The organism is Rhodovulum kholense, assembly GCF_003053725.1.
In the GTDB taxonomy this organism is placed as follows: Bacteria; Pseudomonadota; Alphaproteobacteria; order Rhodobacterales; family Rhodobacteraceae; genus Rhodovulum; species Rhodovulum kholense.
On record NZ_QAYC01000007.1, the window covers coordinates 57,236 to 226,305 of the forward strand.

The 169,070-nt window shown below is 68.2% G+C and carries 154 protein-coding genes and 1 tRNA gene (1 of these 155 cut by a window edge); 83 read left to right on the forward strand and 72 right to left on the reverse strand.

The features are described 5' to 3' along the window. The 3 genes in view from C8N38_RS21895 to C8N38_RS10725 are tightly spaced (at most 1 nt apart) and all read right to left on the reverse strand, a layout consistent with a single transcriptional unit that may run on beyond the window. Window positions 1-710 carry the 5' portion of a phosphopentomutase gene (locus tag C8N38_RS21895; protein ID WP_108027174.1) on the reverse strand. 502 nt of this gene lie to the left of the window's left edge, so only the first 710 of its 1,212 coding nucleotides appear in the window; its start codon is at window positions 708-710; the stop codon falls past the left edge of the window. Further along, window positions 707-2,017, reverse strand: coding sequence for a thymidine phosphorylase (locus C8N38_RS10720; protein ID WP_108027175.1), 1,311 nt, complete (start codon window positions 2,015-2,017; stop codon window positions 707-709). Before C8N38_RS10720 ends, C8N38_RS21895 begins: the two co-directional genes overlap by 4 nt. Window position 2,018: 1 nt before the next feature. After that, window positions 2,019-2,408 (reverse strand): cytidine deaminase, encoded by a 390-nt coding sequence (locus tag C8N38_RS10725; RefSeq protein ID WP_108027176.1) that lies wholly within the window; start codon window positions 2,406-2,408, stop codon window positions 2,019-2,021. A gap of 190 nt (window positions 2,409-2,598) precedes the next feature. Between C8N38_RS10725 and prpE the strand changes: the two genes are divergently transcribed. The 3 genes from prpE to C8N38_RS10740 all read left to right on the forward strand — a co-directional run bounded on the left by prpE (window position 2,599) and on the right by C8N38_RS10740 (window position 7,713). After that, on the forward strand, window positions 2,599-4,494 hold the full coding sequence (gene prpE, locus C8N38_RS10730) for a propionate-CoA ligase PrpE (RefSeq protein ID WP_108027177.1): 1,896 nt from the start codon (window positions 2,599-2,601) through the stop codon (window positions 4,492-4,494). 286 nt (window positions 4,495-4,780) lie between these two features. Next, a complete protein-coding gene (locus tag C8N38_RS10735; protein WP_158272338.1) occupies window positions 4,781-6,298 on the forward strand; it encodes a hybrid sensor histidine kinase/response regulator in 1,518 nt (505 codons plus the stop codon). After that, on the forward strand, window positions 6,295-7,713 hold the full coding sequence (locus C8N38_RS10740) for a sigma-54-dependent transcriptional regulator (RefSeq protein ID WP_108027179.1): 1,419 nt from the start codon (window positions 6,295-6,297) through the stop codon (window positions 7,711-7,713). Before C8N38_RS10735 ends, C8N38_RS10740 begins: the two co-directional genes overlap by 4 nt. 62 nt (window positions 7,714-7,775) lie before the next feature. Here C8N38_RS10740 and C8N38_RS10745 read toward each other — a convergent pair whose 3' ends face one another. Next, a complete protein-coding gene (locus C8N38_RS10745; RefSeq protein ID WP_108027180.1) occupies window positions 7,776-8,543 on the reverse strand; it encodes an NAD kinase in 768 nt (255 codons plus the stop codon). 173 nt (window positions 8,544-8,716) lie between these two features. Between C8N38_RS10745 and glyA the strand changes: the two genes are divergently transcribed. Then, window positions 8,717-10,012, forward strand: coding sequence for a serine hydroxymethyltransferase (glyA, locus tag C8N38_RS10750; RefSeq protein WP_108027181.1), 1,296 nt, complete (start codon window positions 8,717-8,719; stop codon window positions 10,010-10,012). Window positions 10,013-10,430: 418 nt separating this feature from the next. Here glyA and hisG read toward each other — a convergent pair whose 3' ends face one another. The 3 genes from hisG to hisS are packed head-to-tail and all read right to left on the reverse strand — an operon-like array spanning window position 10,431 to window position 13,825. Further along, entirely contained in the window at window positions 10,431-11,129 is a 699-nt protein-coding gene (gene hisG, locus C8N38_RS10755; protein WP_108027182.1) for an ATP phosphoribosyltransferase, read from the reverse strand. Next, entirely contained in the window at window positions 11,126-12,232 is a 1,107-nt protein-coding gene (locus C8N38_RS10760; RefSeq protein WP_108027183.1) for an ATP phosphoribosyltransferase regulatory subunit, read from the reverse strand. Before C8N38_RS10760 ends, hisG begins: the two co-directional genes overlap by 4 nt. Before the next feature lie 3 nt (window positions 12,233-12,235). Further along, entirely contained in the window at window positions 12,236-13,825 is a 1,590-nt protein-coding gene (gene hisS, locus C8N38_RS10765; protein ID WP_108027184.1) for a histidine--tRNA ligase, read from the reverse strand. A gap of 85 nt (window positions 13,826-13,910) precedes the next feature. Between hisS and C8N38_RS10770 the strand changes: the two genes are divergently transcribed. Next, window positions 13,911-14,111 (forward strand): hypothetical protein, encoded by a 201-nt coding sequence (locus C8N38_RS10770; RefSeq protein ID WP_108027185.1) that lies wholly within the window; start codon window positions 13,911-13,913, stop codon window positions 14,109-14,111. 219 nt (window positions 14,112-14,330) lie between these two features. Here the strand turns inward: C8N38_RS10770 and dnaE are convergent, their stop codons facing one another. Further along, a complete protein-coding gene (gene dnaE, locus C8N38_RS10775) occupies window positions 14,331-17,831 on the reverse strand; it encodes a DNA polymerase III subunit alpha (protein ID WP_108027186.1) in 3,501 nt (1,166 codons plus the stop codon). 38 nt (window positions 17,832-17,869) lie between these two features. Next, window positions 17,870-18,232 carry a VOC family protein gene (locus tag C8N38_RS10780; protein WP_108027187.1) on the reverse strand — a complete coding sequence of 121 codons (363 nt, stop codon included), beginning with the start codon at window positions 18,230-18,232 and terminating at the stop codon, window positions 17,870-17,872. A 276-nt stretch (window positions 18,233-18,508) separates the two neighbouring features. Here C8N38_RS10780 and xdhA point away from each other — a divergent pair, with 276 nt between their 5' ends. The 11 genes from xdhA (at window position 18,509) to C8N38_RS10835 (ending at window position 31,152) form a co-directional block, all read left to right on the forward strand. Further along, window positions 18,509-19,921: a xanthine dehydrogenase small subunit gene (gene xdhA / locus C8N38_RS10785; protein WP_108027188.1), complete on the forward strand. Its 1,413-nt coding sequence runs from the start codon at window positions 18,509-18,511 to the stop codon at window positions 19,919-19,921. After that, window positions 19,918-22,269, forward strand: coding sequence for a xanthine dehydrogenase molybdopterin binding subunit (gene xdhB / locus C8N38_RS10790; protein ID WP_108027189.1), 2,352 nt, complete (start codon window positions 19,918-19,920; stop codon window positions 22,267-22,269). The genes xdhA and xdhB overlap by 4 nt, the downstream gene beginning before the upstream one ends. Further along, window positions 22,266-23,213 carry a xanthine dehydrogenase accessory protein XdhC gene (xdhC, locus tag C8N38_RS10795; RefSeq protein WP_108027190.1) on the forward strand — a complete coding sequence of 316 codons (948 nt, stop codon included), beginning with the start codon at window positions 22,266-22,268 and terminating at the stop codon, window positions 23,211-23,213. The genes xdhB and xdhC overlap by 4 nt, the downstream gene beginning before the upstream one ends. Beyond that, a complete protein-coding gene (locus C8N38_RS10800; RefSeq protein ID WP_108027191.1) occupies window positions 23,210-24,730 on the forward strand; it encodes an ABC transporter ATP-binding protein in 1,521 nt (506 codons plus the stop codon). Before xdhC ends, C8N38_RS10800 begins: the two co-directional genes overlap by 4 nt. Window positions 24,731-24,742: 12 nt before the next feature. Continuing rightward, window positions 24,743-25,828: an ABC transporter permease gene (locus C8N38_RS10805; RefSeq protein WP_108027192.1), complete on the forward strand. Its 1,086-nt coding sequence runs from the start codon at window positions 24,743-24,745 to the stop codon at window positions 25,826-25,828. Beyond that, a complete protein-coding gene (locus tag C8N38_RS10810) occupies window positions 25,828-26,760 on the forward strand; it encodes an ABC transporter permease (RefSeq protein ID WP_108027193.1) in 933 nt (310 codons plus the stop codon). The genes C8N38_RS10805 and C8N38_RS10810 overlap by 1 nt, the downstream gene beginning before the upstream one ends. A 61-nt stretch (window positions 26,761-26,821) precedes the next feature. Next, window positions 26,822-27,895 (forward strand): BMP family ABC transporter substrate-binding protein, encoded by a 1,074-nt coding sequence (locus C8N38_RS10815; RefSeq protein WP_108027194.1) that lies wholly within the window; start codon window positions 26,822-26,824, stop codon window positions 27,893-27,895. Between the two features lie 540 nt (window positions 27,896-28,435). Further along, entirely contained in the window at window positions 28,436-29,515 is a 1,080-nt protein-coding gene (locus C8N38_RS10820; protein WP_108027195.1) for an NAD(P)/FAD-dependent oxidoreductase, read from the forward strand. Beyond that, window positions 29,515-30,174, forward strand: a complete 660-nt coding sequence (locus tag C8N38_RS10825; protein ID WP_108027196.1) for a DUF938 domain-containing protein — start codon at window positions 29,515-29,517, stop codon at window positions 30,172-30,174. Before C8N38_RS10820 ends, C8N38_RS10825 begins: the two co-directional genes overlap by 1 nt. Before the next feature lie 74 nt (window positions 30,175-30,248). Continuing rightward, window positions 30,249-30,605 carry a carboxymuconolactone decarboxylase family protein gene (locus C8N38_RS10830; protein WP_108027197.1) on the forward strand — a complete coding sequence of 119 codons (357 nt, stop codon included), beginning with the start codon at window positions 30,249-30,251 and terminating at the stop codon, window positions 30,603-30,605. Between the two features lie 103 nt (window positions 30,606-30,708). Next, window positions 30,709-31,152, forward strand: coding sequence for an EF-hand domain-containing protein (locus tag C8N38_RS10835; RefSeq protein WP_158272339.1), 444 nt, complete (start codon window positions 30,709-30,711; stop codon window positions 31,150-31,152). Window positions 31,153-31,173: 21 nt separating this feature from the next. Here the strand turns inward: C8N38_RS10835 and C8N38_RS10840 are convergent, their stop codons facing one another. The 4 genes from C8N38_RS10840 to C8N38_RS10855 all read right to left on the reverse strand — a co-directional run bounded on the left by C8N38_RS10840 (window position 31,174) and on the right by C8N38_RS10855 (window position 37,692). After that, window positions 31,174-33,663 (reverse strand): GcvT family protein, encoded by a 2,490-nt coding sequence (locus tag C8N38_RS10840; protein ID WP_108027199.1) that lies wholly within the window; start codon window positions 33,661-33,663, stop codon window positions 31,174-31,176. A gap of 112 nt (window positions 33,664-33,775) precedes the next feature. Then, a complete protein-coding gene (locus C8N38_RS10845) occupies window positions 33,776-35,245 on the reverse strand; it encodes an ArnT family glycosyltransferase (RefSeq protein WP_158272340.1) in 1,470 nt (489 codons plus the stop codon). Continuing rightward, a complete protein-coding gene (locus tag C8N38_RS10850; protein ID WP_108027201.1) occupies window positions 35,242-36,696 on the reverse strand; it encodes a glycosyltransferase family 39 protein in 1,455 nt (484 codons plus the stop codon). Before C8N38_RS10850 ends, C8N38_RS10845 begins: the two co-directional genes overlap by 4 nt. Window positions 36,697-36,705: 9 nt before the next feature. Next, a complete protein-coding gene (locus tag C8N38_RS10855; RefSeq protein ID WP_108027202.1) occupies window positions 36,706-37,692 on the reverse strand; it encodes a 2-hydroxyacid dehydrogenase in 987 nt (328 codons plus the stop codon). Between the two features lie 96 nt (window positions 37,693-37,788). On the opposite strand from C8N38_RS10855, the gene C8N38_RS10860 reads away from it, so the two are divergent. After that, a complete protein-coding gene (locus C8N38_RS10860) occupies window positions 37,789-38,310 on the forward strand; it encodes an SH3 domain-containing protein (protein ID WP_108027203.1) in 522 nt (173 codons plus the stop codon). Between the two features lie 60 nt (window positions 38,311-38,370). Continuing rightward, a complete protein-coding gene (locus tag C8N38_RS10865; protein ID WP_108027204.1) occupies window positions 38,371-39,243 on the forward strand; it encodes a cation diffusion facilitator family transporter in 873 nt (290 codons plus the stop codon). A 16-nt stretch (window positions 39,244-39,259) separates the two neighbouring features. Here C8N38_RS10865 and C8N38_RS10870 read toward each other — a convergent pair whose 3' ends face one another. The 5 genes from C8N38_RS10870 to C8N38_RS10890 all read right to left on the reverse strand — a co-directional run bounded on the left by C8N38_RS10870 (window position 39,260) and on the right by C8N38_RS10890 (window position 43,745). After that, window positions 39,260-40,303 (reverse strand): HesA/MoeB/ThiF family protein, encoded by a 1,044-nt coding sequence (locus C8N38_RS10870; RefSeq protein WP_108027205.1) that lies wholly within the window; start codon window positions 40,301-40,303, stop codon window positions 39,260-39,262. Continuing rightward, entirely contained in the window at window positions 40,303-40,770 is a 468-nt protein-coding gene (gene dut, locus C8N38_RS10875; protein WP_108027206.1) for a dUTP diphosphatase, read from the reverse strand. Before dut ends, C8N38_RS10870 begins: the two co-directional genes overlap by 1 nt. After that, entirely contained in the window at window positions 40,767-41,963 is a 1,197-nt protein-coding gene (gene coaBC / locus C8N38_RS10880; RefSeq protein WP_108027207.1) for a bifunctional phosphopantothenoylcysteine decarboxylase/phosphopantothenate--cysteine ligase CoaBC, read from the reverse strand. The genes dut and coaBC overlap by 4 nt, the downstream gene beginning before the upstream one ends. An 88-nt stretch (window positions 41,964-42,051) precedes the next feature. Continuing rightward, the gene (locus tag C8N38_RS10885) at window positions 42,052-42,870 is read right to left on the reverse strand and encodes a ChaN family lipoprotein (protein ID WP_425440037.1); all 819 of its coding nucleotides are present in this window, start codon (window positions 42,868-42,870) and stop codon (window positions 42,052-42,054) included. Next, window positions 42,867-43,745, reverse strand: coding sequence for an RNA polymerase factor sigma-32 (locus tag C8N38_RS10890; protein WP_108027208.1), 879 nt, complete (start codon window positions 43,743-43,745; stop codon window positions 42,867-42,869). The genes C8N38_RS10885 and C8N38_RS10890 overlap by 4 nt, the downstream gene beginning before the upstream one ends. A gap of 219 nt (window positions 43,746-43,964) precedes the next feature. Between C8N38_RS10890 and C8N38_RS10895 the strand changes: the two genes are divergently transcribed. The 3 genes from C8N38_RS10895 (at window position 43,965) to C8N38_RS10905 (ending at window position 46,968) form a co-directional block, all read left to right on the forward strand. Continuing rightward, on the forward strand, window positions 43,965-44,852 hold the full coding sequence (locus tag C8N38_RS10895; RefSeq protein ID WP_108027209.1) for a glutathione S-transferase: 888 nt from the start codon (window positions 43,965-43,967) through the stop codon (window positions 44,850-44,852). A 31-nt stretch (window positions 44,853-44,883) separates the two neighbouring features. Next, on the forward strand, window positions 44,884-46,395 hold the full coding sequence (locus tag C8N38_RS10900) for a YifB family Mg chelatase-like AAA ATPase (RefSeq protein WP_108027210.1): 1,512 nt from the start codon (window positions 44,884-44,886) through the stop codon (window positions 46,393-46,395). Between the two features lie 120 nt (window positions 46,396-46,515). Next, the gene (locus C8N38_RS10905; protein WP_108027211.1) at window positions 46,516-46,968 is read left to right on the forward strand and encodes a hypothetical protein; all 453 of its coding nucleotides are present in this window, start codon (window positions 46,516-46,518) and stop codon (window positions 46,966-46,968) included. 19 nt (window positions 46,969-46,987) lie between these two features. Here C8N38_RS10905 and gshB read toward each other — a convergent pair whose 3' ends face one another. The 3 genes from gshB to rsmI all read right to left on the reverse strand — a co-directional run bounded on the left by gshB (window position 46,988) and on the right by rsmI (window position 49,259). After that, on the reverse strand, window positions 46,988-47,929 hold the full coding sequence (gshB, locus tag C8N38_RS10910) for a glutathione synthase (RefSeq protein ID WP_108027212.1): 942 nt from the start codon (window positions 47,927-47,929) through the stop codon (window positions 46,988-46,990). Between the two features lie 99 nt (window positions 47,930-48,028). Continuing rightward, complete coding sequence (locus C8N38_RS10915) at window positions 48,029-48,382, reverse strand: YraN family protein (RefSeq protein WP_108027213.1); 354 nt, start codon at window positions 48,380-48,382, stop codon at window positions 48,029-48,031. A 16-nt stretch (window positions 48,383-48,398) separates the two neighbouring features. Next, complete coding sequence (rsmI, locus tag C8N38_RS10920) at window positions 48,399-49,259, reverse strand: 16S rRNA (cytidine(1402)-2'-O)-methyltransferase (protein ID WP_245895676.1); 861 nt, start codon at window positions 49,257-49,259, stop codon at window positions 48,399-48,401. Between the two features lie 85 nt (window positions 49,260-49,344). Here rsmI and C8N38_RS10925 point away from each other — a divergent pair, with 85 nt between their 5' ends. Genes C8N38_RS10925 through murJ form a run of 3 tightly spaced genes read left to right on the forward strand, consistent with a single transcriptional unit; the run spans window position 49,345 to window position 54,861 of the window. Then, entirely contained in the window at window positions 49,345-50,541 is a 1,197-nt protein-coding gene (locus C8N38_RS10925) for a penicillin-binding protein activator (protein ID WP_108027215.1), read from the forward strand. Then, complete coding sequence (locus C8N38_RS10930) at window positions 50,501-53,317, forward strand: [protein-PII] uridylyltransferase (RefSeq protein ID WP_108027216.1); 2,817 nt, start codon at window positions 50,501-50,503, stop codon at window positions 53,315-53,317. The genes C8N38_RS10925 and C8N38_RS10930 overlap by 41 nt, the downstream gene beginning before the upstream one ends. Continuing rightward, a complete protein-coding gene (gene murJ, locus C8N38_RS10935) occupies window positions 53,317-54,861 on the forward strand; it encodes a murein biosynthesis integral membrane protein MurJ (protein ID WP_108027217.1) in 1,545 nt (514 codons plus the stop codon). The genes C8N38_RS10930 and murJ overlap by 1 nt, the downstream gene beginning before the upstream one ends. Here murJ and C8N38_RS10940 read toward each other — a convergent pair. Next, window positions 54,852-55,538 carry a rhomboid family intramembrane serine protease gene (locus C8N38_RS10940; RefSeq protein WP_108027218.1) on the reverse strand — a complete coding sequence of 229 codons (687 nt, stop codon included), beginning with the start codon at window positions 55,536-55,538 and terminating at the stop codon, window positions 54,852-54,854. The genes murJ and C8N38_RS10940 overlap by 10 nt on opposite strands. A gap of 79 nt (window positions 55,539-55,617) precedes the next feature. Between C8N38_RS10940 and trpS the strand changes: the two genes are divergently transcribed. From trpS to C8N38_RS11005, 13 genes are all read left to right on the forward strand, one after another. After that, window positions 55,618-56,640 (forward strand): tryptophan--tRNA ligase, encoded by a 1,023-nt coding sequence (gene trpS, locus C8N38_RS10945; protein WP_108027219.1) that lies wholly within the window; start codon window positions 55,618-55,620, stop codon window positions 56,638-56,640. A 92-nt stretch (window positions 56,641-56,732) separates the two neighbouring features. After that, window positions 56,733-57,254 (forward strand): VOC family protein, encoded by a 522-nt coding sequence (locus tag C8N38_RS10950; protein ID WP_108027220.1) that lies wholly within the window; start codon window positions 56,733-56,735, stop codon window positions 57,252-57,254. Window positions 57,255-57,527: 273 nt separating this feature from the next. Continuing rightward, window positions 57,528-58,391 carry a branched-chain amino acid aminotransferase gene (locus C8N38_RS10955; RefSeq protein WP_108027221.1) on the forward strand — a complete coding sequence of 288 codons (864 nt, stop codon included), beginning with the start codon at window positions 57,528-57,530 and terminating at the stop codon, window positions 58,389-58,391. Window positions 58,392-58,547: 156 nt separating this feature from the next. Next, the gene (locus C8N38_RS10960; RefSeq protein ID WP_075786663.1) at window positions 58,548-59,003 is read left to right on the forward strand and encodes a universal stress protein; all 456 of its coding nucleotides are present in this window, start codon (window positions 58,548-58,550) and stop codon (window positions 59,001-59,003) included. A 112-nt stretch (window positions 59,004-59,115) separates the two neighbouring features. Further along, complete coding sequence (locus tag C8N38_RS10965) at window positions 59,116-59,682, forward strand: NifU family protein (protein WP_108027222.1); 567 nt, start codon at window positions 59,116-59,118, stop codon at window positions 59,680-59,682. Next, window positions 59,682-60,365: a tRNA (adenosine(37)-N6)-threonylcarbamoyltransferase complex dimerization subunit type 1 TsaB gene (gene tsaB / locus C8N38_RS10970; protein WP_108027223.1), complete on the forward strand. Its 684-nt coding sequence runs from the start codon at window positions 59,682-59,684 to the stop codon at window positions 60,363-60,365. The genes C8N38_RS10965 and tsaB overlap by 1 nt, the downstream gene beginning before the upstream one ends. After that, window positions 60,365-60,808: a GNAT family N-acetyltransferase gene (locus C8N38_RS10975; protein ID WP_108027224.1), complete on the forward strand. Its 444-nt coding sequence runs from the start codon at window positions 60,365-60,367 to the stop codon at window positions 60,806-60,808. Before tsaB ends, C8N38_RS10975 begins: the two co-directional genes overlap by 1 nt. Before the next feature lie 111 nt (window positions 60,809-60,919). Beyond that, window positions 60,920-61,909 carry a BMP family lipoprotein gene (locus C8N38_RS10980; protein ID WP_108027225.1) on the forward strand — a complete coding sequence of 330 codons (990 nt, stop codon included), beginning with the start codon at window positions 60,920-60,922 and terminating at the stop codon, window positions 61,907-61,909. 5 nt (window positions 61,910-61,914) lie between these two features. Further along, window positions 61,915-63,480, forward strand: a complete 1,566-nt coding sequence (locus C8N38_RS10985) for an ABC transporter ATP-binding protein (protein ID WP_108027226.1) — start codon at window positions 61,915-61,917, stop codon at window positions 63,478-63,480. A 1-nt stretch (window position 63,481) separates the two neighbouring features. Continuing rightward, window positions 63,482-64,576 (forward strand): ABC transporter permease, encoded by a 1,095-nt coding sequence (locus C8N38_RS10990; RefSeq protein ID WP_108027227.1) that lies wholly within the window; start codon window positions 63,482-63,484, stop codon window positions 64,574-64,576. After that, window positions 64,576-65,541 carry an ABC transporter permease gene (locus tag C8N38_RS10995; RefSeq protein ID WP_108027228.1) on the forward strand — a complete coding sequence of 322 codons (966 nt, stop codon included), beginning with the start codon at window positions 64,576-64,578 and terminating at the stop codon, window positions 65,539-65,541. The genes C8N38_RS10990 and C8N38_RS10995 overlap by 1 nt, the downstream gene beginning before the upstream one ends. A 63-nt stretch (window positions 65,542-65,604) precedes the next feature. Beyond that, window positions 65,605-66,516, forward strand: coding sequence for a sulfite exporter TauE/SafE family protein (locus tag C8N38_RS11000; protein ID WP_108027229.1), 912 nt, complete (start codon window positions 65,605-65,607; stop codon window positions 66,514-66,516). After that, entirely contained in the window at window positions 66,516-67,274 is a 759-nt protein-coding gene (locus tag C8N38_RS11005) for a TIGR02186 family protein (protein WP_108027230.1), read from the forward strand. Before C8N38_RS11000 ends, C8N38_RS11005 begins: the two co-directional genes overlap by 1 nt. Here the strand turns inward: C8N38_RS11005 and C8N38_RS11010 are convergent, their stop codons facing one another. From C8N38_RS11010 to C8N38_RS11035, 6 genes are all read right to left on the reverse strand, one after another. Beyond that, complete coding sequence (locus C8N38_RS11010; RefSeq protein ID WP_108027231.1) at window positions 67,275-68,009, reverse strand: SDR family oxidoreductase; 735 nt, start codon at window positions 68,007-68,009, stop codon at window positions 67,275-67,277. Continuing rightward, on the reverse strand, window positions 68,006-69,538 hold the full coding sequence (locus C8N38_RS11015) for an ATP-dependent DNA helicase (RefSeq protein WP_108027232.1): 1,533 nt from the start codon (window positions 69,536-69,538) through the stop codon (window positions 68,006-68,008). The genes C8N38_RS11010 and C8N38_RS11015 overlap by 4 nt, the downstream gene beginning before the upstream one ends. 41 nt (window positions 69,539-69,579) lie before the next feature. Continuing rightward, window positions 69,580-70,221, reverse strand: coding sequence for an acyl-homoserine-lactone synthase (locus C8N38_RS11020; protein ID WP_108027233.1), 642 nt, complete (start codon window positions 70,219-70,221; stop codon window positions 69,580-69,582). 127 nt (window positions 70,222-70,348) lie between these two features. Beyond that, entirely contained in the window at window positions 70,349-71,062 is a 714-nt protein-coding gene (locus C8N38_RS11025) for a helix-turn-helix transcriptional regulator (protein ID WP_108027320.1), read from the reverse strand. 430 nt (window positions 71,063-71,492) lie between these two features. Next, a complete protein-coding gene (gene ccrA, locus C8N38_RS11030) occupies window positions 71,493-72,785 on the reverse strand; it encodes a crotonyl-CoA carboxylase/reductase (RefSeq protein ID WP_108027234.1) in 1,293 nt (430 codons plus the stop codon). 125 nt (window positions 72,786-72,910) lie between these two features. After that, window positions 72,911-73,207, reverse strand: coding sequence for a hypothetical protein (locus tag C8N38_RS11035; RefSeq protein WP_245895680.1), 297 nt, complete (start codon window positions 73,205-73,207; stop codon window positions 72,911-72,913). Between the two features lie 263 nt (window positions 73,208-73,470). Here C8N38_RS11035 and C8N38_RS11040 point away from each other — a divergent pair, with 263 nt between their 5' ends. Further along, on the forward strand, window positions 73,471-75,450 hold the full coding sequence (locus C8N38_RS11040; RefSeq protein ID WP_108027235.1) for a protein meaA: 1,980 nt from the start codon (window positions 73,471-73,473) through the stop codon (window positions 75,448-75,450). Window positions 75,451-75,492: 42 nt separating this feature from the next. Further along, a complete protein-coding gene (gene deoD, locus C8N38_RS11045) occupies window positions 75,493-76,197 on the forward strand; it encodes a purine-nucleoside phosphorylase (RefSeq protein WP_108027236.1) in 705 nt (234 codons plus the stop codon). Between the two features lie 59 nt (window positions 76,198-76,256). On the opposite strand, the gene C8N38_RS11050 is transcribed toward deoD, so the two are convergent. The 11 genes from C8N38_RS11050 to C8N38_RS11095 form a co-directional block, all read right to left on the reverse strand. Further along, complete coding sequence (locus C8N38_RS11050; protein WP_245895682.1) at window positions 76,257-77,126, reverse strand: urea carboxylase-associated family protein; 870 nt, start codon at window positions 77,124-77,126, stop codon at window positions 76,257-76,259. Continuing rightward, complete coding sequence (locus C8N38_RS11055; RefSeq protein WP_108027238.1) at window positions 77,123-78,316, reverse strand: hypothetical protein; 1,194 nt, start codon at window positions 78,314-78,316, stop codon at window positions 77,123-77,125. The genes C8N38_RS11050 and C8N38_RS11055 overlap by 4 nt, the downstream gene beginning before the upstream one ends. Window positions 78,317-78,326: 10 nt before the next feature. After that, window positions 78,327-79,106: a succinate dehydrogenase iron-sulfur subunit gene (locus C8N38_RS11060; RefSeq protein WP_108027239.1), complete on the reverse strand. Its 780-nt coding sequence runs from the start codon at window positions 79,104-79,106 to the stop codon at window positions 78,327-78,329. A 173-nt stretch (window positions 79,107-79,279) separates the two neighbouring features. After that, window positions 79,280-81,085: a succinate dehydrogenase flavoprotein subunit gene (sdhA, locus tag C8N38_RS11065; RefSeq protein WP_108027240.1), complete on the reverse strand. Its 1,806-nt coding sequence runs from the start codon at window positions 81,083-81,085 to the stop codon at window positions 79,280-79,282. Between the two features lie 21 nt (window positions 81,086-81,106). Beyond that, window positions 81,107-81,478, reverse strand: a complete 372-nt coding sequence (gene sdhD, locus C8N38_RS11070; RefSeq protein ID WP_108027241.1) for a succinate dehydrogenase, hydrophobic membrane anchor protein — start codon at window positions 81,476-81,478, stop codon at window positions 81,107-81,109. A 14-nt stretch (window positions 81,479-81,492) separates the two neighbouring features. Beyond that, on the reverse strand, window positions 81,493-81,885 hold the full coding sequence (gene sdhC / locus C8N38_RS11075) for a succinate dehydrogenase, cytochrome b556 subunit (protein WP_108027242.1): 393 nt from the start codon (window positions 81,883-81,885) through the stop codon (window positions 81,493-81,495). Window positions 81,886-82,033: 148 nt separating this feature from the next. Then, window positions 82,034-82,558, reverse strand: a complete 525-nt coding sequence (locus tag C8N38_RS21120; protein ID WP_146176257.1) for a hypothetical protein — start codon at window positions 82,556-82,558, stop codon at window positions 82,034-82,036. 80 nt (window positions 82,559-82,638) lie between these two features. Continuing rightward, the gene (locus tag C8N38_RS11080) at window positions 82,639-83,673 is read right to left on the reverse strand and encodes a MaoC family dehydratase (RefSeq protein WP_108027243.1); all 1,035 of its coding nucleotides are present in this window, start codon (window positions 83,671-83,673) and stop codon (window positions 82,639-82,641) included. Window positions 83,674-83,676: 3 nt separating this feature from the next. Then, window positions 83,677-83,880 carry a DUF1737 domain-containing protein gene (locus tag C8N38_RS11085; RefSeq protein WP_108027244.1) on the reverse strand — a complete coding sequence of 68 codons (204 nt, stop codon included), beginning with the start codon at window positions 83,878-83,880 and terminating at the stop codon, window positions 83,677-83,679. Then, window positions 83,880-84,446: an NnrU family protein gene (locus C8N38_RS11090; protein WP_108027245.1), complete on the reverse strand. Its 567-nt coding sequence runs from the start codon at window positions 84,444-84,446 to the stop codon at window positions 83,880-83,882. The genes C8N38_RS11085 and C8N38_RS11090 overlap by 1 nt, the downstream gene beginning before the upstream one ends. Continuing rightward, window positions 84,446-85,303: an HpcH/HpaI aldolase/citrate lyase family protein gene (locus C8N38_RS11095; protein WP_108027246.1), complete on the reverse strand. Its 858-nt coding sequence runs from the start codon at window positions 85,301-85,303 to the stop codon at window positions 84,446-84,448. The genes C8N38_RS11090 and C8N38_RS11095 overlap by 1 nt, the downstream gene beginning before the upstream one ends. Window positions 85,304-85,496: 193 nt before the next feature. Here C8N38_RS11095 and C8N38_RS11100 point away from each other — a divergent pair, with 193 nt between their 5' ends. Continuing rightward, window positions 85,497-85,862 carry a hypothetical protein gene (locus tag C8N38_RS11100; RefSeq protein WP_108027247.1) on the forward strand — a complete coding sequence of 122 codons (366 nt, stop codon included), beginning with the start codon at window positions 85,497-85,499 and terminating at the stop codon, window positions 85,860-85,862. A 10-nt stretch (window positions 85,863-85,872) separates the two neighbouring features. Here the strand turns inward: C8N38_RS11100 and C8N38_RS11105 are convergent, their stop codons facing one another. Further along, window positions 85,873-86,628 (reverse strand): sulfite exporter TauE/SafE family protein, encoded by a 756-nt coding sequence (locus tag C8N38_RS11105; RefSeq protein WP_425440038.1) that lies wholly within the window; start codon window positions 86,626-86,628, stop codon window positions 85,873-85,875. A gap of 189 nt (window positions 86,629-86,817) precedes the next feature. On the opposite strand from C8N38_RS11105, the gene mdh reads away from it, so the two are divergent. The 5 genes from mdh (at window position 86,818) to C8N38_RS11130 (ending at window position 94,191) form a co-directional block, all read left to right on the forward strand. After that, window positions 86,818-87,780 carry a malate dehydrogenase gene (gene mdh / locus C8N38_RS11110; RefSeq protein ID WP_108027249.1) on the forward strand — a complete coding sequence of 321 codons (963 nt, stop codon included), beginning with the start codon at window positions 86,818-86,820 and terminating at the stop codon, window positions 87,778-87,780. Then, window positions 87,764-88,633 (forward strand): putative nucleotide-diphospho-sugar transferase, encoded by an 870-nt coding sequence (locus tag C8N38_RS11115; protein ID WP_108027250.1) that lies wholly within the window; start codon window positions 87,764-87,766, stop codon window positions 88,631-88,633. The genes mdh and C8N38_RS11115 overlap by 17 nt, the downstream gene beginning before the upstream one ends. Before the next feature lie 317 nt (window positions 88,634-88,950). Beyond that, complete coding sequence (locus C8N38_RS11120) at window positions 88,951-89,646, forward strand: pirin family protein (protein WP_108027251.1); 696 nt, start codon at window positions 88,951-88,953, stop codon at window positions 89,644-89,646. Between the two features lie 148 nt (window positions 89,647-89,794). Then, entirely contained in the window at window positions 89,795-92,602 is a 2,808-nt protein-coding gene (locus C8N38_RS11125; RefSeq protein ID WP_108027252.1) for a methyl-accepting chemotaxis protein, read from the forward strand. Then, window positions 92,599-94,191 (forward strand): chemotaxis protein CheW, encoded by a 1,593-nt coding sequence (locus tag C8N38_RS11130; RefSeq protein ID WP_108027253.1) that lies wholly within the window; start codon window positions 92,599-92,601, stop codon window positions 94,189-94,191. The genes C8N38_RS11125 and C8N38_RS11130 overlap by 4 nt, the downstream gene beginning before the upstream one ends. A 24-nt stretch (window positions 94,192-94,215) precedes the next feature. Here the strand turns inward: C8N38_RS11130 and C8N38_RS11135 are convergent, their stop codons facing one another. The 13 genes from C8N38_RS11135 to C8N38_RS11190 form a co-directional block, all read right to left on the reverse strand. Next, on the reverse strand, window positions 94,216-97,293 hold the full coding sequence (locus C8N38_RS11135) for an AAA family ATPase (RefSeq protein WP_108027254.1): 3,078 nt from the start codon (window positions 97,291-97,293) through the stop codon (window positions 94,216-94,218). Beyond that, on the reverse strand, window positions 97,290-98,432 hold the full coding sequence (locus C8N38_RS11140; RefSeq protein WP_108027255.1) for an exonuclease SbcCD subunit D: 1,143 nt from the start codon (window positions 98,430-98,432) through the stop codon (window positions 97,290-97,292). Before C8N38_RS11140 ends, C8N38_RS11135 begins: the two co-directional genes overlap by 4 nt. Before the next feature lie 72 nt (window positions 98,433-98,504). Next, a complete protein-coding gene (locus tag C8N38_RS21400; RefSeq protein WP_158272341.1) occupies window positions 98,505-98,681 on the reverse strand; it encodes a hypothetical protein in 177 nt (58 codons plus the stop codon). A gap of 81 nt (window positions 98,682-98,762) precedes the next feature. Next, complete coding sequence (locus tag C8N38_RS11145) at window positions 98,763-99,680, reverse strand: CehA/McbA family metallohydrolase (RefSeq protein WP_108027256.1); 918 nt, start codon at window positions 99,678-99,680, stop codon at window positions 98,763-98,765. Beyond that, the gene (locus C8N38_RS11150) at window positions 99,677-100,480 is read right to left on the reverse strand and encodes an ABC transporter permease (protein WP_108027257.1); all 804 of its coding nucleotides are present in this window, start codon (window positions 100,478-100,480) and stop codon (window positions 99,677-99,679) included. The genes C8N38_RS11145 and C8N38_RS11150 overlap by 4 nt, the downstream gene beginning before the upstream one ends. Then, window positions 100,477-101,526, reverse strand: a complete 1,050-nt coding sequence (locus tag C8N38_RS11155; RefSeq protein WP_108027258.1) for an ABC transporter permease — start codon at window positions 101,524-101,526, stop codon at window positions 100,477-100,479. Before C8N38_RS11155 ends, C8N38_RS11150 begins: the two co-directional genes overlap by 4 nt. Continuing rightward, window positions 101,513-102,616, reverse strand: coding sequence for an ABC transporter ATP-binding protein (locus C8N38_RS11160; RefSeq protein WP_425440039.1), 1,104 nt, complete (start codon window positions 102,614-102,616; stop codon window positions 101,513-101,515). Before C8N38_RS11160 ends, C8N38_RS11155 begins: the two co-directional genes overlap by 14 nt. A 60-nt stretch (window positions 102,617-102,676) precedes the next feature. Further along, window positions 102,677-103,807, reverse strand: coding sequence for an extracellular solute-binding protein (locus C8N38_RS11165; protein ID WP_181498024.1), 1,131 nt, complete (start codon window positions 103,805-103,807; stop codon window positions 102,677-102,679). Window positions 103,808-104,005: 198 nt separating this feature from the next. Further along, window positions 104,006-104,401, reverse strand: coding sequence for a hypothetical protein (locus C8N38_RS11170; RefSeq protein WP_108027259.1), 396 nt, complete (start codon window positions 104,399-104,401; stop codon window positions 104,006-104,008). A gap of 17 nt (window positions 104,402-104,418) precedes the next feature. Further along, on the reverse strand, window positions 104,419-104,751 hold the full coding sequence (locus C8N38_RS11175; RefSeq protein ID WP_108027260.1) for a hypothetical protein: 333 nt from the start codon (window positions 104,749-104,751) through the stop codon (window positions 104,419-104,421). Next, window positions 104,748-105,308, reverse strand: coding sequence for an RNA polymerase sigma factor (locus C8N38_RS11180; protein WP_108027261.1), 561 nt, complete (start codon window positions 105,306-105,308; stop codon window positions 104,748-104,750). The genes C8N38_RS11175 and C8N38_RS11180 overlap by 4 nt, the downstream gene beginning before the upstream one ends. A gap of 56 nt (window positions 105,309-105,364) precedes the next feature. After that, complete coding sequence (locus C8N38_RS11185) at window positions 105,365-105,670, reverse strand: hypothetical protein (protein ID WP_108027262.1); 306 nt, start codon at window positions 105,668-105,670, stop codon at window positions 105,365-105,367. Window positions 105,671-105,699: 29 nt separating this feature from the next. Then, on the reverse strand, window positions 105,700-106,089 hold the full coding sequence (locus C8N38_RS11190) for a hypothetical protein (RefSeq protein WP_108027263.1): 390 nt from the start codon (window positions 106,087-106,089) through the stop codon (window positions 105,700-105,702). Window positions 106,090-106,304: 215 nt separating this feature from the next. Here C8N38_RS11190 and C8N38_RS11195 point away from each other — a divergent pair, with 215 nt between their 5' ends. Continuing rightward, complete coding sequence (locus C8N38_RS11195; RefSeq protein WP_108027264.1) at window positions 106,305-107,525, forward strand: lytic murein transglycosylase; 1,221 nt, start codon at window positions 106,305-106,307, stop codon at window positions 107,523-107,525. A 68-nt stretch (window positions 107,526-107,593) separates the two neighbouring features. Here the strand turns inward: C8N38_RS11195 and C8N38_RS11200 are convergent, their stop codons facing one another. Genes C8N38_RS11200 through C8N38_RS11215 form a run of 4 tightly spaced genes read right to left on the reverse strand, consistent with a single transcriptional unit; the run spans window position 107,594 to window position 110,506 of the window. Then, entirely contained in the window at window positions 107,594-107,851 is a 258-nt protein-coding gene (locus C8N38_RS11200) for a hypothetical protein (protein WP_108027265.1), read from the reverse strand. Between the two features lie 16 nt (window positions 107,852-107,867). Beyond that, window positions 107,868-108,323 carry a cupredoxin domain-containing protein gene (locus C8N38_RS11205; protein WP_425440040.1) on the reverse strand — a complete coding sequence of 152 codons (456 nt, stop codon included), beginning with the start codon at window positions 108,321-108,323 and terminating at the stop codon, window positions 107,868-107,870. A 33-nt stretch (window positions 108,324-108,356) separates the two neighbouring features. Beyond that, a complete protein-coding gene (locus C8N38_RS11210; protein WP_108027266.1) occupies window positions 108,357-109,331 on the reverse strand; it encodes a YVTN family beta-propeller repeat protein in 975 nt (324 codons plus the stop codon). Window positions 109,332-109,339: 8 nt separating this feature from the next. Then, a complete protein-coding gene (locus C8N38_RS11215; protein ID WP_245895683.1) occupies window positions 109,340-110,506 on the reverse strand; it encodes an ABC transporter substrate-binding protein in 1,167 nt (388 codons plus the stop codon). Window positions 110,507-110,742: 236 nt separating this feature from the next. Here C8N38_RS11215 and C8N38_RS11220 point away from each other — a divergent pair, with 236 nt between their 5' ends. From C8N38_RS11220 to C8N38_RS22140, 5 genes are all read left to right on the forward strand, one after another. Continuing rightward, window positions 110,743-112,146, forward strand: a complete 1,404-nt coding sequence (locus tag C8N38_RS11220; protein WP_108027268.1) for an ATP-binding protein — start codon at window positions 110,743-110,745, stop codon at window positions 112,144-112,146. Beyond that, window positions 112,143-112,769, forward strand: coding sequence for a response regulator (locus C8N38_RS11225; RefSeq protein WP_108027269.1), 627 nt, complete (start codon window positions 112,143-112,145; stop codon window positions 112,767-112,769). The genes C8N38_RS11220 and C8N38_RS11225 overlap by 4 nt, the downstream gene beginning before the upstream one ends. Before the next feature lie 73 nt (window positions 112,770-112,842). Beyond that, window positions 112,843-114,042 (forward strand): chromate efflux transporter, encoded by a 1,200-nt coding sequence (gene chrA / locus C8N38_RS11230; protein WP_108027270.1) that lies wholly within the window; start codon window positions 112,843-112,845, stop codon window positions 114,040-114,042. 78 nt (window positions 114,043-114,120) lie between these two features. Beyond that, a complete protein-coding gene (locus tag C8N38_RS11235; protein WP_108027271.1) occupies window positions 114,121-115,263 on the forward strand; it encodes an aminotransferase class V-fold PLP-dependent enzyme in 1,143 nt (380 codons plus the stop codon). A gap of 267 nt (window positions 115,264-115,530) precedes the next feature. After that, window positions 115,531-116,760, forward strand: a complete 1,230-nt coding sequence (locus C8N38_RS22140) for a PAS domain-containing protein (RefSeq protein ID WP_108027272.1) — start codon at window positions 115,531-115,533, stop codon at window positions 116,758-116,760. 9 nt (window positions 116,761-116,769) lie between these two features. On the opposite strand, the gene C8N38_RS11245 is transcribed toward C8N38_RS22140, so the two are convergent. Further along, on the reverse strand, window positions 116,770-118,944 hold the full coding sequence (locus tag C8N38_RS11245; RefSeq protein WP_108027273.1) for a malate synthase G: 2,175 nt from the start codon (window positions 118,942-118,944) through the stop codon (window positions 116,770-116,772). Window positions 118,945-119,292: 348 nt separating this feature from the next. Between C8N38_RS11245 and C8N38_RS11250 the strand changes: the two genes are divergently transcribed. Beyond that, the gene (locus C8N38_RS11250) at window positions 119,293-120,507 is read left to right on the forward strand and encodes a CaiB/BaiF CoA transferase family protein (RefSeq protein WP_108027274.1); all 1,215 of its coding nucleotides are present in this window, start codon (window positions 119,293-119,295) and stop codon (window positions 120,505-120,507) included. Window positions 120,508-120,548: 41 nt separating this feature from the next. Here the strand turns inward: C8N38_RS11250 and C8N38_RS11255 are convergent, their stop codons facing one another. From C8N38_RS11255 to C8N38_RS11275, 5 genes are all read right to left on the reverse strand, one after another. Continuing rightward, window positions 120,549-122,951: a plasma-membrane proton-efflux P-type ATPase gene (locus tag C8N38_RS11255; protein ID WP_108027275.1), complete on the reverse strand. Its 2,403-nt coding sequence runs from the start codon at window positions 122,949-122,951 to the stop codon at window positions 120,549-120,551. Next, window positions 122,951-124,063 carry an alpha/beta fold hydrolase gene (locus tag C8N38_RS11260; RefSeq protein ID WP_108027276.1) on the reverse strand — a complete coding sequence of 371 codons (1,113 nt, stop codon included), beginning with the start codon at window positions 124,061-124,063 and terminating at the stop codon, window positions 122,951-122,953. Before C8N38_RS11260 ends, C8N38_RS11255 begins: the two co-directional genes overlap by 1 nt. Before the next feature lie 252 nt (window positions 124,064-124,315). Continuing rightward, window positions 124,316-124,474 carry a hemin uptake protein HemP gene (hemP, locus tag C8N38_RS11265; protein WP_075786720.1) on the reverse strand — a complete coding sequence of 53 codons (159 nt, stop codon included), beginning with the start codon at window positions 124,472-124,474 and terminating at the stop codon, window positions 124,316-124,318. A gap of 491 nt (window positions 124,475-124,965) precedes the next feature. Continuing rightward, the gene (gene pssA, locus C8N38_RS11270; protein ID WP_245895685.1) at window positions 124,966-125,721 is read right to left on the reverse strand and encodes a CDP-diacylglycerol--serine O-phosphatidyltransferase; all 756 of its coding nucleotides are present in this window, start codon (window positions 125,719-125,721) and stop codon (window positions 124,966-124,968) included. 15 nt (window positions 125,722-125,736) lie between these two features. Then, a complete protein-coding gene (locus tag C8N38_RS11275; RefSeq protein ID WP_108027277.1) occupies window positions 125,737-126,405 on the reverse strand; it encodes a phosphatidylserine decarboxylase in 669 nt (222 codons plus the stop codon). A 1,029-nt stretch (window positions 126,406-127,434) separates the two neighbouring features. On the opposite strand from C8N38_RS11275, the gene C8N38_RS21125 reads away from it, so the two are divergent. The 7 genes from C8N38_RS21125 (at window position 127,435) to C8N38_RS11305 (ending at window position 134,896) form a co-directional block, all read left to right on the forward strand. Next, window positions 127,435-127,878, forward strand: a complete 444-nt coding sequence (locus C8N38_RS21125; protein WP_146176258.1) for a hypothetical protein — start codon at window positions 127,435-127,437, stop codon at window positions 127,876-127,878. A gap of 354 nt (window positions 127,879-128,232) precedes the next feature. Beyond that, window positions 128,233-129,009, forward strand: a complete 777-nt coding sequence (locus C8N38_RS11280) for a FadR/GntR family transcriptional regulator (RefSeq protein ID WP_108027278.1) — start codon at window positions 128,233-128,235, stop codon at window positions 129,007-129,009. Window positions 129,010-129,197: 188 nt separating this feature from the next. Beyond that, a complete protein-coding gene (locus tag C8N38_RS11285) occupies window positions 129,198-130,334 on the forward strand; it encodes a sugar ABC transporter substrate-binding protein (RefSeq protein WP_108027279.1) in 1,137 nt (378 codons plus the stop codon). A 95-nt stretch (window positions 130,335-130,429) separates the two neighbouring features. Continuing rightward, window positions 130,430-131,965 carry a sugar ABC transporter ATP-binding protein gene (locus C8N38_RS11290; RefSeq protein WP_108027280.1) on the forward strand — a complete coding sequence of 512 codons (1,536 nt, stop codon included), beginning with the start codon at window positions 130,430-130,432 and terminating at the stop codon, window positions 131,963-131,965. Further along, entirely contained in the window at window positions 131,962-133,011 is a 1,050-nt protein-coding gene (locus C8N38_RS11295; RefSeq protein WP_108027281.1) for an ABC transporter permease, read from the forward strand. Before C8N38_RS11290 ends, C8N38_RS11295 begins: the two co-directional genes overlap by 4 nt. Before the next feature lie 13 nt (window positions 133,012-133,024). Further along, window positions 133,025-133,978, forward strand: a complete 954-nt coding sequence (locus C8N38_RS11300) for an ABC transporter permease (RefSeq protein WP_245895687.1) — start codon at window positions 133,025-133,027, stop codon at window positions 133,976-133,978. Window positions 133,979-133,984: 6 nt separating this feature from the next. Next, window positions 133,985-134,896 (forward strand): SMP-30/gluconolactonase/LRE family protein, encoded by a 912-nt coding sequence (locus tag C8N38_RS11305; protein ID WP_108027283.1) that lies wholly within the window; start codon window positions 133,985-133,987, stop codon window positions 134,894-134,896. Between the two features lie 12 nt (window positions 134,897-134,908). On the opposite strand, the gene C8N38_RS11310 is transcribed toward C8N38_RS11305, so the two are convergent. Next, on the reverse strand, window positions 134,909-137,635 hold the full coding sequence (locus tag C8N38_RS11310) for a DUF2339 domain-containing protein (protein ID WP_108027284.1): 2,727 nt from the start codon (window positions 137,633-137,635) through the stop codon (window positions 134,909-134,911). A gap of 153 nt (window positions 137,636-137,788) precedes the next feature. Here C8N38_RS11310 and C8N38_RS11315 point away from each other — a divergent pair, with 153 nt between their 5' ends. Both C8N38_RS11315 and C8N38_RS11320 read left to right on the forward strand, forming a co-directional pair. After that, entirely contained in the window at window positions 137,789-140,161 is a 2,373-nt protein-coding gene (locus tag C8N38_RS11315) for a Tex family protein (protein ID WP_108027285.1), read from the forward strand. Between the two features lie 250 nt (window positions 140,162-140,411). Further along, on the forward strand, window positions 140,412-141,497 hold the full coding sequence (locus C8N38_RS11320; protein ID WP_146176259.1) for a hypothetical protein: 1,086 nt from the start codon (window positions 140,412-140,414) through the stop codon (window positions 141,495-141,497). A 57-nt stretch (window positions 141,498-141,554) separates the two neighbouring features. On the opposite strand, the gene C8N38_RS11325 is transcribed toward C8N38_RS11320, so the two are convergent. Together C8N38_RS11325 and C8N38_RS11330 are read right to left on the reverse strand one after the other, a co-directional pair. After that, window positions 141,555-141,932: a hypothetical protein gene (locus C8N38_RS11325; protein WP_108027287.1), complete on the reverse strand. Its 378-nt coding sequence runs from the start codon at window positions 141,930-141,932 to the stop codon at window positions 141,555-141,557. Between the two features lie 296 nt (window positions 141,933-142,228). Next, window positions 142,229-142,429: a CsbD family protein gene (locus C8N38_RS11330; protein WP_108027288.1), complete on the reverse strand. Its 201-nt coding sequence runs from the start codon at window positions 142,427-142,429 to the stop codon at window positions 142,229-142,231. 151 nt (window positions 142,430-142,580) lie between these two features. On the opposite strand from C8N38_RS11330, the gene C8N38_RS11335 reads away from it, so the two are divergent. Continuing rightward, window positions 142,581-143,648 carry an AI-2E family transporter gene (locus tag C8N38_RS11335; protein WP_108027289.1) on the forward strand — a complete coding sequence of 356 codons (1,068 nt, stop codon included), beginning with the start codon at window positions 142,581-142,583 and terminating at the stop codon, window positions 143,646-143,648. 156 nt (window positions 143,649-143,804) lie between these two features. Here the strand turns inward: C8N38_RS11335 and C8N38_RS11340 are convergent, their stop codons facing one another. Further along, window positions 143,805-145,400, reverse strand: a complete 1,596-nt coding sequence (locus C8N38_RS11340) for a phospholipase D family protein (protein WP_108027290.1) — start codon at window positions 145,398-145,400, stop codon at window positions 143,805-143,807. Between the two features lie 31 nt (window positions 145,401-145,431). Next, window positions 145,432-145,617: a PLDc N-terminal domain-containing protein gene (locus C8N38_RS11345; RefSeq protein WP_075786729.1), complete on the reverse strand. Its 186-nt coding sequence runs from the start codon at window positions 145,615-145,617 to the stop codon at window positions 145,432-145,434. Between the two features lie 350 nt (window positions 145,618-145,967). Here C8N38_RS11345 and C8N38_RS11350 point away from each other — a divergent pair, with 350 nt between their 5' ends. From C8N38_RS11350 to C8N38_RS11360, 3 genes are all read left to right on the forward strand, one after another. Next, window positions 145,968-146,819, forward strand: a complete 852-nt coding sequence (locus tag C8N38_RS11350) for a PRC-barrel domain-containing protein (protein WP_108027291.1) — start codon at window positions 145,968-145,970, stop codon at window positions 146,817-146,819. A 165-nt stretch (window positions 146,820-146,984) separates the two neighbouring features. Further along, entirely contained in the window at window positions 146,985-147,527 is a 543-nt protein-coding gene (locus C8N38_RS11355; RefSeq protein WP_108027292.1) for a hypothetical protein, read from the forward strand. A 96-nt stretch (window positions 147,528-147,623) separates the two neighbouring features. Beyond that, entirely contained in the window at window positions 147,624-148,544 is a 921-nt protein-coding gene (locus tag C8N38_RS11360; RefSeq protein WP_108027293.1) for a DMT family transporter, read from the forward strand. Here the strand turns inward: C8N38_RS11360 and C8N38_RS11365 are convergent. Further along, the gene (locus tag C8N38_RS11365) at window positions 148,510-149,193 is read right to left on the reverse strand and encodes a thiamine diphosphokinase (RefSeq protein WP_108027294.1); all 684 of its coding nucleotides are present in this window, start codon (window positions 149,191-149,193) and stop codon (window positions 148,510-148,512) included. The genes C8N38_RS11360 and C8N38_RS11365 overlap by 35 nt on opposite strands. Window positions 149,194-149,334: 141 nt before the next feature. Between C8N38_RS11365 and C8N38_RS21660 the strand changes: the two genes are divergently transcribed. Then, window positions 149,335-151,038 carry a hypothetical protein gene (locus C8N38_RS21660; RefSeq protein ID WP_215731128.1) on the forward strand — a complete coding sequence of 568 codons (1,704 nt, stop codon included), beginning with the start codon at window positions 149,335-149,337 and terminating at the stop codon, window positions 151,036-151,038. Between the two features lie 16 nt (window positions 151,039-151,054). Here the strand turns inward: C8N38_RS21660 and C8N38_RS11375 are convergent, their stop codons facing one another. Continuing rightward, the gene (locus tag C8N38_RS11375; protein ID WP_108027295.1) at window positions 151,055-151,315 is read right to left on the reverse strand and encodes a DUF2842 domain-containing protein; all 261 of its coding nucleotides are present in this window, start codon (window positions 151,313-151,315) and stop codon (window positions 151,055-151,057) included. Next, on the reverse strand, window positions 151,315-152,607 hold the full coding sequence (locus C8N38_RS11380) for an adenylosuccinate synthase (RefSeq protein ID WP_108027296.1): 1,293 nt from the start codon (window positions 152,605-152,607) through the stop codon (window positions 151,315-151,317). Before C8N38_RS11380 ends, C8N38_RS11375 begins: the two co-directional genes overlap by 1 nt. 150 nt (window positions 152,608-152,757) lie before the next feature. Here C8N38_RS11380 and C8N38_RS11385 point away from each other — a divergent pair, with 150 nt between their 5' ends. From C8N38_RS11385 to C8N38_RS11455, 15 genes are all read left to right on the forward strand, one after another. Continuing rightward, complete coding sequence (locus C8N38_RS11385; protein ID WP_108027297.1) at window positions 152,758-153,156, forward strand: DUF6524 family protein; 399 nt, start codon at window positions 152,758-152,760, stop codon at window positions 153,154-153,156. A 153-nt stretch (window positions 153,157-153,309) separates the two neighbouring features. Beyond that, entirely contained in the window at window positions 153,310-153,735 is a 426-nt protein-coding gene (locus C8N38_RS11390; protein ID WP_108027298.1) for a DUF6524 family protein, read from the forward strand. 63 nt (window positions 153,736-153,798) lie between these two features. Continuing rightward, a complete protein-coding gene (gene secG, locus C8N38_RS11395; protein ID WP_108027299.1) occupies window positions 153,799-154,173 on the forward strand; it encodes a preprotein translocase subunit SecG in 375 nt (124 codons plus the stop codon). A gap of 221 nt (window positions 154,174-154,394) precedes the next feature. After that, on the forward strand, window positions 154,395-156,038 hold the full coding sequence (locus C8N38_RS11400; protein ID WP_108027300.1) for a CTP synthase: 1,644 nt from the start codon (window positions 154,395-154,397) through the stop codon (window positions 156,036-156,038). Between the two features lie 25 nt (window positions 156,039-156,063). Next, on the forward strand, window positions 156,064-156,855 hold the full coding sequence (locus C8N38_RS11405; RefSeq protein WP_108027301.1) for a 23S rRNA (adenine(2030)-N(6))-methyltransferase RlmJ: 792 nt from the start codon (window positions 156,064-156,066) through the stop codon (window positions 156,853-156,855). Window positions 156,856-156,921: 66 nt separating this feature from the next. After that, window positions 156,922-157,368, forward strand: a complete 447-nt coding sequence (locus C8N38_RS11410) for a tellurite resistance TerB family protein (protein ID WP_108027302.1) — start codon at window positions 156,922-156,924, stop codon at window positions 157,366-157,368. 180 nt (window positions 157,369-157,548) lie between these two features. Further along, window positions 157,549-158,325 (forward strand): ABC transporter ATP-binding protein, encoded by a 777-nt coding sequence (locus C8N38_RS11415; protein ID WP_108027303.1) that lies wholly within the window; start codon window positions 157,549-157,551, stop codon window positions 158,323-158,325. A gap of 34 nt (window positions 158,326-158,359) precedes the next feature. Beyond that, entirely contained in the window at window positions 158,360-159,079 is a 720-nt protein-coding gene (locus C8N38_RS11420) for a transporter substrate-binding domain-containing protein (protein ID WP_108027304.1), read from the forward strand. A 48-nt stretch (window positions 159,080-159,127) separates the two neighbouring features. Next, window positions 159,128-160,009 (forward strand): ABC transporter permease, encoded by an 882-nt coding sequence (locus tag C8N38_RS11425; protein WP_108027305.1) that lies wholly within the window; start codon window positions 159,128-159,130, stop codon window positions 160,007-160,009. Beyond that, window positions 160,006-160,845, forward strand: coding sequence for an ABC transporter permease (locus C8N38_RS11430; RefSeq protein WP_108027306.1), 840 nt, complete (start codon window positions 160,006-160,008; stop codon window positions 160,843-160,845). Before C8N38_RS11425 ends, C8N38_RS11430 begins: the two co-directional genes overlap by 4 nt. Beyond that, window positions 160,842-162,173 carry a glutamine synthetase family protein gene (locus C8N38_RS11435; RefSeq protein ID WP_108027307.1) on the forward strand — a complete coding sequence of 444 codons (1,332 nt, stop codon included), beginning with the start codon at window positions 160,842-160,844 and terminating at the stop codon, window positions 162,171-162,173. Before C8N38_RS11430 ends, C8N38_RS11435 begins: the two co-directional genes overlap by 4 nt. An 80-nt stretch (window positions 162,174-162,253) precedes the next feature. Then, entirely contained in the window at window positions 162,254-162,931 is a 678-nt protein-coding gene (locus C8N38_RS11440) for a type 1 glutamine amidotransferase (RefSeq protein WP_108027308.1), read from the forward strand. A 3-nt stretch (window positions 162,932-162,934) separates the two neighbouring features. Then, window positions 162,935-164,290 (forward strand): glutamine synthetase family protein, encoded by a 1,356-nt coding sequence (locus C8N38_RS11445; protein ID WP_108027309.1) that lies wholly within the window; start codon window positions 162,935-162,937, stop codon window positions 164,288-164,290. Then, window positions 164,287-165,585, forward strand: a complete 1,299-nt coding sequence (locus tag C8N38_RS11450) for an NAD(P)/FAD-dependent oxidoreductase (RefSeq protein WP_108027310.1) — start codon at window positions 164,287-164,289, stop codon at window positions 165,583-165,585. Before C8N38_RS11445 ends, C8N38_RS11450 begins: the two co-directional genes overlap by 4 nt. A gap of 89 nt (window positions 165,586-165,674) precedes the next feature. After that, on the forward strand, window positions 165,675-166,889 hold the full coding sequence (locus tag C8N38_RS11455) for a DegT/DnrJ/EryC1/StrS family aminotransferase (RefSeq protein ID WP_108027311.1): 1,215 nt from the start codon (window positions 165,675-165,677) through the stop codon (window positions 166,887-166,889). 232 nt (window positions 166,890-167,121) lie between these two features. Here C8N38_RS11455 and rlmB read toward each other — a convergent pair whose 3' ends face one another. After that, on the reverse strand, window positions 167,122-167,937 hold the full coding sequence (rlmB, locus tag C8N38_RS11460; protein WP_108027312.1) for a 23S rRNA (guanosine(2251)-2'-O)-methyltransferase RlmB: 816 nt from the start codon (window positions 167,935-167,937) through the stop codon (window positions 167,122-167,124). A 77-nt stretch (window positions 167,938-168,014) separates the two neighbouring features. On the opposite strand from rlmB, the gene C8N38_RS11465 reads away from it, so the two are divergent. Both C8N38_RS11465 and C8N38_RS11470 read left to right on the forward strand, forming a co-directional pair. Continuing rightward, window positions 168,015-168,098, forward strand: a tRNA-Tyr gene (locus C8N38_RS11465). Between the two features lie 53 nt (window positions 168,099-168,151). Further along, entirely contained in the window at window positions 168,152-168,721 is a 570-nt protein-coding gene (locus tag C8N38_RS11470; protein ID WP_146176260.1) for a DUF6538 domain-containing protein, read from the forward strand. Window positions 168,722-169,070: the final 349 nt, after the last annotated feature.

Consider the following 169,070-nt stretch of genomic DNA (forward strand, 5'->3'; position numbering starts at 1 on the left):
GTCATGGCATAGTCGTGCCGGCGCGGCGTCCGGACGAAGCCAGTTTCGGCCGCGCCGGTGAAAGGCCGCGCGATAACCCGGCCGATGCGCATCGCATGAAGCCGCGGCGCGATGCCAGCGCAGAGTGCATAAAGCCGGTCGAGCCCAAAGGCCTCTTCATGCGCCGCGATCTGAAAGACGCTGTCGGCCGAGGTGTAAAGGATCGGCCAGCCGGTCCGCAGATGCTCGGCCCCAAGCCGGGCGACGATTTCGGTGCCGGAGGCATGGCAATTGCCCAGCGTGCCGTCGGTGCCTGCAAGATGGCGGATCTCGGCAAGAAGATCCTCGGGGAAGGCGGGAAGCTCGCGCGGGAAATAGGTCCAGTCCCAGGGCACCGGGACGCCCGCCAGTTCCCAATGCCCAGAGGGCGTGTCCTTGCCGCGCGACACCTCGGTCGCGGCGCCCCACAGCCCCTGCGGCGCGGCCCCAAGCCCGGGCGCGGTCTGGCCCGAGGCCAGACGAATGGCGGCCCCCAGACCCAGATTGTCGATATTGTGCAATTTCAATGGCCCGCACCGCCCCGAATCCGCCCGACCTTCGGCACAGGCCTGTGCGATATGGACAAGTGTGTTCGCGCCGGTATCGGGCCGGTCCTCGTTGAAGAACCCGTCGGCATCGGGCGCACCGCCGCAGCCGACGGAATCCATCACCACGAGGAAGGCCCGGCTCATCGCAGAACCCTCCGCTGCACCAGCGGCGGGATCTCGGGCGCGGTGTCGCCCAGGCGGAAGGCCCCCCGCACCCGCGCCGCCACCGCGTCGGCATCGGTGTCGCTGGCCGCGTGGACAATGGCCAGCGGCTCGCCCGGCGCGATCCGGTCGCCCAGCGCCGCCATCTCGGCCAGCCCGACCGCCGGGTTGATGCGGTCGCCCTCGCGCCGCCGCCCGCCGCCAAGGGCCACCACCGCAAGGCCCAGCGCCTCGCCGTCGATGGCCTGAACGATACCGCCCTCGGGCGCCGTCACCTCGCACAGCACCGGCGCGGCGGGCAGCCGGTCGGGCCAGCGCTCGACGAAATCGGCCGGGCCGCCAAGCTCGGCCACCATCTCGCCGAACTTGAGCGCGGCCTCGCCCGACTCGAGCGCCCGGGCGATCCTGAGCGCGCCGTCGGCCGCATCATCGGCCAGACCGCCCAGCGCCAGCACCTCGCCGCCCAGCGCGCAGGTCAGATCCCAGAGCGCAGGCGTGACCCCGGTGCCGGTCAGCGTCTCCATCACTTCGATCACCTCGAGCGCATTGCCCGCCGCGCCGACCAGCGGCTGGGACATGTCGGTGATCAGCGCGCTCGTCATGCAGCCCGCCCCCTGCGCGGTCGCGACCAGCGCCCGGGCCAGATCCTCGGCCTCTTCCATGTCCTTCATGAAAGCGCCCGAGCCGACCTTGACGTCCAGCACCAGCGCCTCAAGCCCGGCCGCCAGCTTCTTGGACAGGATCGAGGCGGTGATCAGGTCGATGCTCTCGACCGTGCCCGAGACATCGCGGATCGCGTAAAGCCGCCGGTCGGCGGGGGCGATGTCGCCCGAGGCGCCGACAATGGCACAGCCCACCTGAGCGGTGATCTCCTTGAGGGTCGAGACCGGCACCTCGCTGCGATAGCCAGGGATCGATTCGAGCTTGTCGAGCGTCCCGCCGGTATGGCCAAGCCCGCGCCCCGAGATCATCGGCACGAAGGCGCCGCAGGCGGCAAGCGCGGGCGCCAGCGCCAGCGACACGCAATCGCCGATGCCGCCCGTGGAATGCTTGTCGAGCACCGGCCCCGGCAGGTCCCAGTCGAGCACCTTGCCGCTGTCGCGCATCGCGCGGGTCAGCCCGACCCTCTCGGGGTTGGTCAGCCCGTTCAAAAGCACGGCCATGGCGAAGGCCCCGGCCTGGGCATCCGTGACCGCGCCGGTGGCGAGGCCCTCGGCGAACCAGTGCAGATCCGCGTCGGTCAGGGCCTCGTCATCGCGGACCCGCGCGATAATGCTGCGGGCATCCATGTCAGTTGTCCATATGGGCGGGCGTGAAGGCCCCGGGCAGCAGATCGGCCAGGGTTGCGACCCGGGTGGCGCCGCCGGTCGTGGCCAGCGTCACCGGGACCCCGGGCGCAGCGAACTCGGCCAGCTTCTGGCGGCAGCCGCCGCAGGGCGGCACCGGATCGGGACTGTCGGCGATCACCGCCACCTCGCGGATCTCGCGGCAGCCCGCAGCCACCATCGCGGCAATCGCGCCGGCCTCGGCGCAGGTGCCTTCGGGATAGGCCGCGTTCTCGACATTGCAGCCGGAATAGATCTGCCCGTCCGCCCCCAGGATCGCCGCCCCGACCTTGAAGTTCGAATAGGGGGCATAGGCGTTTTCGCGCACCGCGCGGGCAGCGGTCAGTAGCGGCATGGGGTCCTCCCGTTTCCCGGACAATCTGCGGCGCCGGTGCGGCCGATGCAAGCCCACCCGAAATCGCGACGAATTGGCGCGGCGGGCGGGCGATTGCGCTAACATTCATTCGAGATGGAGTTTCTATCTTGCGCAACTTCAACTCCCTGCGTAACAGAATTGCGCCAGTTACGCGGAGGGAAGGAAAGTCATGTCATATGCCGAGGTCTACGAACGCTGGAAGGCGGACCCCAACGGCTTCTGGATGGAAGCCGCGGAGGCGATCGACTGGGTGGAAAAACCCTCCAAGGCGCTGTTCGACGAGAATGCGCCCCATTACGAATGGTTCAGCGACGGCATGGTCAACACCTGCTGGAACGCGGTCGACCGTCATGTGGAACAGGGCCGCGGCGAACAGGTCGCGATCATCTATGACAGCCCGATCACCCATACCAAGCGCGAGATCACCTATGTGGAACTGCGCAACCGCGTGGCGACGCTGGCGGGGGCCCTGCGCGACAAGGGCGTGACCAAGGGCGACCGGGTCATCATCTACATGCCGATGATCGTCGAGGCGCTGGAAGCGATGCTGGCCTGCGCGCGTCTGGGCGCGATCCATTCGGTGGTGTTCGGCGGCTTCGCCGCGCACGAACTGGCCGTCCGGATCGACGACGCCAAGCCGAAATGCATCATGGCCGCCTCCTGCGGGATCGAGCCGGGCCGTCTGGTCCACTACAAGCCCCTGCTGGACGGCGCCATCGAGCAGGCCAAGCACAAGCCCGAATTCTGCGTGATCTACCAGCGCGAACAGGAAGTGGCCCAACTGACCGAGGGCCGCGACGTCAACTGGCACGGCTTCCAGTATGGCGTGCAACCGGCAGAATGCGTCCCGGTCGAAGGCAACCACCCAGCCTATATCCTTTATACCTCGGGCACCACCGGCCAGCCCAAGGGCGTGGTCCGTCCGACCGGCGGCCATCTGGTGGCGCTGAACTGGACGATGAAGAACATCTACAACCTCGAGCCGGGCGATGTGTTCTGGGCGGCCTCGGACGTGGGCTGGGTCGTGGGGCACAGCTATATCTGCTATGCGCCGCTGATCCACGGTAACACCACCATCGTTTTCGAGGGCAAGCCCGTGGGCACCCCCGATGCGGGCGTCTTCTGGCGGGTGATCTCGGAACACAAGGTGAAAAGCTTCTTCACCGCGCCGACCGCCTTCCGCGCCATCAAGCGCGAGGACCCGAACGGCGAATATGTCAACAAGTACGACCTGACCGGACTGAAGGCTCTGTATCTCGCGGGCGAACGCGCCGATCCCGACACCATCAAATGGGCCCAGCGCATGCTGGGTGTGCCGGTGATCGACCACTGGTGGCAGACCGAAACCGGCTGGGCCATCGCGGGCAACCCGCTGGGGATCGAGAAACTGCCGGTCAAGATCGGCTCGCCCTCGGTGCCGATGCCGGGCTATGACGTACATATCCTCGACGAGGGCGGGCACGAGGTCGGGGCGAACACGCTGGGCGCCATTGCGATCAAGCTGCCGCTGCCTCCGGGCACGCTGCCGACCTTGTGGAACGCGCCCGAGCGGTTCGAGAAATCCTATCTCAGCCACTTCCCCGGCTACTATGAGACCGGCGATGCGGGCTACAAGGACGAGGACGGCTATCTTTACATCATGGCGCGGACCGATGACGTCATCAACGTCGCGGGCCACCGGCTGTCGACCGGCGCCATGGAAGAGGTGCTGGCCAGCCATCCCGACGTTGCCGAATGCGCGGTGATCGGCGTCGCGGACGAGCTGAAGGGGCAATTGCCGATGGGCTTCCTGTGCCTCAACGCGGGCTGCACCCGCGACCATGGCGAAATCGTCCGCGACTGCGTCAAGCTGGTGCGCGACCAGATCGGCCCGGTCGCGGCCTTCAAGCTTGCCTGCGTCGTCGACCGCCTGCCCAAGACCCGCTCGGGCAAGATCCTGCGCGGGACCATGGCCAAGATCGCCGACGGGCTGGACTTCAAGATGCCCGCGACCATCGACGACCCGGCGATCCTTGACGAGATCGCCGATGCGGTGAAGCGGCTGGGCTACCCGCAGGCGGCCTGAGAGGCGGTCCGCGGGGCCCGGCGTCGGGCCCCCGCCTAAAAAAAGCACCTGGATTAGAGCCGACGCAGAGACAATCTTGCGTCGGCTCGCGTTTTTTTTACCTTTTGGGTGCTTTTTTCCCCGATCCTGGCCGGACCTGACGAATAGACAGGTTGGTGCTTGGCCGCAGGCGCGATAGTAAGATGGCAATGCAACCCATGCGAGTGTAGTGATGTTGCCGATCCCGGAACGCACCGCCAGTGGGACTGTCGGCGGGGACGAAGACTTCGGCCCGGCCGGTCGGGGCATGCTCGCAGAGCCGAGTTTCGCCGGGCGCGGGGCACAGAAACGCGCGGCCATGCTGGGCCACGACATGCGGGCCGCGATCTCGGATATTCTCGGCGGACTGTCTCTGGCCGATCTCGGTCCGCTCGACGCCGATTCCCGGTTACAGCTCAAGCGGGTCCAAAGCGCGGCCGAACAGCTTGCCCGGCTGACCGACGAGACCGTCGCGCTGATGTCTGGCGACGAGGTCGACCGGGCCGAAGTGCCGGTCCATACCCAGTTGCGCCCGTTCCTCGACCGGATCGCCAGCCGCTGGCGCGCCCATGCCGACGAGCACGGGCTGAGCTTCGCGCTCGATGCCGATGGCGACCTGCCCGGCATCGTCGGAACCGACCCCGCCGCGCTGGAACGGATCCTGGCGAACGTGATCGGCAATGCGATGAAGTATTCCCCGACCGGAACGGTGCGGCTGCGGGTCCATATGGGTCCGCAGGAATCGCTGTGCCTGCGGGTGCGCGACACCGGCCCCGGCTTTTCCGAGGCGGCGCTGGCGCGGCTTTTCGAATTCGCCGGACGGCCGGTCGAAAGCAGCCGCCCCGGCACCGGGCTGGGGCTTCATATCGTGCGCGATCTGGCACGGCGGGTGCGCGGTCAGCTTCAGGTCGTGAATCTGGCCGAGGGCGGGGCCGAGGTTTCGGTCATCCTGCCGCGCAGCGCCTGGGCGCCAGGAGTGCATGCGCCGGGCGATCTGCATGACCTGCCCGATCTGTCCCGCTGCGACGTGCTGCTGGCCGAGGACAACCCCACGAACCAGCTTCTCATGCGGCAGATGCTGGAAACCCTTGGCGCGCGCTGCACGCTGGTCAAGGACGGACAGGCCGCGGCCGAGCTTCTGGCCGCGCGCCGCTTCGATATTGCGCTGATCGACATCGAAATGCCGCGCCTGTCGGGCATCGACGTGATCCGGCGCCTGCGCACGTCCGAAGGCGACGGCCCCGGTACCGCGGTGCTGGCGGTGACGGCCTTCGTGCTGTCGGCCAATCGCGACCAGATCTATGCCGCCGGCGCCGACGGGATCCTCGCCAAGCCGATCCTCAGCCTCGATTCCTTCGGCGAGGCCATCCTGCGGGTGTTGCGCAAGCGGCCCTGCGGCTGCATGCTGGTTCCGTCCCATGACGCCGCGCCCTTCGACGCACTGCATCTCGACCGGTTGCTGGCGCTGGCGGGGCCTGAGGACGGGCGCGAGCTTCTGACACGGATGCGCGACGATCTCGAAACCGTGCGCGCCGGCCTCACCGAAGCCCTCGCCCAGGGCGACCGCGCGAAGCTGCGCTCGCAGACCCATGTGCTGATCTCGCTGGCGGGCGCGGTCGGCAATGGCGCCCTGCAGGCGCTGGCCGAAAACCTCAATTCCGCTGCGCGCCTGCCGGACGAGGCCGAAATCGCGCGGCTCTGCCCAAGCACCATCGCCAGCATCGGGGATCTGTGCACCGCCCTTCGGGCCGAATTCGACAGCCGTTACAGCAAGGCAGGCGCATGAGTGTTCCCCCGCTTCTGATGATCGAGGACACGCCGTCCCTGCAGATGATCTACGAGACGGTGCTGCGCAATGCCGGCTACAAGGTGGTGTCCGCCTCGACCGCGGAAGAAGGGCTGGCGGCCTTCCGCGAACTCAAGCCGCCGGTCGTGCTGCTGGATCTGATGCTGCCCGATCGTCCGGGGCAGGAGTTGTTGCAGGAGTTTCTGGCCCTGGCACCCGAAACCCGGGTGATCGTGGTCACCGCCAACGGCTCGATCAACCGCGCGGTCGAGGCGATGCGGGCCGGGGCCTATGAATTCCTGCTCAAGCCCTTCAACGAACAGCGTTTCCTGCACGCGGTCGAAACCGCGCTGGCCGAGCGCGGCGCGGCCAACGAACCACCGGCCCCCGCCCCGCCGGTCCGGACAACCCCGGAACCGCCGACGGGTTTTGTCGGCAGTTCGCCGCAGATGGTGGCGGTCTACGACCGGATCGCCTCGGTCGGTCGGTCCAAGGCCACGGTCTTCATCACCGGCGAAAGCGGCACCGGCAAGGAGATCTGCGCGCAGGCCGTGCATGCCGCCTCGGCCCGGGCCGACGGGCCGTTCGTGCCGCTGAACTGCGCCGCGATCCCGCGCGATCTTCTGGAATCCGAGGTCTTCGGCCATCTCAAGGGCGCCTTCACCGGGGCGCTGGCCGACAAGCCGGGCGCCGCGGCGGTGGCTGACGGGGGAACGCTCTTCCTCGACGAGATCTGCGAGATGGACATGGGGTTGCAAACCAAGCTCCTGCGCTTCCTGCAGACCTCGACCGTACAGCCCATCGGCGCCTCGCATCCGCGCAAGGTCAATGTCCGGATCGTCTGCGCGACGAACCGCGATCCTCTCGAAGAGGTCCGGCTTGGCCGGTTCCGCGAGGATCTCTACTACCGCCTGCACGTGGTGCCGATCCACCTGCCGCCGCTGCGCGATCGCGGCGAGGATGTCGTCGAGATCGCCCAGGCCGCGCTCGAAAAGCTATCCGCCGAGGAAGAGCGCAGCTTCGACCGGCTCGCCCCCGAGGTGGCGGACCTGTTCCGCCGCCTGCCCTGGCCCGGCAACGTACGTCAGTTGCTGAACGTGCTGCGCCATGCGGTGGTGCTGAACCAGGGCCCCGAGGTCACGCTCGACATGCTGCCGATCGCGCTGCAGCAGGAGCGCGGGCGTCTGGCCGGGCCGGGGTTCAGCCCGCCGCCGGCGACCGGCAGTCCGACGCCGCCGGTCCAGATCGAGGACCTGATCGGCCGGACGCTGGCCGAGATCGAGCAGGTGGTGATCGAGGGCACCATCGCCCGCGAAGGCGGGTCGTTGCCGCGCGCGGCCAAGGTGCTCGACGTGTCGCCCTCGACGCTTTACCGCAAGCGCGAGGCTTGGGCGCGCAAGGACCAGGCGGGCTGACCGGCCCGCAGCGCGACCCCGATTTTTCGCAGAAAAATCGCGCCTGCCCTGGCCGCAGCGCCCTAAAGGAACTGTTCGCGGATCAGCCGCTCTTCAAGCCCGTGGCCCGGATCGAACAGAATCCGGTGCGAAATGGCCGATTCCGACCGGATCTCTACCATGCTCACGACCCCCGCCCCCCGGCTGTCGCCCTCGGCCATGACCGGGCGTTTGGCGGGTTGCAGGACCTCGATCCGGACCGTCGCCCGCTTCGGCAGCAGCGCGCCGCGCCAGCGCCGCGGCCGGTAAGGCGCGACCGCGGTCAGGGCCAGCACATCCGATCCGATGGGCAGGATCGGACCGTGGGCCGAATAGTTGTAGGCCGTCGAGCCGGCCGGGGTCGCCACCAGCGCGCCGTCGCAGACCAGCTCCTCGAGCCGCACCTTGCCATCGACCGAAATCCGGAGCTTGGCCGCCTGCGGCCCGGCGCGCAGAAGGCTGACCTCGTTGATCGCCAGCGCCTCCACCACTGCGCCATCCGGCCGGGTCGCCTTCAGCCTCAGCGGGTTGAGGATTTCCTCGGCCGCCGCCTCCAGCCGCTCGATCAGCCAGTCCTCGTGGAATTCGTTCATCAGAAAGCCAATGGTGCCGCAATTCATGCCATAGACAGGCAGATCATGCGCTTGCGTCGCATGCAGCGTCTGCAGCATGAAGCCGTCGCCGCCCAGAGCCACGATCACCTCGGCCGCCTCCAGCGCGGTCTGGCCGTACCGGGCCGTCAGCCGTTCCAGCGCGCCTTCGGCGCTCGCCGTTTCGCTTGCCAGAAAGGCGATCCTCGTCCTGCCGGCCATGTTCCTGTCCTTCGCGCGTTTCCGGCCAAGTCTTCGCGCGCGCCGATCGGAAACACAAGGCCCGGCTCCGCCCCGCGCTGACCCCGCGACCCGCTGAAAACGGGCTTTTGCGATGCCCGGCCTTCCGATAAAACCGCCGTCATCCGGCCCAGGCTGTTTCGAGGAGACCCAAGATGAATGCCCATCACCAAGACAGTGGCTTTTTCCAGGACGACCTGGCCACTCGCGACCCCGAAATCGCCAAGGCCATCGGCCTGGAACTCGGCCGCCAGCGCGACGAGATCGAACTGATCGCGTCGGAAAACATCGTCAGCCGCGCCGTGATGGAGGCGCAGGGCTCGGTGATGACCAACAAATATGCCGAAGGCTACCCGGGCAAGCGCTATTACGGCGGCTGCCAGTTCGTGGACATCGCCGAGAACCTCGCGATCGAACGCGCCTGCAAGCTGTTCGACGTGGCCTTCGCCAATGTCCAGCCGAACTCGGGCAGCCAGGCCAACCAGGGCGTCTTCACCGCGCTGTTGAAACCCGGCGACACTATCCTCGGCATGAGCCTCGATGCGGGCGGCCACCTGACTCATGGCGCCGCCCCGAACCAGTCGGGCAAGTGGTTCAACGCCGTCCAGTACGGCGTGCGCGAAAGCGATCTCGAGATCGACTACGACCAGATCGCGGCGCTTGCCAATGAGCACAAGCCCAAGCTGATCATCGCCGGCGGCTCGGCCATTCCGCGCATCATCGACTTCAAGCGCTTCCGCGAGATCGCCGACAGCGTGGGCGCCTGGCTGATGGTCGACATGGCCCATTTCGCGGGGCTGGTCGCGGCCGGCCTTTACCCCTCGCCCTTCCCGCATGCCCATGTCGCCACCACCACGACCCACAAGACCCTGCGCGGGCCGCGCGGCGGCATGATCCTGACGAATGACGAGGCGCTGGCCAAGAAGTTCAACTCGGCCATCTTCCCGGGCATCCAGGGCGGGCCGCTGATGCATGTGATCGCGGGCAAGGCCGTGGCCTTCGGCGAGGCGCTGCGCCCGGACTTCAAGACCTATCAGGAACAGGTCATCAAGAACGCCAAGGCGCTGGGCGCGGCGCTGGTCGAGGGCGGGTTGAACCTCGTCACCAACGGCACCGACAGCCACGTCCTGCTGGTCGACCTGCGGCCCAAGGGCGTGAAGGGCAACGCCACCGAGAAGGCTCTGGGCCGCGCCCATATCACCTGCAACAAGAACGGCATCCCCTTCGACACCGAGAAGCCCACGATCACCAGCGGCATCCGTCTGGGCTCGCCCGCCGGAACGACCCGCGGCTTCGGCGAAGAGGAATTCGCCCAGATCGGCCGCTGGATCACCGAGGTCGTGGACGGGCTCGCCGCCAATGGCGAAGAGGGTAACGCCGAGGTCGAGGCCCGGGTCAAGGCCGAGGTCGCGGCGCTCTGCGCCCGCTTCCCGATCTATCCCGCGCTCTGAGCCTGCCGTCCAGGCGCCTGCCGAAGGCGTTCTGGACGGGCCTTCCCCGTCCGATGACCGGCGGGCAAGTGCCGGACCGGACCTCTGCGACCCTGGCCGTTCTTGCCGGCCGGTCGTCCGATCGGGGTCGAGCTGAACCTTTATTTTGAAACGCCTGCGGCCCTTTCAGGGGCCGCGCCCGTGTCGCCTATTGGCCCAACAAGGCCCGAGGACGCGTGTCACGCGGCGCAACGGCAGTCTCACGACCGACGCTCTGGCCTGTCAGACGATCCGATCCATCGGCGGGTCGTTGAGGGCAAAATCGGCGCTTAGGAAGACGCTGAAGCTTCGGCACGTCCCTCGGCCAACGACACCGGCCGGACCCGCGCCGGAAGGAGGGTCCGACGTCACGGGGCGGACCGGCACGGCCCCCCGAAGGTCAGCGCCCCAGCCCCAGACGGTCCAGAAGCTCGCGCAGGTTCACGCGGTCCGCGTCGCTGTACTCGGCCGAGCGCGACTTGAAAAGCGTCGCCTGGCTGCGGTGGATCAACCCGTCGGACAATATCTTCAGGTGATTGGCCCGCAGCGTCTCGCCGGTCGAGGTGATATCGGCGATGGCTTCGGCGGTCAGGTTCTTGACCGTGCCCTCGGTCGCCCCCTGACTGTCGACCAGCTGATAGTCGGCCACGCCCGCATCGCGCAGGAAGACCCGGACCAGCCGGTGATACTTGGTCGCGATCCGCAGCCGGTGGCCATGGGCGGCCCGGAAGGCCGCCGCCGCCGCGTCGAGATCGTCCAGCGTGTCGACATCGGCCCAGCAGCGCGGCACCGCGATGATCAGATCGGCATAGCCGAAGCCCATCGGTTCGAGCGCCAGCACCCGATGTTCCCAGTCGGCGATCCGTTCCTGTACCAGATCGGACCCGGTCACGCCCAGATGGATTCGCCCCGAAGCCAGCTCGCGCGGGATCTCGCCCGCCGACAGCAGCATCAGTTCGATCCCCTCGACGCCCTCGACCGCGCCCGAATACTCGCGCTCGGACCCGGTGCGGGCGATAGAGATGCCCCGCTCGGCGAACCAGTCGAAGGTCTTTTCCATCAGCCGGCCCTTGGAGGGCACCCCGAGTTTCAGCGTCATGCCAGCGCCTCCGTCAGCGACAGCACCAGTTCGGGCCGGACCACGCCGCCGACCGCGGGCACCTCGCGGCCGCGCCCCAAGATGCGGGTCAGCGCGTCATAGCGCCCGCCCGTGGCGACCGGCGGCAGCCCGGGCTGGCCCTCGGCGTAGAAGCCGAAGACGAAGCCGTCGTAATATTCCATCGTGGTGCGACCGTAGCTGGCCTCGAAATCCAGAAGATCGACGTCGATCCCTTGCCCCGCCAGCGCGTCGAGCCGCGCCTGCATCCGGTCGACCGCCGGGCCGATGGTCTTGAGATCGACCGCGATGTCGCGCAGATGCGCCAGCGCATGCACCGAGGTCTCGCGGATCGACAGCAGATCCTCCAGCAATTCGGTCTCGCCGGTCGAGACCGGCGGCTCGGCCGCGTCCTGAACCAGAGCGTAAAGCCGGTAGGCCACATCGGCGCGCGAGCGCAGTCCGATTTCCGGAGCGGCGGCGTTCAGCACCGCCTCGACGCCATGGGTCTCGATCTCGGCCAGCAGGCGCTTGCGGCTTTCGGGCACCGGGGTGCGCCCGGCAAACCGTTCCAGCAGCGCGCGGAACCGGCGCGGCCGCCAGACATGGCGCCGCAGCGCCGCCTTGCGCTTGTCCGTGGTCGAAAGCCCGTCGACAGCCGCAAGGATCAGCCCGATATCGCCGGTCGCGGCCCTGAGGTCGAGCGGCGACAGCGCCTCGGAAAACAGCGCGAAGACCTCGGCATCGGCCTCGGCCGGGCTTTCGCCGCCGAAAAGCTCGTAGCCCACCTGGATATATTCGTTGGGCCGAGCCGGGTCGCGTTCCTGCCGGCGGAAGACCTCGCCGCAATAGGTATAGCGGGCCGGGTCGGCGGCGCTGTCCATATGCATCTGCACCACCGGCACGGTGAAATCGGGGCGCAGCATCTGTTCGCCCCGCAGCGCGTCCGAGGTCACATAGGCCCGCGCCCGGATATCCTCGCCATACAGATCGAGAAGCGTCTCGGCCGGTTGCAGGATCGCGGTCTGAACCGGCTCGGCCCCCGCGCCCCGGAAGAACACATGCAGCCGTTCGGCCTGCGCGAGAATGCGGCCCTTGTCCTGCACCGCTCAGCCCTCGCCCTGCGCGAGCAGCCGCCGGACCTCGGCCACCAGATCGCTTCGCGCCGCCTCGAACTGGGCAGGCTGGGATTTCCATTCCTCGAGGCTGGCGCTTTCGGCGATCCTCGCGCCCAGCACCAGATCCTTGATCTGGACGACGCCGCGCGCCGCCTCGTCGCTGCCCTGGATGATGGCGACGGGCGACTGGCGTTTGTCGGCGTATTTCAGCTGGTTGCCGAAGTTCTTCGGGTTGCCCAGATAGACCTCGGCGCGGATGCCGGCATTGCGCAGCTCGCCCACCATGGTCTGATACTCGGCCATCCGGTCGCGATCCATCACGGTCACGATCACCGGACCTTTCGGGTCGGCCCCGGCGCGGCCCTTGGCGCGCAGCGCGGCCAGCAGCCGGTCGACGCCGATCGAGACGCCGGTCGCGGGCACGTCCTGCCCGGTGAAACGCTTGACCAGATCGTCATAACGCCCGCCACCCGCGACGGACCCGAATTGCCGCGGCCGCCCCTTTTCGTCGAGGATCTCGAAGGTCAGTTCGGCCTCGAAGACCGGGCCGGTATAATAGCCAAGCCCCCGCACGACGGACGGATCGAGGATGATCCGGTCAGAATAGTACCCTGAATAGAACAGCATCTCAGCGATCTGAGCCAACTCGTTCACACCCTCTCTGCCTTCGACAGAGTGTTCCACGAGAGATAGCAAGCGCTGCAAAGTGTCGTAGTTCGGGTTCTCTCTTCCTCGCTTGGGAATGAACACGTTTGACGACAGTTCGAAAGGAGTCGGGCGCTGCGCCACCTGTCGCTCCATCGTGTCGAGATTCTTCTCTTCTACGTTCAAGAAATGAAGAAAATGCTGAATTTGTTCGGGATTAAGTCCCGCGCCTTCAGTGAAGTCGCCGCTTTGGTCCTCCCGACCTTTGCCCAAAAGAGCTTGAACACCTACAGGTCCGAGTCGGTCAAATTTGTCGAGTGCTCGCAGAACGATGCCGCGTTCCCGTTCAAATTTCGAAGGATCCTCGGGATCGAGGATACCCGCCACTTCCATAAGCCCATTCAGGACTTTGCGGCTATTGATTCGGATAATGTAGTCACTACGCTCGATACCGACAGCCTCCAAGGCGTCTGCCAGCATCATGCAGACCTCGGCATCGGCGGCAACGGTCGCCGCGCCCACCGTGTCGGCATCACATTGATAGAACTGACGGAACCGCCCCGGCCCCGGTTTTTCGTTGCGCCAGACCGGCCCCATCGCATAGCGCCGGTAGGGGCTGGGCAGATCGTTGCGGAACTGCGCCGCGACCCGGGCCAGCGGCGCGGTCAGGTCATAGCGGAGCGCGACCCAGTCGCTGTCCTCCTCCTGCCAGGCGAAGACGCCTTCGTTGGGACGGTCGACATCGGGCAGGAACTTGCCCAGCGCCTCGACCGTCTCGACCGCGGAGGTCTCAAGGGGATCGTAACCATAACGGTGGTAGACCTCGGCGATACGGTCGAGCATCGCCTTACGTTCCGTGACATCGACACCGAAATAGTCGCGGAAACCCTTGGGCGTCTCGGCCCTGGGGCGGCGGGGTTTCTTGTCCTTGGCCATCGGTCTCTCGCCACTGCCTACGCGTCGCGCGGGGTCTAGCGGAAGGGGGGCCGGGGGGCAAGGTCGCGCAAGGTCCGGAGGACGCATGGATCGAGAACTGACGGCACTGGAAACGCGGTTGACCCGGCTGGGCACCGAGGTCGACGGGCTGACGCGGGCCATCGACCGGCAGGCGAGGGAGATCGCCGGGTTTCAACGGCTGGTCGCCGGGACGCTTGCACGCAGCGCGGCACGCGACCGGGCGGATGCGGGGTCAGAGCGGCAACCGGCACAAGTGGCGCGCTGACCCTGCGGGCCCGCGCGGACGGCCGGTGAAGCGCCTTGGGTATTTGAGCCAAGAAGAAAGTCGCGAAGCGGGCGTCTTGCGGCGGGACGGGCGGGCCGCAGGCACCCCGGGCAACGCATGCCCCCCCTTTTGCGGACGGCACGGTTCCGGACCATCGGAGCGCACCGCGATCGGGGGCGGTCGCGCCGCCCCGAAGCCCGGCCGGCGGGCAGGTCGGGTTCAGACCTCTTCGACCGTGGCGACGCCGGGCAGGCTGCGCAGCGCGCCCTTGATCTGGGGATTGACCGGGTAGCGGTCGTTCAGCGCCATCCGGACCTCGCCGGGCAGGTCGGGGGCGATCAGGCAGAATTCAATGGGGCCGCGAGCGCGCGGCCCGCTTTCGCTGCGCGCCCGGTCGAGCAGGGCCGCGACCGCCTCGACAGCGGCTTCGGTCTCGACCACCACCTTTAGCCCGGTCGCCCCGGCATCGGCCACGACGGTATCGACCGGCTTCACCGACCGGCCCAGAAGCTTCAGTTGCTCGTTCTCCAGATTGGCCTCGACCTGGATCACCACATTCATGCCGGGTTCGAGACTGTCGCGCGCGACCTCGAGCACATCCGAGAACAGCGTCACCTCGAAAAGCCCCGTCGGGTCCGACATCTGCACGAAGGCAAAGCGGTTGCCCTTGGCCGATTTCCTCTCTTGCCGCCCGGCCACGGCGCCCGCCATCTGGACGAGGGCCGGCCCCGACTTGGTCTTTTCCTCGACCTCGGCCCGGGTCATCACCTTCTTCCGACGCAGCGCGGGCATGTAATCGTCGAGCGGGTGGCCCGAGAGGTAGAAGCCGATGGCCTTCTGTTCCTCGGCCAGCCGTTCGTTCGGCAGCCAGTCGGTCACGGAGGCCAAGCGCGGCTCGGGCAGATCCTCGCCCGCCTCGCCGAAAAGCGACACCTGTGCCGAGGCGCGCTGTTCGTGAATGGCCGCCGAATAGGCCACCAGCGCATCGAGGCTTTCGAAGACCCGCCGGCGGTTGCCGTCCAGCGCGTCGAACGCCCCGGCGCGGGCCAGCATTTCCAGCGGCCGCTTGCCCACATGCTTCATGTCGACCCGGCGGGCAAAATCGAAGAGCGAGCCGAAGGGTCGGCCGTCACGGGCCTCGACGATCAACTTCATCGCCTCGATACCCACGTTCTTGAGCGCCCCCAGCGCGTAGACCAGCCGTCCCTCCTGCACGTCGAAGGTAGGAAGCGAGCGGTTCACGCAGGGCGCGACGATCTCCAGTCCAAGGCCCCGGCGAACTTCTTCGGCATAGACAGCAAGCTTGTCGGTCAGATGGATATCGCAGTTCATGACGCCCGCCATGAACTCGACCGGGTGGTTGGCCTTCAGCCAGGCGGTCTGGTAGCTGACGACCGCATAGGCTGCGGCGTGCGACTTGTTGAAGCCGTAATTCGCGAACTTTTCCAGGAGGTCGAAGACCTCGGTCGCCTTCTTGGCATCGACCCCGTTCTTCTTGGCGCCCTCGACGAATTTCGGGCGCTCGGCATCCATCGCCTCCTTGATCTTCTTGCCCATGGCCCGGCGCAGCAGGTCGGCGCCGCCGAGGCTGTAGCCCGCCATCACCTGAGCGATCTGCATCACCTGTTCCTGATAGACGATGATGCCCTGGGTCTCGGCCAGGATGTGGTCGATGGTGGGATGGATCGATTCGAGCGGCCTGAGCCCCTGTTTCACCTCGCAATAGGTGGGAATGTTCTCCATCGGGCCGGGCCGGTAGAGCGCCACCAGCGCCACGATATCCTCGATGCAGGTGGGCTTCATGCGCCGCAGCGCGTCCATCATGCCCGAGCTTTCCACCTGGAACACCGCGACCGTATGGGCGGTCGCGTAAAGCTCGTAGGTCTTCGGATCGTCGAGCGGGATATGCCCGATATCGTTTTCGGCCCCGGCCGCCGGCTGGTAAAGCTCGGTCCCGTCGGCTGCCCGGTGCAGCGGCCGGCCGCTGCCGAGGATCAGGTCGATGGCGTTCCGGATCACCGTCAGCGTCTTCAGCCCGAGAAAGTCGAACTTCACCAGACCGGCCTGTTCGACCCATTTCATGTTGAACTGGGTCGCGGGCATGTCGGACCGCGGGTCCTGGTAAAGCGGCACCAGATCGTCGAGCGGCCGGTCGCCGATCACCACCCCCGCGGCGTGGGTCGAGGCGTTCCGTAGAAGCCCTTCGACCTGCTGGCCATAGGTCAGCAGCCGCTCCACGACCTCTTCGTTCTTCGCCGCCTCGCGCAGCCGCGGCTCGTCGGTCAGGGCCTGGGAAATCGAGACCGGCTTCACGCCCTCGACCGGGATCAGCTTTGACAGCTTGTCGACCTGGCCATAGGGCATCTGCAGCACCCGGCCCACGTCGCGCACCGCGGCCTTCGACAGGAGCGCGCCGAAGGTGATGATCTGCGCCACCTTCTCGCGGCCGTATTTTTCCTGCACGTAATGGATCACCTCTTCCCGGCGATCCATGCAGAAGTCGATGTCGAAGTCGGGCATCGAGACCCGTTCGGGGTTCAGGAAGCGCTCGAACAGCAGCGAATAGCGCAAGGGGTCGAGGTCGGTGATGGTCAGTGCATAAGCCACCAGCGAGCCCGCGCCCGACCCCCGACCGGGGCCCACCGGGATGCCGTGGTCCTTGCCCCATTTGATGAAGTCGGCCACAATCAGGAAATAGCCCGGGAAACCCATCCCCTCGATGATCCCGAGCTCGAATTTCAGCCGCTTCTCGTACTCCTCGACCGGCGCGGCATGGGGGATCACCGCCAGCCGGGCCTCGAGCCCTTCCCAGGCCTGACGGCGCAGCTCCTCGACCTCGTCATCGGCAAAGCGCGGCAGGATGGGCTTGCGCTTTTCCGATTTCACCGCGCAGCGGCGGGCGATCTCGACGGTGTTTTCCAGCGCCTCGGGCAGGTCGGCGAACAGCGCCGCCATCTCTTCGGGCGTCTTGAAATAATGCTGGGGCGTCAGGCGGCGGCGCGGCTCGGCCTGATCGACATAGGCGCCGTCGGCGATGCACAAAAGCGCATCATGGGCCTCGTACATGTCGGATTTGGGGAAGTAGACGTCATTGGTCGCGACCAGCGGCAAATCCATGGCATAGGCCATCTCGACATGAGCGCGCTCGGTCTCGCGCTCGGCCTCGGTCGGCTGGCCGCCCTCGCCCGGATGGCGCTGCAACTCGACATAAAGCCGGGTCGGAAAGGCCGCGGCCAGCCGGGTCACAAGCGCCTCGGCCTTGGCCCGCTGGCCCTCGCGAATGAGCCGCCCCACGGGACCGTCCGGCCCGCCCGTCAGGCAGATCAGCCCGGCCGAATGCCCGATCAGCTGATCGGGCGTGACCTGGGGCAGCTCGCCCGACTTGCCCAGATAGAGGCAGGAATTCAGCTTCATCAGATTGCCGTAGCCGGCCTCGTCCTGCGCCAGCAGGACCACAGGCGCGGGCGGACGCGGACGCTCGCCCGGGGCCGCCGGATCGTAGGCCAGATCGACCTGACAGCCCAGGATCGGCTGGATCCCCGCCCCGGTGGCATAGCTGGAAAACTCCAGCGCGCAGAACATGTTGTTCGTGTCGGTCACGGCGACCGCGGGCATCCCGGCGGCCTTGCACAGATCGGGCAGTTTCTTGACCCGGACCGCCCCCTCGAGCAGCGAGTATTCGGTATGCAGGCGAAGATGGATGAATCGGGGCGCGGCCATGGCCCCACCCTATCCAGAGCCGGCGCCGGGCGAAAGGCTCAGACCGGTTCCAGAAACTCGATCCGGTTGCCGAACGGGTCGTCGATGTAGAACCGTCGCATTCCCGGCAGCGCCCCGTCCCAGCGCGGCGCAAGGCCCGCCCGTTCCAGCCGGTCGGCAAGCGCGCCCAGCCCGCGCACCTCCAGCGCCGGATGCGCCTTGCGCGCGGCCGCGAAGGGCGTCTCGACCCCCAGATGCAGCCGCAACTCGCCGCGCCGGAACCAGACCCCGCCGCGCGCCTCCAGCGCCTCGGGCTTTTGCTCTTCCTCCAGCCCCAGAAGTCCGCCGTAAAAGGCCCGCGCCTCGTCCTCGCGGCCCTCCGGCATCGCCAGCTGAACGTGATGCAGCGCGTGCGGATACATGTTGCTCCCGGTCCTTCTGCCCCGACAGGGGGCAGCATAGGGGCGCGGCCCCGCCCCTGCCAAGCCGCATTCCCCGAAGGTGGCGCCAGGTCTGCCTGTTTTTTGGGCGCCACCTGCCACTTCGCCACATCTTCGCCCGGTTTTCTCTTGCCAAGCCCGGCATCGCCCGATCTGCTGGCCCGGAGGACCCGACAGGGGCCGCTCCTTCTACGCCGCATCGAGGGAGCCCGGCCCGGGGACGACGGCGACAACCCGGTAAGGCGGCGGATTCACGGCATGGACATCACCTTTCTTCTGAACGGAGAAAGAGTGGCTTTGACGGAGGTTGCGCCCACCGCGACGCTGCTCGACTGGCTGCGCGAGACGCGCGGCCTGACCGGCACCAAGGAGGCCTGCCGCGAGGGCGATTGCGGCGCCTGCACGGTGATGGTGACGGATGCCGAGGGCAGCAGCGCGCTCAATGCCTGCATCCTCTTCCTGCCGCAGATCGACGGCAAGGCGATCCGCACCGTCGAGGGCCTGGCGGCACCCGATGGCCGGCTGCACCCGGTGCAAGAGGCGCTGATCGACCATCACGGCAGCCAGTGCGGCTTCTGCACGCCCGGTTTCGCGGTCTCGATGGCGACCGCCCACAAGATGGGGGAAACCGATCTCGACAGCGCGCTTGCGGGCAATCTCTGCCGCTGCACCGGCTATGCCCCGATCCTGCGCGCCGCCGAGGCCGCCCGCAACGCCCCGGTTCCCGACTGGATCGAGGAAGACGCCAGCTTCTTCTTGGCCGAAATACCCTCGGGGGGGGCCGATCCACAGGATCGGCGGGGGGCGGACAGCCCCCCCGCCTTCCGCCCGGCCACGGCCGACGCGCTGGCCGCCTGGTATGACGCTCATCCCGATGCCACGCTGATCGCGGGCGCCACCGATGTCGGGCTCTGGGTCACCAAGGGCCTTCGCGACCTGGGCGACGTGGCCTTCCTGTCGGGTTGCGAGGACCTGAAACGGATCGAGACGACCGAGACCGAGATCCGCATCGGCGCGGGCGTGACCATCGCGCGGCTTCTCGACCTGATGCGCGATCCCCATCCGCATCTCGCCCGGATGCTGACCCGCTTCGGCTCGGCCCAGGTCCGGGCAGCCGCGACGCTCGGCGGCAATATCGCCAACGGCTCGCCCATCGGCGACAGCCCGCCCGCGCTGATCGCGCTGGGTGCCACCCTGCACCTGCGCAAGGGCGACCGCCGCCGCGCAATGCCGCTCGAGGACTTTTTCCTCGATTATCGCAAGCAGGACCGGGCGCGCGGCGAATTCGTCGAGGCGGTGACGGTCCCGCGCCAGCCCGATACCCTGCGCTGCTACAAGCTCTCGAAGCGCCGCGATCAGGATATCTCGGCCGTGCTGGGCTGTTTCAACCTGACCCTCCGCGATGGCCGCATCGAAAGCGCGCGCATCGCCTTCGGCGGCATGGCCGGCATCCCGAAACGCGCCCGCGCGGTCGAGGCCGCACTGACCGGACAGCCCTTCGCGCAAGCCACGCTCGAGGCCGCCCTGCCCGCCTTCGCGGCCGATTTCCAGCCGATGTCCGACATGCGTGCCTCAGCCAGGTACCGGCTGCGCGCAGCAGAAAACATGCTGCTGCGTCTCTGGCACGAAGGCCGGAACGAGCCCGCCGATATCGACGAGGTCGCCCCGTGAGCGTGAAAAGCCCCCTGCCCCATGACGCAGCGCGCCTGCATGCGACCGGCGAGGCGCGCTATCTCGACGACATCCCGGCCCCGGCAGGCACGCTGCACCTCGCCTTCGGGCTGTCGCAGATCGCCCATGGCAGGGTTCTGGCGATGGACCTCGCGCCGGTGCGCGCCGCCCCCGGGGTGGTGGCGGTGCTTGGCCCGGACGATCTCGACCCGATGCCCGACTGTTCGCCCTCGGCCCATGACGAGCCGTTGCTGGCCCCCGGAGAGATCCGCTATTGCGGCCAGCCGCTGTTTCTGGTGATCGCCGACAGCCATCTTGCCGCCCGCAAGGCCGCGCGACTTGCCGGCGTGACATGCGAGGACCGGCCCGCGATCCTGACGATCGACCAGGCGCTGGCCGCGAACAGCCGCTTCGAGGACGGGCCGCGGATCTGGGAACGGGGCGACGCGGCCGCGGCCATCGCGGGCGCTGCCCACCGCGTCGAGGGCGTGATCGAAATCGGCGGGCAGGAGCATTTCTACCTGGAAGGCCAGGCCGCACTGGCCCTGCCGCAGGAGGGCGGCGACATGGTCGTGCATGCCTCGACCCAGCATCCCTCCGAAATCCAGCACAAGGTCGCGGACGCGCTCGGCCTGCCGATGCATGCGGTCCGGGTCGAGGTGCGGCGCATGGGCGGGGCCTTCGGCGGCAAGGAAAGCCAGGGCAATGCGCTTGCCATTGCCTGCGCGCTGGCCGCGCGCGCGACCGGGCGGCCCTGCCGGATGCGCTATGACCGCGACGACGACATGGTCATCACCGGCAAGCGCCACGATTTCCGCATTCGCTATCGGGCGGGCAGCGATGACCGGGGCCGGATCGCGGGGGTCGAGTTCTGGCAATATACCCGCTGCGGCTGGGCCCAGGACCTGAGCCTGCCGGTGGCCGACCGGGCGATGCTGCATGCCGACAACGCCTATTTCCTGCCGGCCGTTCGGATCGAAAGCCACCGGCTGAAGACCCATACCCAGTCCGCGACCGCCTTTCGCGGCTTTGGCGGACCGCAGGGGATGGTGGGCATCGAGCGGGTGATGGACCATATCGCCCATGCGCTGGGCCGCGATCCGCTGGAGGTGCGGCGGATCAACTATTATGACAGCGCTCCGGCCGGTGCTGGGGGGCTGTCTGCCCCCCGCCGATCCTCCGGATCGGCCCCCCCCGAGGGTATTTCGGCCAAGAAGAAGACGACCACGCCCTATGGGATGGAGGTCGAGGATTTCATCCTGCACGAGATGACGGCCGCACTGGCGGAGCGCGCCGACTATACCGCGCGGCGGGCGGCGGTCGCCGAGTGGAATGCCCGGCATGCCGTGCTGAAGAAGGGGATCGCGCTGACGCCGGTGAAGTTCGGGATTTCCTTCACACTGAGCCATCTGAACCAGGCCGGGGCGCTGGTGCATGTCTATCAGGACGGGTCGGTCCATTTGAACCATGGCGGCACCGAGATGGGACAGGGGCTGTTCCAGAAGGTGGCGCAGGTCGCGGCCAGTGCCTTCGGGCTGCCGGTCGGGGCGGTGAAGATCACCGCGACCGATACCGGCAAGGTGCCCAATACCTCGGCCACCGCGGCCTCGTCGGGGTCCGACATGAACGGGATGGCGGTCAAGGCCGCCTGCGACGAGATCCGTGGCCGGATCGCCGCCCATCTGGCCGAGCTGCATCAGACCGAACCGGACGAGGTGCATTTTGCCGACGGCCGGGTGTTTGCGGGTGGCAACGAGATGAGCTTCGCCGCGGCCGCGAAAAGCGCCTATGAGGGCCGGGTGAGCCTCAGTGCCACCGGGTTCCACCGCACGCCCGGGCTGAGCTGGGACCGGATCGCGGGCACCGGCCGGCCGTTCTTCTATTTCGCCTATGGGGCGGCGGCGAGCGAGGTGGTGATCGACACGCTGACCGGCGAGAACCGGATCCTGAGGACCGATATCCTTCACGATGCGGGCGCGAGCCTGAACCCCGCGCTCGATATCGGTCAGATCGAGGGCGGTTTCGTGCAGGGCGCGGGCTGGCTGACCATGGAGGAACTGGTCTGGGACGCCAAGGGGCGGCTTTCGACCCATGCGCCCTCGACCTACAAGATCCCGGCCATCGGCGACCGGCCCGCGATATTCAACGTGGCGCTCTGGGACGCGCCGAACCCGGCCGAGACGATCTACCGCTCGAAGGCGGTAGGCGAGCCGCCCTTCATGCTGGGCATTTCGGTCCTGATGGCGCTGTCGGACGCGGTTGCGGCCTGCGGATCGGGCTATCCGGCGCTCGACGCCCCGGCGACGCCCGAACGTATCCTCGCCGCCATCGACAGGGTCCGGGCATGAGCCTCGAGCGGGACGCGCTGGCACGGGCGGTGGCGGCCGAGGGCCGCGTCGTCCGGGTCGTTGTGGCCGAGATCCGCGGGTCGGCCCCGCGCGAGGCGGGAACGGCGATGCTGGTCTGGGCGGAGGGCCAAAGCGGCACCATCGGCGGCGGCGCGCTGGAATTCGAGGCCGCGGCCGAGGCCCGCCGCCTGCTGCGGGACCGGGGCAGCGCGCGGGTCGCGCGGGTAGCCTTGGGCCCCGGGCTCGGACAATGCTGCGGGGGGGCGGTGACGCTGGTCAGCGAGGTTTTCGACGCCGAAGCCGTCGCGGCCCTGACCGGCGAGGTCCATGCCCGCCGGGTCGAGGGCGACAGACCGATGCCGCTGGCGCTGCGCCGGGCACTGGCGGGGGTCCGGGGCGGGCTGGGTGCGCCGCCGGTCCTGCTGAAGGAGGGCTGGTTTCTGGAACCCCTGGCGCTGCCCGCCCGGGCGCTCTGGATCTGGGGGGCGGGCCATGTCGGCCGCGCGCTGGTGGGGGTGCTGGCGCCGCTGCCGGGGCTGGCCATCACCTGGGTCGATACCGCGGCCGCACGGTTTCCCGATGTGCTTCCCGACGGCGTCGTGCCGAGGATCGCATCCGACCCGGCCGCACTGGTGCCCGAGGCCCCGGCCGGGGCGCATCACCTGATCCTGACCTATTCGCACGCGCTCGATCTGGCGCTCTGTCACGCGCTTCTGGTCCGGGGCTTCGGGTCGGCCGGGCTGATCGGGTCGGACAGCAAATGGGCGCGGTTCCGGACCAGGCTGGGCCAGCTTGGTCACAGCCCTGCCGAAATCGCACGCATCTGCTGCCCGATTGGGCAGAAGACCCTGGGGAAACACCCTCAAGCCATTGCGATTGGCGTCGCCGCCGCGCTACTAAGCGAGGGCGTAGACCGGATCGCAGCGAGGGACATCGCGGGGTGACAGCGCTTCTGACAGTCGAGGGCCTGACCAAGGCCTATCCGGGCGTGGTCGCCAACGACCATGTGAGCTTCGAGATCGCCGAGGGCGAGGTGCATGCGCTGCTGGGCGAGAACGGCGCCGGGAAATCCACCCTCGTCAAGATGATCTACGGGCTGGTGCAGCCCGACAGCGGGCGGATGACCCTGCGCGCCGCGCCGTATGCGCCACCCGAGCCCAGCGCCGCGCGGCGCGCCGGGGTGGCGATGGTGTTTCAGCATTTCTCGCTGTTCGACGCGCTGAGCGTGGCCGAGAACATCGCGCTGGGCATGGAGACGCCGCCGCCGATGCGCCGCCTTGCGGGCCAGATCCGCGAGGTCAGCGAGACTTACGGGCTGCCGCTGAACCCCGACCGGCTGGTCGGCGATCTTTCGGCGGGCGAGCGCCAGCGGGTCGAGATCATCCGCTGTCTGCTGCAGGACCCGCGCGTGCTGATCATGGACGAACCGACCAGCGTTCTGACGCCCCAGGAAGTCGATATCCTGTTCGCGACACTTCGCAAGCTGGCGGCCGAGGGCACCGCCATCCTTTATATTTCGCACAAGCTCGAAGAGATCCGGACGCTCTGCGACCGGGCGACGGTGCTGCGGCTGGGGCGGGTCGTCGAAAGCTGCAACCCGCGCGAAAAGACCGCCGCCGAACTGGCCGAGATGATGGTGGGCGCCAAGCTTGCCACCCCGTCGCGGGCGGGCAGCGCGCCGGGCGCGCCGGTTCTGGAGGTCTCGGGGCTCAGCCTGCCTTCGCCCAACCCGTTCGGCACCAGCCTGCGCGACATTTCCTTCACCGTCCGCGCGGGCGAAATCCTCGGTATCGGCGGGGTCGCGGGCAACGGGCAGGACGAATTGCTGGACGCGATTTCGGGCGAAGCGCCGGTCGCGCCCGACACGGTGCGGCTGCACGGCCAGGCCATCGGTGCGCTGGGGCCGAGCCTGAGGCGCCGGATCGCCGTGCTGGCCGCGCCGGAAGAACGGCTTGGCCATGCCGCGGCGCCCGACATGAGCCTGACCGAGAACGCGATGCTGACCGCCGCGATCCGCCAGGGTCTGGCGACGCGCGGCTTTCTGAAATGGCCCGCCGCCCGCGCCTTTGCCGAGAAGGTGATCGACACCTTCGACGTGCGCACCCCCGGCCCCGGCAATGCCGCGCGGTCGCTGTCGGGCGGCAACCTGCAGAAATTCGTCATCGGGCGCGAGGTGTTGCAACGCCCCGAGGTGCTGGTGGTGAACCAGCCGACCTGGGGGGTCGATGCCTCGGCTGCCGCAGCGATCCGGCAGTCGCTGCTGGATCTGGCCGAGGCCGGCACCGCCGTCGTCGTCATCAGTCAGGATCTGGACGAGCTGATGGAAATCTCCGACCGCTTCGCCGCGCTGAACGAGGGCCGGTTGTCGGCCCCGCGCCCGGCCAAGGGGCTGAGCCTCGAAGAGATCGGTCTGATGATGGGCGGCGCCCACGGGATGGAGGTGGCTCATGTGGCCGAGTGAGGAGACGGCCCTGTGATCCGTCTGGAAAAACGTCCCTCGCCGTCGCGCGTCTGGACCGCGGCGACCCCCGTGCTTGCGGTCGCGCTGACCATGGTGGCGGGCGGCGTGCTGTTCGCGATGCTGGGCAAGGACCCGGTCGCGGCGATCCGCATCATCTTCTGGGACCCGCTGTTCAACGAACAGTTCGCGAGCTATTCGCGCCCGCAGCTTCTGGTGAAGGCCGGGCCGCTGATCCTGATCGCCATCGGGCTGAGCCTCGGGTTTCGCGCGGGCATCTGGAATATCGGCGCCGAGGGGCAGTACATCATCGGCGCGCTGTCGGGCGCGGGTGTGGCGCTGGCCCTTTATCCGCTGGAGGCCTGGTTCGTCTTTCCCCTGATGGTGATCGCGGGCGGGCTTGGCGGCTGGGCCTGGGCGATGATCCCGGCGATCCTGAAGACCCGGTTCCGCACGAACGAGATCCTGGTGTCGCTTCTGCTCGTCTATGTGGCCGAGCAGATCCTGGCCGCGATGGCGCTGGGACTCATGCGCAACCCCGAGGGCGGCGGCTTTCCGGGCAGCCGGAACCTGCAGCAATACCCCGCCGCCGCCAATACCGAGCTGATCGCCAATAGCGGCATGCATTGGGGCGTGGTCGCGGCCTTCGTCGCGGTGATCGCAGCCTATGTCCTTCTGAACCGGCACATGCTGGGCTTTCAGATCCGGCTGACCGGGCAATCGCCCCGGGCCGCGCGCTTTGCGGGCGTCAATCCGAACGGGCTGGTGCTGTTCTGCCTGGGCGCGTCGGGTGCGCTGGCGGGGTTGGCCGGGCTTTTCGAGGTTTCGGGGCCCGCCGGTCAGGTCTCGATCGACTTCAACCAGGGCTACGGCTTTACCGCGATCATCGTGGCCTTCCTCGGGCGGCTGAACCCGGTGGGCATCCTGCTGGCAGGGCTGCTGATGGCGCTGACCTATATCGGGGGCGAGCTTGCGCAATTCATGCTGAACCTGCCCGCCGCCGCGATCCAGGCGTTTCAGGGGATGCTTTTGTTCTTCCTTCTGGGGCTCGACGTGCTGACCAATTACCGGCTCCGCTGGGGCAAGAGGGAGATCGCCTGATGGACCTGTCCGCCATCGACCCCGTCATCCTGATCGCCTCGCTGATGGTGGCCTCGACCCCGATCCTGCTGGCCGCGACCGGCGAGCTGATCGTCGAGAAATCGGGCGTGCTGAACCTGGGCGTCGAAGGGATGATGATCACCGGCGCGATCTGCGGCTTTGCCGCTTCGGTGCAGACCGGCAGCCCCGCGCTGGGCTTTCTGGCCGCCATTATCGGCGGCGCGGCGCTGTCGATGATCTTCGGGCTGCTGACCCAGGTGCTGATGTCGAACCAGGTCGCGACGGGGCTGGCGCTGACGCTGTTCGGGCTGGGGCTGTCAGCGCTGATCGGTCAGGGCTATGCGGGGATGAAACCGCCGCCGACCCGGCCGCTCGACCTTGGGGTCCTGTCGGATCTGCCGGTGATCGGAAAGATCGTCTTTTCCCATGACGCGATGGTCTATGTCAGCCTCGCCCTCGTGGCGCTGGTCTGGGCCTTCCTGCGCTATACCCGCGCGGGCCTGATCCTGCGCGCGGTCGGCGAAAGCCACGAGGCCGCGCATGCGCTGGGCTACAAGGTCGTGCGCATCCGCCTGATGGCGATCGGCTTCGGCGGCGCGATGGCGGGCCTGGGCGGGGCCTATCTGAGCCTCATCCGCGTGCCGCAATGGACCGAGGGCATGACCGCGGGTGCCGGCTGGATCGCGCTGGCGCTGGTGGTCTTCGCCTCCTGGCGTCCCTGGCGGCTGCTGCTTGGGGCCTACCTGTTCGGCGGCATCACCGTGCTGCAGCTGAACCTGCAGGCCGCCGGTGTCGCGGTTCCGGCAGAGTTCTTGTCGGCCACGCCCTATCTGGTAACCATTCTGGTACTCGTGCTGATGTCGGCCGACCGCAGCCGGGCCGCCCTGCATGCCCCGGCCGATCTGGGCAAGACTTTCCACGCCTCCAGCTAGAGGCGCGCGCAACCGACGGGGCCGCCACGCGCCCCGGACACGTATCGGAGACAGAGACCCCATGAAACGCAGAACATTCCTTGCCACCAGTGCGCTGGCCCTGGGCCTTGCCGGAACCGCTTTCGCCCAGGACAAGGTCAAGGTCGGCTTCATCTATGTCGGCCCCGTCAACGATGGCGGCTGGAGCCAGCACCACCACGAATCCGCGATGGTGATGAAAGAGCATTTCGGCGATGCCATCGAGCTGGTGGAACAGGAAAGTGTGCCCGAGGGCGCCGATACCGAACGCGCGCTGACCCAGATGGCGCTGTCGGGCTGCGACATCGTCTTTGCGACCTCCTTCGGCTTCATGGACCCGACGATCAACGTGGCCAAGAAGTTTCCGAAGGTGAAATTCGAGCACGCCACCGGCTACAAGCGCGCCGAGAACGTGTCGACCTATTCGGCCCGCTTCTATGAAGGCCGCGCGGTGCAGGGCCTGCTGGCGGGCCGGATGACCCAGTCGAACGTGATCGGATATATCGGGTCCTTCCCGATCCCCGAGGTGATCCGGGGCATCGACTCGGCCTTCATCCACGCCCGCAAGGTCAACCCCGACGTGCAGTTCAAGGTGGTCTGGGCCAATACCTGGTTCGACCCGGCCAAGGAGGCCGACGCGGCCACCGCGCTGATCAACCAGGGCGCCGACGTGATCCTGCAGCACACCGACTCGACCGCGCCCCATGCCGCCGCCGAGAAGGCGGGCAATGTCTACACCTTCGGTCAGGCCGCCGACATGGCCGAATATGCGCCGAAGCCCCGGATCTCGTCGATCATCGACAACTGGGCGCCCTATTACATCGAGCGCGTGCAGGCGGTGATGGACGGCACCTGGGAAAGCAAGGACACCTGGGGCGGCATCGCCTCGGGGATGGTCAAGATCGGCGAGATTTCGGACGCGGTCCCGGCCGAGATCCGCGACGAGGCGATCGCGCTGGAAGAGTCGATTTCCAGCGGCGCCTACCACCCCTTCACCGGGCCGCTGAACAAGCAGGACGGCAGCGTCTGGCTGGCCGAGGGCGAAGTGGCCGATGACGGCACGCTGGCCGGTCTCAACTTCTACGTCGAAGGGCTGAGCGGCGAAGTCCCGAAATAACCCGGTCGACCCGCAGCAGGACGACGCAAGGGCCCGCGCGCGGGCCCTTCGCATGTCGAGGCACCCGCGCACCTGCGCCCAAGCCGGGCCTCTGGTCGTGCCGTCCGGGCCCAATCCGGCCCTACGGCCGCTTCGTGCGAAAGGCGTCGCATATTGTTTCAAAACCGCAGCCGAATCTGCTAGTTTCCGCAACGTAACTTATTTGTGGGGCCAGTCGCCCGGGGCTTTCGCTCCGGCGCGACGGGTGGGATCGTCCCCCGACTGCCCTCACCGCGAAAAAGGGTATTCCCTGCGGGCACAGCTCCGCAGAGATGTCCGCTCTGTCCACGGACCGGAACCGCGGGCAACCGACCGAACTCTGAGGCGGCACTGCCTCCTGCGGCGCCGGTCCTCTGGCGGCCCGGAAGGGTGGTACCTGCCGGGCAGTCCGAGAGACATGCGCCCGCGCGCGATTGCTGCATGATCGCGTGCACCCGCCGCCTCCGGAGCGGCGCGCGGCGGGGGTTTCCCTCTGCCGCGCGCTTGTGCTTATCTCGCGCCATGGATACGGATTTCATCGTCATCGGCGGCGGCATCGCCGGGGTATCGGTCGGGGCGCGGCTCGCGCCTCTGGGCCGGGTCGCGCTGTTCGAAACCGAAAAGGCGCTTGGCTATCACACCTCGGGCCGCTCGGCGGCCCTGTTCGACGAATGCCTGGGCGCACCCCCGATCGTCGCGCTGAACCGAGCCGGGCACAGCTATCACCAGACCGCCGATGGCGGCGTGCTGTCGCCCCGGGGCCTGATGGTCGTCGGCCGGGCGGGTGACGGTGCCGCCTTCGAGGCCGACCGCCGCCACATGGACCTGCGCGCGCTGACGCCCGAAGAAGCACAGGAAATCGTCCCGATCCTCGATCCTGCCCGCGTCGCCTTCGCCGGGATCACCGAGCGTGCCTGGGACATCGACACCGACCGGCTGCTGCAAGGCTTCGCCCGCCAGATCCGCAGCCATGGCGGCCGGATCGAGACCGGGCGCAAGGTCACCGCCATCGCGCGGGTCGAGACCGGCTGGCAGATCACCGCAGGCGGCGAGACTGTCGAAGGCCGCATCCTGATCAATGCCGCCGGCGCCTGGGTCGACGAGGTGGCCCGGATGGCCGGGCTGGCGCCCCTGGGCTTTACCCCGATGCGCCGGTCCATGGCCCAGTTGCCCGCCCCCGCCGGTCAGGACCCGCGCCGCTGGCCGATGATCCTCGGCGCGGGCGAACGCTGGTACTGCAAGCCCGAAGCGGGCAAGCTTCTGGTCTCGCCCGCCGAGGAAGATCCGATGCCGCCCCATGATGCCTTCGCCGACGACATGGTGCTGGCCGAGGGGCTGGCGCGCTACGAAGAGATGGTGACCGCGCCGGTGACCCGGGTCGAAACCAGCTGGGCGGGCCTGCGCACCTTCGCGCCCGACCGCCTGCTGGTGATCGGCTTCGATCCGCGCGATCCGGCCTTCTTCTGGCATGCGGGTCAGGGCGGGGTCGGGATGCAGACCTCGCCCGCCGCCAGCGAACTGGCCGCCGACATCCTGGGCGGCCGCGCCTCGGAACTCCGGCGCATGCTCGAGGCGACCTTCAGCCCGGCCCGGTTCTGCTGATGCCCCGGCGGCTGGACCTGCCCGACAGCGCCTCGGTCGCGACGCCGGGCATGGGCGGGCGGCTCAGCGCGCCCTCGGCCTTGCGCAACGCGGACGCAATCTGCGCGGTTCTGGAAACCCTGGCCCCGCCTCGCGGGCGCGTGCTGGAACTGGCCTCGGGCACCGGCGAACATGCCGTGCGTTTTGCCGCCCGCCTGCCCGGCCTCATCTGGCAGCCGACCGAGATCGACCCGGCGCGCCGCGCCTCGATCGACGCCTGGGCGGCCGAGGCGGCCCTGCCGAACCTGCGCCCGGCGATCGCGCTTGATGCCTGCCGGCCGGGCTGGGCCGCAGCCCATGCCGGGCAGGACCTGATCTTCGTCAGCAACATCCTGCATCTTGTCAGCGCGCCCGAGGCCGAAACCCTGATCGCCGAGGCAGCCCGGGCGCTGGCACCCAAGGGCGTGCTGGCGATCTACGGGCCCTTCCTGCGCGCGACCGGCTTCGCCAGCCCCGGGGATGCCGCCTTCCATGCCAGCCTGACCGCGCAGGACGCCCAGATCGGCTACAAGCAGGTAGCTGTGGTGACCGGCTGGGGCGCCGCCGCCGGACTGCAACCTGAGGCACAAATTTCCATGCCCGCCAACAATCTGACGATAATTTTCCGCCAGCCCCTGTGATCGCGCAACGAAACCTATAATTAGGGCAAGGTAAAAAGCATCTCCGACTCAGCTTCGGATCAAAGGAGACCGATATGGACTGGACCGCCAAACGCGATGGAACCAAGGACCAGCTGCGCCGCCTGAACAAGGCCCTTCCCGAGCAGACCAAGGCCTTCGGGGCGCTCGGCAAGGCCGTCAAGGAAGGCGGTGAGCTTGACTTCAAGACCAAGGAATTCATCGCGCTCGGCATCGCGGTCACCCAGCGTTGTCAGGCCTGCATCGTGCTGCACATGGAAGCCCTGGTGCGCGTCGGTGCCACCCGCGAAGAGGTCGGCGACGTGCTGGCGATGGCGATCCAGATGGGCGGCGGCCCGGCCATGATGTACGCGGCCGAAGCGATGGAATGCTATGACCAGCTGACCGAGGAAAAGGCAGCCGCCGCCGAATAGGCCGAGGGGCATCGGGCGCCTCCGGGCGCCCTGCCCCGGTTGCAGTTGCCGCAGGCCGCGGATGCGACTACCTCTGGGATACCGCGATCCAAGGAGTCCTCCGATGCGCCGCCCCATCCGTTCCGCCCTTGCCCTTTCGGGCTTCGCCCTTGCCCTTGCCGCCGGGTCCGCTGGCGCGGACACCCAGCGCGCGCCCATACTCTACGAGAAATGGGACGCCGACCGCAGCGGCACCATCAACCGCCATGAGCTGCAAAGCCAGGCCCGCCGCATCTTCGCGGCCTTCGATACCAATGGCGACGGCCATCTCGACGCGACCGAAGCCGCGGCCTTCGACCGTGCCCGCGGCCCGCTGGCCTATTTCCGCGGCGAAGAGGCCTATGAGCGCAAGGTCGTCGTCAAGGGCCAGAAGCTGATGCGCAACGATATCAACGGCAACGGAGTCATCGACCTGTCGGAATTCCGCATGGCGGCCAATGAATGGCTTGCAATGCACGACCGCGACGGCGACGGGCGGCTCACGCTTTGGGACGTGTCCGCCCGCTGACCGGTGGGGAAGGCGGGCGGCTCAGCCGTCCGCCCGGATCCGCGCATTGGTCGGGTCGTGGGGGCTGTCCTCGACGACCTCGACCGCCCAGAGTGCATCGAACATCCTGACGCTCAGCCGGGTGCCCGGCACCGCCAGGTCGGGCCGCACATAGCCCATGCCGATGGACTTGCCGAAGGCGACCGACCAGCCGCCCGAGGTCAGCCGCCCGACCCGGGTCTCGCCGTCATAAAGCGCCTCGCGGCCCCAGGGATCGGCATCCTCCGGCCCGTCGATCAGCAGCGTGACGCATTTCGAGCGGAGGCCCGTCGCCTCCATCGCGGCCTTGCCGTGGAAATCCTTCGACAGATCGACGAAACGGTCGAGCCCGGCCTCGAGCGGTGTGGCATCGCGCCCGAGCTCGGTGCCGAAGGCGCGATAGCTCTTCTCTTGCCGAAGCCAGTTCTGCGCCCGCGCGCCCACGGGTTTCAGCCCCTGCGCGGCGCCCGCCTCCATCAGCCGGTCGAACAGGTGGTTCTGCATCTCGATCGGATGATGCAGCTCCCAGCCCAGCTCGCCCGTATAGGCCACGCGCAGCGCGTTGACCGGGACCATGCCCAGTTCGATCTGCCGCGCCGACAGCCAGGGGAAGCGCTTGTTCGACAGCGCCGTCGCCGGGTCGGCGTCGCGGATCAGCCCGGCCAGGATCGCCCGCGCATTGGGGCCCGCCAGCGCGAAGACCCCATAGCGCGTGGTCACGTCCTCGACGATCACCGGGCCGAACTCGGCCGCCTTGTCCTCGGCCGCCTTCAGCAGGAAATCCTCGTCATAGGCGTGCCAGGCCCCGGCCGAGACCAGGTAATAGACGTCCTCGGCCTGACGGACGATGGTGTATTCGGTCCGGACGGTGCCCGCGCTGCTCAGCGCATAGGTCAGGTTGACCCGGCCGATCTTGGGCAGCTTGTTGCAGGTGAACCAGTCCAGGAACGCCGTCGCGCCGGGCCCGCGCACGATATGCTTGGCAAAGGCCGTGGCGTCGATCAGCCCGGCCGTCTCGCGGATCGCCTTCGCCTCGGCCTCGGCATATTGCCACCAGCCGCCCCGGCGGAAGCTGCGCGCGGCATGATCGTCAAAGCCTTCGGGGGCGAAGTAGTTGGGCCGTTCCCAGCCCTGCACCTGCCCGAACTGCGCGCCCAGCGCCTTCATCCGGTCGTAACAGGGCGCGGTCCTCAGCGGCCGCGCTGCCGGGCGTTCCTCGTCGGGATGGTGCAGGATATAGACATGCTCATACGCCTCCTCGTTCTTGGCCACGGCATAGTCCGTGGTCATCCAGGACCCGTAGCGCTTGGGATCGAGCGAGCCCATGTCGATCTCGGCCTCGCCCTCGGTCATCAGCTGGGCGAGGTAATGGCCCGACCCGCCCGCGGCGGTGATCCCGAAGGAAAAGCCCTCGGCCAGCCACATGTTGCGAAGGCCCGGCGCCGGCCCCAGCAGCGGGTTGCCGTCGGGGGTATAGCAGATCGGGCCGTTGAAATCGTCCTTCAGCCCCACCGTTTCCGAGCTTGGCAGCCGGTGGATCATCGACATGTATTCCTCCTCGATCCGTTCCAGATCGAGCGGGAACAGATCGGCGCGGAAGCTGTCGGGGCAGCCATAGGCGAACCGCGCAGGCGCGTTGCGCTCATAGGGGCCGAGGATCCAGCCGCCGCGTTCCTCGCGCACGTACCATTTGGCATCGGCATCGCGCAGGACCGGATGCTCGGGGTTGCCGGCCTTGCGCCACGCGACCAGCGCCGGATCGGGCTCGGTCACGATATACTGGTGCTCGACCGGAATCGCCGGGATCTTGAGGCCCAGAAGCCGCGCCGTCCGCTGCGCATGGTTGCCGGTGGCGGTGACCACATGTTCGGCGGTGATGACCGTCTGTTCCTCGGTCGGCACGAGGTTGCCGCCCTTTTCGGCCATCTTCGTGACCGTCACCCGCCATTCGGACCCGGTCCAGTCGTAGGCGTCGACCTGCCATTTCCGCTCGATCACCGCGCCGAGCTGCCGCGCGCCCTTCGCCATGGCCTGGGTCACGTCGGCCGGATTGATGTAGCCGTCGGTCGGATGGTAGATCGCGCCGATCAGATCGTCGCAGCGCATCAGCGGCCAGCGCTCTTTCAGCTGCGCCGGGCTCAGCCATTCATAGGGCACGCCACAGGTCTCGGCCGTTGTGGCGTAGAGCCTGTATTCGTCCATCCGCGCGCGCGTCTGCGCCATGCGCAGGTTGCCCACCACGCTGAAGCCGGGGTTAAGCCCGGTCTCGGCCTCGAGCGTCTTGTAGAACTTGATCGAGTAGTCGTGGATATGCGTCGTCGCGAAGGACATGTTGAAATAGGGCAAAAGCCCGGCCGCATGCCAGGTCGAGCCCGAGGTCAGCTCGTCCCGTTCCAGAAGCATGGTATCCCAGCCCGCCCTGGCCAGATGATATGCAATCGAGGTGCCGACGGCGCCGCCGCCGACGACCAGGGCTTTGACATGAGTCTTCATCGGCCGAGTCTCCTGCTTGCCGCTCGTTTCTCTCAGTTAGGCAGGATTCTGGTGGCGCGGCGGGGGCCATCCGACCCGAAATGGACAGAAACCGACGCCGGGCTGCGCGAGTTCACTCTTGCGCGGGGCCAAAGTCGAAAAGGGTCACCACCATCTCGCGCGGCGTCCCATCGTCGAAGCGGTAGGGCACGAGGATGTCGCGAGACAGCACCGGCTCGGGCAGCGTCTCTTCGGGATAGCCCTGCTCCTGCAGCAGGCCCAGAATGCCCGGCACGCCCTTGCGGTCGACGACCACCAGCACCCGACCCCGCGGCTCGGCCAGACGCCGCGTCGGGAAGGGTGGGAAGGCCTCCCAGTCCGGCAGGTGCAGCAGGAGGTTTCCGGTATAGTAGTGCGGCCCCAGCAGGACCGGCCGGTCCGGCATCGTCTCGGCGATGGTCCCGGCAAGCAGATCGACCCGAAGCGAGTCGCTTCCGGCGCCGCGCAGGCGGGTATCGGCAATGGCCGCGAGGATCAGCAGCGCAAGGCCCGCCATGGCGCGCAGGAAATTGCGCCAGACACGGGCCGGGGCATTGCCGAAAACCGTCATCGCCAGCGGCGGCAGACCAAGGATGAACAGCGGCATCAGCCAGCGCGACCGCACGAAGCCGGTATCGGTCGCCACCACGCCGATCGCGGTCAGCGCAAGACCGATCAGCGCCGCCCGCGCCAGAAGCTGCGCCTCGGGCGGGGTTTTCAGGCTGCGCCGCGCCGCGGTCCCGCCCAGCCCCAGCGCGATACCGACGGCCAGCAGGGCCGGGATCGACTCGATCAGCACCGACCGCCCCAGATAGCCTAGACCTGCGGGCCACATCGCCTGTTCGGGCCCGCCGGCGCCCGCGCGGAACTCCCACAGGTCGGAGAAGGCTGCCAGCGGATCGGCCAGCATCGCGGCATAGGGCAGACTGGCCACGGCCAGCGCCACCGCCGCCGTCAGCCAGAGCCGCCGGTCCCTCAGCGCCGGACGGACCGCCGCCATGCTGAACCCCGCCAGGATCAACGCGGGCGGCACGATCCAGAAATTGGGCTTGGCAAGCCCGCCCAGCCCGACGGCGAGGCCGAACAGCAGAAAGCCACGCGTGCCCGGGCGGCGTAGCAGCCACAGAAAGGTCGCGACCGTCAGAACCGTGGTGAAAGCCAGCGCGATGCTGTGCGATCCGGTCCGCTGCGACCACCAGGCAAGGTTCGGGATCAGACCGAGCGCAAGCGCGCCCGCCATCGCGGCGCGCGTGCCCCCGACCGGACGCAGCGCGAGGAAAGCCGTCGCATAAGTGCCGAACAGCAGAAGGTTCTTTGCCAGCACCAGACCCAGCGTGTTCACGCCGAACAGGTCGAAGAAGACGGTCTGGTACCAGTTATAAAGCGGCGGTTGCGAGCCGTAGGCAAAGTGCCAGTCCCGCGACAGCACGACCATCTCGGCCTCGTCACCCTCGAAACTGCCCCCCAGCCCCAGGCGCAGCCCAACCTGCGCGGCGAAATAGGCGGCAAGCGCCAGCAGGAACAGCGTGGCGGTCCGGGTGTCAGTCGCGGGGGCGGCGGTCATGGCAGGTCGGGCGTTCTGGCAAGGACATAGCGGAAGGGCATTTCGGCTTCGGAATGGCGATACGGCAACGTGAAGTCGCCCTCGGCCAGCACCTCCGGTTCGGTACCCGGCGGCCATCCGGCCTGGGCCAGCCCGGCCGCAAGGTCGCGCGGCACGGTCTCGCGCATCAGAAACAGCACCGGTCCGCCCGCAAAGCGGTGCGCCGCGACGGGCAGGTAAGGCGCGATGCGCCGGTCCGGCTCGGCGGCGGCAAGGTTTCCGGCGGTGTAGAATTCGGCGATGACCGGCACGCCCTCGGCGCCCTCGATCGCGGCCAGATGCGCAGGCAGGCCAGTGAAATCGACGTCGCGCCGCGCGCCCTCCTTGAAGCGGTCATAGGTCAGGCCCGCGCAGACCAGAACGGCAAAGACCGCCGCGGCAGCGAATATGCCCCGCCGCGCGGCCGGGCCGATCCGGGGCGCAAGCGCCAGAAAGAGGCCCGGCGCGGCGAGGAAGGCCAGAGGCAGCAGCCAGCGCGCCGTGACCGTGCCCGCCTGCGCAAGCCAGACGCCCAAGGCCATCAACACGGCCACGACGGCGCCCGCCCGCAGCAACAGCGCAGGCAGCGGCCCGACCGGGTCCGGCTCGGCCCGCCGACGCCCGAAGGCCCAGGCCAGCGCCGCCACCAGAAGCGGCAGGGCCAGAAGCGACAGCATGCCGCCCGGAAGCATCACCAGCCCGTCGGGCAGCGCCGCGCGGGCGCCATCGGTTTCAAGCCGCAGCTTGCCGACCGAGGAAAACGCAAGGTCGCGATTCTGCACCATCCAGCCATAGGGCCCGGCCAGAATGGCCGCGGCGATGGCGGGCACGATCAGGGCCCGGCGGGTCAGGATCCGGGCGCGAAACGGGGCCAGCGTGAGGCCCGCCACCAGAAGGCCGACCGGGACCAGGAAGAAGTTGTATTTCGACAGCCCCCCAAGCCCCACGGCAAGGCCCAGCGCGATCCAGGCGGGCCAGCCGCCGCTCCGCATCGCCCAGAGAAAGGCCGCCAGCGTCGCCGCCGAGGTCGCGATCAGCATGTTGGAATGGGTGGTCGCCCGCTGCGCCTCCCAGGCGATGTCGGGCACGAGAAACAGCGACAGCGCGCCCAACGCGGCGACGCCGGCCGGCCGCCACAGCCGGACCCCGAGGAAGACCAGAAGAAAGGTCAGCCAGAGAAGCCCGTTCTTGAGCAGGGACAGCGCTGGCAGAGACCGGCCCAGAAGGTCGAAAAGGCCAAGCTGCAACCAGTTGTACAAGGGCAGCTGCGGCCCGTAGCCCAGGCGCAGACCGGGCGTCATGACCAGCATTTCCGCCTCGTCGGTCTCGTAGGCGCCGCCCAGCACCAGACGCAGCCCGACTTGCAGCGCGAAATAGGCGGTAATCGCGAAAAGGAAAATCGCGGTCGCGGTCCTGCCAGCGGTCCCGGACATCGCGTGCGCCTAGAGCATGCTCGGCACGACCAGATCCGGCGGCCGGTGCCCATCGGCGAAGGTCTTGATATTGATGATGACCTTTTCGCCCATCTCACTGCGCCCCTCGATCGTGGCGGACCCCATATGCGGCAGAAGAACCACATTGGGCAGCTCGCGCAGGCGCGGATTGATCTCGTGCCCATGTTCGAAAACATCAAGCCCGGCGCCCGCGATCTCGCCCGCGCGCAGCATCCGCGTCAACGCGTTCTCGTCGATGACCTCGCCCCGCGAGGTGTTCACGATCACCGCGTCCTTCTTCATCAGCTTGAGCCGTCGCGCATTCATAAGATGGAAGGTCGAGGGCGTATGCGGACAATTCACGCTGATCACGTCCATCCGGCTGACCATCTGGTCGAGGCTGTCCCAGTAGGTCGCCTCGAATTCCTGCTCGATCTCGGGGCGCAGGCGCTTGCGGTTGTGATAGTGGATCTGCATGCCGAAGGCGCGGGCGCGTCGCGCGACCGCCTGCCCGATCCGCCCCATCCCGAGAATCCCCAGCCGTCGGCCGCCGATCCGCCCGCCCATGAAGGCCGTGGGCGCCCAGCCGTGCCAGTCGCCCGCCTGCATCACATGCAGCCCCTCGGGGATTCGGCGCGTGACCGCCAGCATCAGCGCCAGCGTCATGTCCGCGGTATCCTCGGTCACCACGCCGGGCGTGTTCGACACCAGAATGCCGCGCTGGCGGGCGGTCTGTACATCCAGATGGTCCACCCCGGCGCCGTAATTCGCGATCAGTTTCAGCCGGTCCCCGGCCTGGGCCAGCATCGACTGGTCGATCACGTCGGTCACGCAGGGCACCAGCACATCGGCGCGGCGCATCGCATCGACCAGCTGTTCGCGGGTGAGCTTGACATCGGCCTCGTTCAGCTCGACGTCGAAAAGCTCCTTCATCCGGGTCTCGACCGCCTCGGGCAACCGTCGCGTCACAACCACACTGAGACGTTGTGCGGGCATCCCAGAGCCTCCCTGCTTTTCATCCCTTGGCGTCAGTGGCAAACTGTCCGAGATCGGGGCGCGGCACAAGACCCCGAAACCAGCTGGCAGGACGTTATGCGGGCACGACTGCGCGGACGCGCATTTCTGGCGATTTCCCTTTTGTTTCTGATCGGCGCGCTGTCCTGGACGGGTCCCGTCCTGGCCGAAGAGCGCGGGCGGGTGACCAATCTGCCGCTGCCGCGCTATGTCTCGCTGAAGGCGGCCGAGGGCAATGTGCGGCGCGGCCCGAGCCTCAGCCACCGGATCGACTGGGTCTATACAAGGCGCGGCGTGCCCTTGCAGATCACGGCGGAATTCGGCCATTGGCGGCAGGTGCGCGACCGCGACGGCGCGGGCGGCTGGGTGCATTATTCCCTGCTGTCGGGCGTCCGCACGGTGATCGTCGATCAGGACATGCTGCCGCTTCTGCGCGCGCCCCGCCCCGAGGCCGAAGTGCTGGCGAAGGCCGAAGCCGGGGTGATCGCCCGGCTGGGAGAATGCAGTATCGACTGGTGCCGGATCAGCGCCGACGGCGCGTCGGGCTGGGTGCCCAAGACCGCGATCTGGGGCGTGGACGCCGACGAGATCCGCGAGTGACCTTGCCCCGCCGGGCGCTCTGCTGATAAGCGGGGGCCGCACCCTGTCGAGCCCGCCGCCATGCCCAAGACCTCCCGCCTGAACCTCTCTGCCGGGGTCGCCTCTGTCGCGACCGCAATCACGCTTGTCGCGCTGAAGCTCTGGGCGCTGGGCCAGACCGGGGCGCTGTCAATCGCAGCCTCGCTGGCCGACAGCGCGCTCGATCTGATGGTCTCGCTGGGCGCGCTGGCCGCGATTTTCTATGCCGCCCGACCGCCGGACGACGATCATGCCTTCGGCCACAGCGCAGCCGAGGATCTGGCTGCGCTGGGACAGGCGGTGTTCATCCTGGCCTCGGCCAGTATCATCGCTTTCGCGGCCATGACCCGGCTTCTCGATGCCGATCCCGAACCGCTGTCGCAGGAAGGCCCGGGGATCGTGGTGATGGCGCTGTCGATCGCGCTGACGGCCATGCTGGTGCTGTACCAGCGCTGGGTCGCGCGGCGGACCGGCAACCGCGTCGTGGCCGCCGACTCGCTGCATTATCTGGGCGATCTGCTGCCCAATATCGGGGCGATCTTCGCGCTTTGGGCCTCGGCCAATCTGGGGCTGGTGCGCATCGACGCGGTGGTCGCGCTGGCCGCGGCGGGGATGCTGGCGGTCGGCGCGCTGGGGATCGGCAAGGGGGCGTGGGACGCGCTGATGGACCGCGCCGCGCCGCCCGAAACCATCGCGCGGATCGAGGCGCTGGCCAAGGCCTGCGCGGGCGTGCGGGGCTTTCACGACCTCAAGACCCGCCGGTCGGGCCCGCGCCTTTTCGTGAACCTGCATATCGAGCTTGATGGCGCGCAAAGCCTGAACGATGCCCATGCCATCGGCGCCCGGCTGAAACACGCGATCCTTGCAGAGTTTCCGGTCGCGGATGTGATCATCCACTTCGACCCGGTGCGCTGAGCCTTAAGGTGTACCCTCAGGGACGGGGTGCGCCGCAGACCGGGCAGTCGGCGCGGCGGTGGAGCGCGATGGTCCGGGTCTCGCCGTAAAGCGCGTCGTAGATCAGCATTCGCCCGCCAAGCCCCTCGCCCGCGCCGGTCACGAACTTGATCGCCTCGACAGCCATCATCGCACCCACGACCCCCGGAAGCGCCCCCACGACGCCCGCCTCGGCGCAGGTGGGGGCAAGACCGGGCGCAGGCGCCTCGGGGAAGATGCATTGATAGCAGGGCGTCCCGTGCGCCGGGTCGTACAGGCTGATCTGGCCTTCCCACTGGGCGATGGCGCCGGCGATCAGCGGCTTGCCCAGACGCGCGGCCATCCGGTTGACCAGATAGCGCGTTTCGAAATTGTCGGTGCCGTCGAGGATCAGATCGTAATCGGGAAAGAGCGCCGCAGCTGTCTCTTCATCCAGACGCCGCTTGTAGGGACGCACGGTGACAAAGGGATTCTGAGCCAGAATGGCCTTTTGCGCGGAAAAGACCTTGGGCATGCCCAGCCGCGTATCGGTATGGATCACCTGACGCTGAAGGTTCGAAAGATCCACCTCGTCGGGATCGACGATGCCGATGGTCCCGACCCCGGCCGCCCCCAGATACAGCAGCGCGGGCGAGCCGAGCCCACCGGCGCCGATCACCAGAACCCGCGCCTCTTTCAGCTTGCGCTGGCCCGGCCCGCCGATTTCGCGCAGCATGATGTGGCGGGCATAGCGGTCCAGTTCGACCGGCCGCAGCGGGCCTTGGGGGGCCATCGGCACGACCTCGCGGGCCACACGCCGCTTGAGTGCACCCAGCACGCCGCGATAGGCTACGACCAAAAGCGCCAGGACCCCAAGCGCCGCCCATCCCTCGGGCGTGCCGCCGATGGCCTGGCGCAGCGGATGGCTCGCGGGCATGGCGAGTTGCAGGATCAGGACGCCCGCGTAAAGGCCGCCGATCATGCCCCAGCGACCCTGGCGCGAGATGCGGAGGATCATCCCCAGCGACCAGAGCACCAGCGCAATTCCCAGCACCAGTCCCATCAGCCGCGCCCCGTCGACCCGAACCCGCCCTCGCCGCGAACGGTCTCGTCCAGCGCCTCGACCACCTCGAAGGCCGCCTGCACCACCGGCGCCACGATCATCTGGGCGATCCGGTCGCCATGGCGGATGGTGTAGGGTTCGCCCCCGAAATTGACCAGCAGCACGCCAAGCGGCCCGCGATAGTCGCTGTCGATGGTGCCGGGCGTATTCGGAAGCGTGATCCCGTGCTTCAGCGCCAGCCCCGAGCGCGGGCGGATCTGCACCTCGAACCCGGCGGGAAAGGCCATCCGGAAGCCTGTGGGCACGATCCGGCGCTCCATCGGTGCCAGCGTCAGCCCGGCCTCGCGATCTTCGGGCGGCAGGTTCGCGCGAATGTCGGCGCCGGCCGAGCCCGGGGTCTGATAGGCAGGCAGCGGCAGGCTGCGGTCGGCCCAGTCTTCCCAGACGATCTCAAGACGCGGGCTCATGCCAGCGCCTCGGCGATCCGGCGGGCGAGCCGCTGGGCGACCTCGTCCTTCGACAGACGCGGCCAAGCCTCGGCGCCCGAGCCGGTAATCAGGGTCACCTCGTTCTCGGCGCCCCCCATGATGCCGGTCGCGGGCGAGACGTCATTGGCGACGATCCAGTCGCAGCCCTTGCGCGCGCGCTTGGCCTCGGCATGGGCCACGACATCATGGGTTTCAGCGGCAAAGCCCACCACGAGACGCGGCCGGTCTTCGGCCCGCCGGGCGATGCGGGCCAGAATGTCCGGGTTTTCGGCGAAATCCAGAACCGGCGCCCGGCCCGATCCGTCCTTCTTCATCTTCTGATCGGCGGCATTGGCGACATGCCAGTCGGCGACAGCGGCGGCGCAGACGGCGGCATCGGCCGGAAGTGCGGCTTCGACCGCCGCCAGCATCTCGCGCGCGGTCTCGACCCGAACGATTTCGACACCCTGGGGCGGCGGCACCGCGGCCGGGCCGGTCACGAAAACCACCTCGGCGCCCAGCGTCGCCAGCGCCCGGGCCAGCGCCGTGCCCTGCGCCCCCGAGGACCGGTTGGCGATATAGCGGACCGGATCAATCGGTTCATGCGTCGGTCCCGAAGTCACGACGATGCGGCGCCCGGCAAGCGGCCCCGCGCCCAGCGCGGCCTCGATCGCGGAAAGGATCTCGGGCACCTCGGCCATCCGCCCCGGCCCGTATTCACCGCAGGCCATGTCGCCCTCATTGGGCCCGACGACGCGGATACCGTCCGATTGCAGCACCCCCAGATTGCGCCGGGTCGCGGGATGGGTCCACATCCGCACATTCATCGCGGGCGCCAGCAGAACGGGCGTGTCGGTCGCCAGCAGCAGGGTCGAGGCCAGATCGTCGGCGAGCCCGCCCGCCATCTTCGCCATCAGGTTCGCGGTCGCGGGCGCCACCACCACCAGATCGGCCGAGCGCGACAGCTGGATATGCCCCATCTCGGCCTCGCGGGTCAGATCGAAGAGGTCGCGATGCACCGCCTCGCCCGCCAGCGCGGAAACCGACAACGGCGTCACGAAGCGTTCGGCCGCCTGCGTCATCACCGGGGTGACCGCCGCGCCCCGTTCGCGCAGGCGGCGGATCAGATCGAGCGTCTTGTAGGCGGCGATGCCCCCCGCGACGATCAGTAGAATGCGTTTGCCGGAAACCATGCCGCCCGCCCGTCAACCTCTTGCCAGAACCCCTTGGAAAGACAGTCTTAGGCCCCGGACGGGGCCGAGACAAGCGCCGCTGCCAGCCCTAGCCGCCGGTCAGCGCGGTGCAGGGGTCACCACGCTCGGCCGCCCCCGTGACCAGCCAGTAGTCATAGGGCGGAGTGCCCGTCGCGGCCCCCTCGAGCTGGCCGACAGAGATCAGCCGGGCGCCCTCGGCAACCCGGGCAAAGGCCGCGGGCAGGCCCCAGTCGGTCCGGGCATGGCCGTTGCCCGCGATCACCGCGACCGGCCCGCCGGTGTCGTCCAGCGCCTGCCGCGCGGCCCGGGCCAGCGCGGCATCGCGCAGCCGCTGTGCCTCGACCATGCCGGGCAGAAGATGGTCGGGAAGCGCGTTGCAATGGGCCTCGCGCTGATCGTTGATCCGTTCTTCGCGTTCGGCCTCGGGCAGCGGGTCGGTCAGACCATAGGTCGCGGCATCGGCCCCGAAGACGGCGGCCGCCCCTTCGGTCACGGCCCGGCGGACCTCGTCGCGCGGCAATGCCGCGCCATAGACCCTTGCCTCGGGCGCGGCCGAGAAAATCGGGAAATACATCGCGAAATCGGGCCAGCCCGATGCTTCCCAGCCCAGCGCCTGGCCCAGTGCCACGCCGTCGAGACGAAGCCCCGGCGTCACCTTCGCAGCCTGGTCCGGCGTCAGCATCTCGAAGACCAGAGCCTTCGGCGCCAGCGCCCTGACGGCCGCAGCCTGATTGGCATGCTGGTCGGGGTTGTCATGGGTCTCGCCCAGCACCACCACATCGGCGGCAGGCAGCGAGGAGAAAGCCGCCGAGCCGATTTCCTCGGCGCCGGCGGCATGGGCGGTCAGGGCCGCGGCCAGCGCGGCGATTCTTGCAACATGTCTCACGCCAGGAAGTGAAGCACCTCGGGCGACTGGGCTTCAAGGCTCTTGCGCATCTTGCCGAAGGCCGCGGCCTCTAGCTGACGCACCCGCTCTTTGGACAGGCCAAGCTCGTTGCCGAGGCTTTCCAGCGTGCGGGGGTCGTCGCGCAGCTTGCGTTCCTTGACGATGAAGCGTTCGCGGTCGTTCAGCTGGCCCATGGCATGCACCAGCCAGCCGCGCAGTTGCGCCCGGTCGCGCCCCTCCTCGACCAGTTCGGCTGCCTGCGCGCTGTTATCCTCGATGGTCTCGATCCATTCGCGCCCCTCCTCGTCGGTGGATTGCGAGGCGTTCAGCGAGAAATCGGACCCCGACAGCCGGCCCTCCATCATCTCGACATCCTGCAAGGGCACGCCGACCTCGGAGGCGATCATCTGGCGCAGCTGGTGGCGATCGAGCGACTCTCCCCGCCCCGCCGCCTCGCGTTCCAGTCGGGCCTGAACCCGGCGCATGTTGAAGAACAGCGATTTCTGACTTGAGGTCGACCCGGTCCGGACCATCGACCAGTTCCGCATCACGTAGTCCTGGATCGAGGCCTTGATCCACCAGACCGCATAGGTCGAAAAGCGCACGCCCCGGTCAGGGTCGAACTTGTCGGCCGCCTTCATCAGGCCAAGGCTCGCCTCCTGGATCAGGTCGTTCATCGGCGCGCCGTAACGCTTGAATTTTGCCGCCATCGAGATCGCCAGCCGCATATAGGCCGTGATCAGGCGGTGAAGGGCTGCCTCGTCACGTTCGTCGCGCCAGGCATAGGCAAGCTTCAGTTCGGTCTCGGCGTCCAGAAGCTCCGCCTTCATCGCCTGACGCGACAGCGTGTTCGCATCGAATCCATCAAATGCCATGCCAAATTCCCGTCAGACAGAGTTTTATCGTTACCTAAACTATACTGCGCCGATCCGGTTCCGGATCACACAAGAGCTTGAACGAATCGAAATATTCGCGCGATGCATGTGTGCATATACGCACATATTCAGCGGTTCCGTCCTGACACCGCGCGCCGGTATCGGAACGATCACGAAAATGCGCTTTCTCCGGACGCGCCCGGAGGCTAGCCTCAGTCCATGACATATACGCTTTTCATCGGCGACCGGACCTATTCCAGCTGGTCTCTGCGCGGCTGGCTGATGCTGGAGAAATTCGGCCTGCCCTACCGGATTGCCGAGGTCGGGCTTTACACCGGCACCATGCGCCGCGACCTGGCTCCGGCCGCGCCCGCGCATCTGGTGCCCGCGCTTCTGACCCCCGAGGGCGAGCCGATTGGCGACACGATGGCCATCGCCGAGACCCTGGCCGAACGCCATCCCGGGGCCGGGCTCTGGCCCGAGGACGTGGCCGCGCGGATGCGCGCGCGCTGGCTGGCGGCCGAGATGCATTCGGGCTTTCCCGCGCTGCGGTCGCGCTGTCCGATGGTGCTGTCCCATTCCTACGACGGCTTCCTGGCCCCGCCCGAGGTGCTGGCCGAACTCGACCGCCTGCAGGCGATCTGGGCCGAGGCCCATGCCCGGTTCGGCGCCGGCGGCCCCTGGCTTTTCGGGCGCTATTCGCTGGCCGATGCCTTCTACGCCCCGGTCGCGGCAAGGATCGCGGCCTATGGGCTGCCGGTGGGCGATGCCGCCGCCAATTACGTGGCGCAGCATCTGGCGGACCCGGCCTTCCGCCGCTGGCGCGCCGAGGGGATGACCGTCGGCTACGACCCCGAGCCCTATGCGATGGATCTGCCGCGCCTGCCCTGGCCCGGCCCCGAACCGGTCGCCGCCCGCGCCATTGCCTCAGGCCCCTCGGTCAACGCGGCCTGCCCGTTCTCGGGCCAGCCGCCGACTCATTTCCTCAAGACGCAAGGTGTGGTGATCGGCTTTTGCAACGCGCGCTGCCGCGACAAGGCCGCGAACGACCCCGAAGCCTTCCCCGAAGTCAGCGCTATTTACCATTCGGTAACCAAGCAGGCGTAGCCGTTTTCCGGTTCAGACCGGAGAACGCGAGATGGTGGCCCGGGCCTATACGGTGGCTTTCGACGGCATCGAGGCACAGATCGTCGAGGTGCAATGCGCGGTCGCCCCCGGGCTTCCCGCCTTTTCAGTGGTGGGCCTCCCCGACAAGGCGGTCAGCGAGGCCCGCGACCGGCTGCGCGCGGCGCTGGCGGCAATGGGCGTGGCGCTGCCCTCGAAGCGGATCACGGTCAATCTCTCGCCCGCCGATCTGCCGAAAGTGGGGTCGCATTTCGACCTGCCCATCGCAGTGGCGCTGCTGGCCGCGCTCGAGGTCATCCCCCGCGACATGGCCGAAGGGGTGGTGGCCCTGGGCGAGCTGTCGCTCGACGGGCGGCTGGTGCCGGTGATCGGGGCGCTGCCCGCGGCGATGGCCGCCGCCGAAGCCGACCGGGCGCTTTTATGTCCGCGCGCCTGCGGCGCCGAGGCGGCCTGGGTCGGCGCGACCCAGGTGCTGGCCGCGCCCGATCTCGCCTCGGTGGTGCGCCATTTCACCGGCCAGGCCCCTCTGGCCCCGGCCGAACCGGGCGAGGTCCAGCCGGACGCGCCGACGCTCGATCTGGCCGAGGTCAAGGGCCAGGAACGCGCCAAGCGCGCGCTCGAGATCGCCGCGGCGGGCCGACATCACCTGCTTCTGGTCGGCGAACCCGGCTCGGGCAAGTCGATGCTGGCCGCGCGGATCCCGGGCCTTCTGCCACCGCTGTCGCCGACAGAGGCGCTTGAAACCTCGATGATCCATTCGCTGGCGGGACTGCTGGACGAGGGCGGCATCTCGCGCCAGCGCCCGTTTCGCGACCCGCATCACACCGCGTCGGTGGCCGCCATTGTGGGCGGCGGGCGCGGTGCCGGACCGGGTGAAATCAGTCTGGCCCATAACGGCGTGCTGTTCATGGACGAGTTTCCCGAATTTCCGCGTCAGGTGCTGGACACGCTGCGCCAGCCGATCGAGACCGGTGAGGTCGTGATCGCCCGCGCCAATGCCCATACGCGCTATCCCTGCCGCTTCCTGCTGGTCGCGGCGGCAAACCCCTGCAAATGCGGCTATCTCGCCGACCCGTCCCGAGCCTGCGCCCGCGTGCCCCAGTGCGGCGAGGACTACCTTGGCCGGATCTCGGGTCCGCTGATGGACCGGTTCGACCTGCGCGTCGAGGTGCCGCCGGTCGCGTTCCGCGACCTCGACCTGCCCGCTTCGGGCGAAAGCTCTGCCACCGTGGCGGCCCGGGTCGCCACCGCCCGCGCCCGGCAAACCGCGCGTTTCGAGGCGCATCCCCGGGTGCGAGTGAACGCCGAGGCAGAGGGAGCGCTGCTCGACGAGATCGCAACGCCCGATGCCGACGGGCGCGCGCTGCTTTTGCGGGCGGCAGAGCGGTTCCGGCTGACCGCGCGCGGCTATCACCGCGTGTTGCGCGTCGCCCGGACCATCGCCGATCTCGACGGCGCCCAGCAGGTTGCGCGGCCCCATGTCGCCGAGGCCGTCGGCTTTCGTCTGGCCGTCGGCGACAGCTAGAGGGCCGCCGATGCTTGCGCCAAGGGTCACGATCCCTTGATCGTGGCATTTGCAGGAACCCTGCGGCACCCGGGTTGTTGACTCGGTCGAACCTGCAAACATCGAAGGAAGGATGTCACGATGACCGACAGACATGGCCTCATGACCGACAACCCCACCCCGCTGTCGAGCCGGTTCGGCTGGCCGCTGCTGAGCAATCGCAAACCCGATGTCGAGCTGGACAAGGTCCGCGATTACCCGCTGTCAGACGCGCTGAACCTGCCATTGCTGAGCCAGAAACAGGGCTCGTCGACCGAGCTGATGACCGACAGCCCCACCCCGTTTTCCAGCCGGTTCGGCTGGCCGCTGCTCAGCGGGCGCCGCTCCGACCTCGCGCTGATGACCGACAATCCGACGCCGTTCTCGGCCGCCCTGGGGCTGCCGCTTCTCAGCAAAAGCGAAACCAATGTCGGGACGGACCCGAAAGGCGGCAGCACCTCGCACCGGCCCTGGACCGCACGCCAGGGTTCCGGCTCGGACGGTCCGGTCGCGAAATTCTTCCGGCAGATCGTCACCGGCGAAGTCCAGAAGTGAAAGGCAGGCGATGCGGGGTTCAGCCCCGCTTCGCCTCGATCGCCTCCCAGATCCGGGCGGCGATATTGACCTTGTCGAAGCGCTCCAGCTCCTGGATGCCGGTGGGCGAGGTCACGTTGATCTCGGTCAGATGATCGCCGATCACGTCAATACCCACGAAAACCTGACCGGCCTCCTTCAGCGTCGGGCCGATGGCGGCACAGATCTCCAGATCGCGGGGCGTCAGATCCGCCCGTTCGGCACGGCCCCCCACATGCATGTTCGACCGGGTCTCGCCCTCGGCCGGGACCCGGTTGATGGCTCCGACCGGCGCGCCGTCGACCAGAATGACGCGCTTGTCGCCCTTGCGAACCGCAGGCAGGAATTTCTGCGCGATCAGCGGCTCGCGGCTTAATCCCGAGAAAAGCTCATGCAACGAGGCCAGGTTGCGATCGTCGGGGTCGAGCCGGAAGATCCCGGCCCCGCCATTGCCATAGAGCGGCTTGAGGATGATGTCTCCGTGCAGGTCCTTGAAGGCGCGCAGGGTTGCCAGATCGCGGGCGATCACGGTCGGAGGAATAAGCTCGGGGAAACGAAGAACCAGAAGCTTTTCCGGAAAATTGCGCACCCAGAACGGATCGTTCACGACGAGGGTGCCAGGCGCCAGATGTTCCAGAAGATGCGTTGTGGTGATGTAGCCCATATCGAAGGGCGGGTCCTGCCGCAGCCAGACGACATCATAGGCGCCAAGATCGACCTCCTGCTCCGGCCCCAGTGTGAAATGATCACCCCGCACCCGGCGGACCTCCAGCGGCCAGCCCCGCGCCATGACGCGCCCGTCATTCCAGAAAAGCCGGTCTGGGGTATAGTAGAACAGGCTGTGCCCGCGCGCCTGCGCCTCTTCAGCAATCCTGAACGTGCTGTCCGCGTCGATATTGACGGCCCCGATCGGGTCCATCTGAATGGCAACCTTCAACGGCATCTGGTGCTCCCTCGCCCGGCCTTCCCCACCGCCGCCCGTCGCCCGGGCGCCACGGCGCCCGCTCTGGATGGCCGAGCCACCAAGGATTTGCAACCGCGCTCAGGCGCAGAACGCGTTCTCGAGAATATCGACCTCGCCGATCCCGTTCACCAAAGCGACATCAAAGCGAATATCGGTGAGTTGCCCCTTCGGCTCGTCGGCCAGAAATTCCTGCGCGGCCGTCATCACCCGAACCATCTGCCGCCGCGTGATCCGCTCGGCCGCGCGAGCGAAGCTTCGGCTGGCCTTGACCTCGACGAAGACGAGACCATCGCCGTCGCGCGCGATCAGATCGATCTCGCCGCCGCCGCCGCGCCAGCGGCGCGCCGCAATGGCCATGCCGCGCCGTTCATAGCCGCGGGCAACGCAATCTTCGGCCGAGACCCCAGAATGATAAGACACAGTTCCGCTCACAATCCGCCCTCCAGAGCTACGCCTTGCCCTCCCGGTCGAGGGCTGCGCGATAGACCTGCCGCCGGGGCAGGTCCAGCGACGCGGCAACCTCGGCCACCGCATCCTTGACCGAGAGCCGCGCCAGAGCCTCGTCAAGCGCGGCCTCAAGATCTGCGGCCTCGGCCTGGCGTGGCAAAGCCCGCCCGACCACAAGCACGATCTCGCCCTTGACCTCGCGCCCGGCAAAGGCCTGGGCAAGGTCCGCGAGCGTGCCGCGCGAGATTTCCTCGAACCGCTTGGTCAGTTCCCGACAGACCGCAGCCTCGCGATCCGGGCCGAGGGATACCACCATTTCCTCTAACAGTCGGCTAATGCGCCTGGGCGATTCGTAGAACACCAGCGTCGCTGGCACCGAAGCGAGATCGTCCAGCATCCGGCCGCGCGCTCCGGCCTGGGCGGGAGGAAAGCCGGCAAAAAGCACCCTGTCGCTCGGCAGCCCCGCCACCACCAGCGCCGCCAGCATCGCCGAGGGCCCGGGCGCGGCATGCACCGCAACCCCGGCCGCGATGGCGGCGCGCGCAAGCGGAAAGCCGGGGTCCGACACCATCGGCGTCCCCGCCTCGCTGACGCAGGCGACCGACTTGCCAGAGGCCGCCATTCCGACCAGGCCATCCCGAACCGACGGCGCCGAATGGTCGTGATAGGCGATCAGCGGCCGGTCGCCCAGCGCAATCCCGTGGATCTGCATCAGGTGCCGCGCCGTGCGCGTGTCTTCGGCAGCAAGGACGTCGGCCGAAGCCAGAATATCCAGCGCTTTCAGCGTGATATCGCGCGCGGCACCGATCGGCGTAGCGACGAAATAAAGCCCCGGGGGCAACGGATTGCGCAGGATTTCCAAGGATTCTTTTACCTGTCTGACGTTTACTTGCCCCGCCGATCCGCATAGGGTCGCCGTCGAGACCGCCCCAGTGAAGGAGAGGGTCATGATCGCCGTTTTTCGCGCCTGCCGCAAGCGGTTGGCTCCCGTCCTGGAACCGGTCCTGGCGCCGATCCTGGGCTTGGCCGCCCTTGCTCTGGTCGCGGCCTGCCAGCCGTCAGGACTGGGAGGCGGCCCCTCGATCAATGCCTCGAAACCGGTTCCTGTGGCGCTTCTGGTGCCCCACGGGTCGGGCACTCCGGGCGATGAGGTGGTCGCGCGCAGCCTTGAGAATGCGGCGCGGCTTGCGATTTCCGACCTCAAGGGCGTACAGATCGACCTTCGCGTCTACAATACCGCGGGCAATCCCGACATCGCCGCGAAGGTCGCGGCCGAGGCCGCCTCGGACGGGGCCAAGATCATCCTCGGTCCGCTTTATGCCCAGTCGGCCAATGCCGCGGGCCTGGCCGTCGCCCGGCGCGGGATCAACGTGCTGAGCTTTTCCAACAATACCCAGATCGCCGGCGGCAACGTCTTCGTGCTGGGACCCACCTTCGAGAACACCGCCGACCGGCTGGCCCGCTATGCCATGGCCCAGGGCCGAAGCCAGGTCATGATCGTGCACGACCCTGACGTGGCGGGCGAGGCCGGTCGGGCGGCCATCGCCTCGGCCGTCGCGCGAAGCGGCGGCACGGTCGCGGCAACCGGCAGCTACGAGCTGTCGCAGAACGGCGTCGTGCAGGCCGTGCCCGGTCTGGCCCGCAAGGCCCGCGATTCGGGAGCCTCGGCGATCTTCTTCACTGCCAGCACCGCGGGCGCGCTGCCCCTTCTGGCGCAGCTCCTGCCGGAGAACCGCGTCGATCCCGCCGAGGTCAAGTTCATCGGGCTGACGCGCTGGGATATTCCGCCCTCGACGCTCGCGCTGCCGGGCCTTCAGGGCGGCTGGTTCGCCCTGCCCGATCCGGGCGTTTCGGACCGGTTCGAACGGCGCTACATGGCCGCCTATGGCGAGCCTGCCCATCCCGCCGCCGGCCTTGCCTATGACGGCATCGCCGCGATCGGCGCCCTTGCCAGCCAGGGCCGCAGCGATGCGCTGACGGTCTCAGGGCTGACACAGCCTTCGGGCTTTGTCGGTGTGAACGGCGTGTTCCGCCTGCGCTCCGACGGCACGAACGAGCGGGCCTTGGCCGTGGCCGAGATCCGCGACAACCAGGTGACTGTGATTGACCCCGCTCCAAGAAGTTTCGGCGGCGCAGGCTTCTAGCCCGTCCAGATCCCGCCGCGCAGACCCGGCGCCGGACAGCCTGATCTGTCCGGCGTCCGACATTTTCGACATGGCCTCCTTCGAGGCCGAACTGACCCGCCTGACCGCCGAGGGGGTCGACCCCAAGGCGCTGCGCGGTGCCGTGGTGCAGTATCTGGCCGAGGCCCGGCAGAAAGGCCGCGAGGTCATCGCCGCGGGCTTCGCCGAACGGCCCTTCGACGCGGGCCCGACCGTGCGCGCCTATACCTGGCTGACCGACTGTCTGCTGCGCGCGACGATGAAAGTCTCTTGCGAGATCCTGCACCCGCGCCCCAACCCGACCGAGGGCGAGCGCCTCGCCGTCTTCTCGGTCGGCGGCTACGGCCGGGGCGAGATGGCGCCCCATTCCGATGTCGACCTGCTGTTCCTGACCCCCTACAAGCTGACCGCCTGGGCCGAGAGCGTGATCGAATCCATGCTCTACATGCTGTGGGACCTGCGACTGAAGGTCGGCCATGCCTCGCGCACGGTGAAGGATTGCGTCCGGCTGGGCCGCGAGGATTACACGATCCGCACGGCCTTGCTGGAAAACCGCTTTCTCGGCGGCCACGAGCCGCTGGACAAGGCCCTGAACACCGCGCTCTGGGACGATCTCTTCAAGGGCACCGCCGCCGAATTCATCGAGGCCAAGCTGGCCGAGCGGTCCGAACGGCTGCGCAAGCAGGGCGGTCAGCGCTACGTGCTGGAACCCAACGTGAAAGAAGGCAAGGGCGGGCTGCGCGATCTGCAATCGCTCTACTGGATCGCGAAATACGTCTATCGCGTCGACCGCGCCTCGCAACTGGTCAAGCTTGGCTTCTTCACCAGCGACGAGTTCAACGGCTTCGTCGAGGCCGAGCGGTTTCTCTGGGCCGTCCGCTGCCATCTGCACCTGATCGCCGACCGGGCGATCGACCAGCTGACCTTCGACATGCAGGTCGAGGTGGCGGCGCGGATGGGCTATGCCGACCATGGCGGGCGCCGCGCGGTCGAGCATTTCATGCAGGACTATTTCCGCCACGCCACCACGGTTGGCGACCTGACCCGGATCTTCCTGACCAAGCTCGAGGCGGCCCATGTCAAGAAAGAGCCCGCGCTGATCGGGCTGTTCCGGCGGCGTCGCAAGGTGCCGAAGGGCTACGAGATCGTGCAGAACCGCATGAACGTCTCGGACCCCAAGGCGTTTCTGGCCGACAAGCTGAACCTTCTGAAGATCTTCGAAGAGGCGCTGCGGACCGGCACGCTGCTGCACCCCGACGCGATGCGGCTGATCCAGGCCAATCTGCGGCTGATCGACGACGAGGTGCGCAGCGACCCCGAGGCTCAGCGGATCTTCCTCGATCTGCTGCTGAAACACGGCAACCCCGAACGCTCGCTGCGGCGGATGAACGAGTTGGGCGTGCTGTCGGCGCTGATCCCGGAATTCGAGCCCATCGTGGCGATGATGCAGTTCAACGTCTATCACAGCTACACGGTGGACGAGCATACCATCCAGTGCATCTCGACGCTGGCCCAGATCGAGCGCGGCGAACTGGTCGAGGAACTGCCCATCGCCAGCCGCATCCTGAAGGACGGCGTGAACCGGCGCATCCTGTATGTCGCGCTGCTGCTGCACGATATCGGCAAGGGCCGGCCCGAGGATCATTCGGTGCTGGGGGCGCAGATCGCGCGCAAGGTGGCGCCGCGCCTGGGGCTGAAGGCCGAAGAGTGCGAGACCGTCGAATGGCTGGTGCGCTATCACCTGCTGATGTCGGACATGGCGCAGAAGCGCGACCTGTCCGATCCTCGGACGGTGCGCGACTTCGCCAAGGCGGTGAAGACCCGCAAGCGGCTCGATCTGCTGACGGTTCTGACGGTCTGCGACATCATCGGGGTGGGTCCGGGGACCTGGAATAACTGGAAGGCCCAGCTGATCCGCAGCCTTTACCGCGAAACCGTGACCGCGCTTGAAGGCGGGCTCGAGGATATCAACCGCGAACGCCGCGAGGCTGAATCGAAACGCGCGCTGCGCGAGGCGCTGGCGGGCTGGGATGCCAAGGAGCTTCGGCTTGAAACCGGGCGCCATTACGGGCCCTACTGGCAGGGCCTGCCGAGCGGTACCCATGTGGTGATGGCCAACCTCCTGCGCGGCATCAGCAATGACGAGATCCGGATCGACCTGGCCGAGGATGCCGACCGCGACGCCACCCGCGTCTGCTTTGCGCTGTCGGACCATCCGGGGATCTTTTCGCGGCTGGCGGGGGCGCTGGCGCTGGTCGGCGCCAATGTCGTCGACGCGCGCACATATACCACCAAGGACGGCTACGCCACAGCCGCCTTCTGGGTCCAGGACGCGGACGGGTCGCCCTACGACTCCTCGCGGCTGTCCCGGCTCAGCCAGATGATCGAAAAGACCCTGATGGGCGAGGTGCGCCCGCGCGAAAAGCTTGCCGACCGCGACAAGGTCAAGAAGCGCGAGCGCGGGTTCAAGTTCCCGACCTCGATCACCTTCGACAATGACGGGTCCGAGATCTACACCATCATCGAGGTCGATACCCGCGACCGGCCGGGGCTGCTGTACGACCTGACCCGGATCTTCGCGACCTCCAACATCTACATCGCCTCGGCGATGATCGCGACCTATGGCGCGCAGGTGGTCGACAGCTTCTATGTGAAGGACAGTTTCGGGCTGAAGCTCTATTCGAAATCCCGGCAGGAGTCGCTGGAACGCAAGCTGCGCGAGGCCATCGAGAAGGGCACCGAGAGGGCCTATAACTGATGCAGCCGATCCGGCTGGTGTCGGGCTTTCTGACCGTCGGCGTCTGGACCCTGGCCAGCCGCATCCTCGGTTTTGCCCGCGATATCCTGATCGCGGCCTATCTGGGCACCGGACCGGTGGCCGAGGCCTTTCTGGTGGCCTTCTCGCTGCCCAACATGTTCCGCCGCTTCTTCGCCGAGGGCGCGTTCAACATGGCCTTCGTGCCGCTCTTCTCGAAGAAGCTGGAACGGGACGAGGGCGCGCTCGACTTCGCGCGCGACGCCTTCACCGGGCTGGCGACGGTGCTGATCGGCTTTACGCTGCTGGCGCAACTGGCGATGCCCGTGCTGGTGCTGGCCATGGCGGGGGGCTTCGCGGCCGATGAGCGGTTCGACATCGCGGTGGTCTATGGCCGCATCGCCTTTCCCTATATCCTCTTCATTTCGCTGGCGGCTCTTCTGTCGGGCGTGCTGAACGCGACCGGCCGCTTTGTCGCTGCGGCCGCGGCCCCCGTCCTGCTGAACGTCCTGCTGGTCGGCGCCATGCTGCTGGCGGCCACGATGGGCTGGCCGGTGGGCGACGCGCTGGTCTGGACGGTGCCGCTGGCCGGGATCGCGCAGATGGCGCTGGTCTGGACCGCCGCCGCGAAGGCCGGGTTCCGGCTGACCCTCCGCCGCCCCCGCCTGACGCCCGAGTTGAGGCGGCTGGCCATCATCGCGGCCCCGGCGGCGCTGGCGGGGGGCGTGGTGCAGGTCAACCTGCTGATCGGGCGGCAGGTCGCCAGCTTCTTCGAGGGCGCGGTGGCGTGGCTATCCTATGCCGACCGGCTGTACCAGTTGCCGCTGGGCGTGGTCGGCATTGCCATCGGTGTCGTGCTCTTGCCCGATCTCTCGCGCCGTCTGGGCGCGGGCGACACGGCGGGCGGGCGCGACGCCTTCAACCGCGCGGGCGAATTCGCGCTGGCCTTGACCGTGCCCGCCGCCGTCGCGCTGGCCACGATCCCCGGCCCCATCGTGGGCGTGCTGTTCAGGCGCGGCGCCTTCGATCAGGCGGATGTCGCGGCCACCGCGCTGGCGGTCGCGGTCTATGGCGCGGGGCTGCCGGCCTTCGTGATCCAGAAGGTGCTGCAGCCGCTCTTCTTCGCGCGCGAGGATACGCGGCGGCCGTTCTATTACGCACTTGGCGCGCTGGCGGTGAATGCGGGCGTCGCGATTGGGCTGGCCCCGGTCTTCGGCTATATCGCGGCGGCCTGGGGCACCACGCTGGCCGGCTGGGCGATGGTCGCGCTGCTTTGGTACGGATCACGCCGCTATGGTGCGGCGGCCGAAATCGACGCGCGGCTCAGGCGCCGGGCCGGGCGGATCGTGCTGGCCTCGGGGCTGATGGGGGCGCTGCTTTGGGGCGCGGCCCGCGCCGCCCAGCCCTGGCTGGCCGAGGGCGGGCTGCGCTATCCGGCGCTGGCCGGTCTGGTGGCGCTGGGGATCGTTTCGTATTTCGGGCTGGGCCACGCTTTGGGCGCGTTCCGCCTGTCCGAATTCCGCCGGGCGATGCGCCGTCAGCGGTGACGGATCTTCGCCCGCACCCGGGACCAGCCGCCGGGGCTGACCAGGAAAGACAGCACGAACCCGGTGCAGAACCCGGCCAGATCGGCAACCCAGTCCATCGACCCGCCGAAAAGCAGGCTGAACAGAAGCTGGATGCCCAGCAGCACCCCGATCAGCGTGAAGGCCCGGTATTGCGTGGCCCCTGTCCCCGCCAGCCGCACCCACATCAGGAAGGTGAAGGCGCCGATCAGCCCGTAGACCGCAGGATAGCCGCCGATCAGCGGCACCGGGCTGTCGATCAGAAGCCCATAGACCGCCGCCCCGACGATGGCCGCGCCGAAAAAGACGAAAAGCACGGCCCAGGCGCGAAACACCTCGCCCACCATCTTGCCCAGCGCGAGGATGAAGACCACCACGAAGACCGCATGGGTCACGCTGCCATGGATAAACGGATAGGTGACGAAGCGCATCATCTGGTCGGCCGGAAACTGGCCGGTCTTCAGCATCCAGTCGAAGACCTGCCCCGAGAAGCCGTAATCGCGGATCGCCTCCATCCGCCAGCCGACCGCGCCAGGCCCGCCCGCCAGCCCGCTTTCGCCGAGGCTCAGCACCGCCTCCATCGCGATCACCGGCAGGGTCAAAAGCCAGACCACGGCGGGCAACGGGTTGATCGGCGGAGCGTTGGGATCGGACTGCATGCGACACGGGCCTCGGTTGACGCTGTTCCCCTGCATCGGTAAGCGAGCGGGGCGTGAAATTCCAGACGGAGATGAACCGATGGCCGAGGTGGTCCACACACCGCGAGTCTTTTCCGGCATCCAGCCCTCGGGCGGGCTGACGCTGGGCAACTACCTGGGCGCGCTCAAGCGCTTTGGCGAGACTCAGGACCGGGGCGACATGCCCACGATCTATTGCATCGTCGACATGCATGCGATCACCGTCTGGCAAGATCCCGAAAAGCTGAACCGCGCCACGCGCGAGCTGACCGCGGGCTTCATCGCCAGCGGCATCGACCCGACCAAGTCGATCCTGTTCAACCAGTCGGCGGTGCCGGGCCACGCCCAGCTGGGCTGGATCTTCAACTGCGTCGCCCGGCTGGGCTGGATGCAGCGCATGACCCAGTTCAAGGACAAGGCGGGCAAGAATTCCGAAAACGTGTCGCTGGGGCTTTTTGCCTATCCGGCGCTGATGGCGGCCGACATCCTCGTCTATCATGCCACCCATGTGCCGGTCGGCGAGGACCAGAAGCAGCATGTGGAACTGACCCGCGACATCGCGATCAAGTTCAACAATGACTATGGCGTCGAATTCTTCCCGGTGCCGGAACCGGTGATCGAGGGGGCCGCGACCCGAGTCATGTCCCTGCGCGACGGCACCAAGAAGATGTCGAAATCGGACCCGTCCGACATGAGCCGGATCAACCTGACCGACGACGCCGATGCCATCGCCAAGAAGATCAAGAAGGCCAAGACGGACCCCGAGCCCCTGCCCGAGACCCTTGAGGGGCTGGAGGGTCGGCCCGAGGCCCGCAACCTCGTCAACATCTATGCCGCCCTTTCCGGCAAGACCGCGGCCGAGGTGGTGGCCGAGTATGCCGGGCAGCAATTCGGCACCTTCAAGCCCGCGCTGGCCGATCTGGCGGTCGACCGGCTGTCGCCGATCTCGACCGAGATGAGCCGCCTGATGCAGGACCCGGCCGAGATCGACCGCATCCTCGCCCATGGCGCCGAGCAGGCCAATGCAATCGCCGAACCCATCGTGCGGCGCGCCTATCAGATCGTCGGCATGGTCGGCGCCTGAGGCATTGCAAAATCGCACATACCACGTGGGGTTCCATGCGGTATGTGCGCACCATGCGGGATGCTACCTTTCGACCCGAAAGGAGACACCCCATGCCCCCCATTTCGCCTGAAACCCGCATCGGCCATGTCCATCTGAAGGTGGCCGATCTGGACCGTGCCATGGCCTTCTATTCCGGCGTGCTGGGTTTCGAGCTGCAACAGCGCTACGGCTCCGGCGCCGCGTTTCTCTCGGCCGGCGGCTATCACCACCATATCGGCCTGAACACCTGGGACAGCCTTGGCGCGACGCCGCCGCCCCCGGGCCATACCGGACTTTATCACACCGCGATCCTCTATCCCGACCGCAAGAGCCTCGGCACCGCGCTGGCGCGCGTGCTGGCAGCAGGTATCCCGATTGACGGCGCGGCCGATCACGGTGTCAGCGAGGCCATCTACCTGACCGATCCGGACGGCAACGGAGTCGAGCTTTACCGCGACAAGCCCGAGGCCGACTGGCCGCGGGACGCTGCGGGCAACCTGCGGATGGTCAATGACCGGCTGGACCTGCAGGCGCTGCTGGACGAGGCCGACTCGGTCCCCGGCGGCGAATTCACAAAACGGACTCCGGCCTGACACAAAACGGAATCGCTCGCCGCACAGGGTTGGGTGGTCGGGTTCCGCTACGGTACCGTTTATCCGGGGGCCGCCTCGTCATCCCCAAGTCCGGCGCATCCGCCCGTTGCGCCAGTGCCCGCGGACTGCGAGACCCGATCCGCCCCCGGCCGCCCCGCCGGGGGCGCGTCTTTTCTGCCGGGGCGTCCGCTTGGATGGTGGCAATGTTCTGCGGTCTGGACGCTCCCGCGGCCCGGGTCTAGGGTGCGCGACGAATTTCCGAAGAGGTACGCCATGGCCACAGGCACGAATATTCGCACATATTACAACGGAACCTGGCACCGGGGCGACATTCCGGTGATGTGCGCCGCCGATCACGGGTCCTGGCTGGGCACCACGGTCTTCGACGGCGCGCGCTATTTCGAGGGCATCGCCCCCGATCTTCAGGCCCATTGCGACCGGATCAACCGCTCGGCCGAGGCGCTGATGATCACCCCCACTATCGCCGGCGACGAGATGGCCGAGATCGTTTGGGAAGGGCTGAAGACCTACCCGGCCGATGCCGCCGTCTATATCCGGCCGATGTACTGGGCGCTTGAGGGCGACTCGCTGGGCGTCGCGCCGAAGCCCGGCGCCACCGGCTTTGCGATCTGCCTTGAGGAAATCCCGATGGCCGCGCCGGGCAGCGCCACGACGATGACGACGACGCGCTTCCGCCGCCCGACGCTGGACTGCGCCGTGGTCAATGCCAAGGCGGGCTGCCTTTACCCCAACAACGCGCGGATGCTGGCCGAGGCACGCGCCAAGGGCTTCGGCAATGCGCTGGTCGCGGATGCGCTGGGCAATGTCGCCGAGACCGCGACCGCGAACGTCTTCATCGTCAGGGACGGCGAGTTCTTCACCCCCATCGCCAACGGCACCTTCCTCGCCGGGCTGACCCGCAAACGGCATATCTCGAACCTGACGGCGGCGGGCTACAAGGTCCATGAAGCCGTGCTGAGCTTTGACGATGTGCGCCAGGCCGACGAGGTGTTCCTGTCGGGCAATATGATGAAGGTGACACCGGTCAAGGCCTTCGACGATGTCCAATACCAGCCCGGGCCGCTGACCGCGAAGGTGCGCGAGCTGTATTGGGACTGGGCCCATTCGGCCGCCTGATCCCGGCCCCGTTGACGGGGAATAATGGGTATTCAGGCCAAGAAGAAATCAGCAGGTCAGGCCCGTCTCCCGCGGACGGGCCTGCGGCAGGAGGGGGGAGTTGCCAGCGCGCGGCCGGTCGGTCATGCTGAGGCGCGGTTCCCGGAGGAGGCCCCGATGCGCAAGTTTCTGGTGGTGCTGGACGACAGCCGCGAATGTCTGAACGCGATGCGCTTTGCCGCGCTCCGGGCCGCGAAGACGGGCGGCGGGGTTCAGATCCTGTCGGTGATCGCGCCCGAGGAGTTCAACCACTGGATCGGCGTCGGCGATCTGATGCGCGAAGAAGCCCGCGAACGGATCGAGGCGCATTTCGAGGTCTTCGCCAAATGGATGCGCGACCGGCAGGGGATCGACCCCGAACTGGTGATCCGCGAGGGCGAGGCGGTGCCCGAGATCCTGGCGCAGATCCGGGAGGATTCCGAGATCGGCGTGCTGGTTCTGGGCGCGGGCACTGACAGCAAGGGGCCGGGGCCGCTTGTCACCCAGCTGACCCGCGGGGCGGGAAGCCTGCCGATCCCGGTGACGATCGTGCCCGGCGGGCTGTCGAAGGAACGGCTGGAAGCGGTGTGCTAGGCACCCGCTCCGAGGCGCTCCAGAGACCGCGCAAAGCGGCCCGCAGTTGCACAAAAGTTGACAAATCGGCCTGTCGGGCGCATATCCGAGCGCAAAGCTAAGGAATAGGCACATGTTTATCCAGACCGAATCCACTCCGAACCCCGCCACGCTGAAGTTCCTGCCCGGGCAGGCGGTGCTGGAGGCGGGAACGGCGGACTTTCCCTCGGCCGAGACCTCCGGAGCCTCGCCGCTTGCGACAAGGATCTTCAGTGTCGAGGGCGTGCGCGGGGTCTTCTTCGGCACCGATTTCGTGACCGTGACCAAGGCCGAAACGGTCGACTGGGATCATATCAAGCCCGCGATCCTCGGCGCGATCATGGAGCATTTCCAGTCCGGCCAGCCGGTCATGACCGGCGAGAACGCCGAGGCGGGGCACGCCGACCATGACGGGCCGGATGGCGATATCGTGCGGCAGATCAAGCAGTTGCTCGATACGCGCGTGCGTCCGGCCGTGGCTCAGGACGGCGGCGACATCACCTTCCACGGCTTCGACCGGGGCGTTGTCTATCTGCACATGCAGGGTGCCTGCGCGGGCTGCCCGTCCTCGACGCTGACCCTCAAGATGGGCATCGAGAACCTGCTGCGGCACTACATCCCCGAGGTTACCGAGGTCCGTCCGGTCGCCGACGCGATGTGATGGGCCGCGCCCTCGCTCCGATCCTCGCCTTCGACACGTCCGGCCCCTATTGTACCGCGGCCCTGCTGCGGGACGGGGTGGTCTGCTTGTCGCGGCACCGGGACATGGCGCGCGGCCAGGCCGAGGCGCTGATGCCGCTTCTGTGCGAGATGCTGGCCGAGGCCGGGCTGGGCTGGTCCGATCTGGGCGGACTCGGCGTCGGTATCGGCCCGGGCAATTTCACCGGCATCCGCGTATCGGTCGCCGCAGCGCGGGGGCTGGCGCTGGCATCACGCGTGCCGGCCGTGGGCGTCTCGATGTTCGAAGTGCTGCGGCGCACCCAGCCCGACCCGGCCCCCGATCTGCTGAGCCTCGAGGCGCCGCGCGGGTTGGCCTATGTCCAGCCGCGATCGCGCGGCGTGCCGGGCCCCGCCCGGATGATCGCGCCCGACACCCCCGGCGAGGCGGCGCTGCTGGACGCCGCGGGCGCCCGTCATGTCACGGGCTTTGCCGCCCGCCAGATCGGCACCGCACTCGGCATCGGCTGGACCGAGGCCGCGCCCACCGAGATCGCGCCCCGGATCGCCCGTGCGGCCGCCGAAATCCTCGCGACCGGTGCGATGCCGATGCGTCCGGCACCGCTTTACGTCCGTCCCGCCGATGCCGCGCCGCCCGCCGATCCGCCGCCGGTGATCCTGCCGTGATGCCCGATGCAAGCCGGGCCCTGAATTCCGGCGCCCTTGCCGATCTGCATGCGCGGTGCTTCACGACGCCCCGCCCCTGGAGTGCCGCGGAATTCGACGACCTGCTGGCAACACCTGGGACCTTTCTTTGCGGCGATGCGCAGGGCTTCTCGATGGGTCGCGTGGCCGCTGGCGAGGCCGAGCTTCTGACCATTGCGGTCGCCCCCGAATGCCGCCGGACCGGCCTCGGCCGCGCCAGACTGGACGGGTTCGAGGCCGAGGCGCGGGCCCGCGGCGCGCAGGAAGCCTTTCTTGAGGTGGCGGTCGACAATGCGGCGGCCTGCGCGCTTTACACGGGCGCGGGGTTTGTGCTGGCCGGGCGGCGGCCGCGCTATTACGGCACGCCCGACGGCCGCCGCATCGACGCTTTGGTGATGCGCAAGGCGCTGCCCGCGAATTCCTAAAATCCGGTTGACGCTCGCCCCGGCGGGCGGCCTTAATCGGGGCGGGCAAACGGCCTCCCCGGGCGCGCAGGATCGCCCCCGAGGCCGGCCAACCAACCGGGAGAAATCTGGATGACGAACACGCAGAAGGTTCTGGGCGCCGCGGCCGCTCTGGCGCTGACCGGAGGCACCGCGCTGGCCGACCCGGCCCTGATCTACGATCTGGGCGGCAAGTACGACAAATCCTTCAACGAGGCGGCCTTCAATGGCGCCGAACGCTGGAAGGCGGAAACCGGCGGCACCTATCGCGAGATCGAGCTGCAATCCGAAGCCCAGCGCGAACAGGCGCTGCGCCGCTTTGCCGAGGCCGGGCTGAACCCGATCGCGATGACCGGCTTTGCCTTCAAGTCGGTTCTGGAAGAGGTCGCGGCCGATTATCCCGACACGAAATTCGAGATCATCGACGATCTGGTCGATGCGCCAAACGTGCGCTCGATTGTCTTTGCCGAACATGAGGGCAGCTATCTGGTCGGAATGATGGCCGCCATGGCGTCAAAATCGAACACCGTGGGGTTTGTCGGCGGCATGGACATCCCGCTGATCCGGAAATTCGCCTGCGGTTATGCCCAGGGCGCGAAGGCGGTCGACCCCGAGACGACGGTTCTGCAGAACATGACCGGCACCACGGCCGAAGCCTGGGCCGATCCGGTCAAGGGCAGCGAACTGGCTCGCGCCCAGATCGGCCAGGGAGCCGACGTGATCTTTGCCGCAGCGGGCACCACCGGGCTTGGCGTGCTGCAGGCCGCGGCCGATGAGGGGATCCTGTCGATCGGGGTCGACAGCAACCAGAACCACCTGCATCCTGGGCAGGTTCTGACCTCGATGGTCAAGGGCGTCGATGTCGCCGTCTACAGCGCCTTCAAGGCGGGCGATGCGCTGGAAACCGGCATGTTCCGCCTTGGGCTGGCCGAGGATGGCGTCGGCTATGCCATGGACGACAACAACAAGGATCTGGTGACGCCAGAGATGATCGACGCGGTCGAGGCCGCCAAGGCCAAGATCATTTCGGGCGAGATCGCGGTGCATGACTACATGTCCGACAATACCTGCCCGGTGAAGTAACCGGCATGGCAGGGGCAGCGGATGCCGGGGCCGTCGCGACATCGGCCCCGGCCATCGAATTACGGAGCATTTCCAAGGCGTTCGGGCCGGTCCGGGCGAACCGCGACATCTCGCTTGTGGTGCGGCGGGGCACGATCCACGGCATCGTCGGCGAGAACGGCGCGGGCAAGTCGACGCTGATGTCGATCCTTTACGGCTTCTACAAGGCCGATGCCGGCGAGATCCTGATCGGCGGGCGTCCGGTCCAGATCGGCGACAGCCATGACGCGATCCGCGCGGGCATCGGCATGGTGTTCCAGCATTTCAAGCTGGTCGAGCCCTTCACGGTGCTGGAGAACGTGATCCTCGGCACCGAGGACGGGGCGCTTCTAAAGCCCTCGCTGGCCAAGGCGCGCGGCACACTCCGCCAGTTGGCCGCCGATTACGAGCTTGAGGTTGATCCCGACGCGCGGATCGAGGATCTGGGCGTCGGCATGCGCCAGCGGGTCGAGATCCTGAAGGCGCTGTATCGGCAGGCGGATATCCTGATCCTCGACGAACCGACCGGGGTGCTGACACCCGCCGAGGCCGATCACCTCTTCCGGATATTGGAAAACCTCAAGTCGCAGGGCAAGACGATCATCCTCATCACCCACAAGCTGCGCGAGATCATGGCCGCGACCGATACGGTTTCCGTCATGCGGCGTGGAGAGATGACTGCCACCTTGCGGACCGCCGACACCAGCCCCGCCGAGCTGGCCGAGCTGATGGTCGGGCGAAAGGTCTTGTTGCGAATAGACAAGTCTCCGGCTCGGCCGGGCCGCACGGTGCTGGAGATCGAAAAGCTCTGCGTCACCGATGCGCAGGGCATCGCCCGGCTGTCCGACGTGTCGCTCAGCGTCCGGGCGGGCGAAATCCTCGGCCTTGCCGGGGTGGCCGGAAACGGCCAGTCGCATCTTCTGGAGGTGCTGGGCGGCATGCGGCCCGCGACTGGGCATGTCCGGATCGACGGCAAAGAGCTTGATCTGTCGGGGCCGGGCTGCGACGGGCGCTCGCGCCGCGCGGCGGGCATCGCCCATGTGCCCGAGGACCGCCAGCGCGAGGGGCTGATCATGCCGTTCCATGCCTGGGAGGATTCAGTCTTCGGCTATCACACCGACCCCGCTCTGCAGAGCGCGCCGGGTCTGATGGACAATGCCCGCATCCGCAGCCATGCCGAGGACCAGATGGCGCGGTTCGACGTGCGGCCGCCCAATCCCGATCTGGCAGCGCAAAGCTTTTCCGGCGGGAACCAGCAAAAGCTGGTTCTGGCGCGCGAAATCGAACGCAATCCCGACCTGTTGCTGGTCGGTCAGCCGACCCGCGGCGTCGATATCGGCGCCATCGAGTTCATCCACCGCCGCATCCTCGAGTTGCGCGATGCGGGCAAGGCGGTTCTGCTGGTCAGCGTCGAGCTGGACGAGATCCTGGGCCTTTCGGACCGGATCGCGGTCATGTGCGGCGGGCGGATCATGGGCGAGCGGCTGACCTCGGAAACCGACGAGACCGAACTGGGCCTGATGATGGCCGGAATGAAGGGAAAGGCCGCCTGAGATGAGCGCGATGCCGAAATGGGCCGATCTGGTCCTCATTCCGCTGATCAGCCTGTCTCTGGCCGCGCTGCTGTCGGCGCTGGTGATCCTCGGCATCGGCGAGGACCCGGTCGCGGCCGTCAGGATGATGGTCACCGGCGCGCTCGGCTCGACCTATGCCTGGGGCTACACGCTTTACTACGCGACCAATTTCATCTTCACCGGGCTTGCGGTCTCGGTCGCCTTCCATGCGCGGCTGTTCAATATCGGCGGCGAAGGGCAGGCAACGCTGGGCGGGCTGGGCGTGGCGCTCGTTTGCCTTGCGCTGCCCTGGCCGCATTGGGCGCTGGCCTTGCCGGCGGCGGCCCTTGGCGCGGCGCTGTTCGGCGCGGCCTGGGCGGCCATTCCGGCCTGGCTGCAGGCCCGGCGCGGCAGTCATATCGTCATCACCACGATCATGTTCAACTTCATCGCGGCCTCGCTTCTGAACTATTTGCTGGTCAACGTGCTGCGCCCGGTGGGCTCGATGGACCCGTCGACCGCGCGGTTCGCAGACGGCACCCACCTTCCTACGCTGCATGACCTTCTGGCGCCCTTTGGCATCGCCTTCTCGAAGGCCGCGCCCGCCAATATCAGCTTTCTGCTGGCGCTGGCGGCCTCGGTCGCGGTCTGGCTGCTGATCTGGCGCTCGCGGCTCGGATATGAGATCCGGGCGCTCGGCCATTCCGAACCGGCCGCGATCTACGCCGGCATCCGGCCGGTGCGCACGGTGATGTGGGCGATGCTGATCTCGGGCGCGCTGGCCGGGCTGATGGCCGTCAATACCGTGATGGGCGAGGCCGAGCGGCTGGTGCTGAACTCGGTCGAGGGGGCGGGCTTCATCGGTATCGCGGTCGCGCTGATGGGCCGGAACCACCCCGTCGGCGTGTTTCTCGCGGCGATCCTGTTCGGCTTTCTCTATCAGGGCGGGGCGGAGCTGGCGCTTTGGACCGACATCCCGCGCGAGCTGATCGTGGTGATTCAGGCACTGGTGATCCTGTTTACCGGCGCGCTCGACAACATGGTGCGGATGCCGCTGGAACGACTGTTCCTCGCGCTCCAGAAAGGGCCCGCGTGATGGATTTTCCGACGCTGCTGCAGGTGCTCGATTCCACCGTCCGGCTGGCCACGCCGCTGCTGTTGGCCTGCCTTGCCGGGCTGTTCTCGGAACGCTCGGGCATCTACGACATCGGGCTCGAGGGCAAGATGCTGGCCGCGGCCTTCTGTTCGGCCGCGACGGCGGCGGTGACGGGCTCGGTCTGGCTGGGGCTGCTGGCCGGGATCGGCGGGTCGATGGCCCTGGCCGGGCTGCATGGGCTGTCGGCCATCACCTTCCGGGGCAACCAGCTGATTTCGGGCGTCGCGATCAACTTCCTTGCGGCCGGGCTGACCGTGGTGCTGGCCCAGGACTGGTTCCATCAGGGCGGGCGCACGCCCTCGCTTCTGGGCGGAGCGCGGTTCGAGGCCATTACCCTGCCCTTCGCCGAGACGCTGCGCCCGGTGCCTGTGCTGGGCCCCGTCTATGCCGAGCTGATCTCGGGTCACACGCTGCTGGTCTATGTCGCCGCCCTGCTGGTTCCGGCCAGCTGGTGGGTGCTGTACCGGACGCGCTTCGGACTGCGGCTGCGCGCGGTCGGCGAAAACCCCGAGGCGGTCGATACCGCGGGCGTCTCGGTCCAGGCCACGCGCTATGCGGCGGTGGCGATCTGCGGGCTTCTGTGCGGGCTGGCGGGGGCCTATCTGGCGACCGCGCTGCAGGCGGGCTTTTCAAGGGACATGACCGCCGGGCGGGGTTATATCGCGCTGGCAGCTTTGATCTTTGCGAAATGGCGGCCGTGGCAGGCGCTGGGCGCGACGCTTCTTTTCGGGCTGCTGCAGGCCATTGCGCTGCGCTATCAGAACATCGAGCTTGGCGGGGTCGGCCTGCCGGTGCAGGTGATGGATGCGCTGCCCTATATCCTGACCGTGGTGATCCTCGCGGGCTTCGTCGGACGCGCAATCCCTCCCCGCGCAGGCGGCGAGCCCTATGTGAAAGAGCGGTAAAATCTGACCCCGCCGGGCCGCGCATCCTTGCCAGGACCGGGAGAGGCGCTTTAGGGACCGGTCATGCAGATCTACCTACCCATCGCCGAGGTTTCCGTGAACGCCTTCGTCCTGCTGGGCCTGGGCGGGATCGTCGGCATCCTGTCGGGGATGTTCGGCGTCGGCGGAGGGTTCCTGCTGACGCCCCTGCTGTTCTTCATCGGCATCCCCCCGGCGGTCGCGGTGGCGACCCAGGCGGCGCAGATCGTCGCCTCGTCGATCTCGGGCGTGCTGGCGCATTTCCGGCGCAAGACGGTCGATCTGCGCATGGGAACGGTGCTGCTGGCGGGCGGCATGTGCGGCGCGGTGCTGGGGGTCTGGATCTTCAACCTGATGCGCGGCATCGGCCAGGTCGATCTGCTGGTCAAGCTCTGCTACGTGGTCTTCCTGGGCGTGATCGGCGCCCTGATGTTCATCGAGAGCCTGGCCGCCATCAACCGCACGCGCAAGGGCGTCGTGCGCAAGCGCAAGCAGCGGATCTGGTTCGACGCCCTGCCCTTCAAGATGAAGTTCCGCACCTCGGGGCTGTACCTCTCGGCGATCCCGCCGCTGATCGTCGGCGCCTTCGTGGGCGTGCTTTCGGCGATCATGGGCGTCGGCGGCGGCTTCATCATGGTGCCCGCGATGATCTACCTCCTTGGCATGCCGACCAAGGTGGTGATCGGCACCTCGCTGTTCCAGATCATCTTCGTCAGCGGCTTTACGACGATCCTGCATGCCACGACCAACCACACCGTCGATCTGGGGCTGGCGCTTCTGTTGCTGATCGGGGGCGTGGTCGGCGCGCAGATCGGCACCGGCATCGGGCTGAAGATGAAGGCCGAACAGTTGCGCATCTGGCTCGCGATCCTGGTGCTGGCGGTCTGCGGCAAGCTCGCGCTCGATCTGCTGATCGAACCGGCCGAGCTTTATTCGATTGCCGAGAGGGTGCGCTGATGGTCTGGCGTCTGATCGTCGTGCTGCTGCTGGCCACCCTGCCCGCCCGGGCCGAGCAGGTGGTGGCAGGACTCAGCCAGACCCGGGTGTCGATCACCACCAATTTCGCGGGCTCCGAGATCCTGATCTTCGGTGCCGTCAAGCGCGACGCCCCCGCCCCCGAAGGTCCCCCACTCGAGGTGGTGGTAACGGTGGCCGGGCCCTCGACGCCCGCCACCGTCCGCAAGAAGGACCGCCGCGTCGGGATCTGGGTCAACACCGAATCCGTCCGGATCGCGGCGGCGCCCAGCTTCTATGCGGTGGCCACGACCGCGCCATTGGATCAGGCGCTGTCCCAGACCGAGGACCTGCGCCACAAGGTGTCGATCCCGCGCGCAATCCGGGCGGTGGGGGCTACCGAAGAAACTGCCGAGGCGCAAAGCTTCATCGACGCGCTGATCCGCATCCGCTCCGAGACGGGGCTTTATCAGGAACTGCCCGGCGCGGTCGAGCTGGACGAACAGACCCTGTTCCGCACCTCGATCGCGCTGCCCTCGAACCTGACCGAGGGCGACTATGCCACCCGGATCTTCCTGACCCGGGGCGGCGAGGTGGTGGACGCCTTCGAGACCACCATCGGCGTGCACAAGGTCGGGCTGGAACGCTGGACTTACCTGCTGGCCCACCAGCATCCGCTGGCCTATGCGATCCTGTCGCTCGGCATCGCCATCGCCGCGGGCTGGGGGGCCTCGGCCGCGTTCCGGATGATGAAAAGCTGATCAGCCGCGCCCGATATAGGGCATCGTCGTCGCCATCACCGTCATGAACTGCACATTGGCCTCGGGCGGCAGGTCGGCCATGTGCAAGACCGCACGCGCGGCATGGGCGACATCCATGGTGGGCTGCACCGGCCGGCCCTCGGCCCGCGCGCGTTCCGTCAGATCCTCGACCAGCGCGGTGCGGGCATTGCCGATGTCGATCTGCCCGCAGGCGATCCCGAAAGGCCGCCCGTCGAGGCTGAGCGTCTTGGTCAGCCCGGTCACCGCATGCTTGGTCGTCGTGTAGCAGACCGAGCCCTCGCGCGGGACATGGGCCGAGAGCGAGCCGTTATTGACGATCCGCCCGCCCTGCGGGTCCTGCCGTCGCATCCGCGCGAAGGCCGCGCGCGCGGCCAGGAACATGCCGCCGACATTGACCGCCAGCACCTGCGCCCAGGCAGCCGGATCGATTTCGTCGATCGAACCCGAGGGGCCGAAGGTGCCGGCATTGTTGAACAGCACGTCCAGCCGCCCGGCCCAGGCCATGAAGGCGTCGAAGGCGGCCTCGACGTCCCCGGCATCGGTCACGTCGGCAGGTAGCGACAGCGCACCCTCGTGCCCCGCCGCGATCTCGTCCAGCAGATCGGCACGGCGGGCCAGAAGCCCGACCCGCCAGCCATTGGCCAGAAACAGCTCGGCCGTGGCGCGGCCGATGCCGCTGCTGGCGCCGGTGATCAGGATCGTCCTTGCGGTCATGGGCGCGCCTCCTCGGCGGTCAGGGTCAGGGGCGCGGGCGCGGCCACCAGATCGTCGGCCGTCAGCGCGCGGGTCGGCCGCGCCAGCCGGTAGCGCGTGACCCAAAGCAGGCGCTCTTCGGCGCGGGTGATCGCGACATAGGCCAGCCGTTTCCAAAGCGGCTGGCCCGCCTCGACGCGGCCCGCCCGGGCGGCCGCGTAAAGATCGGGGGCAAAGACCTGCACCGCAGGCCATTGCGACCCCTGCGCCTTGTGGATCGTCACCGCAGCCCCGTGCAGGAAGGCCGCACCCATGGTCGCGGCATAGGGGATGAAGGGTTCCTCTTCGTCGGGCAGTTCGATCTTGACGATCGAAGCCACCGACAAGCGCGGGTCCTCGGCGCCGATCACATGCATGATCGAGAAGCCCGGCTTGCGACCCGCCCCCACATAGATCACCTGCGCGCCCTTGATCAGCCCGCGCGCCTCGAGGTCGATCCGTTTCTTGCGGTGTTTCAGCGGCAGCTCGATCCCGTCGCAGATCAGCGGCTCGCCCGGCAACAGCGCGTCCTCGGGCGCGCCATGGGCCTGGCGGAAGGCGTTGATCAGCCGGATGCGGGTGGCGTTTCGCCAGACCAGCACCGGCGAGCGCGCCATCAGGTCGGAATCGACCCGGGGCGCCAGCTCGACCCGGGGGTCGCGGGCGGCGGCGTCTTCGACCATCCGTTCGAACCGCTCGAAATCGACCTCGGGGTCGGCCAGCGCATGGGCAAGATCGAGGATCGGGTTGTCGTCCTCCTGGCGGTGGATGCGGTGCAGTTCCAGCGTCTGCGGCCCGGCCAGCCGGTCGAAGACCATCTTGCCCGACTGGTTGACCGGCGCGAGCTGCGCGGGATCGCCAAAGAGAACCAGCGCGGGGAAAAGTTCGCGCAGATCATCGAACTGGCGTTCGTCGAGCATCGAGGCCTCGTCGACGAACCCGATATCCAGCGGGTCTTCGCGCCGCTTCCAACCCTTGATGAAATCGCTGCCCTTAAGCCCCGCCGCCGCCAGCGCCCCGGGGATCGAGGGCACCGAGGCATAGAAGGCCTGCGCCCGGTCGAGCGCCGCATCCGTCAGTGCCTCGATCTCGGGGCGGTCGCCCTCGCCGGTCAGCCATTCGGCGATCTTCTCGTATTCGGGATCGTAGACGGGTGTGTAGATGATGCGGTGGATCGTGGTCGCGGGCACGCCGCGCTGGCGCAGCACGCTGGCGGCCTTGTTGGTCGGCGCCAGAACCGCCAGCGTCCGGCGGTCCTTGCGGCGCTTGCCCTCATAATCGCCCGAGACGATCTCGACCCCCGCCTCGACCGCGGCGCGCACCAGTTCCGCCAAGAGCAGCGTCTTGCCCGATCCGGCCTTGCCGGTGACCGCCAGAACGCCGGTCTTGCCCTCGGTGCGGGCGCTGAGAGTCGCGTCATCCAGATCGACGCCAAAGCCGCGTAGCATTCCCGCCACGCGATCATGGGCTTCGGCCTGGTCCTCGGAAAAGCGCAGCGCGGGCACGGTCATGGGCGCAGCCTACAGGCCGCGCCCATCCGGTGCCAGCGCGTTCAGGCGACGGCGAGTTCCCGTTGCGCCGGGGTCGGCGCCGAGAACGAGGCGCGGAACCAGTCCAGCGAGGTCTCGCGCCCGATGCCGAGGCGCGCCAGGGTGCGGGGCCAGGCGGCGTCCTGCATTTCCCACAGGCCCACGCCGATGCGGTCGCGGCCCTCGCCCGAGGTGCCGATGACATCCGGCTCGACCCCCATCAGGCGGTAGATCCGTTCCATCCGCGGGTCGAAGACAGCGACGAAATGGTCGACCGCGAACTGGGCCATCACCTCGCCCGCGCCCAGCACCAGCCCGGCCGAAACCTCGCGTCCCGCATCGGGCGCCAGACAGAACCGGGTGCATTCCCAGATCAGCGGGCTTTCGATGCGCGCGCCGCCGGTCACATGCAGGAAGTGTTCGTTCACCATCGTCCGCCCGGTCGTGGGAAGAAACCGCATCGAGCCGCCATGGCGTCCGTCGGGTTGTTCCCAGATCACGTAAAGCGGGTTCAGGGCGTCATATTGGTCGCGCTCTTCGCCCTTGTCGTTGACGCTGACAGCCCAGCCGAGACGGTCATGGAACTGAAGCGCGCGGTCCCTGAACATGGTGTCGCGCAGAAGCGGGAACTTGTGAAGGTCGACACCGTAGATGTAACGCAGCATGATTGGTAGCCCTCTGCCGATCACTTGATGGGCTCAGGCTACGGAGAGCTTGGTTACCAGCGCGCTAACCAAGCGCCCCCTAACGTCACGTCAGGGGAATATTTCTTTTCTTAACAGATAGTTAAGCCTAGACGACAATCAGACCGGCACTCAGGGCACGGGCCACCGCATGGGTCGTGTTCAGGGCTCCGAGCTTGTGGCGGGCGGTCTCGACATAGACCCGCAGCGTGTGTTCGGAGATCGACAGCTCCTGCGCGGCCTGAGCCCGGCTCATGCCCTTGGCCAGAAGCGTCATCGCGCTGAGTTCGCGCGGCGACAGCGCAGCCCGCGGCCCCTGATCGGCCGATTGCTCGAATTCCAGCGCCTTCTTGTTGAAGTCATGGGCGATCAGGATCAGGTCGCGAAGATTGAGCTGTTTGAACATGTCCCAGGATACATCGGAACAACTGTCGTTCACGGTAAAGAGCGCGAACTGCCCCTTGGGTCCATGCAACGGGATCGACACACCCTGATTGCCAAGTCCGTGGGCGATGGCGTCTTCGAAGAAAGCGCGCGAGGCCTTGCTGGACCAGTCGAGCTCTTTCCAGTCGACCGGATGGAAGCGGCTGTAGCAGCCAAAGATCACCGGATCGATCATCAGGTAGTCGCGGTCGAGATAGCGGTCGACCCATTCGGTCGAGTAGGTGCCGGCGCCGTAGCGTTCGCCGACGCTGTTCACCCAGTGATAGACGACGTGGAAGACGCCGTAGCGGTCGCGCAGGTCTTCGGTGGCACGATACAGGTCCTCAAGCGTCGTTGCCCGTTGCAACCGGTCGAGGAACGATTCTAAGCCGCCTTGCATCACATGAATCTGCATCGCCCCACGTCGTCACCGACGACGCTCTTTCCCCAACCTGAGCCCGCGCACGGCCTGCCTCGAGGGACGAGATCTCGACAGCTGCCAGAGCCTGGCAGGTGAGGAGCTCCTCGGACAGAGCGGTCAACCCATTCTTTCTCGCATAGTTCTTGAGGTCGCCGAGAATGTCGATCAGCCACTCGTGCTTCATGGTCGTTGTCCTGTCTTAGTGGTTAATGAAACGTTAAAATTAGTCTAGCACAGGACAAAATTCGTCGAAATTCGCGAATTCTCCCTCCCCAGAAATGGGGAGGGGCCGCAAATGCAAGCTCTTGATTTCCGGTCGGAGGAGAAGCGATTCGCATCTGGAGGACAGATTCGCGAAGGGCACACGCTATGCGTGCGCCCTGAAATAAACCACAACTTTAGGGCCGAATCAAGCGACGGGACCAGCGTCCAGAACGTCGGCGAAAGTCCGCAGACCGGTGCGCGGCGCCTGCACCAGAACCGCCATGTTGCCCGGCTTGTGCTCGTTGCGAAGCATCTTCAGATGCGCCTGCGGGATCTCGTCCCAGGGGAAGACCTCGGACATGCAGGGATCGATCCGGCGCTGGACCATCAGCCGGTTCGCGGCGGCGGCCTGCTTGAGATGGGCGAAGTGGCTGCCCTGGATGCGCTTCTGGTGCATCCAGACATAGCGGGCATCCATCGTCAGGTTGAACCCGCTGGTGCCCGCGCAGATCACCACCATGCCGCCGCGCTTGACCACGAAGGTCGAGACCGGGAAGGTCGCCTCGCCGGGATGCTCGAACACCATGTCGACATTGACGCCCTTGCCGGTGATGTCCCAGATCGCCTTGCCGAACTTGCGGACCTCGCCGAACCACTCCTTGTATTCGGGCGTATTGACCTTGGGCAGCTGGCCCCAGCACTTGAAATCCTTGCGGTTGATCACGCCCTTGGCGCCCAGATCCATGACGAAGTCGCGCTTGGACTCCTCCGAGATCACGCCGATCGCATTCGCGCCCGCGGTGTTGATCAGCTGGATCGCGAAGGACCCGAGCCCCCCCGAGGCGCCCCAGACCAGCACGTTCTGGCCGGGTTTCAGTTCATGCGGATGGTGACCGAACAGCATCCGGTAGGCGGTGGCCAGGGTCAGCGTGTAGCAGGCCGACTCCTCCCAGGTCAGGTGCCGCGGCCGTTCCAGCAATTGCTGCGCCTGCACACGGGTGAACTGGGCAAAGGACCCGTCCGGGGTCTCGTAGCCCCAGATCCGCTGGCTGGGCGAGAACATCGGATCGCCGCCATTGCATTCCTCGTCGTCGCCGTCGTCCTGATTGCAGTGGATCACGACCTCGTCGCCCACTTTCCAGGTCTTCACCGCCGAGCCGACCGCCCAGACGATGCCCGACGCGTCCGAGCCGGCGATGTGATAGGGCGCCTTGTGCCCGTCGAAGGGCGAGACCGGAATGCCGAGCCCCGCCCAGATGCCGTTGTAGTTGACGCCCGCCGCCATCACCAGGACCAGCACCTCGTGGCTGTCGATGGCGGGCGTATCGACCACCTCGACCTGGAACGACTTGTCGGGCTCGCCATGGCGATCGCGCCGGATCGCCCACGCATACATCTTCGGCGGAACGTAGCCCAGCGGGGGCATCTCGCCGATTTCGTAAAGCTCCTTCTCGGGCGCCTCATAGGGCGCGATCCCGGGATTCTGATCAAGGGCCATGGGTGCCTCCTCAAGCAATGCTGCGCCGCAGAGTCGCGCTATTCCGAGGAGATACGGTCAGCCGCGAAACATTGCAACCCGATGCGCGCCCATCTTGAAACTTTATGTCCGAGACGAATCGCTGCCTAGTGATAGGTGAAGGTGCCGATCTCGCAGACATTCACGCGCGGTTCGACCAGTTCGTCGCCATCCTCGAAGACGGCGCGGAAGTCGAACAGGCAATAGCCCGACCCGTCATGGAAATTGACCATCACCGACTGGCCCGAATAGAGGATGTCGGGGCCCAGGATGTCTTCTTCCCAGGTGCTGGCGCCCGTGTTCGACCCATAGAATTCGACCAGCGCAAAGCCGGTGTTGTTGACGATCCTGACATTGCGGTCGAGCGCGAAGGCGGGACTCGCGACAGATGCGGCGACGGCCACGGCGAGGAAGGTGGAAACAAGGGTACGAACTGAAATTGGCGCCTCCACAAGGATACATGATCGCGCCGCATACCGTCACAGCGTGTGCCACACCGTCGCCGCGATTCTGGACCATTGAAGGGAGAAAACGGGGCAAAAGCCGCGATTGACGTAGATGCCGCGCTGCGGCGAATTGACAGAGACAGATTCTTTCGCCTATTTGCATTTGCGTCGCAACATTATTGCGGCCAAGGCAGTTCAGTCACCAGCCAAGGGAGGTCCGTATGCCCAACGACACTCAAACCCCGGTCCGCGATCGGCCCTGGCTGTTCCGCACCTATGCCGGCCATTCGACCGCCGAGGCCTCGAATGCGCTTTACCGCGCCAACCTCGCCAAGGGGCAGACCGGGCTTTCGGTCGCCTTCGACCTGCCGACCCAGACCGGCTATGACAGCGATCACGAACTGGCGCGCGGCGAGGTCGGCAAGGTCGGCGTGCCGATCGACCATCTGGGCGACATGCGAACCCTGTTCGACCAGATCCCTCTGGAACAGATGAACACCTCGATGACCATCAACGCGCCCGCACCCTGGCTGCTGGCGCTTTATATCGCCGTGGCCGAGGAACAGGGCGCCGATGTCTCGAAGCTGCAGGGCACGGTGCAGAACGACCTGATCAAGGAATATCTGAGCCGCGGCACCTATATCTGCCCGCCGAAGCCCAGCCTTCGCATGATCACCGATGTCGCGGCCTATACCCGCGAGCATCTGCCGAAATGGAACCCGATGAACGTCTGTTCCTATCACCTGCAGGAAGCGGGGGCGACGCCGGAACAGGAGCTGTCCTATGCGCTGGCGACCGCGACCGCGGTGCTGGACGATCTGCGCGGGAAGGTGGCGCCCGAGGACTTCCCGGGCATGGTCGGGCGGATCTCCTTCTTCGTGAATGCGGGCATCCGCTTCGTCACCGAGATGTGCAAGATGCGCGCCTTCGTCGAGCTCTGGGACGAGATCTGCCAGGAACGCTACGGCGTCGACGACCCCAAGCACCGGCGGTTCCGCTACGGGGTGCAGGTCAACAGCCTCGGCCTGACCGAGCAGCAGCCCGAGAACAACGTCTACCGCATCCTGATCGAGATGCTGGCGGTGACGCTGTCGAAATCCGCCCGCGCCCGCGCCGTGCAGCTTCCGGCCTGGAACGAGGCGCTGGGCCTGCCGCGCCCCTTCGACCAGCAATGGTCGATCCGGATGCAACAGATTCTGGCCTACGAGACCGACCTTCTGGAATATGAGGACCTGTTCGAGGGCAACCCGGCGGTCACCGCGAAAGTGGAGGAGCTGAAGCGGAACGCCCGGGCCGAACTGGCACAGATCGACGCGATGGGCGGCGCGGTGGCCGCGATCGAGCACATGAAATCGCGGCTCGTCGAAAGCAATTCCGACCGCATCGGCCGGGTCGAGACCGGCGCCACGGTGGTGGTCGGCGTGAACCGCTGGGTCGATGGGGAGCCCTCGCCGCTGACCTCGGGCGAGGACGCGATCATGGTGGTCGATCCCAGCGTCGAGGCCGACCAGATCGCCCGACTGGCCGCCTGGCGCGACAGCCGCGACGGCGCCGCGGTCGAAGCCGCTCTGGCCGCGCTGCGCGAGGCGGCGGCGACGGGGGCGAACATCATGCCGCCCTCGATCGCGGCGGCCAAGGCCGGGGCCACGACCGGCGAATGGGGCGATGTGATGCGCGCGGTCTTCGGCCAGTACCGGGGGCCGACGGGCGTGTCGAAAAGCCCCTCGAACCGGACCGAGGGGCTGGACGAGATTCGGGCCGAGGTCGATGCGCTGGCCGGACGGCTCGGGCGACGACCGAAGTTTCTGGTCGGCAAGCCCGGTCTCGACGGCCATTCGAACGGCGCCGAACAGATCGCCGCCCGTGCCCGCGATTGCGGCATGGATATCTCCTATGAGGGGATTCGGCTTACCCCATCGGAAATCGTGGCTGCGGCCAAGGCCGAGGGGGTCGACATCGTCGGTCTGTCGATCCTGTCGGGCAGCCACATGCCCCTGATGGAAAGCCTGATGCGGCTGATGAAGGAGCACGAGCTGACCCATATCCCGGTTGTGGTGGGCGGCATCATCCCCGACGAAGACGCCCGGCGGCTGAAGGCGATGGGCGTGGCCAAGGTCTATACGCCGAAGGATTTCGAGCTGAACCGGATCATGTTCGACGTGGTCGGGCTGATCTCGCCCGAACGGGTGGCGGCGGAATAGCCAGCGGCTATAACGGGGGTCTCAGCGGTTGAGGAGACCCCCATGAGCCTTCATATCGGCGCGCAACCCGGCGAGATCGCCGAGACCGTCCTGCTGCCCGGCGACCCGCTGCGCGCGGAATGGGCGGCGCGGACCTTCCTGACCGACCCGGTCTGCATCAACCGGGTGCGCGGGATGCTGGGCTTTACCGGGTTCTGGCGCGGCCACCGGGTCACGATCCATGGCAGCGGCATGGGCATGCCCTCGCTGTCGATCTATGCCAACGAGCTGATCCGCGAGCATGGCGCAAGGACGCTGATCCGGATCGGATCGGCCGGCGCGATGCAGGAGCATGTCGCGCTGCGCGACATCGTGCTGGCGATGACGAGTTCCACGCTGTCGACGCCCTCGCGCGGCACCTTCCGCGAGCTGAATTTCGCACCTTGCGCCGATTTCGGGCTGCTGGCGGCGGCGCATCGGGCGGCGCAAGCCAAGGGCGCCCGGACCCATGTCGGCGGCATCTATTCGGCCGATGTCTTCTATGACGAACGTCCCGACCTGAACGCCGAGTTGACCCGGCACGGCGTTCTCGCAGTCGAGATGGAAGCGGCCGAGCTTTACATTCTGGCTGCCCGGCACGGGGCGCGGGCGCTGGCGGTGTTGACGGTGTCGGACCATCTGCTGACCGGGGCGGCGCTTTCGCCCGAGGAACGCCAGACAGGGTTCGCCGAGATGGTCGAGATCGCGCTGGAGGCCGCGTTTTCCTGACCCCCGGGACGGGGCAACCGACGGGCGTTGCGGCTTGGGTATTTAGGCCAAGAAGAAGATTAGAGCCCGTGCGAGCGGTCGTAGGGCGCGGGCGTGGGCGGGGTCCAGCCGTCGAGCGCGCCGGGGGCCGGAGCGAAGATCTCGACGCCCAGCGGATGGCAGCGCGCTTGGTCCGTCGAATTGCCGCTGCAATCGCCCCAGGGGCAGGCGCTGAGCGCGCAAAGCAGGTCGATCTCGGCGAAGAGATCAAGGTGGTCGCCCGGCCGGACAGGGCTTGCCTTGGTGAAATAGCGGTGGGTGTCGCGGGTGAAGCCCGTGCACATGAAGACGTTCAGCACGTCATGGATATGGGGCTCGGCCGCCGCCGGGCTGAGGCCTGTTTCAGCGGCGAGCGCCCGGATCAGGTTCGAATGGCAGCAGCGGTGGAAGGGCGCGCCGCCGAGGCGGCCATTGGTATAGGGATCGCAGCGTGTGCCGATCACGTCATGGACGCCCGCACCGTCGGCATCGAAGCCGTACCAGCCCAGACTGTCGGCGATGACGGTGGCCATCGGGCGTAGATGCGGGAAGCTCGACCAGAGCCGGTCGCCGGTGCCGACATGCGTGCCATGCAGCGCGCGGGTCTTGCCGGAATAGAACCGCTCGGACAGGTCATGGGCGTTCCAGAGGTTCAGATCGCCGACCTGCGGCCCCTCGATGCAGGAAATCCGCAGCACATGGCCCGCCGGAACGCGGAAGGCGCGGGCGTCGCGGGCAGGGATCTCGAGTTGTGCGACCCCGGTCATGCCAGCACGGAGCCGGTCATAAAGTGGCATCGGCGGCGCGGGCAGGCTTTCAGGCGGATAGCAGACGACCGGGGCCGCAGCCCGGCGCTCGGCGGCATAGCGTGGGGGCTCTTTCGGCATCCGGGGCTCTGCTGTCTGGGTCATTCGACCGGGCGACCGAGAAACGCGATGGCGAGCCCCAGCACGGCAAGGGCCGCAAAGCCCGCGGCGCGGCCGCCCTGCCCCGCCCGGCGCGCAGCCAGCGTCGCGATTACGGCTTCCAGCGCGTAATAAAGCGCGAAAGCCCGCGAGGCATAGGAGATGATCGCAAAGACATCCGCCGTCCAGGTCAGCCCGATGCCCGCCGCAACCAGAACCGCATAGGCCGCGCGGTTGCCGACAAGCCCTTTCGAGCGTTCCGCGACCAGCCCGCCCGCGCCGGTCGTGTCGGCGACCGAGGCGCTGAACTGGGCGGCCAGCGCCGCCACCGTCAGCACCAGCGGCAGAAGCGGCGAGACCGTCGCGGTCAGGCCGATGATGGCGGTATCGTCGAGCGCGCCCGTGCCCGGTGCAAAGCACAGCACCAGGAGCGTGACATAGACGAGATAGATCGCGGTCGAGACATATTGCGCGCCCCGCATGGATCGGATCCTGAGATCGGCGTCATATTCGGCGCCAAGATAGCGCGAGGTCTCGAAGCCCTGCACTGTCACGATCAGGCCGAAGAACAGCGTCAGCGCGGCCCAGGGGCTCACGCTGGCGGGCGTCAGCACCGGGCCGGTCGTGGCGGCCGTCTCGCCGAAGAAAAGCCCGAGCCCGACCAGAAGCCCGCAGATTGCCGCAAGGTTCAGGCTGACCGCGTATTTCTCGAGCCCTTCCAGCGCCTCGAACCCTCGGGTCACGCCCACCCCGAGGATCAGCAGGAAGACCGCGGTGGTCACGATCCGGGCGTTGAGGGGCGCGTCGAAGGGCGTCAAGCGGACCGCGAAGGCGCCCAGAAGGTTCAGGTAATAGGCAACCGAGATGACGTAGGAAAACGCCAGCGTCCAGCCCGCCGCGGTTTCCGCGAGGGCGCCGAGGCGGCCGGGCGGGTTGCCATGGGCCCCGGCCGCGATGCTGTAGCGGATCGCGCCGCCGAAGCCCAGGGCGATCAGCGCCAGGGCCGCCATCGCCGCGGGCGACCAGATCCCGAGGCTCTGGTTCAGGATCGGTCCCAGCACCAGGAAGCCCGAGCCGATGATCGAGGCAAGCGGCGTCACCATCGCCCGCCAGAACCGCCAGCGCCGCATCGGCGGCGACAGGACCAGAAGCAGGCCTGCCGCCGCCGTGCCGAGGATCAGGATATCGCGCAGCACCGGGCGCGCGTCAGACCGTCCGCTCGACCATCATCTTCTTGATCGAGGCGATGGCCTTGGCCGGGTTCAGCCCCTTGGGGCAGGTCTTGGTGCAGTTCATGATGGTGTGGCAGCGATAAAGCTTGAACGGATCTTCCAGCGAATCCAGACGCTCGCCCGTGGCCTCGTCGCGGCTGTCGATGATCCAGCGATAGGCGTGCAGCAAGGCTGCCGGCCCCAGATACTTGTCGCCATTCCACCAGTAGGACGGGCAGGAGGTCGAGCAGCTGGCGCACATGATGCATTCGTAAAGCCCGTCGAGCTTCTTGCGGTCCTCGATGGACTGGCGCCATTCCTTGGCGGGCGTGTTCGACTTGGTTTCGAGCCAGGGCATGACGCTGGCATGCTGGGCGTAGAAATGGGTGAGGTCGGGCACGAGGTCCTTGACCACCGGCATGTGCGGCAGCGGGTAGATCTTCACGTCGCCCGTGATTTCGTCCATGCCGCGGGTACAGGCCAGCGTGTTCACCCCGTCGATGTTCATCGCGCAGGACCCGCAGATGCCTTCGCGGCAGGACCGGCGGAAGGTCAGGGTCGGGTCGATCTCGTTCTTGATCTTGATCAGCGCGTCCAGAACCATAGGTCCGCAGGTGTCGAGATCGACGAAATAGGTATCTACCCGCGGGTTCTCGCCGGTATCCGGGTCCCAGCGATAGATGCGGAAGGTGCGGATATTGGTGGCACCCTGCGGCTTCGGCCAGGTCTTGCCGGTCTTCACGACCGAATTCTTGGGAAGCGTGAGTTCAACCATGGGTTCAACCTTTCTTGGCTAGACGCACAGGCGTTCGGTCTGGGGACCGCCGCGCCGGACAACGGGCGCAGGGCGGCCAACAAGGGGCGTGGGGACCCGAGCCTTGGCCCCCGAATGCCGGATCGCGTCGGGCCACACCGTCGGCGTAAGGCTCGGCCCGACCATCCCCCGGCTCAGTAGACGCGCGCCTTGGGCGCGATCTTCTTCAGGTCGATGCCGCCATCCTCGGTCCGGGTCAGCGGGTCGAGATGCACCGGCCGGTAGGTCAGATCGACCGACGCGCCGTCAACGCGCGACAGCGAGTGCTTGCGCCAGTTGGCATCGTCGCGATCGGGATAGTCCTCGTGGGCATGGGCGCCACGGCTTTCCTTGCGCGCCTCGGCCGCGACCACGGTGGCCAGCGCATTCGGCATCAGGTTGGTCAGCTCCAGCGTTTCCATCAGGTCCGAGTTCCAGATCATCGAGCGGTCCGATACCTTGATGTCATCGAGCTTGCCCGCGACCGCGGTCATCTTCTCGACACCGTCGGCCAGCGACTTGTCGGTCCGGAAGACGGCCGCGTCGGCCTGCATCGTCTTCTGCATCTCCAGCCGCAGCTCGGCCGTCGTGACCGTGCCCTTCGCGTGGCGCAGCCCGTCCATCCGGCCCAGCGCCTTGTCGATCGAGGCCTTAGACGGCAGCGGCACCGCGGTCGAGGGATCGACGATCTGCCCCGCGCGGATCGCGGCCGCCCGGCCGAAGACCACGAGGTCGATCAGCGAGTTCGACCCGAGCCGGTTCGCGCCATGGACTGAGGCGCAGCCCGCCTCGCCCACCGCCATCAGGCCCGGCGCCACGCGGTCGGGATCGCCCTCGACCGGGTTCAGCACCTCGCCCCAGTAGTTCGTGGGAATGCCGCCCATGTTGTAATGCACCGTCGGCAGAACCGGGATCGGCTCCTTGGTGACATCGACACCGGCGAAGATCTTGGCGCTTTCGGAGATGCCCGGCAGGCGCTCGGCAAGCGTCTCGGGCGGCAGGTGGCTGAGGTTCAGGTGGATATGATCCTTGTTCGCGCCCACACCCCGGCCCTCGCGGATCTCGATGGTCATGCAGCGCGACACGACATCGCGCGAGGCCAGATCCTTGTAGGTCGGCGCGTAGCGTTCCATGAACCGCTCGCCTTCCGAGTTGGTCAGATAACCGCCCTCGCCGCGCGCCCCCTCGGTGATGAGGCAGCCCGAACCGTAGATGCCGGTCGGGTGGAACTGCACGAACTCCATGTCCTGCAGCGGCAGACCGGCCCGCGCGACCATGCCGCCGCCATCGCCGGTGCAGGTATGCGCCGAGGTGGCCGAGAAATAGGCGCGCCCGTAGCCGCCGGTCGCCAGAACCACCATCTTGGCGGCAAAGACATGCAGCGTGCCGTCATCGAGCTTCCAGGCCAGCACGCCCTGGCACTGCCCGTCCTCGGACATCAGAAGGTCGATGGCGAAGTATTCGATGAAGAACTCGGCCTTTTCCTTGAGGCTCTGGCCGTACAGCGTGTGAAGGATCGCATGGCCGGTGCGGTCGGCCGCGGCACAGGTGCGCTGCACCGGCGGGCCTTCGCCGAATTCGGTCGTATGGCCGCCGAACGGGCGCTGGTAGATCTTGCCCGCCTCGGTGCGCGAGAAGGGCACGCCGTAATGTTCCAGCTCGTAGACCGCCTTGGGCGCCTCGCGGACGAGATATTCCATCGCGTCGGTATCGCCCAGCCAGTCCGACCCCTTGACGGTGTCGTACATGTGCCATTGCCAGTTGTCGGGCCCCATGTTGCCCAGGCTTGCGGCGATGCCGCCCTGGGCTGCCACCGTATGCGACCGGGTCGGGAAGACCTTGGTCACGCAGGCGGTGCGGAGGCCCTGTTCGGCCATGCCCAGCGTGGCGCGCAGACCGGCGCCGCCGGCCCCAACAACCACCACGTCGTAGTCATGCGTCTCGTATTCGTAAGCGGCCATGAACCCTGCTCTCCGTTAGCTTCAGATCGCGATCCGGACGATCGCGTAAAGGCCCGCCGCCATCACCAGGTAGCTCAGGCAGATCACGGTCCACAGCATGACCTTGCGGGTCATGCCGCCCCAGTAGTCCTCGATCATCATCTGCGCGCCGCGGCGGAAATGCAGCATGCCGGCCGCGATGGTCAGACCCACGATCACCGCGGGGAACGGCTGCGACAGGGTGGCGACGACCTCTTCATAGGGCGCGCCCAGAGAGGTCCCGACGATGAAGACGAAGAAAGGGATCAGAAGGGTCAGACCGACGCCGCTGACATTCATGTACCAGTGGTGTTCGGTGCCTGCCTTCGACGCGCCGAGCCCTTCGGCACGCTTTCGGTCGGTGAGATAGCGCATTTCGCGGGCCTCCTTCAGAAGATCCACAGGGTCAGGACGGTCAGGACGGTCAGCACGCCGGACCCGAAGATCACGATCCAGCCGAGCTTTTCGGCGGTTTCGAGTTCAAGCCCGTAGCCGTTGTCCCAGATGACGTGACGGATCCCGGCCAGCGTGTGATACCAGAGCGCCCAGAGCGAGCCGAACATCACCAGATTGCCCAGCCACGAGGTCAGCACCCAGTCCGCGCGGGCGAAGGCTTCGGGCCCGGTGCCGGCAGCGATCAGCCACCACACGATCAGCACCGCGCCGAGAATGAGCGCGTTGCCGGTCACGCGGGTGAAGATCGACGTCACCGACGTGATCTGCGGACGGTAGATCTGAAGATGGGGGGAAAGCGGGCGGTTTCCCCGTTCGATGTCAGCCATGGGGTCCCTCTCGTGCTGGGGGTCTGCTGTGGGGCGATGTGATACCGTTTTTTGAGGCGGAGTCACGGTGTGAACGCCGAATTGCGCATGTTTTTCCGCTGCGACCGCGAAAAAATGATGTTTGTGATCACGGCTTGAGGGGTCGTGATCACGCTTTCAGATCGGTTCCTTGTGATCCGACAGGCAACGCCACCGAAGGCGGTACCCGACGCTTGGCACCTGCCGCACCAGCAGCAACCGGCAGATGTCGCCCCCGCTTTCGTAGCCGAGGAACTTGCCGACCCCCAGCCGGTAGGCCTTTCCGTCGAAGACCAGGACGACATGCCCTGCCCCGTCGCTCTGGACCGCCGCTCTGGACCGTCAGCGGGATGATCCGGCCGTCGCTGGCCTCGACCTCCCAGGCCTGAAGCGCGGGCAGGTCGAAGACGCCGAAACTCACATGGGCGATCACGGCGGTCGCGTCGTCCAGCGGCCGGGCCGCCACGGCCGCCACCCGCGTCGCCTCGGTCACGATGGCCGCCCGCGCCGCGAGGTCGGTCGTGTCGCCGACGATCCGGGTCAGCTGGGCCACGGCCTCTGCGGCGGTCCGGGGCACCGGGTCGTGCAGGACGTCGAAGCCCCCAAGCCCCAGAAGACCCATGGTCGCGGCACCGCCAACGAAGGTTCCGATCAATGCAAGCCTGTTCAACATCCGCGCAAAGCAAAACGAGGGCCAGAAGACCCTCGCAGCCTAGCACGAACCGGCGGTCTTCCCTAGACCGGCATCAGCGCCCAGTAATCGAGATCCAGCAGCACCTCGGGGCGGTACTTGCCATCCTCGCCGCGCAGCGCGCCGGGCTCGCCGCCCGCCTTGACCGCCACCAGCCGCAGCCGGATCGCGCCGACGCCCGGTGCCGACGTCTCGGCCTTGTCCAGCACCTCGGACCAGGCACGGACGGTATCGCCCGCGAAACAGGGGTTGGCATGGGCCCCGCCGTTCAGCCCGACGATCATCTGCGCATTGGCCAGCCCGTTGAAGGACAGCGCACGCGCCAGGCTGATGACATGACCACCATAGATCAGCCGCCTGCCATCCTCGCGGAACGTGGCGTCGAAATGCACCTTGGCGGTGTTCTGCCAAAGCCGCGTGGCCTGCATGTGTTCGGCCTCCTCGACGGTCACCCCGTCGACATGGTCGATGACCTCGCCGATCTCGTAATCGGCCAGCCGGTGCGGCTCGCCCGCCAGGGTGAAATCATAGCCGGTGAAATCGAGCCCCTCGGGCAGCACCAGATCGCTTGCCGCGACAACCTCGGCCAGGTCGGGCACGACGGTTTCGGGCGCCGGGGCGTCCGTGTCGCGCTTGCGCACCATCACCCAGCGCACATAGTCGAGCACCAGTTCGTCGCGCTGGTTCAGCCCCCGGGTCCTAACCCAGACCACGCCCGACTTGCCGTTCGAGTTCTGTTTGAGCCCGATCACCTCGGATTGCGACCGAAGCGTATCGCCCGCCCGCACCGGCCGGTGCCAGCGCCCCTCGGCATAGCCCAGATTGGCCACCGCGTTCAGCGAGATATCGGGCACCGTCTTGCCAAAGACCGTATGAAACGCGATCAGATCGTCCAGCGGGGCCACGCCCAGACCGCAAGCGGCCGCGAAGGCATCCGAGGAATAAAGCGCATGCCGCGCCGGATACAGCGCGTGATACAGCGCGCGCTCGCCCCCCGACAGGGTGCGCGGCACGGCATGGGCGATCACTTGCCCCACCGCGTAATCCTCGAAGAAACGACCCGGATTGGTCTTGGCCATGGCTCAGAGCTCTCCCAGTTTCAGGTCGGGGGCGTAATCGCCCTCGACATCCTTCACCACCGCCTGGGCACAGCGCATCTTGCCGGTCGCGGGGTCGTGGGCATAGGCGGGCGAGCCGTAAAGCGCCCAGCCCTGCGCCAGAGCCGCCGTCACCTTGTGGCAAAAGGCCGAGGTATCCTCCTCGGTCAGCAGGCGGTAGGCTTGCATCACGACGCCATCGGCAGCGGCATCACGCCTGCCCAGATGTGCAGAAGGATGATGACGACATAAAGCGCGACCGCGATCCCCGCGAGCCGCAGGTCGCCTTTTAGCGTGCCGCCGGTATAGCGGGTGACACCCTTCTCGGTCTTGTTGATCAGCACGATCTCGGCCACCGCCCAGGCACCCAGACCGCCGAACAGGATGATCGAGGCAAGGTCCCAGTTGACCAGCAGATGCGCCACCGCCCAGGTGATGAAGCCATAGAGCATCGGATGGCGGAACCATTGCCGCGCGTGGCTTTTCGAACTGCCAACCCCGAAGAGCGCGACCGCACCCAGCATCAGCGTGTTGTTGACGTGGATCAGCCAGGACGGCCCGGCAAAGCGCTGCGGCAGCCCGGCGGACTGGTAGCCGATCACCATCAGCACGACCGAAACGACCAGCGGCACCGCGAAGAGCGCCTTCGACGCCACGCCCAGCTTGTCGTCCAGCATCGCGCGGACGCCCGGGAAGAGCCGCTTGAAGAGATGCGCAAAGCTCCAGAGAGCCACGCCGAGGATAAGAAGAAACATCAGACCGCCTCCAGTTCTGCAATCGCGGCCGCCTTGGCCAGCGTCTCTCTGGCCGTAACGATATGCAGATTCTCGACAATGCGGCCATCTACCACGGCGACACCCTGTCCGGCGCGCTCGGCCTCTTCGAAAGCGGCGATCTGGCGGCGGGCCAGGTCGATCTCGGACTCGGTGGGGGCGAAGGCGGCATTGGCGATGGCGACCTGTGCCGGGTGGATCAGGGTCTTGCCGTCAAAGCCCAGATCGCGGCCCTGATCGCATTCGGCCTGCAGCCCGGCCTCGTCCTTGAAGGCGTTGTAGACCCCGTCGACCGCGACAATGCCATGGGCGCGCGCGGCCAGCAGGCAGTGGGTCAGGCTGCCCATCAGCGCCAGCCGGTCGGGCCGGAACCGGCAGCCCAGCTCCTTGGCCAGATCGTTGGTGCCCATGACAAAGCCCTCGAGCCGCGGATGCGCGGCCAGCGCGGCGGCATTCAGGATGCCCTTGGGCGTCTCCATCATCGCCCAGAGCGGCACATCGGGGATCGCGGCCGCCAGATCGTCCAGCTGGGCCGTGGTCTCGACCTTGGGCAGCAGCACCGCATCGGCCCCGGCCCCCGCAATGGCAGCCACATCGTCCCGGCCCCAGGGCGTGTCAAAGCCGTTCACCCGCACGATCTTGAACCGGCCGCCATAGCCGCCCGCCGTCAGCGTCTCAGCCAGCAGGGTCCGCGCCGCGGGTTTTTCCTCGACTGCGACCGCGTCCTCGAGATCGAAGATGATCGCGTCGACCGGCAGGCCCCGCGCCTTGTCAAGCGCGCGGTCCTTGGAACCGGGAATATACAGCACCGAACGGAAGGGGCGGGCGCGCGGGTCCATTGATTCTCCTCCGGAGTCATTTTGTTGCGCAAACCAACACGCGAGAGTCAGAATGCGCAACCCCTTTTGCGCCGCACCGCAGAAAATGCAACGCGCGCCCCGCTAGGGCGGTCTTGGCGAAGCTCACGCAATCCTGTGCGCAAGCGAGTGTTTCCGTCCGTCCCAGGCCCAGCTTCCGCGAAAGGAGCCCGCCATGCGCGCCCCCCTGCCCCTTTGCCGTCCCCTGTCCGACCGCCCCGCACTTGCACTGGCGGCGGCACTGGTCGTCTGGCCCGTGCTTGCACTGCCCGTCCCGGCCGGGGCGCAAACCCAGGTTCAGTCCCAGGCCCAGCGCCAATGCGGCCCGCGCGAGGGCATCCTGTCCCAGCTGCGCGACCGCTATGGCGAGTCGCGTCAGGCGATAGGCCTGGCCGCCAACAATGCGGTGGTCGAGGTCTTCGCCAATACCCAGACCGGGACCTGGACCGTCACCGGCACCTTTGCCAACGGCCTGACCTGCCTGATCGCCAGCGGCGGGTCCTTCGAGGCGCTGGACGAGCCCTCGGGCCAGGGGCTTTAGACGCGGCGCCTCAGGTCAGTCCGTCCCACAGTAGCTTCGCCCCGGTCAGCGTCAGCGCGACATAGGTGATGCCGAAGAACCAGCGCTCCGGCACCAGCCGGTGCGCCCGCACCCCCAGCCAGACGCCCAGGATCGCGACCGGCGCCAGCAGCAGCACTGCGAGCCACGTATCGGCGGTGAAGATACCGAGAAAGGCGTAGGGGCCGAACTTCAGCAGGTTGATCGCCCAGAAGACCAGCACCGTGGTCGCCTGGAACGTGGTCTTGTCCAGCCGTTGCGACAGCAGGTAGACGGCGACCGGCGGCCCTCCGGCATGGCTGACGAAGCTGGTGAACCCGGCCACGGCACCTGAAATCACCCCGGCAGGCCGCCCGAAGGGCTTTTCCCGCGCCGGGATCAGCTTCATCTTGACCGCCAGCTGGAACCCCACGAAGCCCAGCGCCACCAGCCCGATCAGCACCCGGAAGACATCCGGGTCGGTCAGGTGGAAGACCGCCGCCGCCAGCGCGATGCCCGGCACCGCGCCCAGGATCAGCACCCGCGCCGCCCCCCCGTCCCAGCGCCGCCAGTAGGGCCTGAGCGCGGTCACATCCATCAGCATCAAAAGCGGCAGCGTCACCCCCAGCGCCACCGCCGGGCCCAGAATCACGACCATCACCGCCGAACCGGCGAAAGCCACCCCGCCGCCGAAGCCGCCTTTCGAGAGGCCCGCGAACAGGATCGCCGGGATCGTGACGGCAAAGAAGAACGGATCGAAGTCGATCACGGCAGGGACCTCCGGGCTTCGGAACAGGCAGGAACGGGTCTTGCCCGCCCTTCTTGCCCGCCGGTCTAGCCCATCGGCGCGCCCTGCGGAACCGTCTGGACAGGTCTGCTGCATTGCGGCAGCCTTGCGCCGAAGGCGCCAAAGGACTAGGCATCGCGCCGGAACCAACCAATCGGGGAACATTCAGACATGGCCAGACCCAAGATCGCTCTCATCGGCGCGGGGCAGATCGGCGGCACGCTCGCCCATCTCGCCGCGATCAAGGAACTGGGCGACGTCGTTCTTTTCGACATCGCCGATGGGGTGCCCCAGGGCAAGGCGCTCGACATCGCCGAATCCGGTCCCTCCGAAGGCTTCGATGCGGCGCTGAAGGGCACGACCGATTACGCCGACATCGCGGGCGCCGATGTCTGCATCGTGACCGCCGGCGTGCCGCGCAAGCCGGGCATGAGCCGCGACGACCTTCTGGGCATCAACCTCAAGGTCATGAAATCGGTCGGCGAAGGCATCCGCGACAACGCCCCGAACGCCTTCGTGATCTGCATCACCAACCCGCTCGACGCGATGGTCTGGGCGCTGCAGCAATATTCGGGCCTTCCGGCCGAGAAGGTCGTCGGCATGGCCGGCGTTCTCGACAGCGCCCGTTTCCGCCACTTCCTCAGCCTCGAGTTCAATGTCTCGATGAAGGACGTGACCGCCTTCGTGCTGGGCGGCCATGGCGACACCATGGTGCCGCTGACCCGCTACTCGACCGTCGGCGGCGTCCCGCTGCCCGATCTGGTGCAGATGGGCTGGACCACCCAGGACAAGCTCGACGCGATCGTGCAGCGCACCCGTGACGGCGGCGCCGAGATCGTCGGCCTGCTGAAGACCGGGTCGGCCTATTACGCCCCCGCCACCTCGGCGATCGAGATGGCCGAAGCCTATCTGAAGGACCAGAAGCGCCTGCTGCCCTGCGCGGCCTGGGTCGACGGCGCCCTCGGGCTCAAGGGCCTTTACGTGGGCGTGCCGACCGTGATCGGTGCCGGCGGCATCGAACGCGTGGTCGACATCAAGCTCGACAAGCCCGAGCAGGAGATGTTCGACAAGTCGGTCGACGCCGTGCGCGGCCTGGTCGAGGCCTGCAAGGCCATCGATGACAGCCTCGCCTGAGCCTCTCGCCGCCGACTGGCGCACCGAAATCGACTACGCCGCAGATGACTGCGGCGTAGTTCTTTCTGCGTCGGGTGATGTCTATATCCGGCTCGCCGAACAGGCGGCGGCCTCGGTCCGGGCCACCAATCCCGGCCTGAGGGTCGATCTTTTCTGCGACGGCGAGCCCACGCCCGGCGTCTTCGACGAGGTGCATGTGCTCTCGCGGTCGTTCTTCCGGCCGAAATTCGAGGCAGCACTCAGATCGCGGTTCCAGCGGACGCTGCTGATCGACGTCGACCTCGTGCTGACCGCCGATGTCAGCGACATGTTCTGGGTGCTGAACAAGTACGATCTGGCCGCCTGCCAGGTGCAGAACCGCAACCAGCGCTTTGCCAACCGGTTCTGGCGGCGCAGCTTTCCCAATGCCTTCCCGCAGATGAACGGCGGCGTCATCGCCTTCCGCCGCAACGAGAAGACGACGCGCTTCTTCGAGGACTGGCAATATCTCGTGGCCGAGGTCCGCAAGGGCGGCGCCGATCAGCCGGTGCTGCGCGAACTGTTGTGGGAAAGCGATCTGACGGTGCATGTGCTGCCCGAGGAATACAACCTCCGCAAGCACGAGCGGCTTTACACCAGCAACTGGACCGTCCCCGCGCCGCGTATCCTGCACAGCCAGCGCTTCGTACGCAACGCCAAGGCGGGCAAGGATATTTCTCCGCGCGGCGTCTACGGCTGGCCGTTCATGGCGCTGCTGCGCAACCAGATCCGCGGCGACAAGCAGCTGACCTCGGACGGCGAGCGCGCCGACACCCGCCTTGGCGCGGGCCTCCGCCGGCGTCTCTTCGGCGGGGCATCCCGCACGTCCTCCTGACCGGATCCGGCTCGCCGATCCGCGCACAGACCCTGTGAGCGGCTGCCGGATTACGGCGGCCGCCCCAGCCCCCATATCCCCGCCACAAATCCGCCGGAACACCTTCCTGCCGGCCTTTACGGACCCACGAGCCAAGGCCAAGGGACAGCTCGGCGCAGGCCGCCCGCCCATGAGCCCCGGGATCCGTGACCCGTTTGGCCGCTGTCCCCGAAGACCTGTAGCCGCCCGCACCGGTTCCTGGCGCGCCCGGCCCCCTGCCACCGGTCCCGCGCCCCGTCGGCCGGTCCCTGACCATCCGTACAGAAAGGAGCCCCCAGATGCCGATCCTGATCCACGACAACATGAGCCGCGGCCGCACCCGGACCGGCTGGCTCGACGCCTTTCACAGCTTTTCCTTCGGCGGGTTCCGCGACCCGGCCCGGATGGGCTTCGGTCGGCTCCGCGTGTTGAACGAGGACCGGATCATCCCCGGCGCGGGTTTCCCCACCCATGACCACGCCGATATCGACATCTTGACGTTGGTGCTGTCGGGCCGGGTCCGCCATGCCGACAGCCTTGGCAACAGCTTCGAGATCGGACCGGGCGAGCTTCAGCTGATGCGCGCGGGCCGGGGCGTCACGCATTCTGAATCGAACCCCTCGCCCGACGATCCGGTCCATCTGCTGCAGATCTGGCTGATCCCCGACCGGACCGGCGGCACGCCCTCGTACCGGCGCATCTCCCTGCCCGAGACCGGGGCCGAGCCGGTGCTGGTGGCTGCGGGCCGCGATGGCGGGGCGCCGCTTGAGCTTGGGTCCGACAGCCGGGTGCTGTACGCCCGGCCGACGGCAGGGACCGGGACCCTGATCGCGGTCGAGCCGGGCCGCAAGGTCTTCGTGCAGCTGGTCGAGGGGCTCGCCGCCATCGACGGAGAAAGACTCGTGGCCGGCGACGGGCTGCAGCTTGAGGACACGCCGCCGCCGCTGACATGGCGGACCGACGGCGCGCTCCTGATCTTCGACATGGCCCCTTGAAAGGGGCAGGTCCGGGCCGCGCCTCTCTGGACGGCCCGAGATCCCACGGAATTTCGGAAACCTCGTCTTAAGTGTCGCAAGCTAAGACGGTCGCCGACAGCACCGCGGCAGAAACGCCGCGAGCGCCTCGCACCGCGAAGGACCGGAAATGACCTCGAACGCCGAAGCCGCGCAAGACGCCCCAGATTTCGCCACCGCCCTGTCCCAGGCTCTTGGCGCACAGATCCTCAACGATGCCTATGTGCTGAGCTTCGACATGGAGACGCGGTGCCTAGTCGCGGCCAGCGACGCCACGGTGTTCCTGCTGGACCTGTCCGAGGACGCGCTGGAGGTGAACGATTTCGCCAGCCTCGTCGCCGTCCCCGGTCAGACCTCGGACGATCTCTGGGACCGCGCCGTCGCCGGGACCGATCCGGTCTGGTCCGGCCGCTTCATCGGCAGCCGTTCGGGAAGCGCACATGCGATGCAGATGCGCAGCGTCGTCGTGGTCTGCGCCGATGGCAGCCTCCGGCTCTCGGTCATCGGCCATCCCACGCCCGAGGCGGCGGCGGACCCGGCCGGGCGCTGGTCGCCGCTCGAGGCCGCGGTCGGCCTCATTGCCTTCGATGCCGGCGGCACCGTGATCGAGGTCAACGACCGCGCCGCGGCGATTCTGGGCCAGACCGGCGCGGCGCTGGCCGGGCGGCCGCATCGCGACCTCTGGCCCGACGCCGCAACGGGCGCCCCCGGCTATGACGGCTTCTGGGCCCAGCTGCGCCAGGGCCAGATCGTCGAGGGGCGGTATCCGCATCGCACCGGAGCCGGCGGCACCGTCTGGCTGCGCTCGGCCTATGTGCCGGTCCGCGCTGCCGACGGGTCGATCGACAGGGTGCTGCAATGCCTGCTGGACGTCGATGCCGATGCCCGGACCGCCCGAGCCGAACGCGAAATCGCGATGCTGTGCCAAACCGGTCTCGCCACCGCGCGCTACGATGCCGAGGGACATCTGAAACAGGCCTCGGCCCCGATGTGCGCGCTGCTGGGCCAGGAGGCCGAAGATCTTGTCGGCAAGCCTATGCGCCGTCTGGTCTCGAATGGCTTCTCACGCGGCAAGCCCTTTGCCGAAGCCTGGGCCGCGCTCGGCCGGGGCGAGCGCGTGGCGCTCGACATCCCGCGCCCCGTCCGCGGCCAGGACACGGTCTGGACGCGGTCGCAGCTGCTGCCCCTGACCGATTCCGAGGGTGGATTCGCCGGAGCCTTCGAGATCGCAGTCGACATCACCCATGAAAAGCAGGATCTCGACCGGCTCGGCGCCCGTCAGGCTGCCCTCGACAGCCGCGTCGCCATCGCCGAATTTCGGCCCGACGGCAGGCTGATCGACGCCAGCAGCGGGTTCTGCAAGCTGCTGGGGATTGCGGCCTCCGATCTCGAATCGCGCAGCCACAAAAGCTTTGTGCCGTCCGACTGTGCCGACTCGCGCCGCCATGACGAATTCTGGGACCGTATCGTTCGCGGCGAGCCGGTTTCCGGCACCTTCCGGCGGCACGGTTCCGATGGACGCACGGTCTGGCTGTCATCCTGCTACTTGCCGCTGACCGACGCCGACGACGGCGAGGTGCAATCGGTGCTCTTCATCGGCCATGACGTGACCGACGCCCGCCAGGCCGAAGCAGAGGCCGAGGGAAAGCTGCACGCGCTCGACCGCGCGATGATGGTCGTCGAATACGACCTGACCGGCCGCATCCTTGCCGCCAACGGCACCTTGCTCGACACGTTGGGCCACCGGATCGAGGATATCCGCGGCCGTGGCCTTGGCCTTTTCCTCGACCAGGACCGCGTGAAGGACGGCGCGGACAGCCGGTTCTGGGAGGATCTGCGCGAACGCGACGGGTTCACGGGCGAGGTTCTCTGGGTCGATGCCGACGGGCGCGAGGTCTGGCTGCAGACCGTTTTCCATACCGTGGCCGACCCCGACGGGCGCCCCGGGAGAGTGATCCAGATCGCCGTCGACATCACCGCGGCGAAACGCCGGATGCTTGATCTCGAGGGCAGATGGCAGGCCGCCCTGAACCATCAGGCGGTGGTCGAATTCGATCCCGAGGGCAAGATCCTTCAGGCCAACGAAGGGTTCCTGCGGCTCGTCGGTCATTCGCTGCGCGAGGTGGCGGGCCAGTCGCACAGCTCGTTCTGCACAGGCGACTATATCCGTTCGCCCGCCTATACAGATTTCTGGATGGCGCTGCGCAAGGGCGAGCCTCAATCGGGCCGCTATCACCATATCGCGCGCTTCGACCGCGACCTCTTCCTGCTGGCCAATTACACACCGCTGAAGAACTGCCGGGGCGAGGTCGAGCGGATAGTCATGTGCGGCTACGACATCTCGGCCCAGGTCGCGCTGGAAACCGCGACCGCCGCCCAGGCCCGCGCCTTCGCCGACGAGATCGAAAGCCTGCGCAAGGTCAACGACACCCTGCGCGGCGATGCCGACCTGCTGACTCGCACCAACGAAAGGCTGCAGGACAGTGCCCAGAACGGCGACCGTCTGCTGGACAGCGCCCTGACCGAGATGCGCACCGCCCGCGAGGCCGCCGACAAGGTCACCGGCATCGTCGATCTGGTGGGCGACATCGCGGTCCAGACGAACCTGCTGGCCTTCAACGCAGCCATCGAGGCGGCGCGGGCCGGCGAACATGGGGCGGGGTTCTCGATCGTGGCCGACGAGGTGCGCAAGCTCGCCGAACGCAATGGCGAAGCTGCGCGCGAGATTTCCCGGCATATCGAACGCGCCAATGAAAGTATCCTGCGCTCGGCCGCCGGTACCGAACAGACGCTGGAACGGATCCGCGCCATCGGCAGCATGGCCGAAGAGGCCATCGGCGGGCTGACGCAGATGGTGGCTCATGCGGGGGCGGGAGAATCCGCCGCCGCCTCCCTGTCGCGCCTGGCCGGAGACCTCGGCCGGGCCACCGCAGAATGACCGAGCCCGCGCCCGTCACTGACAGCGCTCCCGACCGCGAGGCGACCTATGCACTGATGGAGGTGGGCGGCGGGGTGATCGGCATCGACATCGCGCATCTGTCCGAGGTCTATCCGATCGACGCGCTCTCGCCGCTTCTGGTGGCGCATCCGGCGCTGATGGGCGCGATCCGCCTGCGCGGCCACATCATTCCGCTGGTCGATCCGCGGGCGGTCTCGGGGATCGGCCCGGTCGGCGGCCAGCCCGGTATTGCCGCGATCCTCACCCAGGCCGACCGCGTCGTCGCGCTGGCGGTGAACGCGATTACGGGCCTCGCACGGCTCCGCGGCGGCGACGTGCAGCGGCTTGCCTCGGGCGATGCCAACGCGCCCTTCTTCGTGGGCGGCTTCTTTCACGGCGGCAAGCTGGTGAATGTGGTCGACCCGGCGGCGATCTTTTCTCTGACTGGCCTGCCCACCGCGACCCGGTTCCGCCGCGACGAACGCGACCGCGACGCGACCGGCGAAGGGCGTGCCTATCTGACCTTCCGGGCGGGGGGCGCCACCTTCGCCGCCCCGGCGGTCGAGGTGCATCGCACGCTTCCGCGCCAGGAGGTCGAACGCAACGCGCTGACCGGCGGCGACTGCCTCGGATCGGTCACCGTGAATGGCCTGCGCATCCCGGTGCTCGACGCCCCCGGCATTCTCGGGCTCGGCGCCGCGCGCGAACGGCCCAATCCGGAAATCGTCGTTTTCGGCTTCTCGGGCGACCGCCTGATCGGTCTCGCGGTCGATGTCATCAGCAATATCGCGAGCTTCCGGCAGAAAGACCTGCAGGCCGCGCCTGCGCTTCTGGGCAGCGGCGCGGGCAGCGTCGCCGCCGTCGCCGTCGCCTCCGACGGGGCCCAGACCTACGTGGTCAGGGTCGAGCGTCTGCGCGAGATGAAAGGGCTGCAGGCCATTGCCGAGATGTCGGCGCCGGTGGCGCCGCAGGCCGTCCGGACAGCCTCGTCCGCCGCCGGCCCGGCCGCCGGCGCGGAGCCCTCGGACCAGTCCGCCCCGCCCGAGGGCGAGGCAAAGACCGCGACCGTGGACGCAACCGGGATCGCGGCCGAAATCCTTCCGGAAACCGACGCGCCCCCCTCCCCCGACGCGCTGGTCCGGGACCGGCGCCGCTATCTGATCTTCCAGGCCGGAACCGCCCATGCCGCCCCGATCGAGTCGGTCGCGCGCATCATCGAGCCGCCCGCCGCGATCACGCCGATCGCCCATCCGTTCCCCGGGGTCCTCGGGTTCTTTTCGGTCGACGGGGCGACGACGACCCTGGTTTGCCTGTCGCGCTTTCTGGGCGCGGGCGCGCCGCGCAAGGGACAGCACCAAAGGGTGTTGCTGGTCGGATCGGGCGACCGCCGGATCGGCTTTCTGGTCCCCTCTGTCGAGGGGATCGAGGCCGCGACCTGGCGCGCGCTCAACACCGCCGCGGCGCCGTTCCGCGAACAGATGGTCAGCCTCGGCCGGGGCACCGATCTGCGGGTCCTGCCCTGCCTCGACATCTGCCGGCTGGCCGCCGACATCGCCGAGAGGTTCCACGACCACAACGTCTATGCCTGACCCGCACGCTCCCGGTGGGGTCGATCAGACCGGCCCGCGCGTCTCGATCCGGCTGCCGGCGGGGTCCTTGCGCACATAGAACCCGTTCGGGATCGCCTCCTGCACCAGCGGCACATGCGATATCAGCCCGACCGCGCGAGTGCGCCCGACCAGCGCGCCCAGCGCCTGCAGCACCCGGTCGAGCGTTCCGGCACCGTTCTCGGTATCGAGGCTGCCGAAGCCCTCGTCGATGAAGATCGTGTCGAGCCGAACCTTTCCGTTGGCGCTTTCCACCACGTCGGCCAACCCCAGCGCCAGAGCCAACGCCGCGATGAAGGTTTCGCCCCCCGACAACGTGGCGGTCGGCCGTGCCTTGCCGGTGAACAGGTCGAAGACCTGCAGCCCCAGCCCGCGCCGCCCGCGCCCGCCGCCCTCGGTCTCGCGTTCCAGCCGGTAGCGCCCGGCGCTCATCGGCACCAACCGCCGGTTGGCCGCCGTCAGGACCCGGTCGAACATCGCGCCGATGGCGTAGGTCTCGAGGTCGAGCCCCTGCGGATTGCGCCCGTCAAACAGCGCGGCCAGCGACCGAAGCGGCCCCGAGGCGGTCTCTTCGGCCTCGAGCCGCCGCAGCGTGTCGGCCAGATCGTCCCGCAGCGCGGCAAGATGATCGCGGGCATGCCCTGCCCCGGACCGTTGCTCGGTCGCCGCCGACAGCCGCGCCTCGGCGGCCTCCAGTGCCGCGCGCAACGCCTCCAGATCCGGCCGGTCCCGGCCCGCGATCGCCTCGGCCGTGGCGCGGGCCCGTTCTTCTGCGACCGCGAGTGCACGGCCATGGGCCTCGACCGCCGCGCGGTCCTCTTCGAGCCGGGCAATGGCGGGTTTCAGGTCCGCCAGATCCGCCGCCGACAACCCGCTTTCGGCCAGCCGCCCGGCAAAGGCCTGCCGCGCGGCCTCGTGCCGGGCGCGCGCCTCGGCCATCGCGCGCACCGCCGCCTCATGCGCGGCCCGCGCCGCCAACACCGCCTCGCGGCTGTCGGCTGCCGCCTGAACCGCCGAGGCGCGGGCCGCCTCGCGCGCCGCCAATGCCGCCTTCCGCGACCCAAGCGCCGCGGTCAGCGCCGGCTCGCTGCGCAGCGCCTGGGGAACCGGCGCCAGCATCGCCTCGATCCGCGCGGACTCGCGCAGAGCCACCGCCTCGCGCTCGGCGATGGCGTCGCGGCACCGGTCGCGCGCGGTTTCGGCCGCCGCCACCGCCGCATCGAGCCGCGCCAGAAGGCCCTCGGCCACGGCGATTTCGGTCTCGGCCCCAAGCGCGGCAAGCCCTTCATGCGTCGCCCTGATCCGGTCTTTCAGGGTGGCCGCATCGGTCCGGGGCCGGTCGAGCCCCGCCAGCCGGTCCTGCCGGTCGGCCAGCACGCCGCGTTCCGAGGCCAGCGCGCGCTCGGCCTCGCGCAGCACCCGGTCGGCCTCGTCCCAGGCGGCGCGCATGGCCTTCAGCACCGCCTCGGGTCCGGACGGATCGCCTGCCCCGGCAGCGGCGGGCGCCGGATGGTCGGTCGCGCCGCAAACCGGACAAGGTGCGCCGGGCCGCAGACCGGCCGCAAGCTGCATTGCCTGCGCCTGCGCCAGCCGGTTCTCGGCCCCGGTCAGGTCGTCGCGCGCGGCCCGGGCCCGGCGCGCCGCCGCCTCCTGCGCCGCCGCCAGCCGGGCCACGGTCTCGGTCGACTCGGCCACGTTACGCAGCGCCGTCTCGACCGCGCGGGCGGCCTTCATCTCGGCCTCGAGCGCCTGCAGTCGGGCCGACAGCAGCTCGCGATTGGCCGATGTCTGCCGCGCCGCCTGCACCGCCTCGGCCGCCTTGCCGCGTTGCGCCATGCGCTGGGTCAGGGCGCCTTGCGCCGCGACAAGCTCGCCCTGCGCCGCCTCGGCCAGTGCACGCGCCTCCTGCGCTCGTCGCTGCAGGCCGGCCGCCGCGGACAGCGTCTCGGCATGGCGGGCCAGCGTTTCCACCTCGCGGCGGAGCGTCTCGGTCTCGGGCGCCCGGGCGGCTTCGGCCTCGGCCCGGACGGCGGCGCGCTTCGCGGCGGCTTCGGCGGCCTCAAGCCGGGCCTCGGCGGCGTCCCCCCGCGCGGTCGCCGACTGCGTGTCGCGCGCGGCCTCGGCCACCCGCGCCTCGATATCGACCAGAAGCCGCGCGCGGTCAGCGCGGCGGACCTGCTCGGCCAGGGCGGCCATCGCGGGCGCCGCCTCGCGGGCGTCGGCAAGGGCACGTTCGGCCGCTGCAGCAGCCTGAAAATGCGCCTCGGCCTGCTCGGCCGCGGCAAGCCCCGCGCGCGCCGCCGCCGCCTCGCCCAAAGCGGCCGCCTCGGCCGTCCGGGTTGCCGCAAGCCGCGCCTCGGCCTCGGCCAGACCCGCCTCCAGCGCCTCCATCCCGTCGAAGCCCTCGGCCGCGAGCCGCCCGTCGCAAACCGCGCGCGCCTCGCGCAGGGTGCGTTCCAGCATCTCGGCCTCGGCCTTCATCGCCTGCGCCAGCCGCCGGTACAGCGACACGTCGAACAGCTCGCGCAGGATCTCCAGCCGGTCGCGGGTGCGCGCGGCAAGGAAGGTCTCGAACCGGCCCTGGGGCAGCAGCACGATCTGGCGGAACTGCGCGGGCCCATAGCCCAGAAGCCCGGTCACCGCCGCCGCGACCGCGCCCACCTTCTTTTCGGCCAGCACCTTGCCGCGACCCGCAGGCCCGATCCGGTCGAGCGCGAGGCCGGTTGCGTCGAAAAGATAAGCCTCGTGCGGGTCGCGGGTGTCGCCGCTGCCGCGGGCCTTGGGGCGCGCCTGGTCGGGGCGGCGCAAGAGCACATAGCGTTTCTCGCCCAGATCGAAGACGAATTCGACCTCGGTCGGCATGTCGGGATCGGCATGATCGGCCCTCAGCGACGGCGCGTCCTGTTCGGCCCGCGCCGCCTCGCCGAACAGCGCGAAGGTCATCGCGCTGAAGATCGTCGACTTGCCCGATCCGGTCTGGCCGTAGATCCCGAACAGCCCCGCCTCCACGGCGGCACGGAAATCGACCACCTCGCGGCCGGGAAACGGGCCGAAGGCCTGCAGGATCAGGCGAACCGGTCTCATGCCTCCTCCTCGCGGCCACGAAGCCCGTCAAGCGTCGCGAGGATAGCCGCCAGTTCGGCTGCGTCCGGCCCCTCGCCGCGCAGCTGGGTCAGAAAATCGCCGATCACCGCCAGCGGATCGTCAAGCCCGCGCGGCGCCCCGCCCAGCGCCTTGACCTCGGGCGCCTGCATCTCGCGGGCGTAGGCCAGATCGCAGGCATTCGGAAAGACCGCGCGCAGCCGCCGCATTGCGTCGATCACCGGGGCCTCGTCGGTCAGGACCACGCGCAGGAAATCGGTCGACAGGGGCAGTTTCAGAAGATCGGCATGGCGCCCCTCGATCACCCGCACGCCGCGGATCGGCCGGAACGGGATCGGCGCGATGCGGACCTCTCCGACGCCGTCGATCTCGACCAGGCTCATGGATTTCTCTTCGCCCGCCTCGTCGAACCCGAAGGCCAGCGGCGCCCCGGCATAGCGGACCTCGGGGCGGCCCGCCGATTGCGGGCGGTGCAGATGGCCCAGCGCGACGTATTGGGCACCGTCGAAAAGCTCGGCCCCGACCGTCTCGACCCCGCCGATCCGTGCCAGCGGCCGTTCGGCCTCACTGACAGAGGCCCCCGCGACCGTGCCATGGGCTGCGATGACCCAGCGCGCGCCCTCGGGCAGCGCGGCCCGGGCGGCGGCGATCTGGGCGCGCATCACATCCTCGGGCGAGGCGAGGCTTTCGTCGCCGAAGGCCTCGCGCGCGGCATATTCCCAGGCGAAAGGCAGCGCCGAGATCGCGACCGGGCCATGCGCATCCTCAAGGATCAGCGGCGGTTCCTCGGCCGCGACCGTGCCTCGGATCAGCGCCCGCGCGGTGTCGGTCATTACCGACATGGCCTCGATCCGGTCGCCGGAATCGTGATTTCCCGCGATCATCACCACCGCCGCGCCGGTTTCGGCCCGGACCCGGGCGAGGAAGGCGTTGAATTGGCGCACGGCGCTGGCGGGCGGGGCCGCGCGGTCGAAGACGTCGCCCGCGATCACCAGCGCGTCGACCGCGTGCTCGGCCACCGCTGCCGCGATCTGGTCCAGCACGGCAGCATGGTCGGGCTCCAGCGAGATGCCGTTGAACTGTCGGCCAAGATGAAGGTCGGCGGTATGGAGAAGTCGCATGCCGGAAATCCGTTCCGCCAATCGGGACCGAAGTCTAGAAGCAGGGGCGAAGCCCGGTCAAGCGGGTGCGCCTCAGCGCATGAAGCGCGCGGCCTCGATCCAGTCGACCATGGCCATGTCGATCTGGCGCAGGATCTCGGCGGCGCGGTCGGGTTCGTTGCGGTTTTCCAGTGCATCCAGCGCCATATGCAGCGCCCGGTGCATCTGTTGCACCCCGTCGATCGCCTCGCGGCTGGCCACAGGTTTCATGCCCGCTCCTGTCTTGTCTCCGGTCCCGAAGGGCAGAGATGGACCGGAACCCCGGCCCGAGGCAAGACCCAAGCCAAGGGCTCAGCGCCAGATCGGGTTCGACCAGGCCCGCCGCCCCGCCGCGTCGATCACCGTCACCCGCAGCCAGGGCGAAGCCGCGCAGCGCCCCAGCGGCACCCGCGCGCGGGTCATCGCGGCGCCATGGCAGGCCACCGCCGCCGAGCCCCGGCCCTGCACGATCACCGTCGAGACCGCCGAACACGCGACCTCGACCGCGTCCCCGTCCAGCGCGACCCCGCGCAGCTCGGGTCCCTGGGTCGCATAGAACCGCCCGGCCTTCAGCGCGGCCAGCAACGCCTCGGGCGCGTTCTCTTCGGCCTTGACCATGACCCAGCCGCCGAAATGGTCGGGCTCGGTGAAATGCGCGTCGTCGGTCGCGATCAGGCTCAGCCGCCGGCCCTCGGTCAGCAGCAGATCGGCGATGCCGAACCCGTCGGCCCGGTCGCTGCCGACAGCGCAGCCGTGATTGTAGACCTCGACCGCATGGGCGGCCTCGATCCCGCGCGCATCGGCCAGCGTCAGCCCCGACCATTGCGGGTGGGCGATGGCCACGAACGCCCCGGCCGCAGCCGCCCGGGCAGCGATGGCGGCGCCGGTTTCCTGCCCCTCGGCGGGGGCGAAATCGGGCGCATGGCCGGGCGCGAAATCGGCGGGCAGGCCCACGGCCAGGATATGCCACAGCTCGCCATTGGCCATCGCGCCCGAATGCAGCTCGGCCCCCAGAAGCGTGGTGAAGCCCGCGCCCCGGAACGGACGGGTATCGGCCACCGGATAGCCGTAAAGCCCAATGAAATGGTCGGTCAGCGCGATGAAATCGTAGCCCTGCGCGGCATAGCGGCGACAGACCTCGGCCGACGGCAGCACCCCGTCCGACAGGGTGGAATGGGTGTGCAGGTTGCCGCGAAAGAACCGCCCGGGCGCGGTGAAGGCATCGGTCATGTCGCGTGCTCCGCCGCGCGCCGCTCGCGCGCCTTCAGCGCGCCCCAGGCCAGCGCGAAAACGATTGTGGCCAGGATGAACAGGATCCCCAGCGCATTGATCGCGGGCGAGAGCCCGAAGCGCATGCGCGACCCGATCTCGGTCACCAGCGTATGCGCGCCGCCGATGGCGAACATCGTGGTGTTGTAGTTCTCGAAGCTCTGCAGAAAGGCGATGACGGCGGCGGTCAGGATCGTCGGGCGCAGGAACGGCAGGGTGATCCGGCGAAACGCCTGGAAGGGCGTCGCCCCGAGATCGAGCGCGGCCTCTTCCAGCGCGGTGTCCTGGCGCTGCAGCCGGGCCATGAACATCAGCATGGTATAGGAGGCGATGAAGGTGGTCTGGGCGAGGATCGCGGTGAACAGCCCGGCCGAAACCTCGAGCCCGCGCCAGAAGATCACGGTCGAGATCCCGAGGATAATGCCGGGCGTCAGGAGCGGCGAGACCATGGCGGTGTAAAGCACCCCCGCCGCCCGGGTGCCGAGCCGCCCCAGCAAAAGCGCCCCGGCCAACCCCATCGGCAGCGCCAGCGCGATCACCGCGCCCTCGATCAGCACCGAATTGGCCAGGCCCGACCACATCCGGTCGTCCTGCCAGAGCTCGACGAACCAGTGCAGGGTAAATCCCTTCCAGACCGTGACCGAGGGCGGCGAATAGGCGTTGAAGCCCGCCGCCACCATGATCCCGAGCGGCAGGAACATGTAGAGGAAGAAGACCCCCATATAGACCCGCAGAAGAAGGCCGCTGCCGGTCCGCGTCATTTCGCGATGTCCCTCAGCCGGACCTTCAGCAATCGCATCATCAGGAAGACGAAGCCGGTGCAGACCGCCAGCAGGCTGACCGCATAGGCCGCGCCAACGTTCCAGTCCGACGCCTGGAAGAAGCGGTTATAGACAAGCTGGGCGAACCAGGGCGCCGCGGTGCCGCGGGTCATGATATAGGGCACCGAATAGGACCCGGCCGACAGCATGAAGGTCATGATGCAGCCGACCGCGATGCCGGGCCGGGCATGGGGCAGCACGATCCGCCGATGGATCTGCCAGGTCTTCGCGCCCAGGTCGCGCGCCGCCTCGATCTGGTTCGTATCGAGCGTTTCCAGCACGTTATAAAGCGGGAAGACCATGAACAGGATATAGGCATAGACCATCGCCACGAAGACGCCCGACCCGCTTTCCAGAAACGGCACCGGGCCGATCCCCACCAGCCCCAGCGCCGCGTTGAGCGGCCCGCCATAGTTCAGGATCATCTGCCAGGCAAAGACCCTGAGCAGCTCGTTGATGGCATAGGGGATGACGAGCGCCAGCATGATCAGCGCGGCCCGGCGCGGCGGTTCCAGCTTGGCGATGGCGAAGGCGATCGGATAGCAGACCGCGAAGGCGATGGCCGTGACCGCCAGCGAGGCAAGGATCGTCTTGGCGAAGATCCGCAGATGCGCCTGGCCCATCTGCGCATAGTTCGACAGGGTCCAGGTCTTGACCGGCGTGCGTTCGGCGGTTTCGAGATCGGCGATTTCGGCGGCAAGCGCCGCGCGCTCGGCGTCGATCTGCGCAAGCTTCGCCTCGGTCGCGGAAGGCGTGCGGAGCGTCCGCGCCGCCGCGCGATCAAGCATCAGCATGTCCAGCCGGTTGTAAAGCCGGTCGATCTGCACCGACAGCTCGTCCGCGCCCGCCGGGCGGTCCATCTTCCACAGCGACTGCTCGATCATGATGACCTGCGGCGCGGCGATCAGGCCCAGCACCCAGGTCCCGGTCAAAAGCACGATCAGCGCCGCCATCGGCGCGCCAAAGCTGCGCCTAAGCCGCGTCATCGGCGGTCTCGCCTGCGGGCAGGATCACGCCCGCGCTGTCGGCAAAGCCCAGCCGCAGCGGCCCGGCGGGCAGGCCGCCCGCCCCCGAATTGACCCGCTGCACGGTCAGCCGCCCGGCTGCGGTCTCGACGATCAGCGTCGAGAAGGCGCCCTCCATGTCGCGCCGCAGCAGATGGCCATCGATCCCGTTGGCGGCGACCTCGCCCGGGCCCAGCAGATGCAGCCGCTCGGGGCGCAGGAACAGCACCGCCTCGGTGCCCGGGGCCAGCCCGCCCGGGTTCGGCGCCAGAAAGCTGCCGCCCGGGGTCGCGATCCGGGCGCGGTCCCCGGCGACGCTTTCGATCCGGCCGGGCAGGTGGTTCATCTCGCCGACGAAGGTGGCGACGAAGGCGGTGGCAGGGCGGTCATAGACGTCGTCGGCGCTGCCCACCTGCACGATCCGGCCCCGGTTCATCACCGCGACCCGGTCGGACATGGTCAGCGCCTCGCCCTGATCGTGGGTTATGTAGACGAAGGTGATGCCGGTCGCCTCCTGCAGCTGTTTCAGCTCGGCCCGCATGTGCTGGCGCAGCTTCAGATCGAGCGCCGACAGCGGCTCGTCCAGCAACAGCACCGCCGGTTCAACGGCCAGTGCACGGGCGATGGCGACCCGCTGGCGCTGTCCGCCGGAAATTTCTGCCGGCAGCTTGTCGCCCTGCCCGTCCAGCGCCACTATCTCCAGCAACTCGAAGGCACGGGCGCGGCGCCGGGCCGTCTTCCAGCCACGCATCTCAAGCCCGAAGGCCACGTTTTCCCAGACCGTCATCAGCGGGAAAAGCGCGAGGTTCTGAAAGATCAGCGCGGTCGGCCGGTCGGACGGCCCGATCCCCGCCATCGGCCGCCCGCCGATCCGGACCTCGCCCTCGGAGGGGTCGAGAAAGCCCGACAGAAGCCGCAGGATCGTGGTCTTGCCGCAGCCCGACGGCCCGAGGATCGAGAAGAACTCGCCCGCCTCGATGGTCAGGTCGGTGGGATGGACGGCCTGAAAGGTGCCAAAACGCACCGCAGCGCCCGAAAGCGCGATATCCATGCCGCTGGGGGTCGGGATCATGCCGGGTCGGTCCGTATGGAACGGGCGCGGGAGGATCGCCCCCCGCGCCTGGCCTGAGGATCAGGCGTTGGTCAGCTTTTCGACATATTCCTCGCGCACCGCCGAGAACCACGGCGTGAACATCGGCCACCACCAGAGATTGTCGATGGCATCGCCCGGATAGGCATAGGCGAAGGCTTCCTTGTTGGCGTCGCTCAGATGCTCGGCGGCGCCCATGGCGGCCGAATTGTAGCCGGTGGCGTTCGCAAACATGCCGCCCACTTCGGGCGTCAGCAGGAAGTTGAGGAATTCATAGGCCTGCTCGACGTTTTCGGCGCCCGACGGGATCGCGGCGGTGTCCATCCAGGCCAGCGCGCCTTCCTTCGGCGCGCCATAGCGCCATTTCGGATCGGTATCGGTATGCAGCTTGATGCCGGTCGTGTCCCAGGTCTGGCCGATGGTGCAGCCGCCATCGGTGAAGGCCGAGGTCGCCTCGGTCGCGTTGTTCCAGAAGGCGCCGATATTGCCCTTGTGCGCCTTCACGAAGTCGATGCAGGCGTCGAAGATGCGGCGGTTGTCGGCCTCGGTCCTGTAGACATCCATGCCGCGGTTCGAGGGCAGCTCGCCGATGGCATCGAGATAGATCGCAAGGCTCGTCAGCACCGATTTCTGCCGCATCGCCACCTTGCCCGCCAGCCCGTCGGCCCAGAGATGGCCATAGGACAGCTCGCCCGGCGCGATGTCGATCGCGCTCGAATCCCAGGTGATGCCCTCGGTGCCCCAGTCGAAGGGCACCAGATAGCGCTTGCCGCGATGGGCCGCGCCCAGTTCCAGCGAGGACCGCCACAGCGCGGGCTGGATGCGTTCGACCTTCAGGCGGCTTTCGTCGATCTCGGCCAGCAGGCCGCCCTCGTCATAGTTCGGGCGGGTGTCGATCGACGGAAACAGGATGTCGAAGCCCTTGCCGCCGGCGGCGCGCAGCTTCGAGGCGGCTTCCTCGTTCGACCCGTAGGTCGAGACGTTGACCTTGATGCCGGTGGCGTCGGTGAAGGCGGCCGGGATCTCGCCGTTCTGGAAGTAGTCGCCCCAGGCAAAGACATTGACCTCGCCCGACGAGGCCAGGGCGCGGCGCGCGACCAGGGGCGCGGCCAGCGCGGCAGCGCCGGTCGCCAGAACGACGCGGCGCGAGAGGGAAGGAACCGTCGATTTCATGTCGTATCTCCTGACAGGTCGCGGAAGGCGGCCGCGCAAACCGCAGCCGGTCGCGACGCCGTTAACCGCTGCATGTGACAGGCATATGTCGTCCGGCCCGGGGCGGCTGCGGCACCGGAACGCGGAAATTGCGCTCCGGTGCCGCCTTCTTCGCCCCTGGCGTGCGGCGCGGCGGAGGGGGGGACCGCCGCGCCGCGCTCAGTTCAGGGGCGCGCCGGACGGCCGCGCGCCAAGCGCGTCGAGCACCGTTTCCTGGGTCAGATCGAGCAGCGCGTCGAGCGCGCTGCGGAACCCGCGCATCGCCTCGTCGGTCGCGGCCCGGTCGAAGGGCTCGGCCGCGCCCCGCGCCACAACCTCGGCCCGCGCCGCCGCCACCGCGGCAAGCGCCGGGTCGATCCGGTCGCGCCGCGCCTCCAGCGCGCGGCGCAGGTCGCGGCGGATCTCGGCCGGGAAGACCACGCTTTGCGCGGCCCCGGCCTCGCCCAGCAATGCCGTCTTGACCCGCTGCAGTTTCAGCGCCCCGCCCAGCGCCACGGCATTGCCCAGAAGCGACAGCGCCAGCACCGCGACCAGCGCGACCCGTCCGGCGGACATGCTCCGAACTCTTGGCATCAGAACCCTCCGATCCCGGCCGAAAGATCCCCGAGCAGCGCCCAGAGGATCACCTCCTCGCCGCTGGCCCCGGGTAGCAGCGCATATCCCAGAGCCGCCGCCGCCAGCAGCAGCCCGCCGAAGCCCGCCGCCCAGGGCAGCGGCTCGGACAGCACCTCGCCCGCGCTCGCCCCCCGTGCCGGGGGCGCGGCCAGCCGGCTCAGCACCGCGCGCGACAACTCGGCGGTGTCCTCATCCTCCGGCCGGGCCAGCAGCCGGGCCAGATCGCTGTCGAACCGGTCGGGGTCCGGGCGGGCCGGTTCGGCCTCGGGGCGTTCGGGATCGCGGGTCATCTGTGGTCCTCCCTGTCGACTGTCGCCCGCAACGCGGCGCGGGCCCGTACCAGAAGCTGTTCGGCCGCCCCGGCGCTGATGCCGAGCGTCCGCGCGATTTCGGCGGTGCCGAGCCCGCCCGCGGCACGCAGCAGGATCGCCTGGCGCTGGCGCGCAGGCAGCCCCCGGATCGCGGTCCGAACCCGGGCCAGACGCTGGCGCGCCGCGACCGTGGCCTCGGCGCCTGGCGCCTCGTCCTCGGGTTCGGCGATGGCATCGATCCCGACGAACCGCCGGAACCGGCCGCGCCGGTTGCGGTCGATGCAGATCCGGACCGCGATCCGGTACAGCCAGGCCGCGACGCTGCCCCGGCCCGGATCGTACAGCCCAGCGCGGTGCCAGGCCCGCAGGAACACCTCCTGGGTCACGTCTTCCGCCTCCGATCCGACCGTCAGCGCCTGCGCGGCATAGCGCCGGAGCCCCGGTCCGAAAAGCGTCACCAGCCGGGCCAGCGCGCCGCGCTCGCCCCGGGTCAGCGCCGCCATCAGCGCCTCTGCCTCGTCCTGCCGCGGGTCCATGCCCGGCTGCCCCCGGCCCCCGATGCGGCGGATCGCGCCGCACCGGAGCGCCGCCCCTAGCGCGACACGGTCACGGTGCGAGACCGGTCGCGGGTCTGACCGTTCGGCCCGGTCCGGTCGACCGTGGTCGTCGAGCTTCCAGGCTCGGAGGTCCGGAACCGGGTCTTCGAGGCGGTCTGTCCGTTCGCCCCGGTCGCGGTTGTGGTGGTTTCGCAACTGGCCGCGCCATTGCCGCGCAGACAGGTGCGGTCCTTGCTGAGGGTACCGCCATTGGCGCCCGTCACGGTGACGCTCTGGCCAAGCGCGGGCAGCGCCACGCCAAGCGGCAGGGTCAGGGCAAGAACAAGGGTCAGGGATCTCATGGGATGTCTCCTTTCCGGTCAGTCGGGGATCAGCCGCGGCCGCGCGACAGCGCCCGGGTCAGGCGCGCCAGCTCGTCGCTGGACAGCACGCCGTCGCCATTGCGGTCGAGCTTGCCGAAGGCGCGCCCGGCGGCCACGAACTCGGCCTCGGTGACGACGCCATCGCCATTGGCGTCGCGGCTCATCGCCCGGCCGCCATCGCCACGGCCCTTGCCCGTGGCAGACAGCTCGGCCGCGTCGAGCCGGCCATCGCCATTGCCGTCGAGCCGGGCAAAGGCCTCTTTCTGCAGCGCTTCGAACTCGGCACGCGACAGGGCGCCATCGCCGTTCCGGTCGTACGCGGCCAGCAGATCGGATTGCGCCAGGGCCGGGGCGGCAAGGCCTGCGGCACAGACCGCCGCCAGGGTCAGGGATCGCATCGGGGTCTCCTTCGATTGCGTCGTTCCCTTCCAATACGCAGGCCGCGCGCCCTTCCTACGCGGCGGTCCCGATTTTTTCCCAAGGCCGGGTCCCGGACCCGCACTCGGCGGGCTCTCGCCCGGCACGCCCGGTCCCGGCCACGCGCCCTAGGCGCGGCCCTGCGGCCCGGCTATCCAGAGGCGAACAGGAACGCACCGCGCGGGAGGCCCGGACCATGACCATCGCAAGACGCCCGTTTTTGCAGGGCCTCGCCGCCATGGCCCTGTCGGCCTGCAATGTCGGGCCCATTGCCGGGACGTCGCCGCGCGCCGTCGCCAACCCCGCCTTCGACGCCTGGCGCCGCAGCTTTCGGCCGCGCGCGGCGGCGGCGGGGATTTCGGCCGCCACGCTCGACCGGGCGCTGGGTCGCGCGGGCTATCTGCCCGAGGTGATCGAGAAAGACCGCAACCAGACCGAATTCACCCGCAGCCTCGAGGATTACCTGGCCATCGCCGCCTCGGACGAGCGGGTCGCGACCGGCCGGGCGATGCTGGCCCGCCATGCCCGGCCCCTTGCCGCGATCGAGGCGCGCTACGGCGTCGAGGCGCCGGTGGTGACCGCCATCTGGGGGCTCGAAAGCCGCTATGGCGCGCGGCGCGGCGACATTCCGGTCGTCTCGGCGCTGGCGACGCTGGCCTTCGACGGGCGTCGCGGCCGGTTCTTCGAGGGGCAGCTGATCGCCGCGCTGAAGATCCTCGACCGGGGCGACGTCACCTCCGGGCGGATGACCGGAAGCTGGGCGGGCGCGATGGGCCACACGCAATTCATTCCGACCTCGTATCTGGCCTATGCGGTCGATTTCGACGGCGACGGGCGGCGCGACATCTGGTCGGAGGACCCGACCGACGCGCTGGCCTCGACGGCGGCCTATCTGCAGCGGTCGGGCTGGCGCCACGGCCAGCCCTGGGGGACCGAGGTCCGCCTGCCCGAAACGCTCGACCTGGCCCGAACCGGGCGTGGGCGCAAGCAGGAGGCCGGCGCCTGGTCGGCGCAGGGCGTGACGCGGGCCGATGGCCGACCGCTGCCCCGCGCGGGCGCCACCGCGATCCTGGCCCCGGCCGGGCGGCAAGGCCCGGCCTTCGCGCTGTTTCCGAATTTCGAGGTGATCCTGCGCTACAACAACGCGGTCAATTACGGCATCGGCATCGGCCATCTGTCGGACCGCCTGGCGGGCGGCCCGCCGCTGTCGCGGGCCTTCCCGCCCGATGCGACCGGCATGACGCTGGAAGACCGCAAGGATCTGCAGCGGCGGCTGACCGCCGCCGGGTTCGACACCGAAGGCTCCGACGGGGTGATCGGCCCGAAGACCGAGGACGCGATCCGGGCCTATCAGGCACGCAACGGGCTGCCGGTCACCGGCACCCCCTCGCCCGCGCTTCTGGCGCGGCTGCGCTAGAGACAGAAACGCCCGGCCAGAGGGCCGGGCGCCTCACTGTCGCGCCGGAACACCGGGCACTCGTCACGTCACTCCTTGCGGCGCTCGGTGATCTCGAGATCGGCGTTCAGGTCCATGTCGTACTGGCCATCGGCACAGAAAACGTCGTCAAGCTCGAAGCCTCCGTTGTCCTCGGCCTCGATATCGGCGGGGTCCATCTCGCATTGCATGTCGGCCAGCATCGCCGCGATCCGATCGGCGGTTTCGGCCGGGACGGCCTCGTCGGCCAGCGCCGGGGTCAGCGCGGCCGGGGCCAGCAGGGCGGCAAGAACAAGCGGTCTGATCATCGGGGTCTCCTCAGGGTCAACGGATGGCAAGGACGACGCGCTGGCTGTCGCCGCTGCTGCCGGGGATCTTCAGCTCGTAGCTGCCCGGCTTGATCGCGACGAAGGACAGCCGGACGGTTCCGGCGGCGTCGAATTCAAGGCTGTCGATGGCCATCGGACGCACCTCGATATCCTCGATGACGATCTCGTTCATCCAGATCGCGCGAAAGAAATCGGGCCCCTGCAAGGCCAGTTCGGCCGATCCGTCGGCGGTCACGTGCAACTCGTAATAGGCACCCGATTGCAACTCGACCGGGCCGTCGCCCGCGTAAAGCGGCTGGCCCGAGGCCAGCGTCAGCTCGATCGGCGCGCCGCGGTTGCATTTGGCCAGAAGCCCGGCAAAGCCGAACTGGTCGCAGAGCGGCGCGGCAAAGCCGGGGGCCGCGGCCGGCGCCGCAGCCAGAACGGCCAGCGCGAAGGCGATGGGTCTCAAGTCTGTTCCTCCCTGTCTTGGTCTTCTTTCCTGTCAGTCCGGTGCGACCGCCACCCCCCAGGGTTGCTGGCCGACCTGAACCGACCGGATCACTTCCAGCGCGGCCACGTCAATGATCGAGACGTCGTTGGAATTGCCGTTGGTGGTGATCAGATGGCTCTGGTCGGGGGTGAAGGCCATCTGCCAGACGCGCTGGCCGACCAGCAGATAATCGAGCACCTCGTCTGTCGCCCCGTCGATCACCGCGACCCGGTTGGCGGGGCCCAGCGCCACGAAGACCCGCGCGGCGTCCGAGGTGATGGCGATGCCCACCGGCTGCAGCCATTCGGGCAGGACGCCCGGCACCTCGAAGTCGATCTTGCGGACGATGGCGGGCGGCTCGGCGGTCATGTCGATCACGCTGACCGTGCCGCCGATCTCGGCGCTGACGTAAAGCTTGGTGCCGTCCTCGGTGAAGGCGGCAAAGCGCGGGCGCTGGTCGACCAGCACGTTATGGACGATCTCGTAGGTTTCGGCGTCGATGAAATGCGCCATGTTGGTGGTTTCCGAGGTGTTGATCACCACGCGGGCGTCGGGGCTGATCGCCATGCCCTCGGGCTCGACCCCCACGGGCACCTCGGCCAGCACGGCATGGGTCTCGGTATCGACCACGGTCACCAGGTTGTCGTCCTCGTTGGCGATGTAAAGCGGGTTGCCCGAGGGGTGCAGCACGAACAGTTCGGGGTCGGGTCCCGATGGCAGGGTGTGCATCTCCTCGAAGGTTCGGGGATCGAAGACCCGCACCAGATCGTCATCCGAGGCGCAGACGTAAAGTTCGCTGCCATCGGGGGCGATGGTGATGCCGCGCGGACGGTTGCCCGCGGGAAATTCGGCGATCACCTCCCAGGTCGCGCTGTCGAGCACGCTGACGGTGTTGCCCTTCTCGTTGGTCACGAAGACGTTGCCCGCGGCGGCAGGCAGGGTGGCGGCCGCGACGGAACCGGCGGCCAGAAGAGCGGCGCGAAACATCGGTATCCTCATTCCTTGAAGGCGGTGCAGGCGGATTCGGGCCGGTCGAGCCCCAGCGTGTCGAGCGACGAGACCTGATGCAGGAAGCCTTCCTGCGGCGAGACGCTGACGGTCATCCGCCCGGTCGCCAGCAGGATCGGCTGGCGCAACTGGCCGTTCCAGGGCCGAAAACTCACCGGCTGGCCCTTGAAGGCCGCGAGCGCAAAGGCGTCGCCCAGCGCATAGGCCCGGATCTTGGCCGGATCGGCCGAGCCGGTGCGGGTCACGGCCTCGCCGATCACCCGAAGCGCCAGCCAGGCCTGGTAGTCTTCCTCGCGCATCGGTCGGCCCGCGAGCTTTTCGAACCGGGTCTGCAACTGGGTCGCGCCCCAGGATTCATGCGTCGGCGCCCAGGTCAGGGGCCGCAGCCCCGCCGAGCCCGCGACCGGCGCGGGCGACCAGAGGTTAAAGGGCAGGTAGTCCGCGAAGTAATCGGTCGCGTCAGCGGCCAGCACCACGTCATGGGCGGGCAGGTCCTGGGTGAAGACCGGCAATTGCCGCTGCACCAGCACATGGCCCGAATCGGACACCCGCGAGCCGCCGGTATCCTCGAAGACCTTTTCCGCGACGATCTCGGCCCCGAACTTGGCGGCAGAGGCGCGATAGGCCTCGGCCAGCGCCCGGTCGGCCGGGTTCGATCCCTCGATCAGCGCCCAGTCGGTCCATTTCTTCCAGACAAGGAACTGGGTCAGCGCATCGGCCCGCATCGCGTCGCTGGGCGCCACGTGCAGAAGGTTCGCGCGGCATGCTTCGCTGCGCAGTGCCCGGTCGCCGTCCGTCGCATTGAAAAGCAGCGCATCAGGCGGCGCCGCATCTGCCAGCGCCAGCAATTCGGGTGTGCGCGCCATCACCACGAACAGCCGGACGCCGCGATCCAGAAGCCCGCGAAACGCCTCGTCCGCGTCCTCGGGCGGCACGCTCAGCGCCACCGTGTCGTAGCTTTGTCCCAGAAATCCGCCGGTTGTGGTGTTGTCCATGGTCGCAAGCTGCGCGCCCGCGAGCCCCAGATCGGGCACCGGCAGGTCGATCCGGGACAGCGGGAGGAGAGAGGGGTACTCGATCCTCAGCACGGCGGTACGCACCTCCTGCGCGGCGGCAGGGAGTGTCGCCGCTGCGGTCAGCAGGGCGAAGACCACCCCCCGCCACCGCAGGCACAGGTTAAAGAGGCAAGACCAACCTCCTGGCACGACCGCCATCCGTTCCCCCCTCATCTCCTCCTCTGTCTGGCTAGCACGGCCCGGCGCCGCCGTTCCTCCCCTTTCTGGCCGGGAAGATTCGGCAATCCCGGGGTCCGGTTTTCCCGCTTCGACCTTTGGGCAATCGACCGGAGCCGCGCGAGTCGCTATGCTTGGCGGATCAGGGAGGAGTGCGGATGGTGGATCGGCTGCACCTGCGCTGGCAGGTCGTGCTCTGTGTGGGTCTGATGCAGCTGGCAGCACTTGGGCTGGCGGCAAGCGTGCTGCTTTACAATGCGCGCCGGGCCGTCGACCTGGAAATGTCGGCTGCGGAATCCGGGGCGCGGGCGCAGGTGATCGCGGCCGTTGGCGCGGCCCTGCGCAGCCTGCCGCCGGATCAGGTTCTGGCTGGGCTGTCCGAGACGCTGGTCGAGCCGCGCCATGTGCGGATCGCCCTCTTCGACGCCCGCACCGGCGCGCTTCCGGTCACCCGGGCCGAGGCCCGCGACCAGCGCGGCGCCGAAGCGGGCGCGCGCGCGGCGCCGCACTGGTTCAGCGACCTGGTGATGCCGGCAGAGCAGGAAACCCGACTGCCGGTCCTGGTCAACGGCACCGATTATGGCTTCGTCTCGATCACCGCCGCGCCCAAGGACGAAATCGATGAGGTCTGGGAAGACGCGGCGGCCTTGCTCTGGGCGCTGGGGATCGGCTTCGGGGTGACGGTCGTCGCGCTGGTGGTGCTGATCCGCCGGGCGCTCGGCCCCCTCGACACGCTGAACCGGGGCCTCGGCGCGCTGAGGGGCGGCGCGCTGACGACCCGGATTTCGGGCGTGCCCAGTCCCGATTTCCAGCCGCTGGTGGGCGGCTTCAACGACCTTGCCTGCAGCCTGGAGACCAGCGAGGCCGACCGGGCCGCGCTGGCCCGCAAGATCGTCGCGCTGAGTGACGCCGAACGCCGTTCGATCGCGATGGAGCTGCATGACGAATTCGGCCCCTGCCTTTTCGGTCTCAAGGTCAAGGCGGGCGCCATTGCCCGCGCAGCGCTGAAAAGCGGCGACGATACGCTGCTGCGCGACGCCCAGACCGTGACCGCCATCGTGGACCAGATCCAGACCGCGAATACCCGGCTGCTGACCACGCTCCGGCCGATGACGGTGGGCCAGTTGCCGCTGGTCGAGGCACTGGGCGACATGATCGACGGGTTCCAGAGCACCCATACCGGAATCAAGTGGGACATCGCCCTGCCCGACCGCCTGCCCGAGACCGAGGAAATCGTCGATCTGACCGCCTATCGCTTCGTGCAGGAGGGCGTCACCAACGCACTGCGCCATGGCCGCCCGCGCCGCGTCCGGGTCGAGGTGCAGCCGCATGAACTTCCCGGCCGGGTCGAGGTGCTGTATCTGACCGTCGAGGACGATGGCCTCGGCCTGTCCGAGCGCGCGGTCGAGGGCCGCGGCCTGACCGCGATGCGCGACCGGGTGCGGGCGCTGGGCGGAACGCTCGATCTGGGACGCCGCCAGGCCGGAGGGACCCGGCTTTCGGCGATCCTGCCGCTGACCCGGCACCTGGCCGCCCGCGTCGAACCCGAGCCCGCCCGATGACGCGCTCCGCACTGATCGTCGACGATCACCCCGTGACCCATATCGGCTGCGGCCAGTTGCTGCGCGATTTGGGCTATGACGAGATCCTCGAGGCCCTGAACGAGCGCATCGCTTACCGTCTGGCCGAAACCTGCCGCCCCGGTCTGATCGTGCTCGACCTCGGCATGCCCGGCCCCGGCGGGCTGAACATGATCGGCCCCCTGCTGGCCCGCGCACCGGACGCCGCCATCCTCGTCTTCACGATGAACGAGCAGGCGGTTTTCGCGGCCAAGGCTTTGGAGGCCGGTGCGCGGGGCTATCTGTCTAAGAACTCGGCACCCGAGGATTTTCTCGAGGCGGTGCGGACGCTTGAACGGGGCGACATCTTCCTGCCGCACAGGCTGGCCGTTTCGGTCGCCTCGATGAAGATCGGCGGCAAGTCCGATCCGCTGAGCGCCCTGACCGAGCGCGAGCATCAGGTGCTGCGGCTGCTGGGCCGGGGCGAGGATCTGCAGTCGATCGCCAATGCGCTGTGCATCAGCTACAAGACCGCGGCGAACACCAGCTCGCAGCTCAAGCGCAAGCTCGGCCTGCGCAACACCACCGAACTGATCCGGCTGGCCATCGAAACGGGGCTGAGCTGACCCCCGCCGTCATGCCAGCGTCACAGCACGGCGGCAGGACGGTCGCATCGCAAGGCGCGAAGGACCGGTGGCCATGAGCGATACGACAGCGCCGGGCCGGGGCAACGCCGCCGAGGTCTTCGCGGTCTTCCTGCGGCTCGGGCTGACCTCGTTCGGCGGCCCCATCGCGCATCTGGGCTATTTCCGCGATGAATTCGTGACGCGGCGCGGCTGGCTGGGCGATGCGGCCTATGCCGATCTTGTGGCGCTCTGCCAGTTCCTGCCCGGCCCCGCCTCCAGCCAGGTCGGCTTCGCGCTCGGGCTCATGCGGGCGGGCTGGGCCGGGGCGCTGGCGGCCTTCGCGGGGTTCACCCTGCCCTCGGCCCTGATCCTCTTCGGCTTCGCGATGACCGCGACGCATGTCACCGGCCCGCTTGGTCAGGGCGCGCTTGACGGGCTGAAGACGGTGGCGGTCGCCATCGTCGCGCAGGCGGTCTGGGGCATGAGCCGGACCCTGTGCCCCGACCGGCCGCGCGCGGCCATCGCGTTGGGCGCGGTGGCGGTCCTCGCGGCCCTGCCCGGCGCGGGCGGCATGGTGGCGGCCATCGCCCTTGGCGCGCTGGCGGGGCTTTGGCTTGGCCGGGGCGCCCCCGGCGCGGCCGCCCCGGTCTCCGGCCGGGTCACCCCACGCCAGGGGGCCGCCGCGCTTGGGCTATTTGCAGGCCTTCTTTGCGGCCTGCCGCTGCTGGCGGGCCTCGGCCAGCCTCTGGCAGTCGCCGACAGCTTCTTCCGGGCCGGGGCGCTGGTGTTCGGCGGCGGCCATGTGGTGCTGCCGCTTCTCGAGGCGGGCACCGTCGCCCCGGGTTGGGTCGGCCATGACGCCTTTCTGGCAGGTTATGGCGCGGCGCAGGCGGTGCCGGGGCCGCTTTTCACCTTCGCGGCCTATCTCGGCGCGGTGCTCGGCCCCGAGCCGAACGGCCCTGTCGGCGCCCTGCTGGCGCTGGCGGCGCTGTTCCTGCCGGGCTTCCTGATCCTGATCGGCGTCCTGCCCTTCTGGGACGCCCTCCGCCGCCGGGTCCGGGCGCAATCTGCGATGCAAGGGGCGAACGCGGCCGTCGTCGGCGTGCTGGGGGCCGCGCTTTACGATCCGCTCTTCACCGGCGGGATCACCGATCTGCGCCATTTCGCGCTCGGGCTGGCCGGTTTTCTGGCCCTGACGCTCTGGCGCGCGCCGTCCTGGGCGGTCGTCCTGCTGGGGGCGGCAGGCGGGGCCGCGCTGGCGCTGGCGGGCTGAGCCGAGGCCCGGTTTTCGCTGGCATCCCGTCGCCCAAGAGCCTAGTGCTGTGGCAAAATTGCATAGGAGTCCTGCCCGATGCCCGGCTTGCGTCCCGATGTCGATCCCGACGGCCTGAGCGAGTTTTCCGTCGTTTTCACCGACCGCTCGCTGAACCACATGTCGGCCAAGTTCCAGACCGCCATGCGCGACATCTCGGCGATGCTGCGCGAGGTCTATGGCGCGGCCGAAGTGGCCCTGGTGCCCGGCGGCGGCACTTTCGCGATGGAATCCGTCGCGCGCCAGTTCGCCACCGGACGCCGCGCGCTGATCGTCCGGAACGGCTGGTTCTCCTACCGCTGGACCCAGATCTTCGAGGCGGGCGGATTTGCCGGGGAAACCGAGGTGCTGATGGCTCGTCCCGCGGGCAATGCCGCCAAGGCGCCCTTCGCGCCCGCGCCCATCGAGGACGTGACCGCCAAGATCCGCGAAACCCGCCCCGATGTGGTCTTCGCCCCCCATGTCGAGACTTCGGCCGGGATCATCCTGCCCGACGACTACATCGCCGCCATGGCCGCGGCCGCCCATGAGGTCGGCGCGCTGATGGTTCTGGACTGCATCGCCTCGGGCTGCATCTGGGTCGACATGCAGGCAACCGGCGTCGACGTGCTGATCTCGGCGCCGCAGAAGGGCTGGTCGGCCTCGCCCTCGGCCGGGATGGTGATGCTGTCGGCCCGCGCCGCCGAGCGGCTGGCCGACACGGCCTCGAACTCCTTCGCCATGGACCTGAAGAAATGGCGGACGATCATGAAAGCCTATGAAGACGGCGGGCATGCCTATCACACCACCATGCCGACCGACGCGCTTCTGGGGCTGCGCGACGCCATGGCCGAGACCCGCGAGATGGGCTTTGCGGCCGCCAAGGCGGCGCAGGCCGAGCTGGGCCGCAAGGTGCGCGAGATGCTGGCCGCGCGCGGCTTCGCCTCGGTCGCGGCGCCGGGCTTTGCCGCGCCGGGCGTCGTGGTCTGCTATACCGACGATCCCCAGATCCAGTCGGGCGCCCGGTTCCGCGCCGAGGGCATGCAGATCGCCTCGGGCACGCCGCTGCAGGTTGGCGAGGGGTCCGACTTCCGCACCTTCCGGATCGGGCTCTTCGGGCTCGACAAGCTCGCGGATACCGACGCTACGCTCGCCCGGCTGCAGGCGGTCGTCGACCGCGTGACCGCGCAGGGCGCGGCGTAACAGCCGCTCAGATGCCACTAGGTCCGCCCGGCGACACTGCGTTCGCCGGGCCGGCGCGGCCCTGCCGAGTCGCGCGCCTGCAGGCGGCATTGGCGCACCCGGACCGGTCGGAACGCGATGTTCCCGCTTCGTCCCGAGGCGTGCACCCCCGCCCCCTCAAGTGACCCAACGTCACGAAAAGCCCGGAAAGTTTTCATTAAGATTCGACTGATAGCCCTGAGCTCACGACAAGAAAGTCCCGTGTTTGTATGAGTTTACGGAGGCGTCATGGCGCATCCCGGCGTCGGTCAGGGCGACCAGCCCGAGACGGGCGAAGTGCCGTTCGCACTACAGGAGATCTTCTACTCCCGTACTGACTCGCGGGGGGTCATTCGCGCTGGTAACGCGGTGTTCAAGAGGATCTCCGGCCATGACTGGCCGGGACTGATCGGGGCACCGCATCGGATCATCCGCCACCCGGACATGCCGCGCGCGGTCTTCTGGCTCTTTTGGCAGACGATCCAGTCGGGGCGCCCGATCGGCGCCTATGTCAAGAACCTCGCCAAGGACGGACGCTACTACTGGGTCTTCGCCGTGGTCATGCCGATGGACGACGGGTATCTTTCGGTCCGGATCAAGCCGTCCGGACCGCTGTTTCCGGCCGTCCAGGCCGAGTACCGCGCGCTGCGCGCCCGCGAACTGGCCGACAAGCTCAGCCCCGAAGACAGCGCCGCGCTGCTGCTCGAGCGGCTGACTGCGCTGGGTTTCCCGAGCTACGAGGACTTCATGGCCCAGGCGCTGGGGCAGGAGCTTGCCCAGCGCGCCTCTGTCGGCAGCGATGGCGGCACCCGCCTGGCAGCGCTTGACAAGGTGATTGCCAGCCTGACCGCCGCGACCCGGGAACAGGGCGCGCTGATCCAGACCTTCGAGGCGTTGCAGTCGATCCCCACCAACATGCGCATCTTCGCCGCCCGGCTGGAACCGGTCGGGGGGCCGATCACCGCGATTTCGGACAATTACAAGGTCGCGTCGGCCGAGATCATCGCGCAGCTGCACAGCTTTGCCGGTCAGGACGGCAATCTGTGCGACCGTCTGGCCCGGGTCGTGGGCGATGCCGTCTTCATGCTGGCCGCCGCCGAGGTCCAATCCGACCTGCTGCGCCAGTTCCGCAACGAGAAGGAGCCGCTCGGCCCGGCCGACCGGGACGAGGAACTGGCACTGCTGGGCGCGATGCAGGCGCGCTGCACCGCCAAGGCGCGGGCCGATCTGCACGAGGCGCTGGCCGCCGCGGCGACCATGTCCCAGACCAGCCGCGACCTGCGCCGCGTGGTGCTGGGGCTCGACTCGATCCGGGTCATGGGCCGGGTCGAATGCGGGCGCCTCGCGGCTGGCGGCGAAGGGCTTGCGGCCACCATCGACCAGCTCGAGACCTTCCATGCCGACATCCGCGCACGGCTGGAGGCACTGATCGAACTCAGCGAACAGATCCGCGCCGGAGCGACCCGCTACGCCGCCTGAGCCCCGGGCCTAGGCCCCCGCGATCTCGGCCTTCCGTTCCAGCCGCCGGGCATGCAGCACCGGCTCGGTATAGCCCGAGGGCTGGATACGGCCCTTGAAGACCAGATCGCAGGCGGCACGGAAGGCCACGCCGTCGAAGTCCGGCGCCATCGGTCGGTAGGCCGGGTCGCCCTCGTTCTGGCGATCGACCACCTCGGCCATGCGGCGCATCACCTCGGCCACCTCATCCCCGGTCACCACGCCATGATGCAGCCAGTTGGCGATATGCTGGGCCGAGATCCGGCAGGTGGCGCGGTCTTCCATCAGACCGATATCGTTGATGTCGGGCACCTTGGAACAGCCCACGCCCTGGTCGATCCAGCGTACCACATAGCCGAGGATCCCCTGGGCGTTGTTCTCGACCTCGCGGACGATCTGGGGCCGCGACCATTTGCGGAAGGTGGCCAGCGGAATGTCGAGGATGCCGTCGACATGGGCCCGCCGCCCGCCCGCCTTCAGGCTCGCCTGCACCGCGAAGACATCGACCTGGTGATAATGCAGCGCATGCAGCGTCGCGGCCGTGGGCGATGGCACCCAGGCGCAGGTGGCGCCGGCCTTGGGGTGTTCGATCTTCGTCGACAGCATCGCCGCCATCTTGTCGGGCATCGCCCACATGCCCTTGCCGATCTGGGCCTTGCCCGACAGTCCGCATTCGAGCCCGATATCGACGTTGAGGTTCTCGTAAGCGGTGATCCAGGACTTGCGCTTGATGAAGTCCTTGCGGCTGAAGGGCCCGGCCTCCATCGAGGTATGGATCTCGTCTCCGGTGCGGTCGAGGAAGCCCGTATTGATGAAGGCCACCCGGTGCTTCGCCGCGCGGATGCACGCCTTGAGATTGACCGAGGTGCGGCGCTCCTCGTCCATGATGCCGAGCTTGACGGTATAGCGCGGCAGGCCCAGCATCGCCTCGACCCGGGTGAAGGTCTCGTCGGCGAAGGCGACCTCGTCGGGCCCGTGCATCTTGGGCTTGACGACGTAGATCGAGCCCGCGACCGAGTTCCGCGCGCCGTCGGTCTTCTTCAGGTCATGCATCGCGATCAGGGTGGTGATGGCCGCGTCCATCAGCCCCTCGAACACCTCCTGGCCCGCACCGTCGTGGATCGCGGGGTTGGTCATCAGATGGCCGACATTGCGCACCAGCATCAACGCCCGGCCCTTGACCGCAAGCGGGCTGCCATCGGGCGCGATGAAGTCAAGATCGGGCGACAGCGCCCGGGTCAGCCGCTCGCCGCCCTTCACGAAATCGGTCGACAGATCGCCCCGCATCAGCCCCAGCCAGTTGCGATAGGCAACGGTCTTGTCGACGGCATCGACGCAGGCGACCGAATCCTCGCAATCCATGATCGCCGAAACGGCGCTTTCCAGCCGCATGTCCGCAAGCCCCGCCTGATCGCGGGCGCCGACCGGATGGGTGCGGTCGAAGACCAGCTCGACATGCAGGTTGTTGTTCTTCAGCAAGACCGCGTCGGGTGCACGCGGATGGCCGCGATAGCCCACGAATTTGGCCGGGTCTTCCAGCGGATGGTCGTCGACCAGCAGCGCGCCGCCCCGGACATGGTAGCGCCGGGCATCGGCATGGCTGGTGCCCGAGACCGGAAAGGCCTCGTCCAGAAAGACCCGCGCCCGGGCCACGACGCGCGCGCCGCGGCCGCGGTCGTAGCCGCCCGATGGGTCTGGGCCGCCCATCGCGTCGGTGCCGTAAAGCGCGTCGTAGAGGCTGCCCCAACGCGCATTGGCCGCGTTCAGCGCGTAACGCGCGTTGGTGATCGGCACCACCAGCTGCGGTCCCGGCACCGAGGCGATCTCGGGGTCGAGCCCCTCGGTCTCGATCTCGAAATCCCCGCCCTCGGGCAGCAGATAGCCGATCTCTTCCAGAAAGGCCTTGTAGGCCTCGTGATCGTGCGGCGCACCGCGCCGGGCCTGATGCCAGGCGTCGATCTGCACCTGCAGCTTGACGCGCGTCTCCAGCAGCGCCCGGTTCCTCGGCGTCAGGTCGTGCACAAGCCCGGCCAGCCCCTCCCAGAACCGGTCGGGCGCGACCCCGGTGCCCGGCAGGGCCGCCTCTTCGATGAAGGCGGCCAGTTCGGCCGCGACCTCAAGTCCGGCCTTCGATACATAGCCTTCGCGCGCGTGTTTCCCGGTCACGGCGGTCTCCTGTCCTGATGGTTCCCGTTGCGGTCAGACCAAGTCCGGCCGACTTTGGCAAGTCCCGATGGACCGACCCTATCCGGCAGGCCGATTCTGCGGTATGATCCTTTGCAGGGGCCTGCCGCGATCGGTTCCTGTTCAGCTGCCGGGCGTCGTCTCTGCCGGTCGCGGCCTGCCCCATCGGTTCCGGATCGACCGACCCCGACGGCGTCCGCCTGTCTCTCCCTTCAGCCCCCTGCCCTTTTGTGCCAGGCCTTCCGCCGCGTCGCCGGTGCCGGGCACCTGTCCCGGACGGCCGATCTGCGCTAAGCCGATGGGCGGATCGCTTCGACCGGAGACGCCCCGATGCCCTATCGCCCCTGCCCCGAGCCCGCCGCCGCCGCCACCACGCGCGAGGGGCCGCTGACCGGGCTTCGCGTCGTCGAGATGACGGGGCTTGGCCCCGCCCCCTATGCCGCGATGATCCTGGCCGATCTGGGCGCGCAGGTGATCCGCATCGACCGGCCCGGCGGCTATCCCGCGCCCGATCCGGCGCTTGACCCGGCCGCGGCCGGGCGCGCTGCGGTGACCTATCGCTCGCGTCCCCATGTCCGGGTCGACCTCAAGACCGACGCCGGCCGGGCGCTGGTTCTGCGTCTGGTGACCGAGGCCGACGCACTGATCGAGGGGTTCCGCCCCGGCACGATGGAGCGGCTGGGCCTCGGCCCAGAGCCCTGCCTCGCGGCCAATCCGGCCCTGGCCTATGTGCGCATGACCGGCTGGGGGCAGAACGGGCCGATGGCCGGAATGGCCGGGCATGACATGAACTTCACCGGGCTTTCGGGCGCGCTGTCGCTTTTCGGGCAGGACGGGCGGGTGCCCAAGGGCATGCCGCCCCTGATGGGCGACATGGGCGGCGGCGCGCTTTTCGCCGTCGTGGGCTGTCTTGCGGCGGTGATGAACGCCTGGCGCTGCGGCGAAGGCCAGGTGGTCGATGCCAGCATCCTCGACGGGTCGGCCAGCCTTTATGCGATGGTGTCGGGGATGGCGGCCCTTGGCCTGCACGACGCGCCCCCGGGCGGCAACATGCTGGACGGCGGGCGGCATTGCTATCGCACCTATGTCTGTGCCGATGGCGGAGCCGTCGTCGTGGCGGCGGTCGAGCCCGCCTTCCGCAAGGTCCTGCTGGACCGGCTGGGGCTGGCGGACGACCCGCAATTCCTGTCCGGCCGGGCCGAGGACGAAGCCGATTGCACGGCACGCCTGGAGGCGATCTTCGCCAGCCGGCCGCGCGATCACTGGGCCGCGCTTTTCGACGGAAGCGACGGTTGCGTGACGCCGGTTCTCGACCTTGCCGAGGCGCCGGGATCGGCCCAGGCGCGGGCGCGTGGCCTGTTCGAGACCGTCGACGGCGTGGTGCAACCGGCCCCCGCGCCCCGCTTCGGCCGCACCCCGGGCCGGATCGCGCTCGGCCCCGAAAGCGCCAGCCGCCCGGCCCCCCGCGCACTTTGCGACTGGGGCCTGACGGAGGCCGAGATCGATGCCCTGATCGGCGCGGGCGTCCTGTCCGACGCGGACTGAGATCGCCGCCCAGTGCCGATGATCGGGCGCCGCGCCGCGCGTCAGGCCGCCGCCCGGCGCGCGGCATAGAGCCGCCGCACGCCCATGGCGATGGCGCCCTCGATGGGCAGCCAGGCCAGGCAATAGGCCCAGACCAGAAGTGCCGCAGTCCAGCCGATGGGGGTGACGAGCACCCCATAGACCGCGATCAGCGTGCCGATCACCTGGGTCGCCTCGGTGGTCGCAAAAAGCTTCCAGTCGGGCCAGGGCCGGGTCCAGAACCAGTTCTGGTTGCGGGTGACGTACAGCGTCATGTGGCCGGACACGAGGAGCTTGAGGAAGATCAGCGTCTGGATCGTCTCGCGCGGCAGGTGCATCACGCTGTCGACATACCAGAACAGCAGGAAGGTCTCGACCACGCCCATCACTCCCAGCGTCGAGGCGACGGTGATGACGCGGCGCATGTCCCAGCGGACAGGTTTGGGCGACACGGCCACGTTGTCGAAGGCGATCATCATGATCGGGAAGTCGTTCAGCACGGCCAGCAGCACGATCATGATCGCGGTGACCGGGTAGACGTCATAGGCCAGGATCGCCAGCGCCATGAACAGCAGCACCCGGATCGTCTCGGCGATGCGGAAGGTCGCGTAGCTGGTCATCCGCTCGAAGATGCGGCGGGCCTCGGCGATGGCCTCGGTGATGATCGACAGGCCCTTTTCAGTCAGCACCAGATCGGCGGCGGCGCGCGCGGCGTCGGTCGCCCCGCTGACCGCGATCCCGGCATCGGCACGCTTCAGCGCGGGGGCGTCATTCACCCCGTCGCCGGTCATCGCGACGATGCTGCCGCCCTGCTGCAGCACCTCGACGATACGGAACTTGTGTTCGGGCAGAACGCGCGCAAAGCCGTCGGCCGCGCGCACCCGCGCCTCGACCTCGGCCGGGTCGCCCTCCAGAAGCTGGCCCGCCGGGTACATCGCCTGCCCAAGACCCAGTTGCCCCGCGATCTGGCGTGCGATGGCCTCGTGATCGCCGGTGATCATCTTGACGGTGACCCCCATCTCGCCGGCCTTCGCGATGGTCTCGGCGGCATCGGGCCGGGGCGGATCGAAGATCGGGATCAGCCCGAGGAACTGCCAGGCGCCCTCGCCTTCGGCCCGGGCCGCACCGATGGCGCGGAACCCCTGGGCCGCCAGGGCATCGACCTCGGCCTCGAGCGCGGTCCGCGCAGCACCTTCCAGCCCCGCAAGATCGAGGATCACCTGCGGCGCGCCCTTGGCAAAGCGCCAGGTTTCGTCGCCGCGCCGGGCCTCGGCCAGCGTCCGTTTCGAGACCGGATCGAAGGGCGTGAAGGTCGAAAGCTTGTAATCGCGCCGCGCCTCGATCCCGTCGGCGGCGGCCAGCACCGCCTGGTCGATGGCGTCAGGCGCATTGGCATTGCAGGCAAGCGCCGCGGCCAGCAGCAGATCGTCTGCCGTCGCGCCCGCCGCGGGGCGCGGGGTTTCGACGGTCAGCTGGTTCAGGGTCAGCGTGCCGGTCTTGTCGGAACAGAGCACATCGACGCCCGCCATCTCTTCGATCGAGACCAGCCGCGAGACGATGGCCTTCATCCGCGCGAGCCGCTCGGCGCCCACCGCCATCGTCACCGACAGCACCGTGGGCAAAGCCACCGGAATGGCGGCAACCGTCAGGATCAGCGCGAATTGCACGGTCTGCCACAGCGGATTCTCGCGCCAGATCGAAACGATCAGGATGATGGTGACCAGCACCAGCGCGGCGACGATCAGGAAGTTCCCGATCCGCATCACCGCCTGCTGGAAATGCGAGGGCCGCTCGGGACCCTGCACCAGCGCCGCGGTGCGGCCGAAATAGGTCCTCATGCCGGTCGCGGTAACCTCGCCCACCATCTCGCCCAGCCGCACGACCGAGCCCGAATAGGCGGTGTCGCCGACCACCTTGTCGACCGGCAGCGATTCGCCCGTCAGCGCCGCCTCGTCGGCCGAGAGATACTGCCCCTCGGTCAGGCGCAGGTCGGCCGGGATGATGTTGCCGATCTCGAGCCGCACCAGATCGCCCGGCACCAGGTCCTTGGCGGCGATCTCCTGCCAGCGGCCGTCGCGCAGCACCCGGGCGGCGGGGGCAAGCTTCTGCTTGAGCAGGGCGATGGCGGAATCGGCCTTGTTCTCCTCGAAAAAGCCGACGCCCGCATTGACCAGCAGCATGGCCAGGATCACGCCGAAATCGGCCCAGTCCGACAGGACCAGCGACAGGATCGCCGCGATCTCGATCAGCCAGGGGATCGGCCCCCAGAAATAGCCGAAGATCCGTTTGAGAAGGCTCCGATGCTCCTCGGCCAGCGTGTTCGGGCCGAATTGCTCCAGCCGGGCCGCGGCCTCGGCCGTGCTCAGCCCCTTTTGCGGGTCGGTGGGGGGCAGCGTCTTGCCCTCTGGCTGGTCCTGTGCGTCCATCACTTGCCTCCCTGTTCCGCGATCCACTCCGCGATGCCCGGCCAGACATCCGTCAAGGTGTGCCGCCCCATGAAGAGCCCGATATGCCCGCCCTTGGCGAGCAACTTGCGGATCTGCGCCTTCGGCGTGCCCAGGAGATCCTCGGCGGCGAAGACCTGTTCCCGGGTGGTGATATCGTCGCCTTCACCCGCGAGAAGGTATGCCGGGCAGGTTACATCCTTCAGCGACAGCCGCCGCCCCAGGCCCATGAATTCGCCCTTTGCAAAGAGGTTCTGCTTGAACAGCAGGTCGATGGCCTGAAGGTAATAGCGGCCCGGCAGATCCAGCGGGTTCTCGTACCAGCGCTCGAAAGTCTCGGTCCGCTCGATATAGTTGCGATCCTCGATATGGGCGTAAAGGTCGAGGAACTTGCCCAGATACTGTTTTTCCGCATGCATGTTCTTCCAACCGGTCAGCATCAGGCTGCCCGACATCCGGCCGTCATGGGCGGCCACCATGTCCCGATAGGCCGATAGCGGCGTCTCATGTGCCATCCGGCGGATCGGCCCGTCGCCCGCATCGGTGTCGATGGGCGAGCCCGCCAGCACCAGCGCCGCCACCTTGGAAGGAAAGCGGGCGGCGGCCATCGCCGACATCCAGCCGCCCTGACACAGGCCCACCAGGATCGCGCGCCCACCGACCTCGTCGATCGCGACGTTGATCTCGGCCAGATACTTGTCGATGTCGAAATCGCGCATCTCGGGCGTGGCCGGTTTCCAGTCGGTGACCAGCACCCGGCCAAGCCCGGAGGCCAGAAGCGTCGCGGCCAGGCTTTGCCCCGGCGCGAAATCGGCGATGGTGGCGGAATGACCCGCATAGGGCGCATCGACGATCACCGGAAGCCCGGTGCCACTGCCCCCGAAATCGCGCAGCCGCATGGTGTCGAGATCGAGCAGAACCTTGTTCGGACTGGCCCAGTCAGGCTCGGGCGGGTCCGAGATTTCGGCCGCTTCCTCCACGAAGCGCAGCCCGTCGGCCATCGCCTGATAGCCGGCCTCCTGCCAGCCGAGGACGGCCGCCATCGGCCAGAACCACGGCACGGATTGTTCGATATCCTGCGGTCTGTCGGTCATGACGCGGCTCCTTCTGCGGACTGGACGGCGCCAGTCCCGCAGCCGCGTCGACCCCTGCGAAGGGGCGGGGCATCGGGGGCTTCGGGACGGCTCCGGAACGGATCTTGTCCCCGATATAGGGGGCCCGAATGTCCCCAGCGTTATGCCCGGCTTGCAAATATGTAAAGTGACAATGCTGCGATGCAGCGTGACGGGCGCCCAGCAGTCCGGAACGGCCGACAGGCCGGCGGGTGCCCGCCGCCGGCCGAAGGCTCACTTGGTCAGGATCAGCTTGCCCGAGCGGGTGATCCGCAGCGTGTAGGCCACGCCGTCGAGCACGATCACCGCAGTATTGCCGCCGCCGGTCAGAATCCGTGCATCGTGTTGATTGCTTTCGCCGCTGCTGTGGCGGATCGCCTGGACAAGGGTCATCGGGGCGCCCTCCCCGCCGGGCTGGCGGCTCTGGTCACCATGGTCGTGCGGGCGTTGGGTCGCTCCATTCTGTCCCTCCATTCCATTGCGAATTCTGCCGCGCAGCTCCGGCCCTTCATCCCGTCCCGCGCCCCCGTCTTCGGACCGGATCCCGGACATAGTGAGCGTCGCGCGCCCGGGCGCGGACCGGTCAGAAAAAACCCGGCGTGGATGGGGGAAATCGGCTGGAAGAGTCATCGCGCGTTTCTGTCTTGATCGGGCAGGGGACCGGGCGACGAGCTGGGGCCTGACAAGTGACTGTGATGCGGCGCGCAAGCATGCGTCGCGTACCTGAGCATTTCTATCAACTTTCAATGGCGAGGAAAAGGGGCCTTTGCACCGCTCATGCGGAGCGTTGCCGAAACCGCGGGCGCTGCGCCGTAAACGCCCGAAAAAGAAACGGCCGCGGAGCGACCGCGGCCGGAACCGGACCTTGACGGAACCGGACGGGGTCAGACCGGGCCCTGCCGACGCGCCTTCAGAGCGCCATGGACCAGCATCGCCAGATAGATCAGGTCGAGCGTGACCAGCAAAAGCCAGATGCGGGTGAACATCAGCCCGACCGCCGCCACCGTCGCGAACATCATCAGCCCGACCAGCGCGCGCGGAATGCGCATCGCCTTGGGCGAGAAGGTCTTGATCCGCGAAATCATCAGAAGACCCACCAGCCCGATCCAGAAGGCCACCAGATGCGGCGTGGCGCGCAGATCGACGATGCCCGACAGCGCCAGAAACAGCGGCAGCAGCCCCAGCATCGCCCCGGCCGGGGCCGGCACCCCGAGAAAGTGATGGCTGGTCTGCGCCTCGTTCTCATCGCGCATGACGTTGAAGCGGGCCAGCCGAAGGCAACAGGCGGCGGCAAAGACCAGCACGAAGATCCAGCCGAAATTGTTCGAGGGCTCGAGGAAATAGCGATAGACCAGAAGGCCCGGCGCAACCCCGAAGCAGAGGAAATCCGACAGCGAATCGAGCTCGGCCCCGAAATTCGAGGTGGCGTTCAGGCGCCGCGCCAGAAGCCCGTCGAGCCCGTCCATCAGCGCTGCCAGCAGGATCAGCAGCGCCGCCCCGTCATAGCGCCCGTCCATCGCAAAGCGGATCGAAGTCAACCCCAGGCACATGCCCGACAGCGTCACCAGATTGGGCAGAAGCTGCAGGAACGGCACCTGGTCGCGGTGCTGCGGGTCGCGGCGGATGAACTTCTTCATCATCAGCCCTCCATGCGCTCAGGCGCCAAGATCTGCGATGACGGTTTCGCCCGCCACCATGGTCTGGCCAATGGCAACCCGCGGCTCCACGCCCTCGGGGAGGTAGATATCGAGCCGCGAGCCGAAACGGATCAGGCCGAAACGCTCGCCGGTCGCAAGACTCTGGCCCTCGGCGGTCCAGCACAAGATGCGCCGCGCGACCAGCCCTGCGATCTGCACCACGCCATAGCGGCGCCCGTCGGCCAGCTCGACCGCCAGCCCGTTGCGCTCGTTATCCTCGGACGCCTTGTCGAGCGAGGCGTTCAGGAACTTGCCGGGCCGGTAGGCGACCTTTGTCACCCGTCCCGCCGCGGGCAGCCGGTTCACATGGCAGTTGAAGACCGACATGAAGACCGAAATCCGGGTCATCGGCGCCGCCCCCAGGCCCAGCTCGGCCGGAGGCACAGCGGGTTCCAGCAGCGACACGATCCCGTCGGCAGGCGAGACCATCAGCCCCGGCCGGACAGGCGTTACCCGTTCAGGGTCGCGGAAGAAGTAATAGACCCAGACTGTCAGCCCGAGGCCGATCCAGCCCAGAGGCGTCCAGATCAGGAACAGAAGAACCGTCAGCCCCGCCGCGATGGCGACGAAACGGCGCCCTTCGGGATGCATCGGCTTGACGAAAGTGGACAGGATCGAAACGGTCATGAGCCCCGCCGGATTGATTGGTTTTCCCGTGAATAGTCCTTTGCGCAGGCGATGCAAACCGCAGATCGGCGCGGCGTCGGGCAGGCCGTGCCGAAGCATCCGGAAATTGACAGGAGGCGCCGCGTCGCGTTTTCGGCCCAAAGACCTGAGTGCCGCGCAGACCGAAGCGCCCGCGGGATTTGGCCCGGAACCGCCTCGGACCTCCCGGCGACCGGCCCCGCGCCGGCCCCGGACGGATCGGGCCTGGCGTCGGTGTCACTTGACGCGGAGGCTGAACGTATTCGCCGGGGACAATCCCGACGATGCAGTTCTCTGCCTGGCCGGCCCCGGCCGGACAGTGCTGCACCTCGGCTTCGGTGCAGAACAGCAGAAGCTCTTGGCCCAGCGTGCTGGCCCTTTTCGGCCCCCCTGGCCCGGACCCGCCGGAGCCGGAGGACATCGCCTTTCTGAGCCGATGCAGGCGGTCGAGCCGATCTGGCGTCACCTCGATCATGACATCGCCGTCATGATCGGACCGGGACAGGATGAAATCATCGACGTCCGCAGTTCTGGCGAAGAACGCGTCGGAGGGTTTGACACGCTCCCGACGCGGCGGGGGCATCGATGCGCAGCAGATAGGGGCGATTGCATCTCCGGAATCCCCCAGGTCAAGGCCGAGCGCCACGCTCGAATGCCCGGCTTTCAGCGCCTGCGCCGGGGCGCGGCCCTTCCGGACCGGATTGACCGCGTCCAGAATGCTTGTCCCCGCTGCATTGCAGCCTTTTCGCGAAACGGGATCTGCCAGGTCCTCAGCGGTGGCCGGACCATTTTCCGAAGCGCGACATATGGATAGAACGAGGAGGTGCACCATGGGCTATCGAGAAATGTCGGGATGGTGAAACCTGGATGCTGGTAAAAGACACGTCCGTGCGTCCGGTGATCCATCTCGCTTCCAAGCGGGCTTGATACGCGGGACGAGTGCTCGAACATGCCGTTATGCGCTAGGGATTTATCTTTGCCCGCATCATCCGGAACAGAAAAGGCGTATCTTTGATAGTATTTCGCGCCCTCCACGACATCGAGCGAACGATTGCCGCGATTCATCATGAAATTCTCCTGCTCAAAGCGCCCCGCTTCCGAAGCGCGAATTCTGGCGACACCCTCTCGGAGATCGAGGACCGGCCGCCGTGTCCGATCGTTTTCGCCCTTCAGATGCCTGGCCAGAATCGCACCGACCGTGGGAATACGTCCTCTGGAAATGTCATTCCGCGTTTTTTGACTCGGACCCTCGCAGGCGACTATCCGGTCATGACCATCAAGCCGGGATTCGGCAGATGTGCAGGCAAGATCCCTCGCCGCGCCGCCATCCGGCCGGACATTCTCTCGACCGACACATTCGCCATCAGTCCGAAGGCGCGGGGGAAACCCGTGCAATCCGATCCAGAATCGGCGATGCCGGTCTTCACCAACAGGCACTGCCTCGCGTCGGAATAGGGATTGCCCTGACATTCCTGGATTTTCCGGCTTCTCTGCTTTGGCGCGCTTTTTCGCCCCTCCTGGGAGCCGACCCGGCCCTCTCCCGCTCCTCTCACGGTCAAGCCCGCCGCGGTTGCGACGCTCGCGGCACCTGTCAGGGCACTCCCGGAATATTCCAAAAACACGAATCTTCCCCGGAAAATGCGAAATTCGCACCTTCCCGCATTTTTCCCTTTTGCCTTTGAGGCGTGCCCGCCCATTGGCCCGCAATCGATCGCGAAATCTTTGACCCGACCAACATCGCATTGACAGGTGTTTCTTCGCGTCCCTAAATTCGATTTCACAAATGCAATCCGAAACAAGGAGCAGCCCATGCGCGAAGAGGACGGTCCGCCGCCAGAGGTGGAAAGAGATACCGCCCTCTCTGCCAGGGCAGGCCCATCGACCGGCGGTGCGACAGCCAGAGCTGTCGGCGCCGCCTCGGGGCTGTCGGCGGTCGAGGATCTGGCCGAAAAGCTGCGCGCTCTGATCGCCGCCGAGGGCCTGCGCGTCGGCGACAGCCTGCCGACCGAGCGCGAACTTTGCGACCGGTTCCAGGCCAGCCGCAACACCGTGCGCGAGGCGATGCGCATTCTCAAGGCCTATGGCATCGTCACCGTCCGCCCCAAGGTCGGGGCCACCATCGTCGACGACCGGATGGAACGCGCGCTGGAGCTGTTTTCCTTCAACACGCTCGAGGTCTCGCGCAAGACCTTTTCGGACATCCAGGGCTTTCGCGGCCTGCTCGAGATCGCCAGCGTCGATCTGATATTCGACCGGGTCGCCCGGGCCGACATCGCCGAGCTGCGTGACATCAACGAGGGGCTGCGCCGGGCGGGCAGCTGCGACGAGGCGGCCGAGATCGACTTTCGCCTGCATACGCGGCTGATCGCGGTGATGGGCAACAAGGCGATCCTCGACGTCTACAAGATCATGAAGCCGGTGATCCTGCGGATCATGGCCATCGGAAAGACCCAGCAGATCTATGCCACCGACACGTTTGGCGAACATGCCGGCATCCTCGACGCGCTGGAGGCCCGCGACCGGCTGGCTTACCAGTACCGCATGCGCGCACATCTGCAGGCGGGTGTGGGGAATTTCGACCGCTGATCGGGTCCTGCCAGGCCCCGACGGGGACGGCACGGAAGGCGACAGGCAGCCCAAAGGGGGCACCGGGCGAAAGGATCGACCGGGTCCAACAAGGCCCGGGCCAGAACCGCCCTTGACCTGCGCCGCGAGGAGGCGGCCCGGCAACAGGGGGCAAAAAGGGGTGCGAAAGAGCATCGAGGGAGGAAGACATGACGGCTGTTCGCCTGATCGCCCCCGCGCTGGCAGAGGTCGTGCTGTCACCGGGTCTGGCTCTGGCCGGTCCGCAAAGCGTGCCCGGACCGGGCGCCGACCCGGCCTGCTTCGCGCCCTGGAGCGCCGAGACCGGCTATCTGCAATGGGCCCCGCGCGAGGGACCCTACCGGATCGCCATCGTCAACGGCTTTGTCGGCAACGGCTGGCGCATCCAGATGATCAAGACCGCCAAGGCCTTCGCCCAAGACCCCTCGATCCGCGACCGGATCGCCGAATTCAAGGTGGTCTCGACCGACACCGACGCCGCCGTGCAGCTGGGCGCGATCGAGGATTTCATCAATCAGGGCTATGACGCCATCGTCACCATCGCGGTGGCGCCGGACGGCTTCGACCGGGTGATCCGGCTGGCCGACCGCAACGACGTGGTGCTGGTGCCCTTCGACAACGTGCTGGACACCGACAAGGTGATGCAGGTCAACGAGGACCAGCTGGCGATGGGCCGGACCTGGGCCGGCTTCGTGCTGGATCAGCTGAAGGCCGAGGGCAAGACCTCGGGCCGCATCCTCGAGGTGCGCGGGCTGCCCGGAAACTCGGTCGACCGCGACCGCTCGCTGGGCATCAACCAGGTGCTCGACGAGTCGGGCGGCGACTGGCAGCGGGTCTCGGTGGTGGGCAACTGGGACGACGGCACCGCGCAGAAGGTGGTGGCCGACGCCATCGCAGTGCATGGCCATTTCGACGCCATCCTCGCCCAGGGCGGAACCACCGGTGTTGTTCAGGCGATGCTCGATTCCGGCCATCCGATGGTGCCGGTCGCGGGCGAATCCGAAAACGGGTTTCGCAAGCTCGTCGCCCAGCATGCCGACGAGGGTCTGAAGGGCATCTCGATCGGCCAGTCTCCGGGTCTGGTGGCCATCGCGATGATGGCCGCGATCTCGGCGCTCGAGGGCAATCCGATGCCGCAGCTGATTTCGGTCCCGCTTCCGGTTGCCACCTACGACCAGTTGCAGGACGGCGTGAACTACTGGAGCGACCTGCCCGACAGCTTCTCCACCGTGAACGCGTTTCCGCCCTGCGGCGTGAACATCACCGGACCTGCGATCATGGCACAGTCCGAGGCCGACACGAACTGACCGCCCGCCCCTGCCGCCCGCATGAAAGCGCGGCGGAGGGCCCCTGCCCTTGCCCCGGTCCCTGCCCCGGCCCGCCGCCTCGGAGTGCCCGCCCAATGCCCATCCCAGAGCCCGCGATCCGACTGTCCGGCGTCTCGAAGGCCTTTGCCGGGTCGCAGGCGCTCGATGCGGTCGATTTCGACTGCGAGGCGGGCTCGATCCATGCAATCCTCGGCGAGAACGGGGCGGGCAAGTCGACACTGATCAAGATCCTCGCGGGGGTGCTGCGGCCCGATACGGGCGAAGTCCGCCTGGGCGGCCGCCCGGTGCGCTTTGGCTCGTCCGCCGAGGCGGCCGCGGCAGGCATCGTCTGCGTATTTCAGGAACTGTCGCTGATCCCCGACCTGACGGTGGCCGAGAACATCTCGGTGGCCGATCCGCCGCGCCGCTTCGGGCTGATCGACGGCGGCGCCCAGCGGCACAGGGCCAAGGCGGTGCTGGCGCGGATCGGCTGCGACGGGCTCGACCCCGAAATGCCTGTTCGCGACCTGTCGCTGTCGCGCCGCCAGATGGTCGAGGTCGCCAAGGCCCTGGCCCGCGACCCGAAGGGGCTGATCCTCGACGAGGCGACCTCAGCGCTCGGCGCGCAGGATGTCGAGACGGTCTACCGGCTGCTGGCCGATCTGCGCGCGCGGGGGGGCAGCTGTCTTTTCATTTCGCACCGGATGCACGAGGTCGACCGGCTGTGCGACCGGCTGTCGGTCTTTCGCAACGGTCGCCATGTCGAAACCTTCGCCCGTGGCACGCGCAGCGCGCCCGAGATCGTGCGGATGATGATCGGGCGCGACATCGCCGCGCATTTTCCGCCAAAGCCCGCCCCGGCCCCGCGCGCGCCGCATCTGAAGATCGACGACCTGCGCTGGCCGCCGCGGCTGACCGGGGTCGATCTGGCCCTTGGCCGGGGCGAGATCCTCGGTCTGGGCGGGCTTGACGGGCAGGGCCAGAAGGAATTGCCGCTGGCGCTTTTCGGGGTGTTGCGCGGGGGTTCGGGGCGGGTCACGCTGGGCGGGCGCACGGGGCTTCCGGGCTCGCCGGCCGCGGCGCGGCGCCCGCCCGCCCGGATCGCGCTGGTGCCCGAGGACCGCAAGACCGAGGGGCCGATGCTGCCGATGTCGATTGCCGACAACCTGCTGGCGGCCTCCTACGACCGGGTCTCGCGCGAGGGCATAGTTTCGCCCGCGCGCGAGGCGGCGGCGGTGCGCGAGGCCATCGCCCACCTGCGGATCAAGGCCGCCCGCCCCAGCGACGCGGTCGCCACCTTGTCGGGCGGCAACCAGCAGAAGGTGGTGATCGCCCGCTGGCTGATGACCGATCCCGATGTGATCCTGCTGAACGATCCGACCCGGGGCATCGACATGGGCACCAAGCAGGAAATCTACGCGCTGATGCGCGTGCTCGCCGACCGCGGCAAGGCGATCCTTTTCTATTCGACCGACTATGCCGAACTGATCGGCTGCGCCGACCGGGTGGCGGTGATGTCTGACGGCCGGATCGCGGCCGAGCTGTCGGGCACTGCTCTGACCGAAGAGGCCCTGCTGGGAGCCGCGCTGAACATCGGCCCGTCCCGGGCCCCCGCCGAGGCGCTGGCATGAGCCCGGATCTTCGCAGGCTTGGGGCCAGGGCAAGCCGCAAGGCCGCACCGCTGGGCGCGCTGGCGCTCTTCCTTCTGCTGTACTTGGTCTACAACATGCTGCATCCGCGCGGGTTTTCGGGGGCCGTGCTGATCCAGAACGCCAATGAAAGCGTGGCGCTGGTGTTTCTGGCCATCGCCCAGACCCTGCCCGTACCGCTGGGCGGGCTCGACCTGTCGGTCGGCGCGGAGATGACGCTGGCCAATTGCCTCGCCTCCGAGCTGGTGACCGGGCCGCCCTTGCAGGTCGCGCTGGGCATGGCCGCGACGCTTCTGGCGGGAACCGCCTTCGGCGCACTGAACGGGCTTGTTGTGGTCTATGGGCGGCTGCAGCCGATCATCGCCACGCTGGCGACCGGCGCCATTGCCATCGGGCTGGCGCTGATCCTGAGGCCCCGGCCCGGCGGCCGGGTCGATGCCGATCTGAGCTGGGCGCTGACCAACGATCTGGCCGAGCTTGTCGCGACCTGGAACCTTGCCGACCCCGAGGCGGCCTGGCTGCGGCCGGTGGCCTGGATTCCGGTGCCGATCCTGATCGTGCTGGTCGTGGCGCTCGGGGTCTGGCTGCCGTTCCGGCGCAGCCTGACCGGGCGCACCGTGTATGCCATCGGCTCGGCCGAACCCGCGGCCGTCCTGTCGGGGCTGCCCGTCGCCCGGGCCCGGATCGCGGCCTTCACGCTGGCGGGCTTCTTCGCCGCTTGCGGCGGGCTTTGTCTTGCGATCCAGACCTCCTCGGGCAATGCCGATATCGCCCAGGCGGGAACCTACACGCTCAATTCCATCGCCGCGGTGGTGCTTGGCGGCACCTCGCTGATGGGGGGCGTCGGCGGCGCGCTCGGGTCCATCGTGGGGGCGCTTTTGGTGCGCACCCTGTCTTTCTATTTCCGCATCCTCTCGGTCGACCCGCTGTTGCAGCCGCTGATCGAGGGCGCGGTGCTGCTGGCCGCAGTCAGCCTCGGCGCGCTGCGCACGCTGAGGGTGCGCAACCGTCTCGAGCTTTTCCGGTAGCCGGACCATGGCGATGACGTTTTCGCAGATTCCCCCCGAGACCCGGCCGGTCCTGATCGTCTCGGGCTTCGTTCTGGCGATCCTGGTGCTGGGCACGGCCTATACGCTGGCCACGGCGGGCACCGCGCCTTTGCTGATGCCGGGATACCTGTTGCAGCAATTGCAGACCGGTGCCTTTCTGGGGATCGTCGCGGCGGGGATGATGATGGTGATCGTGCTGGGGCATATCGACCTCTCGGTGCCCTGGACGATGACCGCCGCGGCGATGGTCGCGAGCGCGGTCGGCGGCCTCTGGGCGATCCCGGCCGGGCTGGCGGTCGGGCTGGCCGCGGGGCTTTTCAACGGGCTCGGTGTCGCGGTGCTGCGGATCCCCTTGATGATCTTCACGCTTGGCGTCGATTCCGTGCTGCGCGGGCTGATGGTGGCCCAGACGGCGGGCTTTGCGCCCCAGGACCGCGCCACCGGCACGATGCGCCTGCTGGCCGCCGGTAAGGTCGCGGGCGTTCCGGCCGCGATCTTCGTCTGGCTGGCGGTGTCGGTCGCGATCGCCGTCCTGTTGCGCCGCACCGCCTTCGGCCGCGAGATCTATGCCACCGGCACCAGCGAGGCCGCGGCCTATCTGGCGGGCATCCGCACCCGCCGGGTGATCGTCGGCGCCTTCGCCGCGTCGGGGCTTTGCGCGGCGCTCGCGGGCGTGTTGCTGGCGGGCTTTTCGGCGAAGGCCTATCAGGGCATGGGCACGCCCTTCCTGCTGCCGGCCATCGCGGCGGTGGTGATCGGCGGCACCCGTATCCTGGGCGGTCAGGGCCGCTATGCCGGGACCTTCGCCGGAGTGGTGCTGATCGTGCTTCTCAATTCCGTGCTGTCGATCATGCAGATGCCCGAGGCCGGGCGGCAGGTGATCTATGGCAGAGTCATCCTGTGCATGTTGCTGGTCCATGGCCGCAGTGCGCGTTCCCCCTCGTGAGGCCCCATGACCGAGACTGCCCCGCTTTATGACATCCGCGACGCCCGCTTCGCGCGGCTGATCCACACCCAAGCCCGGCTCGACCGGCTCTGGACCGGCGGGCGCTGGTGCGAGGGTCCGGCCTGGTTTCCGGCCGGAAAATACGCGATCTGGTCCGACATCCCTAATGACAGGGTGATGCGCTGGGACGCGACCGACGGGTCGGTTTCGGTCTTCGAAAGCCCGGCGCTGAACCAGAACGGCCATGCGGTCGACCGCGAAGGCCGCCTGATCCGGTGCGAACATCGCGGCCGCGCCGTGACTAGGATCGAGCCCGACGGGACGCGGACCGTACTGGCCGACCGGTATCGCGGCCAGCGTCTGAACTCGCCCAATGATGTGACCGTGCGCGCGGACGGGTCGGTCTGGTTCTCGGACCCGACCTACGGCATCGACAGCGATTACGAGGGCGCCGCGGCCGAAAGCGAGATCGGCGCCCAGAACGTCTACCGGATCGGACCCGACGGTGCGCTTAAGGCCGTGGTCGAGGATCTGCGGCAACCGAACGGGCTGGCCTTTTCGCCCGATGGCAGCGTGCTTTACGTGTCGGATACCGGCATCACCCACGACCCCGCCTGCCCGCCCGAGATCCGCGCCTATCCGGTCTCGGCCGATGGCACCGGGGTCGGCGAGGGCGTGCCCTTCTGCCGCTGCGAAACCGGCGTCTTCGACGGCTTCCGGCTGGACCGGGCCGGCAACCTCTGGAGCTCGGCCGGCGACGGCGTGCATTGCTTCGCCCCCGACGGCACGATGCTGGGCCGGATCGCGGTGCCCGAGACGGTGGCCAATCTCTGCTTCATCGGCCCCGCCCGGAACCGGCTGCTGATCTGCGCCACCAGCTCGATCTATGCGATCTACGTCAACGCGACCGGGCTTTGAGCCGGTCCGGCCTCAGCCCTTCTCCCAGATCCGGCTGACCGCGCGGTCGAGCCAGGCCAGACCCGCCAGTGCCAGACCGAGCCCGACGAAGGACGCGACCCGCACCAACCCGGACAGCCCCGACATGTCGATCAGGAACACCTTGGCCACGGTCAGCCCGACCCCGGCCATGGCCAGCCGCCGCAGCACATGCGAGCGCGTCAGGACGGCCGCGACCAGACCCAGACCCGAGGCCAGCAGCAGCGCCAGCGTATAGCTGTAAAGCTCGCCATCGCTGGGCCCCGGCAGCGACAGCTCGGGCCCGCGCCAGAGCCGCCGGATTTCAAGCCAGCCCCAGATGCCCAACGCCCCCGCGGACAGCCCGGCCAGCCCCGGCCGCAACAGCCGCGCCCCCGGCCGCCCCGGCTCGCCCAGCCAGCGCGCCCCTCCCGCCAGCACGAAGGCCAGTGGCCAGAGCGCCAGCGCGAGACTGTCGAACACCGGCGGCCCGGCCACGCGGCGACTGGCAAGGCCGGGGTCGAGAAGCTGCGCCAGATCGCTCAGCAGCAGCACGCCCGCCGTCAGCGCCGATAGGCTCAGGAGCGCCGCGAAGACGATCCGCAGCGGGCGCAGCAGGCCCGGATCGTGCGGCAGCCGCCAGAGTTGCGCCAAGGCGGCCAGCGTCCAGACCGTGGCGGTCAGGCCCATGCCCCAATGGGTCTCGAACCCCTCGGGTCCGGCCCAGCGCCGCAGCGCCACGGTGGCGGCGATGGCCGCCGTCGTCACCAGCGCGGAGTCGGCCAGCGCCCGCACCGCGCCCCGGTCGGGCCGCGCCAGCACCCGCATCGCGGCAAAGGCCGCAAGCGGCCCCAGATGGGCCAGCGCCGCGTCGAGCGGCCCCGCGATGTCGATGGCCCAGTCGACGCCCGGGTCGATCACCAGCCGGTAGCCGATCACCGCCGCGCCGAGCTGCGCAAGCCAGCCCAGAGGCCGCATCGGATGCCGCCGGTCGATGGCGACCGCTGCAACCATCATTGCCGACAGCGCCAGGGTCAGCGCCGTCTTGGTCAGCACGAGGAACAGCGCGAGCCCGATCAGGATCAGCGCCGAGGCCGCGAAAAGCCCTGTCTCGAAGGCCCGGCCCTCACCGCCCAGCGCCGAGCGCCGCTCGGCCAGCAGCACCATCAGCGCCGCCCCGGCCATCACCGCCAGCGCCCAGGGATAGGCGCCCGTCACCGCGGCCGGGGCCCAGAAGACCTCGAGGATCAGCAGCGCAGCCGGAAGCAGCACCGCCGCCCCCAGCGCCCAGAACCCGCGATGGTCCGGGCCGCCGGCCTTGGCCTGGCGGAGCCGCTGGAAGGCGATGACCGACAGGGCCGCGCCACCTGCCGCCAGCCACCAGACGGTCGTGGGCGCCGGGCTTTCGGGCAAACGGTCGATCCCGGCGCGGAAGGCGCCGTAAAGCGGGCCGTCGCCTGCCGCATGCAGCCCAAGCGCCAGAAGCGCCGCGCCCCCGGGAAGAATCGCCAGATCCTCGAAGGCGGGCGCCCGGGCCAGCCCCAGCACCGCCCCCGCGAAGAGCACCAGAAGCAGCGCAAAGCCGATGGCGACCTCGGTCGGGCGCAGGGCGTCCAGCACCAGCAAAAGCCCCGCCCCGGAGGCCAGCGCCAGCCCGGCCGCCGCCAGCCAGGTCGGAAAGGCGGGCCGCGCGCCGCCAAGGCCCTCGGTCACGGTCGGGCCATCGGCGGCGGGCCGCAGGCTGCGGGCCGGGATCAGCGCCGTGCCGGCCGCCAGTGCCAGCGCGGCCAGCGCCAGCCCGCGCGCGTCGGGCGCATGGAGCCATAACAGCCCCAGCGCCCCCGCGGGCAGCGCCAGCGCCAGAACCGACACCCAGGCCCAGCGCCGGAAGGTGTCGATGCCAAGCCCGGCAAGCCCCACCATCGCGAAATAGGGGTAAAGCAGAACCGCCTTGTCCGAGGACCCGCCGACGAAGAAGGGCGCCGCCGTGGCCCCCAGAAGCCCGATGGCCGACAGCACCGGCCCGTAAAGCCAGCCCAGCAGCATCGCCACCACCGAGACCGCCGCCATGCCCGCGAGCGCCGGAACCGATCCGATCAGCCCGTAAAGCGCATGCGCCGAGAGAATCGCGATGAACAGAACGACCGTGCCCGCGCCCGAGAAGGTCGAGGGCAGGTGGCGCAGGTTCGGCGCCGCGGTGTCGCCGTGGCGCCGCCGGATCGCCTCGCCGGCCGCAATCAGCGCGGCCCCCAACACCAGCGCCCCCAGCACCCGGAGCGGCGGGGTCAGCAGACCCTGCTCGACCCCGTATTGCACCATGAAGAGCCCGCCAAGGATCAGCGACAGCGCGGCCAGCGCCAGCGTCCAGTTTTCCCGCAGCCAGGTGCCAACACGGTCGGCGACCGCAGGCGTCGCGGGCAGGGTCCGGGCGGCGGCCGCCTCGGTCTCGGGCGCGGCCGGGAGCGGCATCGCTGGCGGCGCGGCGGGCTCGGGCGGCACTGCGGCCGGTTCGGGCAGGTCGCGCGCCGCGACCGGCGGCGGGACCGCCGGGGTTTCCGTCGCAGGCGCCTGTTGCGCCCCGTCGCGGCGCAGCACCGCGATGTCTTCGGCCAGGGCCGCGACCCGGGCTTCGAGCGCGCCGGTGGTCTGCCGCAGCCCCAGATAGGCCAGCAACAGCGCCGGCAGGCCGATCAGGACCAGAAGGCCGTAGACCACCCCGAACAAAACCCACAAGACTTCCATGGCACCCTTCCCGCTTGCCCGGCGCGCAGTCTCGCCCCGAGCCCCGCCCGGCGCAAGGTCCCGCGCAAGAACCCGTGCGGCCGGATTCCGCCGCTTGGCTGCGGCCGCCCGACAGGCTAGGGTGTCGCCCCCTGACCCAGACTTCGGACCGCCATGACCGCCGATCTTGCCCCCCGCATCGCCCGCACCATCGCCACCGAAATCGGCGCCCAGCCGCATCAGGTCACCGCCGCGGTCGAACTGCTTGACGGCGGCGCGACGGTGCCCTTCGTCGCCCGCTATCGGAAAGAGGCGACCGGCGGGCTCGACGACACCCAGCTGCGCGATCTGGCCGAACGGCTGGCCTATCTGCGCGAACTCGAGGCGCGGCGGGCGACGATCCTCGAGTCGGTCCGCGAGCAGGGCAAGCTGACCGAAACGCTCGAGGCCGAGATCCGGAAGGCCGAGACCAAGGCGGTGCTGGAAGACCTGTACCTGCCCTACAAGCCCAAGCGCCGGACCCGCGCGATGATCGCCCGCGAGAACGGGCTCGGCCCGCTGGCCGAGGCGATCCTTGGCGACCGCGGCGCCGCCCCCGAGACGCTGGCCGAGGGCTATCTTTCCGAGGCCGTGCCCGACGTGAAGGCGGCGCTGGCGGGCGCGCGCGACATCCTTGCCGAGGGGCTTGCGGAAAATGCCGACCTGATCGGGCGGCTGCGCAGCTTCCTGCAGGACAGCGCGCTGGTCACGGCCAAGGTGGTCGAGGGGCAGGAACAGGCCGGCGCCAAGTTTTCGGACTATTTCGACCATCGCGAGCCCTGGGCCACGATGCCGAGCCATCGGGCGCTGGCGATCATGCGCGGGTCGAAAGAGGGCGTGCTGACGGTCGATATCGGCCCCGAACCCGAAGAGGGGCTGCCCCGGGTGCAGGCCATGGTGGCGGGCGCGCTCGACGTGCGGGGCGACGGTCCCGGCGACCGCTGGCTGCGCGACGCGGCCGGCTGGACCTGGCGGACCAAGCTGAGCCTGTCGATGATGCTGGACCTGATGGGCGATCTCAGGACCCGCGCACAGGACGAGGCGATCCGGGTCTTTGCCCGAAATCTCAAGGACCTGCTGCTGGCAGCACCTGCGGGCGCAAAGGTCACGATGGGGATCGACCCCGGCATCCGCACGGGCTGCAAGGTGGCGGTCGTCGATGCGACCGGCAAGCTGCTGGACACCGCCACGATCTATCCCTTCCAGCCGAAGAACGACCTTCGGGGCGCACAGGCGACGCTGGCCACGCTGATCCGCACGCATGGGGTCGATCTGATCGCCATCGGCAACGGCACCGCGAGCCGCGAAAGCGAACGGATGGTGGCCGAGCTGCTGGGCGACCTGCCCGCGCCGAAACCGAAGAAGGTGATCGTCAGCGAGGCGGGCGCCTCGGTCTATTCGGCCTCGGAACTGGCGGCGAAGGAATTTCCCGGGCTCGACGTGTCGCTGCGGGGGGCCGTCTCGATCGCGCGGCGGCTGCAGGACCCGCTGGCGGAACTGGTCAAGATCGAGCCCAAGGCCATCGGCGTCGGCCAGTACCAGCACGATGTCGATCAGCACCGGCTGGCCCGGGCGCTGGACGGTGTGGTCGAGGATGCGGTGAACGCGGTCGGCGTCGATCTGAACATGGCCTCGCCCTCGCTGCTCGCGCGGGTTTCGGGGCTGGGCGGGTCGCTGGCCGAGGCCATCGTCGCCCATCGCGACGCGAACGGCGCCTTTTCGAAACGCAAGGACCTGCTGAAGGTCGCGCGTCTCGGGCCCCGCGCCTTCGAGCAATGCGCGGGCTTCCTCAGGATCACCGGCGGCGACGAACCTCTCGACGCCTCGGCCGTCCACCCCGAGGCCTATGACGTCGCGCGCCGGATCGTGGCCGCCTGCGGGCGCGACCTGCGCGCGGTGATGGGCGACGAGGCCCGGCTGGGCGCGCTCGACCCGATGGAATTCGTCGATGACCGGTTCGGCCTGCCGACCGTCAGGGACATCCTGTCGGAACTGGCCAAACCCGGGCGCGACCCGCGGCCCGAATTCGTGACGGCAAGCTTCGCCGACGGCGTCGAGGACATCACCGACCTGCGCCCGGGGATGCTGCTGGAAGGCACGGTGACCAACGTCGCGGCCTTCGGTGCCTTCGTCGATATCGGCGTGCATCAGGACGGTCTGGTCCATGTCTCGCAACTGGCCGACCGGTTCGTGAAGGACCCCCACGAAGTCGTGAAGGCGGGCGACGTGGTGAAGGTCCGCGTGGTCGAGGTCGATGTGCCGCGCAAGCGGATCGGGCTGTCGATGCGCAAGGAGGGCGGGACCGAGGCGGCCCCCCGCGACGTCGCGCGCGGTGCGGCGGGCAAGGGGCCGGAACGCGGGCCGGGTCCGAAAGGATCGGGCAAGGGACCGGGGAAAGGCCCCCGAAACGGCCCGTCGCGGCACAGTTCGGGGCCTGGCGGCAAAGCCTCGGACGCCGCGCCCGGGGCCCTTGGCGCGGCGTTGCTGGACGCGATGAAGCGCCGCTAGGCCAGCGCCGCACCGGTCCGGGCGCGCCGCGTGCGGACGGCGGTCTTCTTCCGTCCGTCGCCAGATCGTCCCCCCGTCGCCGCACAGCGCATGGCCGGGCGACACGCGCCTGCGCGAAAGCTCCGGCAGGCGGGCGGGCGGGAGGAGGCAGGCGGGCGGGAGGGCGCCCAGACCCCCGCCGCGACGCCGGTTCGATTGACGCGGCAGGGACGATCTGCCATGCCGCCAGCGCTTGGGCTGCGAGGGCAAGATGCAAGACAAACCGCTCGAATCCATCGAACTGGACCTGCTGGCGATCATCCGCCAGATCCATGCCGAAGAAGGCCCCTTCGGGCGCGACCTGCTGCTGGTGCGGGCGCGCGGGCGGGGACTTGAGGTCTCGCGCCCGCTGGGACGGCTGAAGGCGCTGGGGCTGGTCGAAGAGATCCAGCGCAAGCCTTTCATTCTGCGCCGGGTGTTCGGCGCGAAGCCCGTCGCCCTGCTGCGCCCGACGGCCGCCGGTCTGGCCTTGGGCGAAACCGCTGCCGAGGAGAGCCCGGCCGAGGTGGCCGCCGAAACTCCGGCCAAACCGCCGGTGAAGGCTTCCGCCAGGACCGCCGCCGCCAAAGTCGCCAGCAAGCCCGAGGCCAGGGATCCCGCGCCGGAAGCCCCGGCCAAGGTCGAACCCGCACAGCAACCGGCGCCTGTCCAGCAACCGGCCGATCCGTCGCCGGCAACAGAGCCCGCGCCCCAGACCCCGCCCGCCGACCTGCCGAAACCCGAAGCCGAAGCTCCCTCGCCGACACCGGCGGCCGACGATCTGCCCTTGCCGATGCCGCGCCGCGCCGCGCCGCGCAACGTGCGCGGCTATACCGAAGAGCTGGGTGGCAGCCCCGCTGCGGTGAAGACGGTGCCGCTGCGCCACAATGCCGACCCGGCCCTGATGGAGAACCTTCGCGAGGCGCTGGCGGTGATCGGGATCGAGATGACCTTTGCCGGAGAGGCCCTGATCGCCGACCGGATGGAGCATGGCGCCTCGATCGGCGAGGCGCTGTCGCAGGTCGTGCTTTTCGCCTTTGCCCATGCGGTGGCCGAGGATGCCCGCGCGGGCGGCCAGCTTCAGGCGATGGGGCTGACCGACTATGCGGTCGACGTGATCGCCGAATTCGAGCGGCTGCGCGATGCGGGCGAGATTTCCGGGGACCGTCTGGAAGAGGACATGCGTCGCCTCTGGACGCTGGTCGGCGACAGCCCCGAGCGGCTGAGCCTGGCCCAGGAACTGCTGGCCGACCCTGTGGGCGGGCTGACGCCGCCCGCGCTTCTGCCCGAGGACCTTCGCCCGGCAGAAGACGCCTGAACGGCACCTGTGGCCCGTCACGCAGCCCGGCGTGGCGGGCGCATGCGCGGCCCGGTATCAGGCCGCGCTGGTCTCCATCAGCGCATCATGGACCATGCGTTCGGTGAACGGCCGCAGCAACAGGCGCCACCCCTCGCCCATGACCCGTTCGACATCCTCGCCAAGGGTCAGAACCAGACGGGCGCCGTGCTTGGCAAGATGGGCCGCAAGGCCGCTGGACAGCGCATCGTCGACCCGCATCTCGAGAAACGCCGCATCGACCGCCCCGACGTCTTCGAGCGCAGGCGTCACCTGGTCGATCGACGAGAAATGCATCACGCGGCACGGCCCAAGGGATTCGATCGCCTGAATGAGGTCGGCCGAAATCAGGGCGTCCCTTTCAAGCACCACATAAGTCGGGCAGTACGTCGTGAAAGGCGCAGCCGCGTGCGGCATCGAGAAGCTCCGTTCCTGTCAGAGGGTACGTGAACTTCGATCATAGACGGAAAGTCGCAGCAAGTGCATTAACAATGCAATTACCGATACTGTTCCCGCGGAAAGACGCCGGCTTCCCTTGGGGAAACTCTTAAGACCGCCTTAAAAACAGGCAATCTCTCGGGTCACTTCGGCGGAATATTGTCCTTTTTCACGGGCTTTCACCGGCCTGCCCCGCGCCAGGGGGGCAGGCGCCACGGAAAAAGGGGCGCCCCGCCCTCCAGAGGACAGGGCGCCCGGATCTTGTGGCGGCCGCGTCAGTTGAACTTCGAGAGGAACTCGTCCACCTCGCGCTCGGCCTCTTCACGGGCCTTGCCATAGCGTTCCTGGACGAGGCCGACCAGTTGTTCCCGGTCGCCTTCGGTGCGATCCAGTTCGTCATCGGTCAGCGCCCCCCAGGCTTCGCGCGCCCGGCCCTTGATCTGCTTCCATTTCCCTTGGATGATATCCGTATTCATCGAATTCCTCCTTTTCGGTTCCAGTCTGCCCAATCAACGTCCCAAGGCCGGAAAGGGTTCCGCAAGGCAACGCTGATACGTTCCGAGCGACCTCCTTTCCGGACCGCGCGGAACCGACGGAACCGCGCGCACCCGCGCGCGTTGACCGGCCATGACCGACCCCACATTCCGCATCGATCCGGCGTCCCGCACAGCCCTCATCATTCTGGCGGCAGTCGCGGGCTTTGCCGCGCTGAAACTGGCCGAAGACATCTTCGCCCCGCTCTGTCTGGCGCTGGTTGCGGGGATCATCCTGTCGCCACTGGCGGATTCGCTCGAACGGCGGCTGAAACTGCCGCGTACCCCGGTCGCGGCGGCGCTGCCTATGCTGGGTATCCTCGCGGTCGGGGCGCTGGCCTTCGCGCTGGAACCGCTGGTCGGTCGGCTGGTCGACCAATGGCCGACGATCCGCTGGGAACTGCGGGGCGTGGTCAACGATTTCCGCGGATTCGTGCAGAATCTGGGCCAGGTCGGCGACGAGGTCCAGCGCGCGCTGGGCGGCAGCGGTGCGGACGAGACCGCTGCCCCCTCGATCCCGACCCTGACCGACGCGCTTTTCGTGGCGCCCCGGATCGGTGCCCAGATCCTGATCTTCATCGCGGCGCTCTTCTTCTTTCTGCTGACCCGCTCCGAGGTCTATGCCTGGATCGCCAGCTTTGCCGGTCGGCGGCTGGGGCGCGAGGCCATCCTGACCCGGATCCGCACCGCCGAGCGTCTGGTGGCGGTCTATTTCCTGACCATCACGCTGATCAATGTCGGGCTCGGCGTCTCTCTGGCGGTGGCGCTGGGGGTGCTTGGCATGCCCGGAGCCATCGCCTGGGGCGCGGGCGCCGCGCTTTTGAACTTCGTGCTTTACGTGGGTCCCGCAACGATGGTGGCGGCGCTGCTTCTGGGCGGCCTGATCGTCTTCGATGGCTGGGCCTCGGTCTTGCCCGCCGCGATCTATCTGGTGCTGAACGGGATCGAGTCGCAGGTCGCCACGCCGACCTTCGTCGGCCGCCGGATCGCGGTGAACCCGCTGGCGATCTTCGTCTCTCTGGTCTTCTGGCTGTGGTTCTGGGGACCTCTCGGCGGGGTGATCGCGATCCCGGTTCTGGTGATCGTTCTGGCGATGCTCGACATCTTCGACGAGCCCGAACCGGACATGATGCCGGAACCCGAGCCCTCTGAAACCCTCTGACCCTGCCTCGGCCTTGGGTGACCGAGGCGGCTCGATCTGCAATCTCGCCCCTTGCAGACGGCAAACCTTGCAGACGGCAAACGGGGCGGGTCCGCCCCGCCCCGCCCCGCCCCCTGCAAAACCGGGACGACCGCCGCCGGCGCAGCGAATGCCGCGTCAGACTATTTCGGGCGGCACTCCTGGCACCGGCAGGCCCAGCTTGCGCGCGGGGTCGGAATCGTAATGCACCAGAAACCCCTCGCGCCGCTCGGGCCGGCGGCGACTGTTCAGATCGGCCAGCACCCGCCAGTGCTCGAACGCGGTCGCGGGGTCCAGGGCCTCCGGATCGACCTGAACGTCGGCATCGCGCGACAGCCAGTACCCCATGACCCGCTGCCGGATCTGTTCGACATGGCGGGCGGCGGTCAGCTCGATCCCCGCCTCGGTGTCCCAGCGCATCGACCGGCCGTTCAGGTTTGCCGAAGACAGGATCGCCGCGCGGTCGTCAAAGATCGACACCTTGGAATGGACATAGATGATCGGCGCGTCCTGCAGCGCCTCGCGGCCGTCGGCGTCGACAATCCGGCGCGGCTGCACCGGCGACAGCACCAGAACCCGGTCCGGACCGAAAGCATCGTACAGGAGGCCCAGGCAGCGGCTTTGCAGATGCTCGCCATAGCGCACGTCGAGCCCGCTGCTGTTCTCGAAGGCCACGTCCTCGGGGGCCGCGGGCAACACCAGGATAGCGCGCAGATCGGGGCGCGCCTCTGCCCGGCGGGCGAGCGCCTGAGCCAGCGGCAGATGCCGGAAGAACTGGGTTTCGAGATAGACCAGATGTTCGGCCGCGGCGATGCGCGACAGATGTGCCCGCTCGATCTCGGTCACCACCGGCATCGGCGAAAACCGGAACGGCGCGCGCCGCGCGGGCCGCGACAGCGTGCGCAGGAACCCCGGCGCGGCCGGACCCGGCGGGCGCTGGCCGGCCACGATCGATAGAAAGCCCTCGAGATGGTCCTCGGCCGCGCTGACGACCGGCCCTCGCACCAGCGCATGGACGTCATGCCAGGTCCGCTCGGGCGCGCGACGGTGGCGGGGCGTGTCGTAGCGCCGCTCGTTCAGATCGAGACCGCCGACATACAGCAGACGTCCGTCGAACACCGCCATCTTCTGGTGATGGGTGGCCGGCGTCAGATCCGGCACGCCGGGCACCGCCACGATCCGGCCGTCGTGCCGGGTGCGGGTGATCCGGGCAAGCCCAGGGGCTTCTTCCAGAAACCGCGCGCGCGCGTCCCCGGAAAGGGCGTTCAGTTCGGCCAGCACCACGCGCAGCTTGCCATGCGCGCCGGGCCAAAGCACCAGCCGCGCGCCAAGCCCGGCCCGCGCGCTGTGCAGGGCGCTGACCACCTCGAGGCTTCCCGCTCGGGCGATCTCGCAAGCGGCAATCAGCTTGCGCCGGGCGTTCCAGCTGAGCCGATGCAGGTCGGCCGCGCCGATCGGGTCGAAATCGGCCAGTATCAGCCGGACCCTGACCCCGCGTTCGAGCGTATGGACCAGAAGGTCGAACCAGTCCTCTCCCACCGCCCGGGCTTCGGGCGAGCGAAGCCGGGTCGACACATCGAAGATGCGGAAACTGGCCGAGATGGTGTGGCGCGCCTCCAGAAAGGCGCGCTCGAGTGCCGGATAGGCCTCGGCCGCGGTCAGAAGAAGCTCAAGCTCCTCGACCGGACCGGTCGCTGCGGCACGAGCCGCACTGCTTTCGGTGAATCCATGCATGGCGTTGGCTGCAGGCTTGTCCGGCCGGACCTCAGCGGATGACGGCGGAGCGCGGCCCCGCGATCAGCCAGATGATGAAGCCGATCAGCGGCAAGAGCAGGATCAACAGGATCCAGAGGACCTTGTTGCCGGTCGCGACACCGGAATTCAGGACCGAGACGATGGCCCATATATCGAGAATGAGGACGAGAAGACCGCCGATCCCTGTGACTTCCATGACGGATGTTCCTTTTCTGATGGCCTGGTTCCGAGTGTCGTAAGCGATGTCCCGGAACAACGCCGGGCTCTGCCCTGCGGTTCCCTGACCGGCCCCTGCCTGCGGCAGGCCGGTCCCGCCAGGCGGCGCGTCGCCCGATGCCGAACCGGGAGGGGCCGCGGACGCGCCCCGAATGGCAAATAGACCATAGTTCGGAACAGGCGCGTCGGAACGCACAGAAACCGGGCAGGTTCCCGAGATTTTCTGGCCTTTTTCTGGGCGCTTTCTGAAACCCGCAGGCCCCGACCACGTTGTCTGGCCATGGAAGCGGCGCCGGACCGGCACCGCCACACGAAGAAGGAGGTTCACAGATGAAACGTATTCTTGCGACCACCGCCCTTGCCACTCTCGTCGCCATGCCCGCCCTTGCCCAGAGCCAGGGCGGTCCGATTTCCGCTCCGGATGTCGATGTGGCCGGCCAGTCGATGAGCGCCGACACCCTGATCGGCAAACGCATCTATGTCGACACCGGCACGGATGAGGGCATGTCGATGACCGACCTGACCGACGCTCCCGACACTTGGAAGGACGTGGGCGAGATCGGCGACGTCTATATCGACGGCAATGGCTCGGTCGAAGCCGTGATCGCCGATATCGGCGGGTTTCTGGGCGTGGGCGAGCGCGAGGTTGCGCTCGACATGCAGAGCCTGAAATTCGCGCCGGACGCGGATGACGAGGGCGAATATTTCGTCGTGTTCCAGGGCGATGCGTCGACCCTTGAAGGCAAGGACGCCTATGACCGCGCCTCGATGGACAACGAGGGCGACTTCCTCGGCATGGAGACCAAGCAGGCCTCGAACGAAGACGGCATGAAAACCGAGCAGGCCAAGGCCGATGACAGCGACATGGGTTCCGCGACAGACGCCGGTACGCCGCTTTCGGACAGCGAGCGGGCCGAGCTGACCGCCGAGGATCTGCAGGGTCAGCCGGTGATCGGCGCAGATGGCAAGAAGATCGGCGAGATCGGCGAGCTGGTGCTGACCGATAGCGGCAAGATCGACCGGGTGATCGTCGACGTGGGCGGTTTCCTCGGCATCGGCGAGAAGCAGGTCGAACTGGCCTATGGCGAGCTTGACATCTCGCATGGCGAGGACGGCGATCTGAAGGTCACGACCGTCCAGACCGAGGATACGCTGAAATCGCTGCCCGAGTGGACCGGCTGATCGCTCAGCACACCAGCAGGACAGGGGGCCGCCATCGCGCGGCCCCTTTTGCCGTCCGGCCTCCTGCGGCAGCGGGACCCGGGCGGCGTTAGCAAACCCTTCATCGGAGATAGCCATGCTTGGCCCGACTCGCCCGACCGGGCCGCTTTCGAGGAAGACATATCGATGAATGTTCAGGGAAACAGTGCCTTCGCCCAGAGCATCGCGAATTACACGCGCGTCAGCGGCACCGCCGGGGTCCGGTCGTCCGATTTCGCCAAGGCGGCGGAAGAAGCCTCCGGCTCCGCCGCCGCAAGCTCGGCAGCCTCCCCCCGCGGCCCCGATGCCATCGCCGACATTTTCGCCCGCTACGACATGGCCAACATCTCGCCGCGAGAGATCGACGCCATGGCCAGGGACCTACGCGATGCAGGCTTCGAGGATCACGATTTCCTGCTTCAACTCGAAATCCATGGCGAGACGTTCCAGTCGCATCTGGTCGACTGCCTGCGCGAGGCCGGAATGGATGTCAGGGCCCCGGATTTCACACAACCGATGGACGTGTTCTCGACGACGCGTGCGCAGATCAGCTATTCGCGCCTCGCCGGCCAACCGACCGCCTGGCTCGAAAGCTTCCTTGCCAAGCTCGAGACCTATCAGTCTCCCGTGCATGCGGATGCGGCCCGTGGCGCGGTCGCACAGAGCATGGTGCTCGGTCGGGCGACCTGACCCCGCCCCCTCGGCGCAGCACCTCACCGCCACGGGCGCTCCGGCTGGCAGCCGAAACCGCTGGACGGCGGCCCTGGTTCCGGCCAGACCGACTGGATGACCCAAAGCACCGACCGCATCCTGCCCGGCATCCTTCTGATGGTCGGCTTTACCGTCACCGCCCCGGTGATGGACAGCTTCGCCAAGCTCGCCTCGGCGGAGATCCCCGTGGGCCAGATCGCCGCCGCACGCTTCGGCGTGCAGGCCGCGATCCTGATGCCGCTGGCTGTCGCTCTGGGGCAACTCGCCTGGCCCTCGGCGCGCGAGGCGGCGCTGCATCTGGTGAGGGCCGGGCTGATCCTCTGTGCGACAACCGCGTTCTTCGCCGCGTTGCAGGCGATGCCGCTGGCGGATGCCATCGCGATCTTCTTTGTCGAGCCGTTCATCCTGACCCTGCTGGGCGCGCTCTTCCTGGGCGAGGCCGTGGGCTGGCGCCGGATCGTCGCCTCGGCGGTCGGGTTTTCAGGCGCGATGCTGGTGATCCGGCCGAGCTTTGCGGCCTTCGGCGCGGTGGCGCTGCTGCCGCTGGCCACCGCCTTCTGCTTTGCCGCCTACATGGTGCTGACGCGACAGATTGCGCGGCGGATGCCCACCGTGGCGCTGCAGGCCTGGACAGCGGTCGCGGCCAGCTTCATCGTCCTGCCGGTGCTGGTTCTTTGCGACGGCTCGGGGATCGGACCGCTCGACCCGGTCTGGCCGCGAGGCCCATTCTGGGTCTGGTTGGCCGGGGTCGGGATTGCGGCCACCGTCTCGCATCTTCTGATCAGCGGAGCCCTGCGGCTCGCGCCGACCGCCGCCATCGCCCCGCTGCAATATCTTGAAATCGTCGCGGCGGCGGCGCTGGGCTATCTGATCTTCGACGACCTGCCCGACCTCGAGGCGCTGGCCGGGATCGCGCTCATCATCGGCTCGGGGTTTTACGTCTTCCTGCGCGAACGTCGGCTCAGCCTGACGCGGCCGCCGCCTCCGGCCCCATGAGCGCCGCAACCGCCGCGTCCAGCGCCGCAACCGGCAGGATCACCGCCATACCCGGCCGCTCCATCCGCAGTCGCACCGGACCCGAGACCCGGTTCGAGGTTCCGATCCGCCCGCCCGGGGCGAAATCGAGCCCGTCGATGGGCCAGTGCAGCCCCCTGCTGGTGCCGCGCACAGGCGCCATCGGAAAGAGCGAAAAGCGCGACCCCGGCGGCAGGTCCAGCGCCAGTTCCGGCGGGCAGTGAAAGCAAAGATCGTCGTCGCCGATCAGCAGACAGCGCCGGTCGGGATGGCGCACAAGTGCGTTCAGGGCCGCCAGGCCATGGTCGAACCGGTCGCCGAGGAAGCCGATCCCCAGGATCAGCCGGGCCGCGACATGGCGCAGGCATTTCTCGAAATCGGTGCTGTCCTGTTCGGCCACCGGGTGCTGGCGCTCGGCCGGGATCGCCGCCCGCGCCGCTTCGGAGATAGAGTCGAAATCGCCGATCACCGCCTCGGGCATGCGTCCCGCCGCCAGCGCCGTATCCGCCCCGCCATCGGCCGCCACCAGGGCCGGCGCGATGACCAGCGCCCGACTCAAGAGCGCCGGATCGACCGAGGCGCCGCCAAGAAGCGTGATCTTGTCGGAATGATGGACGAATTGTGTCGGCATTCTGGCAACCTTTGGGAGAGATCGTGGCGGACAGTCCCGAAATGACGAAAAAACCTTGAAAATTCCGCTTTCTGTTCATTCTCTGGAACCGCACTATGGTAAACATAGGCGTGTAGTGTTCGGGGAGAAAGCGAGTTTCGGATGGTTGGTCCGACCAAGACCCTGACGGTTTCCTATGGGACCTTCTCCTGCAAGCTGGAGGGGTTCGAAGATTCCTTTGGCATGATGAAGGCCGTCACCGAGTATTTCCGGGACCTTGCGGCCGAAGACCGGTATTTCGGCGCCGAACCTCCGCCCCCCGATGCCGAAACCCTTCAACGCATCGCCGAACGCGAGGTGCGCCGCCGGGTCGAGGCCCGCGTCGAACTGGACGGGGTCGTGCTGCGCTCTGGCGAAAGCCCGGTCGCGGGGGCCGCGCAGGTATCGCATGCGGCGCCGGCACCGTCCAAGGTGCTGCCGCCGCGCGCCGACGAACCCGAATCCGTCGCCGCAAAACTGGCGCGCATTCGCGCGGCGGTGGAAACCGCCCATGCGACGGATGCCGAACTGGCCGGACCCGATTTCGAGGACGAAACCGACGACCTCGCGGCACCCGCGCAGGGCCCGCAGCGCCCTTTCGTCCGACCGCCGGAGCACCCGGCGGATCCGGGCAGGGCGGCCTCCCCTCTTCGACAGAAGGCTGGCCCTGAAAGCGACACAGGCGTCGCGGCCCGGCACAGCCACCGGCCAGATGCGCCCGCCCGGGCCTCGGCCGCCGAGGACCGCCCGCACACGGCAGCGGCCTCCGGTCCCGAGTTGCGGCGTTGCCCGGAGGATCGCGGCCCGGCGGCCAATGCCGCATCGCGCACGGTTCCAGAGACCGCAGAAGCCTCCGCGGCACCGGCCCGGCCGCAGCAGGCGCGCGCCCGGGTGCTGAAGCTGCGCCGGGACGATCTGACCGACGCATGGCCCGACACGCCCGAACGGCCGCTCGCCCCTCCGGCCGACCCCGACGCCCGGCTGCCGGAGTCCGACGAGGCCGACCTTCAGGCCGAACTGGCCGCCCTTCAGGCCGATGGCGCGCCGGTTCGGCTGGCCGATCCGAGCCCAGGCCCGCATCCCGCATCCGGCGATGCGGTCCCGGCCCGTCAGGGCCCGGCCGAGCGCACCCGGTCGGCCGATCTTGCCGATCACGAACTGGCGCTTCAACGGCTGCTGGACGAGACCAATACCAAGCTGGCCGGCCCCGAACAGAAACGCCGCCAGGCCTCGATCGCGCATCTGAAAGCGGCGGTCGCCGCCACGGTGGCCGAGCGGCGGATCGGCAATCGCCTGCGCCGCGACGATGACGGCCCGACCCGTCCCTATCGCCAGGCGCTGGCAGAGGTGGTGCGCGGCGACCGCGAGACTTCGGCGGACGGGGATCGCGGCCGACTGGCGCCGCTGATCCTGGTGACCGAGCAGCGGATCGACGAACCGAAGGAAATTGCCCGTTCCGAAACGGCCGCCCCCGCCGAAAGCAGCGCGACCTTGCGGCTCGACACACCGGTCCTGCCCGCGACCGAGACCCGGCTGCGCGCCTTCGCCGCCGATCTCGGCGCGCATGACCCGACCGATCTTGCGGGGTTGCTGGAGGCCGGGGCCGCCTATCTGATGCGGCAGGAGGGTGTGGCCTATTTCACCCGGCCGCAGGTGATCGAACTGGCCCGCAGCATCGCGGGCGACGGCTTTCAGCGCGAGGACATGCTGCGGGCCTTCGGCATTCACCTGCGCGACGGGCGGTTCCGGCGGCTGAGACGCGGCCAGTTCGTGATGGACGACGTGGCGGGCGGCCGGGAAGACAGGTCCGCCAACCGCATCGCCTGAGGGACGAGACCGCCGTTCAACCGTCGCGCCGCCCGGTTTTCCCGGCGGCTTCGTCCTTTCGCGGCGCGTCCGGGTCAGGCTGCCCGATGCCACGGAACACAAAGCGGAAGGGCAGCGCCCAGACGATGCCGAGCGCCACATAGACCAGAAGCTCGACCAGGAAGGACGGGCGGCCGAGCGCGTTCATCACGCTCACGGCCACCACGATATAGGCGGGCAATCCGATCAGCAGGATCACCAGCGACCAGCGGCGGCGGGCTTTCCAGGACAGCGCCATCAGTCGGAGAACGGATCGGTGACGAGGATGGTGTCGTCGCGCTCGGGCGAGGTCGACAAAAGCGCCACCGGACAGTCGATCAGTTCCTCGACCCGGCGCACATACTTGATGGCGTTCGCGGGCAGATCGGCCCAGCTGCGCGCGCCTTCGGTCGATTCCTGCCAGCCCGGCAATTCTTCGTAGATCGGCGTGCAGCGGGCCTGCTGATCGGCGGCGGTGGGCAAATGGTCGAGCCGGGTCCCGTCCAGGTCGTAACCCACGCAGACCTTCAGCGTCTCGAACCCGTCGAGCACGTCGAGCTTGGTCAGTGCGATGCCGGTCATGCCCGAGGTGGCGCAGGTCTGGCGCACCAGCACCGCGTCGAACCAGCCGCAGCGGCGCTTGCGTCCGGTCACGGTGCCGAACTCATGGCCGCGCGTGCCGAGACGCTCGCCGTCGTCGTCCTTCAGCTCGGTCGGGAACGGCCCCTCGCCCACGCGGGTGGTATAGGCCTTGACGATGCCCAGCACGAAGTTGACCGCGCCCGGGCCGATGCCGGTGCCGGTCGCGGCCTGACCGGCGATGGTGTTCGACGAGGTGACAAAGGGATAGGTGCCGAAGTCGATGTCCAGAAGCGCGCCCTGCGCGCCTTCGAACAGGATCCGCTTGCCGGCGCGGCGCTTCTCGTTCAGCACCTTCCAGACCGGGGCCGCGTATTTCAGGATCTCGGGCGCGATCTCGCGCAGGCTTGCCAGAAGCGCGTCGCGGTCGATCTCGGGCAGGCCCAGCCCCGCGCGCAGCGCGTTGTGGTGCACCAGGGCCCGGTCGACGCGCAGTTCCAGCGTCGCGGCGTCGGCCAGATCGGCGACCCGGATCACCCGGCGGCCGACCTTGTCCTCGTAGCAGGGGCCGATGCCCCGCCCGGTGGTGCCGATCTTGGCCAGGGTGTTCTGGCTTTCGCGGGCGCGGTCAAGTTCGCCATGGAAGGGCAGTATCAGCGGCGTGTTCTCGGCGATCATCAGCGTCTCGGGCGTGATATCGACGCCCTTCTCGCGGATCGTCTCGATCTCTTTCACCAGATGCCAGGGGTCGAGCACGACCCCGTTGCCGATCACGCTGAGCTTGCCGCCCCGGACCACGCCCGAGGGCAGCGCGTTCAGCTTGTAGACGGTTCCGTCGATCACCAGGGTATGGCCCGCGTTGTGCCCGCCCTGGAACCGCGCCACCACATCGGCGCGTTCGGACAGCCAGTCCACGATCTTGCCTTTTCCCTCGTCGCCCCACTGGGCGCCAACGACGACGACATTGGCCACGGCCAATTCCTTTCAAGCTGCTGCAATGCAAACCCGCGCAGGTATAAACGCCTGCGGCGACGAGGCAAGGCAAAAACTCGGCGACACCGCCGCCCGGATCGCTAGATTCGCCGCAGGACGCACGAAACACGAACGAACGGAGAGCCCGAAATGGCCGCATTGTTGCTTCGCTGGCTGGTCGCCTTCCTGCTGCTGGCCCTGACCTACAACCCCACCCCCTGGAATTACGTCCGCTGGGCGATCTCAGGCTGGGACAGCCAGACGCCGATGGTCGTGCTGGCGGGGCTTTTGCTGTTCACCGGCTACGCGATCTACCTGCGCGCCACGCTGCGCTCGATCGGGCCGTTCGGCATGGCGCTGGTGGCGGCACTCGTCGGAGCACTGCTCTGGGTGCTGGTCGACTGGAACGTGATCCGGCTGGACGATCCGGGGCTCAACACCTGGATCGGGCTGCTAGCGCTGTCGCTGGTTCTGGGGGTCGGACTGGGCTGGAGCATCATCCGGCGGAAGCTTTCGGGACAGGCCGATATCGACGACGTGGACGACTAGATCCGCGCGGGACATCGCGTCGCAGAGCCTTGACGGGCCCCGGATCGGCCCGGCCCTGCGACGATGAGGCCGCCCGAAAGTCGACGCATCCGCCCTAGGCCGCGTTAAACTCTTGTCGAGTCGGCACATCAAAATAATCACGGAGGAACATGAATGTCCGGATTCCTGCTTCGCTGGCTGGTCGCCTTCCTGCTGCTCGCCGCCACCTACAATCCGACCGACTATAACTACGTCACCTGGGCCCAGGACAATTACGCCACCGACAAACCGCTGGTCATCGGTATCGGCGTGATGCTGGCCCTGGCCCTGCTGATCTACCTCGTCGCCGCCGTCCGCACGCTCGGCGTTCTGGGGATCATCCTGCTGGTGATCATCCTCGGCCTTCTGGGCTACATCCTTGTCGGCAATGGCACACTCAGCATGGAAATGAGCAGCTTCAACGTCTGGGGCGGCGCGGTTCTGCTGTCGCTGATCCTCGGCGGCGCGATGAGCTGGCGCTCGCCCAGCAAGATCAAGGCGGCGAACGCCAAGAAAGCCCGGTCGACCAGCAAAACCGCCGGCAAGACCGCCAGCGCCTGAGGGGTTGCGGGAGCGGCCCGTTCGGCATAGGTACGCGCCAAGTCAAAGCCGGGGCCGCTCCATATGGAAAACGTCATCCTCATCGTTCATCTGATCCTCGCCGTCTGCCTGATCGGCATTGTGCTGCTGCAGCGCAACGAAGGCGGCGGGCTCGGCATGGGTGGGGGTGGCACGATCACCGGCCGCGCCCCGACCACGCCGCTGGGCAAGCTGACCTGGTTCTTCGCGGTCTGCTTCATCTCCAGCTCGATCGCGCTGACCATCATCGCCGCTGAAAACGCCGCAGGCACCTCGGTCGTCGACCGGCTGGGCATCCCCGCCCCGGCCGCCCAGGACGAGACCGCGCCCGGCGATGCGCCCGCCACCGAGCCCGGGCTTCTGCCCCCCGCCCCGGTCGCGCCCAGCGACACGCCGGTTGCGCCGCCCCGCGCGGACTAGGCCGCGCCCCGCCCCACCGCGCGGCCCGACCGGCCGGGACCGCGCGGCTGACACAAAATCACCACAACACATTGATTCGGGCCACAGACCCGCCCCAGCATCTTGCGGTCCGGTTGCGGCTCCGTCGCGAATCCGCTATAGTCCAAGTCCCGTGATGCTGGGGCGTGCGCGCCCCGAATCCAGCAGACCTTCGAGCATTAGTCACGGGAGACTCCAGCTACATGGCACGCTTCATTTTCATCACGGGCGGGGTTGTGTCGTCGTTGGGCAAGGGCCTGGCTTCGGCCGCGCTGGGGGCCCTGCTGCAGGCGCGCGGCTTTACCGTCCGGCTGCGCAAGCTGGACCCTTACCTGAACGTCGACCCCGGCACGATGAGCCCGTTCGAACATGGCGAGGTCTTCGTCACCGATGACGGGGCTGAAACCGACCTCGATCTGGGGCATTACGAACGCTTCACCGGGGTCGCGGCACGGTCTACGGATTCGATCTCGTCGGGGCGGATCTATTCCAACGTGCTGGAGAAAGAACGCCGCGGCGACTATCTGGGCAAGACGATCCAGGTCATTCCGCACGTCACCAACGAAATCAAGGACTTCATCGCCACCGGCGAGGACGAGGTCGATTTCATGCTGTGCGAGATCGGCGGCACGGTCGGCGATATCGAGGGCCTGCCCTTCTTCGAGGCGATCCGCCAGTTCAGCCAGGACAAGCCGCGCGGCCAGTGCATCTTCATGCATCTGACGCTGCTGCCCTACATCAAGGCCAGCGGCGAGCTGAAGACCAAGCCGACCCAGCACTCGGTCAAGGAGCTGCGCTCGATCGGCATTGCGCCCGACGTGCTGGTCTGCCGGTCCGAGGGACCGATCCCGGCCAAGGAACGCGAAAAGCTGGCGCTGTTCTGCAACGTGCGCCCCGACAGCGTGATCGCGGCGCAGGACCTCAAGTCGATCTACGAGGCGCCGCTGGCCTATCACCGCGAGGGGCTGGACCAGGCGGTGCTGGATGCGTTCCAGATCAACCCGGCGCCGAAGCCCGATCTTTCGAAATGGGAAGACGTGTCCGACCGGATCTTCAACGCCGAGGGCGAGGTGCGCGTCGCCATCGTGGGCAAGTATACCCAGCTGGAAGACGCCTACAAATCCATTGCCGAGGCGCTGACTCATGGCGGCATGGCGAACCGCGTCCGGGTCAAGGCCGAATGGATCGATGCCGAGATCTTCGAACGCGAGGACCCGGGTCCCTGGCTGGAAGGCTTCCACGCGATCCTCGTGCCCGGCGGCTTCGGCGAGCGCGGCACCGAGGGCAAGATGAAGGCAGCGGAATTCGCCCGCACCCGTGGCGTGCCCTATCTGGGGATCTGCCTCGGGATGCAGATGGCGGTGATCGAGGCGGCGCGGAACGTCGCCGAGCTGTCCGATGCCGGGTCGGAGGAATTCGACCACGAGGCCGGCAAGAAGCGCTTTACCCCCGTCGTCTACCACCTCAAGGAATGGGTGCAGGGCAATGCGATGGTGAAACGCAAGCTCGGCGACGACAAGGGCGGCACCATGCGGCTGGGCGCCTACACCGCGCATCTGCTGAAGGATTCGAAGGTGGCCGACATCTACGGATCGACCGTGATCGAGGAACGCCACCGCCACCGCTACGAGGTCGACATCAAGTACCGCAAGCAGCTCGAAGCCTGCGGAATGGTGTTTTCCGGCATGTCGCCCGACGGCCGCCTGCCCGAGATCGTCGAGTGGAAGGACCATCCCTGGTTCATCGGCGTGCAGTTCCATCCCGAGCTGAAATCGAAGCCCTTCGCGCCGCATCCGCTGTTCGCCGATTTCGTGCGCGCCGCGGTCGAGGCCTCGCGGCTGGTCTGAGGACCGCGCGCGGGGCCGTCACGCCATGCTGTCCTATCAGCACATCTACCATGCGGGAAATCTGGCCGACGTACACAAGCACGCGTTGCTGTGTGCGATGCTCGACTACCTCACCCGCAAGGACAAGCCGCTGACCTATATCGAGACCCATGCCGGGCGGGGCCTCTACGATCTGGCCGCGGCGGAGGCGGTCCGGACCGGCGAGGCGGCCGCGGGCATCGGCGTGATGGAGCGGCGCTTGCCCGAGGCCCATCCCTATCGGCGGCGGCTGACCGAGGTGCGTGCGCGCTTCGGCGCCAGCGCCTATCCGGGCTCGCCCCTGCTGGCGGCGCTGTCGCTGAGGCCGGGCGATGCGCTCCATCTGGCCGAACTGCACCCGCAGGAGCGCGCCGCACTGGAAGCCGCGATGGCCCCGTTCGGCGCGCATGTGCTGGCCCGGGACGGATTCGAGACGGCGCAGGCGCTGACCCCGCCAACGCCCCGGCGGGGCCTGATGCTGATCGACCCCAGCTATGAGGTGAAGACCGATTACGCTGCGATCCCCCGGCATATGGCGGCGCTCCATCGCAAATGGAACGTGGGCACGCTGGTGCTGTGGTATCCGATCCTGCCCGCGGGCGCCCATGCGCCGATGACGTCGGCCTTGCGCGTAGCCTTTCCCGAGGCGCTTCGCCACGAGGTGCGGTTTCCGCCCGCGCGTGACGGTCACGGGCTGATCGGTTCGGGACTCTTTGTGGTCAACCCGCCCTGGGGGCTCGAGGCCGAGGCGGCGGCCCTCGGCCGGCTGTTTTCGGCGCTCTCGGGCACGGCCAGCTGAGCCGCGCAGCCCGCCGGGGTGCAAAACGCCTTTCCCGGCGCGCGACACAGGCCTATATCCCCCCCCATGTTCGCAGACTTCCTCAACCGCCTGATCGGCCCCGACCCCGACCGGCTCGACGATCCCGACGCCCGGCTGGCTCTGGCAGCCCTGCTGGTGCGAATCGCGCGAACCGATGGCGACTATGCCCGCGAGGAGGCCGAGCGGATCTCGCGCATTCTCGCGGCGCGCTATGCGCTGAGCCCCGACCAGGCGCTGGAGCTGCGCAGCCGCGCCGAAACGCTGGAGGCGCAGGCCCCCGATACCGTCCGCTTTACCCGCGCGATCAAGGACGCGGTGCCCTACGAGCACCGCGAGGGCGTGGTCGAGGCGCTGTGGGAGGTGGTTCTGGCCGATGGCGTGCGCGACGACGAGGAGGACGGCCTGCTGCGTCTGGTGGCAAACCTTCTCGGCGTCAACGACCGCGACAGCGCGCTGGCCCGCCAGCGGGCCGAGGCGAAACACGCCGGCTGAGACCCGACCCCGGGCAGGCCGCGTCCGGCGCGCCGCAACCGCAACCCCTATGCGCGAACGGCTGGGACACATTGCCCAAATCCTGTGCGTTCGCCTGTCGGGGCGCCGTTTCCCCGTTGCAATCAGGTCCGAATTGCGCCCTAATCCGAGCCCGGACAATAACTTGGCAGCGGCTTTCGCGTGACTGAACCTACCCCGCCCGTTCTCGACATTCGCGATCTGCACAAGAGCTATGGGGATCTTGAGGTCCTGAAAGGCGTGTCGATCACCGCGCCGAAAGGGCATGTGGTCTCGCTGATCGGGTCCTCGGGCTCGGGCAAATCGACGCTTCTGCGCTGTGCCAACCTTCTGGAAGACAGCCAGCAGGGCGAGATCCTCTTCGAGGGCGAGCCGGTCAAGTGGCGCGGCACCGGCCCCGCGCGCCATCCCGCCGATCGCCATCAGGTGATCCGTATCCGCACCAACCTGTCGATGGTGTTCCAGCAGTTCAATCTCTGGTCCCACATGACAATCCTGCAGAACGTGATGGAGGCCCCCGTCACCGTGCTGGGCGAGGACCGGCACGAGGTCGAGGTCCGCGCGCGGTCTCTGCTCGACAAGGTCGGCATCGGCGACAAATGCGACGCCTTTCCCGCCCAGCTTTCGGGCGGCCAGCAGCAGCGGGCGGCCATCGCCCGGGCGCTGGCGATGCAGCCCCGCGCGCTGCTGTTCGACGAACCGACCTCGGCGCTCGATCCCGAGTTGCAGCAGGAAGTCGTTCGGGTCATCAAGGTGCTGGCGGAAGAGGGGCGCACGATGGTCCTCGTCACCCATGACATGCGACTGGCCGCAGATGTCTCGGATCACGTCGTCTTCCTCCATCAGGGCCTGATCGAGGAACAGGGCCCGCCCGAGACCGTGTTCGGCGCGCCATCCTCGGCGCGTCTTCAGCAATTCCTGAGTGCAACGGCCGCTTGAACGGCCACATGTAAGACAACATGGGAGACTTCCGATGAAAAAGCTGATCCTTGGCACCGCCGCCCTGGCCCTTTCGGCCGGCATGGCGCTGGCGCAGGACGTGGTGCGTCTGGGCACCGAGGGCGCCTACCCTCCCTACAACTTCATCAACGATGCGGGCGAGGTCGACGGGCTTGAACGCGAGCTGGGCGACGAACTTTGCAAGCGCGCCGAACTGACCTGCACCTGGGTCACCAATGACTGGGATTCGATCATTCCGAACCTCGTCTCGGGCAACTACGACACCATCATCGCCGGCATGAGCATCACGCCCGAGCGCGAGGAAGTCGTCGCCTTCACCCAGCCCTACACGCCCCCCTCGCTGTCCTCCTATGCTGCGCTGAGCGACGAGGTCGATCTTGAAGGCGGCGTGATCTCGGCCCAGACCGGCACGATCCAGGCCAATCATGTGGTCGATACCGGCGCGACCCTGCTGGAATACCCCACGTCCGATGAATGCGTCGCGGCCGTCCGCAATGGCGAGGCCGATGCGGTGCTGGCCGACAAGGACGTCCTGGTGCCGATCGTGAACGAGGGCGACATGGTCTTCGTCGGCGAGGACACCCCGCTTGGCAACGGCATCGGCATGGCGTTCCGCAAGTCCGATCCCGAGCTGAAGGACAAGTTCGACGCCGCGATCCAGTCCATGAAGGATGACGGCACCATGAACGCGCTCATCATCAAGTGGTTGGGCGAAGACTCGCCCCGCTGGTAAGACAGATGCGGGCGGGGCGGCCGGTTCGCCCCGCCCCGCCAGTCCCAAATGTTCGCGTCCTGCGCAGATCCCTCCACCCTCGAAGGTCTGAACTGGCTTGCCTGCTATCTCACCAGCGGCAAGCACATGGCGTTCTACCAGTCCTTCCTGGTCGTGCTCGCCCTGCTGGCGATCACCGCCCCGGCAGCCCTGCTGTTCGGCTTCGGCGGCGCCATGGCCGCGCGCTCGCGGATCTGGCCGCTCCGGATCTTCGGGCGGGCCTACACCGCGATGGTCCGGGGCATTCCCGATATCGTCTTCTTCCTCTTCGTCCCGGTCGCGATGGATCAGGGGTTCGAGTGGCTGCGCCACAAGGTCAAATGCCCCGACTGGACCGAGCCGGTCCGGCAGGGCAGCGATTTCGTGGTCTGCCCGGCGGCCAAGCTGCCGCTGTCGACGAGCCCGCAATGGGTTCATGAAACCTACGGTTTCGCGCTGGCGGTGCTGGCCTTCGCCGTGGTCTTCGGCGCCTTCGCCGCCAATGTGCTTTACGGCGCGATGCGCGCGGTTCCCCGCGCCCAGATCGAGACCGCCGAGGCCTATGGCATGACCCCGCGCCAGTCCTTCTGGCGGGTCCTAGTGCCGCAGATGTGGATCTATGCGCTGCCGGGCCTGTCGAACCTCTGGATGATCCTGATCAAGGCCACGCCGCTGCTGTTCCTGCTGGGCGTGCAGGACATCGTCTACTGGGCCCGCGAGCTGGGCGGCTCGAAGACCTCGATCTTCGCCTATCCGCATCCCGACTGGCGGCTCTACTACTTCCTCGGCCTGCTGATTTTCTACCTGATGCTGACCCGGGTCTCCGAGGCGGTGCTGACCCGGCTGACGGCGCGGCTTTCGCACGGGCAGGCGACGCTGGCGGGCGAAGCCCAGCGAAAGGCCGCGCAATGAGCTGCGTGCAGACATTCCAGGATTACGCCTTCCGCTCGCTCGGCTATGGCGAGCGGCTGCTGCCGCGCTCGGACTTCACCCTGTGCGAGCAATTCACCCTGATCGGCTCGGGGCTGGTCTGGAACATCTATTTCGGGGCGCTTGCGCTGTTCTTCGGCTTCTTCCTCGCGACCGCGGTCGCGGTGGCGCGCAACAGCAGCGCCTGGGTCGTCCGCAAGCCCGCCGAATGGTTCATCTTCGTCTTCCGCGGCTCGCCGCTCTTCATCCAGTTCTTCCTAGCCTATCAGGCCTTCGTGCTGCTGCCCAGAAACGGGATCGAGCTGAACCTGATCTTCACCCACATCACCGCCGAGACGGGCTGGCTGACCCGCGCCTGGGCGGGGGCGCTGGTCGTGCTGTTCCTGAACACCGCCGCCTATTCCGGCGAGATCTTCTACGGCGCGCTCCGCTCGGTACCCAAGGGCGACATCGAGGCCGCCGATGCCTATGGCATGGCGGGCTGGAAAAGGTTCCGGCGGATCGTCTGGCCGACCATGTTGCGGCTGGCCTGGCCCGCCTATACCAACGAGGCGATCTTTCTCTTCCATGCCACGACGCTGGTTTACTTTTCCGGCTTTCCGGCCTGGCAGCAGAAGGGCGACGCGCTTTACTATGCCAACTACTTCGCCGACAAGACCTTCAACCCCTTCATCCCCTATCCGATCGTGGCCTTCTATTTCATCCTCGTGACCCTTGCGATCATCGGCCTCTTCGGGCTGATCAACCGCCGTTTGAACCGCCACATGCCGTCCGAGTCCCGGCCGCGCCTGAGGATCCGCCCGCAGGTCATAAGATGAGCGCCTGGCTTCGCGACAATCCCGAGATCCGGACCATCCGGATGGCCGCCTGCGACCTGAACGGTCAGGCGCGCGGCAAGCGCGTGCCCTCGCGCTTTGCCGGCAAGATCGAGGAGGAAGGCACCCGCTTTCCGCTGTCGGTGCTGAATCTCGACATCTGGGGCGAGGATATCGAGGGCAGCCCGCTCGTCTTCGAGACCGGCGATGCCGATGGCGTGCTGCGCCCCACGGGGCGGGGCTTCGTGCCGATGCCCTGGCTCGACGCGCCGACCGCGCTTCTGCCCTTGTGGATGTTCGATGAACAGGGCCGGCCCTTCGAGGGCTGCCCGCGCCACGCGCTGGCGGTGGTGCTTGACGAATACGAGCGCCGGGGCTGGGCACCGCAGGTGGCGACCGAGCTTGAATTCTACCTGATCGACGACAGCGACGAGGTGCTGCACCCGCCGCGCTCGCCACGCTCGGGCAAGCGCCGCGAGGCGGGCGAGATCCTGTCGCTGCGCACGCTCGACGCCTTCGACGCCTTCTTCACCGATCTCTACGACGCCTGCGAGGCGATGGACATTCCCGCCGATGCGGCGATCTCGGAGGCCGGGACCGGGCAGTTCGAGATCAACATGATGCACGGCCCCGCGATGAAGGCCGCCGACGACGCCTGGCTGTTCAAGCTCCTGGTGCGCGGCATGGCCCGGCGCCACGGCTTTGCCGCCAGCTTCATGGCCAAGCCCTATGCCGACGATGTCGGCAACGGGCTGCATACCCATTTCTCCGTGCTCGACGCGCGCGGCAACAACATCTTCGACGACGCCAGTCCCGAGGGCTCGGGCTTCCTGCGTCAGGCCGTGGCGGGCTGTCTTGCGGCAATGCCCGACATGACGCTGATCCTCGCGCCCCATGCCAACAGCTACGACCGGCTGGTGCCCGGCAACCACGCCCCCACCGGCATCTGCTGGGCGCTTGAGAACCGCACCGCCGCGATCCGCATTCCCGGCGGCAGCCCCCGCGCCCGCCGGATCGAGCACCGCGTCGCGGGCGGCGACATCAACCCCTATCTGATGATCGCGGCGATCCTCGGCGCGGCCCTGCAGGGTGTCGAGGAACAGCTCGAGCCGCCGCCGCCCATCACCGGCAATGCGTATGAACTCGACCTGCCGCAGATCCCGACCTGCTGGCAGGGCGCGATCGACGCCTTCGAACACAGCCCGCGCATGGCCCGGATCTTCCGCCGCGGGCTGATCCGCAACCTGACCATGACCAAGCGGCAGGAAGCGCGCCGCATCGCCGGGCTCGACGAGGACGCGCAGATGGCGCTTTATCTCGACACTGTCTGAGCCCGGTCCGGGCGCGGCGCGGGGGCTTGCCCGCCGCACGCGGCAAGACTAGGTTGAGCGCACATAATCAAGAGACTCCCATGCAGATCGGTATCCTGCAGACAGGCCACGCGCCCGACGCGCTTCGCGCGGCGCATGGCGACTATCCCGACATGTTCGTTCGGCTGCTCGAAGGCCACGGCTTCACCTTCCACACCTGGCCCGTGCTCGACATGCAGTTCCCGCCCTCGATCCACGCCGCCGAAGGCTGGCTGATCACCGGGTCGCGCTTTGGCGCCTATGAAGATCACGCCTTCATCCACCCGCTGGAAGAGTTCATCCGGCAGGCCTATTCGGGTGGCGTGCCGCTGGTCGGCATCTGCTTCGGCCACCAGATCATCGCCCAGGCGCTGGGCGGCCGGGTCGAGAAATTCGCGGGCGGCTGGTCGGTCGGCCCGCGCGATTACCGGATCGAGGGGCAGGACTACCGACTGAACGCCTGGCATCAGGACCAGGTGATCGAGCCGCCGCATGGCGCCGAAACGGTGGGCAGCGCGCCCGGCTGCGCCCATGCCGCGCTGATCTATGGCGAGCATGCCTATACGGTGCAGCCGCACCCGGAATTCGCCCCGGCCTTCGAGAAGGGCCTGATCGAGGAGCGCGGCCCCGGCGTGGTGCCCGACGAGACCCTGGCCGAGGCCCGCGCCCGGCTTGACCTGCCCACCGACTCGGCCGCGATGGCCGCGCGGATCGCCCGTTTCTTCACCGAAAGGCGCTGAGCCATGAAAGACTGGCGCGACCAGCTTCCCGAGGCCGCCCGCGCGTATCTCGAGGGGCGCCGCCTCGACGAGGTCGAGTGCATCGTGGCCGATCTGGCGGGCGTCGCCCGCGGCAAGGCCATGCCCGCGGGCAAGTTCGTGACGCAGACCCGGTTCTATCTGCCCAACTCGATCTTCCAGCAGACCATCACCGGCGACTGGGCCGATATCGAGGGCCGGGCGTTCACCGAGCCCGACATGATCCTGACGCCGGATTTCAGCACCGCCTCGGCCGCGCCTTGGGCCGCCGACTGTTCGCTGCAGGTCATTCACGACGTCTTCGACCAGCAGGGCGAGATGGTGCCGACCGCGCCCCGCAACGTGCTGAAACGGATCGTCAAGCTGTACAACGACCGCGGCTGGATGCCGATCGTTGCGCCCGAGATGGAGTTCTTCCTCGTCGCCCGCAACACCAACCCGTCGGAACCGGTGCAGCCGCCGATGGGCCGCTCGGGCCGACGCGCGGCGGGGCGTCAGGCCTATTCGCTGAGCGCGGTCGACGAATACGGCCCCGTCATCGACGACATCTACGATTTCGCCGAGGCGCAGGGGCTGGAAATCGACGGCATCCTGCAGGAAGGCGGTGCGGGCCAGGTGGAACTGAACCTGCGCCATGGCGATCCGGTGAAGCTGGCCGACGAGATCTTCTATTTCAAGCGGCTGATCCGCGAGGCGGCGATGCGGCACGACTGCTACGCCACCTTCATGGCCAAGCCCATCGAGGACGAGCCCGGCTCGGCCATGCATATCCACCACTCGGTGGTCGATGCGCGGACCGGGCTGAACATCTTCTCGAACGAGGATGGCAGCGAAAGCCCCGCCTTCCTGCATTTCATCGCAGGCATGCAGACCCACATGCCCTCGGTGATCGCGCTGCTCGCGCCCTATGTGAACAGCTACCGCCGCTACGTCCCCGACTTCGCGGCGCCGATCAACCTGCTTTGGGGGCGCGACAACCGCACCACCGGCCTGCGCGTGCCGGTCGCCGAACCCGAGGCGCGGCGGGTCGAAAACCGGCTGGCGGGGATGGATTGCAACCCCTATCTGGGCATCGCGGCCTCGCTCGCCTGCGGCTATCTGGGCCTGACCGAAGAACTTCTGCCCCGGCCCGAATTCACCGGCGACGCCTATTCGGGCGACGAGGACATCCCCCGCAACGTGGCCGAGGCGCTCGATCTCTTCGAGGCGGCCTCACCCATGCGCGAGGTCCTGGGCGAAGAATTCTGCACCGTCTATTCGGCGGTCAAGGAACTGGAATACAAGCAGTTCCTGCAGGTCATCAGCCCCTGGGAACGCGAACATCTGCTGCTGAACGTATGAACCTGCTCTTCGCGAACGACCGACGCGGGGCCTATCCCGCCAGCTGGTATGCCGAAACCACCCCGCCGCTGGCGCCCTTCGCGCCGCTCGATGGCGACCGGCGCGCCGATGTCTGCATCGTCGGCGGCGGCTATACCGGGTTGTCGGCGGCGCTGCATCTGGCCCGGGCCGGGCTCGACACCGTGCTGGTCGAGGCGCACCGGGTGGGCTTTGGCGCCTCGGGGCGGAACGGCGGACAGGTCGGCTCGGGCCAGCGGCTGCATCAGGACGCGCTCGAGGCGATGCTGGGCGACGGGCACGCGGCAAAGCTGTGGCATCTGGCCGAAGCGGCGCGCGGGCTGGTCTCGGACCTGATCCGCGATCACGCCATCGCCTGCGACTACCGCCCCGGCATCGTCTATGCCGACTGGTCCGACCGGGGCACGCGCGAGGCTCATGCCTATGCCGAAAAGCTGCGCCGCGATTACGATTACGACCTGGTCGAGCCGCTGACCCGCGACGAGCTGCACGCCATCGTCGGCGCCCCCGGCTATCGGGGCGGGGTGATCGACTGGGGCGCGGGCCATCTCAACCCGCTGGCCTATGCGCTGGGGCTGGCCCGCGCCGCAGCCGAAGCAGGCGCCGCGATCCACGAGACGACGCTGGTCGAGCGGGTCGATGCGGGCGCGGTCGTGGTGACGGATCGCGGCCGGATCATCGCCGACCGGGTGATCCTCGCGGCCAACGGCTATCTCGGCGGGCTCGACCGCCGGGTCGCGGCTCGGGTCATGCCGATCAACAACTACATGGTCGCGACCGAACCGCTTGGCGCGCGCGCGGCCTCGGTGCTGTCCCGCGACGTGGCGGTCGCCGACAGCAGGTTCGTGGTGAACTACTTCCGGCTGTCGCCCGACGGGCGGCTTCTGTTCGGCGGCGGCGAAAGCTATGGCTACCGCTTCCCCGAGGACATCCGGGCGCTGGTGCGCAAACCGATGCTGCAAGTCTTCCCGCAACTCAAGGATGTCGCGCTGACCCATGCCTGGGGCGGCACACTGGCGATCACGCGCTCGCGGCTGCCCTATCTCGGCACGCCCGCGCCGGGCATCTATTCGGCCTCGGGCTTTTCCGGCCACGGGGTGGCGATGGCCACGCTCGCAGGCCGGGTGCTGGCCGAGGCGGTGCAGGGCGAGACCGAGGCCTTCGAGACCTTCGCCCGCCTCCCCTGCCCGCCCTTCCCCGGCGGCGCGGCGCTGCGCGCGCCGCTTCTGGCGCTGGCGATGGCCTGGTATGCTTTGCGGGACACAGTCGGGCTCTGATTTCCGATCGTCGCCATCCTGTCACATCTCTGAGTCACTTCCGGTCGGATAGGGTCGTCCATCGAGACGACGTCGGATAAGGTGACCGCATGACCCGCTCCCGCACTGTCTACGATGCCGAACCGATCCCGGAAAGCGCCCGCGCCGAGATCGACCGCCTGCTGCGCACCGGGGACCTGTTCCGTTATACCGCTGCCGCCGACGCGCCGGTCACGCTGCTTGAACGCGATTTCGCGGCGCTTCTGGGCGTTCCCTACGCGCTGGCGGTCTCGTCCTGTTCGGCGGCGCTGTTCCTGTCGCTGAAGGCGCTGGACCTGCCGCGCGGAGCGCGGGTGCTGATCCCGGCCTTCACCTTCGCGGCCGTCCCCTCGGCGGTGATCCATGCCGATTGCGTGCCGGTTCTGGCCGAGGTCGGCGCCGATTTCCGGCTCGATCTCGAGGATTTCGAGGCCCGGCTGGACGACGACATCTCTGCCGTCCTGATCAGCCACATGCGCGGCCACACCTCGGACATGGATGCCATCGCCGCCGCCTGCGACGCCCGTGGCATCCCGCTGATCGAGGATGCGGCGCATTCGCTGGGCACGCTCTGGCACGGCCGCAAGATCGGGACGCTGGGCCGGATCGGCTGTTTCTCGTTCCAGTCCTACAAGCTGGTGAATGGCGGCGAGGGCGGGATGCTGGTCACCGAGGACCCCGACCTGCTGGCCCGCGCCGTCATCATGTCGGGCGCCTACGAACATAACTGGAAAAAGCATGACGGGCTGGCCGCAGCCTTTGCCCGCTGGCAGAACCGCCTGCCGCTTTACAACATGCGGATGCAGAACCTCTCGGCTGCGGTGATCCGCCCGCAACTGCCCGAGGTCGCCCGCCGGGTGCGCGAGGGCCGCGCCAATCACGACCACGTCGCCGTGCTGTTGAACCGGTCGCCCTGGCTGTCGGTCCCGCCGCCCCTGCCCCCCGAAACGCGCGCCCCGGATTCGATCCAGTTCAACCTCGTCGGCTTCGAGACCGACGACGAGGCGCGCGCCTTTCAGGATGCCGCTGCCGCGCTTGGGGTGCAGGTGCAGGTCTTCGGGCTCAGCACCGACAATGCGCGGGCGTTCTGGAACTGGGGGTTTCTCGACGATCTACCGGGAGGGCTGCGGCGCGATCTGCCCAAGACCCGGGCGATGCTGATGCGGGCCTGCGACGCACGGCTGCCCGCCCATCTGCCACGGGCCGAACTGGACCGGATCGCGGGGGCGCTGGTCGCCGCCGCCGAGACGGTGAAAACCGCCGAGGCGCGGGCCTATGGCACCTGAGCGCGCTTGACTCGGCCCGGCCCGGCGGCGAAAAGGCACGAGCGGTAAAAAAAGCGCCCGGAATTTCCGGGCGCCAGTCGCGGAACGAGGGACAGTGAAGCAGGACGAAGGCGTTCCGGGCCTCCGCCCTTCCCGTAAGACATGGGACCGCAGCGCGGTCTTTTCCAGCCCGCTCATGGAACTGTGATCCGAAGACTACGGGCCCCGCCTTTGTCAGGCCCGGGAGGCCATCTTAGGGGCGCACCGCCGCCGCATAAAGCGCCACCGCTGCCGCGTTCGAGACATTGAGCGACCCGAACCCGCCCGCCGCGGGGATACGCACCAGCCGGTCGCAGGTGGCTCGGGTCAGTTCGCGCAGGCCCGGCCCTTCGGCCCCCAAAACCAGCCCGACCGGGGCCGCGCCGATCCCGGCAAGCCCCTCGGCCAGCGTGGAGGGCGCCTCGCCGTCCAGCCCGATCAGGCTGTAGCCCAGGTCTTTGAGCTCTTCCATCGCCCGCGCGAGGTTCGGGACCCGCAGATAGGGTTGGCGTTCCAGCGCGCCCGAGGCGGTCTTGGCCAGCGCCCCGGTCTCGGGCGCCGAATGGCGGTGCGGCGCGATCACGGCCCGGGCCCCGAACACCTCGGCCGAGCGCAGGATCGCCCCCACATTATGCGGGTCGGTCACCCGGTCGAGCAGCACCGTCAGCGCGGGCCCCGTCCCCGGGTCGCAGACATCGCCAAGCTTGCCCCAGTCCAGCGGCCGCACCTCGAGCGCCGCCCCCTGATGCACCGACTCGGAGTCGAGCGGCGCGGCAAAGCGGCGCGGATCGCACAGTTCGGGCTCGATCCCGGCGGCCGCGATGGCCGGGGCCAGCCGGTCGGCGGCATTCTTCGTCACCACCAGCCGCAGCTTGTCGCGGCACGGGTTTTCCAGCGCATCGCGGACCGCATGCATCCCGAAAAGCCAGACGGTCTCGGCCGCGGCGGCCCGCCGTCCGCGTTCCTTCTCGATCACCCAGGTGGGTTTCTTGGCCACGTCATCGCCCCCGTTCCGACAGGCGGCGACCATGGCGCCTCGGCGCGGCCGCCGCAAGGGATTTTCCTGTTGACGCGCCCCCGGAGCTTGCGTATCCAGCGCCTCACTCAGGGCGACGTGCTGCAAGGTGCGGCAGCGGACTGTAACTCCGCCGGGGAGACCCACGCCTGGTTCGATTCCAGGGTCGCCCACCATCCCCCCGCTTTTCAAAGGGTTACGCTCTCTCGTGTACGAGAGACTTACCGGCGTGACCCTTACAGTTCTGCCCAAGGGCGTCTTCAAGCGCGGCGCTGTCTACGTTTTGCGATTCACCGTTCCTGTCGAGTTGAGACCGGCGGTCGGCAAGCGGGAAATCATTCGATCCCTCGGCTCCTCCGACCTTGGGGAAGCCCTGAGCCGACGCAGGGAAACCCTTGAGGAAATCAAGGCGTCGCTCTTCGCGAAATACGACGGCCCCCAAGCGGTCAGCACACCGGAGACATCGCAAGACACCACCGTTCGAGCGACCTCCCACCGCTGGCTGGCCCAGAGTGACGGCATCAAGCCTTCGACCAAGGAGCGTTATCGGCGTATCCTCCAACGCTTCGAGACATTCACGGGCAATGCCGAGGTCTCGAAGATCACCCGCCGCGTGGCCCTTGCCCACATGGACGACCTCCGCTCGACACCCTCGGAGCGCACCGGTCAGCCGGGGACACGCCCTCGGCGATGGCGGGGCACGCACGGCAATAAACCCACACCTATGAACGAGCACGACTTCCACCTTCGCTTGCGTCGGCCGTGGTCAGAGTGTGTTCACTCGGAGCAATCCTATTGATTTCCGTTGGTTAGCCGCGAGTGTGCGGGGGCCATGTGCGGGAGTTCTTAGTTTTCCCATACCTTCGAGAGAATACCACCGCCGATCACCTGAGCGCATCCGTCCAGTGCGCTAGTCCTTATGAGATTACGCGACCGACAGCCCCTCAGTCGGCGCTCTAACGGGCCACCAAAAAAAGACTGGCCCCTACACTACTTGAACACCAGCAGCACCTCAGACGGGCGCTGTTGCGCAAATCAGCTGACGACCGCAGTTCCCCTTTCCCCGGACACACTTATCCCATGGCCACGGTGAGCGGGATGCCGAGCGCCGTGAAGCGGTTGAGGACCGCCGCCCGGATCTGGACTTC

Bases quoted from the DNA above. Each gene is read 5' to 3' on its own strand.
- C8N38_RS10720 (WP_108027175.1), bottom strand. From the start codon at position 2,017: ATGGATGCCCGCAGCATTATCGCGCGGGTCCGCGATGACGAGGCCCTG.
- C8N38_RS10725 (WP_108027176.1), bottom strand. From the start codon at position 2,408: ATGCCGCTACTGACCGCTGCCCGCGCGGTGCGCGAAAACGCCTATGCC.
- prpE (WP_108027177.1), top strand. From the start codon at position 2,599: ATGTCATATGCCGAGGTCTACGAACGCTGGAAGGCGGACCCCAACGGC.
- C8N38_RS10735 (WP_158272338.1), top strand. From the start codon at position 4,781: ATGCTCGCAGAGCCGAGTTTCGCCGGGCGCGGGGCACAGAAACGCGCG.
- C8N38_RS10740 (WP_108027179.1), top strand. From the start codon at position 6,295: ATGAGTGTTCCCCCGCTTCTGATGATCGAGGACACGCCGTCCCTGCAG.
- C8N38_RS10745 (WP_108027180.1), bottom strand. From the start codon at position 8,543: ATGGCCGGCAGGACGAGGATCGCCTTTCTGGCAAGCGAAACGGCGAGC.
- glyA (WP_108027181.1), top strand. From the start codon at position 8,717: ATGAATGCCCATCACCAAGACAGTGGCTTTTTCCAGGACGACCTGGCC.
- hisG (WP_108027182.1), bottom strand. From the start codon at position 11,129: ATGACGCTGAAACTCGGGGTGCCCTCCAAGGGCCGGCTGATGGAAAAG.
- hisS (WP_108027184.1), bottom strand. From the start codon at position 13,825: ATGGCCAAGGACAAGAAACCCCGCCGCCCCAGGGCCGAGACGCCCAAG.
- C8N38_RS10770 (WP_108027185.1), top strand. From the start codon at position 13,911: ATGGATCGAGAACTGACGGCACTGGAAACGCGGTTGACCCGGCTGGGC.
- dnaE (WP_108027186.1), bottom strand. From the start codon at position 17,831: ATGGCCGCGCCCCGATTCATCCATCTTCGCCTGCATACCGAATACTCG.
- C8N38_RS10780 (WP_108027187.1), bottom strand. From the start codon at position 18,232: ATGTATCCGCACGCGCTGCATCACGTTCAGCTGGCGATGCCGGAGGGC.
- xdhA (WP_108027188.1), top strand. From the start codon at position 18,509: ATGGACATCACCTTTCTTCTGAACGGAGAAAGAGTGGCTTTGACGGAG.
- xdhC (WP_108027190.1), top strand. From the start codon at position 22,266: ATGAGCCTCGAGCGGGACGCGCTGGCACGGGCGGTGGCGGCCGAGGGC.
- C8N38_RS10810 (WP_108027193.1), top strand. From the start codon at position 25,828: ATGGACCTGTCCGCCATCGACCCCGTCATCCTGATCGCCTCGCTGATG.
- C8N38_RS10815 (WP_108027194.1), top strand. From the start codon at position 26,822: ATGAAACGCAGAACATTCCTTGCCACCAGTGCGCTGGCCCTGGGCCTT.
- C8N38_RS10820 (WP_108027195.1), top strand. From the start codon at position 28,436: ATGGATACGGATTTCATCGTCATCGGCGGCGGCATCGCCGGGGTATCG.
- C8N38_RS10825 (WP_108027196.1), top strand. From the start codon at position 29,515: ATGCCCCGGCGGCTGGACCTGCCCGACAGCGCCTCGGTCGCGACGCCG.
- C8N38_RS10830 (WP_108027197.1), top strand. From the start codon at position 30,249: ATGGACTGGACCGCCAAACGCGATGGAACCAAGGACCAGCTGCGCCGC.
- C8N38_RS10835 (WP_158272339.1), top strand. From the start codon at position 30,709: ATGCGCCGCCCCATCCGTTCCGCCCTTGCCCTTTCGGGCTTCGCCCTT.
- C8N38_RS10840 (WP_108027199.1), bottom strand. From the start codon at position 33,663: ATGAAGACTCATGTCAAAGCCCTGGTCGTCGGCGGCGGCGCCGTCGGC.
- C8N38_RS10845 (WP_158272340.1), bottom strand. From the start codon at position 35,245: ATGACCGCCGCCCCCGCGACTGACACCCGGACCGCCACGCTGTTCCTG.
- C8N38_RS10850 (WP_108027201.1), bottom strand. From the start codon at position 36,696: ATGTCCGGGACCGCTGGCAGGACCGCGACCGCGATTTTCCTTTTCGCG.
- C8N38_RS10855 (WP_108027202.1), bottom strand. From the start codon at position 37,692: ATGCCCGCACAACGTCTCAGTGTGGTTGTGACGCGACGGTTGCCCGAG.
- C8N38_RS10860 (WP_108027203.1), top strand. From the start codon at position 37,789: ATGCGGGCACGACTGCGCGGACGCGCATTTCTGGCGATTTCCCTTTTG.
- C8N38_RS10865 (WP_108027204.1), top strand. From the start codon at position 38,371: ATGCCCAAGACCTCCCGCCTGAACCTCTCTGCCGGGGTCGCCTCTGTC.
- C8N38_RS10870 (WP_108027205.1), bottom strand. From the start codon at position 40,303: ATGGGACTGGTGCTGGGAATTGCGCTGGTGCTCTGGTCGCTGGGGATG.
- dut (WP_108027206.1), bottom strand. From the start codon at position 40,770: ATGAGCCCGCGTCTTGAGATCGTCTGGGAAGACTGGGCCGACCGCAGC.
- coaBC (WP_108027207.1), bottom strand. From the start codon at position 41,963: ATGGTTTCCGGCAAACGCATTCTACTGATCGTCGCGGGGGGCATCGCC.
- C8N38_RS10890 (WP_108027208.1), bottom strand. From the start codon at position 43,745: ATGGCATTTGATGGATTCGATGCGAACACGCTGTCGCGTCAGGCGATG.
- C8N38_RS10895 (WP_108027209.1), top strand. From the start codon at position 43,965: ATGACATATACGCTTTTCATCGGCGACCGGACCTATTCCAGCTGGTCT.
- C8N38_RS10900 (WP_108027210.1), top strand. From the start codon at position 44,884: ATGGTGGCCCGGGCCTATACGGTGGCTTTCGACGGCATCGAGGCACAG.
- C8N38_RS10905 (WP_108027211.1), top strand. From the start codon at position 46,516: ATGACCGACAGACATGGCCTCATGACCGACAACCCCACCCCGCTGTCG.
- gshB (WP_108027212.1), bottom strand. From the start codon at position 47,929: ATGCCGTTGAAGGTTGCCATTCAGATGGACCCGATCGGGGCCGTCAAT.
- C8N38_RS10925 (WP_108027215.1), top strand. From the start codon at position 49,345: ATGATCGCCGTTTTTCGCGCCTGCCGCAAGCGGTTGGCTCCCGTCCTG.
- murJ (WP_108027217.1), top strand. From the start codon at position 53,317: ATGCAGCCGATCCGGCTGGTGTCGGGCTTTCTGACCGTCGGCGTCTGG.
- C8N38_RS10940 (WP_108027218.1), bottom strand. From the start codon at position 55,538: ATGCAGTCCGATCCCAACGCTCCGCCGATCAACCCGTTGCCCGCCGTG.
- trpS (WP_108027219.1), top strand. From the start codon at position 55,618: ATGGCCGAGGTGGTCCACACACCGCGAGTCTTTTCCGGCATCCAGCCC.
- C8N38_RS10950 (WP_108027220.1), top strand. From the start codon at position 56,733: ATGCCCCCCATTTCGCCTGAAACCCGCATCGGCCATGTCCATCTGAAG.
- C8N38_RS10955 (WP_108027221.1), top strand. From the start codon at position 57,528: ATGGCCACAGGCACGAATATTCGCACATATTACAACGGAACCTGGCAC.
- C8N38_RS10960 (WP_075786663.1), top strand. From the start codon at position 58,548: ATGCGCAAGTTTCTGGTGGTGCTGGACGACAGCCGCGAATGTCTGAAC.
- C8N38_RS10965 (WP_108027222.1), top strand. From the start codon at position 59,116: ATGTTTATCCAGACCGAATCCACTCCGAACCCCGCCACGCTGAAGTTC.
- tsaB (WP_108027223.1), top strand. From the start codon at position 59,682: ATGGGCCGCGCCCTCGCTCCGATCCTCGCCTTCGACACGTCCGGCCCC.
- C8N38_RS10975 (WP_108027224.1), top strand. From the start codon at position 60,365: ATGCCCGATGCAAGCCGGGCCCTGAATTCCGGCGCCCTTGCCGATCTG.
- C8N38_RS10980 (WP_108027225.1), top strand. From the start codon at position 60,920: ATGACGAACACGCAGAAGGTTCTGGGCGCCGCGGCCGCTCTGGCGCTG.
- C8N38_RS10985 (WP_108027226.1), top strand. From the start codon at position 61,915: ATGGCAGGGGCAGCGGATGCCGGGGCCGTCGCGACATCGGCCCCGGCC.
- C8N38_RS10990 (WP_108027227.1), top strand. From the start codon at position 63,482: ATGAGCGCGATGCCGAAATGGGCCGATCTGGTCCTCATTCCGCTGATC.
- C8N38_RS10995 (WP_108027228.1), top strand. From the start codon at position 64,576: ATGGATTTTCCGACGCTGCTGCAGGTGCTCGATTCCACCGTCCGGCTG.
- C8N38_RS11000 (WP_108027229.1), top strand. From the start codon at position 65,605: ATGCAGATCTACCTACCCATCGCCGAGGTTTCCGTGAACGCCTTCGTC.
- C8N38_RS11005 (WP_108027230.1), top strand. From the start codon at position 66,516: ATGGTCTGGCGTCTGATCGTCGTGCTGCTGCTGGCCACCCTGCCCGCC.
- C8N38_RS11010 (WP_108027231.1), bottom strand. From the start codon at position 68,009: ATGACCGCAAGGACGATCCTGATCACCGGCGCCAGCAGCGGCATCGGC.
- C8N38_RS11015 (WP_108027232.1), bottom strand. From the start codon at position 69,538: ATGACCGTGCCCGCGCTGCGCTTTTCCGAGGACCAGGCCGAAGCCCAT.
- C8N38_RS11020 (WP_108027233.1), bottom strand. From the start codon at position 70,221: ATGCTGCGTTACATCTACGGTGTCGACCTTCACAAGTTCCCGCTTCTG.
- C8N38_RS11025 (WP_108027320.1), bottom strand. From the start codon at position 71,062: ATGCAAGGCGGCTTAGAATCGTTCCTCGACCGGTTGCAACGGGCAACG.
- ccrA (WP_108027234.1), bottom strand. From the start codon at position 72,785: ATGGCCCTTGATCAGAATCCCGGGATCGCGCCCTATGAGGCGCCCGAG.
- C8N38_RS11040 (WP_108027235.1), top strand. From the start codon at position 73,471: ATGCCCAACGACACTCAAACCCCGGTCCGCGATCGGCCCTGGCTGTTC.
- deoD (WP_108027236.1), top strand. From the start codon at position 75,493: ATGAGCCTTCATATCGGCGCGCAACCCGGCGAGATCGCCGAGACCGTC.
- C8N38_RS11050 (WP_245895682.1), bottom strand. From the start codon at position 77,126: ATGACCCAGACAGCAGAGCCCCGGATGCCGAAAGAGCCCCCACGCTAT.
- C8N38_RS11060 (WP_108027239.1), bottom strand. From the start codon at position 79,106: ATGGTTGAACTCACGCTTCCCAAGAATTCGGTCGTGAAGACCGGCAAG.
- sdhA (WP_108027240.1), bottom strand. From the start codon at position 81,085: ATGGCCGCTTACGAATACGAGACGCATGACTACGACGTGGTGGTTGTT.
- sdhD (WP_108027241.1), bottom strand. From the start codon at position 81,478: ATGCGCTATCTCACCGACCGAAAGCGTGCCGAAGGGCTCGGCGCGTCG.
- sdhC (WP_108027242.1), bottom strand. From the start codon at position 81,885: ATGGCTGACATCGAACGGGGAAACCGCCCGCTTTCCCCCCATCTTCAG.
- C8N38_RS11080 (WP_108027243.1), bottom strand. From the start codon at position 83,673: ATGGCCAAGACCAATCCGGGTCGTTTCTTCGAGGATTACGCGGTGGGG.
- C8N38_RS11085 (WP_108027244.1), bottom strand. From the start codon at position 83,880: ATGCAAGCCTACCGCCTGCTGACCGAGGAGGATACCTCGGCCTTTTGC.
- C8N38_RS11090 (WP_108027245.1), bottom strand. From the start codon at position 84,446: ATGTTTCTTCTTATCCTCGGCGTGGCTCTCTGGAGCTTTGCGCATCTC.
- C8N38_RS11095 (WP_108027246.1), bottom strand. From the start codon at position 85,303: ATGGACCCGCGCGCCCGCCCCTTCCGTTCGGTGCTGTATATTCCCGGT.
- C8N38_RS11100 (WP_108027247.1), top strand. From the start codon at position 85,497: ATGCGCGCCCCCCTGCCCCTTTGCCGTCCCCTGTCCGACCGCCCCGCA.
- mdh (WP_108027249.1), top strand. From the start codon at position 86,818: ATGGCCAGACCCAAGATCGCTCTCATCGGCGCGGGGCAGATCGGCGGC.
- C8N38_RS11115 (WP_108027250.1), top strand. From the start codon at position 87,764: ATGACAGCCTCGCCTGAGCCTCTCGCCGCCGACTGGCGCACCGAAATC.
- C8N38_RS11120 (WP_108027251.1), top strand. From the start codon at position 88,951: ATGCCGATCCTGATCCACGACAACATGAGCCGCGGCCGCACCCGGACC.
- C8N38_RS11125 (WP_108027252.1), top strand. From the start codon at position 89,795: ATGACCTCGAACGCCGAAGCCGCGCAAGACGCCCCAGATTTCGCCACC.
- C8N38_RS11130 (WP_108027253.1), top strand. From the start codon at position 92,599: ATGACCGAGCCCGCGCCCGTCACTGACAGCGCTCCCGACCGCGAGGCG.
- C8N38_RS11135 (WP_108027254.1), bottom strand. From the start codon at position 97,293: ATGAGACCGGTTCGCCTGATCCTGCAGGCCTTCGGCCCGTTTCCCGGC.
- C8N38_RS11140 (WP_108027255.1), bottom strand. From the start codon at position 98,432: ATGCGACTTCTCCATACCGCCGACCTTCATCTTGGCCGACAGTTCAAC.
- C8N38_RS21400 (WP_158272341.1), bottom strand. From the start codon at position 98,681: ATGAAACCTGTGGCCAGCCGCGAGGCGATCGACGGGGTGCAACAGATG.
- C8N38_RS11145 (WP_108027256.1), bottom strand. From the start codon at position 99,680: ATGACCGATGCCTTCACCGCGCCCGGGCGGTTCTTTCGCGGCAACCTG.
- C8N38_RS11150 (WP_108027257.1), bottom strand. From the start codon at position 100,480: ATGACGCGGACCGGCAGCGGCCTTCTTCTGCGGGTCTATATGGGGGTC.
- C8N38_RS11155 (WP_108027258.1), bottom strand. From the start codon at position 101,526: ATGACGCGGCTTAGGCGCAGCTTTGGCGCGCCGATGGCGGCGCTGATC.
- C8N38_RS11160 (WP_425440039.1), bottom strand. From the start codon at position 102,616: ATGATCCCGACCCCCAGCGGCATGGATATCGCGCTTTCGGGCGCTGCG.
- C8N38_RS11165 (WP_181498024.1), bottom strand. From the start codon at position 103,807: ATGAAATCGACGGTTCCTTCCCTCTCGCGCCGCGTCGTTCTGGCGACC.
- C8N38_RS11170 (WP_108027259.1), bottom strand. From the start codon at position 104,401: ATGTCCGCCGGACGGGTCGCGCTGGTCGCGGTGCTGGCGCTGTCGCTT.
- C8N38_RS11175 (WP_108027260.1), bottom strand. From the start codon at position 104,751: ATGACCCGCGATCCCGAACGCCCCGAGGCCGAACCGGCCCGCCCGGAC.
- C8N38_RS11180 (WP_108027261.1), bottom strand. From the start codon at position 105,308: ATGGACCCGCGGCAGGACGAGGCAGAGGCGCTGATGGCGGCGCTGACC.
- C8N38_RS11185 (WP_108027262.1), bottom strand. From the start codon at position 105,670: ATGAGATCCCTGACCCTTGTTCTTGCCCTGACCCTGCCGCTTGGCGTG.
- C8N38_RS11190 (WP_108027263.1), bottom strand. From the start codon at position 106,089: ATGCGATCCCTGACCCTGGCGGCGGTCTGTGCCGCAGGCCTTGCCGCC.
- C8N38_RS11195 (WP_108027264.1), top strand. From the start codon at position 106,305: ATGACCATCGCAAGACGCCCGTTTTTGCAGGGCCTCGCCGCCATGGCC.
- C8N38_RS11200 (WP_108027265.1), bottom strand. From the start codon at position 107,851: ATGATCAGACCGCTTGTTCTTGCCGCCCTGCTGGCCCCGGCCGCGCTG.
- C8N38_RS11210 (WP_108027266.1), bottom strand. From the start codon at position 109,331: ATGTTTCGCGCCGCTCTTCTGGCCGCCGGTTCCGTCGCGGCCGCCACC.
- C8N38_RS11220 (WP_108027268.1), top strand. From the start codon at position 110,743: ATGGTGGATCGGCTGCACCTGCGCTGGCAGGTCGTGCTCTGTGTGGGT.
- C8N38_RS11225 (WP_108027269.1), top strand. From the start codon at position 112,143: ATGACGCGCTCCGCACTGATCGTCGACGATCACCCCGTGACCCATATC.
- chrA (WP_108027270.1), top strand. From the start codon at position 112,843: ATGAGCGATACGACAGCGCCGGGCCGGGGCAACGCCGCCGAGGTCTTC.
- C8N38_RS11235 (WP_108027271.1), top strand. From the start codon at position 114,121: ATGCCCGGCTTGCGTCCCGATGTCGATCCCGACGGCCTGAGCGAGTTT.
- C8N38_RS22140 (WP_108027272.1), top strand. From the start codon at position 115,531: ATGGCGCATCCCGGCGTCGGTCAGGGCGACCAGCCCGAGACGGGCGAA.
- C8N38_RS11250 (WP_108027274.1), top strand. From the start codon at position 119,293: ATGCCCTATCGCCCCTGCCCCGAGCCCGCCGCCGCCGCCACCACGCGC.
- C8N38_RS11255 (WP_108027275.1), bottom strand. From the start codon at position 122,951: ATGGACGCACAGGACCAGCCAGAGGGCAAGACGCTGCCCCCCACCGAC.
- C8N38_RS11260 (WP_108027276.1), bottom strand. From the start codon at position 124,063: ATGACCGACAGACCGCAGGATATCGAACAATCCGTGCCGTGGTTCTGG.
- hemP (WP_075786720.1), bottom strand. From the start codon at position 124,474: ATGACCCTTGTCCAGGCGATCCGCCACAGCAGCGGCGAAAGCAATCAA.
- pssA (WP_245895685.1), bottom strand. From the start codon at position 125,721: ATGATGAAGAAGTTCATCCGCCGCGACCCGCAGCACCGCGACCAGGTG.
- C8N38_RS11275 (WP_108027277.1), bottom strand. From the start codon at position 126,405: ATGACCGTTTCGATCCTGTCCACTTTCGTCAAGCCGATGCATCCCGAA.
- C8N38_RS11280 (WP_108027278.1), top strand. From the start codon at position 128,233: ATGCGCGAAGAGGACGGTCCGCCGCCAGAGGTGGAAAGAGATACCGCC.
- C8N38_RS11285 (WP_108027279.1), top strand. From the start codon at position 129,198: ATGACGGCTGTTCGCCTGATCGCCCCCGCGCTGGCAGAGGTCGTGCTG.
- C8N38_RS11290 (WP_108027280.1), top strand. From the start codon at position 130,430: ATGCCCATCCCAGAGCCCGCGATCCGACTGTCCGGCGTCTCGAAGGCC.
- C8N38_RS11295 (WP_108027281.1), top strand. From the start codon at position 131,962: ATGAGCCCGGATCTTCGCAGGCTTGGGGCCAGGGCAAGCCGCAAGGCC.
- C8N38_RS11300 (WP_245895687.1), top strand. From the start codon at position 133,025: ATGACGTTTTCGCAGATTCCCCCCGAGACCCGGCCGGTCCTGATCGTC.
- C8N38_RS11305 (WP_108027283.1), top strand. From the start codon at position 133,985: ATGACCGAGACTGCCCCGCTTTATGACATCCGCGACGCCCGCTTCGCG.
- C8N38_RS11310 (WP_108027284.1), bottom strand. From the start codon at position 137,635: ATGGAAGTCTTGTGGGTTTTGTTCGGGGTGGTCTACGGCCTTCTGGTC.
- C8N38_RS11315 (WP_108027285.1), top strand. From the start codon at position 137,789: ATGACCGCCGATCTTGCCCCCCGCATCGCCCGCACCATCGCCACCGAA.
- C8N38_RS11320 (WP_146176259.1), top strand. From the start codon at position 140,412: ATGCAAGACAAACCGCTCGAATCCATCGAACTGGACCTGCTGGCGATC.
- C8N38_RS11325 (WP_108027287.1), bottom strand. From the start codon at position 141,932: ATGCCGCACGCGGCTGCGCCTTTCACGACGTACTGCCCGACTTATGTG.
- C8N38_RS11330 (WP_108027288.1), bottom strand. From the start codon at position 142,429: ATGAATACGGATATCATCCAAGGGAAATGGAAGCAGATCAAGGGCCGG.
- C8N38_RS11335 (WP_108027289.1), top strand. From the start codon at position 142,581: ATGACCGACCCCACATTCCGCATCGATCCGGCGTCCCGCACAGCCCTC.
- C8N38_RS11340 (WP_108027290.1), bottom strand. From the start codon at position 145,400: ATGCATGGATTCACCGAAAGCAGTGCGGCTCGTGCCGCAGCGACCGGT.
- C8N38_RS11345 (WP_075786729.1), bottom strand. From the start codon at position 145,617: ATGGAAGTCACAGGGATCGGCGGTCTTCTCGTCCTCATTCTCGATATA.
- C8N38_RS11350 (WP_108027291.1), top strand. From the start codon at position 145,968: ATGAAACGTATTCTTGCGACCACCGCCCTTGCCACTCTCGTCGCCATG.
- C8N38_RS11355 (WP_108027292.1), top strand. From the start codon at position 146,985: ATGAATGTTCAGGGAAACAGTGCCTTCGCCCAGAGCATCGCGAATTAC.
- C8N38_RS11360 (WP_108027293.1), top strand. From the start codon at position 147,624: ATGACCCAAAGCACCGACCGCATCCTGCCCGGCATCCTTCTGATGGTC.
- C8N38_RS11365 (WP_108027294.1), bottom strand. From the start codon at position 149,193: ATGCCGACACAATTCGTCCATCATTCCGACAAGATCACGCTTCTTGGC.
- C8N38_RS21660 (WP_215731128.1), top strand. From the start codon at position 149,335: ATGGTTGGTCCGACCAAGACCCTGACGGTTTCCTATGGGACCTTCTCC.
- C8N38_RS11375 (WP_108027295.1), bottom strand. From the start codon at position 151,315: ATGGCGCTGTCCTGGAAAGCCCGCCGCCGCTGGTCGCTGGTGATCCTG.
- C8N38_RS11385 (WP_108027297.1), top strand. From the start codon at position 152,758: ATGGCCGCATTGTTGCTTCGCTGGCTGGTCGCCTTCCTGCTGCTGGCC.
- C8N38_RS11390 (WP_108027298.1), top strand. From the start codon at position 153,310: ATGTCCGGATTCCTGCTTCGCTGGCTGGTCGCCTTCCTGCTGCTCGCC.
- secG (WP_108027299.1), top strand. From the start codon at position 153,799: ATGGAAAACGTCATCCTCATCGTTCATCTGATCCTCGCCGTCTGCCTG.
- C8N38_RS11400 (WP_108027300.1), top strand. From the start codon at position 154,395: ATGGCACGCTTCATTTTCATCACGGGCGGGGTTGTGTCGTCGTTGGGC.
- C8N38_RS11405 (WP_108027301.1), top strand. From the start codon at position 156,064: ATGCTGTCCTATCAGCACATCTACCATGCGGGAAATCTGGCCGACGTA.
- C8N38_RS11410 (WP_108027302.1), top strand. From the start codon at position 156,922: ATGTTCGCAGACTTCCTCAACCGCCTGATCGGCCCCGACCCCGACCGG.
- C8N38_RS11420 (WP_108027304.1), top strand. From the start codon at position 158,360: ATGAAAAAGCTGATCCTTGGCACCGCCGCCCTGGCCCTTTCGGCCGGC.
- C8N38_RS11425 (WP_108027305.1), top strand. From the start codon at position 159,128: ATGTTCGCGTCCTGCGCAGATCCCTCCACCCTCGAAGGTCTGAACTGG.
- C8N38_RS11430 (WP_108027306.1), top strand. From the start codon at position 160,006: ATGAGCTGCGTGCAGACATTCCAGGATTACGCCTTCCGCTCGCTCGGC.
- C8N38_RS11435 (WP_108027307.1), top strand. From the start codon at position 160,842: ATGAGCGCCTGGCTTCGCGACAATCCCGAGATCCGGACCATCCGGATG.
- C8N38_RS11440 (WP_108027308.1), top strand. From the start codon at position 162,254: ATGCAGATCGGTATCCTGCAGACAGGCCACGCGCCCGACGCGCTTCGC.
- C8N38_RS11445 (WP_108027309.1), top strand. From the start codon at position 162,935: ATGAAAGACTGGCGCGACCAGCTTCCCGAGGCCGCCCGCGCGTATCTC.
- C8N38_RS11450 (WP_108027310.1), top strand. From the start codon at position 164,287: ATGAACCTGCTCTTCGCGAACGACCGACGCGGGGCCTATCCCGCCAGC.
- C8N38_RS11455 (WP_108027311.1), top strand. From the start codon at position 165,675: ATGACCCGCTCCCGCACTGTCTACGATGCCGAACCGATCCCGGAAAGC.
- rlmB (WP_108027312.1), bottom strand. From the start codon at position 167,937: ATGGTCGCCGCCTGTCGGAACGGGGGCGATGACGTGGCCAAGAAACCC.